The 230,686-nt window shown below is 60.6% G+C and carries 197 protein-coding genes and 2 tRNA genes (2 of these 199 running past the window's edge); 67 read left to right on the top strand and 132 right to left on the bottom strand.

The genetic code is table 11. The features are described 5' to 3' along the window. The 4 genes from CPA54_RS02040 to CPA54_RS02025 all read left to right on the top strand — a co-directional run. Positions 1-1,322, top strand: the 3' portion of a protein-coding gene (locus tag CPA54_RS02040) for an ATP-dependent DNA helicase (RefSeq protein ID WP_408902143.1). Its footprint begins 1,672 nt before the window's first position; 1,322 of the gene's 2,994 nt are visible here — the last part of the coding sequence; its start codon lies off the left edge, out of view; the stop codon is at positions 1,320-1,322. 85 nt (positions 1,323-1,407) lie between these two features. Beyond that, positions 1,408-1,680, top strand: a complete 273-nt coding sequence (locus CPA54_RS02035; RefSeq protein WP_249085441.1) for a hypothetical protein — start codon at positions 1,408-1,410, stop codon at positions 1,678-1,680. Beyond that, positions 1,670-2,335: a hypothetical protein gene (locus CPA54_RS02030; RefSeq protein WP_249085440.1), complete on the top strand. Its 666-nt coding sequence runs from the start codon at positions 1,670-1,672 to the stop codon at positions 2,333-2,335. The genes CPA54_RS02035 and CPA54_RS02030 overlap by 11 nt, the downstream gene beginning before the upstream one ends. Next, a complete protein-coding gene (locus tag CPA54_RS02025) occupies positions 2,332-2,940 on the top strand; it encodes a hypothetical protein (RefSeq protein ID WP_249085439.1) in 609 nt (202 codons plus the stop codon). The genes CPA54_RS02030 and CPA54_RS02025 overlap by 4 nt, the downstream gene beginning before the upstream one ends. Before the next feature lie 114 nt (positions 2,941-3,054). Here the strand turns inward: CPA54_RS02025 and groL are convergent, their stop codons facing one another. Next, the gene (gene groL / locus CPA54_RS02020; protein WP_043560525.1) at positions 3,055-4,716 is read right to left on the bottom strand and encodes a chaperonin GroEL; all 1,662 of its coding nucleotides are present in this window, start codon (positions 4,714-4,716) and stop codon (positions 3,055-3,057) included. A gap of 54 nt (positions 4,717-4,770) precedes the next feature. Beyond that, positions 4,771-5,061 carry a co-chaperone GroES gene (gene groES / locus CPA54_RS02015; protein WP_043560528.1) on the bottom strand — a complete coding sequence of 97 codons (291 nt, stop codon included), beginning with the start codon at positions 5,059-5,061 and terminating at the stop codon, positions 4,771-4,773. A 322-nt stretch (positions 5,062-5,383) separates the two neighbouring features. Between groES and CPA54_RS02010 the strand changes: the two genes are divergently transcribed. Beyond that, a complete protein-coding gene (locus CPA54_RS02010) occupies positions 5,384-6,172 on the top strand; it encodes an SDR family oxidoreductase (protein ID WP_043561370.1) in 789 nt (262 codons plus the stop codon). A 75-nt stretch (positions 6,173-6,247) separates the two neighbouring features. Here the strand turns inward: CPA54_RS02010 and CPA54_RS02005 are convergent, their stop codons facing one another. Then, the gene (locus tag CPA54_RS02005) at positions 6,248-7,144 is read right to left on the bottom strand and encodes an S-methyl-5'-thioadenosine phosphorylase (RefSeq protein WP_043560531.1); all 897 of its coding nucleotides are present in this window, start codon (positions 7,142-7,144) and stop codon (positions 6,248-6,250) included. Positions 7,145-7,405: 261 nt separating this feature from the next. Between CPA54_RS02005 and hemF the strand changes: the two genes are divergently transcribed. Next, the gene (gene hemF / locus CPA54_RS02000; protein ID WP_249085438.1) at positions 7,406-8,311 is read left to right on the top strand and encodes an oxygen-dependent coproporphyrinogen oxidase; all 906 of its coding nucleotides are present in this window, start codon (positions 7,406-7,408) and stop codon (positions 8,309-8,311) included. Positions 8,312-8,349: 38 nt separating this feature from the next. Here hemF and galE read toward each other — a convergent pair whose 3' ends face one another. The 8 genes from galE to CPA54_RS01960 all read right to left on the bottom strand — a co-directional run bounded on the left by galE (position 8,350) and on the right by CPA54_RS01960 (position 16,098). After that, complete coding sequence (gene galE, locus CPA54_RS01995; protein ID WP_043560537.1) at positions 8,350-9,336, bottom strand: UDP-glucose 4-epimerase GalE; 987 nt, start codon at positions 9,334-9,336, stop codon at positions 8,350-8,352. A 148-nt stretch (positions 9,337-9,484) separates the two neighbouring features. Then, positions 9,485-10,282 (bottom strand): ABC transporter ATP-binding protein, encoded by a 798-nt coding sequence (locus CPA54_RS01990; protein WP_043560539.1) that lies wholly within the window; start codon positions 10,280-10,282, stop codon positions 9,485-9,487. 1 nt (position 10,283) lies between these two features. Continuing rightward, positions 10,284-11,330 (bottom strand): iron ABC transporter permease, encoded by a 1,047-nt coding sequence (locus tag CPA54_RS01985; protein WP_052349086.1) that lies wholly within the window; start codon positions 11,328-11,330, stop codon positions 10,284-10,286. A 37-nt stretch (positions 11,331-11,367) separates the two neighbouring features. Continuing rightward, positions 11,368-12,507 (bottom strand): ABC transporter substrate-binding protein, encoded by a 1,140-nt coding sequence (locus CPA54_RS01980; RefSeq protein ID WP_043560542.1) that lies wholly within the window; start codon positions 12,505-12,507, stop codon positions 11,368-11,370. A 154-nt stretch (positions 12,508-12,661) separates the two neighbouring features. Next, complete coding sequence (locus CPA54_RS01975; RefSeq protein ID WP_227431360.1) at positions 12,662-13,231, bottom strand: Smr/MutS family protein; 570 nt, start codon at positions 13,229-13,231, stop codon at positions 12,662-12,664. Between the two features lie 4 nt (positions 13,232-13,235). Further along, positions 13,236-14,075, bottom strand: a complete 840-nt coding sequence (locus CPA54_RS01970) for a site-specific DNA-methyltransferase (protein WP_086431081.1) — start codon at positions 14,073-14,075, stop codon at positions 13,236-13,238. After that, positions 14,072-15,307, bottom strand: coding sequence for a murein transglycosylase A (locus tag CPA54_RS01965; protein WP_227449642.1), 1,236 nt, complete (start codon positions 15,305-15,307; stop codon positions 14,072-14,074). The genes CPA54_RS01970 and CPA54_RS01965 overlap by 4 nt, the downstream gene beginning before the upstream one ends. Positions 15,308-15,402: 95 nt before the next feature. Beyond that, positions 15,403-16,098 carry a Tim44/TimA family putative adaptor protein gene (locus tag CPA54_RS01960; protein ID WP_081563043.1) on the bottom strand — a complete coding sequence of 232 codons (696 nt, stop codon included), beginning with the start codon at positions 16,096-16,098 and terminating at the stop codon, positions 15,403-15,405. A gap of 276 nt (positions 16,099-16,374) precedes the next feature. On the opposite strand from CPA54_RS01960, the gene secB reads away from it, so the two are divergent. Then, positions 16,375-16,893, top strand: coding sequence for a protein-export chaperone SecB (gene secB / locus CPA54_RS01955; RefSeq protein WP_043560554.1), 519 nt, complete (start codon positions 16,375-16,377; stop codon positions 16,891-16,893). 69 nt (positions 16,894-16,962) lie between these two features. On the opposite strand, the gene CPA54_RS01950 is transcribed toward secB, so the two are convergent. Together CPA54_RS01950 and hemC are read right to left on the bottom strand one after the other, a co-directional pair. Further along, complete coding sequence (locus CPA54_RS01950; protein WP_249079454.1) at positions 16,963-17,643, bottom strand: uroporphyrinogen-III synthase; 681 nt, start codon at positions 17,641-17,643, stop codon at positions 16,963-16,965. 5 nt (positions 17,644-17,648) lie between these two features. Then, the gene (gene hemC, locus CPA54_RS01945; RefSeq protein ID WP_043560559.1) at positions 17,649-18,698 is read right to left on the bottom strand and encodes a hydroxymethylbilane synthase; all 1,050 of its coding nucleotides are present in this window, start codon (positions 18,696-18,698) and stop codon (positions 17,649-17,651) included. A 69-nt stretch (positions 18,699-18,767) separates the two neighbouring features. Here hemC and tsaD point away from each other — a divergent pair, with 69 nt between their 5' ends. The 4 genes from tsaD to murJ are packed head-to-tail and all read left to right on the top strand — an operon-like array spanning position 18,768 to position 22,929. Continuing rightward, the gene (gene tsaD / locus CPA54_RS01940) at positions 18,768-19,895 is read left to right on the top strand and encodes a tRNA (adenosine(37)-N6)-threonylcarbamoyltransferase complex transferase subunit TsaD (RefSeq protein WP_154981572.1); all 1,128 of its coding nucleotides are present in this window, start codon (positions 18,768-18,770) and stop codon (positions 19,893-19,895) included. Beyond that, positions 19,892-20,863, top strand: a complete 972-nt coding sequence (locus CPA54_RS01935) for an NAD(P)H-dependent glycerol-3-phosphate dehydrogenase (protein ID WP_043560562.1) — start codon at positions 19,892-19,894, stop codon at positions 20,861-20,863. The genes tsaD and CPA54_RS01935 overlap by 4 nt, the downstream gene beginning before the upstream one ends. A gap of 8 nt (positions 20,864-20,871) precedes the next feature. Then, positions 20,872-21,369, top strand: a complete 498-nt coding sequence (locus tag CPA54_RS01930) for a glutathione peroxidase (RefSeq protein WP_103765443.1) — start codon at positions 20,872-20,874, stop codon at positions 21,367-21,369. A 3-nt stretch (positions 21,370-21,372) separates the two neighbouring features. Continuing rightward, positions 21,373-22,929: a murein biosynthesis integral membrane protein MurJ gene (murJ, locus tag CPA54_RS01925; protein ID WP_249085437.1), complete on the top strand. Its 1,557-nt coding sequence runs from the start codon at positions 21,373-21,375 to the stop codon at positions 22,927-22,929. 18 nt (positions 22,930-22,947) lie between these two features. On the opposite strand, the gene CPA54_RS01920 is transcribed toward murJ, so the two are convergent. Continuing rightward, on the bottom strand, positions 22,948-23,415 hold the full coding sequence (locus tag CPA54_RS01920) for a GAF domain-containing protein (RefSeq protein ID WP_283163736.1): 468 nt from the start codon (positions 23,413-23,415) through the stop codon (positions 22,948-22,950). A 185-nt stretch (positions 23,416-23,600) separates the two neighbouring features. Between CPA54_RS01920 and mutS the strand changes: the two genes are divergently transcribed. Together mutS and CPA54_RS01910 are read left to right on the top strand one after the other, a co-directional pair. Continuing rightward, a complete protein-coding gene (mutS, locus tag CPA54_RS01915) occupies positions 23,601-26,318 on the top strand; it encodes a DNA mismatch repair protein MutS (protein ID WP_249085436.1) in 2,718 nt (905 codons plus the stop codon). Beyond that, complete coding sequence (locus tag CPA54_RS01910; protein WP_103765442.1) at positions 26,308-29,184, top strand: [protein-PII] uridylyltransferase; 2,877 nt, start codon at positions 26,308-26,310, stop codon at positions 29,182-29,184. Before mutS ends, CPA54_RS01910 begins: the two co-directional genes overlap by 11 nt. A 46-nt stretch (positions 29,185-29,230) precedes the next feature. Here the strand turns inward: CPA54_RS01910 and CPA54_RS01905 are convergent, their stop codons facing one another. Beyond that, positions 29,231-31,492, bottom strand: coding sequence for a TonB-dependent siderophore receptor (locus tag CPA54_RS01905; protein WP_249085435.1), 2,262 nt, complete (start codon positions 31,490-31,492; stop codon positions 29,231-29,233). Between the two features lie 205 nt (positions 31,493-31,697). Between CPA54_RS01905 and CPA54_RS01900 the strand changes: the two genes are divergently transcribed. The 7 genes from CPA54_RS01900 to CPA54_RS01870 all read left to right on the top strand — a co-directional run bounded on the left by CPA54_RS01900 (position 31,698) and on the right by CPA54_RS01870 (position 39,690). Beyond that, positions 31,698-33,152 carry a PepSY domain-containing protein gene (locus CPA54_RS01900; protein ID WP_249085434.1) on the top strand — a complete coding sequence of 485 codons (1,455 nt, stop codon included), beginning with the start codon at positions 31,698-31,700 and terminating at the stop codon, positions 33,150-33,152. Further along, on the top strand, positions 33,149-33,469 hold the full coding sequence (locus CPA54_RS01895; RefSeq protein ID WP_043560575.1) for a hypothetical protein: 321 nt from the start codon (positions 33,149-33,151) through the stop codon (positions 33,467-33,469). The genes CPA54_RS01900 and CPA54_RS01895 overlap by 4 nt, the downstream gene beginning before the upstream one ends. Continuing rightward, positions 33,466-34,503: a hypothetical protein gene (locus CPA54_RS01890; protein ID WP_086431090.1), complete on the top strand. Its 1,038-nt coding sequence runs from the start codon at positions 33,466-33,468 to the stop codon at positions 34,501-34,503. Before CPA54_RS01895 ends, CPA54_RS01890 begins: the two co-directional genes overlap by 4 nt. Positions 34,504-34,529: 26 nt before the next feature. Next, entirely contained in the window at positions 34,530-35,927 is a 1,398-nt protein-coding gene (gene thrC, locus CPA54_RS01885; RefSeq protein WP_043560577.1) for a threonine synthase, read from the top strand. 163 nt (positions 35,928-36,090) lie between these two features. Beyond that, positions 36,091-37,359, top strand: coding sequence for a pitrilysin family protein (locus CPA54_RS01880; RefSeq protein WP_086431190.1), 1,269 nt, complete (start codon positions 36,091-36,093; stop codon positions 37,357-37,359). Then, on the top strand, positions 37,356-38,705 hold the full coding sequence (locus CPA54_RS01875) for a TldD/PmbA family protein (protein ID WP_086431092.1): 1,350 nt from the start codon (positions 37,356-37,358) through the stop codon (positions 38,703-38,705). The genes CPA54_RS01880 and CPA54_RS01875 overlap by 4 nt, the downstream gene beginning before the upstream one ends. A gap of 7 nt (positions 38,706-38,712) precedes the next feature. Next, positions 38,713-39,690: a TIM44-like domain-containing protein gene (locus tag CPA54_RS01870; protein ID WP_043560579.1), complete on the top strand. Its 978-nt coding sequence runs from the start codon at positions 38,713-38,715 to the stop codon at positions 39,688-39,690. Between the two features lie 235 nt (positions 39,691-39,925). Here CPA54_RS01870 and CPA54_RS01865 read toward each other — a convergent pair whose 3' ends face one another. The 3 genes from CPA54_RS01865 to CPA54_RS01855 all read right to left on the bottom strand — a co-directional run bounded on the left by CPA54_RS01865 (position 39,926) and on the right by CPA54_RS01855 (position 42,868). Beyond that, positions 39,926-40,891: a heme o synthase gene (locus tag CPA54_RS01865; protein ID WP_103765434.1), complete on the bottom strand. Its 966-nt coding sequence runs from the start codon at positions 40,889-40,891 to the stop codon at positions 39,926-39,928. An 11-nt stretch (positions 40,892-40,902) separates the two neighbouring features. Beyond that, positions 40,903-42,042, bottom strand: coding sequence for a hypothetical protein (locus CPA54_RS01860; RefSeq protein ID WP_249085433.1), 1,140 nt, complete (start codon positions 42,040-42,042; stop codon positions 40,903-40,905). A gap of 169 nt (positions 42,043-42,211) precedes the next feature. Then, entirely contained in the window at positions 42,212-42,868 is a 657-nt protein-coding gene (locus tag CPA54_RS01855; protein WP_103765432.1) for a class I SAM-dependent methyltransferase, read from the bottom strand. A gap of 184 nt (positions 42,869-43,052) precedes the next feature. On the opposite strand from CPA54_RS01855, the gene CPA54_RS01850 reads away from it, so the two are divergent. Beyond that, positions 43,053-43,355, top strand: a complete 303-nt coding sequence (locus CPA54_RS01850) for a hypothetical protein (RefSeq protein WP_154981581.1) — start codon at positions 43,053-43,055, stop codon at positions 43,353-43,355. A 40-nt stretch (positions 43,356-43,395) separates the two neighbouring features. On the opposite strand, the gene gshB is transcribed toward CPA54_RS01850, so the two are convergent. The 4 genes from gshB to uvrB are packed head-to-tail and all read right to left on the bottom strand — an operon-like array spanning position 43,396 to position 47,977. After that, positions 43,396-44,382, bottom strand: coding sequence for a glutathione synthase (gshB, locus tag CPA54_RS01845; protein WP_081563030.1), 987 nt, complete (start codon positions 44,380-44,382; stop codon positions 43,396-43,398). A 59-nt stretch (positions 44,383-44,441) separates the two neighbouring features. Beyond that, positions 44,442-44,942, bottom strand: coding sequence for a transcription elongation factor GreB (gene greB, locus CPA54_RS01840; protein ID WP_043560592.1), 501 nt, complete (start codon positions 44,940-44,942; stop codon positions 44,442-44,444). Positions 44,943-44,948: 6 nt separating this feature from the next. Then, positions 44,949-45,857, bottom strand: coding sequence for an aldose 1-epimerase (locus CPA54_RS01835; RefSeq protein ID WP_081563029.1), 909 nt, complete (start codon positions 45,855-45,857; stop codon positions 44,949-44,951). Between the two features lie 2 nt (positions 45,858-45,859). After that, positions 45,860-47,977, bottom strand: coding sequence for an excinuclease ABC subunit UvrB (gene uvrB, locus CPA54_RS01830; RefSeq protein WP_249085432.1), 2,118 nt, complete (start codon positions 47,975-47,977; stop codon positions 45,860-45,862). 182 nt (positions 47,978-48,159) lie between these two features. On the opposite strand from uvrB, the gene CPA54_RS01825 reads away from it, so the two are divergent. Continuing rightward, positions 48,160-48,516, top strand: coding sequence for a hypothetical protein (locus CPA54_RS01825; protein WP_086431097.1), 357 nt, complete (start codon positions 48,160-48,162; stop codon positions 48,514-48,516). A 63-nt stretch (positions 48,517-48,579) separates the two neighbouring features. Here the strand turns inward: CPA54_RS01825 and CPA54_RS01820 are convergent, their stop codons facing one another. From CPA54_RS01820 to CPA54_RS01805, 4 genes are all read right to left on the bottom strand, one after another. Beyond that, complete coding sequence (locus tag CPA54_RS01820; protein WP_043560600.1) at positions 48,580-49,938, bottom strand: AarF/ABC1/UbiB kinase family protein; 1,359 nt, start codon at positions 49,936-49,938, stop codon at positions 48,580-48,582. Between the two features lie 72 nt (positions 49,939-50,010). Continuing rightward, positions 50,011-51,870, bottom strand: coding sequence for a M3 family oligoendopeptidase (locus CPA54_RS01815; protein ID WP_081563026.1), 1,860 nt, complete (start codon positions 51,868-51,870; stop codon positions 50,011-50,013). 93 nt (positions 51,871-51,963) lie between these two features. Beyond that, positions 51,964-56,523, bottom strand: coding sequence for a glutamate synthase large subunit (gltB, locus tag CPA54_RS01810; protein WP_408902133.1), 4,560 nt, complete (start codon positions 56,521-56,523; stop codon positions 51,964-51,966). Continuing rightward, positions 56,523-57,953, bottom strand: coding sequence for an NAD(P)-dependent oxidoreductase (locus CPA54_RS01805; RefSeq protein WP_249085431.1), 1,431 nt, complete (start codon positions 57,951-57,953; stop codon positions 56,523-56,525). Before CPA54_RS01805 ends, gltB begins: the two co-directional genes overlap by 1 nt. A gap of 324 nt (positions 57,954-58,277) precedes the next feature. Between CPA54_RS01805 and CPA54_RS01800 the strand changes: the two genes are divergently transcribed. From CPA54_RS01800 to lptB, 6 genes are all read left to right on the top strand, one after another. Then, positions 58,278-58,364: transfer RNA gene (locus tag CPA54_RS01800), tRNA-Leu, on the top strand. A gap of 60 nt (positions 58,365-58,424) precedes the next feature. Then, positions 58,425-59,075, top strand: a complete 651-nt coding sequence (locus CPA54_RS01795) for a ribonuclease D (protein ID WP_043560607.1) — start codon at positions 58,425-58,427, stop codon at positions 59,073-59,075. A gap of 12 nt (positions 59,076-59,087) precedes the next feature. Further along, positions 59,088-60,065, top strand: coding sequence for an SIS domain-containing protein (locus tag CPA54_RS01790; protein ID WP_249085430.1), 978 nt, complete (start codon positions 59,088-59,090; stop codon positions 60,063-60,065). Next, complete coding sequence (gene lptC, locus CPA54_RS01785; protein ID WP_043560612.1) at positions 60,062-60,802, top strand: LPS export ABC transporter periplasmic protein LptC; 741 nt, start codon at positions 60,062-60,064, stop codon at positions 60,800-60,802. Before CPA54_RS01790 ends, lptC begins: the two co-directional genes overlap by 4 nt. A 7-nt stretch (positions 60,803-60,809) precedes the next feature. Then, positions 60,810-61,739, top strand: a complete 930-nt coding sequence (locus CPA54_RS01780; RefSeq protein ID WP_248630411.1) for an LptA/OstA family protein — start codon at positions 60,810-60,812, stop codon at positions 61,737-61,739. A 2-nt stretch (positions 61,740-61,741) separates the two neighbouring features. Beyond that, positions 61,742-62,482, top strand: a complete 741-nt coding sequence (gene lptB / locus CPA54_RS01775) for an LPS export ABC transporter ATP-binding protein (protein WP_227449645.1) — start codon at positions 61,742-61,744, stop codon at positions 62,480-62,482. Between the two features lie 353 nt (positions 62,483-62,835). On the opposite strand, the gene CPA54_RS01770 is transcribed toward lptB, so the two are convergent. Together CPA54_RS01770 and CPA54_RS01765 are read right to left on the bottom strand one after the other, a co-directional pair. Continuing rightward, complete coding sequence (locus CPA54_RS01770) at positions 62,836-63,099, bottom strand: DUF1150 family protein (protein WP_227449646.1); 264 nt, start codon at positions 63,097-63,099, stop codon at positions 62,836-62,838. After that, positions 63,086-63,601, bottom strand: coding sequence for an Hsp20 family protein (locus tag CPA54_RS01765; protein WP_043560630.1), 516 nt, complete (start codon positions 63,599-63,601; stop codon positions 63,086-63,088). Before CPA54_RS01765 ends, CPA54_RS01770 begins: the two co-directional genes overlap by 14 nt. Positions 63,602-63,783: 182 nt before the next feature. Between CPA54_RS01765 and def the strand changes: the two genes are divergently transcribed. The 5 genes from def (at position 63,784) to CPA54_RS01740 (ending at position 68,846) form a co-directional block, all read left to right on the top strand. Next, positions 63,784-64,335, top strand: coding sequence for a peptide deformylase (def, locus tag CPA54_RS01760; protein ID WP_182040318.1), 552 nt, complete (start codon positions 63,784-63,786; stop codon positions 64,333-64,335). Between the two features lie 3 nt (positions 64,336-64,338). Next, the gene (gene fmt, locus CPA54_RS01755; protein ID WP_249085429.1) at positions 64,339-65,271 is read left to right on the top strand and encodes a methionyl-tRNA formyltransferase; all 933 of its coding nucleotides are present in this window, start codon (positions 64,339-64,341) and stop codon (positions 65,269-65,271) included. Further along, entirely contained in the window at positions 65,264-66,052 is a 789-nt protein-coding gene (gene truA, locus CPA54_RS01750) for a tRNA pseudouridine(38-40) synthase TruA (protein ID WP_249085428.1), read from the top strand. The genes fmt and truA overlap by 8 nt, the downstream gene beginning before the upstream one ends. Positions 66,053-66,225: 173 nt before the next feature. After that, a complete protein-coding gene (gene rfaE2 / locus CPA54_RS01745; protein ID WP_249085427.1) occupies positions 66,226-67,716 on the top strand; it encodes a D-glycero-beta-D-manno-heptose 1-phosphate adenylyltransferase in 1,491 nt (496 codons plus the stop codon). Next, complete coding sequence (locus CPA54_RS01740) at positions 67,713-68,846, top strand: AGE family epimerase/isomerase (protein ID WP_249085426.1); 1,134 nt, start codon at positions 67,713-67,715, stop codon at positions 68,844-68,846. The genes rfaE2 and CPA54_RS01740 overlap by 4 nt, the downstream gene beginning before the upstream one ends. 24 nt (positions 68,847-68,870) lie before the next feature. Here CPA54_RS01740 and CPA54_RS01735 read toward each other — a convergent pair whose 3' ends face one another. From CPA54_RS01735 to rpoZ, 28 genes are all read right to left on the bottom strand, one after another. After that, positions 68,871-70,622, bottom strand: a complete 1,752-nt coding sequence (locus tag CPA54_RS01735; protein ID WP_249085425.1) for a chloride channel protein — start codon at positions 70,620-70,622, stop codon at positions 68,871-68,873. A 141-nt stretch (positions 70,623-70,763) separates the two neighbouring features. After that, a complete protein-coding gene (gene dapE / locus CPA54_RS01730) occupies positions 70,764-71,909 on the bottom strand; it encodes a succinyl-diaminopimelate desuccinylase (protein ID WP_081563017.1) in 1,146 nt (381 codons plus the stop codon). Between the two features lie 8 nt (positions 71,910-71,917). Further along, complete coding sequence (gene dapD, locus CPA54_RS01725) at positions 71,918-72,748, bottom strand: 2,3,4,5-tetrahydropyridine-2,6-dicarboxylate N-succinyltransferase (protein WP_043560646.1); 831 nt, start codon at positions 72,746-72,748, stop codon at positions 71,918-71,920. Between the two features lie 54 nt (positions 72,749-72,802). Next, a complete protein-coding gene (argB, locus tag CPA54_RS01720) occupies positions 72,803-73,699 on the bottom strand; it encodes an acetylglutamate kinase (RefSeq protein WP_043561420.1) in 897 nt (298 codons plus the stop codon). 72 nt (positions 73,700-73,771) lie between these two features. Then, positions 73,772-74,437 (bottom strand): ribosome biogenesis GTP-binding protein YihA/YsxC, encoded by a 666-nt coding sequence (yihA, locus tag CPA54_RS01715; protein WP_373364570.1) that lies wholly within the window; start codon positions 74,435-74,437, stop codon positions 73,772-73,774. Further along, positions 74,437-76,221 (bottom strand): membrane protein insertase YidC, encoded by a 1,785-nt coding sequence (gene yidC / locus CPA54_RS01710; RefSeq protein WP_249085424.1) that lies wholly within the window; start codon positions 76,219-76,221, stop codon positions 74,437-74,439. The genes yihA and yidC overlap by 1 nt, the downstream gene beginning before the upstream one ends. Before the next feature lie 124 nt (positions 76,222-76,345). Then, positions 76,346-76,576, bottom strand: coding sequence for a membrane protein insertion efficiency factor YidD (yidD, locus tag CPA54_RS01705; RefSeq protein ID WP_249085423.1), 231 nt, complete (start codon positions 76,574-76,576; stop codon positions 76,346-76,348). Then, positions 76,573-76,923 (bottom strand): ribonuclease P protein component, encoded by a 351-nt coding sequence (gene rnpA, locus CPA54_RS01700; protein ID WP_043560650.1) that lies wholly within the window; start codon positions 76,921-76,923, stop codon positions 76,573-76,575. Before rnpA ends, yidD begins: the two co-directional genes overlap by 4 nt. Positions 76,924-76,925: 2 nt before the next feature. Continuing rightward, on the bottom strand, positions 76,926-77,060 hold the full coding sequence (gene rpmH / locus CPA54_RS01695; RefSeq protein ID WP_081563011.1) for a 50S ribosomal protein L34: 135 nt from the start codon (positions 77,058-77,060) through the stop codon (positions 76,926-76,928). 174 nt (positions 77,061-77,234) lie between these two features. After that, the gene (gene gloA / locus CPA54_RS01690) at positions 77,235-77,630 is read right to left on the bottom strand and encodes a lactoylglutathione lyase (RefSeq protein WP_043560652.1); all 396 of its coding nucleotides are present in this window, start codon (positions 77,628-77,630) and stop codon (positions 77,235-77,237) included. Positions 77,631-77,636: 6 nt separating this feature from the next. Beyond that, complete coding sequence (locus CPA54_RS01685; RefSeq protein ID WP_248630405.1) at positions 77,637-78,488, bottom strand: UDP-2,3-diacylglucosamine diphosphatase LpxI domain-containing protein; 852 nt, start codon at positions 78,486-78,488, stop codon at positions 77,637-77,639. After that, positions 78,485-79,339, bottom strand: a complete 855-nt coding sequence (gene lpxA, locus CPA54_RS01680) for an acyl-ACP--UDP-N-acetylglucosamine O-acyltransferase (RefSeq protein ID WP_086431108.1) — start codon at positions 79,337-79,339, stop codon at positions 78,485-78,487. Before lpxA ends, CPA54_RS01685 begins: the two co-directional genes overlap by 4 nt. Before the next feature lie 5 nt (positions 79,340-79,344). Beyond that, the gene (gene fabZ / locus CPA54_RS01675) at positions 79,345-79,764 is read right to left on the bottom strand and encodes a 3-hydroxyacyl-ACP dehydratase FabZ (protein ID WP_154981692.1); all 420 of its coding nucleotides are present in this window, start codon (positions 79,762-79,764) and stop codon (positions 79,345-79,347) included. 175 nt (positions 79,765-79,939) lie between these two features. After that, complete coding sequence (lpxD, locus tag CPA54_RS01670; protein ID WP_249085422.1) at positions 79,940-80,971, bottom strand: UDP-3-O-(3-hydroxymyristoyl)glucosamine N-acyltransferase; 1,032 nt, start codon at positions 80,969-80,971, stop codon at positions 79,940-79,942. An 11-nt stretch (positions 80,972-80,982) separates the two neighbouring features. Continuing rightward, complete coding sequence (locus CPA54_RS01665) at positions 80,983-81,927, bottom strand: OmpH family outer membrane protein (protein WP_043561426.1); 945 nt, start codon at positions 81,925-81,927, stop codon at positions 80,983-80,985. 84 nt (positions 81,928-82,011) lie between these two features. Further along, the gene (gene bamA, locus CPA54_RS01660; RefSeq protein ID WP_043560665.1) at positions 82,012-84,507 is read right to left on the bottom strand and encodes an outer membrane protein assembly factor BamA; all 2,496 of its coding nucleotides are present in this window, start codon (positions 84,505-84,507) and stop codon (positions 82,012-82,014) included. Positions 84,508-84,731: 224 nt separating this feature from the next. Next, complete coding sequence (gene rseP, locus CPA54_RS01655; protein WP_081563008.1) at positions 84,732-85,817, bottom strand: RIP metalloprotease RseP; 1,086 nt, start codon at positions 85,815-85,817, stop codon at positions 84,732-84,734. Next, entirely contained in the window at positions 85,810-86,994 is a 1,185-nt protein-coding gene (gene dxr / locus CPA54_RS01650) for a 1-deoxy-D-xylulose-5-phosphate reductoisomerase (RefSeq protein ID WP_043560670.1), read from the bottom strand. Before dxr ends, rseP begins: the two co-directional genes overlap by 8 nt. A gap of 95 nt (positions 86,995-87,089) precedes the next feature. Next, positions 87,090-87,860, bottom strand: a complete 771-nt coding sequence (locus CPA54_RS01645) for a phosphatidate cytidylyltransferase (RefSeq protein WP_249085421.1) — start codon at positions 87,858-87,860, stop codon at positions 87,090-87,092. Continuing rightward, positions 87,857-88,594, bottom strand: coding sequence for a polyprenyl diphosphate synthase (uppS, locus tag CPA54_RS01640; RefSeq protein ID WP_043560675.1), 738 nt, complete (start codon positions 88,592-88,594; stop codon positions 87,857-87,859). The genes CPA54_RS01645 and uppS overlap by 4 nt, the downstream gene beginning before the upstream one ends. Before the next feature lie 11 nt (positions 88,595-88,605). Beyond that, positions 88,606-89,172, bottom strand: coding sequence for a ribosome recycling factor (gene frr, locus CPA54_RS01635; RefSeq protein WP_043560677.1), 567 nt, complete (start codon positions 89,170-89,172; stop codon positions 88,606-88,608). 74 nt (positions 89,173-89,246) lie between these two features. Continuing rightward, positions 89,247-89,984: a UMP kinase gene (gene pyrH, locus CPA54_RS01630; RefSeq protein ID WP_043560680.1), complete on the bottom strand. Its 738-nt coding sequence runs from the start codon at positions 89,982-89,984 to the stop codon at positions 89,247-89,249. Between the two features lie 93 nt (positions 89,985-90,077). Beyond that, a complete protein-coding gene (gene era, locus CPA54_RS01625; protein ID WP_052349102.1) occupies positions 90,078-91,004 on the bottom strand; it encodes a GTPase Era in 927 nt (308 codons plus the stop codon). Further along, the gene (gene rnc, locus CPA54_RS01620) at positions 90,997-91,749 is read right to left on the bottom strand and encodes a ribonuclease III (RefSeq protein ID WP_086431112.1); all 753 of its coding nucleotides are present in this window, start codon (positions 91,747-91,749) and stop codon (positions 90,997-90,999) included. Before rnc ends, era begins: the two co-directional genes overlap by 8 nt. Further along, positions 91,746-92,588 carry a signal peptidase I gene (lepB, locus tag CPA54_RS01615; protein WP_043560682.1) on the bottom strand — a complete coding sequence of 281 codons (843 nt, stop codon included), beginning with the start codon at positions 92,586-92,588 and terminating at the stop codon, positions 91,746-91,748. Before lepB ends, rnc begins: the two co-directional genes overlap by 4 nt. A gap of 123 nt (positions 92,589-92,711) precedes the next feature. After that, positions 92,712-93,116, bottom strand: coding sequence for a holo-ACP synthase (acpS, locus tag CPA54_RS01610; protein WP_081563005.1), 405 nt, complete (start codon positions 93,114-93,116; stop codon positions 92,712-92,714). A gap of 4 nt (positions 93,117-93,120) precedes the next feature. Further along, on the bottom strand, positions 93,121-95,442 hold the full coding sequence (locus tag CPA54_RS01605; protein WP_081563004.1) for a bifunctional (p)ppGpp synthetase/guanosine-3',5'-bis(diphosphate) 3'-pyrophosphohydrolase: 2,322 nt from the start codon (positions 95,440-95,442) through the stop codon (positions 93,121-93,123). A 108-nt stretch (positions 95,443-95,550) separates the two neighbouring features. Further along, positions 95,551-95,916, bottom strand: coding sequence for a DNA-directed RNA polymerase subunit omega (rpoZ, locus tag CPA54_RS01600; protein WP_043560688.1), 366 nt, complete (start codon positions 95,914-95,916; stop codon positions 95,551-95,553). Between the two features lie 341 nt (positions 95,917-96,257). Here rpoZ and CPA54_RS01595 point away from each other — a divergent pair, with 341 nt between their 5' ends. The 3 genes from CPA54_RS01595 to CPA54_RS01585 all read left to right on the top strand — a co-directional run bounded on the left by CPA54_RS01595 (position 96,258) and on the right by CPA54_RS01585 (position 98,654). Then, positions 96,258-96,863 (top strand): NYN domain-containing protein, encoded by a 606-nt coding sequence (locus tag CPA54_RS01595; protein WP_043560690.1) that lies wholly within the window; start codon positions 96,258-96,260, stop codon positions 96,861-96,863. Positions 96,864-97,003: 140 nt separating this feature from the next. Next, on the top strand, positions 97,004-97,879 hold the full coding sequence (locus CPA54_RS01590) for an NAD(P)-dependent oxidoreductase (RefSeq protein ID WP_249085420.1): 876 nt from the start codon (positions 97,004-97,006) through the stop codon (positions 97,877-97,879). Positions 97,880-98,045: 166 nt separating this feature from the next. After that, positions 98,046-98,654, top strand: a complete 609-nt coding sequence (locus CPA54_RS01585; RefSeq protein ID WP_043560695.1) for a superoxide dismutase — start codon at positions 98,046-98,048, stop codon at positions 98,652-98,654. A 105-nt stretch (positions 98,655-98,759) separates the two neighbouring features. On the opposite strand, the gene yajC is transcribed toward CPA54_RS01585, so the two are convergent. Then, on the bottom strand, positions 98,760-99,116 hold the full coding sequence (gene yajC, locus CPA54_RS01580; RefSeq protein ID WP_043561439.1) for a preprotein translocase subunit YajC: 357 nt from the start codon (positions 99,114-99,116) through the stop codon (positions 98,760-98,762). 85 nt (positions 99,117-99,201) lie between these two features. Here yajC and CPA54_RS01575 point away from each other — a divergent pair, with 85 nt between their 5' ends. Further along, positions 99,202-100,077, top strand: a complete 876-nt coding sequence (locus CPA54_RS01575; RefSeq protein WP_249085419.1) for an ATP-binding protein — start codon at positions 99,202-99,204, stop codon at positions 100,075-100,077. A 56-nt stretch (positions 100,078-100,133) separates the two neighbouring features. Here CPA54_RS01575 and CPA54_RS01570 read toward each other — a convergent pair whose 3' ends face one another. Further along, positions 100,134-102,671 carry a TonB-dependent receptor gene (locus CPA54_RS01570; RefSeq protein WP_249085418.1) on the bottom strand — a complete coding sequence of 846 codons (2,538 nt, stop codon included), beginning with the start codon at positions 102,669-102,671 and terminating at the stop codon, positions 100,134-100,136. Positions 102,672-102,889: 218 nt separating this feature from the next. On the opposite strand from CPA54_RS01570, the gene mutT reads away from it, so the two are divergent. Continuing rightward, positions 102,890-103,309 (top strand): 8-oxo-dGTP diphosphatase MutT, encoded by a 420-nt coding sequence (gene mutT / locus CPA54_RS01565; RefSeq protein ID WP_043560701.1) that lies wholly within the window; start codon positions 102,890-102,892, stop codon positions 103,307-103,309. Between the two features lie 63 nt (positions 103,310-103,372). Here mutT and CPA54_RS01560 read toward each other — a convergent pair whose 3' ends face one another. Further along, positions 103,373-104,266, bottom strand: coding sequence for an SMP-30/gluconolactonase/LRE family protein (locus tag CPA54_RS01560; protein ID WP_227431368.1), 894 nt, complete (start codon positions 104,264-104,266; stop codon positions 103,373-103,375). Positions 104,267-104,404: 138 nt separating this feature from the next. Here CPA54_RS01560 and CPA54_RS01555 point away from each other — a divergent pair, with 138 nt between their 5' ends. Beyond that, positions 104,405-105,166 (top strand): molybdopterin-binding protein, encoded by a 762-nt coding sequence (locus CPA54_RS01555; RefSeq protein WP_043560707.1) that lies wholly within the window; start codon positions 104,405-104,407, stop codon positions 105,164-105,166. Positions 105,167-105,226: 60 nt separating this feature from the next. Here CPA54_RS01555 and CPA54_RS01550 read toward each other — a convergent pair whose 3' ends face one another. The 3 genes from CPA54_RS01550 to CPA54_RS01540 form a co-directional block, all read right to left on the bottom strand. Then, on the bottom strand, positions 105,227-106,195 hold the full coding sequence (locus tag CPA54_RS01550; protein ID WP_043560709.1) for an acetyl-CoA carboxylase carboxyltransferase subunit alpha: 969 nt from the start codon (positions 106,193-106,195) through the stop codon (positions 105,227-105,229). Between the two features lie 81 nt (positions 106,196-106,276). Beyond that, a complete protein-coding gene (locus CPA54_RS01545) occupies positions 106,277-107,230 on the bottom strand; it encodes a tyrosine recombinase (RefSeq protein ID WP_081562999.1) in 954 nt (317 codons plus the stop codon). 12 nt (positions 107,231-107,242) lie between these two features. Beyond that, the gene (locus CPA54_RS01540; RefSeq protein WP_043560710.1) at positions 107,243-107,449 is read right to left on the bottom strand and encodes a hypothetical protein; all 207 of its coding nucleotides are present in this window, start codon (positions 107,447-107,449) and stop codon (positions 107,243-107,245) included. 151 nt (positions 107,450-107,600) lie between these two features. On the opposite strand from CPA54_RS01540, the gene aroB reads away from it, so the two are divergent. The 6 genes from aroB (at position 107,601) to CPA54_RS01510 (ending at position 115,968) form a co-directional block, all read left to right on the top strand. Next, positions 107,601-109,277: a 3-dehydroquinate synthase gene (aroB, locus tag CPA54_RS01535; RefSeq protein ID WP_249085417.1), complete on the top strand. Its 1,677-nt coding sequence runs from the start codon at positions 107,601-107,603 to the stop codon at positions 109,275-109,277. Between the two features lie 211 nt (positions 109,278-109,488). Beyond that, complete coding sequence (locus CPA54_RS01530) at positions 109,489-110,646, top strand: OmpA family protein (RefSeq protein WP_043560711.1); 1,158 nt, start codon at positions 109,489-109,491, stop codon at positions 110,644-110,646. 215 nt (positions 110,647-110,861) lie between these two features. Beyond that, positions 110,862-111,278, top strand: a complete 417-nt coding sequence (locus tag CPA54_RS01525) for a GtrA family protein (protein ID WP_166651622.1) — start codon at positions 110,862-110,864, stop codon at positions 111,276-111,278. 143 nt (positions 111,279-111,421) lie between these two features. Beyond that, positions 111,422-114,061: an alanine--tRNA ligase gene (gene alaS / locus CPA54_RS01520; RefSeq protein WP_043560713.1), complete on the top strand. Its 2,640-nt coding sequence runs from the start codon at positions 111,422-111,424 to the stop codon at positions 114,059-114,061. 280 nt (positions 114,062-114,341) lie between these two features. Continuing rightward, positions 114,342-115,034 carry a carbonic anhydrase gene (locus CPA54_RS01515; RefSeq protein ID WP_043560716.1) on the top strand — a complete coding sequence of 231 codons (693 nt, stop codon included), beginning with the start codon at positions 114,342-114,344 and terminating at the stop codon, positions 115,032-115,034. Next, on the top strand, positions 115,027-115,968 hold the full coding sequence (locus CPA54_RS01510; RefSeq protein WP_249085416.1) for an endonuclease/exonuclease/phosphatase family protein: 942 nt from the start codon (positions 115,027-115,029) through the stop codon (positions 115,966-115,968). The genes CPA54_RS01515 and CPA54_RS01510 overlap by 8 nt, the downstream gene beginning before the upstream one ends. Positions 115,969-116,032: 64 nt before the next feature. Here CPA54_RS01510 and CPA54_RS01505 read toward each other — a convergent pair whose 3' ends face one another. Together CPA54_RS01505 and rpsD are read right to left on the bottom strand one after the other, a co-directional pair. Beyond that, positions 116,033-117,574, bottom strand: a complete 1,542-nt coding sequence (locus CPA54_RS01505; RefSeq protein WP_043560717.1) for a peptide chain release factor 3 — start codon at positions 117,572-117,574, stop codon at positions 116,033-116,035. A 90-nt stretch (positions 117,575-117,664) separates the two neighbouring features. Further along, positions 117,665-118,282, bottom strand: a complete 618-nt coding sequence (gene rpsD, locus CPA54_RS01500) for a 30S ribosomal protein S4 (protein WP_043560719.1) — start codon at positions 118,280-118,282, stop codon at positions 117,665-117,667. Positions 118,283-118,611: 329 nt separating this feature from the next. Between rpsD and CPA54_RS01495 the strand changes: the two genes are divergently transcribed. Then, a complete protein-coding gene (locus tag CPA54_RS01495) occupies positions 118,612-119,814 on the top strand; it encodes an MFS transporter (protein WP_043560722.1) in 1,203 nt (400 codons plus the stop codon). Between the two features lie 16 nt (positions 119,815-119,830). On the opposite strand, the gene CPA54_RS01490 is transcribed toward CPA54_RS01495, so the two are convergent. From CPA54_RS01490 to CPA54_RS01470, 5 genes are all read right to left on the bottom strand, one after another. Then, positions 119,831-121,528, bottom strand: coding sequence for a TolC family protein (locus CPA54_RS01490; protein WP_052349106.1), 1,698 nt, complete (start codon positions 121,526-121,528; stop codon positions 119,831-119,833). Continuing rightward, entirely contained in the window at positions 121,528-123,405 is a 1,878-nt protein-coding gene (locus CPA54_RS01485) for an FUSC family protein (protein WP_081562996.1), read from the bottom strand. The genes CPA54_RS01490 and CPA54_RS01485 overlap by 1 nt, the downstream gene beginning before the upstream one ends. Further along, positions 123,383-124,435 (bottom strand): multidrug transporter subunit MdtN, encoded by a 1,053-nt coding sequence (gene mdtN / locus CPA54_RS01480; RefSeq protein WP_081562995.1) that lies wholly within the window; start codon positions 124,433-124,435, stop codon positions 123,383-123,385. The genes CPA54_RS01485 and mdtN overlap by 23 nt, the downstream gene beginning before the upstream one ends. 15 nt (positions 124,436-124,450) lie before the next feature. Further along, positions 124,451-124,747 carry a YtcA family lipoprotein gene (locus CPA54_RS01475; protein ID WP_081562994.1) on the bottom strand — a complete coding sequence of 99 codons (297 nt, stop codon included), beginning with the start codon at positions 124,745-124,747 and terminating at the stop codon, positions 124,451-124,453. A 272-nt stretch (positions 124,748-125,019) separates the two neighbouring features. Then, positions 125,020-126,417: an MATE family efflux transporter gene (locus tag CPA54_RS01470; RefSeq protein WP_248460447.1), complete on the bottom strand. Its 1,398-nt coding sequence runs from the start codon at positions 126,415-126,417 to the stop codon at positions 125,020-125,022. Positions 126,418-126,509: 92 nt separating this feature from the next. On the opposite strand from CPA54_RS01470, the gene cysS reads away from it, so the two are divergent. The 3 genes from cysS to CPA54_RS01455 all read left to right on the top strand — a co-directional run bounded on the left by cysS (position 126,510) and on the right by CPA54_RS01455 (position 129,745). After that, positions 126,510-127,898 (top strand): cysteine--tRNA ligase, encoded by a 1,389-nt coding sequence (gene cysS / locus CPA54_RS01465; protein ID WP_249085415.1) that lies wholly within the window; start codon positions 126,510-126,512, stop codon positions 127,896-127,898. 8 nt (positions 127,899-127,906) lie between these two features. Then, positions 127,907-128,689 carry an RNA methyltransferase gene (locus CPA54_RS01460; protein WP_249085414.1) on the top strand — a complete coding sequence of 261 codons (783 nt, stop codon included), beginning with the start codon at positions 127,907-127,909 and terminating at the stop codon, positions 128,687-128,689. Positions 128,690-128,761: 72 nt separating this feature from the next. Beyond that, positions 128,762-129,745: an ion channel gene (locus CPA54_RS01455; RefSeq protein ID WP_103765385.1), complete on the top strand. Its 984-nt coding sequence runs from the start codon at positions 128,762-128,764 to the stop codon at positions 129,743-129,745. Positions 129,746-129,772: 27 nt separating this feature from the next. On the opposite strand, the gene gltX is transcribed toward CPA54_RS01455, so the two are convergent. The 4 genes from gltX to CPA54_RS01435 form a co-directional block, all read right to left on the bottom strand. Then, positions 129,773-131,110, bottom strand: coding sequence for a glutamate--tRNA ligase (gene gltX, locus CPA54_RS01450; RefSeq protein WP_249085413.1), 1,338 nt, complete (start codon positions 131,108-131,110; stop codon positions 129,773-129,775). A 60-nt stretch (positions 131,111-131,170) separates the two neighbouring features. After that, the gene (locus CPA54_RS01445) at positions 131,171-131,620 is read right to left on the bottom strand and encodes a hypothetical protein (RefSeq protein ID WP_043561474.1); all 450 of its coding nucleotides are present in this window, start codon (positions 131,618-131,620) and stop codon (positions 131,171-131,173) included. Positions 131,621-131,727: 107 nt separating this feature from the next. Then, the gene (locus CPA54_RS01440) at positions 131,728-132,903 is read right to left on the bottom strand and encodes a nicotinate phosphoribosyltransferase (protein WP_086431121.1); all 1,176 of its coding nucleotides are present in this window, start codon (positions 132,901-132,903) and stop codon (positions 131,728-131,730) included. A gap of 59 nt (positions 132,904-132,962) precedes the next feature. Beyond that, entirely contained in the window at positions 132,963-134,342 is a 1,380-nt protein-coding gene (locus CPA54_RS01435) for a class II 3-deoxy-7-phosphoheptulonate synthase (RefSeq protein WP_043560743.1), read from the bottom strand. Positions 134,343-134,628: 286 nt separating this feature from the next. On the opposite strand from CPA54_RS01435, the gene CPA54_RS01430 reads away from it, so the two are divergent. Then, positions 134,629-135,075, top strand: a complete 447-nt coding sequence (locus CPA54_RS01430) for a hypothetical protein (protein ID WP_043560745.1) — start codon at positions 134,629-134,631, stop codon at positions 135,073-135,075. Between the two features lie 76 nt (positions 135,076-135,151). Here the strand turns inward: CPA54_RS01430 and CPA54_RS01425 are convergent, their stop codons facing one another. From CPA54_RS01425 to CPA54_RS01415, 3 genes are all read right to left on the bottom strand, one after another. Further along, a complete protein-coding gene (locus tag CPA54_RS01425) occupies positions 135,152-137,245 on the bottom strand; it encodes an FUSC family protein (protein WP_086431122.1) in 2,094 nt (697 codons plus the stop codon). Between the two features lie 28 nt (positions 137,246-137,273). Continuing rightward, on the bottom strand, positions 137,274-138,665 hold the full coding sequence (gene gorA, locus CPA54_RS01420; protein ID WP_249085412.1) for a glutathione-disulfide reductase: 1,392 nt from the start codon (positions 138,663-138,665) through the stop codon (positions 137,274-137,276). 203 nt (positions 138,666-138,868) lie between these two features. After that, positions 138,869-139,762 (bottom strand): ferredoxin--NADP reductase, encoded by an 894-nt coding sequence (locus tag CPA54_RS01415; RefSeq protein WP_081562988.1) that lies wholly within the window; start codon positions 139,760-139,762, stop codon positions 138,869-138,871. Positions 139,763-139,956: 194 nt separating this feature from the next. On the opposite strand from CPA54_RS01415, the gene CPA54_RS01410 reads away from it, so the two are divergent. Then, the gene (locus tag CPA54_RS01410; protein WP_249085411.1) at positions 139,957-142,443 is read left to right on the top strand and encodes a helicase-related protein; all 2,487 of its coding nucleotides are present in this window, start codon (positions 139,957-139,959) and stop codon (positions 142,441-142,443) included. Between the two features lie 69 nt (positions 142,444-142,512). Here CPA54_RS01410 and CPA54_RS01405 read toward each other — a convergent pair whose 3' ends face one another. The 9 genes from CPA54_RS01405 to CPA54_RS01365 form a co-directional block, all read right to left on the bottom strand. Beyond that, positions 142,513-143,619, bottom strand: a complete 1,107-nt coding sequence (locus CPA54_RS01405; protein ID WP_086431125.1) for a hypothetical protein — start codon at positions 143,617-143,619, stop codon at positions 142,513-142,515. A gap of 195 nt (positions 143,620-143,814) precedes the next feature. Then, positions 143,815-145,080, bottom strand: coding sequence for a serine--tRNA ligase (serS, locus tag CPA54_RS01400; protein WP_086431126.1), 1,266 nt, complete (start codon positions 145,078-145,080; stop codon positions 143,815-143,817). 79 nt (positions 145,081-145,159) lie between these two features. Continuing rightward, on the bottom strand, positions 145,160-145,942 hold the full coding sequence (gene tatC / locus CPA54_RS01395; protein WP_043561487.1) for a twin-arginine translocase subunit TatC: 783 nt from the start codon (positions 145,940-145,942) through the stop codon (positions 145,160-145,162). Between the two features lie 118 nt (positions 145,943-146,060). Continuing rightward, positions 146,061-146,684 carry a Sec-independent protein translocase protein TatB gene (gene tatB, locus CPA54_RS01390; RefSeq protein WP_052349119.1) on the bottom strand — a complete coding sequence of 208 codons (624 nt, stop codon included), beginning with the start codon at positions 146,682-146,684 and terminating at the stop codon, positions 146,061-146,063. A gap of 16 nt (positions 146,685-146,700) precedes the next feature. Beyond that, positions 146,701-147,333, bottom strand: coding sequence for an SMC-Scp complex subunit ScpB (gene scpB, locus CPA54_RS01385; RefSeq protein ID WP_249085410.1), 633 nt, complete (start codon positions 147,331-147,333; stop codon positions 146,701-146,703). Further along, on the bottom strand, positions 147,326-148,087 hold the full coding sequence (locus CPA54_RS01380) for a ScpA family protein (RefSeq protein WP_081562984.1): 762 nt from the start codon (positions 148,085-148,087) through the stop codon (positions 147,326-147,328). Before CPA54_RS01380 ends, scpB begins: the two co-directional genes overlap by 8 nt. An 18-nt stretch (positions 148,088-148,105) precedes the next feature. After that, entirely contained in the window at positions 148,106-149,284 is a 1,179-nt protein-coding gene (locus tag CPA54_RS01375) for an SPOR domain-containing protein (protein ID WP_249085409.1), read from the bottom strand. Between the two features lie 3 nt (positions 149,285-149,287). After that, complete coding sequence (argS, locus tag CPA54_RS01370) at positions 149,288-151,099, bottom strand: arginine--tRNA ligase (protein ID WP_408902132.1); 1,812 nt, start codon at positions 151,097-151,099, stop codon at positions 149,288-149,290. 180 nt (positions 151,100-151,279) lie between these two features. Then, entirely contained in the window at positions 151,280-152,455 is a 1,176-nt protein-coding gene (locus tag CPA54_RS01365; protein WP_249085408.1) for a deoxyguanosinetriphosphate triphosphohydrolase, read from the bottom strand. A 145-nt stretch (positions 152,456-152,600) separates the two neighbouring features. Between CPA54_RS01365 and CPA54_RS01360 the strand changes: the two genes are divergently transcribed. Together CPA54_RS01360 and xth are read left to right on the top strand one after the other, a co-directional pair. Next, a complete protein-coding gene (locus CPA54_RS01360; protein WP_086431131.1) occupies positions 152,601-152,936 on the top strand; it encodes an iron-sulfur cluster assembly accessory protein in 336 nt (111 codons plus the stop codon). A 27-nt stretch (positions 152,937-152,963) separates the two neighbouring features. Beyond that, a complete protein-coding gene (gene xth / locus CPA54_RS01355) occupies positions 152,964-153,734 on the top strand; it encodes an exodeoxyribonuclease III (protein ID WP_249085407.1) in 771 nt (256 codons plus the stop codon). Here the strand turns inward: xth and CPA54_RS01350 are convergent. The 5 genes from CPA54_RS01350 to CPA54_RS01330 form a co-directional block, all read right to left on the bottom strand. Continuing rightward, a complete protein-coding gene (locus CPA54_RS01350; protein WP_249085406.1) occupies positions 153,731-154,546 on the bottom strand; it encodes a nucleotidyltransferase domain-containing protein in 816 nt (271 codons plus the stop codon). The two genes, xth and CPA54_RS01350, sit on opposite strands and share 4 nt — an antisense overlap. A gap of 135 nt (positions 154,547-154,681) precedes the next feature. After that, a complete protein-coding gene (aspS, locus tag CPA54_RS01345; RefSeq protein WP_043560765.1) occupies positions 154,682-156,502 on the bottom strand; it encodes an aspartate--tRNA ligase in 1,821 nt (606 codons plus the stop codon). A gap of 192 nt (positions 156,503-156,694) precedes the next feature. Next, entirely contained in the window at positions 156,695-157,645 is a 951-nt protein-coding gene (locus tag CPA54_RS01340) for a GNAT family N-acetyltransferase (protein WP_081562980.1), read from the bottom strand. Between the two features lie 332 nt (positions 157,646-157,977). Further along, entirely contained in the window at positions 157,978-159,594 is a 1,617-nt protein-coding gene (locus tag CPA54_RS01335) for an FAD-dependent oxidoreductase (RefSeq protein ID WP_081562979.1), read from the bottom strand. A gap of 150 nt (positions 159,595-159,744) precedes the next feature. Next, positions 159,745-160,530: a DUF2076 domain-containing protein gene (locus CPA54_RS01330; protein ID WP_043560769.1), complete on the bottom strand. Its 786-nt coding sequence runs from the start codon at positions 160,528-160,530 to the stop codon at positions 159,745-159,747. A 278-nt stretch (positions 160,531-160,808) separates the two neighbouring features. On the opposite strand from CPA54_RS01330, the gene CPA54_RS01325 reads away from it, so the two are divergent. Both CPA54_RS01325 and glyS read left to right on the top strand, forming a co-directional pair. Next, the gene (locus CPA54_RS01325) at positions 160,809-161,705 is read left to right on the top strand and encodes a glycine--tRNA ligase subunit alpha (protein ID WP_081562978.1); all 897 of its coding nucleotides are present in this window, start codon (positions 160,809-160,811) and stop codon (positions 161,703-161,705) included. Further along, on the top strand, positions 161,698-163,803 hold the full coding sequence (gene glyS / locus CPA54_RS01320; RefSeq protein ID WP_249085405.1) for a glycine--tRNA ligase subunit beta: 2,106 nt from the start codon (positions 161,698-161,700) through the stop codon (positions 163,801-163,803). The genes CPA54_RS01325 and glyS overlap by 8 nt, the downstream gene beginning before the upstream one ends. 77 nt (positions 163,804-163,880) lie before the next feature. Here the strand turns inward: glyS and CPA54_RS01315 are convergent, their stop codons facing one another. The 8 genes from CPA54_RS01315 to CPA54_RS01280 all read right to left on the bottom strand — a co-directional run bounded on the left by CPA54_RS01315 (position 163,881) and on the right by CPA54_RS01280 (position 173,493). After that, positions 163,881-164,537: a LysE family translocator gene (locus CPA54_RS01315; RefSeq protein WP_081563446.1), complete on the bottom strand. Its 657-nt coding sequence runs from the start codon at positions 164,535-164,537 to the stop codon at positions 163,881-163,883. A gap of 87 nt (positions 164,538-164,624) precedes the next feature. Then, positions 164,625-165,779 carry a rod shape-determining protein RodA gene (gene rodA / locus CPA54_RS01310; RefSeq protein WP_052349127.1) on the bottom strand — a complete coding sequence of 385 codons (1,155 nt, stop codon included), beginning with the start codon at positions 165,777-165,779 and terminating at the stop codon, positions 164,625-164,627. A 16-nt stretch (positions 165,780-165,795) separates the two neighbouring features. Continuing rightward, on the bottom strand, positions 165,796-167,631 hold the full coding sequence (gene mrdA, locus CPA54_RS01305) for a penicillin-binding protein 2 (protein ID WP_227449652.1): 1,836 nt from the start codon (positions 167,629-167,631) through the stop codon (positions 165,796-165,798). 172 nt (positions 167,632-167,803) lie between these two features. Continuing rightward, positions 167,804-168,370, bottom strand: a complete 567-nt coding sequence (locus CPA54_RS01300) for a hypothetical protein (RefSeq protein ID WP_043560774.1) — start codon at positions 168,368-168,370, stop codon at positions 167,804-167,806. A 230-nt stretch (positions 168,371-168,600) separates the two neighbouring features. After that, positions 168,601-169,533 carry a rod shape-determining protein MreC gene (gene mreC, locus CPA54_RS01295; protein WP_249085404.1) on the bottom strand — a complete coding sequence of 311 codons (933 nt, stop codon included), beginning with the start codon at positions 169,531-169,533 and terminating at the stop codon, positions 168,601-168,603. Between the two features lie 67 nt (positions 169,534-169,600). Further along, positions 169,601-170,647: a rod shape-determining protein gene (locus tag CPA54_RS01290; protein WP_043560776.1), complete on the bottom strand. Its 1,047-nt coding sequence runs from the start codon at positions 170,645-170,647 to the stop codon at positions 169,601-169,603. A 255-nt stretch (positions 170,648-170,902) separates the two neighbouring features. Continuing rightward, complete coding sequence (locus tag CPA54_RS01285) at positions 170,903-172,474, bottom strand: 2-isopropylmalate synthase (RefSeq protein WP_043560779.1); 1,572 nt, start codon at positions 172,472-172,474, stop codon at positions 170,903-170,905. Between the two features lie 194 nt (positions 172,475-172,668). Further along, positions 172,669-173,493 (bottom strand): N-acetylmuramoyl-L-alanine amidase, encoded by an 825-nt coding sequence (locus CPA54_RS01280; protein ID WP_249085403.1) that lies wholly within the window; start codon positions 173,491-173,493, stop codon positions 172,669-172,671. 597 nt (positions 173,494-174,090) lie between these two features. On the opposite strand from CPA54_RS01280, the gene CPA54_RS01275 reads away from it, so the two are divergent. Further along, complete coding sequence (locus tag CPA54_RS01275) at positions 174,091-176,889, top strand: ribonuclease E/G (RefSeq protein ID WP_249085402.1); 2,799 nt, start codon at positions 174,091-174,093, stop codon at positions 176,887-176,889. Positions 176,890-176,980: 91 nt separating this feature from the next. Here CPA54_RS01275 and CPA54_RS01270 read toward each other — a convergent pair whose 3' ends face one another. Together CPA54_RS01270 and xseA are read right to left on the bottom strand one after the other, a co-directional pair. Beyond that, entirely contained in the window at positions 176,981-177,382 is a 402-nt protein-coding gene (locus CPA54_RS01270; RefSeq protein WP_232086311.1) for a hypothetical protein, read from the bottom strand. Positions 177,383-177,467: 85 nt separating this feature from the next. Next, positions 177,468-178,919, bottom strand: a complete 1,452-nt coding sequence (gene xseA, locus CPA54_RS01265; protein ID WP_249085401.1) for an exodeoxyribonuclease VII large subunit — start codon at positions 178,917-178,919, stop codon at positions 177,468-177,470. Between the two features lie 75 nt (positions 178,920-178,994). On the opposite strand from xseA, the gene purD reads away from it, so the two are divergent. Next, positions 178,995-180,233 (top strand): phosphoribosylamine--glycine ligase, encoded by a 1,239-nt coding sequence (gene purD / locus CPA54_RS01260; protein WP_249085400.1) that lies wholly within the window; start codon positions 178,995-178,997, stop codon positions 180,231-180,233. Positions 180,234-180,314: 81 nt separating this feature from the next. Here purD and CPA54_RS01255 read toward each other — a convergent pair whose 3' ends face one another. The 3 genes from CPA54_RS01255 to polA are packed head-to-tail and all read right to left on the bottom strand — an operon-like array spanning position 180,315 to position 184,489. Next, entirely contained in the window at positions 180,315-180,992 is a 678-nt protein-coding gene (locus CPA54_RS01255) for an HAD family hydrolase (RefSeq protein WP_249085399.1), read from the bottom strand. A gap of 18 nt (positions 180,993-181,010) precedes the next feature. Then, on the bottom strand, positions 181,011-181,673 hold the full coding sequence (locus tag CPA54_RS01250) for an SCO family protein (RefSeq protein ID WP_043561521.1): 663 nt from the start codon (positions 181,671-181,673) through the stop codon (positions 181,011-181,013). Between the two features lie 35 nt (positions 181,674-181,708). After that, complete coding sequence (gene polA, locus CPA54_RS01245; protein ID WP_249085686.1) at positions 181,709-184,489, bottom strand: DNA polymerase I; 2,781 nt, start codon at positions 184,487-184,489, stop codon at positions 181,709-181,711. A gap of 97 nt (positions 184,490-184,586) precedes the next feature. Here polA and CPA54_RS01240 point away from each other — a divergent pair, with 97 nt between their 5' ends. Next, positions 184,587-185,567 (top strand): alpha/beta fold hydrolase, encoded by a 981-nt coding sequence (locus tag CPA54_RS01240; RefSeq protein WP_248630382.1) that lies wholly within the window; start codon positions 184,587-184,589, stop codon positions 185,565-185,567. A gap of 70 nt (positions 185,568-185,637) precedes the next feature. After that, positions 185,638-185,714, top strand: a tRNA-Arg gene (locus CPA54_RS01235). 337 nt (positions 185,715-186,051) lie between these two features. Here CPA54_RS01235 and CPA54_RS01230 read toward each other — a convergent pair. Then, entirely contained in the window at positions 186,052-186,828 is a 777-nt protein-coding gene (locus CPA54_RS01230) for a hypothetical protein (protein ID WP_249085398.1), read from the bottom strand. A gap of 363 nt (positions 186,829-187,191) precedes the next feature. Between CPA54_RS01230 and CPA54_RS01225 the strand changes: the two genes are divergently transcribed. Beyond that, on the top strand, positions 187,192-187,371 hold the full coding sequence (locus tag CPA54_RS01225; RefSeq protein WP_249085397.1) for an SEL1-like repeat protein: 180 nt from the start codon (positions 187,192-187,194) through the stop codon (positions 187,369-187,371). A 98-nt stretch (positions 187,372-187,469) separates the two neighbouring features. Here the strand turns inward: CPA54_RS01225 and CPA54_RS01220 are convergent, their stop codons facing one another. From CPA54_RS01220 to CPA54_RS01210, 3 genes are read right to left on the bottom strand one after another with little or no spacing between them, the layout of a single operon-like run. After that, positions 187,470-188,666 (bottom strand): Dyp-type peroxidase, encoded by a 1,197-nt coding sequence (locus CPA54_RS01220; protein WP_249085396.1) that lies wholly within the window; start codon positions 188,664-188,666, stop codon positions 187,470-187,472. A gap of 10 nt (positions 188,667-188,676) precedes the next feature. Beyond that, positions 188,677-189,843 (bottom strand): hypothetical protein, encoded by a 1,167-nt coding sequence (locus CPA54_RS01215; RefSeq protein WP_143539893.1) that lies wholly within the window; start codon positions 189,841-189,843, stop codon positions 188,677-188,679. Between the two features lie 10 nt (positions 189,844-189,853). Then, on the bottom strand, positions 189,854-191,341 hold the full coding sequence (locus CPA54_RS01210; protein ID WP_081562965.1) for a carbohydrate porin: 1,488 nt from the start codon (positions 191,339-191,341) through the stop codon (positions 189,854-189,856). A 247-nt stretch (positions 191,342-191,588) separates the two neighbouring features. On the opposite strand from CPA54_RS01210, the gene CPA54_RS01205 reads away from it, so the two are divergent. After that, a complete protein-coding gene (locus CPA54_RS01205) occupies positions 191,589-192,017 on the top strand; it encodes an EamA family transporter (protein ID WP_043561539.1) in 429 nt (142 codons plus the stop codon). A 120-nt stretch (positions 192,018-192,137) separates the two neighbouring features. Here CPA54_RS01205 and CPA54_RS01200 read toward each other — a convergent pair whose 3' ends face one another. The 6 genes from CPA54_RS01200 to CPA54_RS01175 all read right to left on the bottom strand — a co-directional run bounded on the left by CPA54_RS01200 (position 192,138) and on the right by CPA54_RS01175 (position 199,202). Next, positions 192,138-193,553: an amino acid permease gene (locus CPA54_RS01200; protein WP_052349139.1), complete on the bottom strand. Its 1,416-nt coding sequence runs from the start codon at positions 193,551-193,553 to the stop codon at positions 192,138-192,140. A 134-nt stretch (positions 193,554-193,687) separates the two neighbouring features. Beyond that, positions 193,688-195,217 (bottom strand): alginate export family protein, encoded by a 1,530-nt coding sequence (locus CPA54_RS01195; RefSeq protein ID WP_249085395.1) that lies wholly within the window; start codon positions 195,215-195,217, stop codon positions 193,688-193,690. Positions 195,218-195,465: 248 nt separating this feature from the next. Continuing rightward, positions 195,466-196,914, bottom strand: a complete 1,449-nt coding sequence (locus CPA54_RS01190) for an alginate export family protein (RefSeq protein ID WP_227449654.1) — start codon at positions 196,912-196,914, stop codon at positions 195,466-195,468. Between the two features lie 231 nt (positions 196,915-197,145). Further along, positions 197,146-197,298, bottom strand: coding sequence for an SDR family oxidoreductase (locus CPA54_RS01185; RefSeq protein WP_086431145.1), 153 nt, complete (start codon positions 197,296-197,298; stop codon positions 197,146-197,148). Continuing rightward, a complete protein-coding gene (locus tag CPA54_RS01180; protein WP_081562962.1) occupies positions 197,295-197,696 on the bottom strand; it encodes a hypothetical protein in 402 nt (133 codons plus the stop codon). The genes CPA54_RS01185 and CPA54_RS01180 overlap by 4 nt, the downstream gene beginning before the upstream one ends. Before the next feature lie 237 nt (positions 197,697-197,933). Next, positions 197,934-199,202 (bottom strand): glutamate-5-semialdehyde dehydrogenase, encoded by a 1,269-nt coding sequence (locus CPA54_RS01175; protein ID WP_249085684.1) that lies wholly within the window; start codon positions 199,200-199,202, stop codon positions 197,934-197,936. 181 nt (positions 199,203-199,383) lie between these two features. On the opposite strand from CPA54_RS01175, the gene CPA54_RS01170 reads away from it, so the two are divergent. Continuing rightward, the gene (locus tag CPA54_RS01170; RefSeq protein ID WP_249085394.1) at positions 199,384-200,589 is read left to right on the top strand and encodes a multidrug effflux MFS transporter; all 1,206 of its coding nucleotides are present in this window, start codon (positions 199,384-199,386) and stop codon (positions 200,587-200,589) included. A gap of 16 nt (positions 200,590-200,605) precedes the next feature. Here the strand turns inward: CPA54_RS01170 and CPA54_RS01165 are convergent, their stop codons facing one another. The 3 genes from CPA54_RS01165 to CPA54_RS01155 all read right to left on the bottom strand — a co-directional run bounded on the left by CPA54_RS01165 (position 200,606) and on the right by CPA54_RS01155 (position 205,394). Further along, on the bottom strand, positions 200,606-201,262 hold the full coding sequence (locus tag CPA54_RS01165) for an invasion associated locus B family protein (protein ID WP_043560795.1): 657 nt from the start codon (positions 201,260-201,262) through the stop codon (positions 200,606-200,608). An 81-nt stretch (positions 201,263-201,343) separates the two neighbouring features. Continuing rightward, positions 201,344-204,031 (bottom strand): aconitate hydratase AcnA, encoded by a 2,688-nt coding sequence (gene acnA / locus CPA54_RS01160; RefSeq protein WP_249085682.1) that lies wholly within the window; start codon positions 204,029-204,031, stop codon positions 201,344-201,346. 52 nt (positions 204,032-204,083) lie between these two features. After that, positions 204,084-205,394, bottom strand: coding sequence for a citrate synthase (locus CPA54_RS01155; protein WP_052349211.1), 1,311 nt, complete (start codon positions 205,392-205,394; stop codon positions 204,084-204,086). A gap of 278 nt (positions 205,395-205,672) precedes the next feature. Here CPA54_RS01155 and CPA54_RS01150 point away from each other — a divergent pair, with 278 nt between their 5' ends. Continuing rightward, positions 205,673-206,731: an isocitrate/isopropylmalate dehydrogenase family protein gene (locus CPA54_RS01150; protein ID WP_086431147.1), complete on the top strand. Its 1,059-nt coding sequence runs from the start codon at positions 205,673-205,675 to the stop codon at positions 206,729-206,731. Between the two features lie 68 nt (positions 206,732-206,799). Here CPA54_RS01150 and CPA54_RS01145 read toward each other — a convergent pair whose 3' ends face one another. Then, the gene (locus tag CPA54_RS01145) at positions 206,800-207,339 is read right to left on the bottom strand and encodes an HdeD family acid-resistance protein (protein WP_081562957.1); all 540 of its coding nucleotides are present in this window, start codon (positions 207,337-207,339) and stop codon (positions 206,800-206,802) included. 182 nt (positions 207,340-207,521) lie between these two features. Here CPA54_RS01145 and gpmA point away from each other — a divergent pair, with 182 nt between their 5' ends. Then, the gene (gene gpmA / locus CPA54_RS01140; protein WP_283163709.1) at positions 207,522-208,259 is read left to right on the top strand and encodes a 2,3-diphosphoglycerate-dependent phosphoglycerate mutase; all 738 of its coding nucleotides are present in this window, start codon (positions 207,522-207,524) and stop codon (positions 208,257-208,259) included. Here gpmA and CPA54_RS01135 read toward each other — a convergent pair. The 6 genes from CPA54_RS01135 to CPA54_RS01110 form a co-directional block, all read right to left on the bottom strand. Continuing rightward, entirely contained in the window at positions 208,221-209,123 is a 903-nt protein-coding gene (locus CPA54_RS01135) for a GIY-YIG nuclease family protein (RefSeq protein ID WP_086431210.1), read from the bottom strand. The two genes, gpmA and CPA54_RS01135, sit on opposite strands and share 39 nt — an antisense overlap. A 134-nt stretch (positions 209,124-209,257) precedes the next feature. Next, a complete protein-coding gene (locus tag CPA54_RS01130; RefSeq protein WP_249085393.1) occupies positions 209,258-210,487 on the bottom strand; it encodes an SMP-30/gluconolactonase/LRE family protein in 1,230 nt (409 codons plus the stop codon). A 74-nt stretch (positions 210,488-210,561) separates the two neighbouring features. Beyond that, positions 210,562-211,698, bottom strand: coding sequence for an asparaginase (locus CPA54_RS01125; protein WP_081562954.1), 1,137 nt, complete (start codon positions 211,696-211,698; stop codon positions 210,562-210,564). 16 nt (positions 211,699-211,714) lie between these two features. Then, entirely contained in the window at positions 211,715-212,938 is a 1,224-nt protein-coding gene (locus CPA54_RS01120) for a hypothetical protein (protein WP_086431148.1), read from the bottom strand. Between the two features lie 127 nt (positions 212,939-213,065). Next, positions 213,066-214,271: a hypothetical protein gene (locus CPA54_RS01115; RefSeq protein ID WP_081562953.1), complete on the bottom strand. Its 1,206-nt coding sequence runs from the start codon at positions 214,269-214,271 to the stop codon at positions 213,066-213,068. Positions 214,272-214,350: 79 nt separating this feature from the next. After that, complete coding sequence (locus tag CPA54_RS01110; protein ID WP_143539797.1) at positions 214,351-214,866, bottom strand: hypothetical protein; 516 nt, start codon at positions 214,864-214,866, stop codon at positions 214,351-214,353. A gap of 451 nt (positions 214,867-215,317) precedes the next feature. Between CPA54_RS01110 and CPA54_RS01105 the strand changes: the two genes are divergently transcribed. Continuing rightward, a complete protein-coding gene (locus CPA54_RS01105; RefSeq protein WP_249085392.1) occupies positions 215,318-216,829 on the top strand; it encodes a globin-coupled sensor protein in 1,512 nt (503 codons plus the stop codon). Positions 216,830-217,086: 257 nt separating this feature from the next. On the opposite strand, the gene CPA54_RS01100 is transcribed toward CPA54_RS01105, so the two are convergent. Together CPA54_RS01100 and panC are read right to left on the bottom strand one after the other, a co-directional pair. Continuing rightward, complete coding sequence (locus CPA54_RS01100) at positions 217,087-218,205, bottom strand: glycerol dehydrogenase (RefSeq protein ID WP_081562951.1); 1,119 nt, start codon at positions 218,203-218,205, stop codon at positions 217,087-217,089. A 284-nt stretch (positions 218,206-218,489) separates the two neighbouring features. Beyond that, positions 218,490-219,320, bottom strand: a complete 831-nt coding sequence (gene panC, locus CPA54_RS01095; protein ID WP_043560810.1) for a pantoate--beta-alanine ligase — start codon at positions 219,318-219,320, stop codon at positions 218,490-218,492. Between the two features lie 138 nt (positions 219,321-219,458). Here panC and CPA54_RS01090 point away from each other — a divergent pair, with 138 nt between their 5' ends. Together CPA54_RS01090 and CPA54_RS01085 are read left to right on the top strand one after the other, a co-directional pair. Continuing rightward, positions 219,459-220,700: a TIGR03862 family flavoprotein gene (locus tag CPA54_RS01090; RefSeq protein WP_249085391.1), complete on the top strand. Its 1,242-nt coding sequence runs from the start codon at positions 219,459-219,461 to the stop codon at positions 220,698-220,700. After that, a complete protein-coding gene (locus CPA54_RS01085; RefSeq protein ID WP_249085390.1) occupies positions 220,697-222,175 on the top strand; it encodes an ATP-binding protein in 1,479 nt (492 codons plus the stop codon). The genes CPA54_RS01090 and CPA54_RS01085 overlap by 4 nt, the downstream gene beginning before the upstream one ends. A gap of 133 nt (positions 222,176-222,308) precedes the next feature. Here the strand turns inward: CPA54_RS01085 and CPA54_RS01080 are convergent, their stop codons facing one another. The 7 genes from CPA54_RS01080 to tkt all read right to left on the bottom strand — a co-directional run. Continuing rightward, the gene (locus CPA54_RS01080; RefSeq protein ID WP_043561569.1) at positions 222,309-222,869 is read right to left on the bottom strand and encodes a gluconokinase; all 561 of its coding nucleotides are present in this window, start codon (positions 222,867-222,869) and stop codon (positions 222,309-222,311) included. Further along, positions 222,866-223,555 (bottom strand): ribose-5-phosphate isomerase RpiA, encoded by a 690-nt coding sequence (gene rpiA / locus CPA54_RS01075; RefSeq protein WP_043560820.1) that lies wholly within the window; start codon positions 223,553-223,555, stop codon positions 222,866-222,868. The genes CPA54_RS01080 and rpiA overlap by 4 nt, the downstream gene beginning before the upstream one ends. Next, on the bottom strand, positions 223,552-224,292 hold the full coding sequence (pgl, locus tag CPA54_RS01070) for a 6-phosphogluconolactonase (protein ID WP_043560822.1): 741 nt from the start codon (positions 224,290-224,292) through the stop codon (positions 223,552-223,554). Before pgl ends, rpiA begins: the two co-directional genes overlap by 4 nt. Before the next feature lie 21 nt (positions 224,293-224,313). Then, positions 224,314-225,150 (bottom strand): HAD family hydrolase, encoded by an 837-nt coding sequence (locus CPA54_RS01065; protein ID WP_249085389.1) that lies wholly within the window; start codon positions 225,148-225,150, stop codon positions 224,314-224,316. Positions 225,151-225,221: 71 nt separating this feature from the next. After that, a complete protein-coding gene (gnd, locus tag CPA54_RS01060) occupies positions 225,222-226,226 on the bottom strand; it encodes a phosphogluconate dehydrogenase (NAD(+)-dependent, decarboxylating) (protein WP_043560825.1) in 1,005 nt (334 codons plus the stop codon). Positions 226,227-226,228: 2 nt separating this feature from the next. Continuing rightward, entirely contained in the window at positions 226,229-229,078 is a 2,850-nt protein-coding gene (locus tag CPA54_RS01055) for a bifunctional transaldolase/phosoglucose isomerase (RefSeq protein ID WP_249085678.1), read from the bottom strand. Between the two features lie 20 nt (positions 229,079-229,098). Then, positions 229,099-230,686: the 3' portion of a transketolase gene (gene tkt, locus CPA54_RS01050; protein WP_232086305.1), read on the bottom strand. The gene runs 464 nt beyond the window's last position; only the last 1,588 of its 2,052 coding nucleotides appear in the window; its start codon lies beyond the right edge, outside the window; its stop codon occupies positions 229,099-229,101.

The following is a 230,686-nucleotide window of genomic DNA, read 5'->3' as shown; positions in this document are numbered from 1 at the left end:
AAGACCCTTTCCCCCTCGCCATGGTCGAGGAAGCGTCCCTCCCCCAACCGGCCGAGGCGTTCCTCCAGATGCTGGACATGCATCTGGATGCCCGCATAGCGGAAATACAGATGCAGACCCGCGGCCAGCAGGGCCATTATCCTCGCCAGGAATGCGACCTGCACCCCATACCCGCCCCGCTGCGTGAGCACGCCGAAACCCTGCTCACGGCCCTTCAGGACATCGTCACCCCGCTGGACCGGATCATCCGGCACCTTCAGGAAGCTCTGGAAGCGCAGGAGGAAGACCCCGATACAGCCTTCCAGCAACGGCTGGAGGGAACCATACGCAGCCTGCATCGCCGTGCCCTCTCCCGCCTTCAAGGGTGGATCAGCATGGTACGGGCCATCATGGAGCAACCCGTTGCCCAGACAAGCCTGCCGACCTACGTGGACTTCATCCACCGGGAGCCTTTACCCCCCACACGGCTCCTCCAGGGAGGACACGACATTGCCCTGAACCGCCACTGGCTGGACCCGACCATTCCCTTCGCCAGTACCCTGCAAAGCACCACGCACGGGCTGCTCATCACCTCCGCCACCCTGCGGGACCGCAGCCCGGATGAAGACGGGGAAGCCGGATGGGAAAAGGCTGAGCGACGACTGGGCACGGCGCATTTCCTCAAGCCCCCCATGCGGGCTGCCCTAATGAGTCCCTTCGACTATGCCCACCAGACACGGGCCTACATCATCACGGATGTCTCACGGGACCCGGCAGCACAGGCGCAGGCCTTTCAGGCTCTTTTTGAAACCGCCAATGGAGGAGCTCTGGGGCTTTTCACAGCCATTCAACGGCTGAAAGAGGTCCACCGCCGCATCCATGAGCCGCTGGGGATGAAGAACATCCCCCTCTACGCCCAGCATGTGGACGCCATGAACAACGCCACGCTGGTGGATGTCTTCCGTACCGAGACGAACAGCTGCCTGCTGGGCACGGATGCCATGCGTGATGGCGTGGATGTCCCTGGAGAGGCCCTCCGCATGGTGGTGATGGAGCGCACCCCCTGGCCCCGGCCCGACATTCTTCACCGGGAACGCCGCCGCCATCTTTCCGGCGGCAGGCCGGGCGATTATGACGACCTCATCACCCGGATGCGCCTGCGTCAGGCCTTCGGGCGCCTCATCCGCCGGGCTGATGACCGGGGCGTGTTCATCATTCTGGACAGCCGGATGCCGTCCCGCCTTCTCTCCGCCTTCCCGGATGGCGTACCCGTCCAGCGGCTGCCATTGAGTGAGACGTTGGAGGATATCGGTAATTTTCTAAAAGAACTACTTCAATTTTAGCAGGATACAATATACTCTCAGCGTGAATGGTTTGTTTTGATCAGAATCAGGGCGAATTGCAGCTATACTTATAGGGAGACAACTAATGGCAGACCAAAAAGAAACACCACCTAACAGCAACTCCAAAAGTAAAAATCCTACAAAAAGAAGAAAAGAGCCTGTAATATTCCCCTTAGGAATTAGAACAAGAACAAATTATAATGCACACATGTTAATATTAGAATTCCTTGATGCGGAGCTAGAAAATGAAATTATCGCTTCGTTCGCCCTAACAAAAGGTTCATGTAAGTCCATACATACGGGAATCTCAAATTTCCTTAATAAACTTAATAAAAGAACAGAAGACAATGAAGAATGAGCCGATTAACACCACTCTTTCTTTCTCTCCCGAAGAAGAAACCACAGAAATTCTTGAATTCTCGACTTACTTAAAGCCAGGGAAGTATGATGGTAAAAACAAGACATACCTTCCTTTTCCAAAAGATAAGCCCAAAAAGAAGGCTGATGACGAAGAAATTATAAGGTATTTCATTCTTTTAATGAAGAAAGACCCTCGCTCGCTAGATGATTTCTCTTGCTCACTATATGATTTGAGACCTTCTCAGAAAAGGAATACGCCGCCCAATATCTCGAATGAAGTTAAAATATTTGTAGAAAAGGAATACCAAGCACTATTAGATGTCCTTGGAGAAGAAATATACCAAAAAGAGTCACAGAGAAAGTATTTTCATCCTTTCTATAATTTAATCAGGATGATTCCGCTTATTCTATCAATGAGAGAGAAAAATATTGAAATAAACTACTTTAAAGACTATAAAAAGGAAGCTCTTGGGGTCATGATATTTGGAAGTGGCACTATAAAAATCACAGCAAAAGAAATGGATGTCTTTGAATATGTATTATCAAAGGTAAAAGATCACAATTTTACAAATTCTCGTGGATTTATCCGAATTCCACAGAGAATACGTGTCCCTTATGATATGGAAAATATTATTAGGATAATAATGGAATGAGTAAATTAATCTCCCTTTTAATGAATTTACCTAAAATAAAAGGGAATATTCTTTACCGTTACGTCCCCTCTCCTAAAATAAACGCAGGTTCTGAAATTACGCTGGAACAACTACGAACAAAAATTTATGATGGAGACTACTCACGGGAACTTATTACCTATGATGCTTTCGAAAAGAAACCGAACGAAGAATATATTTCGTTGTTATATTCTGGAAAATCCAGTCAGCAAGAACGTTTCTTTAACTGTCTAGAATACTTGTCAAAGAGTCGTAAGAAATTTCCACAAAAATTTGCTTTTATAGAAATCGACATTTGTTCAATATTAGAGAAAATAAACAGCTCATACAAATACACGGCCATAGAATTAACACTAGAAGATGATGCTTTCATTTCATCCCCCCAAAAAGGATGTTATGAACAAGCCGTCCATCTTGGTCTTTGGTATCACCCCAAGGAATATCTAAATGAAGAAGACATTGAAATTGCTATTATAAACTTACTTAAAGAAAATTTTTTCTTCTTTATAAAAGAAAAGGAAGGGAAAATCTATGGTGTTCATTCCCGTGAAAAAATACAAGAGAAAGTTATTAGCCTGCCTAAATGAACTCCTCTTCCATGCCAAAAAGCCCCGCTCCCGAGAGAGCGAGGCTTTTCTTCTGACCTGTCGTAACAGGAGGCCATCCCGGCCAGAGTGACCGGGATGGGGAAGAATGAGCGATCAGAAGCCGCCCATACCTCCCATGCCACCCATTCCGCCCATGCCACCCATACCGGCACCGGCAGCATCGTCGGACTTCTTCTCCGGACGCTCGGCAACCATGGCTTCGGTGGTGATCAGCAGGCCAGCCACGGAGGCTGCATCCTGAAGGGCCGTGCGGACGACCTTCGTCGGGTCGATGATACCGGCAGCCACGAGGTCCTTGTACTCACCCTTCTGGGCGTCAAAGCCTTCGTTGTAGTTGCTCAGTTCCAGCACCTTGCCAGCAATCACGGCACCATCTTCACCAGCATTGTGGGCAATCTGGCGCAGCGGAGCCTGAAGAGCCTTGCGAACGATCTGGGCACCAGCACGCTGGTCGTCATTCTCGAAGGTCAGGTCATCGAACAGCAGGCTTGCACGGGCCAGAGCCGTACCACCACCCGGGACGATACCTTCCTCAACAGCCGCACGGGTTGCGTGCAGGGCATCATCAACGCGGTCCTTGCGCTCCTTCACCTCGACCTCGGTGCTGCCACCGACGCGGATGACGGCAACGCCACCAGCCAGCTTGGCCAGACGCTCCTGGAGCTTCTCACGGTCATAGTCGGATGTCGTGGCTTCGATCTGAGAGCGGATCTGGGCGCAACGGCCCTTGATGCCCTCGGCAGCACCGGCACCCTCGACGATGGTGGTGTTCTCCTTGTCGATATGCACCTTCTTGGCCGTGCCAAGCATGTCCAGCGTGACGGATTCCAGCTTGATGCCGATATCCTCGGAGACGACCTGACCACCGGTCACGATGGCGATGTCTTCCAGCATGGCCTTGCGACGGTCACCGAAGCCCGGAGCCTTCACGGCAGCGATCTTCAGGCCACCACGCAGCTTGTTGACGACCAGCGTGGCCAGAGCCTCACCATCGACTTCCTCGGCGATGATCAGCAGCGGGCGGCCAGACTGCACGACGCTTTCCAGCAGCGGCAGCATTGGCTGGAGAGAAGAGATCTTCTTCTCATGGATCAGGATGTAGGGGTTTTCCAGATCAGCCGTCATCTTCTCCGTGTTCGTCACGAAGTACGGGGAGATGTAGCCACGGTCAAACTGCATGCCTTCCACGACATCCAGCTCGGTGTGCAGGCCCTTGGCCTCTTCCACCGTGATGACACCCTCGTGACCGACCTTCTCCATGGCTTCGGAGATCATCTTGCCGACTTCGGACTCACCGTTGGCAGAGATCGTGCCGACCTGGGAAATCTCATCCTGGGAGGAGATCTTCTTGGTGCGGGTCTTCAGCTCTTCCACAACACGCAGCACGGCCTTGTCGATGCCACGCTTCAGGTCCATCGGGTTCATGCCGGCGGCGACAGCCTTGGCACCCTCACGGATGATGGCCTGGGCCAGAACGGTAGCGGTCGTGGTGCCGTCACCAGCCACATCGTTGGTCTTGGAGGACACCTCACGCACCATCTGTGCGCCCATGTTCTCGAACTTGTCGGCCAGCTCGATCTCCTTGGCGACGGAAACGCCGTCCTTGGTGATGCGGGGGGCACCGTAGCTCTTGTCCAGAACGACATTGCGGCCCTTCGGACCGAGCGTCACCTTCACGGCATTGGCAAGAATATCAACACCACGGAGCATGCGCTCACGGGCATCAGCACCAAATTTCACGTCTTTAGCAGCCATAACACCTAATTCCTTCAAAGATGGTCAGAGAGAAAAATGTCCGGGAATGTGGCCTCAGCCGACGATGCCCAGAATGTCGCTCTCTTTCATGATCAGCAGGTCTTCACCGCCGATCTTCACCTCGGTACCGGACCACTTGCCAAACAGGACACGGTCGCCAGCCTTGACATCCAGCGGCACGACCTGACCCTGCTCATTGCGGGCACCGGACCCAACGGCCAAGACCTCGCCTTCCATCGGCTTTTCCTTGGCGGTTTCAGGAATGATGATGCCACCGGCGGTTTTTTCTTCACCGTCCAGACGGCGGACCACTACACGGTCGTGAAGGGGACGAAACTTCGTCATGGATCACTCCATTTTAGGCTGGCCCTTCCATAAAGCAGCGCAGCCGGGTTATTGCGCTCATTCTAGCAGCGCACCAGTAAACTCCCCGATCAAACGGGGCGAATGAGAGATAGTGACGCCCCCCTGTAGCGTCAAGAACTCCCCTCCGAGGCACCGGAGATTTTTTAATCGTTCTTACTTTCAAACAAACATTCATGAACAGGCGCATCCTGTCATGAGCCACACCGTTTCATTCCCTCTTGCTCCTGACCACGAAGAGGTGAAAACTTCTCTTTTCCATTCCCTGAAAAGGGGCGTCTTTACAGGATCAGGAGAGGCCATCATGGACCTGCATCTGCAAGAACGAACAGCCATCATCATGGGAGGAAGCCGGGGGCTGGGACTGGGCATTGCCCGATCCCTGGCACGGGAAGGCGTCCGCCCCTGTCTGCTGGCCCGTGATGAAAACAGACTGCGGCAGGCCGCTCATGATCTGGCAGCCGATACCGGCATCACCCCGCACTGGCATGCCGTGGATTTCTCGGCACCAGACAGCGTACAGACCTGCCTGACAGCCCTCCAGAATATCATGCCGGAGACGGACATCATCATCGGCAATGGCGGCGGACCGCCCCTGGAGCCTGCCACGGCCTGCGATCCGGCACTCTGGCAGAAAGAAACCGCCACGATGCTTCTGCCTGTCATGCAGCTTGTCGGCCAGTATCTGCCGGGCATGAGGCAACGACAGTTCGGCCGGATCATCATGGTGTCCTCCACCAGTATCGTGGAGCCCATTCCCAACCTCGTTCTCTCCAGCGCACTCCGCTCCGCACTGGCCAGCTGGGGCAAAACCCTCGCCCGGGAGGTCGCCCATGATGGCGTGACGGTCAATACGCTGCTGCCCGGCCGCTTCGAGACGGACCGCGTCGCCACCCTGAACAGGATACGGGCTGAAAAGGCTGGCATTCCGCTCGAAGAGTTCCGCAGGCAGAAAGAAAACGGCGTGCCCGCAGGCCGCTACGGCCAACCCGAAGAGCTGGGGCACATGGCCGCCTTTCTGGCCAGTCCTCTGGCGGCCTACATTACCGGGACCCGCATCCCGGTTGACGGGGGCCTGCTTCACGGTTTCTGAAGGCCCTGCACGCAGAAAGACCTCCCCGCCATCCGGCAGGGAGGCCCTCCCTTCACAAAGCCATCAGGCTGGCGCTCAGCTGAACAGCACACGCCCCGCAACAGCGTCCAGACGGGCCAGAACGGAGAAGTCTCTGGCTTCCGGCGGCGTGATGATGGCATTGTCCAGCGCACGCTCGGCTGCACCGGTACCGGTGCAGATGGGGCGGGCCTTGCCAAGGGCCGGAATGGCCCGGCGAACAAGCTCCCGGGCATGTTTGGAGTTGCTCTTCATGGTACGGACGACAGCATCCACCGTGACGTGCTCATGCTCTTCGTGCCAGCAGTCATAATCGGTCACCATGGCAACGGTAGCATAGTTCATTTCTGCCTCACGGGCCAGACGGGCCTCCGGCATGTTCGTCATGCCGATGACCGACGCCCCCCATGAGCGATAAAGCTCGCTCTCGGCCCGGGTGGAAAACTGCGGCCCCTCGATCACGACATAGCTGCCGCCCCGTGTAACCGTGATACCCAGCTTTTCGGCCTCATCAGCCAGCGTGGTGGCCATGCGGGCGGAAACCGGCTCACCCATGCTGACATGGGCCACGCAGCCTTCCTCAAAAAAGGTCCGGGGGCGCCCCTGTGTCAGGTCAATGAACTGATCCACCAGCACAAAATGGCCCGGAGCCAGCTCTTCCTTCAGAGACCCCACGGCAGAGAGAGAGATGATGTCCGTCACACCGGCCCGCTTGAGGGCATCAATGTTCGCACGGTAATTCAGACGTGAGGGCGGAATGGGATGCCCACGGCCATGACGGGGCAGAAACACGCAGCGCACCCCCTCCAGCGTGCCAAAGAGGAGCTCATCGGAAGGAGCGCCCCAGGGGGATTCACAACGCCGCCACTCCCGGTTTTCCAGCCCGTCAATCTCATAAAGGCCTGAGCCCCCGATGACACCAATGACAGGTTCGATCATCTTGTCTGCAACCATAAATCCTCACTCCATCCTGCCTCGACCCGGTCGCCGCTCGCAGGGCACACAGTCCCGCACAACCCTTCCGGCAGTCCTCTCATCAGATAGCGGACAGTCTTTCAGAAGACCAACCCAAAAATCAATAGGCAGGGTTGCCTGCCCTTTTTACAACATCAGGAAAAGCCAGTAAGCCAGAATGAGCCTTTTGGCCTATGAACAGCATGACAACCCAGAGTGACAAACCATCCATTTCTGCCCCACACAGATCAGGAGATGCCCATGCCATCCTCAACGCCTTTTGCCCTGCCCGACCTGCCCCATGCCGGCCTGACGGACGAGGCCCGCAGCTGGTTCGAAAGCCTGCGTGACAGGATATGCACCGCCTATGAGGCTCTGGAAGACGAGGCAGCAGCCGGGGACGCTCCCGTTCTGGCCGGGCATGAGCTGCCGGGGCGTTTCCAGCGTACGGCCTGGGAGAGGCCTGAAGGTGGCGGTGGTGTCATGTCTGTCATGAAGGGGCGTGTCTTTGAGAAGGTTGGCGTGAATGTCTCAACCGTCTGGGGGGAATTTTCACCAGAATTCCGCAAGACCATTCCCGGTGCGGCGGAGGACCCACGCTTCTTTGCCACAGGCATCTCTCTGGTGGCCCATCCCTGCAACCCCCATGTCAGTGCGGCGCATTTCAACACCCGCATGATCATCACCTCAAAGGGATGGTTCGGTGGGGGTGGCGACATCACGCCCATGTTCCCTGAAAGCCCGGAAGCCCTCGAAGATGCGGCCACGTTCCACCGGGCCTTTCAGGAGGCCTGCGACAGACACGACCCGGACTACTATCCCCGCTTCAAGAAATGGTGTGATGAGTATTTCTTCCTGAAACACCGCAACGAACCCCGTGGGCTGGGCGGCATCTTCTATGACTGGCTGGACAGCCAGAACCTCGCCAATGACTTCACCTTCACCCGGGATGTGGGAGAAGCCTTCCTGAACAGCTATGCCGGCATCGTCCGGGGGCGGATGTTCACTCCCTGGACGGATGGAGACCGTCAGGCCCAGCTCAGGCGACGGGGCCGTTATGTGGAGTTCAACCTCCTTTATGACCGGGGGACGCTCTTCGGCCTGAAAACAGGCGGCAATACCGAGGCCATCCTGATGTCCATGCCACCAGAAGTCATCTGGCCCTGAAGCATTCATGTCCAGCTCCATACGGAGCTGGAGAATGATCAGTCAGCATAGCCCTGCGGATGAGCCTGCCGCCAGCGCAGGGCTGTTTCAACAATCATGTCAAGCCCTGCAAATCTGGGCGTCCAGCCTGTATCGGCGTGCAGTCGTGCCGGGTCTGCCACCAGTCTGACAGGGTCTCCTTCCCGCCTTGGAGCAGGCTCCCAAGGTACCGACCGGCCGCTTACCCTTTCAACACTGGCAATAACCTCCAGATTGGAATAACCACACCCGGTCCCGATATTGTAGCATATGCTGCCCTGCTCCATCTGCTCCAGCGCCCTGAGATGGGCTTCGGCAATATCGGCGACATGCACATAGTCACGAATACAGGACCCGTCCATCGTTGGATAATCCAGGCCAAACAGCTTCAGCGTTGGCCGCATTCCCAACGCAGCCTCGATCGTCAAAGGAATCAGGTGCGTTTCAGGGCGATGATCTTCACCTGCCCTTCCAGCGGGATCGGCCCCAGCAGCATTAAAATAACGCAGGCAGGCGCTTCTCATGCCGTATATCCTGTCAGCCCAATGCAGGACACGTTCGATCATGAATTTGCTTTCCCCATAGGGGGAACCGGGATCAACAGATGCCGCTTCTGAAATGAGGCCAGTGCGCTCCGTTCCTCCAAACAGTGCCGCTGTGGAGGAAAAGACAAATTTCTTCACGCCATGGGCCACACAGGCTTCGATGAGATTGAGCGTGGTGAGATAATTCCGCCTCAGATAATGGAGGGGCCTTCTCACACTGTCACCAACACGGGACAGGGCAGCGAAATGCAGCACACCATCCCACGGCCCCTGGGCCATCACACCCGCTGTGGCCTCCTGACTGGCCAGATCGACCAGAAAGAAAGGGACGCCGGGTGGCACGGCTGCCCGATGCCCTGTGCTCAGATCATCAAGAACAGCAACTTCATGCCCTGCATCCAGCAGGGCAAGCACGACATGACTGCCAACAAAACCGGCACCACCCGTCACGAGATAACGCATCGGGGCCTCCTGACCAGAAAAGCCCCGAAAGAACTCACGACATCTGAAAACAGTCCGTTACTGGGCAATGGCTCATCCTGTCCCTACCTGACAAACACGCCATGGTATCCGTGCGGGTCATCATGGGACTTTCCGGCAGCACAGTGCCTCAGCCATCACTCCCAATAATGCCATCCACCAGCACATGGGGCAGCCCACGGGGACAGACCTCCAGACGGGTCTGGACACCATAGACATCTCCCAGCACGGCAGGTGTTGTCACGGCCATGACAGCCCCCTGTGCCACAAGCCGACCATCCCGCATATAGACAACATCATGAGCACGTTGCAGAGCGATGTTCAGATCGTGAACAACCAGTAGCGTCACGATATCACGTTTCCGTGTCTCACGACGGACAACGTCCATGACGGCAAACTGATACCGCAGGTCCAGCGCACTCAAGGGTTCATCCAGCAGCAACATGGCCGGACGGCGCACCAAGGCCTGCGCCAGTCCCACCATCTGCCGCTGACCACCGGACAGTTCATCCATGTAGCGCAGGGCCAGCCTGCCGATACCCAGCTCCTCCAGAACGTCGGTGCTTTCCCGCAGGGCACACTCGGCAGACACGGCCTCCCCCGCCCGACGGGCCACCATCACCGCCTCGATCACCTGAAGATGAACGGCAGGCGGCAGGCTCTGTGGCAGATAGGCAGCCAGCCTGGCCCGCTCACCAACCCCCAGTTTTGAAAGATCCTGCCCGGCAAGGCGAACACATCCCTCCGCCCGGGTCAGGCCGGCAACTCCCCGCATGAAGGTGGACTTGCCCGAGCCATTCGGCCCCAGCAGGGCCGTCACACGCCCGGCCCGCATGGGGGCAAGCGTCATGTCATGCAGGACCTGCCGCCGCCCATAATGGACACTGAAATTTTCAACTTCCAGCTGATGTGTCTGACAGTTCCCCATTTCAGGCCCCCTTTCTCAGAACCACGGCAAGGAAGAAAGGAATTCCCACCAGTGAGGTAACAATCCCCACCGGAATCACGACCCCCGGCAGAATGTTCTTGGCCGCGATGGAGGCCAGCGACATGATGAGCCCACCGCACAGGGCAGCCCCGGGCAGATAAAAACGATGATCCTCCCCCAGCAGGCGGCGGGCAATGTGGGGCGCAACCAGCCCCACGAAACCGATCGTCCCGACAAAGGATACAGCCAGGGCAGACAGCACACTGATACGCAGCAGAGACATCATCCGCAGGCGTTTCGTATCCACACCATAGCTTGCAGCCCGGTCCTCTCCCAGCCGCAGGGCTGTCAGGGCCGGAGCCGCCCGGAAGCAGAACGGCAGCACCAACAGGCAACCGAGGCTCATGACGGAAATCTTGCCCCAGTCAGCCCGGGTCAGGCTACCCATCGTCCAGAAAACAAGGTCCTGAAGAGCATCCTCATCAGCGATGAACTGCATCAAGGCCACAAAGGCATGAAAAGTGAATACCAGCGCAATACCGAACAGCACCACCATGGCCGTGGAATGGCCCCGTGCCCGGGCCACCAGCTCCAGCAGACCAGCCGAACCCACAGCAAACACGAACGCCTCCAGCGGGACCATCCAGTTTTCCGGCACATAAGGGATATGCCAATGCAGCACGATGGCCAGAGAGGCCCCAAATGCCGCCGCCGCCGACACACCCAGCGTGTAAGGGCTGGCCAGGGGGTTATCCAGCACCGTCTGCATCTCCCCACCGGATATTCCCAAAGCAACGCCCACCAGGGCCGCCATCAGGGCATAAGGCAGGCGGATATGCCATACGATGACGGCATTCGTCCCAGATGAGGGATGCATGAGCGCATGAAACAAGGCCGCCGGGCCAAGACCGGCCGGGCCCAGGGAAAAATCAAGCAGTATGGAAAAAAGGATCAGCCCTGCCATCAGGCAGAGGACACCCACCCTGTGGCGGGTCAGCTTTACATAGGATGCCTGTATGCCTGTCAATCGTGCGGCAAGACGGGCCATTTCGTCTGATGGCCCGTCTGTTCTGGTCTCTGTTTCTTTAATGGGCATTCGCCTTGATCCAATATGTCCCGCTGTTCGGCATCACTGTAAAACGGCTCTGTACCAGGCTGCGGTCAGCATCCGGGTCCAGATCCCTGAAGCGTTCGGGATAAAACCATTTTGCCATGACCTCAATGGCGAGAATATTGAACGGACTGTCATAGAACGTGTGCCAGATACCATAGGCACGTCCATTGCGGACCGCCCCAAGCCCGGCAAGTTCAGGCGCTTTCAGCAGGGCCGCAAGAGAGGCCTGCGCCATCTCCGGCGTCACCTGTGATCCCATCTTCAGGCCCGGCCCGCTGTTGCCCGGCCCCCGGGTGCCATCCAGAATCAGCACGTCGGGATCTTTGGCGATGACCATCTCTGCCGAAACATCGCCGATATAACCCGGTAGAAGATCGGCTGCGATGTTGCGCCCCCCGGCAGCCTCAATAAAGGCTCCCATGTTGCCTCGCCCTGCCGTATGGCAGCAGCTCTGCCGCGCCCCGGCCAGCATGTTGATGAACACGCTGGGGCGTTGGGCCTCCGGGATTGTCTCCACGACAGACTGGATGGCCTTCAGGCGGCTTTCATAAAAATCCGTATAGGCTTTTGCTTCTGCCTCACGCCCGAGGGCCTGGCCGAGAATGACCATACTGGGAACGGTCGTTTTTACCGGGTCCTGCCGGAAATCCACAAACAGGACAGGCACATGCGCTGCCCGCAGCCTGGCCGTCACATCACCAGTCTGCCCGGGACCATGGCCGGTCGTGCTGAAAATGGCGAGATCAGGATGAAGGTCCAGCACCTTCTCCGGACTGATCGTATCAGCGGTTGTCCGTCCGATCACGGCGACCTTGTCAGCCTCCGGAAATGTCTTGAGCATCTGCTCATAATTCTGTCTGTCGGCCTCCCGGAATTCCCCCTGCCAGCCGACGATACGGTCAAACAGATGCTTTCCCTCCAGAGGCTCCAGGGCGTAGATCAGCCGCCCTTCTCCCAAAATGATGCGCTGGGGATGATCCGGAACGGACACGACCGCCCCCGTGATGTCCCGCACATCCTTCGCCTGAGCCTGATGGACTGGCCACATACCGCCAGCCAGGGCTGCCAGCATGACGCCGGCAGAGCCAAACAGGGCTTTCAATGAAACCATGATCTTGCGCCTTTCCCGGAAAGGTCATCCCGCAGGGACACCGTGCCCCCCATGGATGAAACCTCCTGCTTTAATTGATAATCATTCTCGACATTAATGTTATAGAAAACCTCTTCCCCTTCTCCAAGATCGGAATGATCCTCCCTTTCCTCTTCTAGCGTTTTTTCCGCAAAAGAAGCCGCAAGGCACCCTGATTTCCCTGATGGCTGTGCACCACACCCAGCACCATGGGCGCTATGTCGGCACGATGCAGCCAATGAGGCAATTCCCGGCGGATGCTCCCTCCCCGGATGCCACTGCCCAGCCCGGTAACGACCTCGACGCAGCGCCACCCCATGACACGGCTGCGCTGCATGAAGCGGTGAAACTCCTCAAAAGCCTCCTGCACGACGTAGCCATGCAGGTCGAGCCGGGCATCCACACGCATCTGCCCACGGGACAGACGACGCCACTGCGTATCATCAAGGCCAGGAGCACGGACCCCCACATGCGGGGCAGGACGGGGACGGGGTGCCCTGGCCGGCTGGGCCATCACCAGCCTGACCGTCATCATCCCTGTATTCCGCCCTCCTTCCGACTGGCGGGCTACCGTACTCTCCGTCTTGCCAGTCTCCTCCCGGACAAACCTGCCCGCAGCCTCCCTTCGCCCCCGCAACGGGGCAACATCCCGAACGAAAGCTTTCCACAGCGCCGCTTCATCATCACCCAGAGTCCGTCTTGCCACCTTGTTATGCCCCGTCTTCCGTCACTGCGCCGGTATCACCCTGCATTATCATGGCACGCAGACGCTTGCGTGCAAACCGGACATAGGTCGTATCGGCCTCAATGCCGATGGAGCGGACCTTCAGCGACTCTGCGGCCACAAGGCTCGTCCCCGTTCCCATGAACGGGTCCAGCACCATCATCTCAGGATGCACCCCATGCAGGCGGATGCAACGCTCCGGCAGGGCAACGGGGAAGGTCCCCGGATGGCTGTAGCGGGCTGAACGACTCCGTACCGTTTCATAGGGGATGAACCATGTATCACCCCGACACCGCCGGTCCTCCCTGTGCTGGCGACGATGGATGTTGCTTTTGTCCGTGAAAGGAACACCCGCCCCGAGCCGGTCCAGCTCCACATCTCCCTGTTTGGTCAGGTGGAAAATATGCTCATGGTTCCGGTTGACGTAGCGAGGTGAATTGACCGGCTTGAAGTGCCCATGCGTCACCTCCCCTACCGATACGGACTTGATCCATGAAATATGGTTCTGAAGGGTAAACAGCTTCCTCAACCGGACCATCAGCTCGAATGGCAACCATGGCTGGGCAGATGACCCGGCTATATTGAGAAAAAAAGACCCATCATCCCGCATCACACGGGCTACCTTGGAGCAGATGATCTCCATCCAGTCGAGATAACTCTCCTCGGAGAGGCTGTCCCTGTAGCTGCGATAAGCAAGCCCCAGATTATAGGGAGGGGATGTCACCACCACATCCACACTGCCTGCGGGCATACGCCGCATGACACTCAGACAGTCTCCCCGGATGAGCGTATGCATCCCCAGCGTCTCACGACGCGCACGAATCATCTGGCTGTCTGCCCCGCCCCTGCTGCCATGACCTCCGTTGCCGTACCGACGACCGGCTGCTCACCAGCCTGCTTTGCCTCAGGCAGGGGGACGAGAACCATCATCTGACCGTGATTCTTCATATCCCCAGCAATCCTGGCGGCCTTCTCACCCCACCCGAGGAACAGGTCCCCACGCGCTGCACCCCGTATGTCGCTCCCGGTATCCTGCGCAAAGACCATCCGGGACCATGTCACGAAACGCCCCTGCGCATCCTTGCCACTGATATTCACCCAGACAGGCATCCCATACCCCACGAAGCGCCTGTCCACGGCAAGAGAACGCTGAGGAGTCAGCGGCAGGCCAAAGCCCCCTGTCGGTCCTTCATCAGCCGTGCGCTGCGTACGGCGGAAAAAGACATAACTGGGGTTTGCCTCCAGGACAGAAGCAACCTGATCCGGATTGTTGGCCAGCCAGTCCCGGATGCTCTGGGCATCCACATCTTCCGACTTCATCAGCCCACGTTTGACCAGCACGCGGCCAATCGGAACATAAGGCCGCCCATTGCGGCCATCATAACCAAGAAACACCTGCTGGCCGTCCGGCAGGCGCAAACGGCCAGAGCCCTGCGTCTGCAGGAACAGCAGATCGACAGGGCTTTTCAGCCAGGCCAGCTCCAGCCCTTTCCCCTCCAGAGAACCAGAATTGATGGTTGCCCGGTCATCATAGGGCCGGAACACGGAATTCACCCAATGGCCATATTCCAGCTCGCCATTTTCATCCCGCCCCCGCAGGAGGTCTTTCGGGCGGGCATAAACAGGAATCTGATACTCTCCACCCTGTGTAAGCGAGGCAGAAACCTCAGGGTCATAGTACCCCGTATAGAAAGCATCCTGCTGGACGAGGTAGGGCTGGAACCAGCTCTCGAAGAACTGTCTGGCCTCCGTCCTGTTACTCCGCACCGACGAGGCTGCCACGCAGACATTCTTCCAGTCTTTCATGTCACGGCCATAAGGCAGGGTAACGGCGCCTCCAAGAGAAGTCCCCGCAGGCAGATGGGCGATACGCAGGCACTCCAGCCGCACCATGTTGACCAGCGCCGTATGGTCCTCTCCCTCCCAGCCGGGGAGCTGGCTGAAGCTGACAGGAGCAACATCCATCCTGCCCTTGGGAGCGCCGGGCATACACCCGGCAAGAAGAAGCATCAGAGGGCCCAGCACCAGACCAGCAGAGGAGAAACGACGTTTCATCATGACAGAGTTACCCCACCCCGGCATGAACAAGCACCGGGTCTTCATCATACCCGGCCTCCCCGTGCGGGAGACCAACCTTACCCAGCGGGGTAGCCTCAGTCCGCTTCTGTGGCAACCACCTTCCACTGGCCATTTTCGCCCTGTTCAAAGGTCCAGCGATCACGAAACTCCGTCAGGGCTTCCGTTCCCTCGACGAGCATCCCCTTCTCATCCCGGCAGTAGCTGACCTGCCACGACACGATGCGGACACCGAGACGGCAGGCACCACCCTCCCCATCTCCCGGATGCACGGATGCATAATCCAGCCGCTCGATCCGTCGCAGTTCCAGATGAACCTGCTCATGACGCTTCTTCCGCTCCTCCAGAACGTGACTGAACGTTTCCAGCACGGCGGGGGACAGAACCTTCTCCAGCGCAGGAAGATCAGCGCAGGCAAAGGCCTTGATGGTACGGGCGAAAATATCCTCAGCCTTCTTCAGGAAATATTCTGCCGAGAACCCACTGACATCCGTTCCGACTCGGGCCAGAGCCTGTCCGAGCTGCGTATCCGCCTCCGGGAGCCTGTATTCCGTCGCTTTCTGCTCTCCGCCGACACGGCCGGGCAACGGCGGCGGCTTGGGGGCATCGGCCACGCCCCCCTCCTGCCGCTGGCCAACAGCACGGGCTGCCGGCATCTGTTCCTGCCGGATGGCCTGCGCCCCCATGCGGCGCCCCAGAACAAAAAACACGGCACTGCCCACGGCCACGGCCAGCAGAGCCCAAAAAACGATATCCCAGGGGAAATCCGTCATCTCAAGTCCCAATCATCACACCCGGAGCCGGCCTGCACGGCCCTCTCCTCATCATGCCCTAAAGGTAGGCCGCCCCGTCGGCAATCTCAAGAGTGACCACCCTCTCGCACCGCAGCAGCAAAAGAAGAACCGCATCTGCTTGGCCCCTTCTTCAAGACATGCTACCGCCATAAAAGACGTGCGTACGCAGGAGGCGGGCCCATCCCCCCGTCGGAAAGCGGCTTCATCCCTGCGGGCGCCCCATCTAGAGTTACGTTCACGCAAGGATGATCCCGAATGTCCGACAAGACAAACCCTGAGGCCCCGCAGGACAACACCCCTCCCTCCCTGCCGCTGGCCATCAACCTGCAATATACCAAGGATCTCTCCTTCGAAGTTCCCCGTGGTGCGTCAACCTTCACCTCCCTTCAGGCTCCCCCGCAGGTTGGCGTGAACATCGACGTGCAGGCGAACCGCATCGAAAAAGAACAGTCCATCTATGAGGTCACGCTGATCATCCGCACCGAGGCCACCGAGGCTCCGGCAGAAGGAAGCCAGACCCCCGGGCCAGTGGTGTTCATCACGGAGCTCGCCTATGCCGCCATCGTCACGCTGGACAACCCGCCGCAGGAAATCATTGAGCCGATCCTGCTGGTGGAAGTACCCCGCCTGATCTTCCCCTTCGCCCGGGCCATCATCAGCGATGTCACACGGGATGGCGGCTTCCCGCCGGTGGCTCTCCAGCCCATCGACTTTGCCGCTCTGTGGCAGGCCAAGCAGGAGCAGAATTTCCCCGAGCCGGAAGGCGAAGCCTGAAGCCGGGAAACACGCTGTGGCCAGACCACAACAAGGAAAGGCGGACCCAATGAGGGTTCGCCTTTTTTCTTATCCTCTTCCCAGCAGCCTCAGGGGAGGACCAACCTCAACCTGTCCCCACAGGCCGCTCTCCCCGACACGCCCGGCGATGGCCTGGGAGAGACAGATGGCCCTGCAATGGCCAAGCTGCCGGTACAGGTCCGGCGGGCACAGCTCCATGAACAGGGAAACCGTCTCACTGGAATAAAAAAGGACAGCACTCACCTCTTTGCTCGCCAAGGCGGTCCTTGCCGCCGCAGCAAGCTGTCTGACAGGCTGTACCCGATAGGCCTCAACACGCTGCGCCCCCAGATTGGCCGCCAGATCGGCCCCGTAGGGCTGTCCATGCCGCCCCCGCCCGCAGGCCAGCACAAGGCCGGAGCCAGACAACCCCTTCTGGCGGCAGAGCGCTTCCAGACCGGCCTGTGTCCCTGATGCCGCCTCGACACGCCGGAACCCCATCGCCACAGCCCGCTCCGCCGTACGGTGGCCCACTGCCAGCAGCAGCCTGTCACGGTCCTGATGGACCAGAAAAGGCAGGGCCTGACCGCTCGTTACCAGCAGAGCATGACAAGGCCGGTCCGCCATTGGTGGTTCCTGCCGTATGGTCATGACAGGGCTGGCAACAGCCCGCCAGCCCTGCGCCTGCACGGCACCGACTGTCTCGCTCAGCCCCGGCTCAGGCCGGGTTACCAGCACAGTCTGACGCATGGTCGTTATGGCTGGACGATCTTCGCAAAGATGGCAGGAGGTGTATCCCGCCGCAGCTCACAGGCCAGCTCATAGCCCAGACGAGCCGCATCTTCCGGCAGTCCTTCAGTTTCCCGGCGCAGCAGGAAGGTGCCATCTTCGCTGGCCACGAGGCCGGAAAGATGAAGCCGCCCTTCCTTCAGCTGGGCATAACCGCCAATCGGAGTCCGGCAGGAGCCATCAAGTTCCGCCAGCAGGGCACGTTCCGCCGTGGCCACGGCACGGGCCTCCGGGTCCTCAATGGCGGAAAGCAGCTCCCTCAGCTCATGGTCGCTCTCACGTACCGTCACGCCCACGATGCCCTGCCCGGAGGCCGGAAGCATCACCTCGGGGGAGAGCGGCACGTCGATGCGGTCTTCCATGCCGAGGCGTTTCAGCCCTGCGTAGGCCAGCAGCGTCGCATCGCACTGTCCTGCCCCCAGCTTGTCCAGCCGGGTCTGCACATTGCCCCGCAGCAGGGTGAAGCGGAGGTCCGGCCGGACATGAAGCATCTGCGCCTGGCGGCGGACAGACGCACAGCCCACGAGTGCTCCTTCCGGCAGACAGTCGAACGGCCTTTCAGGATCAACCGTCACGCCCCGTTTGCGCAGCATCAGCACATCACGGGCATCCTCACGCTTCATCGTGCAGGCCAGCACCAGTCCCGGCGGCAGGTGGGTCTCAAGGTCCTTGAGGCTGTGGACGGCAAAATCGATCCCGCCCACGGCCAGAAGTTCATGAATCTCTTTGGAGAACAGCCCCTTCCCACCGATCTCGGCCAGACGGTCCTTGAGGTTCAGGTCCCCGGAGGTCTGCATCTGCTCTTCCTTGAAGGCCCCCATGTCCCGCAGAACGGGACAGAAACGGGTCAGCCGGGTCAGGAAGTGCCGCGTCTGCACCAGTGCCAGCGGGGACGCCCGTGTCCCGACCCGCAGGGGAAGTTTGCGCCGGTCCGGTGGAGCCTGCGCATGGGAGCGGCGAGCCGCTTCGGCAGCAATTTTCTGAAGTGCTGCGGAGGAAAAGTTTGAAGCATTCATGGTGTTCCCTCCATAACCGATTCTGGAAGGGGTGTCATGCTCCGAAGAATCCGCCATAATGAACCAATCATGTCTGACATTTCCCACCTGACGCCGCTTCTGGCCATCGAGACCTCATGCGATGACACCGCCTGCGCCATTCTGGACGCCCACGGAGCCCTGCTCGGGGAAAGCGTCCTCTCGCAGGAGGATCATGCTGCCCTGGGCGGTGTCGTGCCGGAGCTGGCCGCCCGTGCCCACCTGAAGGCCCTGCCGGAACTGGTGGAGCTGACCCTCCAGCGGGCCGGACTGGAGCTGGAGGACATCGCCCTTTTTGCCGCCACGACCGGCCCCGGCCTGATTGGCGGGCTGATTGTTGGCAGTTCCTACGCCAAGGGGCTGGCCATGGCCTGCGGGAAGCCTTTCATGGGCATCAACCATATCGAAGGCCACATCCTGACCCCCCGCCTGCCTGCGGCCCTGCGGCCGGATGAAACGGCCCCGGCTTTCCCCTATCTCGCCCTGCTCGTCTCTGGCGGGCACTGCCAGTGCATCACCGTGGAGGATACCGGCCAGTATCGCCGCCTTGGAGGCACGATTGACGATTCCGCCGGGGAAGCCTTCGACAAGGTGGCCAAGATGCTGGGACTGGGCTGGCCCGGCGGCCCGGCACTGGAGAAGCTCGCCAGAGAAGGCGACCCGCAGGCCTACAGCCTGCCTCGCCCGCTGAAAGGCCGCCCCGGCTGCGATTTTTCCTTCTCCGGCCTCAAGACGGCCGTCGCCCGCCACATCGAACCATACGGACGTGAGGCCCTGCCCCGGCAGGTGGCCGCCGACCTCGCCGCCTCCTTCCAGCAGGCCGTGACGGACGTGATGGCGGACCGCATCCTCAATGCTCTGGCTCTGGCACCGCAGGTCACCTCACTCGTGGTGGCCGGTGGCGTGGCGGCCAACAGCGTGCTGCGCCAGAGGCTGGAAAAAATTGCCAGCCAGCACGGGATCACCTTCCTTGCGCCCCCGCTACGTCTCTGCACCGACAATGCCGCCATGATCGGCTGGGCTGCGCTGGAACGGCTGAAACAGGGTGAAGTGCCGGACGACATCACCCTGGCCCCCCGCCCCCGCTGGCCGCTGAGTGAACGCCAGCCCTACCGGCCACAGGCCACACAGGAAACGTCCTCCACCGGACACAGCTCTCTGATGGAACCATCCGCATGACCGTCCAGCCACATATTGCCGTCATCGGTGCCGGAGCATGGGGCATCGCTCTGGCCTGCACCCTCTCCCACATCGCCCGGATCACCCTCTGGACACGCACTCCCGTTCCGGCAGGCATCCGTGCCCTGCCGCACCTGCCACAGGTCACCCTGCCAGAGGCCGTCACCGTCACCAGCGACCTGCCGACGGAAGCCGACATCGTGGTGCTTGTTGTCCCCACGCAGGGGCTGCGGGATGTCACCATGGCCCTCCAGAAGCATCTGAAGCCTGACGTGCCGGTCATCACATGCTGCAAGGGGATGGAGCGGGGCACCTTCCTGCTCCCTCTCCAGATCGTGGAGCAGACCATGCCCGGCCGACCGGCTGCCGTTCTCTCCGGCCCCAACTTCGCCATCGAGGTGGCCCGGGGCATGCCCGCCGCAGCCACGCTGGCCGCGCATGATCTCGCCTTCGTCACGGCGCTGACCGAACGCCTCACCACCCCCACCCTGCGCCTCTATGCCAGCACGGACCCGCTGGGCGTGCAGATCGCCGGGGCGGCCAAGAATGTCATCGCCATCGGGGCGGGCATCAGTGTCGGTGCCGGGATGGGTGAAAATGCCAGAGCCGCCATCATCACCCGTGCGCTGGCCGAAACGGCCCGCCTTGTCGATGCCATGGGGGGGCAGGGCCGTACCATGTACGGCCTGGCCGGAATGGGCGACCTGATCCTGACCGCCACGGGGGCTGGATCCCGCAATTACAGCCTGGGCGTGGCCATGGGGAAAGGCGAGAACATACAGGACATCCTCGCCCAGCGTGACACGGTGGCCGAGGGCGTTCTGACAGCCCCGACATTGCAGGAGCTTGGCCAGCGTTTCGGCATCGAAACCCCCATCATCAATGTCATCACCCGTCTCCTGTCCGGGGAGCTGACCCCCCATCAGGCCCGTGACGAGCTGCTGGACCGCCCCACCCGTTTTGAATAGGCCCCATCATGACCAGCTTTTATGATTTCCGGCTCCCCGCCCTTGAAGGCGGCGAGATTGACCTCTCCCAGTGGCGGGGCCGCCCCGTACTGGTCGTCAACACAGCCTCCGAATGTGGCTTCACCAAACAGTATGAGGGCCTCCAGACCCTGTGGCGTGACATGGGACATTCCACGCCGGATGGCCTCATCGTGCTTGGCGTGCCCAGCAATGATTTCGGCAGACAGGAGCCGGGGACATCGGAGCAGATCAGCCAGTTCTGCCAGCGTCGTTATGGCGTGAGCTTCCCTCTGGCAGCACGCTCCGTCGTCCGGGGAACGGAAGCCATTCCGCTGTTCCACTGGCTGGCGAAGGAAGGAGGCTTCCTCTCCCTGCCCCGCTGGAATTTCTACAAATATCTCATCGACCGTCAGGGAAAGCTGCACCGCTGGTTCACCCCGCTGACAGACCCCCAGGCCCCCCGCCTGCTGGAGGAGATCCGCCGGGTAAGCCGGAAACACGCCTGAACGATGCTGCGTCACCTTCTCACCGTTGGCAGCTGGACCATGCTGTCCCGCCTGCTGGGGCTGGTGCGGGACCAGCTTCTGGCCATGTTTCTGGGGGCCGGCCCCGTGCAGGATGCGTACCAGATCGCCTTCCGCCTGCCCAACATGTTCCGCCGCCTCTTCGGAGAAGGGGCCCTGAACGCCGCTTTCGTTCCGCTTTTCACATCCCGTTATGAGAAGGAAGGCCCACCGGCTGCCCTTCTGCTGGCCGGGCAGGCCTTCTCCCTCCTGCTGCTCTGGCTGAGCCTGCTGACCATTCTGGCAGAAATCTTCATGCCGTGGGTGATCGACCTCATCGCCCCCGGCTTCCGCTCCCACGGCACGGGCCGTTTCGCCATCGCCGTGCAGCTCACCCGCATCACCATGCCCTATACGGTGCTGATCTGCGGGGCAGCCCTGGTCGCCGGCATCCTCAATGCCCGCAACCATTTCGCAGCCGCCTCGGCGGCGTACATTTCCTTCAACATCGTCGGGATCGCCGCCATTCTTGTGGGGGCCTTCTGGGGGCACCAGCATGTCGCCCCGACCAGCGCATGGGGCATCACCCTCTCCGGTATCGCCCAGCTTGCCGGGCTGCTCTGGGCAGCCCGAAAGGCCGGACTGACGGTGCCACTGGTCCGCCCGGCGCTGTCGCCCGACATCCGGCTGCTACTCCGCCGGATGCTGCCGGGGCTGGTCGGCTCCGGCGTCACGCAGATCAACCTGACCATCGACACCATCATCGCCACCCTGCTGCCAACAGGCTCCATCTCGTGGCTCTATTTTGCGGACCGGGTCAACCAGCTTCCTCTTGGCGTGCTGGGGGCGGCCCTCGGCACGACGCTGCTGCCGCTCTTCACCCGTCACGTCGCTGCCAATGACCGCTCCGCCCTCCAGACCAGCCTGAACCAGGCCCTGAACTACGCCCTGCTGCTCAGCCTCCCCGCCATGATCGGCCTGTTCAGCCTGGCACCGGAGATCATGGCCACCCTGTTCGGCTATGGGCATTTCACACCCCATGACGTGCAGAATTCCGCCGCAGCCCTCCGCATGTATGCGCTCGGGCTGCCCGCCTTCATCATCATCAAGCTGCTGGCTCCGGCCTTTTTTGCCGAAGGCGACACCACGACACCGGTCCGCATCGGCTTCGTCACGATGGGGATCAATCTGGCCCTCAACCTGCTGCTGTACCGCACGCTGGCCCATCTGGCTCCACCACTGGCCAGCACGCTGGCCGCCATCGTCAACATGGGGGCACTGGCCCTGCTGCTCTGGAGACGGGACTCGTTCCGCCCCACCGTCACGAGCCTGTCACGGGCCATCCGCATCATGGTGGCCGCTCTCATCATGGGCGTCTGGGCCTGGGGCTGTGCCCGCTTTCTGGCCACCGGCCTGTCGGAATGGCACGCCCTGCCCCGACTCTGCGCCCTGATCATCCTGATCGGCAGCAGCGCCGCACTTTATGGCGGGCTGCTCGTGGCCCTGCGGGTGCTGGGACTGGAGGAACTCCGTACCCGCCTGCTCCGGCGTTTCAGGCGCTAGGCAGGCGGAAAAACAATTTCAGAGATGCGATTCCAGAAGCCGGACAAGGGCTTCCAGCTGTGCCTGATCTTCTGCCGAAAAGCGATTCTTCACGGGGCTGTCGATATCCAGCACGCCATGCACTTCCCCACCCTTCATGATGGGCAGGACGATCTCCGATTCCGAGGCTCCATCACAGGCGATGTGACCGGGGAAGGCATGAACATCCGCCACCCGCTGCACGGCCCGTTCTGCCACGGCAGCCCCGCAGACACCCTTGCCCACGGCAATCCTCGTGCAGGCCACCCGGCCCTGGAACGGACCAAGGACCAGCTCACCACCTTTCATCAGGTAAAAACCGACCCAGTTGACCTGCGCCATCGCCTCGAACAGCAGGGCAGCAATATTGGCCAGATTGGCGATTTCGTCCCGTTCGGCTTCCAGCAGTCCCTGAACCATCGGGAGAACATCTTCAAAAACAACATGATTTTCCGGTGCAGTACTCATGAGGCCACCATGCCGCCCCGGGGCAGGTTGTGGCAAGGGAAACCACTCTACCCTGCCCTGCCATCATGACTCTGGCCTTCCCCTCACCATTTCATGATAATAAGAAGCATCGCATCTCAACTTAACCTTCTATTAATCTTCATGGGCTGCCCAGCCACGACAAAGCGGTGAGGTCTTTTTTCTGCATGGTCGACCAGAAACCATCCGTCCCTCCCATTCCCCCGCAGGTAACGGGGAAGGTCACGCCGACCATGGAGCAGTGGTTCACCCTGAAAAAGCAGGAACCTGATGCCCTGCTCTTCTTCCGCATGGGAGACTTCTACGAGCTTTTCTTTGGCGATGCCCATGCGGCCGCCCTTGCGCTGGACATCACCCTCACCCACCGGGGAACTCATGATGAGGAACCCATCCCCATGTGTGGCGTGCCCGTGGGCACGGCGCAGGTCTACCTCTCCCGGCTCATCCGCCGGGGCTTCCGGGTGGCCGTGGCCGAACAGACGGAAATCCCCCGCAAGGGCCAGAAAGGCCCGCTCCGCCGGGAAATCGTCCGTGTCATCACGCCCGGTACCCTGACGGAAGATGAGCTGCTGGAAGCCGGACGGGCCAACACGCTCCTGGCCATCGTCGCCCCGGACAGACGCCGCAGGCACTGCCTCGGTGCGGCCTGGATCGACATTTCCACCGGTACGCTGGAACTGCTCCGGCTGGAGGCAGACACCCTGGCCGAGCTGCTGGCCCGCCTCTCCCCCTCGGAAATTCTCTCCGACCCGGCCCTCATCCCGGCGGACCATGCCGGAATCATCACCCCCTCCACGGCCTCCCCCAGCCGGGAGGCCGCAGAACGCACCGTGACAGACGCCTATCAGGTCGCCCAGATGGATGCGCTGGGGGATTTCCGGGATGAACAGATTATCGCCTGTGCCGTGCTGCTGGACTATGTCCGCCGCAGCCAGGCGGGCAGGCTCCCCCGGCTGGCCCCTCCCATCGACCACGGGCTGGACAGCATCATGGGGCTGGACCCGGCCACCCGCAGCAGTCTCGACATTCTCCAGTCCCGGGATGGCGGCAGCAGGCACACGCTCTTCACCAGTGTCAATCAGACAGCCACAGCGGCCGGTACCCGCCTTTTGTCCCACTGGGTCAGCACCCCCAGCACGGACCTCACCCTCATCACGCAACGGCAGGAGGGCTGGAGCTGGCTTCACCAGCATCCCCAGCCCACGGGAACATTGCGGGACATCCTCCGGCAGGCTCCCGATTCCGCCCGTGCCCTGGGGCGCATCTCCAGCGGCCGTCCCCTGCCACGGGACCTTGCCGCCATCCGGGACACGCTCCGGGCAGCGGATCAGATCACCGGGATACTCGGCGGACTGACAGAAACCGGCATGCCCGAGCGCATCCGCCATGTCGGAGCCAGCCTGTACGGGCGGGCCGACGCCCTGCTGGAACGGCTTGAGGCCGCCCTCAACACCGAGCTGCCCGTCAAGATCGAAGATGGCGGGGTCATCGCTCCCGGCTTTGATGCCGAGCTGGACCGCCAGCGGGACCTGCGGGACAACAGCCGCCGCCTGATCGCCCAGCTGCAGGTCCGCCTGTCGGAAGACTATGAGATTTCCAGCCTGCGCATCCGCCATCACAACCAGCTCGGCTACGTCATCGAGGTTCCTGCGGCGGCAGGCCGGAAACTGCGCCAGCATGAGGGGCTGAGCCTGCGGCAGGGCACGGCGAGTCTCGCCCGCTTCTCCAATGAAGAACTCTCCTCGCTCAACCAGGCCATTCTGGAAGCGTCGGAAAAAGCCGACGAGCTGGAACATCACCTTTTTGCCGACCTGGCCCAGCACTGCCTCAACACCCCTGCCCTTGATGATGTCGGCCGTGCCCTGGCCGAGCTGGATGCGCTGATCTCCTGCGCCCGCATCATGGACCGTGGCACATGGTGCCGCCCCACCATGACGGACGGGCAGGACTTCACGCTCCGTGCCTGCCGTCACCCCGTGGTGGAAGCCGCCCTGCACGACCAGGCCGCCCATGACACGGCCTTCATCGCCAATGACTGCACCCTGCCACCGGAAAAACACGCCATCCTGCTGACAGGCCCCAACATGGCCGGGAAATCGACCTTCCTGCGGCAGAACGCCCTGGCCGTCATTCTGGCACAGGCCGGACTGCCCGTCCCGGCACAGGAGGCAACGATCGGCATCGTGGACCGGCTCTTCTCCCGTGTGGGGGCGGCCGACGATCTGGCCCGTGGGCGTTCCACCTTCATGGTGGAAATGACGGAGACCGCCGCCATCCTCAATCAGGCGGGGCCACGCTCCCTTGTCGTGGTGGATGAGATCGGGCGGGGCACCTCGACGCTGGATGGCCTCTCCATCGCCTGGGCCACGCTGGAGGCCCTGCACTCCCAGCTGCGCTGCCGCACCATCTTCGCCACACACTTTCATGAGCTCGGTGCCCTGCTGGAAACCCTCCCCCGGCTGGCCGCCTGCACCATGGCCGTGCGGGAATGGAAGGGGCATGTCGTCTTCCAGCACGAGGTCCGGCCCGGGCTGGCCCAGAAAAGCTGGGGCCTGCATGTGGCAAAGCTGGCGGGCATTCCAGCTTCCGTCCTCCAGCGGGCACGGGTCCTGCTGGCACGCCTCGAGGGCGAACGGGGACAGACCCGCCAGCCTGCCAGCCTGCCCCTGTTTGAACAGGCCGCCATGGAAACCCCTCCACCGGATGCCCCCCTGCCCACTGGCCATACCTCCACCGACGGACTGGCCACCCTCCATGCCCTGCGTGACGAACTGGCAGGGCTGGACCCGGACTCCCTCTCCCCCCGGGAGGCCCATTCAGCCCTCTATCAGCTGAAAAGCCTGATGGATGGCCTTGCCAAAAAGGATGTTGCGGATGCAGAATGACGCAACGGGTACCCTGCAAAACCTGCCAGAGCCTGCCGCCAACAAGAGAGCTGTCATGTCTGCTCCCCTCACCTCCACCCCTCCATCACACATGAGCCAGGCCTGGCAGCCCGTCGTGCCCCGCCAGGAAGCCCTGGAACGGCTGAGAACAGAACTCGGCCTGCAACGGGAGCGTATCCGCCAGCAGTTTGAAAAACGGGAAACGAGCGGTGTGGAAACAGCCCGCAACCTCGCCCTGCTGATGGACCATGTCATTGCAGAACTGGCCCGCCATGCCGGGCTGCCCTCTGCCCCACAGGAAGATGGAACAGGTGAGGCCTTCTGCCTCTGTGCCACGGGCGGACATGGTGCGGGGCTGCTGGCCCCCTTCAGTGATGTGGACCTGCTCTTCCTGACCGAGGCCCCTCCCTCTGCGAACCTCATCAAAGCCATCGAGTACATCCTCTATACACTGTGGGACCTCGGGCTGCGGGTCGGCCATGCCACACGCACCATCGACAGTGCCATGGAGATGGCCAGAACAGACCAGACCTCCTGCACGACCCTGCTGGACATACGCCCTCTCCACGGACAGAAATCACTCGTCCTGGCTCTCCAGGAAAAGCTGGAAGCCTATCTGAAAGGCCCTGCACTGGAGCGCTTCGTCCTCCAGGCCATCACCCAGCGGGAGGAGCGGCACCAGAGGTTTGGTGATACACCCTATCTGGTCGAGCCACACATCAAGGAAGGCAAAGGCGGGCTGCGGGACCTTCAGGTCCTGAACTGGATTGGCTATGCCGTGCTGGGAAATGGTCTTTCAATAAAATCCAACCTCCAGCGTGCCCAGGGGCTGGCCCCGGCCTGTACCCTGCTCGGCCTGCTGACACAACGGGAAATATCCCGTACCCGCAGCCTCTGGAACTTCCTCTGGACGGTGCGGCTCAACCTTCATTACATCACCGGCCGGAATGAAGAACGTCTGACATTTGATGTCCAGCCCATTATCGGGGCCAGGATGCGCTATGGCAATCATGGTCATCAGCGAGGGGTGGAGCGCTTCATGCGCCACCATTTCCTCATGGCCCGGGCCGTGATGCGGCTGACCCATGTCTTCCAGCCTGCCATCCTTCTGCACCTGCGCAACCAGCTCCAGCAGCGCCCCCCGCGGGTGGAACCGGGGCCAGACGGATTCCAGCGCATTGATGGCTGCCTCAGTTTCCCCAACCCGCTAGCCCTTGTCCGGGAACCTGTGACCGTCCTGCGTTTTCTGGACTGTGCACGCCGCCATCAACTGGCTCTGCACCCTGCTGCCATACAGCATATCATCCGTTTTGAACGGCACAGCGCCTTCCTCCGCCATGATGATGAGGCCTCCGCCCTCTTCATCAGGCTGCTCTGCGAACCGGCTGCTGAACTTCCGGCACCAGGCACAGCTACTGTACCGGAGCAATATCCCGAGCAGTGGCAGGACCGCCTCTTCTGGCTGCCACTGCTCAACGAGACGGGCATCCTCTCCCATCTCCTGCCTGGCTGGTCCCGCATCCTCGGCCGGACGCAGTTTGATGGCTATCACATCCATACCGTGGATGCCCATACGATCGAATCCGTCCGTGTCCTGCGGATGATCGAGCAGGGCCGCATGACGGACGAGCTGCCGCTGGCCTACAGGCTGGCCCGCACCATGACACAGCGGCCCCTGCTCTATCTGGCCACCCTGCTGCATGACATCGGCAAGGGACATGGCGGGGACCATTCCGAAATCGGGGCCGACATCGCCACCACCATCTGCCAGCAGCTCGGCTTCTCCGCCAGCGACACGGACACGGTCTCCTGGCTGGTCCTGCACCATCTGCTACTATCCCGCACCGCCTTCAGCCGGGACATTGACGACCCCCAGACCATCCTGGACCTGGCCGACATCATCCAGTCACCCAAGCGGCTGCGGATGCTGCTCCTGCTCAGCATTGCCGACATCCGGGCCGTTGGCCCACGGGCATGGAACGCATGGAAGGCCACCCTGCTGGGCCGCCTCTATACCCGCATAGCCGATGTGCTGGAAGGCGGCCTGCAGGCCCGGGAAGATGATGAACGGGTGGAACACAACAAGGCCTTCGTCCGGCAGGAGCTGATGGACAAAGACATGGCCCCCGCAGACATCGCCTCCTTCATGAAGCTTGGCAGCCCCGGCTACTGGCTGAGCTTCGACCCGCAGAGCCATGTCCGCCATGCCGGATTGATCAGCCAACACCGTGAGGACGGGCGTGACAACGCCATCATCATGGACATCGTCCCCCTCCCGAGCCGGGGAATCACGGAGCTGACCGTCTTCTGCAAGGACAAGCCGGGCCTCTTCTCCCGCATCACGGGGGCACTGGCCCTCTGCGGGGCCACCATCGCCGATGCCCGCATCCATACGCTCCACAATGGCATGGTGCTGGACACATTCTGGTTCCAGACCCCCCACGGCGAGGCTTTTCTGGAGCCGGAACATGTAGAACGCCTGCGTGAGACAATCACGCAGGTCATGGAAGGGGATGTCAATCTGGACGAGACGCTCAGTGCCGCCAGCTTCCCCCTCGTCCGGCGGCTGGAAGCCCTTCCCATTCCCTCCCGTGTTCTCATCGACAATGATGCGTCAGAAAATCACAGCATCGTCGAGGTCAACGGGCGGGACAGACCGGCCCTGCTGTACAACATCACCGCCACGCTCAGCCGCCTGAAGCTGCACATTTCTTCCGCCCATATCATGACCTACGGGCTGCGGGCCGTGGACGTATTCTATGTGACGGATGCGGAAGGTCACAAGCTGGCAACGCCAGAGCAGGAAGAGGCCCTTCAGACGGCCCTGCTGGAAACGCTCCGCCACACGGAGGCGGACATCTCCTGACGGGAACAGGACCGTGCCTGCATGGCATGGCCCCGTCCGATTCGACTCACATGTCGGTCGAGAAAGACGCCTTGAAGGTCCGTGGCAGCCCCTGGGTCAGATAACCGTTCACGCTGCTGAACGCCGTGTAGGATGAAGCCCAGTAATGGCTGTTGGTGAGATTTTCCACACCAAAACGGAAGGTCATCGGGCGTTTCGGTGTCATCATGAAAGTGTAGCGGGCACCGAGATCGTAGGTCGTCCAGTTCGGAATCCGCAGGGAATTCTGGACATTGACCCACTGATGGCCCGTATGGGTGACACGCCCCGTCAGGGTCATTCCCTTCATGAAGGGAATGTCATACTCCAGATTCCCGTTGATCGTATAACCGGGAATGCCGACAGCCCTGTTGCCGACATAGTCCCCCTTGACCTGCTTGGCCTGGATGAGGGCACTGCCCCCGTTGAAGCGCAGCCCGTGAATGATCTCACCATTGACGTTCAGCTCGATGCCCTGATTGCGCTGCCTGCCACTGGCCTTGAATATCTGTTCCGTCCCATAATCCTCGACCAGCCCTGTCGGCCGGTCCAACCGGTAAAAGGCCAGGGACGCACTGAAACGGCCAATGTCATATTTCCCGCCAACTTCATACTGGACGGTCCGTGTGGGTGACAGGAACTGCTGCGCATTGACCAGATTGGGATACAGGGAACTCCGTGCCGGGGCCTGAAGCCCCTGGTTCAGCCCCTCCACCCGGTTGAAATAGAGAGAAGCATGGCGGGCCACATACACCACCAGCCCAACCACAGGCGTGATGGCATCCCGGGAATAATGGGTCGGCGTGTACTGGTAGCTGTTCTGGAGAATATGCTGGTACCGGAAGCCTCCCGTCAGGGCGATGCGGTCATGCCAGAAAGACATCGTATCCGAGAAGAACAGGCTGTAAAGCTGCGTCTTCGTGGCTGGCGTTGCCGAAACGTGATGGACCGACACCGGCTTGGCCTGGACCCCGGGAGCATACAGGCTCGTATCGCCGACCATTCCGCCCGCATAGCCCGTGGAGGCCTCCGACCACAGGGCCGACCCACCGGCATTGACCTCATGCTTCAGGAAACCTGTCCTGAAATGCGCCCGCACGCCACCCCGGGTGCTTTCATTGGTCTGCTGGTAGGGGACGTAGGACCCGTATCCGAAGCCGGTGCCCTTCAGCCCGTCCGAGACATAGACCGTATCGTAATTGCCTTCCTCATGGCCTGTCATGCCCCCGAACGTGCCATAGAGCATGACATGGCTGTTCAGGTCATGCTCGACATTGAGCAGCCCGAACACATAGTGCATGTCCTCATAGCTCCAGCCCTGGCTCCAGTTGCGCCCCGGTCTCGTGGGTCTGGGAACGGCCGTCAGACCGGAATTCAGCACCACGGACCCCCGCCCCTGCTGGACGTTCTGGTTCTGGTAGTTGATGTCGAGGCTGATCCGGGTATCGTCATTGTGCCAGTCCGTATCCAGGCCCAGCGCAACGGAATGACGCCGCTCACCGGAAATGGAGGTCTGGCCGTCCATGCCCGCCGCATTGAAACGGATGCCGAACTGGTCATTCCTGCCAAAGCGACGCCCCACATCCAGACTGCCGCCTCCCTGACCCCTGCTGGTATAGTCGCCCGTCAGACGGGCAAGCGGTTCGCTCCCCGCATGTTTGAACTGGAGGTTGATGTTGCCACCGACCGACGTTCCCCCCGGAGCGGCCCCGTTGATGAAGGCACTTGCCCCATTCAGCACCTGCACCGAATCATAGAGCTGGGGAGAGATCAGCTGGCGGGGGCTGATTCCATACAGGCCGTTGATGGCCACATCATCCCCATAAACCGGCATCCCCCGGATGATGAACGTCTCCGAGAAATTGCCAAAACCATAGGTCGTCCGCACGGACGGGTCGTTCTGAAGCACCTGCCCCAGTGTCTGGGACTGCTGGTTCAGGATCATGCTGGACGTATAGCTGCGCAGGTTGAAGGGCAGGTCCAGCCCCTTCTTGTTGCCCAGCACGCCGGCCTGCCCGCCCAGCTTCACTTCCATCTGCTCCCGCCGCCGTGCCTTGACGAGGATGGTTTCCACCGGGGGTGCGTCCGCCTGCTGACGGTCCTTTCCGACGCTCTTCTTCCTGATGTCAGCCTTGCCGTCCGGCTGGCCGGGCCGGGCCATCTGGCCCTTTGCCGTCTGTTCTCTGCCCTCATCTCCGGCAGCCCAGACGGGATGCCCCGTCAGCATGCTGCCTGCCAGAAGGCACCAGAGAGTGACGGTTCTGCGGGAAAAACGGAAAGGAATAACCATGCGTGCCCATCCTGAACTGTGAAACTGAATGAGTGCCGCTTTATATGTTAACGATAATTATTCTCAACTTTTTTCATAAAAAAAACCTTTTTTCTCTTACCGTTTTTTATACCCCTGTCATTTTTGCGTCCTGCCCCATTTACAGAACTGCCAAAACCTCGTAATAAATGAGAATCATTCTCATTTATGCCGTGTTGCGTCCATCATGTCTCCAAGGCTCCGCACCGCACTGCGCCTTTTCCATCGCTGGATCGGCTTCCCGGCTGGCCTTTTCCTGTTCGTTCTCTGCTTCACCGGCTCGCTGGCCTGTTTTTCTCCGGAAATACAGGGCTGGATGCAGCCCCGCACCGCCCTCCACAGTCCCCTGCCCGCCATGACACGCACCGGCCTGCTGAAGGCCGGACAGAATCTGAAGACACAGCTCGACACGGGCATCTTCGCTTTCCTGAAACTTCCCTCTCCACGGGACCCCGTTTTCCGCCTCTGGCACTATGATGGGCGCATCTTCCTCGGCCCGGCCCTTGCGCCTGACACGGGCCTGCCGCTGACAGACCATGACGTCACCGGCGGCACGTTTTTCGTGACCCTCCATGCCAGCCTTCACCTGCCCAGCCCATGGGGGCAGATACTGACAACCACCGTAGGCATCGGTCTGCTCGTGACACTGTTGACCGGCCTGTGGCTCCAGCTGCGCCGCTTCCTGCCGGACCTGCTGCTTTTCCGCCCCCGGGCTGCCTCCCAACGCCGCTGGCTGGACCTGCACCTGCTGTGCGGCACGCTGAGCCTGCCCGTCCTGTTCATCATCGGCCTGTCCGGCGTGGTCCTGCAGTCCCAGAAGCTCATCCACATGATGAACCCGCCGCATCACCCCGCAGGCCATGCCAGTCGCCATCAGGCCCACACAGCCATACCACCGTTCCTGTCTCCCGCCATCATCAGCAGCCTGACCGAAAACGGCCTGCGGCAGTGGGGCACAGTAGCAGATGGATTCTTCATGCAGACCGGCAGGGAAATCGGCCTTTATGGCCCTGACACCCCGCATTTCTGCCTCCAGAGGCAGGCCCTGACACCTTCCCACCCCACCCTGCCGCCCCGGTCCGTCTGCCCGACCGTACACAGCTTCTTCGTGGGACTGCACAACCTGCGCTGGGCCGGACTGGCAACACGCTGGTTCTACTGCTTCAGCGGTCTGATGGGCTGCATCATCATCGGGTCCGGCCTGGTCCTCTTCCTGCAGTCGGAAAGGAACAGCATCGCCCATCACCCTGTTTCCTCCACAATCCGGCAGCGCCTCCAGTGCAGTCATGAGGCCGTCACCATCGCCACCACACTGGGGCTGCCCCTGGCCACGCTGGCCCTGTTCTGGAGCACACGCCTCCCCACGCCGTTTTCCCTGTCGCCCATTCTCTGGGAAGAAAGTGTTTTCTTCGGTCTCTGGAGCCTCTCACTGCTCCATGCCTTCATCATCAGACCGGCAACCTGCCAGCAGCTCGCCCTTGTGGCTGTTCTGGGTACTGGCACTACAGGACTCGACCTGCTGACTCGCCCTTTTCATACGGGGCGACCTCTCCTCTTCGGCGCCGTGGACCTTCTGGCAGCCTGCCTTGGACTGGCTGCCCTGTCCGTTCTTCTGCATCTTTTCCGAAAGCAGGCGGCATGATCATCCTGTTCCTCATGGGCCTCTGGGCTGCTGTCTGGCTGCTCCATCTCAACAGACTGCCCACCTACAGGCGACAGAATCCCTGCCATCTTCCCCCTGCCGGAACGCTACAGACGCTTCTCCGCCTGGCCCTGCCTGCCGCCGGCCTGACCGGAGCCTGCCTTCTGGAAGGACTGGACGGACTGTTCCTCTGGGCCTTCACAGCTCCAGCCACGGGCTTTCTGCTCGGCCTGACCCTCCCCCATCTGCCACACTCACCAGCTCCCAAAGGCCGGAACTTGCAAAACCATCGGGGAACACCCAGATACCTGCCATGAAAATACGTCTGTCCTCACTGCTGACCTCAGCCCTTATCATGTCGGCCGCCGTTCTGGGGCTCAGCCCCGCTGCCAGAGCAGACCGCCCCTGGCAGGACGCCCATGTGCAGGCCCGGATTGTTGGCGAACATGAGCTGAGCCTGCCGCTGGCCCCCTCGCTGAATTCCCTTCCCGATGGGTCCCCCTTCGCCTTGGGTATGACGGGCAAGATCTATCGTCTGGACCCCGTGGACAGCCGCCTCACTCTCCTGATGGACGAGTTGCCCGCCATCACGGCCCTGACGGCGACATCCCAGGGCCTCTGGGCCGTAACACAGGCGCCCACGCCCGCACTGCTCAATATCGCACCGGATACAGGGGTCATCCTCAACCATATCGGCTTCAGCAACGCCCTGGCCGTCGGCAGCCACATTTCGGCCCTTCAGGTCACGGACAGCAAGGCTTTTCTGGTCGATGACGGCGTTCCGGCTTTCGTCATCATCGACCTCAGGAGCGGTCATGCAGAGCGTCTGCTGGAAGGCGCCCCCTCCCTCAGCAGCCATGCCCCTCTCATCCGACATGGCCAGCCCGTCACGACGGCACAGGGGCAGCCCAAAACGGGGGGCAACGTACGCTTCCTTCTACTGGACCACGGCAAAAACTGGCTATTTTATCAGACCCCGACAGGACCACTTTACCGAATCGGAACTGACATTCTGACCGATTCCAGCCTTGGCCCGGCGGAACGGATAGAAGCCATGACAAACTGGCGCCGTACCCCCAGCCTTGGCGGCATGACCATCAGCCGGGATGACACGATCTACATGATCGACATCGAACATGGAGACCTGCTCGCCTTTGGTGCCGACCGCCTGCCCTGGCGCCTGCTTCATGATGAGAAACTCTATGATGCCCAGGCCGTCACACTGCTCAAAGGCCGCTCAGGCGTGCCGGGACGGCTGGCTGTCCTGACCGGTTCCGCCATGCCGGAAAACGGCACGAATCCGGCCCCAACAACCAATCACCAGCATCTTCTGGAAATTACCCTGCCCTGATGGCGTTTCGGTGATATAGTGGGGGCATGCGTTATCGATCTACCCGCGGCACACTGGATGCCGCTGCCCCCGACTTTTCCGATATTCTGCTCAGCGGTCTGGCTGGTGATGGCGGGCTCTACATGCCCGATCACTGGCCGCATATCCCCCGCGAGACCCTGACAGGCTGGCGCACCCTCTCCTATGCCGACCTTGCGGCAGAGGTCATCGGCCTGTTCACCGAGGGCAGCATAGACCGTGACACACTCCGTACCATGGCGCACGACGTCTACGGACAATTCGACCATGCCGCCGTAGCACCGCTGGTGGAAGTGGAGGATGGTCTCTTTTCGCTGGAGCTGTTCCACGGCCCGACGCTCGCCTTCAAGGACATGGCCATGCAGATGCTTGGCCGCCTCTTCGAACATGTACTGAAACAGCGCAACCACCATGTGACCATTGTCGGTGCCACATCGGGCGATACAGGATCCGCCGCCATCGAGGCCTTCCGTGGCCGGGAACATGTGTCCATCGTCATTCTCCATCCCCATGGCCGGACGTCGGAAGTCCAGCGCCGCCAGATGACCACAGTGCTGGAGGACAACGTCCTCAACATCGCCGTGGAAGGCGACTTTGATGACTGTCAGGACATGGTCAAAGCCATGTTCGCCGATGAATCCTTCCGTACGGACTGCGCCCTCTCCGCCGTCAACTCCATCAACTGGGCCCGCATTGCAGCCCAGATTCCCTATTATGTCCGCTCCGCCCTCGCTCTTGGTGGGCCGGACCGCCCGGTTTCCTTCGCCGTGCCAACCGGCAACTTCGGCAACATCCTGGCCGCCTGGGTGGCCAGCCAGATGGGGCTGCCTGTCGATCATCTCTGTGTCGGCTCCAACCGGAACGACATCCTGACCCGCTTCCTTCTGAACAACGACATGACGAAGCGGCAGGTGGAGCCGAGCCTCTCCCCCTCCATGGACATTCAGGTTTCGTCCAACTTCGAGCGTCTGCTGTTCGAGATGCTGGGCCGTGATCCCAACCGCTGCCGTGCCATCATGGAAGAATTCCGGCAGACGGGCTGCATGGCCGTGCCACATGACGCCTGGGAGCAGATCCGGGAAACTTTCCACGGCGTTGCCCTGAGTGACGAGCAGACGACCGCCACGATGAAGGCACTTTACGCTGAAAGCCATTATCTAGCAGACCCTCACTCCGCCATCGGCTTGGCAGCGGGGCGGCGCTTCCGCGAAGCGGGCGTGCCGATGGTGGCCGCCGCCACGGCCCACCCGGCCAAGTTCCCCGATGCCGTAAAGAAAGCAACCGGCATCCATCCGGAGTTGCCGCCGCATCTGGCAGACCTCTTCTCCCGCAAGGAACGTTATGAGGTTCTTCCCAACGACCTCGAAAAGGTCAAAGCGGCTGTCCGGGCGCATCGCGGACGCTGAGTCCTGCGCTGGCTGCTACACATGGGCAAAAGGGGATGGCCCTGTCAGGCTGTCCCCTTTTCCGTCTGCCCCGTGAAAAACGGGGGGACTGGAAAAAGACTCCCGGCACCCCATATTGCAAACACTTTCCGCTTCTTCTCACATCATGGACACGCAGAACTGCATGAGCGAACAGATCAGACGTACGACTCTTGAAAATGGCCTCAACATCGTGACGGAACGGATGGAGCGTGTCGAAACCGTCTCGTTCGGAGCCTATGTGGCTGCTGGCACCCGCCATGAAAGCGAAGCCACCAATGGAGCAGCCCATTTTCTCGAGCATATGGCCTTCAAAGGAACAGGGCGTCGTTCTGCCATCCGCATTGCCGAGGAAATCGAAAATGTGGGCGGTTATCTCAACGCCTACACGGCCAGGGAGAATACAGCCTATTACGTCAAGCTGCTGAAGGATGATCTGCCCCTTGGCGTGGACCTCATCGGCGACATCCTCACCCACAGCACCTTTCTGCCGGAAGAAGTGGAGCGGGAACGTGGTGTCATCCTTCAGGAAATCGGTCAGGCGAATGATACGCCTGATGACATCGTCTTTGACCATTTCCAGGAATGTGCCTACCCCGATCAGCCCATGGGCCGCCCCATCCTTGGCACGGAAGATGGCATCGCCAGCATGAGCCGGGAGACGCTCATGGCCTACATGCATGAGCATTACAGCACGCAGAACATGGTCATCGCCGCAGCGGGCAATCTCCACCATGATGAGGTTGTCGACCTCGTCCGTACCCATTTTGCCGACCTGCCCACGCACACGCCACCACAGGCCGTACCGGGCCGGTATGTCGGCGGGATGAAGCAGACGGACCGCAAGCTGGACCAGGTCCACCTCCTGCTGGGTTTCCCCGCCCCCGGCTATCGGGAAAAAGGCTATTACAGTGCCATGATCCTCTCCACCCTGCTGGGAGGTGGCATGTCGTCCCGTCTGTTCCAGGAAATCCGGGAGCGGCGCGGGCTCGTCTACAGCGTCTACACCTTTGCCAGCCCCTTTGCGGACAGCGGCATGTTCGGCCTCTATGCCGGGACCGGGCCAGACAAGACGGACGAACTGATTCCTGCCGCCCTGACTGAGCTCAGCACCCTCCAGAAGGGAATCAGCAAGGAAGAACTGGACCGTGCCCGCACGCAGCTCAAGGCCTCGCTGCTCATGTCGCTGGAGAGCACAGGCAGCCGCTGTGCCCAGATCGCCCGCCAGATTCAGGTCCATGACCGCATCATTTCCACCAGCGACATGATCCGCAAGATTGATGCCGTAACGGAAGAGGACGTCCTGGCCATGGCCCGGACCATCTTCAACGGGGCTCCGACGCTGACCACCATGGGACCAGCCCGCAACATCCCCGGGCCAGATGCCATCCACGCCGCACTGAAATCCGCATGACCGATCTGCTCCCCCATCTTGAGGCCGCCCTGAAGTTTGCCCGCCAGCACGGTGCCGACCATGCCGATGCGGTCATGCTCCGTGGCCGGAGCCGCTCCGCCATGATCCGGCAGGGTCAGGCGGAAGGCCTCCGCCATGCGGAGAGCCTGTCCCTCGGGCTGCGTGTCTTCCATCAGGGCCGTGTGGCCACGGTCTCCGGCAATGACGTAACGCCGGAAGCCCTCTCACAGCTTGCAGAACGGGCCTGTGCCATGGCCAGGGTCGTTCCTCCATCCCCTGATGACGGTCTGGCAGACGAACCGCTCATGCCTGTTCCTGCCAGCACGATTGCAAAGCTCGACCTGCTCGACCCCTCTGGCACGCCGGATACGCCGGCCCTGCTGGACAGAGCCCGTGAGATGGAAGACGCAGCCCTCTCACATGCAGGCATCACCAACAGCAGTGGTGCCTCAACCAGCACGACCCTTCAGGACATCGCCCTGGCCACCAGTGCCGGCTTTGCCGGCCAGTATCAGCGCAGCGGCCACAGCTGTGGCGTCAGCGTCCTGGCGGGAACAGGAACAGGGATGCAACGGGATTATGCCCTGCACAGTGCCGTGCATCAGGCCGACCTAGAAAATCCTGCCCGGCTGGGCCATGAGGCGGCCCGCCGTGCCCTTGCCCGGCTGAACCCTACCCGCCCCAGAACGGGCCTCTATCCGGTCCTGTTCGACCCCCGCGTGTCCGGCTCCCTGCTGGGGCATCTCGCTGGGGCGATCAATGGATCCGCCATCGTGCAGGGGACTTCCTTCCTCAAGGACAGGCTGAATGAAGCGGTATTTGGGTCTGGCGTCACCATCACCGATGACCCGACCCTGCCCCGTCTTGCCGGTTCCCGCCCCTTTGATGGTGAGGGCACGGCCTGCCTGCCGCTGGACCTTGTAAAAGACGGGCAGCTTCGCCACTGGCTGCTGGACAGCCGCTGTGCCCGCAGGCTGGGTCTGCCCGCCAGCAATGGCCGGGCCAACCGGACCAGCGGGGGCAATGTCCACCCCGGTCCGTCCAACCTGTTCCTTCATGCGGGCACCCACTCCCCTGAAGAACTGAGACGTGATATCAGGGAGGGTGTGCTCATCACCGAACTGATGGGCAACGCCATCAACATGCTGACAGGCGATTACAGCCGGGGCGGTTCAGGCTTCATGATCCGCAATGGCGAGATTGCCGAGCCTGTATCAGGCATCACGGTGGCAGGTAATCTGCTTGACATGTTTGCGCGGCTCATCCCCGCCAATGACCTCAACCTGATGACGGGCCATCACGCCCCAACCATCCGTATTGACCAGATGAGTCTTGCTGGAGACTGACCAGATTATGCGTATTCGTCTTTTCCCCCTCGCAGCGGCAGCCCTGTGCCTGCCACTCTTTGCCCTTGCTCCGGCTGCCGATGCCAGAGCTGGCATGGGGTCTTCCCTGGGCAGCCGGGGCTCCCGCACCTATAGCCCCCCGCCCCGCACCAGCCTCACCCCCAACTGGACCCGGCCCATGGACCGCAGCATGACGCCCCGCACGCCGTCCTATGCCTCTCCGGCACCGGAGAGCGGCTTCAGTCGGCCAAACTTCGGCAACAGCATGCGACCACCCTTTGCCATGCGGCACCCCTTTCTGACCGGGCTGGCTGGTGGCTTCCTTGGGGCCGGGCTGTTCGGAATGCTGAGCGGGCATGGCTTCTTCAGCGGTTTCAGCGGGGGCGGCGGGTCCTTCTTCGGCTTCCTCATTCAGGTGCTGGTCGTTGCCTTCATCATCAATTTCCTCATCAAACTCTGGCGGAAACGGTCTTCCAACAACACCATGTCCAGCAATGCAGGTGGCTCTGGCCTGTTTGGTGCAGCCGGTGGCGCTTCCTCCCCCTTCACCAGCCAGCCGCAGCAGGCTCCTTCGCAGGGCGTGACCCTGACGCCTGATGATTACAGCACCTTCCAGCAGTTGCTGATAAACGTACAGGCTGCCTGGAGCGCACAGGACATGATGTCCCTCCAGCGCATGGCGACGCCTGAAATGGTCAGTTACTTCAACAACCAGCTTTCCGAGCTGACAAGCCGTGGTGCCCGCAACATCGTCTCTGATATCCAGTTCCTGCGGGGTGACCTTGCCGAAGCCTGGCGGGAAGGCACAATCACCTACGCCACCGTGGCCCTGCAATATTCCGCCATTGATGTCACGACCGACAGCATGGGCAATGTTCTGGACGGCAGCAAAACCGAACGCCAGACCATCACGGAACTCTGGACCTTCCTCCGTGCCGATGGCCGGGGCAACTGGATCCTCTCCGCCATCCAGCAGGCCGGGTGACCACTCCCCTGGGCGAGAGGCAGCCACCCTGCCTCTCAGCCGCCCTCACCTGAATGAAAAAACCCCGCTTGCCTGAACCTTTCATGGACAGGCAGGCGGGGTTTTTCTTTCCCATCTACGAGAAGACGTCACAGTCGGTACAAAGCCACCACGAACAGGGCCAGCGTGAAAAAGGAAAGCCCGAGAACAATGCCGAAGAGACGGCCCTGGCGACGGGAAGGAGTGTTATGATCGCTCATGCCAGAAGAACCCTGTCAATCAGAAGGCCACAGAAGAGGAAGAACAGATAGGCCAGTGAATAGCGAAACGCATGACGGGCCGGTTTATCTTTCGTCAGGCTGTTTCCCTTCTCATCCTGTCTGTCGAACAGGACCCGCAGGCCGTAATAGATGAAACCGAGGTCCAGCAGGCTGGCACAGACCGTGTAGAACCAGCCACACTGCCCGACCACGCTCGGCACAAGAGACACGGCCCCCAGAATGAAAGTGTAGATGACGATCTGCCAGCGTGTATGGCGTGCGCCCTTCACGACTGGCAGCATGGGGATGCCCGCACTCTCGTAATCCTTGCACGCATAAAGGGAGAGCGACCAGAAATGCGGAGGCGTCCACAGAAAGACGATGGCGAACATCACCACCGGCAGCACGTCCAGCGATCCCATCGTCGCTGCCCAACCGATCATGGGGGGGAAAGCTCCGGCTGCGCCGCCAATCACGATGTTCTGCGGCGTGCTGCGCTTGAGCCACATGGTGTAGATCACACCATAAAAAAAGATGGAAAAAGCCAGAATCCCTGCCGCCAGCAGGTTGGTCGCCAACCAGAGCAGCACAACGGAGGCTACCGACAGCACAACCGCATAAACCAACGCACTCGTTGGTTCGACCCGCCCTCCGGGAACAGGACGAACGCGGGTCCGCTTCATGATCGCATCAATGTCACGATCATACCACATGTTGATGGCACCCGCCGCACCGGCCCCGATGCAGATGCAGGCAATGATGACCAGCCCGACAGGTACGGACGGCCATTTCGGCGCTACGGCCATGCCCGCCAACCCGGTGAAGACCACAAGTGAAATCACTCGTGGTTTGAGCAGCGCCACCCAATCTTGCAGAGCCGTATCACCAGCATGTCCCTCGACACGCAGCGCCCCCAGAAAACGGGCCAGTGGAGAGGCCGAAAGACCGGATGATGCCTGCATGGAAAAACACCTTACTCTTCAGGAAAAAGCCCCATTGTCCCCTGGGTCCGCTCTACCAGCAGGCCATACCAGACCATTCCGGCAGACAGGGCGAACATGAGCAGGCTGCAGCCCATCAACAGCACGGCAGGCACGATCAGCTGCGGCAGAATGGAACAGAGCGCCCCGACAAACGTGATGAAAGCATGAATCATGCCAAAAATGGAAAAAGATCGCCCCCACCGTGCCAGTCTGGCCCCGCACCAGCCATAGAAAGCTGCACTGAGAGCAAGAAGGCTGCCGAACATCACAAGCTGATGCCCTGCCGCCCCCAGAACGAAGGCCCCCGGCGGCACCCCCTGTATGCCCCAGACTGGTTCGGTCAGCATGGCGGCCCAGCCAGCAAGCAGCAATACAAGCCCACCGGAAGCCCAGGCCGCCACTGGCCCCGATGGCAGGGCAGTACGCCATATATCCCTGGCAAAGGCTACGAGAAGAACCAGACAGGGAACCCCTAGCCCGATGCTTAATCCAGCGCTGTAAACCGATGACGGAAGCCCGCCGAAGAGATGGTCAGCCCAGAGCAGAACAGGCACCACACCCATGACGCCAAACGCATGGGGAGCACAGCGGGGTACCCACCCCTGCTCCTTCTGCCCGGGCAGAAGAGCAGCCATGATGATGCCAAGCGAAGGCACGCTCAGCAGGGTCATTTCCACACTGCCACGCAGAACCGTCAGAAGGGCTTCCGGCCCGGCACCAGCCAGACCACTCCGCAGCAGAAAAGCCAGCAGAACGGGAGCGATGATGAGCACAGACAGAGCATTGGCCAGAAACGCCCAGACCAGCGGCGGACAATCACGGAAGGGGATGGACCGCATCTCCAGAACCGTGGCCAGCACATTGAAAGCCAGCGCCAGCACGCCAATGCTCCAGAGAGCCAGCCCGACAAACGGCATGACCGGCAGCAGAAAGGCACCTACAGCCAGCACGCCAAAACCGGTACGGACCGCAAACGGCAGAGCCATGCCCTCGCCTTTCAGCAGGTCCGGCAGGAACCAGCGGGCCATCCCGCCCAGAAAAGCCGGGCATACAACATAAAATGTCATCAGCACGGCATGGGACACAACGACACCAGAAGACGGATGCACATGCAGGAAAGGCAACCCCATGGCGCCCCCCAACATGCCAGCAAACAACGCCAGCAGAAAAAACGCCCCACCGCTTCTCCCATGACGGGATGAAGATACTGTCTGAAATAACGGCCTTGAAGTCACTCTATTCCGCCAGCCTGTTGCCACCATGAAACATCTGCCTTTCTCGGAGGCAGATGGATTTCCCCTACTTAGTCTTCTCAGGCGGCAATGTCACGAGGGTGAACAGACCCGCCGGAGGGACGGGCACGATGGTCGCCCGGGCCATATCCTCCGGTGGAAGCAGGGATTCAATGGCAAAATCAGGATGCCAGCCCAGCGCACGGGAGGCCCGGGCCATGACCTTCTCCACCTTCAGCCGAAGGCCCCCACGGGCAAGGAAATGGTTGACAAAAAGGATGTGTCCCCCCGGTTTCACCACCCTCTTCAACTCTGCCAGAAGCAGGTCCGGATGAGGCACGACAGAGGCCACGAACATGCCGACGGCGATATCAAAGCTGTTATCGGCAAAGGTGGTATGTTCGGCGTCCATCACCATAAGTTCATCAACATTACGGAGACCTTCCCTCTTCACACGCTCCCGGGCAAGGGCCAGCATGTCTTCCGAGAGGTCGATTCCTGTAATGCGTTTGTCGGACCTGTAGGAAGGAAGGGCCAGCCCGGTTCCAACTCCCACCTCCAGCACACGCGTGCCCGGAAGCGCATTGACAGCCGCCACGGCCCGCCGTCGCCCGAAAGCGGATACACCGCCAAAAACCTTGTCGTACATGCGGGCCCAACGGCGATAGGCATCACGTACGCTGTCAGCATCGAGGGAAGAACGGGGTTTAAGGGAAGACACCATGAAAATGCAGCCTCAACTGTCTGCCCCCAACAAAGCGGGGAGCATTATCGCTACTGATACCGATCAGTCCGCCCCTTTCTTGCCCCCCAACGCCCTTGGCTGACAAGGTATTCTGACGATATTATGCGAAAAAATTTGGTCTACCTGTCCAGAACAGAACCAGAACTCATGACTGGATCACACGATGAAGCATCTCGATCTCATATTGGCCCTTCTCTGCCTGTTTTTCTGGGTAGCCCTTTATGTCGTCTATTACCATGAAAGACTGTTTCCATGGCTCATCAACAGGTTCAGCCGGGACAGACCATCCAGGGACCTGAAGGTGGAAAATGGATATTTCTCTGATGGCGTACCCATTCCATTCCGGGACAATCTCTATCCTTCCGACCCTGAAAAAGATGCCAGGACAGAGGACGGCTCCACATCACCGGAAGAGCCTCCCCACGAGACCGTAACACGGGAAACGGACCAGACACCAAACAGGTGAAAGGCCTGACCATAGGGCCAGGCCGCTTCCATGTTTCCTTTCAGGAAAGACGGGCCTCGATGCAGTCCCAGATCATCCCGGCACTGTTGATGCCATCAAAACGGTCCAGTTCCTGTAGGCCCGTCGGGGAGGTGACGTTGATCTCCGTCAGCCAGTTCCCGATCACGTCAATCCCCGTGAAAATGAGGCCATGTTCCTTCAGGTACGGGCCGATGGTCCGGCAGATTTCCCTGTCACGGTCCGTCAGTTCCACACGCTCGGCACGGCCGCCGACATGCATGTTGGACCGGGCATCACCCTGCGCAGGAACACGGTTGATTGCCCCGATCGGCTCGCCATCCACAAGGATGATGCGCTTGTCCCCCAGCCGCACGGCAGGCTCATAACGCTGCACCATCAGCGGTTCACGGGAGCGGGAGAAGTGCATCTCCAGCAGGGAGGAGAAATTCTCGTCATCCTCCTTCACCCGGAAGATGCCCGCTCCACCATTGCCATAAAGCGGCTTCAGGATGATGTCCCTGTGCTTCTGCCGGAAAGCGGCAATCGCCTCCCGGTCCCACGTCACCAGCGTTGGCGGCATGAGCTGAGGGAAATGCGTGACCAGCAGCTTCTCCGGTGCATTGCGTACGGATACCGGATCATTCACCACGAGGGCCTGCCCCTCGCCCGTGCCATGAACATGCTCCAGCATGTGGGTGGCCGTGATGTAGCCCATGTCGAAAGGCGGGTCCTGCCGCATGAGCACGACATCACATGAGCCGATGTCCAGAACCTCCTCCGGGCCAAAGGCAGCATGATCGCCTTTCTTCCGCTGTACGGTCACCCTGCGGCTCCGGGCCTGAAGACGGCCTGCCGTGCCCTTTCCTTCCAGCAGGGACAGGGTGGTGGGGTGATAGACATGCAGCTCGTGCCCACGACGCTGGGCTTCCAGCATCAGGGCAAAGGTGGAATCACCATCGATGTTGATGTCTTCCAGCGGGTCCATCTGCACGGCAACACGCCGCCGGGAGGAAGAGGACTGGACCATAAGAATAACTCCGCAAAAGCAGTTCAGGACCGAACGGTTTCTTTCAGGCCCCCACCATATCAGGCCGGGTCTGGATAAGCGATGGACAGCACTTCCACAAGGACAGGGCCGGATGGTGTCTGCATGGTGACCTCGTCATGCACGGCCGCTTTCATGAGAGCACGGGCCACCGGAGCCTGCAGGCTGACCTCCCCATGCTCCAGCCGGGACTCATCCACGCCAAGAATCGTCACGGTATAATGACGGTCCTCCTCATCCGCATAGCAGACGGTGGCGCCGAAGAAGACACGGTTCCGGTTGGTCTGGGCTGCCGGGTCCACAATCACGGCCTGATCCAGCCGTTTCGTCAGGAACCGGATGCGCCGGTCGATCTCCCGCAGGCGGCGTTTGCCATACTGGTAGTCCGCATTCTCCGAACGGTCGCCATTACTCGCCGCCCATGAGACGACCTCCACGACCTGCGGCCGCTCCTTCTGGGTCAGCTCTTTCAGCTCCGCCCGCATCCGGGCCGCACCCTGTGGGGAAAGATAACGGTGCAGGGCAATCTTCTCGGCGGCCATGCGGCGTCAGCCTTCCGCCGGACGACGTGAGACATCAGCACGGAAGCGGATCATGCCACCAAGGCTCTGCCCCGGTGCCAGCACATGCACACCACGCCCGGCGATCTCCGGCCTGTTGAGGGCATCCGTCATGCTCGTGACCGGCTCGATGGCCACATAGCCCTCCTCCGGCTGGGAGAAGACCACCAGATGCGAGAAAATCCGGTCCGCTTCCACCGTCAGGTCTGGCAGACCCCCGGGCTGCTCCAGCCGGGCCTGACCGGCAAACCCGGCAAACCCGTTATCCAGCTTCAGCTCCTCAAGGGCCTGCCCTGTCGAAAAATCCCACTCACCTTCGCAGGATTTTTTTTCGGTCGGCAGGCCGTGACCGTCCGTCAGCCAGACCGAGTCCGCTGCGAATTTCAGGCGGGATTTAGCCTCCGAATGGAAGAAAGGATGGAACCCCAGACCGACCGGCTGATCGACCGTATCGCTGTTCCGGATCACGATGGAGACATGCAGCCCGTCCGCCCGCAGCTCGTAGGACATGACGGCCCGATAGGCATAGGGCCATTCCCCCCGACCGGCTTCATCATCAGAAGGCGTGTGATCGAAAGTCAGGATGGCGTGACTGTCCGTTCTGTGCGCCACCTGCCATTCATGCTCCCAGCCATTGCCATGGATGGGATGCGGGCAGCCCTCCATGTTGGGGACAAGCCTGTGCTCCTCTCCCCCGAAGGCAAAATGGCCGTCTGCAATCCTGTTGACATAGGGCAGCAGAGGATAGGCCCCCACGGCCACGCCCTTCTGGTTCCGCAGGGCCGGATTGGCGACCGGACGGAGCATCTCATGCCCCTGCACCTGCCACTGGCCAAGGGCAGCCCCCGTCTCCGGCAGGATGGTCAGGCTCTGCCCGTCTCTCTTGAGTTCCAGCATGGTCAGTCCTTCTTTTTCCGTCTGGTCGTCTTGCGTTGTCTGGCCTGCGAAGCTGCCGGGGCCGGAGCAATGAGGCCAATGTCACTGGCCTCCCGCCGGTGAATCTCGTCCCGCAGGGCGGCGGCCTGTTCAAAGTCCAGCTCAGCTGCTGCTTCACGCATTTTCTTGCGCAGATCGTCAATGGTGAGCTGTGGATCAGACTCCGGCGGAGCTTCCTTGCCCGCCAGCTCTTCCTGAAAGAGCGTGTCGCTGATGCGGCTGCGGACCGTCTGCGGCGTGATGCCGTGCGCCTCGTTCCAGGCCATCTGCTTTTCCCGGCGGCGGGCCGTTTCCTCGATGGCGTAACGCAGGCTGTCCGTCTCCTTGTCCGCATAGAGCAGGACACGGCCATTCACGTTACGGGCCGCACGGCCAATCGTCTGCACAAGAGAGGTGCGGGACCGCAGGAAGCCTTCCTTGTCCGCATCGAGAATCGCCACAAGGGCACATTCGGGAATATCCAGCCCTTCCCGCAGCAGGTTGATGCCCACAAGAACATCAAAGGCCCCCAGCCGCAGGTCCCGGATGATCTCCATGCGCTCCAGCGTATCAATGTCGGAATGGAGATACCGCACCTTCACGCCATGTTCGGAAAGATATTCCGTCAGGTCCTCAGCCATGCGCTTGGTCAGGGTCGTGACGAGGACACGGCCATTCTCGGCAATGGTTGCCCTGGCCTCATGCAGCAGGTCGTCCACCTGCCCTTCCACGGGTCGGATGATGGTGATGGGGTCTGTCAGGCCGGTCGGACGGATGATCTGCTCGGCAAACACGCCTTCCGTCTGTTCCATCTCCCACGGCCCCGGCGTGGCGGACACGAAGATGCTCTGCGGCCGGAAGGCATCCCACTCCGAAAAAGACAGGGGCCGGTTATCCAGACAGGAGGGAAGACGGAACCCGAAATCTGCCAGCGTTTCCTTGCGGGCACGGTCCCCCCGTTCCATCCCGCCAATCTGGGGCACACCGACATGGCTTTCATCCACGATCAGCAGGGCATCTTCCGGCAGATATTCAAAGAGGGTTGGCGGCGGATCACCGGGACGGCGACCTGAAAGATAGCGGGAATAGTTCTCAATTCCCTTGCAGACGCCTGTCGTTTCCAGCATTTCCAGATCAAAATTGGTCCGTTGAAGGATGCGTTCTTCCTCCAGCGGCTTTCCCTTGTCCCTGAAATACTGGATGCGGTCCTGCAGTTCATCCTTGATGCTGACCATCGCCTGATTGAGCGTTGGGCGGGGCGTCACATAATGGGAGCTGGCATAGAGGCTGACCTCTTCCAGATCAGCCGTCTTCTCCCCCGTCAGCGGGTCGAATTCGGTGATGCTTTCCACCTCATCCCCGAAGAGCATGACACGCCACGCCCTGTCCTCGTTCTGGATGGGGAAAATGTCCACCTGCTCCCCCCGCACCCGGAATGACCCACGCTCGAAGGCCAGATCATTCCGCTGGTATTGCAGCTCCACCAGATGGCGGATCAGGTCGTCCCGATCGATGATCTCCCCCGGCACGAGGCGGATTTTCATGCGGGCATAGGATTCGGGCGAGCCGATACCATAAATGCAGGACACGGAGGCCACGATGATGACATCGTTCCTTTCCAGCAGGGCCTGCGTGGCAGCATGGCGCATCCGGTCGATGCGCTCATTGCGCTGGCTGTCCTTCTCGATGAAGGTATCCGAGCGGGGCACATAGGCTTCCGGCTGATAGTAATCATAGTAGGAAACGAAATATTCCACCGCATTGTCGGGGAAGAACTGTTTCATCTCACTATAGAGCTGGGCCGCCAGTGTCTTGTTGGGAGCCATGATGAGCGTGGGCCGCTGCGCCGCCTCGATCACCTTGGCCATGGTGAAGGTCTTGCCCGACCCCGTCACGCCCATCAGCACCTGATCCCGCTCCCCGGCCTGCAACCCGTCCAGCAGGGCGGCAATCGCCTGCGGCTGGTCCCCGGAGGGTTCGTAATCCGATTTGACGACAAACCGGTTGGTCTTCGGTTTGGCGGGCTGTTTTTCAGGGAAAAAATCCGTCTGACGGGGCGCGACCGGTTTTTTCTTTCTGCGGGACGACGAAGAAACTGCCATGGCCCCTAGATGGGAGCATGTTCCTGCCACCACAAGATGCCTCTGACGGAATAAATGGAGCCACCCGTTTCCGGCTGTTCATTCCTCATAAAAAGACTGGCAGTTTTTACAGGGTCGTTTACCATCACACCGCCTCTTCACTGCCCAATGAGGCTCCACTTCCACAAAAAGGTCAGAACCTTATGGATATCGAACAGATCGAGCAGAGCTACACGCAGTTCCGCAACACGGCGCAGCAGGCCTTCCAGCTGATTGACCGGCTGATCGGCCAGATGCAGGACGCCTCGCAGAATGGCGACACACAGGCCGGGGAATGGGCTGCGAGCCTCCAGCAGATTTCCTCCATCTTCCAGAATGGCCAGGGCCATGCCGGAGACCTCGTCGGCCAGCTGGCCGGTCTGGTGAGCCATCTCGGCGAGAAAAACGGGGGCGAAAGCTCCGGTGAGCAGAGCAGCGGCTTCGCCAGCTTCGGCAAGGCCCTCCAGCAGGACGTGATCCAGGAAATCGGCGGCAACCTGCTGAGCAAATTCTTCCGCTGACAGTTCCCTGCCCATCCTGACAGGCAAGGCCGGACCGGTATGCTCACCCGTCCGGCCTTGCCTTCATCTGGCGGGCTGGACCTGCGCCTTCCGCAGGGCATCCTTCTGCCGGGCCGCCAGAACATCCACATTGAAATCCTGCGTCAGCTCCATGAAGAGCCGGTGCCAGTTCACCCGTGCTCCCAGCCGCAGGAAGGCACTGCCCAGCCCGATGGCTGAGCGGTCCAGCATGACGAATTCCCGTGGCAGAGTGATGCCGCCCGTGCGCTTCAGCCCGTCATAGACATGCTCCAGCACCCGGCGGGCCTCCTGCGGGTTGTTGCTCTCTTCCACATTGCAGATTTCATCCGTCATGAGAGGACGATAGAAGAAGCGTGCCCACTCATTGAGCACGGCAGCCCGCTCCCGTGAAATGTCCCTGAAGCCCCAGTCATGATAGGCCTCGTAGGCCCGTTCCTCATCGCCATCCCGCAGGGCATCGAAGAGAGACAGGACACCACCGACAAACCGGGGCGAGAAAATGCGTACGGAACCGAAATCCAGCAGGTTCAGCCCACCATCCTGCCGCACGGTGAAATTGCCCATATGCGGGTCACCATGCACGACACCATAATGATAGACGGGCCTGTACCAAGCCTTGAACAGCGCAATTGCAATGGCGTTGCGCTCTTCCTGCGGGAGCTGTTCCTCCAGCACGGACTTCATGGAGCGGCCCCCCACCCAGTCCATCGTCAGCAGCCGTTCCGTGACCAGCCCGGGTACGGGAGCAGGCACGGTAACTTCCGGCACGTCCGCCAGCATGAGCCTGTAGAGCCGCAGGTGGCTGGCCTCCCGTGTGTAGTCCAGCTCTTCCCGCATCCGTTCGGCCAGTTCGGCATAGACCTCATCCTGCCGGATGGCATTGCCCACGAGGCTGAACACGCCCAGACCCCGCTTCAGCTGCCGGAGGTCCTGCTCCATGGCTCCCGCCATGCCGGGATATTGCAGCTTGCAGGCCACCTCCCGCCCGTCGGCCAGAGCCGCACGATGCACCTGCCCCAGTGACGCCGCCGCCACGGCCTCATGGCTGAAAGACCGGAAGCGGGATTCCCACCCCGCCCCCAGCTCGGCCCTCATCCGCCGCTGGACGAAGTTCCATCCCATTGGCGGCGCATTGGCCTGGAGATGGGCCAGCTCCTCGGCATAGTCATCAGGCAGGGCACCGGGAATGGTCGAGAGAAGCTGGGCAGCCTTCATCATCGGACCTTTCAGGTTGCCCAGAACGGCCCGCAGCTCCTCCGCATGGCTGGTCGTGTTGCTCCGCAGGCCCAGCTTGTGCCCGGCCATGCGGGCCGCAACACCCCCCACCATGCTGGAGGCCCGGAACATGCGCTGCATGTTATCGACAAAGCCCGTCCTGTCGATGTCACGTTCACGTGCCATGATCTCAACCCTTACCTGTTGCCCTGTCAGGCAGTGTGCCAGCCTGCATGGCGTGCAGGCCGGCTTTCATCCTCATGCAGCCGGTTCAGCCTCAAGCTGGTCGATCAGCCCGGAAATGACATCCAGACCACGGTTCCAGAAGGACGGATCACCGGCATTCAGCCCGAACGGTGCGAGCAGCTCCTGATGGCGCAACGTGCCACCGGCGGCAAGCATCTCCTTGTATTTTTCCGCAAAGCCTGCCGGGCTGTCCTGATACACGCCATAAAGCGCATTCACCAGACAGTCGCCAAAGGCATAGGCGTACACGTAGAAAGGCGAGTGGATGAAATGCGGAATGTATGACCAGTAGAGGTCATAATCCGGGGTGAAGCTGAAGGCCGGGCCAAGGCTGCGTGTCTGCACGTCCCGCCAGATTTCACCAAGACGCTCGGCAGGGATTTCGCCCCTGCGGCGTTCATCATGCACCTGCACCTCGAACTGGTAGAAGGCGATCTGCCGCACGACCGTGTTCAGCATGTCCTCCACCTTGGAGGCCAGCAGATGATGACGGCGTTTCGGATCACTCTCCGCATCCAGCAGGGACTGGAAGGTCAGCATCTCCCCGAAGACAGAGGCCGTCTCGGCCAGCGTCAGCGGCGTGTCGGAACGGAGATAGCCCTGCTTCTTCCCGGCCAGCATCTGATGGATGCCGTGCCCCATCTCATGGGCCAGCGTCATGACGTCACGAGGACGGCCATGATAGTTCATCAGCAGGTAAGGATGCACGGAGGGCACGACCGGATGGGCAAACGCCCCGGAAGACTTGCCCGGTACGGCTGCCGCATCGATCCACGGGCTGTTGAGGAACGTGCTGGCATGGCGGCCCATCTCCTCATCAAAATCCTGATAGGCACGCTGGACGATCGCCTTGCCCTCATCCCAGCTCAGCCGCCTGTCCTGCACATCGGGCAGCGGGGCATTGCGGTCCCAGTGTTCCAGCTTGTCCAGCCCCAGCCAGCGGGCCTTCATGCCGTAATAACGGTGGGAGAGACGGGAGAAGGACGACTGCACGGCATCCACCAGCGCATCCACCACCTCGTCTTCCACCATGTTCGCCCGGTTGCGACTGCTGACAGGCCGGGGGTAACCCCGCATGGTATCAATCGTGGCCTTGTCCTTGGCCAGCGTGTTGGTGATGCCCACCAGCAGCTTGTTGTTGGCTGCCAGCGTGGCACTGATGGCCCTAGCCGCCCCTTCCCGCTTTTTCCGGTCGCTGTCCGTCATGTAATTGAACACGTCGCCCAGCGGCTGCTCTTTCCCCTCGAAGGAGACCATCAGCCCGGCCATGGTCTCGTCAAACAGCCGCACCCACGCATTCCGGCCAGAGACGGCCATGTCCATCAGAACACGCTCAACCTCATCGGAAAGCTGATAGGGGCGGAAGACCCGCAGGTCCCGCAGATAAGGCTTCCATGAGGCCAGCTCCGCATTCTCGCTGAAGCCTTTCTCAAGGGCTGCATCATCCAGCCGGTTCAGCTCCAGCGGGAAGAACAGCAGGAAAGCTGAAATAGCGGTCAGACGCTCCCGCACGCTCTGGGCGAAACGGCCACAGGCAGGGTCGGTCGTGTGGGCTGCAAAGAGAAGCTGGGAATAGGAACCGATCTTCCCCAGCCCTTCCTCGATCACCTCATAACCCTGGAGGGCATGGGCCAGATCGGCCGGAGAGACCTTACCCAGCGTACCCTTCCAGCGGCTTTCAAATGTCCGGGCCTCATGGTCCAGCCGGACGAAATCCGATTCAATGGCCGGGTCCTCCGGGGAGGCATAGAGGTCGGAAAGGTCCCAGCGGGGGGCAGCCACGGGCGCAGCCGCCTCACCTTCCGGGGCGGAAACCTGCCTGCCTTCCGGCAGACGGGCAAAGGAGCGTGTCTTGAGAAATGATGTCATCATCCCTGCAGACTAGCCAAGCGAGGGGGCTGTGAAAACTCTCTTTTCTGTCACGGTCCATCCTCCAGCCCCGCAGCCCTGCCCGGGTGGCCCCTGTCAGGCTGACAGGCTTCTGAGATCGGCCTCCTCATACCCGATGATGCTGGCATAATCCTTCGGCACGACATGCCAGAATTTCGGCAGAACCTCCTCCCAGTGGTGAAGAAGATCCGCCGCATAGGCACTGCCCGTCTCACGCTCGTGCCGCTCCACGAGGCCCCGCAGCTCATCTTTCCACCGTCTGGCCGTCACGGGCTGGCACATGACCGTGTCGTGATTCACCCGTTTCGGGAAATCGCCATCACGGTCCAGCACATAGGCCGTACCACCCGTGAAGCCTGCCCCGAAATTGTCCCCGGCCTTGCCCAGAACAACGACCGTACCGCCTGTCATGTATTCGCAGCCATTGGAGCCACAGCCTTCCACCACGGCCACGGCACCGGAGTTCCGCACGGCGAACCGTTCCCCGGCCTGCCCGGCGGCAAAGAGTGCTCCCGCCGTCGCACCATAAAGCACCGTGTTGCCGATGATGGAATTCTTCTCCGTGGCGCAGGGTGTCGCACTGCTGGGCCGCAGCACCAGAGTGGCCCCGGAGAGGCCCTTGCCGACATAATCGTTGGCATCACCTTCCACCTCGATGCGCAGCCCCTGTACGGCGAAGGCCCCAAGGGACTGACCGGCAGACCCACGCAGGGAGAGCGTCAGATGCCCTTCCGGCAGGCTGGCCATGCCGAAGCGACGGGTGATGAGGGATGACAGCCTCGTCCCCACCGCACGATGCGTGTTGCGGACGATATAGTGCAGATGCAGCTTCTCCCGCCGCTCGAACAGCGGCTGCGCATCGGCGATGATCTGTGCATCCAGCGTGTCCGGGACCTCATTGCGGCCCTCCAGCGTGCAGTGACGGGCAAAGCCGCCCGTATCCGCCTGCACCAGCAGGGCGTTGAGGTCCAGATCATCCAGATAATCCGAGCCACGATAGACCTGATGGAGCAGGTCCGTCCGGCCGATGATCTCCTCAAGGGAGCGGTATCCCAGACGGGCCAGAATGTTGCGGACATCCTCGGCGATCAGCGTGAACAGGTTGATGACCTTCTCCGGCGTGCCCTCGAACTTCTTCCGCAGCTCCTCATCCTGCACGCAGACACCGACAGGGCAGGTATTGGTATGGCACTGCCGCACCATGATGCAGCCCATCGCCACAAGAGCCGCCGTACCGATGCCGAACTCCTCGGCCCCCAGCATGGCGGCGATCACCACGTCACGCCCGGTCTTGATTCCACCATCAACGCGCAGCTTCAGCCGGTGGCGCAGACGGTTGAGCATCAGCACCTGATGGGTCTCGCTCAGCCCCATTTCCCACGGCAGGCCGGCATAATAGATGGAAGACTGGGCACTGGCCCCCGTCCCACCGGAATGGCCGGAGATCAGGATGGCATCAGCCTTGGCCTTGGCCACACCGGCGGCGATGGTCCCGATGCCCGTCCGGGCCACGAGCTTCACCGTCACGGTCGCCTCCGGATTGATCTGCTTGAGGTCGTAGATCAGCTGGGCAAGGTCCTCGATGGAATAGATGTCATGATGCGGCGGCGGCGAGATCAGCGTGACGCCCGGCGTGGCATGACGGAGACGGGCGATCAGCTCCGTGACCTTGAAGCCCGGAAGCTGGCCTCCCTCACCCGGCTTGGCCCCCTGTGCAACCTTGATCTCCAGCTCCCGGCAATTGTTGAGATATTCCGCCGTCACGCCGAAGCGGCCGGACGCCACCTGCTTGATGGCCGAGGACGCATTGTCCCCGTTGGGCCGTGGTGTGGCCCGGGCCGGGTCCTCGCCTCCCTCGCCGGAATCGGACTTCGCCCCGATGCGGTTCATGGCGATGGCCAGCGTCTCATGCGCTTCCGGACTCAGCGCACCGAGGGAGATGCCCGGGGCAACCAGCCTGCGGCGGATCTGGGTGATGCCTTCCACGTCATCCACGTCAATGGACCGTGCGCTGGAACGGAAATCCAGCAGATCACGCAGGGCGACCGGCTCCTGCGCCTCCAGAGCGTCCGCATAACGGCGGAAGAGCCTGTAGCTGTTGGCCTGCACCGCCGTCTGAAGCATGTGGACCGCACTGGCCGAAAAGGAGTGCGCCTCCCCACCCGGGCGGATCTTGTACCGCCCCCCGATGGGCAGCGGAGACACGTTGGCGGGCTGCCATGCCTGCCTGTGCGCCTTGATGACGTTCCGGGCGATACCGGGCAGGCCGATGCCCGAAATGCGGGACGCCATGCCGGGGAAGAACTCGGCCACAAGCGCACGGGAGAGGCCGATCGCCTCGAAATTGTACCCGCCACGATAGGCCGAAACGACCGAAATCCCCGCCTTGGACATGATCTTGAGCAGCCCCTTGTCCACGGCCTTGCGGTACTGCTCCATGGCCTGCCGCAGGGTCATCTTTCCGAACAGCCCCCGCTGGAGACGATCGGCAATGCTCTGCTGGGCCAGCCACGGATTGACCGTGGAGGCCCCCACTCCGACCATCACGGCGAGGCTGTGCACGTCCAGCACATCGGAGGCCCGGACATTCACGGAGGTGAAGGTCCGCAGGCTGTGATTGGTGAGATGGACATGCACGGCCGCCACGGCCAGCACCATGGGAACCGCCACACGGTCCTCCGTGGCGTGTTCATCGGTCAGAAAGAGATGGGCACAGCCACCCCGCACGGCATCCTCGGCCTTCTGGCATATCTGCGTCAGGGCCGCCCGCATCCCGTCCTCGCCCTCGGCCAGCGGGAAGGTACAGTCGATGACCTCACCCTGCCTGCCGCACATCTCCTGAAGACGGCTGAATTCGCCATTCGTCAGGATGGGGCTGGAAAGCTGGAGAAGCTGGCACTGGCCCGCTTCCTCGGCAAGGATGTTGCCCAGATTGCCCAGCCTCGTCACCAGGCTCATGGCCCGTGTTTCCCGCAGACTGTCGATCGGCGGATTCGTCACCTGGCTGAATCCCTGCCGGAAATAGTGGGACAGCCCCCGATAATGCCGGGACAGCACCTGAAGCGGCGTGTCATCCCCCATGGAGGCCAGAGCCTCGCTGCCATTCTCCACCATCGGCTGGAGCGTGGCCTCCATGTCCTCATAGGTCAGGTTGACGGCCAGCTGGCGACGGCGCAGCGTCTCCGCATCAATGCCGTCCGGTTCCGTCACCCGAGCCATCAGCGGCCCGACATCCTCGATGCCGTCCCTGATCCAGCTTTCATAATCCTGCCGGTTGATAAGCATGTCCAGCACGTCATCCGGCGTGTAGAAACGGGCTTCATCAAGGTCCAGCGCAAGGGTCTGCCCCGGCCCGAGCCGCCCACGCAGGGCGATGGCCTCATCCGGCACACGCACCATGCCCGTCTCGGACCCGACGATCAGCAGCCCGTCCTTCGTGATGCTGTAGCGCAGCGGCCGCAGACCGGCCCTGTCCAGACCGGCGATGATCCAGCGGCCATCCGTCCCGCACAGGGCTGCCGGACCGTCCCACGGCTCGATGACGGCATTGCAGTAGCGGTAGAATGCCTTGGCCCGGGCGGACAGGGAAGAATTCGCCCCCGCCGCTGCCGGGATCAGCAGGGCCTTGGCCGATGGTGCCGTCCGTCCAGCGAAGGTCAGAAGCTCGAAGACATTGTCCAGAGCGGCCGTGTCGGACCCCGCCACCTGCACGACCGGCTTGAGGGCCTCCATGTAGTCATCCAGCACCGGGCTGCTCAGCCGTGTCTCATGCGCCCGCATCCAGTTGACGTTGCCGGAGAGCGTGTTGATCTCCCCGTTATGGGCGATCTTGCGGAAAGGCTGGGCGAGCTTCCATTTCGGGAAGGTGTTGGTGGAATAACGCTGGTGATAGATGGCAAAACGGGAGACAAACCGTTCATCCAGCAGGTCCGGGTAAAAATCCGTCAGGTTTTCCGCCAGAAACATGCCCTTGTAGATGAGGGAACGGCAGGACAGGGAGCAGATGTACAGCTCCACCTGTGCCCGTGTCGCCGCCTGCTCGATCCGACGACGGATGACGTAGAGGTCCCGTTCCAGCGTTTCCTCATCACGCCCCAGCGTGTTGCGGATCATGATCTGCTCAATCTCGGGGCGGGTCTCGTTGGCCTTCTCGCCAATGCAGGCCGTATCAATCGGCACCTGACGCCAGCCATAGATGCCGTAGCCGAACCGCAGGATTTCCGTCTCGATGATCTGGCGGCAGCGTTCCTGCGCTCCCAGGTCCGTGCGGGGCAGGAAGACCATCCCGACGGAGATGCGTCCCTCGATCCGCAGGTCACCCGCATTATGGATGGCATCCTCAAAGAAATTCTGCGGGATTTCCACGTGGATGCCAGCCCCGTCCCCCGTCTTGCCATCAGCATCGACGGCACCACGGTGCCAGATGTTGCCCAGGGCCTCGATGCCCGCCTGCACCACGGCACGGCTGGGCCTGCCATCCATCGCCGCCACAAGCCCCACACCACAGGCATCATGCTCCTGCGCCGGGTCATACAGCCCTTCCAGCCGTTCAACATTGGCCTGATAGGCCTTCACGAAGTCCCGTGCCGTTTCCGGAGCGGATGTCATGGTCGTGGTTTCGTTCATGGTGGTCATCAGGCACACTCCCCGACAGATGTTGCGGTCCGGGCAGCCCCGGCAGACAGATGGTTCATGATGGAATCGGCGGCGTCCCGCCCGTCCCGGATGGCCCAGACGACGAGGCTCGCCCCCCGGACGATGTCCCCACCGGCAAAGACACCCGGCAGGCTGGTTTCATGCCCGCTGCCGGAGACCTCCAGCGTGCCCCACCGTGTCACGGCAAGGTCGGGCCGGTTCCAGAGGTCCGGCAGGTCTTCCGGCTCGAACCCCAGCGCACAGATGACCAGATCGGCCTTCAGTTCACGAGTCGATTCCGTCGGCTCCACGGCCCGGCGGCCCGCCGCATCAGCTGCCCCGAGGCGCATCTCCCGCAGGCGGACGGCCTTCACCCTGTCATCGCCAAGGAAGGCCTCCGGTGTCAGCATCCACTCAAAGCGGGCTCCCTCTTCCTCCGCATTGAGAACCTCCTGACGGGAGCCGGGCATGTTGTCACGGTCCCGACGATAGGCGCAGACCACTTCCTTCGCCCCCTGCCGGATGGCCGTGCGGACGCAGTCCATGGCGGTATCACCGCCCCCCAGCACCACGACACGTTTGCCTTTCGCTGTCAGGCCAGCAGTCTCATGCTCCGTCTGGGAGGCCTTGAGGTAAGGAAGGGCCTCCACCACGTTGGCCAGACCGGCCCCCGGCCCCTTCACCTGCCGGGCACGATACACACCCGTGGCCAGAAACACGGCATCATGCCGCTGACGCAGTTCCTCCAGAGGCAGAGCACCATCGCCATGCCCGACGGACTGCCCCAGGTGGAAGATGATTCCCTGTTCCTCCAGCAGCTTCCAGCGACGTTCCACGACGCTCTTGTCCAGCTTGAAGCCCGGAATCCCGTACATCAGCAGCCCGCCGGGTTTTCCCTGCCGTTCATAGACGTGCACCTCATGCCCTGCGGCCCGCAGACGCTCGGCACAGGCAAGACCGGCCGGGCCGGACCCGACAATCCCCACGCTCTGCCCCGTTTCCTCGGCGGGCAGACGGGGCAGGACCCAGCCTTCCGCAAAGGCCGTCTCGGTAACATACCGCTCCACGGCCCCGATGGTCACGCTGCTGAAACCCGGACGGATGACGCAATTCCCTTCACAGAGGCGGTCCTGCGGGCAGATGCGGCCACAGATTTCCGGAAAGCTGTTGGTGCTGGAGGAAAGTTCATAGGCTTCCTTCAGCCGCCCTTCCGTCGTCAGGCGCAGCCATTCGGGAATGACATTGCCCAGCGGGCAGTGGACCGTGCAGTACGGAATCCCACACTGGGAACAGCGTGACGCCTGCTCCTGCGCCCTCTGAGGGCTGAACCCGGCGTAAATCTCGCCAAAATCCTTCCGTCTCTCGGCAGCCGAGCGTTTGTCCGGGAGTTTCTGGGAGCAGTTTACGAACCGCAGCATCTGTTCAGCCATTATGACATCAATCCCCGTCTTGCCTGCACCGTGAAGCGCAGAATGGTCCTTGTCGCCCCAGCACTAAACAGCTCAACCATAAAAGACCAGACAGTACCGCTTACCTAATGAGTGTCATAACATCCTGAAAATGCGCATGATTGTCATTTTCATTTTACAAAATAAGTCCGAAACGGACCTATTATCACCCTGACATCATTCCATTCGTTTTTTTTCAAAAGGATGCATTTTCCTCATTGACGTCCCCCCTCCTGCGCCGTAAAAGCATCTTCAACAGAGCTGAGGCGGCTTCCTCACGGAGACAGCTTCCTCTTACAGCTTTATGCCCAGATGGCGGAATTGGTAGACGCGCAGGCTTCAGGTGCCTGTGTCCGCAAGGACGTGGAAGTTCGAGTCTTCTTCTGGGCACCAAGGCTTTCTCCCCTGACATGCAGGGCAGAATTGTCCCCTCTCAGAAAATCCGGTGAATCTATGAGCACTCCGCGTAACGCCATTCATCTATATGAGGGCGACCTCCCGGACAATCTTGAGCTGGGCTCTTCCATCGCCATTGATACCGAGACCATGGGGCTCAACCCCCACCGGGACCGCCTCTGCCTCGTGCAGATTTCCGCCGGGGATGGTCAGGCGCATCTCGTACAGTTCGTGCCGGAACATCTGGGCGGGCGTGGCTACGGGCACTGCCCCAACCTCAAGGCGCTCCTTCAGGACAGTTCTGTCACCAAGCTGATGCATTTTGCCCGGTTCGACGTGGCCGTTCTCCAGCATTATCTCGGCATCACGCTGAATTCCGTCATCTGCACGAAGATTGCCGCCCGTCTTGTCTATACCTTCACGGACAGGCATGGCCTTGCCTATCTCAGCCGGGAGCTGCTGGGCGTCGAGATGTCCAAACAGCAGCAGAGCTCCGACTGGGGCAGCCCGACCCTGACAGAAGAGCAGCGCCAGTATGCAGCCTCCGATGTGCTGCATCTCCATGCCCTTTGGGAAAAGCTGGAAGCCATGCTCATCCGGGAAGGGCGGCGTGATCTTGCGCAGAGCTGCTATGATTTCCTCCCTGCCCGTGCAAAGCTGGATCTTCTGGGCTATGATGTGTCGGACATTTTCGCCCATCGTGCCTGACATAGCTGCTCCATGACCTCATCTTCCCTCTCGATCGCCTGCCGTGCCCTCCAGACAGAACGTCAGGGGCTTGAGCAGCTCGAGGCGTGCCTGCGTGGCCCCATGCAGGAAGGGTTTGAAGCCGCTCTCACTGCCATACTGTCCATGAAAGGCCGCCTCATCCTGACAGGGATGGGGAAATCCGGCCATATCGGTCGCAAGATCAACGCCACCCTGGCCTCCACGGGAACACCATCACTGTTCCTTCATCCTGCCGAAGCCGCCCACGGGGATCTCGGCATGGTAGAGGCCGATGATGTCATCCTCTATCTCTCCAATTCCGGCGAGACCAACGAGCTGGCGCCAGTCCTGCTTCATGCAGCCCGCCTGAATCTCACGCAGATCGCCTTTACGACACGGGCCTCATCGACACTGGCCCAGTCGGTGCAGATTCCCCTCATCCTCCCTGCCGCGCCGGAAGCCTGCCCGATGGGACTGGCCCCGACGACCTCCTGCCTGCTCCAGCTGGCCCTGGGGGATGCGCTGGCCATCGCCCTGCTGGAACGCCGTGGCTTCAATGCGCATGATTTCGGTCTCCTGCATCCGGCAGGGACGCTGGGTGCCCAGCTCCGCCCCGTCAGCAATTTCATGCATACAGGGCAGGACATGCCACTGGGCCATGAAAACATGTCCCTTCGTGCCGTGATTCTGGAAATCACCCACAAGAGTTTCGGCTGCATCGGCATTCTGGATGACGAAGGCCGCCTTGCCGGGCTCATCAGCGATGGTGACCTCCGCCCCGCTTTGGACCGTGATCTCGACAACACCACGGCCGTGGAGATCATGAACCGCACGCCCCTGACGGGCACGGCAGACATGCGGGCTCAGGACATACGGCACCTCATGAATGACCGCCCTGTCCCGGTGAACAGTCTTTTCATTCTGGATGAAGAGCGTCGCCCTGTCGGGATTCTTCATCTGCATGATCTCCTGCGGGCAGGTCTCTCATGAACGCACCGCAGCCCAACCGGGAAGATTTTGACCCGGACCGTCTGGAAAAGACCCGCCAGCTGGATGCCATGCGACAGGAAAGCATGGCCAGACGGCGCACGCCCCCTTCAGCCGAAGCCATGGCCAGACGGAGCCTGCTGCTGAAGCGGGCCAAATGGGGTCTCCCCGGTCTTGCGATGTTCCTGCTGTTCTCGGTCGCCATATGGCCGGAAATCAATCATCTGATCCACCAGAACAGCGCCATTCTGGCCAGCATGCGTCATGCCCATACGGATAGCGGCATGATGGAACATGCCGCCTACCACGATCTTGATTCGCAGGACCGCCCCTATACCATCACATCCCGCATTGCCCGCCAGAGCGAGCCGGACCGCATCGACATGACCGAGCCTGAAGCTGACATCCTGCTGCACAATCATCAGTGGGTCCATGCCCGGGCGGATAGCGGCATGTATCTCCAGCACGAACAGACGCTGACACTGAACGGCCATGTCGTGATCTACCGCAGTGACGGCGTCCTGCTGAACAGTCCTTCAGCCGATATTGACCTGCCCCAGCAGGTCATCGCCACGCATGACTGGGTCCATGCCGAAGGGCCCTTCGGCACGCAGGATGCAGAAGGCGCCTTCATGGACCAGCAGACAGGGACTCTTCAGTTCCTCGGTGCCGGACGTACGGATCATTTTGAGGATTTATCACCCGCCCCCTCTTCTCCCGCAACGCCGAAAAGCCCATAAAGGAAGCATGATGCGTCTCCCTGTTTTTTCCCGCCCTCATGCTTTTCTTGCCGCTGCCGGTTTTCTTCTGGCCGAGGCCCTGGCCCCCTCTCCCACTGCTCTGGCAGCCGACCCGACACCCGGGGATCAGGCCCATGGGCAGGTCGTCCATCTTTTCTGGAAGAAAGAAGAGATCTACGACCATAACCGCCAGACCGTTACCCTGACGGGGGGTGCCCGTGCCCAGCGGGGCGACATGACTGTCGATGCCGATACACTCATCGGTTATCTGCGCCCGAAAAAGCAGGCCGCAGGCACATCCAGTACTGATGAGAGCCAGAAAAATGGTGGCAGCAGCGACATGGAACTGTACCGTGTTGAGGCCTTCGGCCATGTCCATATCTACAATCTGGAAGATCAGGGCTGGGGCGATCACGGGCTGTACGATGTTGACAGGGCCGTCCTGCTGATGACGGGCAAAGCCATGAAATTCACTACGCCCCGTCAGCTCATGACAGCTCGGGACCTTGTGGAATATCACCCCCAGACCCATACCTCCATTGGCTGGGGAGAAGCGACCGTCAATACCAGTGACGGCAAACGCATCACAGCTGATGTCATGCAGGCTGTGGAACTTTCCGATGCCCAGAAAGCCGCCAACAGGGCCAGCCAGGCTGCTGGTGGGGAAAAAGCGAAGAGTGGCAATCTGGACCGGGCCTATGGCTGGGGCCATGTGGTCATCCGTACGGACCGGCAGACCGCCACCGGGGACCGTGGCGTCTATCTGGCCGGACCGGAGCTGGCCCGGCTGATCGGCCATGTCCGTGTCACGCAGGGGCAGAACCAGAACAATGGTTCGCAGGCCATCGTGAACATGAAGACCGGCGTCTCCCATATGCTCTCCGGCTCCAGCGATCCCGTACAGGGGCTGATCGTCCCCAATGAGGCAGGCAAATGACCATGCAGGAAAATCAGGGGAAACCAGGCCTGGCTGCCCGGGGTATCGGCAAAAGCTACAAAAAGCGCACCGTCGTCCATGATGTCTCTCTCCACGTGCAGCGTGGCGAGGCTGTCGGGCTGCTTGGCCCGAATGGTGCAGGAAAAACGACCAGCTTTTACATGATTGTCGGGCTGGTGCAGACAGACATGGGCAGCATCACTCTGGACGGTGCCGACATCACCCCCCTGCCCATGTACCGGCGGGCCAGGCTGGGAGTCGGTTATCTGCCGCAGGAAGCCAGCATTTTCCGAGGGCTCAATGTCGAGCAGAACATCCTTGTTGCTCTGGAAGCCGTCGAGAAGGACCGGGACAGGCGGCAGGCCATGCTGGATGGCCTGCTGGCTGAATTCGGCATCACCCGTCTGCGCCACTCTCCTGCCCTGGCTCTCTCGGGGGGTGAACGCCGCCGTCTCGAGATCGCCCGCGCCTTGGCAAGCCAGCCAAACTACATCCTTCTGGATGAGCCACTGGCCGGGATCGACCCCATTGCCGTCAGCGAGATCCGTGCCCTCGTCTCCCATCTGAAGGACCGTGGCATCGGCGTTCTCATCACGGACCACAACGTGCGTGAAACGCTGGAGGTCATCGACCGGGCTTACATACTTCATGGCGGCCGTGTCCTGATGGAAGGAACGCCGGAAGCCATCGTCGCCAACGAGGACGTGCGCCGGGTCTATCTAGGAGAAAATTTCTCCCTGTAAGGGGGGGAAATTCTTTCACACCCCTGCCATAATGAGCTGCCAGTATCTGTCAGGAAAAGTGGATGTGCCCATATCCACGCCGGATACTGGGGAGGCCATGAAAAAAATCCTGTTCGAAGGTTCACAGACCTGCTCTTTCGTCACGTGCAGCATGATCTCGGACCGTACCTCCCACCAGCTGAGCCTCTACTGGGGCATCGGACACAGTGACCTCCTCGACCTCGCCTGCATGGTCGTCATAGTCCTTCCCCTATGCCTGCTGTTTGACTGGATTCAGACACGTTGCCGCTCGCAAAACAGACGATGATCCAGCCTTCCCTCCGCCAGGAAAGGGCAGCCCCACGGCTGGCCCTTCATTGCAGGAAGGTCGGCACCATGTCCTGCTCCAGAATGGCATCCACGGCACTGTCCTCATCCTCGGCAATGCCGACCGGGGTGCCGTCCGCTGCATGAATGGCCACCAGCGTGGCCCCCTCATGCGTTATGGTCCGGAAATAGGCGACCTCCTTCATCCCCCAGTCCCGCAGCTCCGCTCCCGTCATCGCCCGGGCACGCTCCTGCATGTCTCCCGCCAGCCTGCCGCTGGCGGAAGCTCCCCTCTCATCATTCCCGGCCAAAAGGCTCCTCCTCTGCGACAGGAGGAAGATCACGGGCCAGCTCCACATCACGGGCTGGTGGTGCCGGGGCCCGTACGGCTCCCCCGGAACTGCCCTGCTGGATGGCAATATGCTTCACCCGCACCTCCGGCTCCGGGCGATGAAGGTCGATGTGCAGCAGGCCGTTATCCAGCCAGGCTCCAGCAATCTCGATTCCCTCTGCCAGAACAAAGGCCTTGTGAAACTGCCGTGCTGCAATCCCACGGTGCAGGAAAACGCGCCCCTGCGTGTCATCCGCCTGCCGCCCACGGATCACGAGCTGGTTGTCTTCCTGGGTGATCTGGAGATCATCCATGACAAAACCTGCAACAGCCAGCGTGATGCGGAGTGCCGTGCGGCTCAGCTGTTCGATATTGTAGGGCGGGTACCCATCCGATGCTGTTTTTGATGCCCGTTCAAGCATTTGTTCCAGATGATCAAACCCCAGAAACATGGGGGAAGTGAAAAGACGTCCAGACGACATGGCTCTAAAATGCCTCCTCAGGGAGCGAGACGTGAATGAAGACGAACGACCCTACACAAGGCATCGCTCGTCCCCGCTGATATGAGGATGGAAAGACGATGATGCAAGGCCCGCCATGCCCCGGCCTGCCGCATCAAAGAACAGGCTGGCATTACACACAGCCAGCCGCTAACATGCCTGCCATGAAAAATTTAGAGTTTCTCGACCGGCTTGATGACATCGCCCCGACATCAATCCTTGTTGCCCCCCAGCCCGTGCTGAGCCAGGTGGCCCGTGAGGTCCGCCCGGAAGACATGACGGCCCTCCGTGAGGCCCTGCCGGGCATGTTCTCCGCCATGTACAAGGCCCCCGGCATAGGTCTGGCCGCCCCGCAGGTGGGGCTCAGCCAGCGTTTCGTGCTGGTTGATGTCGCCCGGGAGGATGAACCCCGCCGACCGATGGTCCTCATCAATCCCGAGATCATCGAGTCCACCGAGACCCTGGCCGTGCGGGAGGAAGGCTGCCTCTCCCTCCCCAACCAGTATGCCGAGGTCATCCGGCCGGAATCCATCCGTGTCCGCTATCGTGACCTGGACGGCCAGACCATCGAGCAGGATGCGGACGGCCTGCTGGCCACCTGTATCCAGCACGAAATCGACCATCTTGATGGCATCCTGTTCGTCGATCATCTGTCCTCCCTGAAGCGCAACATGATCATGCGCCGTCTGGCCAAGGAACAGAAGCGGAGACGATAACCCATGCGCCTCGTTTTCATGGGATCGCCGGATTTTTCCGTCCCGGCCCTGCACGGCCTGATCGAGGCCGGGCATGAGATTGTCGCCGTCTATACGCAGCCCCCCCGTCCCGCAGGCCGGGGCAAGGCCCTGCGGCGTCAGCCCGTTCATGAGGCAGCCGATGCGCTCGGCATTCCCGTGCGGACCCCGGAAAAACTGCGCCACAATGATGAGGAGCTGGCCTTCTTCCAGAGCCTGAAGGCCGATGCCGCCATCGTGGCTGCCTACGGCCTCATCCTGCCGGAAGCCATCCTGAAAGCTCCCCGGCTGGGCTGCCTGAACATCCATGCCAGCCTGCTCCCCCGCTGGCGGGGGGCCTCGCCCATCCAGTCCGCCATCCGGGCCGGAGATGCCAAAAGCGGCGTCTGCATCATGCAGATGGACAAGGGGCTGGATACCGGAGCCGTCCTTCTCTCCGAGGCCACCCCCATCACACCCGAGGACACGGCAGGCAGCCTGCATGACCGGCTGGCTGGGATCGGTGCCCAGCTGGTCGTCCGCACGCTGGAGGAACAGCCAACTGCCGTTCCACAGGATGATTCCCGGAGCTGCTACGCTCCAAGGCTGGAACGCAAGGACGGGCAGATCGACTGGGGCCGTTCTGCCGCGGAGATTGAACGTCAGGTACGGGCCTTCATTCCGTGGCCCGGCAGCTACACGCTGCTGGAGGGGCAGACCTACCGCATCGGAGCCGTCAGCCTGCCTGACGAGGCCGAAACTGCCGCCCTCATGGCCTCGGCTCCTGCTCCGGGCACGGTTCTGGATGACAGGCTGACCATTGCCTGCGGGACAGGCTGCCTGCGGATCGAACGCATCCAGAAACCGGGCCGGGCCATGATGGACCGGGAGGCCTTCCTCCGTGGCACGAAACTGGACAGAGGGATGCGCCTTGACTGACGCCGCCCCGCCCGGCATCAGCCGCTGGGCCATCCGCATCGAATTTGACGGGCGGCCCTATGTTGGCTGGCAACGCCAGAAAAGTGGCCTGTCCGTCCAGCAGCTCATCGAGGAGGCCGCCGAGCATCTCACGCAGGGCCGCAAGGTCAGCAGCGTGACGGCGGGCCGGACCGATTCAGGCGTCCATGCCGCCGGACTCGTGGCCCATCTGGACTTCCCCGATGATGCCCCCCTCAGCCGCAAGGCCGTGCGGGACGCCATCGGCTACCATCTGAAGCCCCACCCCATTTCCATTCTGGAAGCCGCCCCGGCTCCCGAGGGCTGGAACGCCCGCTTCTCCGCCACATGGCGGCGTTACCGCTATACCATCCTCAACCGTCCGGCCCGTCCGGCCATGCAGGAAGGGTTCGTCTGGCACATCCGTGCCCCGCTGGATGTCGAGGCCATGCAGGAAGGCGCCAACCATCTGCTGGGCGGGCATGACTTCACCTCCTTCCGGGCGGCGGCCTGCCAGGCCCGGGACGCCCTGCGGACGCTGGATGAACTCACCATCACCCGCTCCGGCGACCATGTCCATGTGGACGTGCAGGCCCGGTCCTTCCTGCACCATCAGGTCCGCAACATGGTCGGAACGCTGGCTCTGGTCGGCCATCACCAGTGGCACCCGGACCGTGTGAAAGAAGTACTGGAAGCCCGGGACCGCTGCAAGGCTGGCCCCACCGCTCCCCCCGATGGCCTATGCCTGATGGATGTCGGCTACCCGGATGATCCTTTCCCATAATGGCTCATGACATGATCTGCCTTGCAGAATCATGCCCTGTCATGGCTTGTTTGCGGTCACCTGACGACAGAACGGTAAAAACATCCTAAACTCACCTTCGCCAGAAACACGGCCACCTGAACCGTCCTGCATTCTTGCTGGACTGCCTTGTCTCCTGAAGGGAGGGACGTTTTTTGACTGACACGCTGAATGACGGTGCCATCACCATTCTGGGTGATCTGCTGCTGGACCAGTACATCACCGGGGATGTCACCCGCATCTCGCCGGAAGCCCCCGTCCCTGTCCTGCTGAGCAGCCACCAGCGGTCCACGCCCGGCGGAGCCGCCAACGTGGCCGTGAACGTGGCCGCCCTCGGTCATCCGGTCCATCTGGTCGGCGTGGTGGGTACGGATCAGGCGGCCGGAACGCTCCGTCAGGCCCTTTCGGTCTGGCAGGAGATCAGGCTGGACAGTCTGGTCGATGATGCCAGCTGGACAACCATCACGAAGACCCGTGTCCTCAGCGGGCGGCAGCAGATCGTCCGGCTGGACAATGAAAAGCTCGTCCCTTTCTCCAGGGCCACCGAGGAGGCCCTCATCGCCTCCACCCTGAAGGCACTGGAAACATCCCGGATTCTCATCTGCTCCGACTATGCCAAAGGTGTCCTCTCCGACCGTGTCCTGCACGCCATCATGAAGGCCGCCCACAGCCGGAACATTCCCGTTCTGGTGGACCCCAAGCGGGCCGATCTCTCCGCCTATCGGGGGGCCAGCCTGCTGACACCCAACCGGCAGGAACTCGGCAAGACCCTTGCCGCCTCCGGCATCACCCACCCGGCAGGCCGCCCGTGGACACTGACGGATGATACGGAGGTGGAACAGGCCTGCGCCGCCATCGCCCCGCTGACGGGCGGCGACATTCTCCTCACACGCTCCGAAAAAGGCATGACGCTCTGGCAGCAGAAGGCCGCCCCGCTGCACTGCCGTGCCCATCCTTCAGAAGTCTATGACGTTTCCGGGGCCGGGGACACCGTCATCGCCACGATCGCCTGTGCCCTGGCCAGTGGCCGCTCCCTGGCCAGCGCCGTGACCATGGCCACCACGGCCGCCGCCATTGCCGTCAGCAAGCTGGGCACGGCCTTTGTCACCCGGGACGAACTGCACCAGAAGCTGCTGGAAGAAATCGCCGACAGCGGAGCCTGCCTTCCCCTGCCCGACGCCTGCGCCATCGTGGAGAACTGGAAACGGCACGGAGCCTCCGTCGTCCTGACGAATGGCTGTTTCGACCTGCTCCATCCCGGCCATGTCTCGCTCATCCAGTTTGCCGCCAGCCAGGGTGACAAGCTGATCGTCGCCCTCAACACCGACGCCTCCATCAGGCGGCTGAAAGGCCCCCGCCGCCCGCTCCAGACCGAACAGGCCCGGGCCACGGTCATCCGTGCCCTGCGGCATGTCGATCTGGTCGTCCTCTTTGATGAGGACACGCCACTGGACATCATCTCCGCCCTGAAGCCCCACGTCCTCGTGAAAGGGGCCGATTACCGGGAAGATGAGGTCGTCGGGGGGGATGTCGTCAGGGAACATGGCGGGCGTGTCTGTCTGGCCCCGCTGCTGGACGGACATTCCACAAGCCGCATCGTGCAGACGATGGATGACAGCCACCCGGCAAAGGACACCCAACAATGACATACAGACAGACATGGCAGGACTGGCTGCTCCACAAGGCTCTGCCCCTCTGGTCCCAGGCCGGTTTCGACAGGGATGCAGGCCTCTATCACGAGCGGCTGACCTTTGAGGCCACCCCCATCACTATGCCCCATCGCCGCCTGATGGTGCAGGCCCGGCAGATCGCCACCTACTGTCAGGCCACCCTGAACGGCCATTACGACGCCGGGGAGCAGGCCCTGACGGTGCTGGACCATGTCACGCAGCAATATCACCGGGCCGACGGCAGCGCAGGCTGGGTCTTCGCCCTTGGGCCTGATCTGGCCCCTTCCGACGCAAAACGGGACCTGTACGGCCACGCCTTCATCCTCTTCGCGCATGGATGGGCCTACCGTCTGGGCAAAGACCCCGCCCTGCTGCACAGGGCAGAGGCCAGCCTGGCCGAAATCGACCAGCTCTTCCCCTCCGCACATGGCGGATACCGGGATGTCCTGCCTGCCACATCGGACCGGCACTCCCAGAACCCCCACATGCATCTGCTGGAAGCCTGTCTGACACTTTTCGAGGTCTCGGGTCGGGAGGTGTTCCTCCATCATGCCGATGCCATCCTGAAACTGGCCCTGCACTCCTTCATCCCGGCCGGAACGGATGCCCTGCTGGAATTCTTCACGCCGGAATGGAAGCCGGAACGGCCTGCGGGACAGAACCGTGTCGAACCCGGCCATCAGGCGGAATGGTGCTGGCTACTGGGCGAGTATCTCCGTCTTGCCCCCGATGGCAGGCACGCCGCTACTGCCCGTCAGGCGCAGCAGCGCCTCCATGACCGCCTTCAGAAGACCGCTCCCGGCCCTCTCCTGCCGGATGCCCTGCTGGATGATGGCTCGATGCTGGAAGCCTCCACACGCATCTGGCCCCAGACCGAAATGATGCGCCTTCTGGCCCAGCATGGTCCGGCGGATCTCCAGTCCCGGCAGGAACGGCTCGCCACCATGAGCCAGCTCTTCTTCACCCATTATGCCCCGGCCCCGCTCAATGGCGGGTGGATCGACCGGCTGGATGAGCAGGGCAAGACTGCCACGGACCACATGCCCGCCAGCAGCCTCTATCACATCTACAGTGCCGGACAGGCCATCCTCGGCGCCACTCCATAAGTCCGCTCCACCGGGGACGGACCATCACACGGAAAAACGTCCATCCCCGGCAAGGTCCCGGCGGCTGCGCTCCAGCTCCACGGCGTAGCAGCGCAGCGTGTGCCGTTCGCTCAGCTGCCCGACAAGCTGGCGGGACTGACGGTCTTCCACCACGGCCAGCACATCAGCTTCCGCCTCTGCAAACAGGTCGGCTGCCTCACGGATGGTCATGTACGGCTCAAGCATGATGTCCCGATAGCAGGCCAGACTGGAGACAGGCTCCTCGCCTGCGCAGGCCGCCGTGATCTCGGACACCAGGACAATGCCCTGATACCGGCCCTCCTCATCCACCAGCACGAGCCGCTCCTCAATCCCCAGTGTCAGCTGCGCCTGTGCCTGCCGAACGGTCATGGACGCCGGGAAGCTGCGGACCTGTGCCCGCATCAGCTTCTGCACGGTCAGGGTACGGAAACGGCCCACATCCACGGCGGACCGGATGGTCTCTCCCCGCAGGTGAAAACGCCATGTCGCGAAATTGTATCCGAAGAGCCGCCGGACCGTCAGCAGGGACAGGGTGGCCGACAGCACCACGGCACTGCTGAGCGGCATGATCCCCGTCATTTCCAGCACCATGCAGATCATCGTCATGGGGCCTCCAATGATGGCCGTGGCCATGGCCGCCATGCCGAGCACGGAGCAAACATGACCATCCACCGGGGCCAGACCGTAAGGAGCCAGCAGAGCCCCGAACGCCTCACCGGCCAGAACACCCAGAAACAGCGAGGCAAAAAACAGCCCGCCCCGGAAGCCCGACCCGATGGACAGGCACGACGCCACCGCCTTGAGGACCAGCAGCAGAAGAGCCAGGGACGGCACGATCTCCCCCTTCAGCACCAGCCCAACCCCACCATGCCCGGCCGACAGGACCGAGGGGAAAGGTGCCGCCAGACAGGCCACAAGCAGACCACCAGCGACAGGCCGCAGCCAGACCGGTACAGGCAGCTTCTGGAACACCACCTGGGTCTGCGTCACGCAGTACATGATGAGAATGGCCACGAGAGCACACAGAATGGCCAGCAGGCTGACCCCGGGCACATCAGCCCAGCCCATCTGCCAGCGGGTCACCAGCGGTGGCAGGCCGCCATCCATCCGCATGAGATGCCGGACACCCAGCCCGGCCATGGCCGCCAGCGCAATGGGGAACAGGTTGGCAAGACTGTACGTTCCCAGCACCAGCTCGAACGCATAGAAGGCTCCGGCAATCGGAGCATCAAACCCGGCACTGACAGCCCCGGCCGCCCCGGCTCCCACCAGAATCCGCATGTCCTCCCGCCGGACATGGAAGACCCGCCCCAGCCACGAACCGAAAGCAGCGGATATCTGCACATAGCCAGCCTCCAGCCCGATGGAGGCCCCCACGCCATTGGACAGGACCGTCTGCACGGCAAGACTGATACTGTCCCGGACGGACATGCGCCCGCCATGCAGGGCATTGGCCTCCACCGGGTCCACCGGGCGCCGCTTCATCCAGCGGCGCAGCAGGGCACTCAGCCCGCCAACCGCCAGACCACCACCGCCCAGCACCAGCAGACAACGCCATAGTGGCAGTGCAGGCAGTTCCGACAGTCTGCCGCCATTATGCAGGCCATAAAACACGACATGCAGACCGAGGGTCACGACATTGATCAGCAGGACACAGCAGCCCGCCAGTCCCCCCGTCAGCAGGGCCAGCAGGAACAGCCCCAGCCCGTCACGCCGGACGAAGGACCGCAGCATGGCAGGAGCCAGCAGTCTCATCCGTGATGACCCGTTCCCTCTGGACATGCGGGGCTCTCTCCTCTTTCCAGTATCGGCCGTGCTACAGAGTCCCGCCCTGTATACAGAAAACCCGCCTCAGACGGGCGGGTTTTCCCAGACATCCATCATTCTGGAAGAAGTTCAGACACCAAAACGCTGCATGAACTCCAGATAAACCTGTGTCAGCTGCTCCACGGAGGCCAGAGACACATGCTCGTCACGCTTGTGCATGGTGGCCCCCACAAGCCCGAACTCCGCCACGGGGCAGCAATGCGTGATGAAGCGGGCGTCCGATGTTCCCCCGCCCGTGTCGAGCTTTGGCGTCCTCCCCGTCACGGCCTGCACGGCCTGGGAAAGTTTCTCCACCTCGGCACCGGGTTCCGTCAGGAAAGATTCCCCGCTGACAGCCACATCAAGATCAGCCTCCGGCGCATGGCAGGCAACGACATCCTCGATCCAGTTACGCAGGCTGCCGCTCGTATGAAGGTCATTGAAACGGATGTTCACCCGGGCCTGTGCCGTGGCGGGAATGACGTTGGTGGCCGGATTCCCGACATCCACACTCGTGATCTGCAAGGAAGACGGAGCAAACCAGTCACTGCCGTGATCCAACGTGCGGGATGTCAGATCATGCAGGATCGGCACAAGGCGGTGAATGGGATTGTCTGCCAGATGCGGATAGGCCACATGCCCCTGCGTGCCCTTGACGGTAATCACCACATTCATGCTGCCACGGCGGCCGATCTTGATGACCTCGCCCATTTCAGCCGGATTGGTCGGCTCGCCCAGCAGGCAGAAATCCGGAGCCTCGCCCTGTTCTTTCATCCATTCCAGCACGGAACGGGTGCCATACCGGGCCGGTCCTTCCTCATCCCCCGTTATGAGGAAGGCCAGACTGCCCTTCAGCGGTCCGGCCTCCAGCCTGCGGGCTACGGCAGCCAGAGCAGCGGCGACACCGCCCTTCATGTCCGCCGTGCCACGGCCGTAGATATGCCCGTCCCGGATGTCTCCGGCGAAAGGGTCGCAGCTCCAACCCTCACCGGGAGGAACGACATCCGTATGCCCTGCGAAGCAGAGACAGGGACCGCCCTGTCCCAGCCGGGCATAGAGGTTGGGCGTCTGCCCGCCTTCGGGACCGAAGGCAAGGCGTGTGACCTCAAACCCCATCATCTCCAGCGACCGGGCCACGACGCCCAGTGCCCCGTCATCCGCCGGAGTGACGGAGCGGCACCGCAGAAGGTCCTGCAACAGGGCGACGGGATTGGAAGGAGATGATGGATGGCTCATGAGGTCACTCAGTCACGCAGCAGCTCATTGATGGATGTCTTGGAGCGTGTCCGCTCGTCAACACGCTTGACGATCACGGCACAGGCCAGGGACGGCCCGCCCGGGGTCTTCGGCGGCAGGGTTCCCGGCACGACCACGGAGTAGGCCGGAACACGCCCCATATGGATCTCACCCGTCGTACGGTCCACGATCTTGGTGGAGGCCCCAAGGAACACGCCCATGGAGAGGACGGAGCCACGCTCCACGACCACGCCCTCGGCCACCTCGGAACGGGCACCGATGAAGCAGTCATCCCCGATGATGACCGGTGCGGCCTGGAGCGGCTCCAGAACACCGCCGATCCCGGCACCACCGCTGATATGGCAGTTCTTGCCGATCTGTGCACAGGAGCCGACCGTGGCCCATGTATCGATCATCGTGCCGCTCTCGACACGGGCACCCAGATTGACGAAGCTCGGCATCAGCACGACACCCGGAGCGATGTAGGCGGAACGGCGGACGACAGCCCCCGGAACGGCCCGGAACCCGGCCTTCTCGAACTCTGCCTTGCCCCAGCCGGCGAATTTCAGCGGCACCTTGTCAAAACCCGGAGCCCCACCGCAGCCATTGGCCATCGGCTCGGATTCATACAGGCGGAAGGACATGAGGACGGCCTTCTTCAGCCATTCATGCACGACACGTCCACCTTCCTGCTGCTCGGCAACGCGGAAGGTCCCATCATCCAGCCCGGCAAGAGCGGCTTCCACGACATCACGGGCCTGACCCTGCGTCTGCGGGGACAGGCTGGCACGGTCTTCCCAAAGGGTTTCAATCTGCTTGCGAAGCTCTGCGTGATCCATAAAACGCTCCTTATTCTACAACCATAATCCAGGCAGGCTGCCCTGCCCCATCTCTCAGTCCGCCTTGATGAGCGTACCCTGCCCTGCCCTGGTGAAGAGTTCCAGCAGGCAGGTATGTGGCACCCGACCATCCAGAATGACGGCCGCCTTGGCCCCGGCCTGCACGGCCTTGAGGCAGGTCTCCACCTTGGGAATCATGCCGCCCGTGATGTGCCCCTCCCGGATGAGACGACGGGCTTCCTCAGCTGTCAGCTCCTCGATGCGCTGGCCATTCTCATCCAGCACGCCGGGAACATCCGTCAGCATCAGCAGGCGGGAGGCCCGCACGGCACCGGCAACCGCACCAGCAGCCGTATCCGCATTGATGTTGTAAATCTCACCTTCATCCCCAGCCCCGAGCGGCGCCACGACCGGGATCAGGCCAGCCCCCAGCAGGGCATACAGCACCCGGGGGTCCACATGCTCCGGCTTGCCGACAAAGCCCAGATCGACCGCTTCCCGCCCGTTTCCTTCCGTCCGGTGATAATGGACAAGACGGCTGGCCTGGATCAGACGCCCATCACGCCCCGAAATGCCCACGGCCAGCGCTCCAGCGTGGCTGATGAGATCGGCCACCTGCTTGTTCACCGTGCCGGAGAGAACCATCTCGATCACGTCGATCATCTCACGGTCCGTGACACGAAGGCCATCAATAAAGCGGGACTCAACACCAAGCCGCTTCATCATGCTGTTGATCTGCGGACCACCGCCATGCACCACGATCGGGTTGATGCCCACCAGCTTGAGCAGGGCAATATCCCGGCCAAAGGTGGCGGCAAGGCTGTTCTCGACCATGGCGTGACCACCATACTTCACCACGATGGTATCGCCAGCATAACGGCGCAGATAAGGCAGCGCACCGGCAAGGACGGCAGCCTGCTGCTGGTCGCTCAGCAGGCCACCATGGGCCATCAGGGCATCCGGGAAAGCGGTAGAAGAGGTATCAGAAGAAGACATGGGCATTTCACTATACAGAAAAACTTTTCAGGGCCGTGTACCGGCGGGCTCGGCAAAGCGGGCCATTATGCCACGCAGCTCGGCAATCCCCAATGATGTCGTGCTGCTTGTTGCCACAATATGCGGGAAAGCCGCCGCATGGGTCTTTGCCAAAGCCTCCACCTCTTTCTGCCGTGTGGCCAGAGCGGAAGCCGACAGAGCATCACATTTCGTCAGTACAATCTGGAACACCACAGCGGCCCTGTCCAACAGGTCGCAGACCTCCCTGTCGGAAGCCTTGAGGCCCACACGCCCGTCAATCAGCAGGATCACGCGGGCCAGATTCGGCCTGCCCCGCAGATAGGCGAACATCGTCCTCTGCCAATCTTCCTTCACCGCTTTGGAGGCCTTGGCAAAGCCGTAACCGGGCATGTCCACGAGGGAGAGCCTCCCCCCCAGATTGAAGAAATTGAGCTGCTTGGTCCGCCCCGGCTCGGACGAAGCCCGGGCCAGAGCCTTCCGGCCTGTCAGCGCATTGATGAGGCTGGACTTGCCCACATTGGAGCGGCCAGCAAACGCCACCTCCGCCCGGTCGGGCGGGGGCAGCTGCTCGATTGTCTGCGCCCCGAAGAAGAAATCACAGGGACCTGAAAAAAGTCTGCGTCCTTCCTCCAGCTCATCCTCGCTGGGCAGGACTGTCTGCATCTGCTCCATCACGAGCCCTTCTTCTTCTCACCACCCTTGCGCGGTGCCTTGCCTTTGCGACCGATCAACGGCACGGGCAGGCTGGTCCGACGCTCGATATAATGCTGCTGAAGGAAAGTCAGCACGTTGTTCCATGTGTAGTAGACCAGCAGGCCCGCCGGGAAGCTGGACATCACGAAGACATACACGATGGGCATGAACTGCATGATGCGGGCCTGGGCCGGGTCCATGCTGACCATGCTGTGCTTCTGGAGCAGCCAGAAGGTGATGCCCAGTGCCGCCCCCCAGATGCTGAGATGCAGGAAGGAGAAGATGTGCGTGGGATCAAACGGCAGCAGTCCGAACAGATTGAACAGATTGGTCGGGTCCGGTACGGAAAGGTCCTTGATCCAGCCAAAGAAGGGCGCATGGCGCTCATCGATGCTGAGATTGAGCATCTTGTACAGGCAAAAGAAGATCGGTGCCTGGATCAGCATGGGCAGACATCCACCTGCCGGGTTGATCTTCTCTTCCTTATACATGGCCATGACCTTCTGGTTCATGGTTGCCGGATCATTCTTGTATTTTTCACGGATCTCCGTGACCTTCGGCGCAATCATCCGCATGCGGGCCGAAGACTGCGCCGCCTTGGAGGCCAGCGGGAACAGGACAATCTTGACGATCAGCGTCATGGCCATCAGCCCAAGGCCGAAATTGCCGATATGCGCATAGAGCCAGTGCAGCAGAAACAGGATCGGCTTCGTCAGGAAGCTGAACCAGCCGAAGTCGATGCTGTCATCAAAACGGGGCAGCCCCAGCTTGCGACCATAATAGCGCAGCAGGCCCGGCTCCTTGGCCCCGGCAAACAGGTAACTGCCCTGCCCGAGGCGGGCCCCGTCCTGAATGACCTGCGGCTCCTGCGAAGTGAAGGTCACACGATAGGACCCGTGCTCTTCCGGCAGGTAACTGTACCGGATGCGCACGTTGGCAGACGCATCCGCCCCAACGGCTGTCAGCCAGTACTTATCCGTGATGCCACCCCAGCCGCCTTTTCCGGCGTCTGTCCATGACACATGGTCCGGGCCGTTGCCATCAGTCCGCAGGGACTTGTACCCCTTGTCCGCCAGACGGCCATTCATGACGGCGATTGGCCCCTCATAAGCCGTGAAGGAACCGGTATCCTCCGGCAGATAGTCACGCTGGACACGCTGGAACGGATAGACCGACACGGGTTGGCCGGAATGGTTCTCCACCTCCTGCCGCACCGTCACCATGTAGTGGTGGTCCTGCTCCAGATGAATGAGAAAGCGGACCCCTGCCCCATTGTCCCAATGCAGGCTGACCGGGGATTCCGGCGTCAGGCTGGTCTGCTCCCCATCAACCTGCCAGAGGGAATGGTCATTGGGTAGACGGGTGGTGAACCCGGCAGCATTTTCCCAGCCAATGACCAGATAGGTCGGCTGGGCACTGCCTGCCCTGTCCAGCAGACGGACCAGAGGGCTGTCCTTGGCAATCATCTCACGATAGCGGGTCAGCTCCAGATCATCCAGCCGTGCACCACGAAGGTTGAAGGAACCCTGCACATCCGATGACGTAACCTTCAGCCGATGTTCCTGGTGATCATCCGCCTCATCCATAGGGCCAGCAGGCGCCGGAGATGCCAGAGCGGGTTGCTGCACGGCAGACGCTGGTGCCGGAGCAGACCCCTGATCCTCCACCGGTTTGTGTCTGTCCGGCGGAAGGAAGATGTTGAAACCGATCAGGATCATGGCCGACAGGATGACGGCCAGAATAATACGTTTGCTACTTTCCATCGGGCTGGAGCCGCTCTTTCTTCATGCTGGAAGGGTAGATTGCCTCTTCACTGGCGTAAAATCGTCCTCAAAACAATAGCCACGCCATTTTTTTTACATTTTCTGCCAGAGCATCAGAGGCGGATCAGGGGGGATAGTCCACGCCACCCGGATGAAAAGGATGGCATCTGCAAATGCGGCAAAGTGTCAGCCACCCACCCCGCACAGGACCATGACGGCGGATGGCTTCCTCGCCATAAACGCTGCAACTGGGATGAAAACGGCACTGCCGTCCCATGAATGGACTGAGGAACAGGCGATAGAGCCTTATCACCCCCAACAGAAGAAGCGAAAACAGCCCGCTGGCCGCCCTCATTCTGCCTCTTCCCGGCCAAGGGCCTGCAGAACCCGACGCACGTCATGCTTCAGAAGGGGGAAAGGCCGCTTTCTGGTTGCGGCGCGTCCGATCAGGACGAGATCACCAGAGGAAGAACAGCCTTCCTCTTTCACCACCAGGCGGAGAGCCTCCCGCAGGCGGCGACGGGTACGGTTGCGCACGACAGAATTACCGACCTTCTTGGTCACGGTAAAACCGGCCCGTACCGTCACGTCCCCCGGCTCCGGCAGAACCTGGCCAATCAGCCCGGGAGACACGACCTTATGGCCCTTGCGGGCCACACGCAGAAACTGCGACCGCTTCTTCAGGCGGTCAGGCTGTTTCATGCTCAGGCAGAAAGCTTCTTGCGGCCCTTGGCGCGACGGCTCGCCAGAACACGACGACCACCAACAGTAGCGGAACGCGTGCGGAAACCGTGGCGACGCTTACGAACCAGACGGGAAGGCTGATATGTGCGCTTCATCTTTTCAATCCTCTAATCTCAACAACACACCTGTGAAGGCGTGTATCAGAACAGGACGCACCCAGTAACGCCCCTCCACTCAGGGAGTGGCTTTTAAGGGGATGGCCCTGCCCTGTCAATCCTGCAATTCCATCCAGAGCGGACAGATCCCGAAGCTGTACCCGGCTTTTGAGCTCAGGCGTCCTTCTTTTCAATCAGCTCGATCTTGTAGCCATCAGGGTCCTGCACGAAGGCAATGACAATACCCGTATTGCCCATCGGTCCGGCCTCACGGGTGACACGCCCACCGCCCTGGCGGACCACGTCCACGGCTGCTGCGACATCACGCACGCCAACAGCAAAATGCCCGAAGCCTGTCCCGTGTGTGTAATCCTCGGTCTGATCCCAGTTATAGGTCAGTTCGATCTCGGCCTCACCACGGGCATTACCCTCATAACCAATATAAACCAACGTGAAACGCCCCTCCGGCACCTCCAGCCGACGGAGTTCACGCATGCCCAGAAGGTGATAAAAAGCCAGACTGCGATCAAGGTCCCGCACACGGACCATCGTATGAAGATAGATGCTCATATATCTTTATGTCCTTTTGTCAGAAAGGAAGTCTGGTCCCAGCCCGTAGAGAAACAGTCCCAGACGATCCGCCTCCTTTATACAGCGATCTGGCTCCATGACCAAGGTAAGCCGTGCGGGAAAGGCGATCCCCCGCAACCCGGCTGCTGCCGCATTCCTGATAGTGACCGGCCCAATGGCAGGCATGTCCGCCCGCAGCTCCTGTCCTGCCTTTGGCATTTTCACGAGCACCCCACCAGCTACCCCATCCTGCCGCAGACCTCCACAGCGATGCAGCATGGCATCTGTTCCTTCAAGGGCCTCAACAGCCAGTGTCAGGCCATTCTGCACCACACATCCCTGCCCTATGTCCAGAGGCCCCATGACAGACAATATGCGCACGGCCTGATGAATGTCGGCCATGGCCTGACGGTCAGGGAGAACCCTGCCCCACGCTCCCCAACGATTGCTCTCCGTATCCAGGAATTCATGCGCTCCCCGCACCCGGAAGCCTTCTTCTTCCAGCAGCCGGATGATGGATGCCAGCAGGCCGTCATCACCGGCAAACAGGGCACGCCCAAGCCGGGCCAGCAGGCGCACCCCCTCCGCATCTGGCCGCAGAGACCGCCATGAGGGCCGGCGGACAGGTCCTATCAGGACAAGTTCGGAACATCCCTGCCTACGCAGAGACCGAAGGATCGCACCGGCCGCTGCCAGACGGATCATTTCATGAGAATAAGGGGCCAGCAGGGCTTCATCAGCAAAACCCTGGAAGCCTATGAGAAAAGGCTCCCGCCCTCTTTTCCTGAGAGCCTCTGCCACCTGGGCTGGAAGCGGCCCGCCACCGGCCAGGATCCCAACCCGTGCAGGCCTGCTCACCTGTCAACATCCCTGTCACTGCCAGCCTGTCCCGGCCGCGTCAGCCCACGGCGGCTGGGAGCCTCCATGAAGCGTAGCATTTCCCGTACACGCTCAATGTGACCATAACGCTGACGCACCTGGTCCATGCGTTCTCCCAAAAGCGGCCCACCACGGCCAGACCGTGGATAAAGCTCCCGGAACGCCAGACGCATCTGCTGAATCTCACTGGCCTCCACGCCAGACCGCTTGAGACCGATCCAGTTCAACCCAACCAGCCTGGCCCGGTTACCCAGGACGCTGCCGTACGGGATGACATCCATCTCCACACCGCACAGCCCTCCGACAACAGCCCCATGCCCGATGCGGACAAACTGATGCAGGGCCGCAGAGCCCATGATCCTGGCATTGTCCCCGATCAGGACATGCCCCCCCATGACTACGTTGTTGACGATGATGACACCATCACCCAACACACAATCATGAGCGATATGGGCATTGGCCATGAGCAGGCAGCCCCGGCCAATCCGGGTTTCTCCCGTGCCTTGTGCCGTGCCCCGATGGATGGTCACATTCTCCCGTACAACCGTCCCTGCACCAATATGGCACCTGGTCGGCTCTCCAGCATATTTCAGGTCCTGCGGGGGATAGCCTACGGTCGAAAAGGGGTAAACCTCCACCCCATCCTCCAGCACCGTATGCCCGTCCACCATGACAGAAGCGTGCAGCCGGACATGATCTCCCAGCCGCACATCCGCACCGACCATGCACCAGGGACCAATCCTCACTCCCTGACCGAGGGACGCCCGTGGATCCACAAGAGCCGTGGGATGAATCTCGGTTTTTCCAGGGCGCTGTCCCGGTTCTGGCATCAGGATCAGTCCACGATCATGGCGCTGAAAGATGCTTCCGCCACCGTGGTTCCATCAACCTTGGCAACCCCACGGAACCGCCAGACCGTTCCACGGGCGCGTTCCTTGTTGACATGAATGCGCAGCTGATCCCCCGGCCCGACCGGGCGACGGAATTTTGCATTCTCCACCGTCATGAAATAGACCAGCTTGCCCTCGAAGGCCTTGCCCAGTGTCAGCACGACAAGCGTGGCCGCCGTCTGGGCCATGGCCTCAACGATGAGCACACCCGGCATGACAGGGCGTGCTGGGAAATGCCCCTGGAAGAATGGCTCATTGACTGTCACGTTCTTGATGCCAACGGCTGATTCCGCCGCCTTAATCTCTTCCATCCGGTCCAGCAGGAGGAAAGGATAGCGATGAGGAATCGCCTTCATAATCTGCATCACATCTACGCTCTCAGGCACCTGATGTGTCTGCCCAGCAGCATCACCCACTTATCTCATCTCCCGGTTTTTTTTTCGACAAAATGCAACCGTCCGCCCCTGTCCCCGCGGGGAGAGGCAGTCAATGTCTACACCTTATTACCAAAAAAAATCCCGAAACACCAACTGGATCATCTTACTTGCGCGAAAGCTTACGCAACGTCGCCACATTTCGGAAGAATTCCCTGAACGGCATAGCCGGGCTGCCGATGACATCAGCCCCGGCTTCCACATCATTCATCACGCCACACTGCGCCCCGATACGGGCCTTGCTGCCAATGTGAATATGACCGATGAGCCCAGCCTGGGCTGCAATCGTCACGAAATCCTCAATCTCGGTGGAACCTGAAACACCAGCCTGCGATACCACGATGCAGCACCGACCCAGACGGGCATTGTGACCAATCTGCACCAGATTATCGATCCGGGTCCCGGCCCCGATGACCGTATCCCGCATGGAGCCTCGGTCAATCGTTGAATTGGCACCGATCTCCACACCATCCTCAAGGATGACACGCCCCAGCTGGGGAACGGTCTCAAATCCGTCAGGCCCCACCGCAAAGCCGAAACCATCCTGCCCGATCCGGGCCCCGGGATACAGGATGACCCGCTCCCCCAGCAGAGCATGAGTGAGAGTTACATGCGCCCCGATCCGACAGCCATCTCCCAGCACGACATGGTCCCCCAGCATGGCATGAGGCCCAATGACACAGCCATCACCAATCTGCACGCCATCGCCGATGACCGCAAAAGGACCTATCTCCACCCGGTCACCAATGACGACATTCTCACCAATGACAGCCGTCGGATGCTGGCTGGCCCGTGCAGGCGGAAGAGGATGGAACAGACGGGCAACCCGGGACCATGTCAGATAGGGCTCCCGACTGACCAGAGCGGCACAGCCTTCTGGCACCTTGTCCGCAAAAGCAGGGGCCAGCACGACGGCGCCAGCCTTCGTCTCCTTAAGAAGGGGCAGATAGCGGCGGTTGTCCAGAAAGGAGATGTGCTGCGGGCCAGCAGCATGAAGCGGGGCCACGCCCTCAAAAGACGCCCCCATCTCAGCGCAACCTGCGGCCTCCGCTCCCGTTACTTCCAGAAGGTGCTTCAACGCAAAAGGGCCACACCGCCTGAAAAAACGGGAATCACCCGGGAGCTGGTCCGCCACCATCGCCCTTCCCCTTACTTCTGGCGACGCAGGATGGACCCCTTGGCCTGTGCCGGAGCCTCGGCAGGCTGCTGCGGAGCCGCCTGATTCATCAGGCGTTCTTCATCAGCCGTTGTCGGCATCTTCCCGGATTTTGCCAGAACCTCCGGGTCCACCCCGTCATCCGGAATGAAGACATGCGGCAGAACCTTGTTCAGACGGTCTGCTACCTCCTCGGTTATGTCCTGACCATCCACATGCAGGACAGCCTGCTCGGCATGCAGAACAAGATTCATGCCATGGGCCGCAGCCACCTTGGCAATGATTCCATCACGCTGCTCCAGCACACGCTCGATCTGATGGAATGCCACCTGATAGGCTTCCTGAATGATCCGGGCCTTGTTGCTGAAATCCCTCTGATCCTTCGCACGCCGCTCCTGCAGATGACGGACACGGAGCTGGAGCTGGTCGGATGTCAGAGTGCGAGCCTGAACCTGAAGCTTCTGCTGCTCTTCCCGCCAGGCGCCCTCTTCCTTCTGCACCGCACGGGCCAGACGGTCACGACGCTCACCAAGCACCTGCTGCATTTCCTGCGCAGCCGTGGAAAGCTGCATCACACCCTGAACGCTGATGAGGCCAAGCACAACCGGCGGCGGGGCATCTTCCTTCGGAACAGCCGGAGAAGACGGTACAGACGGCAGAGGCAGCACGGGCGCTGCCTGCTGCTGGCCTTCCCCATCCGGAGCGCCAGCATCACCACCATCATCCAGGCCTGCCATGTCCGGCACGGCAGCCGGAGCAGGAGCAGCAGCCGGAGCCGCATGATGATGGGAGGCGGCTGGAGCCGATGGCTGGGCCGTTTTCGGAACAAACCAGGCACCGTTTCCATCATTGCCATCGGCAGCCACGGAAGAACCAACCGCCATGAAAGCCAGAGCACTTGCGGTCATCAGGGTCAAAGGCAGTGAAAAACGTGACATGAAAAACCTCTTTATGAAAATGGGCATCCCCCAGGTCACCCTGCCAGCCCGGAATGAAGCCGGCATCGTGGCCTGCACCTTTCCTCAGAACTGCTGCCCGAAGCCAAAGCGAACCGGATAAAGCCTGTCCCCATGCTCACGATGGATCGGGACCGCACCGTCAATATTGACCAGGCCGAAGGGGCTCTTCCAGGAAATACCAAGACCACCAGAGACACGGGGCGTCATGGTGCTGCCGCCAATCGGCGTATAGTACGGGTCGTTCCAGTTACGGTAATGGTTGCGGTCCTTCACACGCTTGCCGGAAAGACTACCGGCATCGATGAAGCCACGCCCGGAGATGCCAAGACTGTCACCCATCGGCAGCGGGAAATTCAGCTGGACAGATGCCGTGTACATGAAAGTACCACCGATCAGGTCCTCCTGTCCGGCACCCGGGCAGTAGCCATTGCGGGCCTGCCCCAGCGGGGTATTGGCGGCACCGCTGTGGCAGGGCGCCTTGTAATGACTGCTGCGGGGCCCGACACCACCCTGGAGGAACCCGCGCAGGTTCTGACCACCGAGGTAGAAGTTGTCGACGATGTTGCGGTCGCCGCTGGAGCTCCAGTCATGCATGTAGCCAACACCGCCCTTGAACTGGAAGCCCCAGCTGTGGCTGCCTGTCAGGTCATCCAGCGGCAGATAATAGCTGCCATTGGCTTTGACACGGTAATATTTCTCGTTGCCACCCAGACCGGCAAAATCACCTCCGGCACTGAGAACGTAGCCAGACCGTGGATTCATGCGGTTGTCACGACGGTCATAAGTGATGTTCGTGCCAATCTGGGAAAGGAGCGACCAGCCTGCGGCATCACGCACATAAACGGACGGCGTGTCATCTTCCCACCCCGGATACTGCGACCCCGGCACCCCGTTACCCACGTGACGGTCCACGACCGTATAGGTCCAGGACTGGGAAAGATACCGGTTATAGGCATAACCAAGCCGGACAGACGCACCATACTGGCCTTCATTATAGCTCTGATACGTCTGGTAATTGTTCTGGATCGTATAAATGTCGAACCCGGCCACGAAATTGCGCCCGAGGAAGTATGGGTCCGTCACGGACAGGTCGGCCTGTTTCTCATAATAGGCAACCGTACCGGAGAACCCGGCATCAATCCCGGTCCCCAGCAGGTTATGCTGCTTCAACCCGAGATTCCCCATGATACCGGCATCGGTCGAGTACCCACCGCCGAGGGAGAACTCGCCGGTTGGCTTCTCCACCACATTGGCACTGACATTGACCTTGTCCGGCGCAGACCCCTGGGACTGGTCCACATTGGTGCTGCTGAAATACCCCATATCCTGAAGGGCCAGCTTGGAATATTTGCGGTTGAACGGCGTATAGGCATCGCCCTCGACCATAGGCAGGTTGCGGCGGATCACATGGTCACGTGTGATCGTATTGCCGTTGATGTCGATCCGCTCCACATAAACATGCGGCCCCTCGACAATATCAAACAGCAGGTCAACGACCTTCTTTTCAGGATTGCGGGCAATCTCAGGCCGGACCATGGCAAACGGGTGCCCGTTGGCCTGGAGCCACTCCTGCATGTCCGTCGCATTGTCCTGCACGGCCGTACCGTCATAATACTGGTTCTTGTAAACCTCGATGTGCCTCTTCATCGTGTCAGCCGTGACATGATGCACATTGGAACGCACACCAATCTTGCCCAGACGGTACCGTGGCCCTTCATGCAGGGTGTAGGTGACGTAGAAGCTCTTGTGGTCCGGAGAGAGCTCACCCGTGGCATCCACCATGTGGAAATCCACAAAGCCGCTATGCAGATAGAAACGTCTCAGCAGTTCCGCATCGTAGCGGATACGCTCCGGGTTATATTCATCCGAGGAAGAAAAAAAACGGTACCAGGCATGTTCCTTGGAAGACACGACATGAGACAGGGCAGCTTCGCTGAAACTGTCATTGCCAACAAAAGCAATCTTCCGGACCAGTGTCTGCTGGGATTCATTGATGTTGAAGATCACATCAACACGATTGTGGGACAGACGGATGACCTGCGGCACCACCGTGGCCCCATAGCGGGCACGGGCCGCATACATGTTCAGGATTTTCTGCCTGTCCACAGCCACGGTCTGGGCCGAAAAGACGGCACGGGTCCGCAGGCTGATCTCCTTCATCAGGTCCTTGTCCTTGAGGGCATGGTTCCCCTCGAAGACAATCCGGTTCACCACGGGATTTTCCGTCAGCTCCACCAGCAGGGTGCTGCCTTCACGCCTCAGCGTCACATCCCTGAAGAGACCTGTAGCGTAAAGTGTCTTCAGCGAACGGTTCAGCGCATCACGGTCAAAACTGTCGCCCGGCTGCACGACCATGTAGGAAAGGACGGTACTGGTCTCGATCCGGGTATTGCCGTGGACTTCGATGGCCTGGATCAGACCACCGGCCGGCGCATAGCCATCCCCCGCAGACCGGCGGGCATGATGGATGCTGCGCCCCTTCTGGGGGGCTGCCTCTGCCGCACAGAGCAAAGCCGGTGCCGTACAGACAGAAGCCAGCAGAGCCAGTCGAACGGCCATCGGCCGGAACCTTTTCGTACGCAATCCTGACAAAACCGGTATTCCTCGTCCCAAATTTCTACGAACGGCCATCCCGCCACACAACCCTGATGCAGGAGGTCCAGACAGTCCCATACGCACAACCGCACCAGACAGACTCCCACGACATCACAATGAAGGGAGCTGCCTGTTTCAGTTATATACTCTACCCTAGAAGGTCTTTTCCATCATTGGAGGGGGAAAGATCAACCCCCATGTGCAAACAACCAGTGAAAAACTCCCAACCCTCTGAGATCATTCACCGTTGAGAAAATGAAAAGCCCCACGACCAGCAGCAGCCCGAACTGGAGGGCATAGCTCTGTGTCCGCTCGGAGAGAGGCCGCCCCAGAACTGCCTCAAAAGCATAGAAAAGCAGATGGCCGCCATCCAGCATCGGCACGGGGAACAGGTTCAGCAGGCCAAGATTGAGGGACAGGAGAGCCACGAACCCCAGCGCACTGGCCACGCCATAATCCACGGCCTGCCCGGACATGTGAATGATGCCGATGGTCCCGGAGAGCTGCCTGGCGCTCCGCTGCCCGCTGATGATCTGCCAGATTCCCTCCAGCATGTTGCCGCACATGTCCCACGTCTGCCCGATGGCCGCCGGAACAGCCTTGTAGACAGGCAGGGGCGCACTGTGGCTGACGGCAAAACCGACCCCCAGCCGACCGACGTCATGCCCCCCCTGCCGGATACGGTCCAGCGTGACCGGAAGCTCCAGGCTCTGCCCCTTCCGCAGCAGACCAACCTTCATGACCTCACCCGGATGGGCCGCCACCTGCGCCTGGATGTCGCCAATGCTCAGGATGTGATGCCCGTCCAGACGCTGTATCTCGTCACCCACCTGAAGCCCGGCCTTCATGGCTGCACCATTCGGGGCCAGCGTGCCGATGTCGGGCCGGGCCTCCGGCCTGCCAAAGCAGGACAGCAGCACCACGAACAGAAGGATCGTCAGCAGGAAGTTGAAGACAGGCCCCGCCACCGTCACGATTGCCCGCGAGAGGACAGACTTGCGGTTGAAGGCATTCTCGTCACCTTCTTCCCGGGGCGCATCGGGACGGTTCTCAAACCCGTGGAGTTTGACATACCCTCCCAGCGGCAGCAGGCTGATCTGCCAGCGTGTTCCAACCCGGTCCTTCCATGATGTCAGTGCAGGACCGAACCCGATGGAAAAGACGGTCACCTGCACACCACGCCAGCGTGCGGCCAGATAATGGCCCAGCTCGTGAATGAAGACGACGATCCCGAAAACGGCCAGACCGGCAAGGATGCTCTGAAGACTATGCATGGTCGGCCATCCGCTTCATCTGTGTCCGGGCCAGCTCACGCCCCATTTCGTCCCAGTGATAGACATCCTCCAGAGATGTCGGCACCGGGTTTTCCGGCATGGCCTGAAGGCTGGCATCAATCAGCTCACCAATGCCAAGGAAACGGATCTTCCCGGCGAGGAAAGCCTCCACGGCAATCTCGTTGGCAGCGGAGAACACGGTCGGGGCCACGCCACCAGCCCGCAGGACCTGACGTGCCAGACGCAGCGGGATGAAGCGGTCCTCATCCACTGCCTCGAAATTCATCTGCCCGAGCTTCACGAAATCCAGACGCTCGCATCCCGTCTGCATCCGGGTCGGGGCGGCCAACGTGTGTGCGATGGGAATCCGCATGTCCGCCGTCCCCATCTGGGCCACGAAGCTGCCATCACGGAAACAGACCATGCCATGCACGACTGACTGCGGGTGAACCAGCACGTCTATCTGATGTTCAGGCAGATCGAACAGGCGGGCGGCCTCGATGACCTCCAGCCCCTTGTTGGCCATGGAGGCGGAGTCAATCGTGATCTTGGCCCCCATGGACCATGTGGGATGCTTCAGGGCCTGTTCGGGCGTGGCCTTCGCCATCTCCTCCTTTGTGGAGCAGCGGAACGGTCCGCCAGAGGCCGTGAGGACGATCTTCTCCACGAGGGACATGTCCGCTCCGCCCAGGGACTGCACGATCGCATTATGTTCGGAATCAACGGGCAGCAGCTCGGCTCCGGCATCACGCACAGCTTCCAGCATGACGTTGCCAGCACAGACGAGAGCTTCCTTGTTGGCCAGAGCCACCTTGTGCCCGTTGCGGACGGCTTCCAGCGTGGGGGCCAAGCCGGCAGCCCCAGTGATGGCGGCCATCGTCCAGTCCGCTTCCAGCGCACCGGCCTCGATGACAGCCTGCCGTCCGGCAGCTACCTTCACGCCGGTGCCAGCGAGACGCTCTTTCAGCTCCTCGTAATGCTGCTCATCATTCAGGACGGCCAGCTCGGCGTTCAGCTCACGGGCCTGTTCGGCCAGAAGGGCAGCGTTCTTTCCCCCCACGAGAGCCCGCACCTGGATGGAGTCTGCCTGCTGCTTCAGAAGATCGACTGTCGAGACACCAATGCTGCCTGTACTGCCAAGCACACTAATGCGCCGACGCCCGGAACCTCCCCCCATGGAATACCTCTCCCTTGATGATTTCAACATGATACGTGATGGCGGGTCTGCCTCATGACAGACCTATAGCAGAGACTGCCGCTCCAGAATAAGACTTAACGGAAAAGCTGCCAGAATGGCCCCTCTCCGGCCATGAGGGCCAGGATGGCTGCAACAGGGGCCGCCAGCAGGAGGGCATCCAGCCGGTCCAGCAGTCCCCCATGACCGGGGATGAGCCGCCCGGAATCCTTGACGCCCAGACGCCGCTTGAAGGCACTCTCCAGCAGATCGCCTGCCTGGGCCGCCACGGCAATCACTCCACCCGTCAGGCAAGCAGAGAACGACCAGCCATGACCCGACCAGTGCCCGACCAGCCCGCCGAGGATCACGGCTCCCACGATGCCCCCCAGCGAGCCGGAAATGGTCTTGCCGGGAGAAATGGCCGGGGCCAGTTTCGGCCCGCCAATCAGACGCCCGGTGGCGTAGGCGCAGCTGTCACTGGCTATGACGGCGAAAATGACGAAAAAGGTCTCCAAAAAACCGTCAGGCCGCCCCCGCAGCCAGAGCAGGGAAAAACCACCCAGCATGGCCACCAGAACCGGACCGCAGGCCCGCCTGCCAAACAGGACGCTGGACACCAGAAGGTAAAAGGCCGCAAACCACTGCCCTTTGATGGCGATCAGTCCACCACAGAGAGGCCAGAGCAGAAGCAGAGCACCCCGCAGACTTTTCATCGGCTGGCCAAGCAGGGTTTCCCCTTCCCAGACAATCCCGACCATGACGAGCAGCACCAGTACCCGATAGGCCCATCCACCAAAACAGAGACAGAGGAGCACCACCGGAACAATCACAAGGCTGGAGAGGATGCGTTTCTGCAACTCTGTCATTCTGGCCGCCCACCGAAACGCCTCTGACGGCGCATGTACCGCATCATGGCCTCGGCAAAATCCTTCTCACCGAAATCCGGCCAGAGCACGTCAAGAAACACAAGTTCTGCATAGGCGGATTGCCAGAGCAGGAAATTGGAAAGTCGGCTCTCTCCACTCGTCCGCATGACAAGGTCGGGGTCGGGCATGTCATGCGTCTGGAGGGCACTGGCGAACAGGGCTTCGTCAATCTCATGCGGCTCCAGCGTGCCCGCCCGGACCCGTTCGGCCAAATGGCGGGCACTTCCGGCAATCTCCGCACGACTGCCATAGGAAAGAGCCAGAGCCAGAGTCAGCCGGGTATTGTGGCGTGTCTTTTCCTCTGCCCGACGCAGCTCCCGGCAGAAAGACGCCCCGAAACGTTCAGGATCACCAATGATGCGCAGCCGGACACCCTGCTCATCCAGCTCCCGGAAACGATGCCGCAGATAAAACTGCATCAGCCCTGTCAGGTCGCTGATCTCCTCACCAGACCGGCGCCAGTTCTCTGATGAGAATGCATAGAGTGTCAGATAATCCACCCCATGCTCCATGGCGGCACGGACGCAACGCTGCACGGCCTCGCCTCCTTCACGATGGCCCTGTGCGATCGGTACGCCACGTGCTCTGGCCCAGCGTCCGTTGCCATCCATGATGACGGCAACATGACGTGGGAGTGTGCCAGCCGGGCGGGAAGAAGGGTGAAGTTCCGACAATGTTCTGGCGATCAGACCTGTTTGATGTCCCGCTCCTTGTCAGCCAGCAGGCTGTCCACACGGCCGATATGCTCATCTGTCAGCTTCTGGATGGCAGCCGTCCAGACCTTCATGTCGTCCTGACTGATATCGCCATTCTTTTCCAGGGCCTTGGCCTTGTCCATGCCATCCCGGCGGACACCACGCACGGCCACACGGCCACCTTCGGCGTAACGGGCAGCGGCCTTGGCCATCTCGTTGCGTCGTTCCTCTGTCAGCTGCGGGATGGGCACACGGATGGTCTGCCCTTCAGCAGCAGGGTTCAGCCCCAGCCCACTGTCACGGATGGCTTTCTCAACAGAGGAAACAACACTGGCATCCCAGACAGAGACCGTCAGCATCCGGGCTTCCGGCACGGCAACGGAACCAACCTGGGAGAGGGGCACCACGGAGCCATAAGCCTCCACACGTACCGGCTCCAGAAGGTTCGGGCTGGCACGGCCGGAGCGCAGGCCAGAGAGATCACGGCGCAGGCTCTCCAGCGCCCCTTCCATGCGACGTTTGAGGTCATCAAGCAGGTCGTTCAGTTCTGTGCTCATGGCAAATCACTTCCTCAGTAATCGTTCCGTTCGTCAGCCGGTGCGGGCTGACATGGTAATCTGGTCGCTCGCTCTCAACCCTCAACAATCCGGGTGAAGCGCCCTTCACCTTTCATGGCTGCCGCAAAAGCCCCCGGCGCATGCATGTTGAACACGATGATCGGCAGAGCATTCTCCCGGGCGAGACTGACAGCTGCTGCATCCATGACCTTCAGATTGCGGGCTAGGGCATCCATGTAGGTCAGCTGTTCATAACGCTCGGCATCGGGATTCAGGCGAGGATCATCGGAATAGACACCATCAACCTGCGTCCCTTTGAAGAGGGCATCGCACTCCATCTCGTTCGCCCGCAGGGCAGCAGCCGTATCAGTTGTGAAGAACGGATTGCCCGTACCGGCTGCGAAGATGACCACACGGCCCTTCTCCATATGACGGACGGCCCGGCGGCGGATATAAGGCTCGGCAATGGAGGCCATGTGGATGGCCGTCATCACCCGGGTCTCCACATGACGCTTCTCCAGCGCATTCTGGAGCATCAGGGCATTGATGACCGTTGCCAGCATCCCGGCATAGTCCCCCTGCACCCGGTCCATTCCCTTGGCGGCAGCGGCCAGTCCACGGAAGATGTTGCCTCCCCCCACGACGAGACAGACCTGCCCGCCCAGAGCGGCCACACCGGCGATGTCCGCAGCCACCATGTCCACCATCTCCGGGTCAACACCGGCAGTTCCCTTGCCCATCAGCGCCTCGCCAGACACTTTGAGAAGGACCCGTTTATAAGGGAAGTTCGGCTCTTGGGGGGCGGTGCTCATGATCGTACCGGCTCTCTGGTTGATGATGTCCTGAAATCTGTCTGCTCCCTCATACAGAGCTACCCCTGCATGAACAAGCGAAACTCGTGCGCTTCAGCCATAATCTGCAAGACCGAGGGCCCGCAGGCGGGCTGTCTCCTTGTCCCACGCAGCCCTCTCCTTCACATTGAGGAAAAGATGGCAGGGAGCATCCAGAAGGCCTTCCAGCTGTTTCCGGGCCCGCATCCCGATCTCCCGGATGCGCTGCCCCCGCTCCCCGATGAGGATGGCCTTGTGCCCTGCCCGTGACACGTAGATCGTCACGTCGATGCGGATGGATCCGTCCTTGCGTGTCTTGAAGGATTCCGTCTCCACCGTGGCATGGTAGGGAATCTCCTCATGGGTCTGGAGGAAGACCTGCTCCCGCACGATTTCCGCTGCCAGCAGACGGTCTGGCAGATCTGTCAGATCATCTTCAGGGTAATGGTAAGGCCCAACGGGCATGGCCCTGGCCAACCCGTCCAGCAGGCCCTCAACCCCATCACCGGACCGGGCACTGACCATATAGACCTCTTCCACCGGCAGGAGGTCCGTGATGGCCTTCGTCAGGGGCAGAAGCTGATCCCGCTGGATGAGGTCTGTCTTGTTCAGCACCAGCCAGACAGGCCGCTTCCCCTCTTTCAGTCGAGCGATGATCTCCCTGATCTCGTCTGTCAGACCGATGCGGCTATCCACCAGCAGCAGGTTGAGGTCAGCATCCTGCGACCCGCTCCAGGCAGCATTGACCATCGCCTGGTCCAGCCGTCGGCGGGGCTTGAAGATGCCCGGCAGGTCCACAAACACGATCTGCGCCGCATCCCGCATCACAATGCCAAGCGTACGGAACCGTGTCGTCTGCGCCTTGGGGCTGACAATGGACAGCTTGGCCCCAGCCATGCGGTTCAGCAGGGTGGATTTTCCTGCATTGGGAGCCCCGACAAGAGCAACAAAACCGCAGCGTGTCTCTCCGCCCGTGGCGGTCTTTTCTGTATCCTCAGGCACGTTCTGTCTCCTGCCCCATCTTCTTCAGCAAATCTGTCGCCGCCGCACTTTCAGCCAGCCGCTTGCTGCCTGCACGGCCAACACCCACCTGCCCCAGTGCCCGGACCTCCACACGGAAGATCGGTGCATGGGACGGCCCATCAGCGGCGGTCAGTTCATAATGCGGCAAGGCCTCGCCACGCCCCAGCAGAAACTCCTGAAGCAGCGTTTTCGGCTCCTTGTGGGGCTGTCCACTCTTCTCGATGTCCCTGTCCCAGAGGCGACGGACCACATGCCGGGCCGGGTCCAGCCCGGCATCCAGATAGAGTGCGCCCAGCAGGGCTTCCATCGCATCGGCCAGAACACTGGCCAGAACACGTATGCCGGCACTTTCCTCATGCTGGGCAATCTGTATCGCCTCGGAAAGCTCAATCCCTTCCGCAATCCGGGCCAGAACAGGACGGGAGACCAGATGGGCGTGGCGGGCCCCCAGAGCGCCTTCCTGCTCCTCCGGATAGCGCTCAAAGAGCCATTCCGCCATCAGCAGGCCAAGCACCCTGTCCCCCACGAACTCCAGACGCTCGTTGGACCCCTGCCCCCGTGGCGTTTTCCCCGGAGCATGCCCCTTCTGCCGCCCCCGGTTCCGTCCCTGCCGCCGTGGCACGGCGGACCGGTGGGTCAAAGCCTCATGCAGAAGTGCGGGGTCAGCAAAACGGTGTTCCAGCTTCGCCTCGACATGGCGGACAGCCTCATCACGTGTCATCATTCGTCAATACCACGCAGGAAACGGCCCCAGCGTATCTCTGTCGGCCAATACCAGAACTGCCAGGCCGGATGCCGCATATCAACGGAGAACAGCACCATCTTTGCCCGTCCGACCAGATTGATCACAGGCACGAACCCCAGATCATGACCGCCGCTATCCGTCAGATAATCACGCCCGGCCGGGACAGCACAGGCACCGCTCTCATGCCCTCCCTGAAAGCGGCTGTCCGAACTGTCATCCCGGTCATCCCCCATGGCAAACAGGCAGCCCTCTGGCACGGTATATTCAGGCGTATTGTTGGCAAGGTCATCATCCCGCATCTTCAGGATATCATGCGGTACCGTCTTGCCATCCTCCCGGGGCAGCATTTCCCGATAACGGGTCCCAGACAGCACATAGCCCCGCTCATCCATCACGCTGTAATGCCCCCGGTCCTCCCGCGGCACTTCCTGACCATTGATGAAGAGATGCCCCTGTTCCATGCGGATGCGATCCCCGGGCAGGCCGACAATCCGCTTGATGTAATCGACTGACGTATCCTTGGTGAACCGGAACACCGCCACATCCCCACGGTGCGGCATGGAAGCGAACACACGTCCCGAAATGAACGGCGGCGAGAACGGAAAAGAATACCGGGAATAACCGTAGCTCATCTTGGAGACCGCCACAAAATCCCCGACCTGAAGGGTCGGGATCATGGAGGCAGACGGAATATTGAACGGTTCGACCAGCAGTGAACGTACGGCAACCACCAGAATGAGCCATAGAAGAATCTGTCTTATGGAGGCCAGAAGGCTTTCCGGCTTTTCTGTCTGTTCTTCCTGTCTGTCTTCGTTCATGGTCCCTGTTCATCCTGTTCTGGCAAGAAGCAGGCAGACTGCCCTGCCCGTTTCTGCCATAGCCTGCCTGACCCGCCGGGTCATGCGTTAATTCCATCCTGACGATATTTCAAGCCGCCAAGACTAAAGGGCAACAGCCTGTATCAGCACCTGTGCCATGGCCATGGGCGGCTCATCACTCAGGCTCAACAGCAATTCGGCCCGATGCCCTGCTGGCAGGCGCTGGTCCAGAAGGGTCGCCGCTGCGCCCGAAAGGCTGAGCACAGGAGCCCCCAGATCATTCCGCCCCACGGAAATATCCTGAAGCTGCACCCCCTGGGCAAAGCCTGTTCCCAAAGCCTTGGCGCAGGCCTCCTTCGCTGCCCAGCGTTTGGCACAGGCCCCTGCCCGGGCCGCCCCCCGCAATGCCTGCACATACTGACGCTCCTCCAGCGTGAACACACGCTCCAGAAACGCATCCCCATGGCGGGCCAGGGCCCGTTCGATCCGCCCGATGGAGCAGAGATCAACCCCGATCCCCAGAATCATGAGGTCATCCCTTTGTCCGTTCGGCCTGAAGAACACCCTTCTCGGCCCGGAACCCTGCCAGAACCGTTGCCAGATGCCCCTTGCTCCGCACCTCGAGGTCCACCAGAATTTCCATGAAATCCAGCTGGCGGTTCACGATCCGCAGATTGATCACGCTGGCCTCGTGCCGTGTGGCCAGGTTGGTCAGCGCTGCCAGAACAGCCGGGTCATTTCCCGCCACGACGGAAAGGCGAGCCGTGTAACGGGGGGCATCCCGCCCTGTCCGCCCAAGGGCCTCCTCACTCCATGAGATTTCAAGAAAGCGCTCGGGCATGTCCGAAAACATGCTGAGATTGTGGCATTTGCGCCGATGTACGGTCACTCCCTTGCCCTGGGCAATGATGCCCACGATGCGGTCCCCCGGCAAAGGACGGCAGCAACCCGCAAAGTGCAGTTCAATACCCCGCCCGACACCATTGACCAACGTGCCCTCATAACTGGAAGGCCGTCTTGGCGGCAGGGGCTTCTGGTCCAGCCTTCCCTCCAGCCGGGGGGACAGGCCGGGCACGATACGGGGCACCTGCCCCTGACGGGACAGCTCCGGATAGGCCGCCCCTACAACATCCCTCGGGTCCAGCTGCCCGGCCCCGACGCTGCCATACAGCTCATCAAGGCTGTTCTGCTTCAGCGTGCCAAGAAGGCCCTCCAGCACTTTCTCCGACCCATCAACACCTTTCTGGCGGAACGCACGGGCAACAGCACCACGGCCATTCTCAACGTTGTTCTGCCGCTGCTGGAGGGCCACGAAGCGCCGCACACGGGCACGGGCCTTGCCCGTGACGACAAACCGCTCCCATGACGGGGACGGCGTGCCCCCCCGTGCCGTCATGATGTCGATCTGGTCGCCATTCTCCAGAACATGCTTCAGCGGGACAAGACGCCCATTGACCTTGGCCCCCACACACCGGTCCCCGACCTGACTGTGTACGGCATAGGCAAAATCCACCGGCGTAGCCCCACGAGGCAGGGAAATGAGCTGTCCCTTGGGGGTGAAGCAGAAGACCTGATCCTGATAGAGTTCGAGCTTGGTATTCTCCAGAAACTCGTCCGGCCCCTGACTGTCCTCCAGAATGTCCAGCAGGTCCTGCACCCAACGCAGCTTGCGGGTATAGGCCCCGAATGTTTCCGAAAGAACGGCCGTCTCATGCTCGCTGGGGCTGCTGCCATCCTTGTAGCTCCAGTGGGAGGCCACGCCATTCTCTGCCAGATCGTGCATCTCCGGTGTGCGTATCTGCACCTCGATCTTCTGGCTGTGCGGCCGATAGAGCGTCACCCCTGTATGCAGGGACTGGTAGCCGTTCGTCTTGGGGGTGGAGATGTAGTCCTTGAAGCGTCCGGCAATCATGGGGTAGGCCCCGTGCACCGCCCCCAGCGCCGCATAACAGGCCTCTCTCGTGGGCACGAGAATGCGGAACGCCATGATGTCGGAAAGCTGCTCGAAAGCAACATTCCGCCGCTTCATCTTTTCCCAGATGGAATAGGGGGATTTTTCCCGCCCGATGACGGTCGCCCCCTCCACCCCGGCTTCCTTGCAGAGTGTGGCCAGCTCGCAGCGTATCTGCTCGATCATGTCCGCACCCTGCCCACGCAGGTAATTCAGCCGGGCCCGGATGGTGGCATCAGCCTCCGGCTCCAGATTGACAAAGGCAATATCCTGGAGTTCCGTCTTCACCCGGTCCATGCCGATGCGTTCGGCCAGAGGGGCGTAGATGTCCAGTGTTTCCCTGGCGATACGCTGCCGCCGGTCTGTCCGCTGGACATAATGCAGCGTCCGCATGTTGTGCAGCCGGTCCGCCAGCTTGACGATGAGCACACGGATGTCCCGCGACATGGCGAGCACCAGCTTGCGGAAATTCTCCGCCTGCTTGGTCCTGTCGGACTGAAGCTCCAGCCGTGTCAGCTTGGTCACGCCATCAACGATGGCCGCTACATCCTTGCCAAAACGCCCTGCCAGCATCTCCAGAGAGATGCCCGTATCCTCCACGGTATCATGCAGGAAACCCACCATGATGGACACGGGGTCCATACGGAACCCGGCCAGTATGTTGGCCACGGCAATCGGATGGGTGATGTAAGGATCACCATTGTCCCGGCACTGGCCCTCATGGGCTTTGGCGGCCAGATCGTAGGCCTCCTGCATCAGGGCCAGATCAGCATGGGGATCGTAACAGCGGACCCGCTCCAGCAGGCCGCTTATGGAGGGGTGAAAATCCTGCAAGAGAGCGTCCCCGGCACCAGCCACCGTCTCCGCCGGGAGATCGGTGGAAAGCAGCGTTTCATCAGCCATGGATCAGCCCCCATTCTTCACTGATGGAAGAACCTGCATCCCATCCCCGCCCGAAGGCGAAGAAAAGGGGGCCCTTCCCCAGGGCGCACACCTCAGTTCCTGAAAGGCTTAGCGACGCCCCCGGCCGGAGCCGGCTTCATCAGCTGCCATGTTGGCAGCTTCCTCTTCCGCAGATACATCCTGAAGACCGAAAATGTTCTGGTCTGTCGGGATGAGGTCCATCACTTCCTCATCGGAAGGCTCGACTTCCGGCTGGTTGCTCATGGAGCGGACAATGCCGTTCTTCAGCCCCTCGAGGCTCACATGATCCTCGGCGATCTCACGCAGGGCAACAACGGTATTCTTGTCATTATCCCGCGGAACCTGCATCTCCTCCCCGCGGGAAAGACCACGGGCCCGCTGGGCGGCCAGCAGCACCAGGTCAAAACGGTTCGGAACCTTCTCGATGCAGTCCTCTACGGTCACACGTGCCATAAAACCGGCGCTCCCCACTCACATGCTGAAATGGCCCCTGCAAACGGGCCGGGACAGCCCCACCTGCCGAAACAGGCAGCCCATCCCATTGCTATCTCACAATCTGGACTTTTGTTACCACAAAGGCCTTTATTGACGCAACGCAAAGCTGTAAGAGGGAAGCAGGAGGCTGTCCTGCTTTCTCCACCCGACATGCCTTCCATCATCAGATCTGGTGCTGAGTCCGCCATACATACGGAACAGGGAAACAATCAAAGGGCAGCCCTGCCCGAGACTGACAGGACATTTCTTGATCAACACTCCCCGCACCCAAGACTAACCCAAGACCATATGTGAGCCATATGTCCAACCTTCTCCTACGCAAAAACGATCGCACATCACTTTTCATCAACGGGGCCAGCCTGCACCACGCCGCACGCAACCTGGGGTTCGAGGTCGATTTCCTCGCCCTGCGGGACCTTTTCGAACAGCAGTGTTCCTTCCAGCGGGCCTTCTATTATGCGGCCATGCCGGAGACGGAAGATTACTCCCCCCTCCGCCCGCTGACAGACTGGCTGGCCTATAACGGCTATCATCTGGTCACCAAGACGGCACGGGAATTCACCAACCAGTCCGGCCAGCGCCGCGTAAAGGGCAACATGAATGTCGAGCTGGCCGTGGACCTGATCGAACAGGCCCCCCGGCTGGACCATATCGTGATCGTCAGCGGGGATTCCGACCTGCGCCGTGCCGTGGAGGCCGTGCAGTCCCGTGGCGTGCGGGTCACGGTCATTTCCTCCGTCAAGACGACACCACCGATGATTGGTGACGACCTGCGCCGCCAGACAGACCACTTCGTGGAACTGGCTGACATTGCTCACCACTTCACCCGCCGCAATGCGGACAACCGGTCCCGTCCCCCCATCCGCCACCCGGCCGATGCAGAAGATTACGACGACGAGGAATGATCCTTTTCCAACCCCGCTCCGGCGGGGTTTTTTCATGGCGGCTTTCCATCACGCTTCCGCCATCCCTCTTTAATCCTTACCCGCCCCGGTCCATCTCCCCCGTAAAGACTGACTCAACAAACCCTGGAAGGAACCCGCCCATGTCCATCAAGACCATCGGTTTCATCGGTTATGGTGCCATGGCATCCCTCATGGGGCACAATCTGGTCCGGGCCGGATACGATGTCGTCGCTCACACGCCATCAGGCCGGAGCAATGGCGCTGAGGCGGATGTCCCCATGCTGGCCTCTCCCCGCCTCGTGGCGGAAAGGAGCGACGCCATCATCATCTGTGTCCCGAATGACGAGGCGGAGAACACGGCCCTGCATGGCCCGGATGGCCTCCTGGCGGGATTGCGGAGCGGGCAGCTCGTGCTGGACACCTCCACCGTCTCACCGGAACAGGCCGACCACCTCGCAGCCCTGCTGGGTGAGCGCAATGTCGCCGTGCTGGACGCCCCCATGTCAGGCAGCACGCCGGAAGCCGAAAAAGGGGCCCTCATCATGCTGGTGGGAGGCCCGGAAGCAACCGTAACACTCGCCCGCCCCATTCTGGACCACATCGGCCGCATCACCATCCATGCCGGTCCGGCCGGGAGCGCAGCCCGGCTGAAGCTCGTCGTCAACGGCATCATGGGGGGCACGCTGAACATCATTGCTGAAGGGATCGCCTATGGCCTGGCCGCTGGCGTGGAGCGCAGCGTCCTTTTCGATGCCCTTCAGGAACTGGCCGTCATCAGCCCCCATCACAAGCGCAAGATCGGCATGGGCAAGGCAGGGCATTTCCCCTCCCAGTTTCCAACCCGCCTGATGAGCAAGGACATGGGCCTGCTGATGGAGGCCGCCCGCCGCTGTGGCGTCCCGATGCACGGCATGGCGGCAGCCTCCCAGAATCTGGCCGCCTCCAATCGGAATCATGCTGATGACGATTACTCCGCCCTGATTGCCCGGATGGAACGGGAGGCTGCCAACCGCTGAAAGGTACCCAGCGGTCCTTCTTCCCACTATTGGGACTGTTTTACTCTTTTTTTAAGACACTCCGCCCCACACACCTTGACGTTGCCGCCCGGCAACCATAGCTAGAGGGGGTCATGAATTGGCAGGAGGGATGCCTCCTGCCCCTCATATGTCAAGGAAGATTCACATGGCTTTTGAACTCCCAAAACTCCCCTATGCCGAAAACGCCCTGGCCGATGCCGGCATGTGCCAGGAAACACTGGAGCTGCACCACGGCAAGCACCATCAGGCCTATGTCACAGCCCTGAACGGCTTCGTCGAGAGCAAGCCGGAACTGGCAGGCAAGGCCCTTGAAGAAATCATTGCCCTGTCTCACGCTGATTCCTCCCTGGCTCCGGTCTTCAACAATGCCGGCCAGCACTGGAACCACTGCATCTTCTGGAACTGCCTCTCCCCCAACGGCGGCCGCATCCCCGGTGCGCTGGAGAAGAAACTGACCGAGGATTTCGGCTCCGTTGATGCCTTCAAGGCCGCTTTCAAGCAGGCTGCCACGACACAGTTCGGGTCTGGCTGGGCATGGCTGGTTCTGGGCTCCGATGGCAAGCTCAAGGTCACCAAGACGGCCAATGCCGCCAATCCGCTCTCCGAGGATGAGGGGCGTACGCTGCTGGGGCTGGATGTGTGGGAGCACTCCTACTATCTGGACTTCCGCAACCGTCGTCCGGACTACGTCACCAACTTCCTCGACCGTCTCGCCAACTACGAGTACGCCGAGAGCTGCCTGAAGGGTGCCTGATCGTCCGGCCCACCCGACATGAGAAAGGCCCTGCCACGGTTCATCGTGGCAGGGCCTTTTCTTTATGGTACCAGCTGGGCATGAAACCCGCTGAAGAACGTTCCCTTACGCCTCGTTGGCAGGCTTGCCCTCACGCCGCAGGATGGTCGTGATCGTACTGCGGATGACCTTCACCTTCACGCCCTGTGCGATTTCCACATCCACTTCCTGCGAATCATCACGGGTGTTCTGTACCGTCCCCACGATGCCACCTGCCGTGACAATCCGGTCACCACGACGCAGGCTGTTCTGCTCCTCCCGCAGTTCACGCTGGCGCTTCTGCTGTGGGCGGATCAGGAAGAAATAGAAGACCACAAAGATCAGCACGAAAGGTGCATACTGCACAAGCGCTGCCGAACTGAAGGCGCCGCCATTGGTACCGGCATCAGCGGCATAAGCCGTGGAAAAAAGAATATTGTGCATAGGTGGTGTTGGTTCCATCTTGATGAGATAATTGCGGACCATATCGTGCCAGACCGTCACGTCAAGCTCATTACACAGGAAGACCATGCCAGCAACCGCTCTTCTCCCTCTCCTGACCCGCATTGCCGAAAGTCTGGAACGCATGGCTCCTCCACCAGCAGACCCTGCCATGCTGGATGACCCCACGCAGGACAGCTTCATCTGGCAGGGCGGGAGCGGCCATCTGCTGCCCATCCCCCACATGCAGGCCGTCCCGCTGAAGCTGCTGAAGGGCATCGACCGGCAGATCAGGCAGGTCATGGGCAACACACGCTTCTTTGCCCACGGACTGGCAGCCAACAACGTGATGCTCTGGGGTGCCAGAGGCATGGGCAAGTCCTCGCTCGTCAAGGCCTGTCTTCTGGCCGTCAATGAGGAACAGCGCAGGAACGGCCACCCCCCGCTGGCACTGATCGAGATTCCACGGGATGACCTCGCCACCCTGCCGCAGCTTCTGGCCCTGCTGCGCCGCACCTCCCGCCGGGTCATCCTGTTCTGTGACGATCTCTCCTTCGAGACGCAGGACGCGGATTACAAGTCCCTGAAATCGGTCCTGGATGGGGGCATCGCCGGACGGCCTGACAATGTGCTGGTCTATGCCACCTCCAACCGCCGCCACCTCATGCCGCAGAACATGATCGAGAATGAAGCGGGGGATGCCATCAACCCGGGCGAGGCCATCGAGGAGAAGGTGTCCCTCTCCGACCGGTTCGGCCTGTGGATCGGCCTCTATGGTGCTTCCCAGCCCCATTATCTCAGCATCATCGATGCCTATGCGGAGGAGAGGCAGCTCCCCATCGCCAGGGAGGAGCTGCACCGCCGTGCCCTGCAATGGGCCATGCAGCGGGGCAGCCGCTCCGGCCGGGTCGCCTCGCAGTTCATCACCGCCCTGAGTGCCGAACTGGCCGAAGAAGCCCGCTGAACAGCAGAACGGCCCGCCTGAAACCAGAGCGGGCCGTTCTTCATGCTGCGGACCAGTCAGAAGGCTGCACTGATCGTTCCGAAATATTCCCGTGTCGCCCCGCGCTCCAGGGACTGGTAATCCCCCACGGGCGGGTTGTTGTTCTCACCCATCATGGCGATATATTTGTTGTTGAACAGGTTGTAGACGTTGAAGCTGACCGTCAGGTCCCGCACGCCTGCCAGTTTCCTGAACGTATAAGTCACCCCCGTATTGGCCAGCCAGTAGCTGCCGATTGAGGTGTCGTTCATGAAGCTGTAATACCGCCTGCCAAAATAGTTGGCATCAAAATGCGCATTCAGCCCACGCCATGTATAGGCAATGGAAGCCTTGTACATCCATGCCGGGTAATTGACGATATTCTTGCCCTTCAGCGGATAATAGTTCCCGGCACTGGAGGTCACGTCCCGGTCATAGGTGCCCTTGTTGTAGCTGAGCGTGTTGGTAATGATCAGCCCCGGCAAGGGACGGACGGACACGCTGCCATTGGCTCCCGTCATGGAAATGCGCCCGAAATCGAATTCTTCAGAAATCGGATTGAACATCGTTCCCCGTGCCCCAGCCAGAAGCTCGTGCATCAGGGTGGAGTGATAGACGGTCGCATCCAGCTGCACGATGGAAGACGTGAAACGATACCCCCCCATGTAGGTCCAGGCCCGGGCCGGTTTGGTCTGCGCCTTCTGCCGCAGAAACTCCTGCTGGTTGGGCACGGAGAAGAGCGAGTTTGCCACACCCGTGCCGGAGACCTCATAGGCCCGCATGTTCTTGGAGACATCGATGTAGAACTCGTTCTGCCGGTTCAGACGCCAGTCCAGATTGAAATGGGGCAGGAAAGCTCCCGTGGCATGAAGGGAGCCGGAGGGCAGGCCACCGGCATCCAGAGCCGCCCATGAGTCGTCATTCTCATGCCCGCCACCGGATGTCTGGGAGATCAGGGAGCGGAAACCCGCTGTCAGCGTCAACCCCTTGAGGATGGTGTAAGTGTCCTGAAGGTGGGTCTGCACCACATTGGTACGCCATCTGAAATTATAGACCCGGTCGGCCGGCCCATACACATTGTAAGGCCCGACCGCCTTGACGGGCGCACCCGCCCCCAGCTCCGGCTCCAGATAATTGTAAAGCCCGGCGGTCTGGTTGTTGTTCTCGTACCAGACACCCGTATTGATCCTGTGATGCCCCCAGCGATAGTCCAGACTGCTGTTGATGCCGAAACGCTGCTGGCTGTTCTTCCAAACTTCCTGGTAGAGCGGCACGCCATTCGGCGTGGCGACCTGAAGGTCAGGGTCCTCCGAAGCGGCGGATGCGGCAGCCGTGTAGCTGTAATTGCCGGACTGGGCGTGACCATAGGCCGTGGTATGCCATGTCAGATGGTCCGTCAGGGCAAGATCAAGATTCAGGCCACCCAGAAAATTGGTCTCATGCTGCCCACCGTCATAATAGGGCATCTGACAGGCATTCACCTGCCCGTTGGACCCCGGATAGGCCATGAAATTGTTCGGGCTGTTATTGCACTGCTGCGCCCACTGATAGGCCTTGCCATAATCCGGGTAGAGATGCGGGACACGCCAGCCCAGATTGTTGATCATCCCCAGTGAGAGGTCCGGATAGTTCTGCTGCTGAAGGTCCGTCCAGTCGAAGAAGGCCGAAACCCTGCTGCGCTCGCCAAGCGGCTGCACCAGCTTGGCATTGACCTGCTGAAGGAACTGGTCCCCCTTCCCCTCCCACATGCCTTCATCCGTACGGGCGTAGGAGGTGTAGAATTTCGTGCCGGAGTCATTCAGACGGCCGGAATCAAACCGGGCATAGGTGCGGTAAGACCCGTAACTGCCAAAAGCCTGGCTGACCTTGCCCCCCAGTCTGTCGGACGGATCGCTGGAGGTGAAACGGATGGTCCCGCCCAGCGTGTTGGTGGACGGCACGTCCACGCCACCCCCACCCTGCGACATCGTCATGCTGCCGATGTCATCAGGAATGATGGCCGAGGCAAGGCTCAGACCATTGACGGACTGATAGGTCTGGTCATTCAGGGGAATGCCATCCAGCGTCACGCCCAGCTGGTTCATGAAGAAGCCACGGACGTACAGATTCGCCCCGAAACTGTCGATTCCGAACGGGTCCGTGGAGGTGAAGCTCACGCCCGGCATACGGTCCAGTGCCTTGTAGGGGCTGGTCCCGGGTACATATTCCTTCATCACGCTTTTCGGTACGACCAGCTCCGCCGCCCGGCTGACGTGCGAGGCGTGGACGGACAGGCTCTGCACCCCATGAGCAGACACATATTTCGGCCTGTGGTGGCTGGCCGCCTTCACACGCCCTGCACCAGTCCCTGCCGCTGCTGCCTGGTTTCCACCCTTGCCTGTCATATCCCGGCGACTGCCATGCCGGTGCCCCGTCAGGGTGTGCCCACCATGCTGTGCGGCAGAAACACCTGCCGTTTTACCAGCGGAACTCACCGGAGTTGATGAACGGGTCTGGGCAAAGGCAGTTCCACTCCCCATTCCCAGAAAAATGGCAGCAGAGGACAGAAGAAGATGGCGGCGCAATGCGTCTGGCACTCCCAACAATATTGGCACACAATAAAAAGCCCATGTCAGGGTTGTCTCCCTGTCAGGGCAGCTATCAACTCATGTTATGGTGGACTTCCTACAGAGCAGCAGCCTCTGCCGCAAAGGTTATGACGTTTTTTTAACGTTTCCTCTTTCCCCTGTGACATAAAAGGCGCATTTTCAACTGGCATCCCATACAACAGGACATTCTGGATACGGAGCCTCTGATGACCTCACCTTTCCGTCCCCACACTCTGCTTGTCGTGGCAGCCATCCTCATCCAGCCGGATGGCTCTGTCCTGCTGGCACAGCGGCCGGAGGGAAAAACCTTTGCCGGACTGTGGGAATTTCCCGGTGGAAAGGTGGAAGTACCCGAATCCCCGGAAACCGCCCTGGCACGGGAGCTCCATGAAGAGCTGGGCATTACCGTTCAACCCGACCGCCTGGAACCCTTCACGTTTGTCAGTGAAGACTGTGCTACCTTCCACCTGCTCATGACGCTCTATCTTGTCCGGGAGTGGGAGAATGACCCTGTCGGGCGGGAAGGCCAGACACTGGCATGGGTGCCTGCCTCAAGGTTGGATGAATACCCCATGCCCAAGGCCGATGCCCCTCTTGTTCCCCGTATTCAGGCCCTGCTGGGCTGACATGGACGAAAGGGGCCCTCGAAAGCCCCTTTCCTGGCAGGTCTACCCTCAACAGACGAAGGATCAGACACCTTCCAGCACGAAACTGTGCTGCGGATTGCCCGGAACGTCCGTCCGGAACGCAAAAATGCCACCAGCCTGCGGCTGGGCTGCCAGCTCCTCGGGGTCCAACCCCTTGCGGGCTGTCGTCACGAACACGGTCCTGTAATCATCCCCACCAAACGCCACCTTCGTGACATTGGCTACCGGCAGGGCAATCGGGTCCATCATGGTGCCATCCGGGCGGAAGCGGGTGATCTGTCCCCCTGCCCATGTCCCGCACCAGAGATTGCCCTCGCTGTCCGTCACAACCCCATCTGGATACCCTTTGGTGAAAGTGGCAAAAATGCGCTTGCCTGTCAGGCGGCCATCTGCTGCGACATCAAAGGCGTAGATACGCTGCCGGGGACTGTCGCAGGCATAAAGCACCCGACCACAAGGTGACAGGGCCGGACCGTTGGAAACGGTATAACCACTATCCCAATGTGAGATATCCAGCTGGCCGTTCCTGTGGTCAACCCGGTAGAGAGACCCGCTCTCCCGACTTTCCCCGTCATCCATCGTACCAAACCAGATGCGCCCCCGCTGGTCGACACAGCCATCATTCAGCCGGTTCCCCTCATCGTCCGGCTCGATGACGCAGGCCCGCTCGAAATAGCCTTTTTTCACATCAAACCGATGCAGACCATCCGGCAGACCGGCCAGAAATGTCCCGTCACTGACAGGCAGAAGAAAACCCGTACGATTGGGAGCATCCCAGCCTGACAGGGAGCCATCCGTCAGGCTGTACCGATGAATGCGGTGGCTCACAATATCGACAAAATAGAAAGAATTTTCTGCCTTGATCCAGACCGGCCCCTCCCCCAGCACTGCTCGAAACTCTGACAGGCACACGGGCTTATGGTGTTCCAGCTTCACAGGCATCTCTCCCTTTCTAAAAGGCCATACCCTCCCATATAATGAAGAAGGTTCAATTTCCACACCCCCGGATGCCACGCCCGAGGGCCCCAAGCCCGCAGAAAAACAATGCGGCCAGCACCAAGGTATTACAGGCTCATGGCTCCCCGTACTGCATGTTTTCTTGTCATCGGCAATGAAATCCTTTCAGGCCGCACGCAGGACGCCAACATCCGTGTCCTGGCCCAGGCCCTGAATGGCCGAGGCATCCGGCTTCTTGAGGTCCGGGTCATTCCCGACATCCCGGAACACATCATAACCACCATCAATGACTGCCGGGCCCGATTCGATCTTCTCTTCACCAGCGGCGGCATCGGCCCCACCCATGACGACATTACCGCTGCATGTGTGGCCGAGGCCTTTGGGGTCCCCCTGACATGCCATGAAGAGAGCTTCCACCAGCTGGAAGCCCTCTTCCCGGCGGGAGAATTCAACAAGGCCAGACAGCGCATGGCATGGCTGCCCAAAGGCGCAACGCCCATAGAAAACAGAGTGTCCACAGCACCCGGGTTCTCGTTGGGCAATGTCCATGTCATGGCCGGAGTCCCCCGCATCTTTCAAGCCATGGTGGGCTGGCTCATGCCACGTCTTGAGGGCGGAGCTCCACTGACCAGTGCCAGCTGGTACAGTTACAATGTCTATGAAGGCGATCTTGCCGAGGCACTCACGGCCATCCAGCATGACTTCCCTACACTGGATATCGGCTCCTACCCGTTTGACGAAGGACAGAAACGGGGTGTGGCCCTTGTTGCAAAAGGCTATGACGCTGAGGCTGTCACCTTGGCTGGGGCGGCCCTGCGCACCCTTCTTGCCAGCCTGGGCTTCACCCCCCTGGAGGGAGATCCTCCACGAGGAGCCTGAAAAAAAAGCCGCCTAAAAAGGCGGCTTTCCCAAAAACTCCATATCAGTCAGGCGGAACGGTCAGCCTACCCGTGTCATTTCCAGATAACGCTCCCGACGCCGGGCCAGCAGCTCTTCCTTTGAGAGCCCCTGGACGGAGGCCAGTTCTGCAGCAATGGCCTCACCCACGCGATTGATGGCTTCAGCAGGAAGACGCTGGGCGCCCCCCACCGGCTCATCAATCACATGATCGATCAGGCCAAGTTTTTTCAGATCCTGCGCCGTCAGACGAAGCGCTTCGGCAGCGGCTGGCGCCATCTTGGGGTCACGCCAGAGAATGGAAGCGGCCGCCTCGGGAGAGATGACAGAATAAATGGCATGTTCCAGCATCAGAACACGATCGCCTGCGGCAATGGCAATGGCACCACCAGACCCGCCCTCGCCGATCACCGTAGCGATCAGCGGAACCTTGACCTGAAGGCAGGTATCAATCGCCCGGGCAATCGCCTCTGCCTGCCCGCGGGCCTCGGCATCAATCCCCGGCCACGCACCGGCCGTATCCACGAATGTCAGAATCGGCAGGCCAAAACGCTCTGCCATGCGCATCAGACGCTGGGCCTTGCGATACCCTTCCGGTCGGGCCATGCCAAAATTGTGACGGAGACGACTCTCCGTATCAGAACCACGCTCGGTCCCGATGACCACGACCGGCTGCCCACGGAAACGGGCCAGCCCCCCTACAAGAGCCTGATCATCCCCAAAAACACGGTCCCCGGCGAGCGGGGTATAATCCGTCATCAGCGACTGGATGTAATCCAGCGCATGAGGCCGCTGTGCGTGACGGGCCACCTGCACTTTCTGGAGAGGGGTCAGCTTGCTGTAGAGCGTGCGGAGCTGCTTGTCCGCTTTCTCCGCAAGGCGGGCTGTCTCCTCATCAATGTTCAGACCATCCAGACCAGCGCCATCCTCCTGGCGACCAACCTGACGAAGTTCACCGATCTTGGTCTCAAGCTCGGCAACCGATTTTTCGAAATCTAGGAACTGGCGCATGTTCTGCCCGATAGCACGCAAACAGGACGCAAGACAGCCCTAAATTGACACGAAGCAGGAAAACTCTGCTGGAGCCGGCTATCACCCCCGCTTTCCCGCCTCCCCGCTCTGCCTGTCCTGCCCCAGGGGATGATGCTGGCGGACAACTTCTTTCAGCCGCTCCGTCATGACCTGCGTGTAAATCTGGGTCGTCGTGATATCGGCATGTCCCAGCAGCACCTGAAGCGCCCGCAGGTCCGCCCCCCTGTTGAGCAGGTGGGTCGCAAAGGAATGACGCAGCACGTGTGGGCTGACACGCAGGGGGTCCAGCCCGGCCTTGAGCGCACAGGCATGAAGTATCTTGTCGAATCCCTGCCTTGTCAGTGGCTTCCGGGGATTGCGCCCCGGGAACAGCCACGGGCTGTCCAGCACGGCATCATAGGCCAGCAGCGCCTCTGCCGCTTCCCTGGCTGCGCTGGAGAAAGGCACGAGCCTTTCCCGCCCGCCCTTGCCCCGCACGGGCAGCATGCCGCCTCTCTGCCGGACACAGCCCGCTGGCAGGCTCAGAAGCTCGCTGATGCGCAGGCCTGTCGTGTACAGCATCTCCAGCGCCACACGGGAGAGAAGGTCCCGGCGCAGATCCGCATGGCCGCAGGTGCCCTTTTCCAGAAGTCGCCTGACCTCATCCTCACTCAATGGATGAGGCAGACCACTCTGATAGCGGGGAGATGCCTGCCCGGCGGTCAGCTCGTCCGCCCGCACGCCCATCTGGAGCATGAAACGGGCAAACTGCCGAAAGCAGGAAAGACGGCGGGCCTGTGTCCGGGCGGAAATGCCACGGCGCCCCTGGTCGGCAAAATAGGCCTGTACACTGCCCCGGGATACATCTGCCAACGACAGGGGCGCACACCAGCAGGCAAAATCTTCCAGGTCAGCCCGATAGGCCGCTCTCGTCTGCTCTGCTGCTCCCCGTTCTGCCACGATGGCCTCAAGAAACGCCTCTATCAGGGCAGCAGATTCTGCAGGGCAGCGCCGGACCTCCCGCCCGTCCGTCATGAGGGCCGCTCCTCAATGCCCTCCAACAGGTGGAAGCTCCGGCAGGCCCGGGGCCGCCTTCTGGGCAGAGGTGGCAGGGGACACGGCCTGTGGTGTCAGGTCACGATGCACCATCACCGGTGCCGGGGGCTGCGTATCGTGAGCCGTCAGGACGTACCCACCCCCCACCAACACCACAAGAACCAGCAGGACCAGCACCAGACGGGCAACGGTTTTCATAAGACGGCTCCATGTCAAAGGATACGTCCCGTTTATAGAAGGATCATCCCGTTTTAAAAACCCTCTTCTCTTCCACCGGAGACACACCCTCCCAGAGACATGGGCGATGAGAGACCTACCCCACCTCTCTCACCCGTGATAGAGGGACAGCATGTCCCCTTCCTTGCACGCCCCGCAGCCAGCCAGACCACCGTTCCGCATCATTGTCCTTGTCGGCCTCATGGGGGCCGGAAAAACGACTCTGGGACGGATGCTGGCCCAGCATTATGGCATCCCCTTCATCGATACCGATGCCGAGATCGAAAAAGCCTCCCGCCAGAGCATCCCGGAAATCTTCGCCCACCATGGCGAAGCCCATTTCCGTGCCGGGGAACATCGGGTCATACGCCGCCTCCTGAAGAACGGCCCCTGCATTCTGGCCACCGGTGGTGGCGCCTGGATGCATCCGCAGACCCGTGCCCTCATCCACAAGGCAGCAGATGTCTGTGCTGTCTGGCTGCATGTCCCCATGGCTGTCCTGCTCAGACGCCTGCTCAACAACCGTGGAAGCCGCCCCCTCCTCGCCCAGGGCGACCCGGCGGCCACCCTGCGTCAGCTCGCCACCGTGCGGTATCCGCGCTATGCCGAGGCAGACATCATTATCGACTGTGGAGATGAAAGCGTGGAACAGGCCACCCGGACCATTACTGATACCCTTGCCAATACGAGTCTGCCCCATCATGTCCCGGTTGCTCTCGCCGGCCACAGTTATGAGGTTCTCATCGGCCGTGAGCTGCTGGCGCAGGCGGGCCTGCGGGTAAAGCCCCATCTGCCCAATGGCCACGCCATCATCCTGACCGACGAGACAGTTGCCACCCATCATCTGGCCACGCTGGAACGCAGTTTCCGTGAGGTCGGCATCCGCTTTCACACCATCATCGTGCCTCCGGGAGAGGGCAGCAAATCTCTCGCCCGTTTTGAAGCCGTCATGGAAGAAATGCTCGAACGGGGCATCGAGCGTGGCACCACCGTTATTGCCTTGGGTGGGGGGGTCATTGGTGACCTTGCCGGATTTGTGGCGGCTACGGCGCTGCGCGGGATTCCCTTCATCCAGATTCCCACAACATTGCTGGCACAGGTGGACAGTTCTGTCGGAGGTAAAACGGGAATCAATGCCCGGGCCGGAAAGAATCTCATCGGAGCCTTCTGGCAGCCCCGGCTCGTGCTGGCCGATACGGAAACGCTGGCCACTCTCCCCCGCCGCCAGCTCGTGGCGGGTTATGCAGAAATCGTCAAGGCAGGCCTCATCGCTGATGCCGAACTGTTTGCCTGGTGCGAAGCCAATGGTCAGGCCGTTCTGGAGGGAGAGCCCGGGAAGCTGGGTGAAGCTGTCCGCCGGGCCTGTGCCTTCAAGGCCGGAGTCGTACAGGACGATGAACGGGAGCAGGCAGGATCAGGCGGTCGGGCCCTGCTCAATCTGGGCCACACCTTCGCCCATGCCTTTGAAGCCGAGTTCCATTATGACGGCCGCCTCCTGCATGGGGAAGCCGTCTCCATCGGCCTGCACATGGCCCTGGCACTGTCCGTCAGGATGGGGCTTGCCCCCGAGGATGACCTGGCACGGCTTGACACCCATCTCCACGCCCTGGGAATGCCCGCCGGTGCAGCAGACCTGCCCCACGGCCTCAGTACGGAAACCCTGCTGAACCACATGGGCCGGGACAAGAAGTTGCGCGACGGGAAGATCACCTTCGTTCTGCTCCGCGGAATCGGCATGGCTTTCACCTGCCGTGATGTCGCCATGGATGATGTCCGGGCCCTGCTTCTGGCTGAAGGTTTTGCCCCCTGATACCGCCACATTCCAGCCTTTATTCCGATAATGTGTTGTATTGGTCACAGTGTATCTTCCATCGCAAACGCAGGGCGGAAAACCTCTTAACTTCCCACCAGCTTTCCATTACATCTCGGTTATCGGCCGCGCTGGCTCCATACGGTGATCGTTCCGACGCCCGCCAACCGTAATGGCCGTAAGTATACAGAATTAAGGACTGAGGAAGTAAATGCGTATTCGTAATGCACTTCTCGCCATGACCTCAATGGTGGCCCTGCCGTCATTTGCCATGGCCAGCACGATCACCGGCCCGTATGTCGACATGGCAGGCGGTTACAACCTGGTTCAGCACCAGCAGTTCCGTCAGGGTAACCCTGGCACCTCCCACGGTCGTGGCATCGGTGGCAACGCCCACTCCGGCACCGGCTTCAATGGCTACCTCTCCACTGGTTACGGCTTCGGTAACGGTCTGCGCCTCGAAATCGAGGGCACCTACAACCAGACCCACATCACCCGTCTGGGTGGCGCCTTTGCCGCTGGTGGCAACCGCAAGGCCCACGGCAAGAGCGAAGGCTGGGGCGGGTTCGCCAACGTGCTGTATGACATCGATCTCGGCATGTTCGGCCTGAACGATGTTCCGGTTACACCGTTCGTCGGTATCGGTGCTGGTTACATGTGGCAGCGTTACCGCAAGGTCTACAACCGCAGCACCGGTCGTCCTGACCCGAACTTCAACAACACCCAGGGTGGTTTCGCTGCTCAGTTCATCGCTGGTGCCGCTTACGACATCCCGGGCGTTCCGGGCCTGGCTCTGACCACGCAGTATCGCTTCATGGGCCAGACGGGTTCCATGAGCGGCGTGACCAGCGGCCGTCAGTACCTGCACAACAACAACGAGAACCATGGCAAGGGTGACCGCGTAAGCTTCAACACGCGCTACACGCACCAGTTCATGCTCGGCCTGCGTTATGCCTTCAACAATGCTCCGCCGCCGCCGCCGCCGGCTCCGCATGTTGTCGTTCCGCCGCCGGCTCAGGCTGCCCGTACTTACCTCGTCTTCTTTGACTGGGATAAGTCCAACCTGACAGGCCGCGCCCGCGACATCGTTGCCCAGGCTGCCCAGGCTTCCACACACGTGCAGACGACGCGCATCGAAGTTAACGGTTACACCGATAACTCCGCTGCTCATCCGGGTCCGCGCGGTGAGAAGTACAACATGGGTCTGTCCCTCCGTCGTGCAAACAGCGTCAAGGCTGAGCTGATCCGTCTGGGCGTTCCGGCTACGGCCATCGACATCCACGGTTACGGCGATGCCAACCCGCTGGTGGCAACTGCCAAGAACACGCGTGAGCCGCAGAACCGTCGCGTTGAGATCATCCTGAAGTAATCTTCAGAGCTGATTTTCAGCCCGGGCCTTACGGTCACGGAAAAAGGGTGCCTTCGGGCACCCTTTTTTTATGGCCCGTTCCTCCTGTGCAATCTTTCACAAGAAAAGATTTACCTCTCCCCTGTGAAGCTGTGTTAGGGTCCCCTCCGCCTCTGCAACAATCCTTATGGTTTTCCAGCTGAAAAATGCTTGAACAGTTCATTCCCAGAAGCCTGATGAAGTTCCTTCCTCTCATGCAGCGCTTCTTCTATTTCGGCGTTGTGGGAGCTGTCGGCTTTCTCGTGGACTGGGCAAGCCTCTCCCTTTTCCGCCATGTTGTCGGGCTCCGTGCTGCCGCCCTGCTCGCTTATGTCATTGCCTCAAGCAACAACTGGATTCTGAACCGTTATTGGACATTCCGGGACTGTTGCCGCAAACGCCACAAGGTGCATCATCAATGGGGGCGCTTTGTACTGGCCAATCTTCCCGGTTTCATCATCAACCGTGGGATCGTGCTGGCCCTCTTCAGCCTTTGGCCGCTGACACGGCATTACACCGTCATTGCTCTGCTCTGCGGGACAGCAGGCGGCATGTTCATCAATTTTGCCCTCTGCCATCACTTCGTCTTTCACAAGAAGACCCCCCAGTCATAAAGCCCCATTCCCCGGCTGGTGGTCTTCTTTTCCTGCACGCTTCCCTGCATCTCCTCCATAGGACCTCCATTTCCAAAAGCCAGAAAATCGGCTAGAAAACAGGAACCATCCTTTCTTTCTCCGGAACCCGGACCTACAGACTCATGATCAGTACCAACGATATCCGCGCACAATTCCTTCAGTATTTTGAATCCCACGGGCACCGCATCCTTCCGTCTGCCTCTCTGGTTCCGCAGAATGATCCGTCCCTGCTCTTCACCAATGCGGGGATGGTGCCTTTCAAGAACGTTTTTACCGGGCAGGAGACCCTGCCTTTCAAGCGGGCCACAACAGCCCAGAAGGTCGTCCGTGCCGGTGGCAAACATAATGATCTGGACAATGTCGGTTACACGGCACGTCATCACACATTCTTTGAAATGATGGGGAATTTCAGCTTTGGAGATTACTTCAAGGCTGAGGTCATCGAATTTGCCTGGACGCTGCTGACCAAAGGCTTCGGCATCCCGGCCGAGAAGCTGCTCGTCACCGTCTATGCGGACGATCATGAGGCCGCTTCCCTCTGGAAGAAGATCGCTGGCCTCTCGGATGACAAGATCATCCCCATCGCCACGTCCGACAATTTCTGGCGCATGGGCGATACCGGCCCCTGCGGTCCGTCCTCCGAAATCTTCTACGATCATGGCCCGTCCGTAGCCGGTGGCCCTCCAGGCAGCCCTGATGAAGACGGCGACCGGTTCGTCGAGATATGGAACCTCGTCTTCATGCAGTTCTTTGAAGAAGGCGAAGGCAAGCGCACCAACCTTCCCCACCCTTCCATTGATACCGGCATGGGGCTGGAGCGTTTCGCCGCCGTCATGCAGGGCAAGAAGGACAATTACGACACGGACACGATCCGTGCCCTCATCGAGGCCTCTGCCGACCTGCTGAAACAGGATGCGGATGGCCGCTTCAAGACCAGTCATCGTGTGGTGGCCGACCATCTGCGGTCCACCGCCTTCCTCATCTCCGATGGTGTTCTGCCCTCCCGTGAGGGACGTGGCTATGTGCTGCGCCGCATCATGCGCCGTGCCATGCGTCACCTCCACCTGATGGGAGCGAAGGAGCCGGTCTTCTACCGTCTGCTGCCTGCCCTCATCCAGCAGATGGGCCATGCCTATCCTGAGCTGAACCAGCACAAGGCCCTCATCACCGAAACCATGAAGGGTGAGGAAGAACGCTTCTCCGCCCTTCTGGGCCGTGGCATGGCCCTGCTGGAAGACGAGATGGGCCGCCTCTCCAGCAACGGTCATCTGCCCGGTGACGTGGCCTTCAAGCTCTATGACACGTTCGGCTTCCCGCTGGACCTGACGCAGGACGTGCTACGTGAGCGTGGCCACAAGGTCGATGAGGCCGGTTTTGAAAGTGCCATGGCCGAGCAGCGCCAGCGTGCCCGTGCCGCCTGGGTTGGCTCCGGTGACAGTGCCGTGGAGACCGTCTGGTTCGATGCCCGTGACCGCTTCGGCAGCACGGAGTTCCTCGGCTATGTGAGCGAGGCTGCCGATGCCCAGGTGCAGGCCGTCTTCCGTGGCAGCGATGAGCTTGCCGAAGCCAAAGCCGGTGACGAAGTCGCCATCCTGCTCAACCAATCCCCCTTCTATGGAGAAAGCGGCGGACAGGTTGGCGATCATGGTACGCTGACAGCCCCGGGCCTGCGGATCGAAATCACTGACACGCAGAAGAAGAACGGCTCCCTGATCGTCCATTATGGCCGCATCGTGGAAGGCACGCTCAGGCCGGGCATGGATGTTCATGCCGAGATCGATCACGCCCGCCGCACCGCCGTGCGGGGGCATCACTCCGCAACACATCTGCTGCATGAGGCCCTGCGCCGCCATATCGGTGAGCATGTCACCCAGAAGGGCAGCCTGAACACGCCGGACCGTCTGCGCTTCGACATCAGCCAGCCCCGCCCTCTGACGGAGGATGAGCTGAAAACCATCGAGGCCGAGGTGAATGCCCGCATCCGCCAGAACAGCCCGGTCGAAACCCGCCTGATGACGCAGGAACAGGCCATTGAAAGCGGCGCCATGGCCCTCTTCGGTGAGAAATATGGCGATGAAGTCCGTGTCGTCTTCATGGGCAATGAGGATGAGAAAAACCGTCAGGCCTATTCCATCGAACTCTGCGGCGGTACGCATGTGACCCGTCTGGGTGAGATCGGCCTGTTCCGCATCGTCTCCGAAAGTGGCGTCTCCTCCGGCGTCCGCCGTATCGAGGCTGTCTGCGGGGCTGCGGCCGAGCAGACCATCCGCACCAGTGAGGAACGGCTGGCCGAAATGGCTGCCCTCCTGAAGGTCACGCCTGCCGAGGCTCCGGCCCGTCTTGCCGCCCTGCTGGAAGAACGCAAGGCCCTCAATGCGCAGATTTCCTCCCTCCAGCACAAGCTGGCCACGGGGGAAGGGTCTGCCTCCAGCGAGACCATCAATGGCGTTACTCTGGCGGCCCGCTTCCTTGAGGATGTCAGCCCCAAGGACCTCAAGGGGCTGGCTGATGGCCTGCTGAAGCAGATCTCCTCCGGCGTGGTGGCCCTGATCTCCGGCGCCAATGACCGGGGCAGCATCGTCATCGCCGTCAGCAAGGACCTTACGGACCGCTTCGATGCCGTGAAGCTGGCCCGGGAAGCCTCCGCCCTGATGGGCGGCAAAGGCGGCGGTGGCCGCCCTGACATGGCGCAGGCTGGTGGCTCCGAACCGGCTGCCGATGCCGTATTCGCCATGTTGCGCAAGACACTGGCCGAAGGCTGAGACCTGCGAGACCTCTTTTCTGACGAAAAGAACTACCCAGAAGAGAGCGTCAGGCCTGTTATGGAGGGCCTGACGCTTTTTTCTTGCAGATGATCCTGCTCTGGCCTTGCCCGCCCAGGTCATGAAAGACATTTCATGAATCAGGAGGGGCTTTCGTCTGGACGCTTCTTAAAAAGATTTTTAATATATGGCCTATGGGCACCGTGACCTGCCTCGCCCATAGTGGGCTCGCCAGGGCTTTGCCCCGCATGATGCGTCTTTGATCAGGAAACATAACGCTATGGTCTTCCACCGTAACACTCTTCTGGAACTCCTTGATGGCGTCCGCACCTTTGAAGAAGAGGTGTATCCGGAAAAAAAGGATCTCTTCCAGAGTCTGGCTTACGATCAGAACCCACCAACGCTATTCATCACCTGCGCCGACAGCCGCATCAGTCCGAGCCTGATCACCCAGACAGAACCGGGTGAACTGTTCCTCATCCGCAATGTCGGCAACATCGTTCCGGCCTATGGCAACATGGTCGGGGCCGTGGCTTCCGCCATCGAATACGCCGTCGGAGCTCTGGGGGTAAAAAACATCATCATCTGTGGCCACTCCAACTGCGGGGCCATGTCCGCCCTCATCAATCTGACCACAAACCCGGAAAAGCTGGCCGACATGCCAACCGTCCGCCGCTGGCTGCACAATGCCGAGGCCGCTGCTGCCACCATCGGCGATCTGCGGGCTGAAGATGTTGGCCCCAAAGATGTCCGCGATCTGGCTGAGGCCAATGTCCGCCTTCAGCTCACCCATCTGAAGACACACCCGATCGTTGCCAAGGCTCTGTCCCGTAACGAGCTGAACGTACAAGGCTGGTACTACGACATCCAGAATGGACGCATGTACATTCTCCACGAGAATAACAAGACGGAATATTCCGTTGAAGAGGCCATCGCCCTTCTCAAGGAAACCGGCACAGCCAACCATGCCTGACAGCGTGCCCTTTCTGGCACCGGAGAGCCGTCTGTCCCCCGGGGCAGGCGGTTTTTCATGCCACGCCCTGTCCCTTGCACTCTCTCTGCTGTGCAGCCTCATCCTGCTGCTGTCCCCAGCACAGGCTTCGGAAAGCCTGAAGCTGACCAGCTGGAACATGGACTGGCTCACCCTCCGCCCTGCCAGTGACCATACCCTGCCCCCTGATGCCCCCACACGCACGGCTGCAGACTTCGCAGCCCTGCGTCATCAGGCACACCGTCTCCACAGTGACATCCTCGCTTTTGAAGAAGTGGACAGTCTTGCGGCGGCCCAGCTTGTTTTCCCTCAGGACGAGTATGACCTCTACATCACGCCAGACCCTATTCCCCAGAAGGTCGGACTGGCGATCCGGCGGACGGCCGGCCTGAGCGTCACCGTCAATCCCGAGATCACGGCTCTCAATATCCCGCAGCCGGGGCATCATCACCCCCTCCGGGGCGGCATGGATGTCACCCTCCGCAAAGGAGCCTCCAGCCTGAGACTGCTCATCGTCCATCTGAAGACCGGATGCTGGGCACAGCCTCTTGCTGCCAGAAAACGTGCCTGTTCCCTACTCTATCAACAATTCCATGTCATCGAGGACTGGATACTGGACAGGGTGGATGACGGGACGCCCTTTGCCATTCTGGGAGATTTCAACCGCCGCCTGACACCGGCTGACCCTCTCATGCAAAATCTCCAGAACGACGCCAGCCTGACTCTCACCACGGCGGGCTTTACCAGCCCCTGCCGCCGCAGTGGTGACCTGTTCATCGATCACATCCTGCTCGGCAATCAGGCCCGGGACTGGTTCATTCCGGGAAGTCTCCGTGTCATGCTCCTGCGCAATGTGGCACAAGGGCTGACCCTTTCAGACCACTGCCCTGTCTCCGTGCAGATCAGGCTGCCCTGAAAACAGAAAAGCCCGGGACGGTCTCCCGCCCGGGCCTTTCCTCATGTTTCGGGCAGGAAGAACTTCAGGCCGTTCCAGACATCCCGATCTGCTTGATGTCATGGAAACTGAGAGCCTCATTCATCTCGATAGCCCGGTTCATCATGAAGCCAGAACCGGCAAGGAAGACTGGATCACCATCCAGATCATCAGCCATCGCACTCCGGTTTAGGGCCACAAACTGCTCCAGGGCAGCTTTATCGCCCGTGACCCAACGGGCAAGCGTGAAAGGCGTGCTCTCAAAACCGACCGGCACGTTATATTCCGCCTGAAGGCGGGACTGCAGCACGTCCAGCTGGAGGGTCCCCACCACGCCCACGATTGGCGGGGCTCCATCCTGCGGGCGGAACAGCTGGACGACCCCCTCTTCCGCCAGCTCCACGAGGGCCTGACGCAGCTTCTTCGCCTTCATGGCATCATCCAGCCGCACACGACGCAGGATTTCCGGGGCAAAATGCGGAACCCCCGTGAAGCGCAGGTCTTCACCATCCGTCAACGTATCACCAATGCGAAGTGTCCCATGGTTGGGAATCCCCACCACGTCCCCGGCAAAGGCTTCCTCCACCAGCTGCCGGTCCTGCGCAAAGAAAAACTGTGGCGTATGAAGGGCGAACTGCTTGCCGATACGCACATGCTTCAGACGCATCCCACGGGTCAGCTTCCCTGAACAGACACGGGCAAAAGCCATGCGATCCCGGTGATTGGGGTCCATATTGGCCTGAATCTTGAAAATCAGGGCCGTGACATTCTCTTCCGTCGCCTGCACATCCCGTGTCTCAGAGGGCTGGGCACGGGGCGGCGGCCCATAGGCAGCCAGAGCATCCAGAAGGTCCGTCACCCCAATCTCTTTCATGGCTGAACCGAAGAAAACGGGTGTCAGATGTCCTTCATCGAAAAATTCCTTCTCGAAAGGAGGAAGGGCCACCTCGGCCAGTTCTACTTCTTCCCGCATCTGGGCCAGCCGCTCATCATCCTCGGGCAGCTCTTCCTTCAGGTGCAAGGACTTCGTACGAAGGTCATAAATACCGGCAAATTTCGCCGCACGCCCGACCGGCCATGTCGCCGGGGAGACGTCCAGAGCCAGCGCACTGGAGATTTCATCCAGCAGGGCAAAACAGTCCTGCGCCTCACGGTCCATCTTGTTGATGAAGGTGACGATGGGAATATCCCGCAGACGGCAGATCTCGAACAGCTTGCGGGTCCGGGCCTCGATGCCCTTGGCGGCATCAATCACCATCACGGCGCAGTCCACCGCTGTCAGCGTGCGGTAGGTATCCTCGGAGAAGTCCTCATGGCCCGGCGTGTCCAGCAGGTTGAAGACACATCCACCATAATTGAAGGTCATCACCGAGGTGACGACCGAAATGCCACGGTCCTTCTCGATGCTCATCCAGTCCGACCGTGTCCGCCGCCGCTCTCCCTTGGCCCGGACATTCCCGGCCATCTGGATGGCCCCACCTGCCCGCAGGATGCGCTCTGTCAGCGTGGTCTTACCGGCATCAGGATGGGAAATGATGGCAAAAGTGCGCCGCCGGGGAATCTCCGCAGCAATGGTAGGGTCGGACATATCAGCCTTCCTGGGAAGAGAGCGTAAGAAACGGCAAACGCCGGACGGTAAAACCGCCCGGCGCCTCCATATACAGCCAGTAGCCGTATCTTAGCGGGAGTAGAACTCGACCACCAGATTCGGTTCCATCTGCACCGGGTAAGGCACATCGGAGAGCTGCGGAACACGGATGAAGGTACCCTTCATCTGGCGATGATCCACCTCGATGTATTCCGGCACATCACGCTCGGCACTCTGGACGGAATCCAGAACGATGGCGAGCTGCTTGGACTTCTCACGCACCTCGATCACATCGCCTTCCTTCACCAGATAGGAGGGGATGTTGACGCGCTTGCCGTTGACCAGCACATGACCGTGGCTGACGAACTGACGGGCAGCGAACGGCGTCATGGCGAATTTCAGACGGTAGATGACGGCATCCAGACGACGCTCCAGCAGGCCGATCAGGTTCTCAGAGGTATCACCCTTGCGGCGCACGGCCTCGTCATAATAGCGGCGGAACTGCTTCTCGCTGATGTTGCCGTAATAGCCCTTCAGCTTCTGCTTGGCCATCAGCTGCACGGAGTAGTCAGACGGCTTCTGACGGCGGCGCTGACCATGCTGACCCGGGCCATATTCACGACGGTTGACCGGGGACTTGGCACGGCCCCACAGGTTGACGCCGAGGCGGCGGTTGATCTTGTACTTGCTCTCAAGACGTTTTGACATCGGTTAAACCCGTATTCTCTCAGACCGGCGGTTCTGTGCGACGGCCCTTTGTTGCACCGGTAGGTTCCCCTCCCCCATCACGGGGTACTGGAGAACGGAACAGCCTGCGAACCTCATGGAACAGTGCGCCACAGCACGCATCATCCCGGCCAGACCATCCAACATTCCCGGCAATGGCACTGCCGTTACACGAGGCAGGACAGAGTGTCAAGAAATCCGACCATGTGGAAAGGTCGTACGCCATGCCTGAACGGCAAGAAGAGATTGGAAAAAACAGGCCATATCCCGTATATCCTCGTCATCCCCAATCAGACTGGAGCACTCCCTTTATGGAGCAGACCGAAACGGTTACAGGCCCACGCCTGACCCCGCCTCATGGCGTCGCCCCGGCCATTGCAGCCCTCATGCTCGGGACCTTTACCATTGGCACGGGAGAATTCGGAATGATGGGCATCCTGCCTGCCTTCTCCCATGCCCTTGACATTTCCATCGGGCAGGCCAGCGCCGTCATCTCCGCCTATGCTCTTGGCGTGGTAGTGGGTGCCCCCATCATGGCCATCGCCGGAGCCCGCCTGCCCCGCCGGACAGTCCTGCTGCTTCTGCTCTCCCTGTTCTGCATCGGCAATATCGGCACCATCCTCTTTACCTCACTCCTGCCCATCGAGGTCATGCGCTTCATCACAGGGCTGCCCCATGGGGCCTATTTCGGTATCGCTGCCCTGACGGGTGCCTCCATGGTCGAACGGGCCCGGCGGGGACGGGCCATCAGCATGGTCCTGTCCGGCATCATGATCTCCACCGTCATAGGCGCACCACTCAGCACGTTCCTCTCCCAATATGTTCCGTGGGAAGTGATTTATGGAGCCCTGTCCGTTCTGGGGCTGATCTGCGTGGCCGGGGTAGCCTTTTTCATCCCCGCTGACCGCCCGCAGAACAACATCAATGCCCGTTCCGAGCTGTCCGCCTTCAGGAACCCCCACGTCCTGCTGACCCTGCTGACCGGGGCCATCGGTTTCGGCGGCATGTTCGCCGTCTATACCTTCCTGACCTCCGGGCTGGGACAGGTAACGCATCTCAGCCCCTGGATGGTCACGCTCTATCAGGTCATCTGGGGATGCGGAATGGTCGCCGGCAATGCCTTCGGCGGGGCCATGATTGACAGGAACCTGAACCGCACGACCATTTTCAGCCTGATTGCCAGCGTTGTCTTCATGCTGGCCTTCTGGCTGCTGCTTCCCTCCAGCACTGCCATGCTGGTTGTCTGCTTCTTCCTGCCTGCTGCCACGATCATCCTCAGTCCCGCCATGCAGGCCCGTCTCATGGATGTTGCCGGAGATGCCCAGACGCTGGCAGCCTCGCTGAATCACTCGGCCTTCAACATCGCCAACGCTCTGGGGGCATCCCTGGGTGCCATGCTGGTAGAGCACGGCCTGGGCATCAGCGCCGTTGGCTGGGGCGGGGCCATCCTCTCAGCCAGCGGGCTGCTGATCTACCTCGTCACGCTCCAGGTCGCCCGCCTTCACAAGCCATGAAAAAACGGCAGGCCCCTCAGCCGGGGGCCTGACCGCTGGAGACCGGCACAGCCGGAGCTGCTTCTTCCAATGAACCTTCAATATTGGACAGAACACTGCTGCTGCCCAGCGTACCAGCCGCATAAGCCAATGATGCGGCTGCACTCAACATGCCGTAATAGCTGTCCGAAACGGACAGACGAGCATTGAGCAGCGTATTCTGGAGCTCCAGCATCCGGGTCATCGTACCATCACCCGAACGGTAGGCTGTAAGGGCGGCATCAAAGCCGGTCTGGCTGGCCTTCTGGAGGCTCAGTGCCGCCTGATAGGCCGTGATGCCCGTATGCAGCATGGCCTCTGCACTCACGATCGTCCGGACAGCATTGTTCTGCGTGTCCTGCAGCGCAGCACGGGCACTGTCTTCCCGCTCATGCGCCTGCCGCAGACGATTGCGACGCAGCCCGCCATCATAGATCGGCACGGAAATACCTGCCGTGATGAGACCCCCGAATGTATGCACACGATCGTTGATCGAGTTCACATTGACAAGCGGCAGATTGCGAAAATGCAGGTCATCAAAGTTGTACCCGACATTGCCACTCATGAAAATCTGCGGCCTGTAGCTGGCACGGGCGCCTTCCACCGCACTCTGGGCGGCACGCAGGCTCGTATAGGCTGCCAGGACATCCGGCCGACGGGCCACAGCCTCATGCACCATCTCATCACTCAGGCGGATATCCTCAACGCGGATGTTCCTCCCGCTGTCCGTCTGCACATGCAGTGGCTGGGATGGATTCACGCCCACGGCAGCCAGCAGCTCCAGCCGGTATGTCTCCACATCCCCTTCCGTTCTGGCCAGCACCAGCTCGGCTTCCGCCACGGCCTGCTCGGCCTGTGACGTATCAATGACCGTCCCTTCCCCGTTTCTCAGGTTGGCATCTGCGGCCCGGGCAATCGCATGGGCATTCTCAAGAGACTGGCGCACAAGCGCCACATTGTTCAGAGCAGCCGCATAACGGTAATAAGCCAGAGCCACCTTGTGGATGACCTTCTGGTGTTCACCAGTAAAGAGGATGTTCTGCCCAATGCTCTTCTGGGTCGCTTCCTCCATCACGGCACGACGTTTGCCGAAGTCGAACAGCAACCATTCCAGCCCGACCTGCTGACGTTCCAGTGTGCCCTGAAGGCGGGTATTCAGACTCGCATGCTGGCCTGCCACCCGGAAGCGGTTGTGTGGCTCCAGCAGGCCATACCCCCCCATGGCTACGGCTGTCAGATGCGGCAGATAGGCCGAGCGGGCAATGCCCGTCTCTGCCGCACTGACCCGTGCTGCATCCCAGGCCTGACGTGTAGAGGGGTTGATGGACTGGGCCATGTCGATCAGATCAGCCAGATCGTAGGAATGATCCACCTGCACGGTGCCCAGTGCAGCAGGCTGCGGCAGGACACGGTCCGATGCGAGGCGGTACCCCGCAGGCATTTTCAGGACACGTCCCCCCTTCTGGCCCGGTGCCCCTTTTTCATGCCCCTCGATGATATGACCATTCACATCAACCGGTGCATTCCATGGCTGGTTGGGGGCAGGCGGCATATTCCGCATGGCCGTTGTCTGGCAACCACTCAACGCACTGCTGCAGAGAAGGGCACTACAGACCAGCACGGCCCTGCGCCATACCTTCCCCGGCTGCTGCATTTTTTTACGCTCCATGACCTGTTTCCACTCAAAACCATCCATCAGAGACCTCCTCCTTCCTTAAGGGAAGCGGTCTCTCCCCCCTTCAGTATCTGCCCCAGACGAAGAGACTGTTTCTGCTGGCTGGCAGCAATATCCCCGAACAGACACCCGGCACTCATGGCCGCACGCCGCAGGAACAGCATGTACTGCCTCATGCGATGTTTTGTCGGACGCATGGCGGCCGGTTCTATCATGACCTGCCGCAGCTGGCTCATGGCCCCACTGGCCGTTTCCTGTATCCGTGCCGCCTGAAGCATGCGCTGGTCGTGATTCCAGTCCGTGATATCCTGCGCCAGTAGGCCATCAAGCGCCTTGAGCTTTTGCAGGGCCCCACCCATCGCACTGTGTGGCCAGAACATGGTATGCACGACATATGTGATGGCCAGACCGATCAGAATACCGATGATACGGTCACGGGGCACCGTCAGATCCGTCGTTGGCGCATATTTGGCAAGATCAGCCAGCGTGAAGGTCACGATGATCTGCAACCCAAGGTAGGAAATGCGCTGGTCGCCGGCCTTGACCCATGCCCCGATGAAAATGACCACACCCATGACCAGCATGATCTCGGCTATGTCCGTCATGTGTGGCATGAGCCATACGATGGTGCCCATGGCCATGAAACAGCCTATCAGAGCCCCGACAATACGCAGCCGCTGTTTGTCCAGCACGGCCCCCATCGTCGGCAGGGACACGATGAAGCAGGTGATGATGCACGTATGCACCCCCGGCCAGTTCAGCATCTTGTATGTGATGATGGAGAGGCAGACAGAGACGGTCCCCTTGACGGCAAAGCGGACATGCTCCGGGTCCGTAAAGGCACCAGGAAGGAAAAAACCCGATTTCTTTTTCGGTGCGGCATTTCCGGACTGGCTGGAAGGCAGCTGCACGTCCTCGGCTGTCAGGGGCTGGTCCAGACTGTTCAGCAGGCGCTCCATCTCCTGGGCGATATCACCTGAGCAGACCTGATCCGTGCCCGTTTCGGCCGGGCGGCCACCTGTTTCAAAACACTCCGCCGCTTCTTCCAGCCGCTTGGCCAGATACGCACAATCCTCCATGGAAATGGGGGCGTTGGGCTTCAGGCAGCGTTCAACAAATTGCAGGATGCCAAAACTGTTCAGAGCTGCCCGGCGCAGGTAGGACAGGTCTTCCGGGCTCCAGCGCTGTTCCGCGGTGGCAGCACCGAGCATGCCGAACATGCCGCTGACCCCCTCACCCACGGTATCCATGACAGCATCCTGCCAGGCCTGAGGGATGCCGCGCCCCTCGCCCCGCCGTCCCAGACATTTCGCCGACAGGCGCAGCCGCTCGATGATCTGGTCCGTGAGGACATGCTCTGGAGACGGAGAAAGACAGCTCCCCACAAAGGCCATCATGCCGGCGATGATGAGAAACACACGCCATGCCGACAGAACAAGACGGGCGATACTGTCACCGCTCTGCACATTGTCCAGCGCCACCAGCATGTAGGAAAGGATCAACCCGCCAATGACACTGATCATGCCAAGGATGGTTGTCGTGCTGAGGAAGAAAAAGACGAAGCTGAGAACAAGGTTGAAAATGAGCGTTGCCAGAAAATTGTTGATTGTCGTGGCAACCCCCACATAGAGAGCCCCCGTCACACCGGAAAAGAAGATGATGTACATGACGGAGATCTTCATGTTCGCCACCCTGTTCCCCTGCCACAACGCCCCCAGGGTGAGCGTGAGCAGGGTCAACATGGGCAGCTGCCATATCTCACCTATGAGGACGAGCGCCATGCATACGATGGCGGTCCGCAAGGCCAGCGCCGTGCGCCCACGGGTTGGCCTTACGGCCAACCGCCAGAGACGCATGAAGGCGTCCAGATAGGGTTTAACCATGACAGGCAGCACCATGGAGAATTTCCACGTTGGCTGTTGCCCCCAGTCTCATCAGATGTTCAGGAGCATGTTCGATCCTGATGCGCACAGGGAAACGCTGGGCAATATGCACCCAGTCCATCTGCCGCTCGACAGACGGCACACCACGTTCGCTTTCCCTCATGTAATCGGTCGTCACACCCCGGCCAATGCTCTCGACAACCCCGTGGATGGCATGGCTGCGGTCGATCATGGAATACACGGTGGCGCAGTCACCCGGACGGACCGGCTTCAGGTTGATTTCCCGGATTGGGGCAATGGCATACCACTCATCCTTGGAAACCAGCGTAAACAGGTTCTCGTTGGCAGCCAGCACCTCGCCTTCCCGAACATTCAGACTCGTCACATAGCCATCTATGTTGGCCGTCACACGGGTCTGACGCAGCTCATAGCGGGCATGTTCCACCGCCACGGATGCTTCCTGCAACATGGCCTCGGCGTGTTTGACATCACCGACAGCCACCTGGCTGGCCTGCTGTTCGTGCTGGGCTTCTGCCAGGGCATCCACGGCAGAGTTGAACTTCGTCACGGCCTGGTCATAGACCTGCCATGACACATAATGCTGCTCGGCCAATGGCTTGAGACGGGTCACCGTACGCCAGGCAAGGTCCTTCTCATCCTCGGCCTGGTGCCGCTTGCGCTCGTTGGTTGCCGCATTGGCCATGCGGACGGCCAGAGCACGGCGGGCGTCGTTCAGGTCGGCCTGTGCCTGTGTTTCACTGGCCTCAGCCTTGTGCAGGGCAATCTCATAGGGTTCGGGATCAATCTGGTACAGCAGATCCCCCTTGTGGACGACCTGATTCTCCCGGACAGAAAGAGTCTGGAGGCGCCCACCCACCAGAGCGGCCACATGTACGCTTTCCGTATAGATGACAGCACTATCACTGTTGGGATGCTGGCCTGACCGGTGATCCACATACAGGACACCGAAGAGAGCACATAACAGCGTGGCTGCTGCAATCACGCTCCCCACCGGGAAGCGGCCTTTAATCCGTTCTTTTTTCATGAAACCGCCCCTGAATTACCCGTAGAGAAGAAGCCAGCCGACAAGCCCTATCATCGTGCCCATGGAAAGGTAGGTGACCAGATGATACCGCAACAGGCCATCAATATGCAGGATCAGAAAGACCAGCCGCAGCAGGGCGGCGGACACCGCACCGATGAACAGGCAGATGAGCCAGGCCGGAAAATACGCACCGGCCAGAGGAAAACTCGGTGCCCCGATCCCGGCACAACCCTGCAAGGGCACCATGAGCAGGGCCAGCCCCCACCTTGGGGCTCCATGAGCCCTGAAAGAAAATACTCCGGGCAGCTTCATGCACGCTCCTGTTTCCAGCTACGGGGACAACACACAGCCCTGAAGGGCCTGCCCCCGTACATACGGAAACACCTGCCCTCGCAAAGCATCTGACCAACCAGACCACTCATCTTTTTTACACATCGAAGCGCCCGACGATACGGGAGCATGACCCCTTTTTTCAAACGAATTGAGACAACTAGCATCTCAATCCCTATAAAGTAACATTTAACAACCTGAAAAATGTTTCAGATTACCTATCCTCCCGCAGGGTCTTCCCGCAAGTGACCTTTTTAAGGCCGTGCATCCCCCGTCCTGTACAGCAGAAGGTAAAGCCGTGCCCCAAGGGCAAAGGCCGTCACACCCAGCCCGGCCGCAAGGCCGATCCATAGCCCCTCCACACCATAGCCCTGGTGGAAAGCCAGCCAGTACCCCAGACCGATCCCCACGACACCATAACTCACGATACTGATCACCATCGGAACAAAGGTATCCCCACAGCCCCGCAACGCCCCGTTGCAGACAGCCTGCACCCCGTCGACGATCTGGAAAATTCCGGCAATCTTCAGCAGCAGGACGGTAGTGGCGAACGTACCGGCATCCGGTGGTCCACCAGTATAATAGAGGCGGGCGATCCAACCCGGCAGCAGCATGAGGACAAGGCCCGTCAGAATGGTCCAGGCCAGCACCAGCAACAGGGCACCGCTGGAAGCCCGACAGGCTTCTGCCCTCTTCCGGGCCCCCCGCCAGTAAGCCACCCGTACGTTCGCCGCCTGCCCGATGGCCAGACACACCATGAAAAGCAAAGAAATCGTGTTCAGTGCAACCTGATGCGCCGCAAGGCTGCGTGTCCCCAATCGCCCCGCATTGAGAGTCGTGATCTGGAACAGCAGCAGCTCGGAGGCTGCCGTGACCATCATGGGCAGACCCAGCACCAGCAGTTCCCTGAAGAGCGGCCAGTGGACCCTCGCAGGCTTCAGCAGGTGCCGGAGCTGTGGCCGCCCGAGGCAGAGAAGCAGCAGGACGAGGCTCATGGCCCAGCCCGTCAGCATCGTGGCATGAGCGGACCCGAACAGCCCATAGGCTGGCAGGCCGGACCAGCCATGAATCAGGGCCGCATTGAGCACCCCATTGCACAGGGCCATGGCTGGCATCGTCCACAACAGCAGGGATTCCGCTCCCAGGGATGGCAGAGCCACACGACACAGGCCAAGCAGAACCAGATTGGGCCACAGGGCATAGAGCAGCACATTGATGAACTGCCCTCCCTGCCTGGTCACCATCTCCGGCTCCCCCATCAGGCTGAAAATACCGCTGGAACAGAGAAGAAGGAGCAGACAGGGAATAAACGCCACCATGCCCAGCACGACCCCTGCACTGATGATGCTGCGCCTGTCATGCCCGCCCCCATGGCCATGCTCCACACCACCACGGGCATGGGACAGCAACACGCCGACTCCACCAAGCACGGCCTGAAAGGAGATCATCGTCGTGAAAAAGAAATTGTTGGAAATTCCCCCGATGGCGACTGCATCCACCCCCAGGCTGCCCAGCAGAACGGTATCCGTCACCGCCATGGCCATCTCCGAAAGCTGGGACAGCGCAAGAGGCAGGCCAACCTGCACAAGAGTGCGGATATGGGTCGGCATCCCCACAATCTGGGGGCCCTGTTTCATACGTGATGCAGACATGAGACCGTCTCTATCGCATATAAAGCAGAGTGCAAATTCTAAAAATAAATTCCCCTGTTGCACCAAACGCATCTCTGTCGCATTGAACAGACATGAGCACGCAGAAGAGCAATACAGCCCCCATCTCCCCCCGGCCCGGCCTGAGGCTTCACAACAGCCATCAGCGCACCACTGTTCCCTTCACCCCCGATGATGCCAGCAATGTCCGCCTCTATTTCTGCGGGCCAACCGTGTATGACCGGGTCCATCTCGGCAATCTGCGCTCCATGCTGAGCGCAGACGTGCTTGTCCGGCTGCTCAAGGCGCTCTACCCACAGGTTACCTACGTTCGCAACATTACCGACATTGACGACAAGATCATCCAGCGGGCACGGGAGAATGATGAAGACATCTCCCATCTGACAGAACGGACCACGAAAGACTTCCACGACGATCTTGCTGCCCTGAACATCCTGCCTCCCACTATGGAACCCAGAGCCACCCAGCACATTCCCGACATGCTGGAGATGATCGGCCGCCTCATCACGCAGGGCCATGCCTATGAGACGGAGGGGCATGTTCTCTTCGACGTCACATCATTCCCCAGTTACGGGGCCCTGTCGGGCCGCTCGCTGGAGGACATGCTGGCCGGTGCCCGAGTGGACGTGGCCGACTACAAGCGCAACCCTGGCGATTTCGTCCTCTGGAAACCTTCCAGCAACGATGAGCCGGGCTGGGACAGCCCATATGGCCGTGGCCGCCCCGGCTGGCACATTGAATGCTCTGCCATGGCAGAACGCTATCTTGGGGAGAGTTTCGACATTCACGGCGGTGGAAACGACCTGCTTTTTCCCCACCACGAGAATGAACGGGCACAATCCCTCTGCTGCTATCCGCATGGCCATTTCGCCCGGCACTGGGTCCATACCGGGATGCTGCTCTCCAATGGTGAGAAGATGTCCAAATCCCTGGGCAACTTCCATACCATCCATGAAGTGCTGGAGCGTGCTCCAGCCGAGGCCCTGCGGCTGCTCTTTCTTGGCTCCCATTACCGCTCCACGCTGGACTTCACATGGGAGAAGCTGGACGAAGCCCGCCGCATCATGGACCGATTCTACCGGGCGCTGGAGAAAACGCCACCAGCCAGCACGGACAGCATTCCGGCCGACATTCTGGAAGCCCTGTGTGACGACCTCAACACGCCACTGGCCCTCAGCGCTCTCCACCGTTACGCCGATGCTGCGCTGGAAGGCCAGCAGAGTGCTGCGAACCACCTCTGGGCCGGCGGGCAGCTGCTTGGGCTGTTCACCATGAAACCGGCAGACTGGTTCCAGGGAGGGACAGACCTTGACCCCACCACCATTGAAGCCCTGATTGAAAAACGTCTGGCCGCCCGCAAGGCCCGTGACTTTGCACTGGCCGACCAGATACGCAACGACCTGGCAGAACAGGGCATCCTTCTGGAAGATGGACCTGTCGGCACAACATGGCGGAAAGGATAAGTCATCCCATGACAGGCCGTAATGGTGGAGCTGATCTGGCTCCGCCCGCTCCCTTTGACCCCGTCGTCATCCTTGTCCGCCCGCAGCTGGCTGAAAATATTGGGACCACCGCCCGGGCCATGGCTAATGGCGGGCTGTTCCATCTCCGCCTCGTGGCCCCCCGTGACGGATGGCCGCAGCCCCGGGCCTGGTATGCCTCCTCCGGTGCCGACCGCATCCTTGAAGAGGCCACGGTCTTCGAGACGGTGGATGACGCCATCGCCGACCTCCACCGTGTTTTTGCCACCTGTCCACGCCCCCGCCACATCATCAAACCGGTCATGACAGCCCGTGGAGCGGCAGCAGAACTGCGGGCCACCAGCAGCCGGAAGCTGAAAAGCGGCATCCTCTTCGGTCCCGAACGGGCAGGGCTGGACAATGAGGACATGGCCCGGGCGGACACACTCATCCGCTATCCGCTCAATCCCCGTTTCATGTCGCTGAATCTGGCCCAGGCGGTGCTGGTCATGGCCTATGAGTGGTACCTGACCGAGGATACCGTGCCGGAACAGTATCTCATGACCAACGAGACGCATGTGGCAACCAAGGGCGAGGTGGAAAATTTCATGACCCACCTGCTGCGGGATCTCGATGAGTGCGGTTTCCTCCACCACGAGCAGAAAAGGTCGGGCATGATCCGCAACCTGCGCCATCTTTTCGCCCGTGGAGAGGTAACGGAACAGGAACTGCGGACACTGCATGGTGTCGTGAGCGAACTCTCACGGGCCCGGAAAATCCGCCATATGAAATGACCCGTCCCAGCCTGCCCGGCCAGATTCCGGGCAGGCAGCATCCCCATCCCTCCATCCTGCCATAGGCTCCCCATGCATCTGAAACTGCCAGAAACCCTGCTCCACCAGCATAAGACGGCACCACAGACACCGGGTCTGAGCCTTCTCTCGCAGGACAACATCCTGAACATCGTCACGCGCAGGAAAACAAAGGGCCGCCTGCTGGGAGACATGTATCACAACTGTCTGACCATGGGGTGGCTGCCCTTCTTTGCCACGATGACAGCCGCCTATCTGCTGCTCAACCTGCTGTTCAGCGTCGGTTTCTATCTCGTGCCGCATGGGCTGAGCAACGTGCACAGTGGAAATTTCTGGGGAGACTTCTTCTTCAGCGCCCAGACCCTCTCCACAGTCGGATATGGATATATCTATCCCCAGAGCCCAGCGGCCAATGCACTCGCCACGTTCGAGATGCTGGTGGGGGTCATCTCGACCGCCATCATCACCGGGCTTGTCTTCGCCCGTTTTTCACGCCCGCAGGCCAGGGTCCTGTTCAGCAGCATCGTCACGATCTTCCAGGAGGGGGAGAATCTCAAACTCAATTTCCGGCTGGGAAACCTGCGCAATACACCGTTGATGAATACCAGCGTGGAGGCTATTCTGGCCCGTACGCGATGCGACGAAAATGGCCATACCTCGCTCCAGCTGGAAATACTGCCACTGGTTTACAACCATTTCCCGGTTTTTCCGGTCAGCCTCTCCTTCACCCACCACATCACGGAAAGCAGTCCACTCCACGGGCTGGACAAAGCCACCCTTGAGGAACAACAGGCCCGCATTTTCCTCATCTTCAATGCCACCGATCCCGTTTCAGCGCAGGATGTCTTCGCCCACCATACCTACATGGCACAGGACATGCTCTACGGGGCACGCTTCGTCAGCCTGCTGAGAGCCTCCGGACAGGGCCTGATGGAAGTGGATTTCAGCCTCTTCCACACGACATCTCCAGACCCGCTGCCCGCCAGGGATGAGGAGCCCATCACCGTGACAGATGAGACCTCTGCCGGGACAGACTGACAGGCAGCCCGCCCCGGTCTCATCAGGTCAATGCTGCATGGCATCCTGCAGACGGTGCAGGACCCGCTCCCGCCCCATGAGCGGCAGAAGGGCTGCCAGTTCAGGCCCGGCATCCTCGCCTGTCAGGGCCAGACGCAGGGGCAGGAAGAGCGTCTTTCCCTTGCGGCCGGTTTCACTCTTCAGCACGTCAGTCCAACGCTTCCAGACCGTCCCATCCCACGGTCCTTCCGGCAGGAGACGGGCTGCTTCCTGAAGAAACCCTGCCTCTTCAGGCTGGGACGGAGCCACGATGTCCCCCTTCACGACAGACCACCAGTGAGCGATCTCCACGGCCAGATCGATATTGCCCCGGATGGCCAGCCAGAAGGCCTCATCAGCCCCTTCCGGCAGGTGAGGCCGTATCTCTTCATAGGACATGCCATGCAGGACACGGCGGTTCAGCCCCAGCAGCTGCGGGACATCGAACCGGGCCGCGGACCGGGACACATGGCCGATGTCATAGCCGCGCACGATCTCATCCATGCTGGAGGCAGCCTGCGGGTCATCCGAACTGCCCAGACGGGCCAGATAGGCCACGAGGGCACGGGGCTCGATCCCGTCATTACGCAATGTGGAAAGGGCCAGCCCGCCCAGACGCTTGGACAGCTTGCCACCATCCTGCCCCAGCAGCAGCGGCAGATGCCCGAAGGTGAAACGCCCTTCCTTCGCCCCGAGGGCCTCGGCAAGGTCTAGCTGCACGCCCGTGTTGGTCACATGGTCCTCACCCCGCAGGATGTGGGTGATGCCCATGTCCAGATCATCAATCACCGAGGCCAGCGTATAGAGGATGCTGCCATCCGCCCGCACCAGAACAGGATCGGAAACGGCGGTCAGCTTCACATGGCAGTCCCCCATCACGAGGTCAGTCCAGCGACGGGTGGCCCCGCTCAGCTTGAAACGCCAGTACGGCACCTTGCCGTTGGCCTCCGCCCGGGCACGCTGCTCGGCCGTCATTTTCAGCATGCCACGGTCATAAAGCGGCGGCTTGCCAGCCCGCAGACGCTGCTCCCGCTTGTATTTCAGCTCCAGCTCACTCTCAAAGCAGGGATAGAGCCGCCCCGTTTCCTTGAGGTGCTCGATCACCTCCTCATACCGGGCAAGACGTTCCGACTGGCGGGCGTACTCGTCCCAGTCCAGCCCCAGCCAGGTCAGGTCCCGGCGGATGGCTTCCTCATAGGCACTGTTGCCACGCTGCGTATCCGTATCATCCATCCGCAGCAGGAACCGGCCACCATGCCGACGGGCGAACAGCCAGTTCGCCACGGCAAGACGGGCATTGCCAACATGAAGATGCCCTGTTGGTGAAGGGGCAAAACGTACTTTCATACCGTACTCTGTTCTCATTCTCTCATGGGACGCATGGCTGCAGGACCGGTTCCCGGTCCCTTACTGCTGCCCGTTCTGACGGCGGCGGATGACTTCTGCCACGAAGGCCTCATCATCATCGTCATCCTGACCGTCCTCATCAGGCGGGCCGGCCAGCTCCTCGTCACTCACGAGGCGGCGGGGGTCCAGTGCCCGCCAGTCACGTTCCATCGGCGTGGCCGGGCTGGAAACGAAATCATCCAGTTCCGTGCTGGACTTCCATCCGTCTTCCCCAGCATCCACAACCTCGGCATTCTCGCCAAAAGCAAACCAGCTCTGCAACACATCCCGATCCGCCGCACCGGGGACACGGCACCGCTCGATGCTGTCCCGCACATAAGCCCGGGCAAAAGCGTTGGCGTGGGCGAGGTCGAAGAAGCCCTTCACCTCTTCCACCACATCATCGTCACCCTCACTGGCGCCGGACTGATCCAGAATACGGACAACCCAACCGGCTTCATCCTGCTTCATGGTTGCCTCGGCCTCTGCCTGCACGGCTTCCTCAGTACTCTGCCCGCTTTCTCCGCCCCGGATTCCATTGATGAAAGCCCGTCTGGCTTCTTTATCCTCGTCATTCATCATCCGGCCCTTTCCTGAATTTTCTGAAGAAGGAACTCACGCCCGATCTTCACCCTCGGCTCACCGTCGTAGGAAACAATATCAGCCGTGGCGTAGGTTTCTGACCAACGATCTGGCAGGAACGACCCCGTCCCCACAATGTCGATCGGTGCAGAAGCATCATGCATGGCCATGCATTTGGAAATACCGAACCCGGACGAAACGACAATTTTCACCTTCGGAAAACCTGCCTCATCCAACGCTTCCCGCATCCGCCAGATGGCGGCCGCAGAAACGCCCGTCCCTACCAGATAGCGTAGCTCCTTTTCCGACCGGTAGCGACGGATGGTGCCTGGCGTGTTCCGCTCCAGCACCTCATAGGAACGCTGCGGGTCCAGCCCTTCGAGGAAGCGCCCTCCGTGCGTGTCCAGCCGCACGCTCAACTCACCTGCGGCGGCCCTTTCCGGAAAGCGGCGACAGACTTCCAGCATGTCCGTCACTTCCTGCCCAAAATAGTCCACCAGCACAGTCAAAGGTTCATCAGGGAAACGCTCCACATACATTTCCGCCGCCCGCAGGGTAGACCCGGCATAACCGATGAAGGCATGAGGCATGGTCCCCAATCCACGCTCCTGCCCGAAAAAACGGGCCGTGGCATGGTTGGCATTGCCGATGAAGCCCACGGCCCCTTCCGCCTGTGCCGCCCGTGACCCCACGGCAGCAGCATAGGCCATCAGCTCCTGCATCTCACCACCGGCACAATGACGGGCATCCATCGCCAGAAAAGGCACCTTCGGCAGGGCAAGGGCCATCTGGTAGGCGTTATGAGCTGCCACGCAGGCAGCACCCGTCTTCTGGAGCAGCAACGTCTCCAACGGCGCCAGCGCAACAAGCGACCCTGTCAGATAGAAGAGCGGATCCCCTGCTCCGACCCATGTACCTTCTGGATGCACCTCCGTGATCCTGACGGAAAAACCCTGATGACGGGCGACATTCTGCACCCATTGCAGGGCCAGCCCATAGGCCGCCACGACTGGACGGCGGACGAACACGGCATAGGTGACCTCACAATCGCCAAACTGGCTGACGATGTCCCGCATCCGCAGGAAATAGGCATCCGTCCGTCCCTCGATCTGCGGCGCATCCAACGCCTCCTGCGGGCTGCAGGCCTGCTCGAGAGTCTGTTTCCAACTCATCACGCTGTCTCCCCTGACAGAACTGGGCCGATCCTGCGCTTACGGCCGGGCGGACACCTTCAGCGTTTTCCGAAAATACGCTTCAGCCGGTCTGAAAGCTGAAAGGCGATCTCCAGAGACTGCTCGGCATTCAGCCGCGGGTCACAGAATGTCGTGTACCGGGTCGGCAGATCGGCATCCGTCAGACACCGGGGACCACCCGTACATTCCGTCACGTCGCTGCCGGTCATCTCAAGATGAATGCCACCAGGCACCACACCGGCCTGCTCGAACACATCAAGGAAGCCCATGATCTCGTCCAGAACATGCTCGAAAGCACGGGTCTTGTATTTGTTGGACGACGTGGTGGTGTTGCCATGCATGGGGTCACATATCCATGTCACGGTCCGGCCTGTCCTGCGCACGGCCTCCAGCAGCGGGGGCAGGAGCTCACGCACCTTGCTGTGGCCCATGCGGGAAATGAGCGTGATGCGGCCTGCTTCATCCTGCGGATTAAGGATTTCCAGAAGTTTCTGAAGGTCCTCAATGGTCGTGGTCGGCCCGACCTTGATGCCGATCGGGTTGTCCACCCCACGCAGGAACTCCACATGCGCCCCCTCCGGCTGGCGGGTACGGTCGCCAATCCAGAGGAAATGGGCCGACAGGCCATAATGGCGGCCTGTCACCTCATCCACACGGGCCAGAGCCTGCTCATAAGGCAGGAGCAGGGCCTCATGAGAGGTATAGAACTCCACCTCATCGTAATGCGGGGCATTGTCCTCCACGCCACAGGCTTTCATGAAGGCCAGCGTATCCTCCACCTGGGAGGCCAGCTGTTCATAACGCTCACCCTGCGGGGAGTTGCGGACATAGTCCAGATTCCAGCGATGGATGTCATGCAGATTGGCAAACCCGCCCCGGGAATAGGCCCGCAGCAGGTTCAGCACGCCTGCCGCCTGAAAATAGCCCATCTCCATACGGGCCGGGTCCGGCCTGCGGGCCTCGGCAGTGAATTCCGGACTATTGACATTGTCACCACGGTAGCAGGGCAGCTCCACGCCATCCCGCTTCTCCACATCGGAAGAACGGGGCTTGGCATACTGCCCGGCCATGCGCCCGATCTTCACGACCGGAACCTTGGCGGAGAAGGTCAGGATGGCAGCCATCTGCAACAGGACACGGAACGTATCCCGGATGATGTCCCCGGTGAACTCCCCGAAACTTTCGGCACAAGGCCCTCCCTGAAGAACGAAGGCCTCCCCGCGGGAGGCAGCCGCCAGACGCTCTTTCAGACGGCGGGCCTCCCCGCCAAAAACGAGCGGCGGATAGCGATGCAGACGTTCTTCCACTGCGGCAAGGGCTGCCCCATCCTCATAGGTCGGGGCCTGACGGATCGGACGCAGGCGCCAGCTGGCCGGTGACCATTGTGTCGTGCTGCTGTGCCCGTCTGACTGCTGCATCTTGTTCTCCTGCGACAAGGGAAGCGACCCTGCTCATGGGATGGGCCGCCCGTAACGTAATGGTTGGAGCTGTCATTCCAGTGGGTGATTTTATGACCGAAATGCCCGCCGAATGGTAGAGCAGGCCGCAAAATATTCAACCCGGCTCCTTTCGCCCATGCGGCCATGCCATGACCGCCCTGCGGTTCCTTCATCATTTTACCCTGAAAAGGCTTGATCATCCCGCCGCCTGAAAGGATATATGGGGAAAGGAAGTACTTCCCATCTACGCAGGAACAGAACACACATGGCTTCGCCTTTTCATTCAGTCTCCAGATGCCTGACAGCCGTGACGGCTGCCCTCGGTCTTGCGGCTCTTGTTCCGGCTGCTATGCCGGGTGCCATGGCCCAGACGGTCCACTTCAGCACCCCCTATCAGGACAACCCCGCCACTACCTCCTCAAAACAGGCTGCCCAGCAGGCACAGAAAAACGCCGTGAAAGGTGGTGAGCACTTCCGTGCCCGGGGGCATCGTCCGCCGCCGCCGGGCTATCAGGATGTTCCCTCCACGGAGTTCGAAAATGGCCCGGACCCGGAGCACGAGGCCCATCTCCGCTCCAACCGTGATGCTGTCACGGGCAGCAATCTCGGCAAATTCGGCAGCTCCTATCAGGATACCAACCCCATCCAGAGTGGCCAGGTGGGTGACGCTACCGGCAATGGCTGGGTCGCCCCGCGCGGCAATGGTTTCTGAGGGGAAAAGCGACCTGTAAACGGTCAGCCCGCCCCCGGAAAAGCCCCGTCTCCCCGCTAGGAGACGGGGCTTTTTTTCATCCTGCCCCCAGTACCTGCCCTGCTGCGGCGCCATACCCCCTGAGAAAGAACGTCCGGCTTGTCTGATACTCAAAGCGGATGATCCTGAGGCAGCCTATCCCGGCAGCAAGGTCCCGCCGGCGGGACAGCCCTCTACTGCCATGGAAGACAGTTTCCAGATGGGCCTGTTCCTGCGTGAACTCTTCCACCGTCATCGGGTTGCTTTCCTGCCCCTGTTCAGTCAGATGGATGATGTCCCGGACCATATGCTCCCCGGCGGCCAGGGCACTTGGGGGCAGACGCCCGAGCGCAACAAGGTCCCGCAGGGTCAACAGGTTCCGCCCGACCGTCATGACGGCCAGCGTGCCACGAATCATGCTGTCAACCTCATCCTGCGGGATCTGGCCCGCAAAACGGATGATCTGCTCCATCCGCAGGGTTGTCTCGTTGGTCCAGAGCCGTTGGGTCTGGGCCCGTCCCCGCAGGGGCTCTTTCAGCTTCTGAATCTCCTTGACCAGCTGCCGCCGCAACTGTGCCCATGCCTGTGTCACGGAGAAAGGCAGAACCGTGCGGAACACCTGCACACCGCTCCACAAGGCAAGCAACAGGGCAAGCGACTGGTTGAACCATGTCACCTCATCCACCCTGGCCTGATTGTCCAGAGTTAGAACCCACGGAAAGAAATTGACATAGGACGCTGCAACCCCTGCCAGAGCGGGTATACGCAGTGCCAGCCCCCCGAGGAACATCAGCACGGCAACCGGTATGGCGAAAACGGCATAGTCCGACGTGATGGGCATGACCAGGAAAACCGGAATGATGCTGGCCAGTACGGAGCAGACAGCCCCATAGAAGAAATATTTGCTGATCAGGATCATGTTGTTCATGATTGCGAACCGGGCGCACACCACGCTGAGCAGGCTCATGTAAGCCCCCCCATAGGACCATGCCGTCACCTCCCAGACAAAGGCGCCGATCAATATGGCCACGGCAGCCCGGATGGCATTGATGGTTGCAAGCCGCCCATCCGCCTGACGTTTTATGCGATGGCGTTTCAGGGCGGGCAGTTTCCGCAGACCTGCATAGTGGGACTCCACCGCCGAGCGGAAATCAATGAGCATGATCTCCACCCCTACCCCAACAATACCCTGCTGGAGAGCATCCTCATCATCCCGGGAGAGGCAGCGTTCCAGCTCGTCATGATTTTCCTGGAGCATGGTTTCAAGCTGGCCCAGCCCAGCCATGACATGAGCCGTGTCCTGCCTGAGCAGGGCTGCGATGCCATCCAGCTCCCCGGCGACACGTTCCAGGCCGGCTGCCAGCCGGGCCGGTATGTGCGGTGCTGATGCAAGCCGGGAGCGGACCCCCACCCCACGGGCCAGCACGAAGGACACACGCTCCAGCGTCACATAGGCCTGATCCGCCTCTTCGCCTGCATGACGGGAATCAATACGGATGAATTCAAGCTGATCATTGAACCCCTGCAACGAGCCAAGAATGCGGGTCATCTCCGCCACACCCTTCTCGTCCTGACGCAGGATGAGGGCCAGAGCCGCGGCTGTCTGGCTGAGCAGGGCAGCCATACGCTGCTGGAGGTCCGTACGGGCCACCCGGTCTGCCCCCGGCACGGTGACCATTCCTGCCACCATTTCACACACCACACCCAGCAGGATGTAAGACCCGCGGGCCATGGCAATATAGAAGACCTGATCGGGATGTTCCGAAGCACCGACAGCAATGATGGCCCCGGTATAACCGGCCAGAACCATGGCATAACCCCGGAAATTCTCCAGCATGCAGGCCATGCCGGTACACCAGCCAACCCAGCCGGCCAGCAACACAAAGAAAATCCACGGATGCTGCGGGGCTACCGCTATCAGGCTGATGCCTCCCACCATGCCCAGCAGGGTTCCGGCAATGCGCCAGCGCCCTTTGGAAAGGCTCATCCCACGGGAATTCTGCGCCACGATCCAGACCGTCATGGCAGCCCACTGGGGCGATCCCATCTCCATCCAGAAGGCGATGGCAAGCGCCACAAGCGAGGCGATGGTCGTCCGCAGGGAGAACAGAACGGCACTCAGGGTATTCGGCTGTAACTTGAGCCAGTTCATGATCCGCCCTGTCCTCCTGCCTGCCCGTTCAGTGGCGGTCCACCAGACGGGTGGGCGTCCTCATCGTCACGAACTCCTCTGCCGTGCTGGGGTGCAGGGCCACGGTCTGGTCCAGCTGCTTCTTTGTCAGCTTCGCCGTCACGGCAATGGCCAGCATCTGGATGATCTCAGGAGCATCCGGCCCGACCATGTGGGCACCCAGCACCACATCACTGTGGCGGTCCACCACCAGCTTCATCAGTATCTTCCCCGCCCGTTTGGGCAGCGTCTGCCGCATGGGGGTGAAGCGGGACGTATAGATGGCAAGATCATGCGTTTTGGCTGCCTCTTCCTCGCTCATCCCCACGACACCCACGGGGGATGAGAAGAAGACGGCCTTCGGCAGGGTCTCGAAGGACCATGTCCGCCCCTGCGGATTGAAGAGCTGCTCGGCCAGCATGTGACCTTCCGCAATGGCAGTAGGGGTCAGGTTGTACTGATCCCTGACATCCCCGATGGCATAGATGGAGGGCACATTGGTCCTGCCATCCACCCCCGCCACGACATGTCCTTTCTCCACCGCCACACCTGCGGCATCCAGCCCCAGAGAATCCACGGCAGCCCGGCGCCCCGTAGCCATGATGACCGCATCGACCTCGTAAGAGGCCCCGTCATCCATCACCAGACGGACGGCCCTGCCGCCACCAATATCCTCCAGACGGACCGGCGAGGTGCCCGGATGCTGGGTGATGCCATGCAGGTCGATCAGCTCCCTGAGATGCGTACGGACTTCCTCATCAAATCCACGCAGTGGCAGGGGCTGGCGGTAGAACAGGTCCACCTGCGAGCCCATGCCCGCCAGAATCCCGGCGAATTCCACCCCGATATAACCGCCGCCAATGATGGCAACCCTCTGGGGCCGCTCGGGCAGATGGAACAGCTCATCAGAGGTGATGGCCAGCTCAGCACCCGGAATATCCAGCCGCACGGGGGTGGAGCCGGGTGCCAGCACGATCTTCCTGGCCCGGATGCGCTGGACCGGAGCCTCCGGTGCCAGAACGGACGGGCCGATCGCCAGCGTATTGGCATCCAGCAATCGGGCATCACCCGTGTAGAGGTCGATCCCGGCCTTCTCCAGCATGGAGACATAAATACCATTCAGCCGCTCGATTTCCCGGTCCTTGGCGGCAAGGAAGCCGTACCAGTCAAAGGAGGACGGGCGCTGCACATCCCAGCCGAACGCCGGGGCATCCTCGATCATCCGGCCCGTTTCGGCTGCATAGACCATCAGCTTCTTGGGAACACAGCCCAGATTGACACAGGTACCACCCCAATGTCTGCGCTCGGCAATACCCACACGGGCACCATTCTGGGCTGCAATGCGGGCGCAGCGCACCCCGCCCGACCCCGCACCGATCACAAAGAGATCATAATCCTGCATAACGTTCCTCCCACCTCTCCCCCTTCAGCCAGGGGAAACAGGCCCTGATTATCGCCACACCTGCATGACCCGTTTCCACCAGATAGCAGAACGGGCAGGCCCGAGGGGCTTCACCGATGCGTGAGGGGCCCCGCCACACATCGCCTACTCATACCCGCTCGAACCTGCCCGCTTACGGGTCCGCTGATTTTACAGCCTCGCCTTTACCGCTCGGCAAAAGCCTTTTCGACCACATAGGAGCCCTGACGGCTCATGTTGCCTTCCTCAAAGCCACGCTCTTCCAGCAGCTTCTGGGTATCGGCCAGCATCTCCGGGGACCCGCAGATCATCACGCGGTCATGCTCGGGGTCCAGCTCGTCAATGTTCAGGTCACGGAAGATGCGCCCGTTATTGATGAGGGCCGTGATGCGCTCCTGCACGGGGAACTCCTCACGGGTGACAGCCGGATAATATTTCAGCTTGGCGGCCACATCCTCACCGAGGAACTCATGTTTGGGCAGGATGTTCGTGATGTAATCACGATAGGCCAGCTCGCCACGCTCACGCACCGTATGGGTGAGGATCACGTTCTCATAACGGTCATAGGCGTCCGGGTCCTTGATGAGGCTCAGGAACGGCGCAAGACCCGTCCCGGTGGAGAGGAAATACAGATTGCGGCCCGGCTTCAGGTTGTCCAGCAGCAGGGTCCCCACCGGCTTGCGGCCGATCAGCACCGTGTCACCCACCTTGACGTGACGCAGGCGGGAGGTCAGCGGGCCATTCTCCACGGCAATGGAGAGGAACTCCATCTGGTCCTCATAGTTGGCGGAAGCAAGAGAATAGGCACGCAGCAGCGGCTTGCCCTCCACCTCGATGCCAATCATCGCAAACTGGCCGTTGGAGAAACGCAGGCCAGGGTCACGAGTCGTTGTAAAGCTGAAAAGGCGGTTCGTCCAGTGATGGACCTGCTGGACCTTGGCCGGATAGAGGTGACCATATTCCTTGGTCGGTTCGGCAAGGCGATACTGGCCCTCATGCCCTTCAAAGGGGACAAGGCCGGTCAACGGCTCATCAATCACGGGTGTGGGGGCGGATTCAGCGGGGTAAGGCGTGCTCATGATCCGTCGTCATCTCCAGAAATGCAAAAATCACATCATGTTCAGTCAACAGGGCACGGCACCACCCGGAGACCGGGGGCACCGACCGGCATGTTCGACAACATGCCTTTCTTTTACCCGATTGTCACCAGAAACGGGACGCCATGCCCCCTTTTCTCTTGACTTCCCGGCCCTGCCCTCCTGAAAACACCTGCATGACAGACAGTTCCCAGCCCCACGATCCCTCCTCCTTCACCCCCGCCTCCCCGGCAGAACGTGCCCTCGAACAGGCTGAATCTGCCTTTGGGGCGCACCTGGCCATCACCCCACGGGAACGGGCCTCCCTCCTGCGGCAGGTCGCCCGCCGGCTGGGAGCCGACAAGACGGAGATCAACGAGGCCGAGCTGCTCCATGCGCTCTGCCAGGTCCGCCGCCGCAGCTGGGCCAGTGGCATGATGAACCGTGCCCATCGCAACGGAGATGTCTGGGTCCGCAAGGCCGATGTCCTTCTGGCGGCCGAACGCATCAGCGATCCGCTGATTGACGAGAACGGCCAGAACGCCGTGCTGGAAAGCGTGCTGGAAGAACGCTGGCGGGACATGGCAGACACCCCCCTGCGGGTGCTGGACGACATGCGGGCGGACTTTGCCGATGTCGGCACCTTCCTCTCCGGCACGCAGATTGAACGGCTCTCCCACAGCATCGCCCGGGCCTTTGGTGGCGTGGACCTTGGCTTCGAGGATGAGATGATCCTTGAAGAGGAACGCCGGGCACGGGAGCAGGAAGATATCCGGGCCAGGGCCGAAGCCCGCCGGGCACGGGAACTCCAGAAGATCAGGGACTGGGAAGCCACCCTTGTCGGCTTCGAGAAGGTTCCCGCCCTGCTGCACTGCTCCCGCCGGGAAGCCCTGCGCTGGATCGCCGAGAACCGCATCCCCGTCGCCAAGCGGGACATGCAGCCGGACGGGCTGGAGATTTTCCATTTCGACCCGGCAGAGCTGAAAAAATGCCGCCCCCTGCTCAACAGCTGGCGACGTGGCACGGGCCAGAAGGAGAGTGACGGCTATGATGACAGCCCGCAGGCCCGCAAGGGCAATGCGGCCATCGCCCGTGTCGCCGCACTGGACCGCTTCGCCGCCCATTTCCGCACTGCCCGTGCGCTGAAACGCCGCATCACGCTGGTGACCGGCCCGACCAATTCCGGCAAGTCCCACACGGCACTGGAGGCCCTCGCCCAGGCAGAGAGCGGTCTGGCCCTCGCCCCCCTGCGGCTGCTGGCCCATGAATTCCGGGAAGCCATGCTCAGCCGGGGTGTTCCGGCTTCCCTGACAACCGGAGAAGAACGCATCATCGACCCCACGGCCCGCCATCTGGCCGCCACGGTGGAGATGTGCCCCTTCAGCACCCCTGTTGACGTGGCCATCATCGATGAGGCCCAGATGCTCAGCGACCCGGACCGGGGAGCGGCGTGGACGGCCGCCATCATGGGCGTTCCAGCACGGCACGTCTTCATCCTCGGAGCGGCGGACTGCATCCCGCTCGTCAAGCGCATTGCCGAACTCTGCAATGACCCGGTGGATGAGATCCATCTGGAGCGCAAAAGCCCGCTCCGCCCCGCCGGAACACTGGCCCTGACGGACCTGCGGGCCGGTGATGCCCTCATCGCCTTTTCCCGCCGGGACGTGCTGGACCTCCGGGCCGAACTGATGGCCCATAACCGCCGGGTCGCCGTCATCTATGGTGCCCTAAGCCCGGAAGTCCGCCGGGCCGAGGCCGCCCGTTTCAACCGGGGTGAAGCGGACATCCTCATCGCGACGGATGCCATCGGCATGGGCCTCAACCTCTCCATCCGCCGGGTGGTGTTCAGCACGCTGCGCAAATATGACGGACGGCAGACACGCAACCTTGTCTCGCAGGAAGTCAAACAGATCGGTGGACGGGCAGGCCGTTTCGGCAAGCATGAGGAAGGACTGGTCTGCGTGCTGGAAGGGGCAGGCCGCCCCAGCTTCATCCGCCAGATGCTGGACGCTCCGCCGGAACCCACGCTGGAACTCCGCCCCCTCGTCCAGCCCGATGCGGACATCGTGCAGGCCGTTGCGCAGGAAATGGGATCAGACAGCCTTTACGGCGTGCTGACCCGCATCAAGCGGGCCGTCCTCCGCCCTGATGACCCAAATTACCGTCTGGCCGACATGGAGCAGGCTCTGGAAATTGCCGCCGCACTGGAAGGCGTGGACGGGCTGGACCTCTCCACCCGCTGGACCTACGCCATGTGCCCGATCAACACACGGGACAACGGCATCCCCCGCCTTGTGGAATGGGCCGCCCTCCATGCCCGTGGGCAGCGCATCTTCCCCCCCGGCACGGGCCGCCTCCCCGCTGCGGCCACGGCCGGGCGGGAAGAGCTGGAACGGGCCGAGAAACGCCATCGTCGCCTTGTCACATGGCGGTGGCTGGCCATGCGCTTCCCGGAGAACTATCCGGAACTCATCGTTGCCGAACGCAATGCCGCCATTCTCGATGAATGGATCGAACAGGTTCTCCGCACCCAGAGCCGGATGCGTGAATCCTCCCGCCGTCACCAGGGCCGCCGGACTGGCCCTCCCGGGCGCCAGGAAAACCATGGTCGGCCCAAAGGGCCACGAGGCAAGGCTGGAGGCTTCGAGAAGAAAAAACCACACAAACGGCGCAGGAAGGAATAATCCACCACAAAAAACGGGCGGGCCTTTCACAAGGCACGCCCGTTCCTGTTTCAGGTCAGCCAGTCAGCCTCAGCGGCTGGGAATGGTGACCATGGCCCCCTTGGCAGACGCTGTCTCTGCAATGGCATGAATGAACTGGAGCATCGAAAAAGCCAGCTTGCTGGCCAGATCATCCTTGGCAATCCAGTACCATGATCCCTCATACTCGACGGAGGTATAAGCCTGCTCGTTGCTGGGTTTTTCCGGACTGCAATGAATGATGATGGCCGGCTGCGGTTCGTTCGGACCACGGACCACGGACGGAGCCGTGATCCCCTTGTCCACCATCTTTTTCGGCACTTCCATCGTGCTCGCAACGTCTTCCCAGATCGACAGCATGGAACGTGTCACCATCGCCACCTGGCCCGGATGATCCGCCGTACGGCCATAGATGACCTCGGCCTGTTCACAGCCCGGCGGAAGCTGGAGAGCCTGCCGCACCTGCCCCTGAAGCTCGGTAATCTCCGGCGCACTGCTGTGGGGCAGCAGGATGAAGGTCCGTTCTGGCTGAGCGGGTTGCGTCTTGGTTGCCGGTGTCGGCGCAATGCTCCGGATACTCAGCGCATTGCCTGCCTGGAGTTTCCGCAGTGCCCGCAGCAGATAGGTGAAACGGATGGAAGCTTCCTTGCCTTCCGTCCCGGCAATCGTGCTGGTCGTGTTGCTGGCTGGACCGATGGACTGCATCGTCATCTGCAACAGCGTATCGACCGGCAGACCGCTGGAAATCAGCGGCAGAAGCGTCTGCGGTGAGATGGGCCGCAGGATGTTGACCGAGAACTGCATCCCGGAAACCGGCTGATACGTCACCGTCGGGCTGTCACTATAGGAATAGCCCAGCGAGCCGCCCAGTGTTCCCCCGGCACCCTGAATCCAGGGCGTACCGCTGATGTTCGCACTGGTATTCGTCTCTGCCGTATAGGCCGAGATGATCTGTGTCGGTTCGATCAATGTAGGTGACAGGGAATAGCGGAGCTGCACGATGTTGAAGAGCATCTCCTGATTCTGCTGCCGACTCATCTCCTTCTCATAATCCAGCCGGTCGCGCCGCATGTTGTGTGGCCCGATAGATGATGAGCAGGCAGACAGGGCCAATGTACCCACAGCAAAGGCACATCCCAGAGAACGAAGCAGTGTCATGAGTTATCCTGAAAAACAAAATATGCCAGAGCGTCCATGCCGCCTGCACATGATCAAGTCCACGACATCTATCACACGCCCCCCGCCACTGACCAGCAAGCAGGCTCATGACTCAATGGAAATATTTTTCAGGCCTCAAGCACCATCAGGCAATCATCCATATCCCAGCCGATACGGATGATCCCTCCTGCTTTTTCAGGCCCGGATGACGTCCAGACCACCCATGTAGGAACGCAGAACCTCCGGCACCCTGATGCTGCCATCTTCCTGCTGGTGGACTTCCATCAGGGCGATCATGACCCGGCCCACAGCAAGGCCGGAGCCGTTGAGGGTATGGACGAAAACCGTCGTCTTCTCCCGGCGCATCCGGGCATTCATGCGGCGGGCCTGAAAGTCCCTCGTGTTGGAGCAGGACGACACCTCACGCCATGCCTGCTGCCCCGGCAGCCAAGCTTCCAGATCGTACGTCTTTGCCGCACCAAAGCCCGTATCCCCGGCACAGAGCAGCACCCGGCGGAAGGGCAGGCCCAGCCTTTCCAACACCGTTTCGGCAGCACGGGTCATGCGCTCATGCTCCGCCTCGCTCTCCTCTGGTGCCACAACGGACACAAGCTCACATTTGGTAAACTGATGCTGACGGAGCATCCCCCGCACGTCCCGCCCTGCCGACCCGGCCTCGGACCGGAAACAGGTGGAAAGGGTCGTCATGCGGCGTGGCAGGCTCTCGGCGGGCAGGATGTCCCCCATGACGGAGGCCGTCAGCGGCACTTCACCGGTCGGGATCAGCCAGCGGCCATCATCGGTATGGAAGGAATCCTCGGCAAATTTCGGCAGCTTGTCCGTGCCATACATGGCTGCATCATTGACGAGCAGAGGGACAGTCACTTCCTCATAACCGAATTCACCCGTATGGGTATCCAGCATGAACTGCCCCAGTGCCCGCTCCAGCCGGGCCAGGGCGCCCCGCAGCATCACGAAGCGGGACCCGGCAATTTTTCCCGCGGAGGGGAAGTCCATCATGCCCAGAGCCTCGCCCAGCTCGAAATGCTGCTTCGCCTCGAAAGCGAAGGACGGCACCTCCCCCCGCTGATGCACGACCACATTGTCGTTTTCATCCCGGCCATCAGGCACGTTTGCATCCAGCTGATTCGGCAGCTGCTGGAGCACATCATCGATACGCTTCTGTATCTCATTGGCACGGGCTTCCAGCGTGGCGATCTGGTCCCGCAGGGCGGCACCACGGGCCTCGATCCCGGCCGTATCCTCACCTTTGCGCTTGGCCTGTCCGATTTCCTTGGCCAGCCCTTTTCTCTGTCCCTGTGCCTCCTGCAACTCGGCCAGGGCGGCACGGCGCTGCTCATCCTCCTTCACGAGGGATTCAGCCACGGCGGGCAGGCCACGACGGGCAAGGGCGGCATCAAAAGCGGCGGGGTCTGCACGTAGGGCTTTGAGGTCATGCATGGGTCGGGATACTCCGCTGGGTCTCTACAACTGTCAGGGTCTGTCTATACCAGTTTCCCCTGCCGGGGAAATATCGCCTTCAGGCGGCGTCCCCACGCTCGGGCAGGGCCTCATCATCGTCATCGGCCGTAACCGGCTTCGGCTCGACCATGCGGGCGGCAAGGATGGACACCTCGTACAGCCCGACCAGCGGTATGGCCAGCCCAAGCATGGTGATGGCATCCGGCGGGGCGATGACCGCCGCAATGGCGAAGGCACCTACATAGGCATAACGGCGGATGCGCCGCAGCAGGGCCGTACCCACCAGTCCGGCCCGGACCAGAAGGGTCAGCACCACAGGCAGCTCGAAACAGATGCCAAAGGCCATGATCATCTTCGTGACCAGATTCAGATATTCCGACACGCGGGCCTGAAGTTCAATCCCCATCTGGTTCTCACCACCAAGCTGCTGGAAGGACAGGAAGAACTTCCACGCAAACGGAAAGACCAGATAATAGGCCAGCGCCGCCCCGGCCAGAAACAGCAGCGGCGTGGCGATCAGGAACGGGGCGAAGGCTTTCTTCTCATTGCGGTACAGGCCCGGCGCAATGAATATCCATGCCTGGATGGCCATCATGGGAAAAGACAGGAAGAACGCCCCGAATACGGCCACACGCACATAGGTGAAGAAAGCCTCATACAGGGCGGTATAGATGAGATGCGGCTGCTCGCCCTTCTGCCGCATGATGCTGGCCAGAGGCGCCGCCAGAAACCGGTATATCTCACCGGAAAAATGATAGCAGACGAGAAAGGCCACCACAAAGGTTGCCAGAGACCAGATGAGCCGCCGCCGCAGTTCCATCAGATGATCAAGCAGGGGCATGGGCGTATCACCGGCCACGCTGCGCTCCTGCGCCTGCCCTGGCCCCGTTCCGCCCCCCGGCGCCCCAGCAGGCTGCTCCACCTGCTGGGCGGGTGTCCGTGCCGTATCACCGGATGTCTCAGGCTGAACCATGCTGCGGCTCTCCTTTCATGCTCTCAGAGGGCTGGGCTGCTGTCAGGATGGCCGCACGACGACCATTATGCAGGGCAATCTCCGGCGGAAGAAATGCCGGACGGTGCCAATAACGGGATTCCTCGATCAACCGCAGGGCTGTTGTCGGAGGAAGGATGGCCGGGGCACGCTCCAGCGCTTCTGCCTGTGCCTGCATACGGGCGTTATGAGGCTGGGCGGGGGGAACATGGGACCGGGAGCCCCCCAACTCCTCACTGCCCGGTGCGGGCGGTGGTGGAGGTGGTGGTGGTGGCGGTGGAGGCGCCATGGGCATCCCTTCCTGCCGCCCAACATCCAGCTGCCTGTCCAGCGAGCGGTCCGGGTCAATGGCCCTGCGCAGCTGCTCCCGTGGGCTGAACTGCCTGATCTCCCGCAGCTGGTCCCTCGCCTCGCTGAGATCCGCCTCCTTGACCATCTCATCAATATGCTGCTGGAACTCTGCCCCCAACCGACGGATGCCCTTTATGGCTCTGGACAGGGTCCGCATGGCTACCGGAAGGTCCTTGGGGCCGATGCAGACGAGGGCCACGATCACCAGAAGGGCAATTTCTGTCCAGCTCAGGTCGAACATCGGTGGCCATCTCCCCTCATGAAGGCTGTATGGTGTCTTCTAGCCCAGTTCCCGCCCCATCGGAAGAAGGCTCGAAAAGCAATTCCTCCCTACGGGGCAGGTCTGCAAGGCTTGCAAGGCCAAACAGTTTCAGAAACTGGGGCGTCGTTCCCCACAGTACGGGACGGCCCGGTACCTCCTTGCGACCCTTGGGCGTGATCAGCCCTTCCTCCAGCAATGTATCAAGAATGCTCTGCCCCAGCCGGACCCCGCGGATCGTCTCGATCTCCACCCGGGTGCAGGGCTGGTGATAGGCCACGATGGCCAGAGCCTCCAGTGTCCCCTGGCTCAGCCGTCTCGGCCGCTCGATCACCCGTGCCAGAGCCGGGCCGAACATGGCTCTCGTCCGAAACTGCCAGCCACCGGAAATGGCCTGAAGCTCCACCGCATGGCCCCTGTACCGCTGGGCTACCCCATCCAGCACGGCACCCGGACTGTCGGCCTGTGCCTCCAGCCCCTGCTCCCGCAGAAGCCCCACAATGCTGCTGGCCGTCACCAGCCCTGCACTGGCAAAAAGCAGAGCCTCCACGAGGCTTACAGCTCTGGCAAACTCATCCTGCCCGGCCATGTCCGGCGGGAGCTCCTGAAAGGCTGGCCCTCTCTCATTCATGCCCGGTCTCCTCTCTTTCCCGCCATTCAATAGTGCCGAAGGCCCTGTCCTGCCGCAGCTCCAGCCTGCCGCCACGAGCCATTTCCAGCCCGGCCATCAGGGCACCGGCCAAAGCAGCCCGCTTCTCCAGCGCTCCACCTTCCATCAGCTCTGGCAGAACATCTGTCAGGGACTGCCAGCCTGCCACCCGCCTGCGCCCCAGCAGGCGGGCCAGAGCCTCCCGCGCCTGCTGGGCACTCCAGTACCGTGCCACACGGGGGGAATAGGTCCGCTTGCGCCCTCCCCGCCGCCGTGCCGCCAGATAGGCCAGAACAAGGGACGGCACATCCCCCTTCAGCGGTGCCATTTCAATCCGTGTGTGATTTTCCGCCTCGGCCCGGGCGAAAACATCCCGTCCCAGCCGTGGCTGTTCCTCCAGCCAGGCGGCCGCCCGGTGCATCTGCTCCAGGTCGATCAACCGCTCATGCAGCTGGCCCGCAGCATCCTCCGCTTCATCATCCTGCTCGGCCGAGGGCAGAAGAAGGCGGGACTTCAGCCACGCCAGCCAGGCCGCCATGACGAGCCAGTCCGCCGCAATTTCCAGCCGCAGGGCCGCCGCCCCCTGCCGGGCCCGCTCCACAACCTCCAGATACTGCTCACTGAGCTGGAGAATGGAAATCTGCTGGAGGTCCACCTTCTGGGAACGTGCAAGGTCAAGCAGAAGGTCCAGCGGTCCCTCGAATCCCTCCAGCACGAGATGCAATGCGTCACTCACTGGCTGATGCTGCCACGATCAGTTCGTCGCCACGGCGCAGGCCTGTGCCTGTGCATGCAGCCGGACACAGAGCTGGCGTGCCGCCGCCCTGTCTTCGAACCCGCCTATGCGCAGCCGAATGAAGGTTTTCCCGTCCCGTTCCACCTTCCGGTAGACCGGATCATACCCTCCCAGAAGGTCGGGCAGCCTGTGGCGCAGGCGGCTCCATTCCTGCCGGGCCTGATCCTCACTGGCCAGAGCAGCAAGCTGGACCTCATACCGCCCTGCCGCACCTGTTTCAGCAACCTTTCTGCGGGGTCCCTCAGAAGACACCATCGGGGTGGCAGGCTTTGCCCGGGCGGGTACAGGCGGCGGCAACGCCTCATCAGACACATCATCCCCAGCAGCCTTGCGGGCCGGCGGTGTCTTCCGCTTTGGCGTCTCCACCCTGCTGCTGGCCTCATCCGGGCTGTTGTCCGCCTCATCGGCCTCATCCCCAGCATCGGATGATGGCTCGCGCTTCTTCGGTGCGGAGACTGTGGCTGAGGACGCCCCCTTATCCGCCACATCTCCCTTTGCCGTCTGATCCGCCGTATCATCTGGCGGCAGGGACGTGCTCTGGATGTCCCCGCCCTGGGTCACGCCACCTTTTCCAGCATCCGCGTCCCCTCCGGGGGCAGCCACCTGTTTCCCGGGCGACACTGCATCCCCTGCCGGTCCGCTATTGGCAGACGCTACCTTCTGGGCCGCTTCTCCCGCCCCAGGCCCGGAGGCGGACGGTGCCAGACGACCGGCCAGCATGCTGGCATCCGGCTGTTCAGGCGGGGGAGCCAGATGCACGGCTCCACGACCGGTCACATCGCTCTTCGTGGTGTCATCACCCATGACCATCATGCCACCCGGATCAGCCGGACGATCCTTCACAGGGTAAGGTGGCGGACCGATGACCGGAACACCAGACGGATGATGGCTGGCCATCCAGCTCCAGACCCCACCAATCCCCAGCAGCAGCGCAGCCCCGATCACGCCAAGCAGCATCAATCCCCGTGTGCCGGACTGCCCCCCCATGAGCGACGCCAGCAGGCCTGACCTTACCTCGGCCCGTTCTCCCCGAGATTCATCAGGGCGACTGCGGGGCGGCCTGCGGCTTCCTCCCCCCAGGCGGTCATCAGCCTGAGGGGGCGCTATGTCGTTATGGTGATCGTCCGGCATGGACATGGTTCAGCGCAGCTCCTCTACGGCTTCGACACCAAGGATGCCAAGGCCGATCCGCAATGTTGAGGCAATGGCGGCCACGAGGGCCAGCCGGGCCTTGCTGGCCTCCGGTGCATCATCCTGGATGAAACGCAGGCTGGTTTCCTCACGCCCCCGGTTCCAGAGCGCATGGAAGTCCGATGCCAGATCAATGCAGTATGTGGCGATGCGGTGAGGCTCCCGGGCAAGGGCGGCGGCCTCGACCTGCCGTGGCAGGCTGGCGATGCGGCGCAGGACGGCCAGCTCCTCATCCGCCGTCAGGATGGACAGGTCCTGCCCGGCGAGCGCCTCGTCCGTCACGGCGGCGGCACCATAGGTTTCTTCTCCCAACCGCAGGACGGACCGGCAGCGTGCATGGGCATAGTTGACGTAGAAGACCGGGTTGTCCCGGGTCTGCGCCACGACGGCGTTCAGGTCGAACTCCATCTGCGCATCGGCCTTGCGGGTCAGCATGGTGAAGCGCACAGCATCCCGGCCCACCTCATCAATCAGATCCCGCAGCGTGACGAAGGTCCCGGCCCGCTTGGACATGCGCACCGGCTCACCGTCCTTCACCACACGGACGATCTGGCACATGACGACCTCAAAATCCGTCTTCCCTTCCGTCAGGGCGGCGACGGCAGCCCTCATGCGGGAGACATACCCGCCATGGTCAGCTCCCAGAACATCGATCAGCAGATCGGAGCGGGACGCCTTGCGGGCGTGATAGCCGACATCATTGGCGAAGTAGGTGTTGGACCCGTCAGACTTCCGCAGGGCACGGTCCTGATCGTCACCGAATTCGGTGGAACGGAACAGCGTCTGCGGGCGGGCTTCCCAGTCTTCCAGCTTCTTGCCCTTGGGGGGCTCCAACACGCCTTCGTAAAGCAGGCCACGCGTCTCAAGGCTGGCAATGGCGGCATCAACCTCGCCGCTCTTCAGCACTTCGGCCTCGCTGCTGAAAATCTCGTGATGGATACCCAGAGCGGCAAGGTCATCCCGGATCATGCCCATCATGTGCTCAAGGGCTTCCGCACGGACGGTCTCGAACCATGTGTCTACCGGGGCCACGCCACCATCGGCAGATGCGAGGGAGCGGCCATGCTTTTCGGCCAGCGCCTGCCCAACGGCAATGAGATACTCACCCTGATATTGCAGGCCGCTGGGTGCCAGCTCTCCGAATTCCTCGGCAGGAATATCCGTACCGATGGCCTGAAGGTAGCGCCAGTAGGCGGCCCATGTCAGGGCGATGACCTGTGCCCCGGCATCATTGACATAATACTCCCGTGTGACCCTGAAACCTGCCGCCTCCAGCAGGTTGGCCAGCGCATCCCCCACAACAGCACCACGGCAATGACCGACATGCATCGGGCCTGTCGGGTTGGCGGACACATATTCCACATTGGCACGACGCCCCGCCCCGAGGGAGGACCGCCCATAGGCGGCCCCACGCTTCAGCACGGCCCGGGCGACATCGTGGAACAGCTCCGGCTTCAGCGTCATGTTCACGAAGCCCGGACCGGCCATCTCCACATGGGCGATCTCCGGCAGGGCGGCCAGCTCGGCCACCAGCTCCCTGGCGATTTCGAACGGCTTGCGCTTTGCGGGCTTGGCGGCCAGCAGGGCGGCATTGGTGGCCATGTCCCCATGGGCGGCATCACGGGGAGGCGTGACCTCCACCCGGGCTGCGACATCGTCCGGCAGGTCTGGCAGAACGGCCTTGAGAGCTGTTACGACCTTCTCCCGCATGATGGCGAAAAGACAATCCGGGGATGATGCTGTCGGGGCAATGCCGGCCATATTCTGCAACTTTCTCTATCCAACCTGTCAAAATCCCCTGAAAGGGGGTCATGATCCACTACATGACAGGCCACCAGAACTGCCTGCCATCCTTGTTCCGTGCCACTATAAAAGCCACCGCCTCTTTTTGGAACAGCCCAGCAGGCACTCGCTGCCAGAACAGGCGATTCTTGCAACCTCTTACCCCAGAACGGACAGGTCCATCAGGCGGCGATGTTCCTCCATGGCGAAACGGTCTGTCATCCCGGCAATATAATCAGCCACGACACGACGTGCAGCAGCCTCGTTGCCTGCACGTCGCCGCTCCAGGGCCAGCTCCTGCCAGGGCGTGGGCAGAAGTTCCGGCTCTTCCCCCAGAATGGCACATATGTCGGCCAGAGCGATGCGGGCCTTGCGGGTCATCCGCCGGACACGCCAGTGGCGATACATCCGGGCGTGAAGGAATGTGCGGATTTCCTTGTTCCGGTCTGCCATTTCCGGAGAGAATTCGACGATGGCACGACCCGCATGGCGTACGTCATCGGCACTCTGCGGCTTCAGCTCATCCAGAACTTTCCGGCTCTGTTCAATCAGGTCGCTGACGAGCCGATTGATGACACGCCGGACCGTTTCATGACGGATACGCTGGTCACGGTCGAACGCTCCATGCCCTGACCAGTTCAGAGACCGGGCCTCCTCGAGGCAGGTTTTCAGCAGGGGAACCGCCTCGATGTCCTCAAAACTCAGAAGACCGGCTCGGAGGCCGTCATCAAGGTCATGCCCGTGATAGGCCACGTCGTCACAGATGGCGGCGATCTGCGCTTCCACGGAGGCATGGCTGGAGAGTTCCAGCGGGTAGCGCTCATCAAAACTGGCCAGCCACGGTGCAGGACGGCGGACAGGCCCGTGATGTTTCGCCAGCCCCTCCAGCGTTTCCCATGTCAGGTTGAGGCCGTCGAAACCATGATAGCGGGCCTCGATCTCGGTGACCTGCCGGAGGGACTGGATATTGTGGTCGAACCCGCCCCAGTCCTTCATGGCGGCCTGCAACGCATCCTCACCGGCATGACCGAAAGGCGTATGGCCAAGGTCATGCGCCAGGGCGATCACCTCCGCAAGGTCCTCGTTGACACCGAGTGTCCGGGCAATGGAACGGGAAATCTGGGCAACTTCCAGCGAATGGGTCAGGCGGGTACGGAAGAAATCCCCCTCGTGATTGAGGAAGACCTGCGTCTTGTACTGCAGCTGACGGAAACCGGATGAATGAAGCACCCTGTCCCTGTCCCGCTGCCACGGCGTGCGGGTGCGGCTTTCCTCCTCGGCAAACTGACGCCCACGGGCACCCTGCCGCTGCACTGCGTATCTGGCCATTTCCATCTGCCATCCCCATATCCGAGCGGGCCGCACGAAGCATACAGCCTTTCCGGTTTCGATTCTTGGCGGCCGGCCTTATAGTGTCAACATCTCTCCGCCATGTATGCTGCAATGGCGTGAAATTTTGTGATGATTATGGAGATTGTCCGTGGCCGATTTTAGCATTTCAGGGGCGGCAGCTGCCCGCATTGCAGAGATCATCAGCCAGCAGTCCGAACCGGACGGCATGGCCCTGCGTGTGTCCGTTCTCGCCGGAGGATGCAATGGCTTCCAGTACCAGTTCAAACTGGTGCGGGAGAAAGAGGCTGGTGACCATCTGATTGAAAAGGACGGGGCCCGCGTGTTCATCGACCCCGTCAGCTTCGACCTTCTGGAAGGGGCCGAGCTGGACTTCATCGACAAGCTGATGGGTGCCCATTTCACCGTCAACAACCCCAACGCCGCCTCATCCTGCGGGTGTGGCAGCAGCTTCTCCCTCGCCTGACTTTTCACTCTGGAGGCCCTCCACACCATGTCCCTGACCTTTGCCAGCTGGAACATCAACTCCATCCGCACCCGTGCCCATCTGGTAAAGGACTGGCTGGACCGTAACCCGGACTGCACCCTGCTGTGCCTTCAGGAGATCAAGTGCGAGGCGCACCAGTTTCCGAAACTCTTTGAGGAAGCCGAATTTCACGTCGCCGTGGCGGGGCAGAAGGCCTATAATGGGGTGGCTCTCATCAGCCGTGTCCCTCTGACCGTCACGACCGATCATCTGCCCGGCTTCGAGAGTGACGAGGCCCGCTACATCGAGACGGAGCTTGAAGGGGTCACCATCGGCAATCTCTACCTGCCCAATGGCAATTCAGGCGGGGACGCCGGTTTCGCCAAAAAGCTGAACTTTCTTGAGGCCCTGCACCAGCGGTCCCTGACCCTGCAAAAAGAGGAACGATCCTTTGCCTTCATCGGGGATTACAATGTCTGCCCGACAGAAGAGGATTACGCCCCCAAGGCCCTGTCCCCGGACGATGCCCTGCTCCGCCCGGAAAGCCGTGCGGGCTTCCGCCGCCTTCTCTGGTCCGGCCTGACGGACGCCCTGCGCTGCCTGCACCCTGCGGGGCGGCATTACACGTTCTGGGACTATCAGGCGGGAGCCTACCAGCGCAATTCCGGCCTGCGGATCGACCATGCCCTGCTCTCCCCCCGCCTTGCCGACCGCCTGACCGGCTTCACCATCGACAAGGACGAACGGGGACGGGAAAAGCCATCCGACCATGTGCCGGTAGTGGTCAGCCTTTCCTAGAACTCGGCTTTCACCAGCTTCCGAAACAAGGCTTCGGCCTGCTCGTGCACGTCCATGCCCGGCCTTGGCAGGGTCATGGCCTCGGCATGGGCGAATTCGGCTTCGATCAGCTCATTCACGGCAGGAATGGAGGGGCCGCTCTGCTGCTCCCGGCTTCTGGACTTGAGGTGCAGCAGCTCCCGGATGGGCCTGAGCACGGCGGCCGGAAGGTCGCAGCCCTGACAGAGGGCCTGAAAGTTCATCGGAGGCTGGCCATGCTCATGCAGGCGCATCCAGCGTAAGGCCATGGCTGGACGAAGTGCATAGAAGAGCCGCTTGTAATGCGTGCTGCCATCCTCCCGGATCGCCCGTCTCCAGCTGTTGCGGCCCAGATTCAGGTAGTGAAGCTGGCAGCTCAGTCCAGCTTCGACCTGTCTGGCAAAAGCAGCCAGCTCATCCGCTTCCTCCCGCCACAGATAACGCACCGGGCTGACCAGCCACTCCATCAGGGTTGGATTGGGTTTCGTCAGCAGGTTCAGGGCCTTGCGCAGGTCCCAGCCATTCACGTCCAGATCATCGGAAATGGGCAGCTCGATCACGTCCCGGCCCGGCTTCAGGGACAGGTACCAGTCCAGCCTGTGACGGTAGATGAAGCGGACATCGTAATCACTGTCAGGTGAGGGAAAGCCCCAGGCCCGGCTGCCACTTTCCACAGCGAACAGGATGTCAACATCATGGTCCCGCTCGATCTGACGCAGAATGGTCATGACCTCCTCCCGTATGTCCGGTGCAATTTCCGGCGCATAATCCGGCATGATCTCATCAAAATTCATGACAGGTCTCCTTCCCTTTCTTTCCCAGAATGGGACAGAGCGGCGCAGGAAGAAACACCTGACACGAAAAAGGCCGGAGCGGATCGCGCCGCCCCGGCCTTGCCCGGATCAGATCAACAGATCAGAGAACCAGAATCAGCCCTGCTTTTCCTGAGCTTTGCTGCCACCAGCAGAGGGCTTCGGCTTGGGCAGGTCCAGCTTGAGGGAAAGTTCCTTCAGGCGGGCAGGCTCGACCGGAGCCGGAGCTTCCATCATCAGGTCCTCACCGCTCTGGTTCAGCGGGAAGAGAATGACCTCACGGATGTTCGGCTCATCGGCCAGCAGCATGACGATACGGTCCACACCCGGCGCAGCGCCACCATGCGGCGGGGCACCATAACGAAACGCATTGAGCATCCCGCCAAAGCGGGCCTCCACCACATCCGGGCCATAACCGGCGATCTCGAAGGCCCGCAGCATCACGTCCGGCAGGTGGTTACGCACGGCACCGGAGGACAGCTCCACACCGTTACAGACGATGTCGTACTGATAGGCCTTGATGGTCAGCGGGTCCTGCGTGTTCAGGGCTTCCAGACCGCCCTGCGGCATGGAGAACGGATTGTGGGAGAAGTCGATCTCGCCCGTTTCCTCGTTGCGCTCATACATCGGGAAGTCCACGACCCAGCAGAAGCGGAAGGCATTCTTCTCGATGAGATCCAGATCGGTCGCCACCTTCGTCCGCACCACGCCGGAGAACTTGACGACCTCATCCCCCTTGCCCGCTGCAAAGAAGACCGCATCACCGGCCTTCAGGCCGCAGATTTCACGGATTTTCTCGACACGGTCAGCTTCCAGGTTCTTGGCGATCGGCCCCTTGCCACCTTCCTCATCAAAGATGATGTAACCGAGGCCCCCGGCTCCCTGATCCCGTGCCCAGTTATTGAGCTTGTCGAAGAACGCCCGGGGGCGGCTGCCCGCACCCGGTGCGGGGATGGCACGCACACGGCCACCAGAGGCTGCAATGCGGGCGAACAGACCGAAGCCGGAGTCAGCGAACTGTTCCGTCACGTCCCTGATGATGAGCGGGTTGCGGAGGTCCGGCTTGTCGGACCCGTAATCCCGCATCGCATCGGCATACGGGATGCGGGGGAAGGCCCCGTCCGTGATCTTCCAGCCTTCCGGTGTGAATTCATTGAACACGCCAGCCAGAACCGGCTCCAGCACGCTGAAGATGTCTTCCTGCGTGACGAAGGACATCTCGAAATCGAGCTGATAGAACTCGCCAGGGCTGCGGTCCGCACGGGAGGCCTCATCACGGAAGCAGGGGGCGATCTGGAAATAACGGTCGAACCCGGCCACCATCGCCAGCTGCTTGAACTGCTGCGGAGCCTGCGGCAGGGCGTAGAACTTGCCGGGATGCAGACGGGCCGGAACGAGGAAGTCCCGTGCGCCTTCCGGGGAGGAGGCCGTCAGGATGGGAGTCTGGAATTCCGTGAAGCCCTGCTCGACCATGCGGCGGCGCAGGCTGGTGATGACCTGGCTGCGCAGCATGATGTTGCGGTGCATCTTCTCCCGGCGCAGGTCGATGTAACGGTATTTCAGGCGCAGGTCCTCGGGATAGTTCTCCTGCCCGGCCACCTGGAAGGGCAGAACCTCCGCCCGGGACTGCACGTCAATCCCGCTGGCCCGGACCTCCACATCACCCGTTGGCAGGGAAGGGTTGCGCTGCCCCTCCTCACGCACCACGACCTCACCCGTCACGGTGATGACGCTCTCCACCCGCAGACGCTCGGCCTGTTCCAGCAGCGCTCCTTCGGACGGAACGACGATCTGCGTCACGCCATAATTGTCCCGCAGGTCGATGAAGAGCAGCCCGCCATGGTCACGCTTGCTGTGAATCCAGCCCGACAGCCGTACGGTCCTGCCTGCATCATCAGCACGCAGGGCGTTGCAGAAATGGGTACGGTACTGATGCATGAATTCAAACCTCGTCAATCTGTCTGTGACCCGGCTCCGCACAGGCTGTGCCCAATGCTCCGGCTCGCTACATGGAATGGCGGCCACGCCCTGAACGCAGCTCTCCCCGTAAGGGATTTCCTACCCCAATCGTGGTGGAAAAGCCAATCCTAATCAGCGCCACCACCCCGGAACCAGGGCCAGATGATGACCTCAGAAAAGATCGTAACCCCGGTACTTCCTGAGCACATGCCGCCGGACAACATTGATGAGACGGCACTTCATGGCGTAAAGGGGCGTCTCGAAGCGGATTTCCGGCCTTATGACCGGCTTCTGCCCGAAACTGGCCAGCATCTTGGCCGTTCTGACAGACCCGAAACCATCGAAATCAAAAATCAGGTTGCGCCTCTTGGCTTCCTCGATCGCCTTCCAGATCAGCAGCATGTTCATGCCCGGCACTCTGGAGCGGCGGACACGGACGGCCTGCCAGTAGTACAGCACCCTGTCATCCCAGACGAGCAGGGCTGCCGAGACGGGCACGCCCCCATCATGAGCATAGAGCGCCATGGCCTGGTCCCGATTACGGGCCTCCGTAAACAGGTCTTCCAGCAGGGCATAGTCATGATGGTTCTGTGGCAGTTCCTGCCTGACCAGGTCGATGAACGGAGCCACATCCCCAGACTGCTGGACAGTGAGTTTTTTATCCGCCGTGCGGATGAGGTTGCGGGTCTTCTGGTCACAATCCTGCCAGGCCATGTCCAGCGTTTTTTCAGGCATGATGCGGAAGGTGAAATCCTGGTACACCCTGAACCCAGCCAGCCTGAACGCAAAGGAGGACGCATTGTCGGGGTCCAGATAGAAATGGACACCATGATATTTGGGCAGGCTGGCAACGGTCCTGTCCACGACATGCCTGATATTTTGCTCCTGGCGAAATGTTTTTGATGGTGGCAGAGCAAAATCCGGCCCCAGCGTGCGGGTATATTTGGGCATCCTGATGACAGGAGAGCCAAGCCTCTTTTTCATTACGAAAGGAAAACGGGAAACAACCCTGCCCCCCATTTCCACATCAATGAAGGACACTGCCTGCCGACTGGCCGTAGCAAGCCACCATTCCTGATGAAAAATGGAAGTATGCGGACGAGACGGTGCAGTATCTGGCATAATATCTCAATACATGTTGTAACAAAAGAATGGATGGCGCCTCATAGCACTTGCATAATCATATAAAAATTAATTATTTTTTTAATTTGCAAATCCAGACCACATGAAACATTCATAATGTATCATTAATATTTCTTTTTGGTAAAAACAGAACTTACAATTATTGCAGAACAGATACGAAGACTCTCACTTATACCCACGGCATGAGCATGGGCTGACAGTCATGCCATCCCATGTCCCCCTCTCCCGACAAAACAGCTGCGGAAACAGAAAACGGCTGCCCTGCAGAAGGCAGCCGTTAACCATGTGGAACAAACAGGATGCAAGCCCTATCACACGATGCTTGTCCGCACCTCTTTTGCAACGAACCCATCAAAATCGACCGCAGCACGAGCCATGGCGGAAGACCGGCCAGCCGAAACCAGCGCCACCACCTTCTGCCCCCTCATGTAAGCCGCCATGAAGTCGAACCCGCTCAAGTCCCCTTCTATCAGGACCCGGTCGAACGGCTCTCCCCACCCCATATATTCCAGCTTTTTGCCGAACTGCTGGGTCCAGTACCAGGGGATGGGCATGGGCTGCCGGGACAGACCAAGAATAGTCCGGGCAGCGGCCCGCCCCTCTATCTGCGCCTGACGCCAGTGTTCAATGCGACAAAGCGTTCCTTCATGCTGGAAGGCGGCCACATCCCCCGCCGCATAAATGCCGGGCAGAACCCGCATGTCCTCATCCACAACAATGCCAGACACCCCACCATCAGCGTCCGTCCCAACATCATCAGGCAGGAAACTGCGGCATGGCTCATTGCCGACAGCCACCAGAACATGGGTGCAGGGCAGCTTCATGCCATCATCAAGCTCGATGCCCTCCACATGGTCCTTTCCGTATATGTTCACCACTTCACTATCCGTGATGAAAGCTACGCCATTGTCAGCATGCAGGCGCAGCAGGATGCGCCCGACCTCCCGCCCCCACTGGGCCTCCATGGGAATGACCTGCTCCGGGGCAATCACCGTCACACCAGCCCCTTTCTGCCGCAGGGCAGAAGCCAGCTCCAGCGTGGTCAGCCCGCCACCTATCAGCACGACAGCCTGCTCCCCCGTGATCTCCTCTGCAATCTGGCGGGCATCTTGCACGCCATGCATGGTCATCACCCCGGTCAGCTCGATGCCGGGAAGATCCGGCTTCGCAGGCCGCCCCCCTGTCGTGATCAGCACATGGTCCGCACTGTAATCCCGCCCGTCAGCCAGTTCGACACGCTTTGCCGTGCAGTCCAGACTGGTGATTGTCCCCTGCACACGGGTGATCTCATGATGGGCAAAAAAAGCATCATTCAGCAGCAGCGGAGGCTGAACCTTGTCCGGCCCCCCAAGAAAAATGCCCTTGCTGAGCGATGGACGGTCATAAGGAGGCAGGCTCTCATCTCCGATGAGGATGATACTACCGGCAAAACCCTCCTCACGCAGGGTATAGATGGCACTGGCTGCCGCCGCACCGCCACCCAGCACCAGCACGGAACTGTCCTCCATGCAGGGCTCAGGAACTCTGGCAGGCAAAGGACTGACCCCGACCAGCACCCGCCCCTCCACGAGGCGGACAGGATAGACGGGCAGGCCAGAAAAGGCGACCGGCTCCTTCACCCGGCCATCCCGTACGCCAAACACCGCCTTGTGCCACGGGCAGACAATCACATCACCGTGAGCCTTGCTGTAACAGTGCAGACGCCCCCGCAGCGGCGCCCCCTTGTGCGGGCAACGCCCCCCCAGCGCATGAACCTCCCCCCCGACACGCACGAGAGCAATGGACTGCTCCTTGATGATGACAGAAAAAACCTCTCCTTCCCTGACATCCTCAACAGCAGCCACATCATACAGGGTCCGGTCCGGCTGCTGGTCCGGTGTCTCAGCGCTGGCATCAGGCCCGAGAACGGGCTGGGGGGCTTTTTCCATAACTCTCTGTCCTGTCCCTTTCTGTCAGCCCCCGGCGGTCACATAGCCTGTTCCGAACATGGGGCCATCACGGCCGGAATATGTACTCCATGATGACAAGACGGGGCCCCTGAAGGCCCCGCCTGCATCATGCTCCGTTCGGAGCCGATCTCAGAAAAAATCGTCCCTGTCGATGTCATCACCACCGAAGCCACCGCCATTATCAACCGGCGCATCCTGCGGGCCAAAATCCTGCGGAGAGAACCCTGCGGCATCTGTCCCGCTTCCGGCAAACGGATCAGAATAATTGTCCCCATAATTGTTGATGATGGTCGTTTCACTGCCAAAACCATCGCCAGCACCACCGACACCTTCATGGCCATGCTCCCCGGAGAACAGACCCTCCAGCGCATGGGCCGCCATCATCCCGCCTGCGACACCGGCCGCCGTAGACAGGGCAGACCCCAGAAAGCCGGAACCGGACCGCCCGAACATACCCGGCTGATAACCCGGTGGCGGGGCATAGCTCCGCCCCATCTCCGGCGCAGCAGCACCAGAGGCAGGCCCCCAGCCCGGTGGCAGGGAGGCCCCGCGGGGCGGTGGAGCGGACGCAGAAGCCCCCCGACCGAACAGCCCGGAGAAGAACCCACCTGACTGCTGCCCCGGCTGACTGGCCTGCTGCTGGAGCTGGGCGATCTGCCCCCTCGCCTGCTGGAGCTGGAACTCCAGATCACGGATGCGGGCCTGCGCCTGGGAGAGAGCCGCCTCCTGCACGACAGCCAGCTGCGTGATACGGTAGCGGGCCTCCGGGAAACGCTGGAAATTCTCGGCGATGAAACGGTCTGCCTCCGGGTCGATCGGCGGCAGGGACGCCGGGCTCTGGCCATTCGGCAGCCCCACGCCTCCCCCAACACGGGCAACAAAGCGACTTATGAGATCACGTTCTTCCGAGTTCATGGGCGTGCTGTCCTTCACAACTGCTCAGCAGCCCCTGCCCGCCCGGGCGGGGCGCGACATGGGCGCTGTCTCTTCATGCCACATGATATGATACAGCTCTCCATCCCCCGCAAGGGTCTTGGCCCCCTCTTCTCCCGGCAGAGGCCCACAGAATGCACCTGCCGTAAAGACCATCTTAAGAAACCACCCTGCACGGCGGCAACTTCTTTACCCTCTCCCACCCCTACCCGCTGGTGATCCGGCCTCTCATCCTGTAATATGCAGACATCTTTACGTTAATGGAGCCTAGTGAATTGTCCACATCCCGGCCCCCCTGCTTTCAGGATCTGATCCTGCGCCTTCATCAGTTCTGGTCACAGAAGGGCTGTGCCATTCTCCAGCCTTACGATACTGAACTGGGTGCGGGTACACTGTCCCCTCACACGACCCTGCGTGCACTGGGCCGCAAGCCGTGGGCTGCCGCCTACGTGCAGCCCTGCCGCCGCCCGTCCGACGGCCGTTATGGCGAGAACCCGAACCGCCTCCAGCATTATTACCAGTATCAGGTGCTGCTCAAACCCACCCCGCAGGAAAGCCAGGACCTGCTGCTGGAAAGCTACCGGGCCATCGGGATCGACCCGGAAAAGCACGACATCCGTTTCGTGGAGGATGACTGGGAAAACCCCACCATCGGGGCTTGGGGGCTGGGCTGGGAGGTCTGGTGCGACGGCATGGAAGTCACACAGTTTACCTACTTCCAGCAGGTTGGTGGCATCCCGACCGTCGTTCCCTCCACCGAGCTGACCTACGGGCTGGAACGTCTGGCCATGTATGTGCAAGGGGTCGAGAATGTCTATGACCTCGACTTCAATGGCCGGGGCCTGACCTATGGAGATGTCTTCCTCCGGGCAGAGCGGGACTATTCACGGCACAATTTCGAGCTGGCTGATACGGACATGCTTCTGGCGCAGTTCCGGGCAGCCGAGGCTGAGTCCATCCGCCTCTCCGAAGCTGGCGTGGCCCAGCCCGCCTATGACCAGTGCCTGAAGGCCTCCCATCTGTTCAATCTGCTGGATGCCCGGGGGGTCATTTCCGTTTCGGAACGTGCCTCCTATATCGGGCGTGTACGCACGCTGGCCAAAGCTGCCTGCGAAGCATGGCTTGCTGGAGACGAGGAGGAAACCACCCATGGCTGAACTGCTTCTTGACCTCTTCTGCGAGGAAATCCCCTCCGGGATGCAGGCCCGTGCTGCCGAGGACCTCGCCCGCCTGCTGGAACAGGCCCTCGCCGATCTGAACCCCCGCAACATCCGCAGCTTTCATGGTGCCCGCCACATTGCGGCCAGCCTCGAGGTGGATGAGAGCATCCCCACCCGCACCATTTCCGAGCGTGGCCCCCGTGAAAATGCCCCGGAAAAGGCCCTTGCCGGGTTCTCCCGCAAGCATGGCGTCAGCCCCGATGAGCTGACGAAGGAAAACGGTTTCTGGGTTCTCAACCGTACCCTGCCGCCAGTCAGGGCGGCGGAGCTGGTTGCCGAACAGCTGCCGGACCTCCTCTGGAAGTTCCCGTGGCCCAAGGCCATGCGCTGGGGCAATGGCTCCCTCTTCACCTGGGTGCGCCCTCTCCATCACATTGTCTGCCTGCTGGATGGCCAGACCGTTCCCTTCACCCTGGCCCGTCAGGATGACGACGCCCACGGGCTGAAGAGCGGCAACGTGACCGAAGGCCACCGCATCCTCTCCCCCGGCACGTTCACCGTCATTGGCACGGAACAGTGGCTGAAGGAGCTGGAAGCCCGCCACGTCGTCATCAACGAGGAGAAACGGGCCGATCTCATCCGTCAGGGTGTCCATGCGCTCGCTGATGAGAAGGGGCTGGCGCTTGTCGAGGATGAAGGGCTGGTCCGTGAAGTCAGCGGGCTGGTGGAATATCCCGTGCCCCTGCTGGGCCGCATCGATGATGCCTTCATGGACCTTCCACCGGAAGTCATGCAGGTCTCCATGCGGGTCAACCAGCGGTACTTTGCCCTGCGCACGAAAGACGGCAAAGCCGCTCCCTATTTCGCCTTCGTGGCCAACCAGACCTTCAGCGACGGCGGCACGCTCTGCATCGCCGGTAATGAACGTGTCCTGCGGGCCCGCTTCGCCGATGCCCGCCATTTCTGGGACCTCGACCGCAAGACGAAACTGGTCGGCCGTGTCGAGGCCCTGAAGCCCGTCACCTTCCATGCGAAACTGGGCACTCAGGAAGAGCGGGCACGGCGCATCAGCACTCTGGCAGGCATCATCGCCACGGCCATGCAGCTGAGTGACGTACAGATGAAACACGCCGAACGGGCCGGTCTGCTCGCCAAGGCCGACCTGACGACCGGCATGGTCGGTGAGTTCCCCGAGCTTCAGGGCGTGATGGGCGGCTATTACGCCGCCCATGATGGTGAAGCCCCGGAAGTAGCCCAGGCCGTTGCCGAACATTACATGCCCCGTGGATTGCAGGATGGCACGGCCAGTGCTCCCGTCTCCGTGGCCGTCGCTCTGGCGGACCGGCTGGACATGCTGGCCGGGTTCTTCGCCATCGGGGAAACCCCCACCGGCTCTGGCGACCCGTATGGCCTGCGCCGTGCCGCCCTTGGGGTGATCCGCACCATCCGGGACAATGGCCTGCGTATCGATCTCGGCAGCCTGCTCTCCAGAGCAGCCGAGGCCTATGCCGGAAAGGAAAGCAAGGATTCCGCTCTGGGTGAGCTGGAACCCTTCTTCACCGACAGGCTCCGGGTCCAGCTCCGCAATGAAGGACGCCGTCACGACGTGCTGGATGCCACGCTGGCCGTCACACAGGTGCAGGAAAACAGGAGCCTCTTCACCGATCATCTGGATGGCGACCTGGTCCGCCTGCTCAGCCGTGTGGAGGCCCTGTCCGACATGATGGGCACGGAAGACGGGCAGAACCTTCTGGCAGCCTACCGCCGGGCCACGAACATCCTGCGCATCGAGGAGAAAAAGGACGGCCCGCACCATCAGGCCCCTGAAGCGGCACTCTATGTACAGGATGAGGAACGTGACCTGGATGCGGCCCTGAATGATGCCGGGCCGAAGATCACGGCCAGTCTGGCCGATGATGACTTCACCAGTGCCATGCAGCATCTCGCCGCCCTGCGTCCGATCATGGACCGCTTCTTCGAGGCCGTGACCGTCAATGCGGAAGATGCTGGCCAGCGTCTCAACCGTCTGCGCCTGCTGTCGGCCTTCAGCCGCAGTGGCCAGCTGATTGCTGATTTTGGCCGGATCGAAGGCTGAGCTTCAGTCTCACAAACAGGCTACGATAAAAAGGCCGGTGGGAGCGTTCTCTCACCGGCCTTTTTTATGTGTCCCTCTCAGTGCGAGGGACTGTCTGTCAGGAATATCTTGGCTCCGAAACCGATGAAGACCAGCCCGGTCAGCCGGTCCAGACGGCGCACCACGACGGGCCGGTTGAAGAACTGTGCCAGCGGGACCGTCAGGGCCACCAGCAGCCCCAGCCATATGAAGGTCAGCACGACCTGGATCACCACCTGCACGAGCGTAAACGCCACCACATCCGTGGCGGGCGGGATGAACTGAGGGAAAAAGGTGATCACGAAAATACCCGCCTTGGGGTTGAGCAGGTCCGTCAGCATCCCACGGCGGAATCCCGGCCAGAAGGCGTTGCGATGTTCCACCCGCCGGGCCTGCTCCGGCCCGGCCTCCGTCGTCAGTGCCATGCGGGGGCGCAGAAGCTGGCTGACGCCCATCCAGACCAGATAAACCGCACCAACACATTTGACGACGAAGAACGCCGTGGAAGACGCCGCCAGAAGGGCCGTCAGCCCGAAGGCCGCTGCCAGCCCCCAGAGGCTCAGCCCCACGGCAATGCCAAAAATGGCCCCGACCCCAGCACGGCGCCCATCGGAGGCAGCCGTCCGCAGGACCATGACGGAGTCCAGCCCCGGCGTGATGGTGAAAATTGCCGCTGCGGTCGTAAAAGCCAGCAGGGGAAGAAGCCACTGATGCATAAAAACAGACACCTGAAAAAAACCGGCCACGATACTCCGCAACCCGACCTCCTCCAGATGGGGTCTCGGCCCTACGGTTCCAATAGATCAGTCAGGGTCATCCCGATGCACCCAGCTGGAAAGCAGCAGACCGAAACCGAACATCATGGTCAGCATGGCCGACCCTCCATAGGAGATCAGCGGTAGCGGCACGCCTCCCACCGGGATGACCCCCATGACCATGGAGAGATTGACCACGCAATACAGGAAGAAATCCATGGCGATGCCCAGCCCGACCAGCCGGCCAAAGCGGTTCCGACAACGCAGGGCAATCAGCATGCTGCTCAGCAGGATCAGGAACAGTAGCCCGATGACGGCCACACCCCCGACATACCCCCATTCCTCCCCGATCATGGTGAAGATGAAGTCTGTCTGTTTCTCCGGCAGGAAGCTCAGCTGTCCCTGCGTGCCATGCAGGTAGCCTTGCCCCCAGCGCCCACCCGCCCCCAGAGCAATACGGGACTGGAGAATGTTGTACCCTGCCCCCAGCGGATCGTGCTCAGGATGCAGAAAGGTATCAATCCGAGCCTTCTGATAATCATGGAGATGGTTATAGATGAAGGGCCCCAGAAACGGCAGGGGCGCAACAAGGATGATGATCTGCCACCACCGCATCCCCGCCGCAAAGAACAGTGAAGCCCCGATCACACCAACAATGGTTGCTGTCCCCAGATTGGGCTCCTTCAACACCAGCACAACCGGCAGAAGTGTCAGAAGCGCCGGGATGATGAGCCGCAGCGGATTGCCCATACGGTCCCGCCCGATCCGGTAGAACCATGTTGAAAGCATGAGGACCAGGGCAATCTTGGCAAATTCGGAGGGCTGGAACTGGAAGCCGCCCAGATTGATCCAGCGTTCCGCCCCCTTGCCCACATGCCCCATCTTCAGCACCAGTACCAGGAGCAGGATGGACAGCCCATAAATGGGCACGGAGAGCATCCTCAAGACCCGTGGGCTGGCCAGCGCCACGCCCAGCATCATCAGAAGCCCGAAACAGAAACGGATGAGCTGGGGCTGGGCAAAAGCCTCCGCACGCCCGCCACCGGCTGAATACAGGGCAACATACCCCACACCGGCCAGACAGCAGACCAGCAGAACAAAGAACCAGTTGATCTGCCAGAGCCGGGAGAACATGCGCAGGTTCGGCTCTGCCCGCAGCAGGCGGCGGGCCGTACGGGGAACGGTGAAGTCCTTCAGCGGCATGACGTCCTTCTATCCCTCAGTCATCCAGGCCGTCAGCCCTCGCCACGACCCCCCGGGACAGGGAGGTCCGGCTGGCCGGGTCCCTGATGAGAGTATCCGTCATGATCTGTGCAGCCAGAGGGGCCGCCTCGGTCGCACCCGCATTGCCATGCTCCACCACGACAGACACCGCATAACGGGGATTGTCATAAGGTGCAAAGCAGATGAACAACGCATGAGGACGATACTGCCACGGCAGGTTCATGGAGTTGAAGTGCCCGCTCTCACGCAGGGCTCTCGGCACGTTCCGCACCTGTGCAGAGCCGGTCTTGCCAGCCATCTGTACACCAGGCAGGCTCAACCGGGCGGCCGGAGCCGTGCCCTGTGGCTCATTCACCACAGCAAACATCCCCCCCCGGGCAGCAGCGAGGGCCTCCTTCGCGAAAGGCAGGGGATCCAGAACCGGTGCAATGCCCTGCCCGCTCACCGAGCGCAGAAGATGTGGCTGCACAAACCGCCCCGTTGCCAGACGGGATACATAAGTGGCCAGTGCCAGAGGTGTTGTCTGCACCAGCCCCTGCCCAATACCGGCATTGACGGTATCACCACCATTCCAGTGGTGACCATGGCGACGGCGCATCTCCGGGGTCGGAACGGACCCTGCCCGCATGTGGGGCAGCTCTATCGGCAGCTTCCCATCCAGCCCCAGGAAGGCGGCGGCTTCATGAATCGCCTCCATGCCACAGCGCCGGGCCACCTGATAGAAATAGACATCGCAGGAATATTTCAGTGCCTGATGCAGGTTGATCGACCCATGCCCGTAACGGCTCCAGCAGTGGAAGCGCACGCCCCCCATGTCGTAATAACCCGGACAGGAAAAACGGTCCGACGGGGTGATGGCATGGGCCTTCAGGGCAGCCAGTGCCACGGCAGGCTTGAAAGTGGAGCCCGGCGGATAAAGGCCGGAAACGGCCTTGTCCACCAGCGGCGTGCGCTGGTCGGTGATCAGACTGTTCCACTGTGTCCGGCTGATGCCACCATCAAAAAGGGTCGGGTCGAAAGAAGGTGTGCTGACCAGCCCCATCACCTCGCCATTGCGGCAGTCCATCACCACGGCACTGGCCACACGCTCACCAATCCGCTCCCGGATGCGGGTCTGCAAGGCGCTATCCAGCGTCAGCTCCAGCCGGGCCCCGGGCTGGCCTTCCACACGCTCAAGCTCGCCCATGACACGGCCATGGGCGTTGACCTCCATCTCCACCGTGCCGGGCTGTCCACGCAGATGGCTTTCCTGCGTCTGCTCGACCCCGGCACGCCCCACCTTCATCCCCGGCAGGGCCATGATGCCATCCCGCTGGACATCCGTCTCATTGGGAGGGGCCACATACCCGATGATATGGGACAACAGGTCCTTGAACGGATATTCCCGTGTTGTTCCCACATCGATCAGAACACCGGGCAGGGTCGGAGCATTCAGCCCCAGCCGGGCGACATCATCCCAGGAGAGGAATTCCTTGAGGGTCAGCGGGACGTAACGATGGATATGTTTGCGATCATGCTCGATACGGGCCCGGTCACGGTCATCCAGCGGCACGATCGTAGCAAAGCGGTCCACCACGGCCTGGAGGTCCGTCGTTTCCTCCGTCATGATCAGCGCACGCCAGTTGGGACGGTTGCCGGCAAGCAGCACACCGCAGCGGTCGTAGATCTCACCACGGGCTGGTGCAATCTGGCGGCGGCTGGTCCGGTTGCGGCGTGCCTGCTCCTTCAGCTCATCGCCATGAACGACCTGCATCTGATAGAGATGATGGGCAAGCGTCCCCATGACCCCTGTCTGCGCTGCCAGAAGCAGCAGGGCACGGCGTGTGAACATACCCCCACCGACAGCCTGTTCTTCTGAAAAAGACAGGTCAGCCGCTGGCCCACTTCGTTTCCGAAATGGCGGACGAGTTTCATCACGCCGGAAGAACATCTGCAATATACGCTTAAAAAAAGATTAAGGAAGGAAAACTCAAGGCTTCCACACTTCAGATGGTCATAGTCTATTACAGTCTGTCATGCTTTTCCATAACAGAAAGCCCCCATAAATACAGAACATGCAGAAAGGGATAACTCCCTACAGCGAGAGCCTCCTGAAAAACAATGGGATAGACCGACAGCGCCCCCCGGACCCGGATGACCATCAACACCCAGTCTGTCAGGGCCTCTCCCAGCACAATCAACCCATACAGGCTCCAGGAAAGCAGGAATCCACGACGGGACAGACCAACACGGCAGCCATGAGCCACGCCATAGGCTACCAGCATCCAGAACAGGAGCACGCCGGGCGGATTGGCACTGAAGAACTCGATCACCACCCCACTACAGAACAGCCCGAACAGGGGCATGAAAGCAGGACGGTAAAGCGCCCAGAACCAGACCGTCCCCAGTGTCAGGGCTGTCTGGAGTTCGGTCTGCCCGAGTATGCCAAACGGGGCGGACAACACAAAAGCCAGAACCACCATGATGACACAGGGGGACAGCTTGCGCCGCACACGAACCATCAGCTTGCGCTGCCGTGTTCCCTCCAGCGCCTCATGATCCAGACGCCCCTGCTCCAACCGTAATGCCATAGCCCCGTACCCGTTGCTGCTCCACCGCCCCCGTGCCTTCCCGGAAATAGTGCTCTCTTCTACAGAAAGCAAACCTCCCTGGAGGGCAGATCACGCCTTCGGGGCAGGTTTCATGCCATTACCCGAATCGTGCCACAAATGCCACCTGACCGCCTTATAAGGCCTTGATGATAACAAACGGCTTAATTTGAGACCGTATATCAGGAACGCCGACCGTCCAGAAAGTACCCTCAGCCGTTCCTGAGAGACGAAAATGGCAGAAAACGGCGCAGATTCTGCCAATTCGAAGGGGCTTCCCCATCCCGATGATCCGGCAGGAGCGGAGGCTTCTCCCGGACCCTTCCCGCACTGGGTGGGGCCTCCAGGGTAAAGCCACCATCAAAAATACGAACCAGCTCCAGTTTTCCCAGAGCGGCATCAGGGATGACAACCGGCTGCCCTGGCGCCAGATAATGCACATGACCAACGGCAACACCGCCTGTCAGGCCTGTCTGCCCCCGTGTGACGATATGCTCGCCTTCTTCCGGCATGAGGCTCTGATTGTAATACATGAGACGGGGATAAGGCGTGTTGTCGCCAATCATCATGGCATCCCCTCCGCTGCTCTGTAACGTGACGGGAATCCGGCTGGCAGCATCCTCAATCAGCAGCACTCGCACCACATGCGGTCCCACCTCACTGACACGCCCGACAAGCCCGAAAGAATCAACGGCCAGACTTCCCTGCTGCACCCGGTGTTCCCCCACCTGCAACAGAACCGCCCGCAGGTAAGGGCCACTCTCATCCCGAACGACCCATCCGCTGACATAATCCCGGGTATCTTCCGCTCCCCAGTGCAGCACAGCCTTCAGGCGGGCATTTTCCTGCCGAAGAGTCTGGGCCTCACCATGCCAGTAAGCAAGTTTCTGGTTTTCCTGCCGAAGCTGCGCATTGGCGGCCAGCAGGTCCCCCACCCCCTGCAGGGTGATCTGCCATTCATGCAACTGCCGCTGAGGGAACAACAGAACCTGATAGATGGCCCCGGCCTTCTGCGCCGCCGCCATGCGAATCTGTATGGCCCTGCCCGGCCATATCTGCCCGGCCAGAACAGTCCCCACAGCCAGAAAAACCATGACCGGCAGAACAAGCCCGGACAGAAGCTGACGTGTGTGAATGGAGACCATGGCCCGCCTTTTCCCTCCGCTCAGCCCCCGGTCACGGAGGATACCATCCCCCGCCGGAGACCAGGGATCAATACATGCTGCTCAGGACACTGCGGAGCTGCTGCATGTGCTCCAGCGTGCGGCCAGTCCCCACAGCCACGCATGAAAGCGCATTCTCTGCCACGAAAACCGGCAGGCCGGTAGCCTGACGCAGGACATCATCCAGACGCCGCAGCAGCGCTCCCCCGCCGGACAGGACAATGCCCTTCTCCACGATGTCAGCGGCCAGCTCCGGCGGTGTATGCTCCAGCACGGTGGCTACGGCATCAATGATATGCCCGACAGGCTCCTGGAGGGCTTCGGCAATCTGGGCCTCACTGACGGTGATCTCCCGGGGGACGCCATTCAGCAGGTCACGCCCCTTGAGCGGCATGGTCCGCTCTTCCGTCTGTATGTTGGCGTCAAAAGACGCAGCGCCGAGATCAATCTTGATCCGCTCGGCGGAGCTTTCCCCGATCATGAGGTTATAGTTGCGACGGATATAAGCCATGATGGCCTCATCCATCTGGTCGCCACCAACCCGGACAGACCGGGCATAGACAATCCCGCCAAGGGAGATCACGGCAACCTCGGTCGTTCCCCCACCGATATCCACGATCATGCTGCCGGAAGGCTCCGTCACGGCCAGACCGGCCCCAATGGCTGCGGCCATCGGCTCCTCAATCAGATAGACCTTGCGGGCACCAGCACTCTCTGCACTCTCCTGGATGGCACGGCGCTCCACGGCAGTGGAACCGGACGGCACGCAGATGACGATCTGGGAACTGAAGAAGGAACGGCGGTTGTGAACCTTGCGGATGAAATGCTTGATCATCTCCTCCGCACTCTCGAAGTCGGCGATGACACCGTCACGGAGAGGGCGGATGGCCTGAATGTTCCCCGGCGTACGGCCAACCATCAGTTTGGCTTCATTTCCCACGGCCAGGACCTGTCTGCGCCCGCGCACTTCCGTTACAGCGACGACGGAAGGCTCACTCAGCACCACGCCACGCCCCTTGACATAAACGAGGGTATTGGCAGTGCCGAGATCGATCGCCATATCAGCGGAAATGAGCCCCAACAGACGAGAGAACATTCAAAACTCCTGGCCGGATAACCCCGCACGCACGGGGAATGAAAATAAGCAGAACACCACCCACAGCATTCGCCACAAATTATAGAGCCCCACAACAGTTCAGCAAGGCCATATTCCTGCCAGAGACAATATTTTTCGCAGAAAACTCCGCTTCAATTAACATGCGGTAACGTTTCATTCCCACCATGACAGAAGGAAAACAGCAGCCGACATGCAGACATGGCAGTATCGGCTACCGGTCCCCTTCTCTCATCTTCAGGCAGACATTTCTTCCGGTTCACCCCGCAGACGTTTCACCAGCAGCTTGTTCAGGGCATGGATATAGGCCCGGGCTGCCGAAACGACCGTATCCGGGTCACTCCCCTGCCCGTCCACCAGGCGCCCCCCTTCCTGGAGACGCACGGTCGTACGGGCCTGCGCATCCGTACCTTCTGTCACATTGGCCACGGAGAACAGCGCCAGCGTCGCCTGATGCGGGAAGGCCTCACCGATGGCCCGGAACACGGCATCCACAGGCCCATTGCCCGTGGCAGAGACATGACGGGCCTCACCATCCACCTCGATATCCAGAACGACCTGGGCAGCATGCTGCGTACCGCCCTTCAGCTCCAGCGAGGTCAGACGGACACGCTCATGGTCACGGCTCTCATCATCCACCAGTGCCCGCACATCATCATCAAAAACGATCTTCTTGTGGTCTGCCAGGGTCTTGAAACGCTGGAAGGCCGCATTGACCGTCTCTTCAGTCAGGTCATCATAACCCAGAGCCTTCAGCTTGTCCCGGAAGGCCGCACGGCCGGAATGTTTGCCCAGCACCAGCGAGGTGCTCGTCCAGCCCACGCTTTCCGGCGTCATGATCTCATAAGTCCCGGCATGCTTCAGGATGCCATCCTGATGGATGCCACTCTCATGGGCGAAGGCATTCCGCCCCACGATGGCCTTGTTCGGCTGGACATCGAAGCCCGTGATGGTCGCCAGCAGACGGGACATGCCCAGCAGGCGGGGCGTTTCAATGCCGGTTTCCATGCCATAACGGTCATGACGGGTCCGCAGGGCCATCACGACTTCTTCCAGAGCGGCATTACCAGCACGCTCGCCAATGCCGTTGATCGTACATTCAATCTGTCGGGCACCACCTTCAACCGCTGCCAGCGTGTTGCCAACAGCCAGCCCCAGATCATTGTGGTTATGCGTGGAGAAAATGACCTGATCCGCCCCCGGCACACGCTCCCTCAGCATATTGAAGATGCGCTCCATCTCATCGGGGGTTGCAAACCCGACCGTATCGGGAATGTTGATGGTCGTTGCCCCGTTGGCAATGGCCGTTTCCACACAGCGGCACAGAAAATCCGGGTCCGTGCGGGATCCATCCTCAGCAGACCATTCCACGTCATCCGTGTAACGGCGGGATTCCTTGTTGCCGAAAGCGATCAGCTCCAACACCCGCTCCGGCTCCATCCGCAGCTTGTACTTCATGTGCAGTGGAGACGTGGAGATGAAGTTGTGGATACGCCCACGCCGTGCACCCTTGATGGCCCTTCCGGCAGCCTCGATGTCTTTGGCGGCGCTGCGGGCCAGACCACAGATGACGGGGCCATCCACATTATCGGCAATCTGCTTCACGCTCTCGAAGTCTCCTTCCGATGCAGCCGGGAAGCCTGCCTCTATGACGTCAACGCCCAGAGCTGCCAGCGCATGGGCCATCCGCAGCTTCTCGCCCAGATTCATGGAGAAACCAGGGGACTGCTCACCATCACGCAGGGTCGTGTCAAAAATGATGACACGGTTATCGGCAACATGACCAAAGGAAGGATGCTGAAAAGACATAACTACGCTCTAACTCCAGATATCTACGAAAACCCGAAATGGGAAAAAATACCCCTGAACGCAGCAAAGCAACCTGCTCGCCTGTATGGCGTTCAGGGGTTCATAAGTCGTAGAAGGAGGGCGTGAAAAAATGTCATTACCCCTCCACGCTAGCGAGCAATGACAGGGAATGCAAGCGGAACTCTCTGTTTTTTTTACAGCATCCCTTTCCGCTGCCGCAGGAAATAGCCATCAATGGCCTGTTTCATGGCCTGGGTGATCTGCGTACGGTGGGCAGCACGACGCAGCGCCTGTTCATCCAGATGGTTGGACATGAACCCCATTTCCACCAGAACAGACGGAATGTCTCCAGACTTCAGAACCCGGAAGGCCGCATGGCGGGATGGATGATGCAGGAGCTGGATGCGGTTCTGGAATGACCGGATCACACTGGCCGCCATATGCGCAGACCCCCGGCGCGTCTCTTCATGAACAAGACTGTTGAGTATTTCCTCCACATCCGGCGGCACGTCGGCCATGCCCGGCCCGGCAAAACGGTCGGCACTGTTTTCCGTCTCTGCCAGCAGGGCGGTCTGCCTGTCCGAAGCGTTGCCGGACAGCGTATAGACACTGGCCCCACGCACATCAGACTGATGCAGCGCATCGGCATGCATGGAGATGAAAAGATCCGCCTTGTGCCGATGGGCCAGCTCCACCCGCCCGGCAAGGGGGATGAAACGGTCATCCGTCCGGCTCAGCACCACATCATACCGGCCAGACGCCATGAGAAGCGCACGCAGCTCCGTTGCTGCAGCCACAGCAATATGCTTCTCATACGTTCCTGAGACACCGATGGCCCCGGGGTCTTTTCCGCCATGGCCAGGGTCCAGCATGATGACGGGTCTGGGCGGTGATGCTCCACGCAATACGGCGGGAGCCTTCCGCAAGCCATGCCGTGCTGCCGCAGCCTTTCCCCCTCCGCCCGCCAGCAGCCCGCTGGCAGCCGCACCAAGAAGATGACGACGTGTCAGCTTTGCCATGGTGATCCTCCTCCCTCTCCGGTCCAGGTCCTGCCTGTCACACCCCATTAGGCGATCATTCCTGCCACGGGAACAATCTTCCTGCTTTCTTTGGTTAACAGCCCGATACAGACAGGAAAAAATGGCTTTATTCTGCCCCTTTCACCCCCCCCCAACTACCCACTTGCCATGAAGGCCGATTTAGGCCATTGTCGCTTTGCAGAAGCCCGGATCTCCCATGCATCCCCGCCCCTGACAACGGGCAGGCAGGACAGCATCAGACAGGGCCCGCACATGCAGTACCTTTCGCGCCGTTTGGTGCAGATAGCCCGGGACGGTTGTTCCCGGTGTGCTCACACCCTGGCGGAGACACTGCATCCGAACCACAGGCAGCCTACCCGGATGGCCACACCATCCCCCGGCGGGCTGCGTCAATTCCCGATGGCAGGACCTGCCATCAGCGTGTTTACCAGAGGCTGCAATGCTGTTCTGTGTTATCCAATCTGGCGACCCCCTCAGGGTATCTGCCCGCAAGAGACCGGACCACCTGCCCTCTGCTGACCAAGACAATCGGCGCAGACAGGGCCATGACCCGTGCGCCACGGAGTCCAGTCCTTCATGACAAAGCAGATGCTCATAGACGCCACACACGCCGAAGAAACCCGCGTTGTGGTCATGAACGGCAAGCGCATTGAAGATTATGATGTCGAGACATCAGCGCGCCGTCAGCTCAAAGGCAACATCTACCTCGCCAAGGTCATCCGTGTAGAGCCCAGCCTCCAGGCGGCCTTCGTGGATTACGGCGGCAACCGCCACGGCTTTCTGGCCTTCAGCGAGATCCACCCCGACTATTTCCAGATCCCCGTTGCGGACAGGGAAAAGCTCCTTGCCCTGCAGGAAGAAGAATACGCTGCCGAGCAGCGGGGCCGGGACAGCGATCCAGAGGCTGATGATGACGAAGACAGCCTTCCCGAGGATGACGAGCCCGGCCCGGAGATCGTCAGCGGGGAACATGATACCGGTGAGGAACAGAGCGCCAGCCGCCGCATGGCCCGGTTCCTCCGCAATTACCGCATTCAGGAAGTCATCCGCCGTCGGCAGGTGATCCTTGTCCAGGTTGTCAAGGAAGAACGTGGCAACAAGGGCGCCGCCCTGACGACCTACCTCTCCCTTGCCGGACGATATGGCGTGCTGATGCCCAACGCCCTGCGTGGCGGTGGGGTCTCCCGCAAGATCACCTCCGAAACGGATCGTCGTCGCCTGCGGGACATTGTCGGCAAGCTGGACCTGCCCCGGACGATGGCCATGATCATCCGCACGGCCGGTGCAGGCCGCCCGGAAGCGGAAATCACCAAAGACTGCGACTACCTTCTCCAGCTATGGGACAACATCCGCAACCACGCCCTCTCCTCCATCGCCCCGGCGCTGATCTATGAGGAAGCAAGCCTGATCAAGCGGGCCATCCGGGACCTGTTCACCCGTGATATCGAGACCGTACTGGTGGATGGGGAAGAGGCATGGAAAAACACGAAGGAATTTGCCCGCCTGCTGATGCCCCACAATGCCAGCCGCATCCGCATGTGGCAGAACAGGGGGCAGAATCTCTTCGCCCATTATCAGGTGGAGAGCCACCTGGAGGCCATGTTCTCACCGACGGTAAAGCTGGAATCCGGCGGATATCTCGTCATCAACCAGACTGAAGCTCTGGTGGCCATTGACGTCAACTCCGGCAAGTCCACCTCCCAACGCAATATCGAGGAAACCGCCCTCCGCACCAATCTGGAGGCGGCCGAGGAGGTCGCCCGCCAGCTGCGCCTGCGTGATCTGGCCGGGCTGATCGTGATCGACTTCATCGACATGGAAAGCCGCCGCCACAACAGCCAGGTGGAAAAGCGCCTCAAGGATGCCCTCCGGGTGGACCGTGCCCGCATCCAGCTGGGCCGCATCTCCCATTTCGGCCTGCTGGAAATGTCCCGGCAGCGTCTGCGCCCCTCCATTGCCGAGAGCATGCTCAGCCCCTGCCCGCACTGTCAGGGTACCGGCTTCATCCGGGGTGTGGAAAGCATGGCCCTCCAGGTCCTCCGCAGCGTGGAGGATGAAGCCAGCCGCCGTCGCTCTTCGGACATTATCGTCCATGTCAGCCCCAGCATCGTTCTTTACATGCTCAACAGCAAACGGGCTGCCATCAGCCAGCTTGAACAACGGCATGACATGACCATCCGTTTCGAAAATGACGACAGCCTGCCGGAAGGCGAGCTCCGCATCGAACGGCTGGCCGCACGCCAGAAACCCTCCCGTGAGGACAGCCCTGTCAACACGGTCCGTACGATCGACATCACGGAAGGGGCTGCCCCTGCAATGGAAGCCAGCCTGCCAGCCGAGGCCGAAGATATCCGGGACGAACAGGAAACAGGCAGTGAAAGCAGCTCCCGTCGTCGCCGCCGCCGCCGTGGTGGACGTCGCCGCAACGAGCAGGAGACCCGGGACGAAACGGCAGAGACCAGCCTGCAGGAGGCGAGCCCTGCGGCGCCAGAGGCTGACAGCACGGCAGATACCAATGATGACCAGGCTCTCATGCCCGGTCGTCGCCGAACAAGGACACGGCGTGTCACGACCGCCGCTCCGTCTGCTCCAAGCCACCGTGAAGAAGAGACCGAGCAGCCCAGCCGCCGCCGTGAACGCCCGGCATCCCGTCGCCGCCCGGCACGCCATCAGGATGAACCGGCCCCCAGTCAGGCATCTTCTGGCTATCAGGGACCAACACCGGCCAATCCCTTCCAGGGGGCTGGCATCGACATCTTCGACATGATGGAACAGCAGGAGGCCCGCCTGAACGGACGTGCTGAAGCCCCTCCTGCCACAGAAGAAGAACCTGCCGTTTCCTCCCGCCCCCACAGGCAGCCCGTGGAAACGGGAAGCCCTGCAGAAGGGGATGATAAAAAACCGGCCCGTCGCACCCGTACCCGCCGCCGCCCGGCTACACGCAGCCGCATCGTGGTGGACGAAGAGCAAGAAGAGGACGACAATCGTGTCGTGAAGATACCGGCCCGTCCAGTCGATCCTGCCGAGGCTGAAGAGGAAGCCGCTCGTCGTCAGGCGCGCCGCCCCCGTCCCCGCCGCCGCCCGGCACGGAACGAAACGGCAGAAGCGGACGCTGCCCCGGCTGCGGAAGAGGCGCCTGTTTCTGTCGCTGAAACCGGTGTGGACAATGAGACACCAACCGAGACAGAGGCAAAACCAGCCCGTCGGCGGCGCCCAGCTCGCCGCAAAAAGGCGGACACGGCAGAAGAGGCCCCTGTAGCAGCCGCCCCCAAGGCTGAGGACACAGCCCCGGTCGAGAATGTGGCAGCACCGCAGCCTGTCAATATCGATGAGGCAAAGCCCAAAAAGCGGCGTGTCGGCTGGTGGAAGCGCTAAAGGCGCCTCCTCCCCCTCCCATCGGAGCCCATGAAAAAGGGCGGCCAGATCACTCTCTGGCCGCCCTTTTCACATCCACACAAATATGATGTTAGCGACAGACGCTATTGTTGCCATCCTCCGCAATGAACGTCCCCGTCAATGGCTGGAAGCAGGCATTACGGGTACAGCTGTTGCCTGTGGCCAGACTGCGACCATAGATTTCGCTCCCCGTACTGGCCTGCTCACGCAGGGCCGTACCACAAAGCGGTGTATTGACGGGAGCAGATGGCAGGTTCGTCTTCATCTGTGGTGAGGACGAACTGTCCCCGCTCCCCCCACCGGACGGCGCCCCAGCAAAGCTCTGGATGGCCGGATGTTGCGCTGCCTCGACCTGCCGGGCTGTTGGCTGGCTGCTACAGCCTGCCAGGACACTCCCTGCCACAAGAAGCAGGCCACAGCCCAGTCTCTGCAAGCCACATCTGTGGCGGCGCCTCGCAATGTTACGCACCATATCCCTCCTCCACATCCTCATGGATGTCCTGTCCTTCCTCGGGACGCCATGATGGCTCCCGGGGCTCCGAAATCTCCTGTGCAGACTATCTGCGGCCTTCATCCGGGTCCAGCCGGGCCTGCCGGACACCATCCGCAAAGGAAAGCTGCACATGGCTCCCCACTGGCAGGGCAGCGGATGATGTCACGGCATGACCTGCCTCATCCTGCACCAGAACATAGCCCCGTTCCAGAATGGCGAGGGGTGAGACGGCCTTCAGATGCCGGGCCACCCCTTCCAGCCTCGTCCGCTGGAGGGCAAGCCGGGACTGCACCGTCTCCAGCCGCAATGGCGCCCGCAGCAGACGCATCTGGCAGCCATCCAGATACCGCTCCCAACCAGACTGCAACCGCCCGGCCTGTGCCTCCACGAGGCCACGCCGCTGCCCCATGACGGTCTCCACAGCGGGCAAATGATAGGCAGCCTGCCCCAGCCGGGCACGGGCACGCATCACAAATCCCGGCAGGGCCAGCTCCAGCCTCTGGGCACGATCATCCAGCCGCATCCGGGCTGTGTCCAGAAGCCCCGGAAGGTCCGGCATCCGGGCCACCACGGCCTGGAGCCGCAGCCCCTGCCGCTGCAATATCCCCGCCAGACCACCAGAAAGCCGTGCCGCCCGATGGGCGAGGTCCGCCATCAGCTCGGACCGCAGGGGCACCGCCATTTCAGCGGCGGCAGTCGGTGTGGGGGCCCGACGGTCGGCAGCGTAATCAACGAGGGTCGTATCCGTCTCATGCCCCACGGCAGAAATCACCGGCAGGGGGCAGGCCGCCACGGCCCGTACCACGGCTTCATCATTGAAGGCCATCAGGTCCTCCAATGAGCCACCACCACGGGCCACGATCAGCACATCAGGCGGATTGGGAAGGTTCCCCATGGCCTGCACGGCATGGGTGATCTGACGGGCTGCCCCTTCCCCCTGCACTGCCACGGGCCAGAGCAGGACATCCCGCGGGAAACGGCGGGATATGGTCGTGCAGATGTCGTGCAGCACCGCCCCGGACCGGGACGTCACCACCCCCACGCAACGGGGCAGGAACGGAATGGGCTTCTTGCGCCCCTGATCGAACAGCCCCTCATCCCGCAGGCGGACACGCAGGGCTTCGATCCGGGCCAGAAGGGCACCTTCCCCTGCAAACTCCATGCTGTCGATGATGAGCTGATAGTTTGAGCGTTCGCCATAGGACGAAATCTTCCCGGTGGCGATGACCTCCGTTCCATTCTCCGGCACCATCCCCAGCCGGGAAACGTTCCCCCGCCAGATGACACCCGATATCTTCCCGCCCTCATCCTTGAGGGAGAGATAGACATGACCGGAAGCATACCGCTTCATCTCCGTGATCTCGCCACGGACACGTACCCGCCCGAAGGTGCCTTCCAGCACACGTTTGATCGCCGAGGAAATGGCTCCTACGGAATATTCCGGTATGTTGCTGCTCCCCGGCCCCGTACCGCCCTGCGGTCCGGCGGGAGAAAGAAGGGTCTCTCGTTCCATCATGCGGCCATTCTATGCTAAATGGCAGATGACGTGAAAGCGGCTATCTGCATCACACGAGATATAAAAGGAAACAGGATGCGCGTACTTCTGGTGGGTTCAGGTGGGCGGGAACATGCCCTTGCCACAGCCATTGCCCGGTCCCCTTTGCTGGACACACTCTTTGCCGCCCCCGGCAACCCCGGCATGGCAGCCTGCGCACGCTGTGTTCCCATTGCAGCTGATGACATTGCCGGTCTTGTCGAGTTCGCCCGGAAGGAAAAGATCGACCTCGTCGTACCGGGGCCAGAAGTCTCCCTCGTGGCAGGGCTAACCGATGCCTGCCAGAAAGCAGGCATCGCCTGCGCTGGCCCCTCCCAGGCTGCCGCCGCTCTGGAAGGCAGCAAGGCCTTCACCAAGGAAGTGGCCGATGCTGCCGGTATCCCCACCGCCCGCTGGCAGCGTTTCGACGCCAGCAGCAGCAAGGAGGCCGCCAAGGCCTACGTCCGTGAACAGGGTGCTCCCATCGTCATCAAGGCGGATGGTCTGGCCGCCGGCAAAGGCGTGGTCGTGGCACAGAGCGTGGATGAGGCTCTGGATGCCATCGACCGCCTCGGCCTGCCGCTGGTGATCGAGGAATGTCTTGTCGGACGGGAAGTGTCCCTCTTCGCCTTCTGTGCGGATGACAAAGCCAGCCTGATCGGGGCTGCACGGGACCACAAGCGGGTCGGTGATGGCGATACCGGGCCAAACACCGGCGGCATGGGAGCCATCTGCCCGCCACCGGATTTCGACCGGGCGGCGCAGGAAGCCGCACTGGACCTCACGGTCCGCCCGATGCTGGCCGAGATGGTCCGCCGGGGCACGCCGTTCCGTGGCGTCATCTTTGCTGGCCTGATGCTGACGGAAGAAGGGCCGAAGCTGATCGAATACAACGTGCGCTTTGGTGATCCGGAAGCACAGGCCCTGCTCATCCGTCTGGAAAGCGACCTTCTCCCCGCCCTCAAGGCTCTGGCGGAAGGCACGCTGTCCGAGGACAGCATCCGCTTCTCGGACAAGCCGTCCATTTCTCTGGTGCTGGCCGCCAAGGGATACCCGGATGCGCCCGTCAAGGGCGGTGTCATTTCCGGGCTGGACCGGACGGAACAGCTGCCCGGTGTATCCGTCTTCCATGCCGGAACCAAGATGGATGGCGACCGGCTTCTGGCCAATGGCGGGCGTGTCCTGACCATCTGCGCCACGGGTCCCACGGCAGCCAAGGCACGCTCCCGGGCCTATGAAGCTGCTGCGACCATCCAGTGGGATGACAAGATGCTCCGCAGCGACATCGGGCTGTAAGATTTTCCGCACCTGCAAAACAGGCCCGGCCCATGAAAATGAGCCGGGCCTGTTCCGTATGAACCTGTCCGCCGGGTTCTGTCAGCTTTCCGTTTCTGACAGCAGATTCGGCAGTTCCCACAAGCTGTCAAACTGATAGGTAGGTTTCATCTCCCTGCAAATCTCTGCCACACCGTGACCGTAACTGGCCCAGCAGACATCCATGCCAAGGGTCTGGGCAAACCCGATATCCGCTGTCGTATCACCCACCATGAGGCACTGCTCCGCCCCCCAGCCCGGCAGCATATGGGCCAGACGCTGCGTGAAAACCTCCTTCTCCGGCTTGCGGGGCAGCCCCTCTTCAGCACCGATGGACGCCTCAAAAAACGGCTCCAGCTGAAACCGGGCAAGGCTGTGCCGCAGGGTCGGGCCGTGCTTGTTGCTTACGGCAATCATCCTGTAGCCCCGCCCCTGGAGAATCTGGAGCACCTCACGGGCTCCGTCATACAGATAGGTTTCTTCCTCATCCGCCTGGGCATAACGCTGGCGGTAGGCAGCCACATAACGCTGGGCCTCATCCATGGAGGCCCCTTCATCCACAATGCTCTGATAGAACCCCTGTAGCGCATCCCCCTTGCCCAGCCGCTCCTTCAGGTAGGAACGGGGCGGTGGCGTCCGGCCGATATCCGTGAAGGCCTCCTCCAGACTCCGCAGGATGGCAGGGCGGGTCTCGGCCAAAGTGCCGTCATAATCCAGCAGAAGAATGGGGTAACGTAGCATGTGGGCTCTTCCTTGCTCTCAATTCTGTCCTGAACGGGCCATGATCTGTTCCAGACCCGCCGTCAGACCAGCTGCATCATCCGTCACGGGCAGCGTGTCAGCGTAATGACCTTCCGGTGTCATGACCACAAAAGATGGAGCCGACTGATAGTAACTCTGCCCCGGCTCCAGCGCATAGGGCGCATGGTAGAGGCGTGTCATGGCCTGTGTCATGTTCGGGGTCGCAAAGACCGGGAAGATGTGCGGGGCTACGCCCATCACATAGTCCTTCAGCGTGTCCGGGTCTTCCGCCCGGGCATCCAGCGAGACGACCAGAGGCAGGACAGGCTGGCCTTTCTGCTTCATCGTCACGAGGGTCTGGTCCAGAGCCTTGAGCGGAGGCTGGCAGCGTTCCGGCGGGCAGCGTGGGTCCACAAACCAGACGACCGTCCATGAGCCCCGGAAATCACCTTCCGTCACCATGCCACCACCAAGGGAAAAGACCCGGAAGGAGCCGCCCACCACATTGCCCTGTGCGTGAACCCGTGCCCCTTCATCCGCCCCTGTGGAGAGCCAGTAACCACCATAGCCCAGCAGCCCTGCCAGCAGGATCAGCCCCAGAACGACCAGCCCGGCCCGACGGACGACTGTTTTCTTCGGGTCAGTTTCCGGGCCTGCCCCGGTCTTCGAACGGTCCGTCATGTCTGTTCCTGTCTCCTCATTCCTGTCCGGCTGCATCAGTGCGCCTCAGCCCAGTTCTGGCCAAGCCCCGTTTCCACGGAAAGAGCGACATCCAGCCTGGCCACGGATTCCATGACCTCCCTCACGAGGGCCGCCGTCTCCTCAGCCTCGGCTTCCGGGACTTCAAAAAGCAGCTCATCATGTACCTGAAGCAGCATCCGGGCCTTCAGCCCGGCCTCGGCCAGACGGTCCGGCAGGGTGACCATGGCCTTCTTGATGATGTCCGCCGCTCCACCCTGCAGGGGAGCATTGATGGCCTGACGCTCGGCATAGGACCGCTGCGCTGCCTGCTTTGCCGTGATTCCCGGCACATAGCAGCGGCGACCGAAGGGGGTCAGCACATAGCCCTTCTCCCGGGCCTCTTCCTTCATCTTTTCCATATAATCCCGGATACCGGGATAGCGGTCAAAATAGGCCTCAATATAGCGTTTGGCCTCACCCTGCGGCACCTGAAGCTGCCGGGCCAGCCCGAAGGCTGAAATGCCGTAAATGATGCCGAAATTGATGGCCTTGGCCCGTCGCCTTGTCAGCGGGTCCATCTCTTCCAACGGGATGCCGAACACTTCAGACGCCGTGCGGGCATGGATGTCCTGCCCGTGACGGAACGCATCCAGCAGCGGCTCAATCTGCGCCACATGGGCCAGAAGGCGCAGCTCGATCTGGCTGTAATCGGCAGACAGAAGCCTGTACCTCGGAGCCGCCACGAAAGCCTGACGGATGCGTGCCCCCTCCTCCGTGCGGATGGGAATGTTCTGGAGGTTCGGCTCGTTGGAGGAGAGACGCCCCGTGGTCGTGGTCGTCATCTGGAAGGTCGTATGCACACGCTGGGTCTTCGGGTCCATCAGCTTGAGCAGCGCATCCGCATAGGTGGATTTCAGCTTGGCCAGACGCCGCCAGTTCAGGATTGCCGTCGGCAGGTCATGGCCCTGCTCGGCCAGCTCTTCCAGCACACGGGAATCCGTTCCCCACGAGCCCGTTTTGGTGCGCTTGCCACCGGGAAGGCCCATCTCATCAAACAGGATTTCCCCCAGCTGCTTGGGCGACCCGATGTTGAAGGGCCGCCCCGCACGGTCATGAATCCCCTGTTCCATCTCCACCATGCGGGTGGCGAAGTCCTCCGACAGGCGGCGCAGCTCATCGGCGTCCACCCGCACGCCAGCTTCCTCCATGCGCTCCAGAACGGTGATGAGCGGGCGTTCCATTTCCTCATACAGGGCCGCCGCCTTCTGGCGGGGCAGCGTCACACGCAGCACCTCCCAGAGGCGCAGCGTCACGTCGGCATCTTCCGCCGCATAGGCAGTTGCTTTATCCAGCGGCACCTGCGTGAAAGGCACCCGGTTGCGCCCCTTGCCCGTCACGTCATCATAGGGAATGGGGGTATGATCCAGATGCAGGCGGGAGAGTTCATCCATGCCCTGCCCGTGCGCCCCGGCGGACTGGGCATAGGACAGCAGCATTGTATCATCCAGCGGGGCAATGACCTCCAGACCGGCCTGCCGCAGGATGGTGAGGTCATATTTTGCATTCTGGAAAATCTTCAGGACGGCCTCATCGGCCATCAGCGGGGCCAGCTGATCCAGCGTGGCCTTCACGTCCAGCTGGTCGCCCACGGGAGCTTCCAGCGTGCCTTCATGACGGAACGGCACATAACAGGCCCTGCCCGGAGCCACGGCCAGAGACAGGCCAACAATTTCGGCCGTGCGGGCGTTCAGGCCGGTTGTTTCCGTATCCACGGCCACACGTCCTGCGGCACGGGCGGCGTCGATCCACCGGGCCAGCGTGTCCCTGTCCGTGACGGTCTCATAGGGACCGAAAGGAGCCTCACTGCGGGGTATCTCCCCGGCATCCTGCCCCTCTGCCGCAGCTGAGGCCGGGCTGGCCTCGGGCCTGCGCTGTGCCGGGTGGCGGGCCTTGCCGCCAAAACCCATGCGCTGGAGAATGGAAGAGAACCCCATACTCTCCAGCCAGCTCCGCAACATTTCGGCGTCCGGCTCACGGGGACGCAGCTCATCGACAGGTGTCGGCACGGCCACATCATCCGCCAGCAGGACAAGCTGCCGGGAAATGCGGGCACCTTCGGCGTGATCGATCAGATTCTGCCGCCGCTTGGAAGGCTTCATCCCGGGGGCTGCGGCCAGAACGGCCTCCAGCGATCCATATTCATTGATCAGCTGCGCCGCTCCCTTGGGGCCGATGCCCGGCACGCCCGGCACGTTGTCGGTGGAATCCCCCATGAGGGCCTGCACATCCACCACCTTGTCCGGCGTGACGCCAAACTTGGCTTCAACCTCGGCCAGACCGATGGGCTTCTGCTTCATCGGGTCTTTCAGGGAGACACCGGGGCGGACAAGCTGCATCAGGTCCTTGTCTGACGAGATGATGGTGCAGCTGCCGCCCTGCTCCACGACCAGGCGGGCATAGGTCGCCAGCAGGTCATCCGCCTCCCAGCCCGGCAGCTCGATGGCCGGAATCCCGAACTGGTCGGTTGCCTGACGGATGAGGTCGAACTGGGGGCGCAGGTCTTCCGGCGGTTCGGGGCGATGGGCTTTATAATCAGGGTAAATGTCGTTACGGAATGTCCTGCGGCCTGCATCGAAGATCACGGCCATCGGCTGGCCTTCATGCTCCTTGATGAGCCGGGAGAGCATGTTGGTGAAGCCATAGACGGCATTGACGGGCACACCCTCCGGGCTGCTCATGGGGGGAATGGCAAAGAAGGCACGGAAAATGAACCCCGAACCATCCACCAGAACCAGATGTGTGTTTTCTGACGTCACGCCGTCTTTCTCCCCTGCCCGTGCTGGCAGATCAGTCTTGCAGATGCTTTCTTCTCTAGCCGATTTCCGCCGTTTTAAAAACGGCCCCCTGTCCGTCATGTCCGCATTTCTGCTCATGGGCCTGCCCGGAGGATGCCAGACACCCCCAGCCCCCCGGAGCCTGCCCCACCGCCCGGCCGAGGCGGCTTACATCCCAGCCAGTGCGACAATTGCCCTCTCCGATGGCCGCAGAGCACCGGTACGGCTCTACCCGGCAACTGTTCCCCAACGTGGTATCATTCTGGCCTTTCATGGCTTTGGAGACAGCCGGGACGCCTGGGAAGTCATGGCCCCGGCCCTCAACAGGGCGGGCTTTCTCATCGTCGCACCGGACGTGCGTGGCTTTGGCGAATTCCCCGCCAAAGGGGGATGGAGCACGACCGACAGGATGGTTGCCGATGCCGTGGAAGAAGCCCGCTGGTGCCAGCAGCGCTGGCCCGGCCAGCCCCTCCATCTGATGGGGGAAAGCATGGGGGGGGCCCTTGCCCTCCTGACCAGCACGTCCCTGTCGACTCCCCGCCCTGACGGGCTGATCCTTCTGGCCCCGGCCATCATGACGATTGGTGAGCCTTGGCAGACCCTTCTGGAAGGCTGGAACCTCGTCACGCCACAGGCACGGCTGACGGGTGCGCATATGCCGGGGCATCATGTCGCCACGGCCAATCTTCGGGCCATGCGCCGCATGTTCTTCGACCCGCTGACGCGCCACGGCACGAACGTGCACGCCCTGCGAGGGCTGACGCATCTGATGGCCCGTGCGCTGGAGCAGGCACCCTCCGTACAGATACCGACCCTGCTCGTCTGGGGAGACAGGGACCAGTTCGTCCCCGCCTCTGCCACACGTCGGCTGATACGGCAGGCCCCACCGTCCCTCTTCCGGCTGGATGAGCTGCCCCGTGGGTATCACCTCATCACCCGTGAACCGCAAGACCGTCCGGCCAAGGACATCATCTCATGGATCGAGCGGCCTGACCGCTTTCTGCCCTCTGGCGGGGACAGTGCCGCCACCATGTGGCTCTGGCTGGAACAGACACGCTGACATGGATGAAAAAAGAGTGCCGCAAGGGCTAGGCAAGCACGCCACTTGCCGTTAAAAGTACCGACAACAGGGACCCGTAGCTCAGCTGGATAGAGCGTTGCCCTCCGAAGGCAAAGGTCGCGCGTTCGAATCGCGCCGGGTCCACCAAGAGACGCCCGTTTTACTACTGAATATAAGGCTATTTACAAAGAACTGGCCCGTTCCTGACTTGGATCATGACATTTTTTAACAATTTTTGAAAATGTACCGATAAAAAATTAGCAGCCATTCGATCAGCATTAATAATAAAAATTTACCACCTGTTGCATCCGCTATACGGAGAGCGATCCAGACAGGTATATAAACCTGAGAGATGAGCTACCTGCCTTCAAATCATAAAACAGACAGTATTTCCAGAAGATCATTTGCTCAATAGCAAGACCCGAAAAGCAGCCGCTGGTAGAAAATGCCTGAACATATCTCCGCCAGCAGGCTTCCAAAAATGTTATCTTCTCTTCTTAGAAGAGGGAGGAACCGGCGGGTTGAAGAGCTGATCTTTGATATTATAAGGTTTCCCATCAGCTGGTATCGCATTTAACCGTACCATAGTGCTCCCCTTTTCCTTTTCTTTATCCAGAACAGGGCGATTTTTATTCGGATTTGTTTTATCAAAAACTATTTTTGCTTCACGCGTCAACCCAGATGTAAATATAACCTTGCTATATGGACAATCAGAAACACTAAAATGGTAATTTGTCCACGAACAAAGATAAGTTTCGAAACGATCATCTTCGTTTGACACAAACTCGGAGTGCGCCAGAAGAATTAACTCTATCCCATGCTTTTCTTTACCATGAAGCTCATATTTTTTATCATAAATCTCCTCATAAATCTTTTCTAAATTTTTCATATAGTCATTGTAAAGATCATATTTTTGTTTTGATTTCTTAAAAATACAATCATTTCCTTGTTCCACTCTTTTCTTTTTTAGTGGTCTGCTGTTAAGTTCTTCCCCTTTCTCTATTCTATCCAATTGTTCAAATAACGCAGGCTGAACTTCACGCATTCTCCCAAAATATTCCCGTAGACTTTCATCATCCACTTCCACTATTTCTATACCAACCAATCTACCTTCAGTGGTCAAAAACGCAGCATCGGGTCTATCAGTTTGCTCGGAAATAAATTCAATTTTCCCATAACAAACATGCAACAGAGATTTGGCTCTCTCCAAAAACGAGCGTTCCAATTCGTACTGACGATCTGATCGATTTTGACCTCTCATTTTACCCGCCAAGCTTGGATACGACGAGGCGCAAACAACGCCACAGAATATACCTTAAATTTACCAAGGCTATTCTCTATCAATAGCAGACATGGAATATATACTCTACCCCATAACAGGAAGTGAAGACAAGTTATGTTCGAAACAGGCAAAAAACATCAGCGGATCAAGATGGTGCATATGGGCAATATGCTCTTTATCAAGCCCACTCATAAGGAAGAGGCATAGAAAAAAAATCCAGAAACAACTTTCCAGTTCCTTAAAAAATCTGCGGCACAGGACTTATTACTCTGCACAGAATGAACTGAGTCAAGCATATCAGCTCAACCTGTATTCTGCCAAAAATAACCAAGAAACCGCCAAGTGGCACCGCAAAGCCACAGGGCAGGCTATGCGGAAGCTGAATACAAAATGGGCCTTGTCTATTACAACGGTGTGACCATTCCCAAGAATGACAAAACAGGCCTGCACTGGTTCCAGAAAGCGGCGGCTCAGGGCTACCAGCCAGCACCCGAGATGCTGCAGAGCCACGAGCTGCGCTGACTGTCTGACAACAAGAAACATGAACCACCCCCCTGCCATCAGGTCTCAGGAACAGGCCTGATGGCAGACACACTCTAAGCCCCCTTTTTAAAGCCCCCTCACCCCAGAAGCTCCTGACCTATGTAATGACCATCAAGACGCCCCGGGCAGGCGAACAGGCCGCTGCCTATGTGGGTCGTGTACTGGTTCATCATGTCGAATTTCGACATGCGCTCGAATATCTTCGTAAAGGCCGTGCGAGGGTCCTGCTGATAGGCAAGGAACATCAACCCGGCATCAAACTCGTTGCCCTGCCGCCACGGGGGCCAGCGTTCGGCAATGTAGCTCAAACCGTTATCATAGGAATAAGACCGCCTCAGCAGCTCCGCACCACCATTCTCCTGCGGGGCGGCAAGGCGGGCATGAGCATTTTCAGACGTGACAGGATTCCCGTCTTTGTCGGTCTGGCTGAGAGTCAGCGGCTCATTCTCATGATGGCCACCAATGGGTGCGCCACTCTGCTTCTGACGCCCCATCGTCTCTTCCTGAAAGCCCGTCCTCGTACGGTCCCAATGCTCCAGGGCAATGCGGATGATGCGGGCCACAAGATAGGTTCCCCCCTGCATCCACGGTTCGTCCGTCGGGGCCGCCCAGAGGACCCGCTTCGCCACGGCAGGATTGGCGATATCAGGCTGTATGGTGCCATCCTTGAAGCCCATCAGATTGCGGGGTGTCTGATGCCGGCCAAACTCCGGTGAAAAGCCGGTCTGTGCCCAGCGTGGAGTTGCCCTGCCGTCGGCCAGACGGGCCAGGATGCGGATGGCATGAAAGGCCGTCTGCGGATCCGTCGCACAGCTCTGGATGCAGACATCACCCCCCGTATGGGCCGGAACGAGCTGATCCCCCGTAAAGCGGGGCAGGTCGGCCAGCGGAGCCGGACGCCGATCCGCAAGACCATACCGGTCTTTCCCCTCCTTCGTGAACAGCCCCGGCCCGAAGCCGAAGGTCAGGGTCAGGCTCGCCTGCTCCAGACCATCCACATCACCAGAATCAACAAGATGCGGGGCGGGCCGGTGCGCCATCAGGGCCTCGGCGGCCTCCGTCCATGCCCTCATCATGTCGGCCACATCGGCCTTCTTCTCCGCCGTGAGATCAAACGTGATGAAATACAGGAACGGCAGCTGCGGCAGCATGATGCCGGGCTGATGACGCAGGGAAGAGGCCATCGCAAGGCTGGTGGCGGGGCGCATCAGCTCAAGCCCTGCCAGCCCCAGCGCCCCCCCCAGAAGAGTGCGGCGGGAAAGAGAAAATGTCATGGTTCTACTTTCACGGAAGGGCAACATTGAGCGTGTTCATGTCATCTTCGACATAATAGAATCCCCTGTTGTCAGGGGTCATCGCCAGACCGAACAGGTCGCCATTGCCCGGGGGCTGCTGGGCCTGGTCATTGTCCACCCACTGGGCATAGAGCTGTTTCTTCGCCACGGGGTCTATCTCGACAACCTGCCCGTTGCGCCCGTTGGCCACCAGCAGGTGATGCCCCGGCACCCAGATCATCGCCAGTGGCCAGTTGAGCAGCTGCCCTCTGGTGATGATGCGCCCTACGGCATCATTCTGACGTGTCACGGGGGTCGTGCGGTTCACGGCATCATCAATGGCCGTGACCTCCTCATCATAGCCATCCGTGACATACAGCGTGCCGTCACTGTCCAGAGCCAGTCCGGTTGGCCCAAAAAGAAAATTGTCACGATCGGCACGACCGGCAAACCCGGTCGCTATGATTGACTGTCTGTCCAGCACAGGGGGCTTACCCGGCGGAACATGCAGATTGAAACGCATGACCGTCGCATTGTGCAGGATGGGTGGATAATGCGTTGCCGGATCCAGAACATAGGGGCTTGGCAGCCCCGCCGCCGCCATGGAGATGAAAAGCGTGGCCGTGTCTCCGTTATCAATGCTGGCAATATTCCCCCACGGCCCCGTGATGTCCGGTCCTTTCCACGCCGTGGCGAATTTTCCGTTGGCATCAAAAACCAGAAGGCAGCCATCCCCCTTCGTGCCTGTTGTCCCATCCTTGCTTGGCGTGCTGCCAACAATGACCCAACCCGCCTTGAGCACCGTCAGGGCTGTCGTGAAGCCGATCCCCCCCGGGCAGGCTGCCAGATTGGCAGGGGCACTGGCAAACAGGCGTATGTTTTTTGTCACGGGCGAATAGGCCACGATGGTCGTGCCGGTTCCCTGAAGATTGTTCACATTGTTGAAGTTGGTGATGAGCACTTCATCCTTCTTCAGGCTGCCCATGTCCTGCGGCACCAGATAAATCGCATAGGGATTGAGATCACCATTGCCCGGACTTGTGGAGGCCAGCATGGCATGGCGGTGGATGGTCTCCAGAAATCCCTTCGGAGCAGCCTCCCCTCCCTGTGGAGCAAACACGGCAGCGAAAGCGAAGCAGGCCAGGCCGGGCAGAACTCTGCGTAGAAACTGTTTCATGAAGCACCTCCTACAGGGCAATGATCGCACGCAGACCAAGGACGGCAATGTCCTTCACGCGCCTGTCAGGGTGAAGAGTGTTCGGCACCCCACCTGACGGATTGAAAATGTACTGGAAGTCCGGCTGGAGCTGGAGCCAGCCTGTCATCTGGCACTGATACATCAGCTCCATGTAGGTTTCCCCGCTCTGGGACGGCATGTAGCTCCCGTTGTAGAACCGGGTCGCCCTGTCAAATTTGGCCAGCGCCTTGCTGAAATGCGTGTAGCCCATGGCAAGCCCCAGCGTGTCATCCTGCCGGTATGGCAGCGGGTCCTTGAACGTGAAGCCGAAATTCAGGCTGAAATCGTTGGGCGCACGGTCGGACTGCGGCGTCCCCATCGCCCGGCCAAAGACATTGAATGTCCGGTTGGGATCGTAATGGCTGTGCCACAGCATCTGGTCCACCACCGCATACAGGCTGAAAAGGCCACGGTGACGGCGGGCCACGCCACTGCTTGCCGGAGACGCAAGCGGCACGTGCATGTTGTCCCAGTACTGGTCCGCAAAAGGCTCGGAATCATACCAGGCCCCGATGCGATAGACCCGTGAGAGCGCATCGGCCTGATCTGGCGAGACCATGGCCCCCAGGGCGGGATAGACATACTGGAACTCCACCAGAGCCAGCACACCCCGGTTCAACACGAAACTCGTCCCGGATGGATTGCTCTTCTGAGCATCCACACTGACATTATGAGCAGGACTGCCACTGAACACGCCAGCCTGCACATATAATGGTGTGGCCATCCAGTATTTCGCCCTCACCCCCAGTGAGGAGAGCGGATAGGCCGGTCCGCCACCGGGCATGTCCGCCGAAGGCACCATGGGCCAGCCGAACATGGTGTTGGCAAACACGAGCGCATTGCTGCTCACCATCCATTCCTGGTCCAGGCTCTGCTGGCCAATCTTTATGTCCAGAGCCTGCTGGTCCAGAAATTTCTGGTCAAACCACATTTCCCACAGGCGGGTGGAACGGTCTGCCTCGATCCCGCTGATGGTCTGGGCCACCTGAAGATTGTCATCACTGAGACTGCGCCCATGTATCTGTTCCATGCTGACCTGAAAGGTACCGCCGTACCAGCCAAAGGCCCGCTGCGTATTCAGTTGCAGCACCGCAACAGTCAGGCCGTCATAGGCAGCTCCCCGCCGTGTTCCGCCCGTGACATTGCCGAAAATCTCCGACGTCTCCTGAAGGGCAAAAACCAGCCCCGCCTTCCCCATGGCTGTCCGCAGGCCCCACATGCTGCCGAGCAGGTTGGAATCCCGTTTCCAGTTTGACAGAAACCCGAAGAGGCCGTCTGCACTCTCATCCCCTGCCGCTGCGGCATTGCCCAGATTGACCACGGGGGCACGGGCCTGAGCTGTACTTTCCATGAAAAACGAGAGCAGGCCAATCACTGCAACCTGCACAGCACAATAACGGGACCGGGTGAACAGCCTTCTGAAAGTAAGGGTGGGCATGGCGGCTCCGATAACTGTTAATGATTCTTATTATTGATATCGGAAAAATTTTTCGATTCAATTAAAAATTGATTCTCATTCGCAATTGAAAGACGTTACCAGCACTCTGAACAGCCCATTCCCGTCAAAGAAGCAGAATTGCCATGATGTCTACTCCCCACCATGATTGAAACACGAAGACAGCCCGCAGGCCCATCCGATCATCTTTCAGAACGTCTCTGCCACAATATCAGGAGGACACATCATCATGCTTTCCACCTCATGGGTCTTCTGGGCTCTGCTTTCAGCAGTTTTTGCTGCACTGACAGCTCTGTGCGCCAAGATTGGCGTCAACAACATTGATTCCGACCTGGCCACCTTCATCCGCACGCTGGTCATACTCGGCGTACTGGGGATGATCTTGCTGATTACAGGCAAATTTCACGAGACCAGAGGCTTCAACATGCGGGGCTGCCTGTTCCTGCTATTATCCGGTCTGGCGACAGGGGCCTCATGGCTCTGCTATTTCCGTGCCCTAAAGCTGGGCGATGCTGCCCGTGTTGCCCCCCTTGACAAACTGAGCGTTGTTTTCGTGGCCATACTCAGTGTCACCGTCCTCGGGGAGCAACTCTCCCTCAAGGGCTGGCTGGGAGTCCTGTTCATCGGGCTGGGAGCCATTCTGGTCTCCCTGGGGTAGACCTTTCTCCCCGTTATCAGTCGCCACAAAAAAACGGACCCACCCAGAGGGCAGGTCCGTTTTCTTCAGAAAAGACTCTTCCATCAGAAGAGGGAGACAGGCCTTCCCTCTTCCTCCAGCTTACTCGCCTTCTTTACCGGTTTCTTCTTCAACCGCAGCCGGCTCTTCCGTCGTTACGGGAGCCAGACGGCTGGCAAAGTTGCAGGCCATCAGGTAGCAGACGACCGCCGTACCGAGAGAAGCAAAAGCCGTGTTGCGCTCACCCGGATTGATCAGCATGGCCACGAATACCAGAATGATGGCACCCAGGCACAGGAGGCTGAGATACGGGAAAAGCGGCAGGGTGAAGTGCTTGCTCGTCCCAGAGCGTTTGCTCCGGCGGCGCAGCACAATGTACGTCGTGGAAATCAGCGCATAAGTCAGCAGGATCAGACCACCACTACAGTTCAGCAGGAAGCCGAAAATCTCGCTCGGTGCAAAGATCGAGGAGAAGGCGACCAGAAGACCAGCCACGGAGCTGATGGTAATGGCCATGCGGGGCGCCTTGTCCGGCGACGTACGCACCAGAAACGCCGGGGCATCACCCTGGATGGCCAGCTCTGTCAGAATGCGGGACGTGATGTACATGCTGGAGTTCAGGCAGGACAGCACGGCGCTGAGGATGGCGATCTGCATGATCAGCGCAGCACCCGGCACACCCATGGTCTGAAGCACGGCCACGAACGGGGACTTGCCCGGATACAGGCTCCACCACGGCACGATCATCGTGATCAGGCAGATGGAGGAAACGTAGAACATCATGATGCGCAGGCCGAGTGTCCGCGTCACACGGGAGACATTCTGCCCCGGATCAGACGTCTCGGACGCCGCCACGGTGGAGATCTCGGAGCCCATCATGGTGAACAGCACGGTCGGCACCAGCGCCAGCAGCGGCACGATCCCGTTGGGGAAGAGCCCACGACGACCAAACAGGTTGTGATGGACCGGCACACCCGGACCAAAAACATGCAGGACATACAGCAGCGCCAGCAGGATGAAGGCCACGATGGTGAAAACCTTGATGCTGGAAAGCCAGAACTCGCACTCACCAAAAATCTTCGGGGCAAAGAAGTTCACAAACTTCATGCTGAGGATGAGGATGATCGACAGCAGCCAGACAGGCAGGTCGATCCAGTCCCGCAGCATCATGGCACCAGCGATGGCTTCCGAGCCGATCACGACCACCCAGAAGAACCAGTAGAGCCAGCCGGAGGCAAAGCCGATCCGGTCACCATGCGCAAGGCGGATATACTCCACGAAGGAGCCACGCCCCGGGTCGCTGACAACAATCTCGCCAAGCATCCGCATGATCCCCATGATCAGGAATCCGACGACAACGAACACAAGCGCAATGCCTGGTCCCGCTTTGGCAATGGCGGCACTGCTACCAACAAAAAGCCCGGCGCCGATCACGCCGCCGAGGGCAATCATCGCAATATGACGACTCGAGAGCCCCTTATCTTCGGCCTGAGCCTGGTCAGTGGTGGGTTCCTTCATGAAAAGGTCCTTATGAATAGTTGGCTGTGCAAATCGCCCATCCAGTAGATGACGGGTTCTCCGCTAAGTCATTCCCATTTTGTAACATCTACTGTCAAAATGGAAGCCGGAACAGATTAAAACTCCGTTCCTTCTCAGAAGTGACGGTAAAAATAAAGCTCCAGCACACCTGATGTCCCATGTATGGGCGGCATAGGCATACCTCCCGGAACACCGGCCTTTGCCAGTGCCTTTCCCGCTGGCCCCGCAAAAGCAACACCGCCAGCGATCGCTCCTGATGTGTTGCCATCAAACGTGTATTCTGCGGAGAAATCAAGCTCATCCGACATGTGGCTCCCCACATTGCGAGACAAACCCGACCCTGTGGGGTAGAGAAAAGACAGGTCGTAGAAATGCAGGCCGAGCTTCAGCTCGTCCGCCTTGCGCAACAGATGGACAGGTGGGACACCTGTCAGATCCACCTGATGGATCTCCATATTGGACAGGGGAGACAGATACATGCCCGTGATTTCCCCCGGCCAGTAGCCACCATAGGTATACCGGCGCCCATCGTACAGAAAGTACGTATCATAATTGTGCTTCGTCCGGCTATGTGAGTTTTTCCCCCCGCTGAAACGGGTATAACGGTAAAAGACGTGCGGCTTCCATGGCAGGCTGGTGAACGTATAGCCTGGCTCGATATATGTCGAATAGGCACTGACCCCCTTGTAACCATTGCCCGCATGGCTGTTCTGCTCGGAAACGAATGTGCCATAGAGCGTGAAGTGCTTTGAGATGCCCAGCGCCCGGATGGGCACGAACGTACCACCCCAGCTCAGCTGACTGACATTCATCCCCTGCCTGTCCCCACGATTGGCGTAGTCGTAGGCTGAACCGATATTCGCCTTCCGCACATGAAAATAGGTCAGGGTCAGATAAGCCGCCCTGTCCTCGTAGACGGCCCCGCCATCCCCTCCTGGCCTGCTGCGAAACCATGTGATGTCAAACCCCTCAAACTTGGTCTCCGGCCTGTCATTATTGCGGGTCTGCTTGTTGTTGGTGTTGTTCTCCAGCATGAAGACATCCGCCCGCAGCGCCTTCCCCTGATATTTGATGACACCAGGGCCGGAAAAGGCAAACCGGGGCGCATACCACCAGGCGCCACGATCCCCGGAGCTGTAAGCACCCTTCCCCATCAGAAAGCCATCATCAATCTGGAACTTCTGCCGTCCTCCCTCAATGATCAGCTTCCGCTCCTTGTTGAAGGGCAGGTCTATGCCCAGATTGGCCTCCTCCAGCGTGACCGCACGAGGGGTCCGTGTCGTCTGGGAAATGCTCTCGGCATCGCCATCCCCCAATGTCGTGGAGCCAATGGCCGATGCCTGCCCGAATACGCTGAACCCCCAGGGCGTTTTCCACTGCCCTGCAAGAATGGGTTTGCCGTACAGCTCGGCATACGTCGTATCCTTGATGAGGGCATAGCCGCCCGTCCGCTTTTCACGGTACGACCCTGTCCCGAAGTTGGTATTGGGCAGAAAGAACGCATCACCCCCAATATCCAGAGAGGCCTTGAGAGAAATGTTTCTGGTCGCAACAAGTGTCTGGTCAGCATAAGCGTCAGAAATCACATAAACGTTGCCCAAAGCGGCCAACGAAACGAAGAGTTTCCGCAGTTTTGATGACATATGAGGAACCTTTTGGAAATTTTCCTCACAATTTTATTACAGAATAACCGTTCCTTGTCTATCGACCGTCTGACTTGTTTATCAGTACGGTCTATGAAATGGAGACAATATAAAATTTATTCTTTTTCTTCATCATGACGATACTGCCTCACGAAAACACGCTCTAAATGGCAGTTTATTAACCCTTCCACGCCCTGTTCCGTATCAAACCGGACAGAAGAACAGAAACGGAATGATGGGCGCTAATATTAAAAATGTTTATAAAAATAAATTTCCATTACACCGGAAGCTCCATGGATCTTCGGCATGGTCTGTCCATCCGGCACGCCAGCCTTGGCCAGTGCCCGCCCTGCTGGACCAGAAAAGGCAGCACCCGCTGCAATCGCACCGGATGTATTCGCATCAAAAGCATATTCTGCTGAAACGTTGACTTCATCCGACATATGTCGCTTCGTACCCGCAGGCAGGCCTGCGCCCGTGGGATACAGATAGGCAAGATCGTAAAAATGCAGGCCAAGCTTCAGCTCATCATCCTTCTTCAGCAGATGGACGGGCGGCACACCGGTAATGTCAAACTGATGGACCTCCATGTTGGAGAGTGGGGACATGTTGTTCCCCACAATCTCCCCCGGCCAGTAACCGCCGTACGTGTAACGGGCACCATCATAAAGAAAAAACGTATCGTAATTGTGCTTCGTCCGGCTGTGGGGATCCCGCCCCCCGCTGAAGCGGGTGTACCGGTAGAAAACATGAGGCCGCCACGGAACCCGGGAAAACGTATAGCCCGGCTCCACATAGACGGCATAGGCACTGACCCCCTTGTACCCATTGCCTGCGTGGCTGTTCTGCTCGGAAACAAAATTGCCATAGAAGGTGATGTTCTTCGTGAAGGGGCGGCTCTTCATCGCAAAGGGCGTTCCCCCCCAGCTCAGGGCCGTCACGCTCATACCCTGACGGTCCGCCCTGTTGGAGTAATCGTAGGCCGCTCCCTTGTCGGCATGGCGGACATAGAAATAGGTCAGCGTGACATAGGCCGCCCGGTCTCCGTAGGACGAGCCGCCATCTCCATCCGGACGGCTGCGGAAGAGCGTCACGTCAAAACCGACAAACTTCGTTTCCGGCTTGTCATTGCCGTAGGTCTGCCGGTTGTTGCTGTTGTTCTCCAGCATGAACACATCGGACCGGATGGATGTCCCCTCATACTTGATGACCCCCGGCCCGGAGAAAGCAAACCGGGGCGCATACCACCAGGCCCCACGCTCACCAGAGCTGTAGGCTCCCTTCCCCATGAGAAAACCGTCATCAATCTGGAATTTCTGCCGTCCCCCCTCGATGATCAGACGTCTTTTCCCATTCAGCGGAATCTTCACGCCCAGATTGGCATCCTCAAGATTCACCTGCCGGGGCGTGCCGGAGGTCTGGCTCACGCTCTCTGCATCGCCGTCACCCAACGTCGTGGACCCGATGGCCGAAACCAGCCCGAACACCGAAAAACCCCACGGGGTCTGCCATGTGCCTGAAAGCATGGGCTGGCCATACAGCTCACCAAGACCAACATTTTTCGTGCGTGTGTAATAACCCGCCTTGTGCGGTGCATAAGAGCCCGTGCCAAAATTGGCATTGGGGAAATAAAAGGCATCACCCCCAATATCGAGAGCGGCATTCAGGGTGATATCCTTGCGGGAAAACAGGGTCACGTCCGCAGATGCTTCAGAAGCGGTAAAAACACCAGCCGACATTGCAGCTGTACAAAGCAGTTTCCGCACCCTTGCCGCCATGACCATCCTTATTCTCAGGCTGTTCTGGCGGCTTATTACCTCATGTCTGCCATATAATCCAGAGAATGCAGCCCAGAGAATGTTACGATCTCGGAAAAATATCTCGAAAGAGCCTGCGCCTCATGTTCTCCACAGGCAGCCCGCCTTCCCTCAGCCCGGTACGCCGTCACCGCCGGTGATGCCCCAGACCTGCCCAGTCACGTAGCTGCTCTCCTGAGAGGCCAGGGTGACATAGACCGGCGCAATCTCCACCGGCTGTCCGGGACGGTAATAGGGTGTCTCCTGTTCACACAAGAACGTCATGACTTCCTCCGTGACCACAGCTTCCGAAGAAAGAAGGCAATGCCCTCAATCAGAAGAACAAGAAGGACGATGCCAACCACTTCGAAAATCCCTGCCATTATCAGGAACTTCTTGACGACCTTCTCAGTAGGACGACAAGCAACCTGTACGTCCGAAAGATTCAGCTTGGACGTACAGACCATGACTGTCTCGCTACCCTTGGGCATGGTCATGGTAATGGTGGCAGGAATGGAGAGGGGAGCAGCTTCGGCAACTACAGGAGCGGCGAGAAGCAAACCAATGACAAAAGCCGCCACACCGGAGAAAAACGCCCACCTGCCCACGGATGACACGCCCTCGCCTTCATGGCTGGCAGCAGCCTCACCTGGCCGGGTCGTATCCATCTCATCTCGGAACATGGGGCATCTCCTGTTCAACAGCTCTTCCTGATGAAGACGACCTTCTGCGAATATCGGCCATCACGTCAAGCTGTTTCAGTTCAACAGCTCTTCCTGATGAAGACCACCTTCTGCCCCGCCCCGCACGTCAACCGCCCTCCCGGAGCGCATCAAACGGTTTCACGTCACGATCCGTTTACATGACCATGCACGGCCCGTTCCGGTTCAGGAATGGTCTGGAAGGGTCATCCCGGTCCGTCACGGGCGCAGCTGCCCTGTTCCGTGCACCTCATAACGCCATGTCATGAGCTGGGCCGGACCAACCGGGCCACGGGGCGGCAGGCGGCCTGACATGATGCCGATTTCCCCACCCAGTCCGAATTCACCACCATCACTGAACTGCGTCGAGGTGTTCCACATCACGATGGCACTGGGGACACGTTGCATGAAATACTGCGCCACGGCCTCATCTTCCGTCAGGATCGCCTCCGTATGACGGGACGAGAAGCGGACAATATGCGCCAGTGCCGCATCCACCCCTGCCACAACGGAAATGTTCAGAACCTTATCCAGCCATTCCGTGGCAAAATCTTCCTCCGTGGCAGCGGGCAGTTCCGGCAGGATGCTGCGGGCGGCCTCGTCAGCCCGGAAGGTGCAGCCCTCCGCTGCCAGATCGGCCACAAGCTGCGGCAGGAGACCCGGAGCAATGGCAGCGTCTATCAGGAGCGTTTCCGTGGCCCCACAGATGCCGGGACGGCGCAGCCTGGCATTGCGCACGACCCTCCGGGCCAGCTCATGATCCGCCGCCGCATGGACGTAGCTGTGGCACAGCCCCGCCGCATGGGCCAGAACCGGCATCCGTGCCTCGGCCTGCACACGCTCCACCAGCGCGCGCCCGCCACGGACCACGGTCACGTCAATCAGCCCTGCTGCACGGAGCATGTCCCCCACATGCTCCGGCCCGGCATCCGGCACCATGAGCACGGCATCCTCCGGCAGGCCAGCACGGGCCAGCCCCTGCTGGATCACATGATGCAGGGCCTGTGTGCTGTGAAAACTCTCCGGCCCGCCCCGCAGCAGCAGGGCATTGCCGGACCGGATGGCCAGAATGGCCGCATCCACCCCAACGGTGGGCCGCCCCTCATGGATCATCCCCAGCACGCCAAGTGGCGTGGCCACACGGCGCAGCTTCAGGCCATTCGGCTGCTGCCATGCGGCCAGAACCTGTCCGACCGGGTCTTCCATGCCCGCAAGGGCGTCCACGCTGCGGGCCACGCCCTCAAGCCGTTCCGCCGTCAGGGTCAGCCTCTCCTGAAAGAACGGGCTGAGACTGGCCTGCTCAAGGTCCCGGCGATTGGCAGCCAGCAGGGTTTCCGTTCCGTCCCGCAAGCCTGCGGCCACATGGCGCAGTGCCGCCGTCCGCTGCCCTGCCGGACATACGGCCAGAATCCCGGCTGCCTCACGGGCACGCCGTGCCAGCACATGCATGGGCGGGACGTGAGCGTCCGTCTGCGTTCCTGTCGGCATGGGTCTTTCTCCTCCATCTCCACCGGCCCGGCCTCCCGCTGCCGGATGATCCGCACCATCCATCACCAGCCCCATCGTGCCGATCTGGACCGGCATGGCAAGGTCACTCCGGCAGAAACCCGCCATGCCCATGTACCGCCCCTGCTTGACAGGCCGACAACGGCCCCGCATCTCTTGAGGCATGTCCTCCACCGCCACACAGCCACCAACCGTCCACTCCCTCCGCCTGCTGGGGATTCTCAGCGTCCTGATGGGGTTTGCGGCCATCTCCACCGATTTCTACCTGCCAGCCATGCCCACCATGGCGCAGGCCCTGCAGGCGCCGGGAGGTGAAATGGCCTGGACGATCTCCGGCTATCTGGTGGGGTTCAGTTTCAGCCAGCTCATCTGGGGGCCGGTCAGTGACCATTATGGCCGACGGCTGCCCATTGCCATCGGGCTGGTCCTGTTCACTCTCGGGTCGGCAGGCTGTGCCGCTGCTGGTTCCATCACGACGCTCATCGCCTTCCGCCTCCTTCAGGCCATCGGGGCCTGCGCCAATGTCGTGATCGCCCGGGCCATGGTGCGGGACCTCTATCACGGCCACCGTGCCGCCCAGATGCTCTCCACACTGATGACCGTCACGGCCATCACGCCTCTGCTGGCCCCGCTGGTTGGCGGACAGATTCTGGCCTTCTGGGGCTGGCGGGCCATCTTCGTCAGTCTGGTCTGTGTGGGCCTCATCATGCTCGGCAGCCTGTTCTTCCTGCCGGAGACTTTGCCGAAGCGGGATGAACGCCCCCACTCCGTTCTCCATGCCTTCTCACACTATGCCCACCTCATCCGCCGCCCCCGCCTGCTGGGCTATGCCTGTGCCGGCGGCTGCTACTATGCGGGGACTTTCGCCTACATTTCCGGCTCCCCCTTTGCCTATATCAGCTACCACCACGCCTCCTCCCTGCTCTATGCGCTGCTCTTCGGAATGGGCATCGTGGGCATCATGACGGCCAACATGATCAATGCCCGGCTGGTCCACGCATGGGGCAGCGACAGGCTGCTTGTCATGGGGGTCATCATCAGCGTTCTGGTCTCGCTCTGGCTGGTCGCTGATGTCTGGACTGATTATGGCGAGCTGTGGGGGCTGTTCCTGCCGCTCTTCCTCTATGTCGCCATGGCCGGATTCATCGTGGCCAATTCCCTCTCCGGTGCCCTGCATGATGACCCCGCCCATGCGGGCACCGTCTCCGCCATGACGGGAGCCGTCCATTATGGCAGCGGCATCATCGGGTCCGGGCTGGTGGGGCTGCTGGCGGATGCCACACCCCGCCCCATGGCCACGATCATCTGCGTGGCCTCGCTGTTCAGCCTCGTCTTCCTGCTGCTCATCCGTGATGGCAGGAAGGGCTGAAGGCCGGCCCGCTTCTTTACGGGTTCAGCTCGCCCCGCTCCAGCCAGCCTGCGATCTGCTGCATCCCCGTCTGGATGTCGGAGAGCGGGAACTCATAGGCCCATGTCTCGCCCGTTTTCGTCTTCGCCGTCAGCTGTGCCGTCTTCCCCGATGACAGAGCCTGCACGGCACTGGCCGGAAGCTCCTGCTGGGCCATGCAGCCTGTCTCGTCACAGGATTGCAGGGGCAAAGGCACGGCCTGCCCGTTATCCACGCTCAGCTGAAGAGTGGCCTTCATGTCGAACGGCAAGCGTGTCGGCAGGTTCAGGCTGATCTGCCAGGGCTGTTGGGCCAGCGGCTTCCTGATGAGGTCTGGCGTGGCATGAGCCAGCAGGAAAAATCCGCTATCCATCGTCGTCCCCGTCATGCGTTCCAGCTGGATGGTGCAGAACTGCGTCCCCTGTCGGCTGCCCTTGGCCGGATAGGCACAACCATAACGCCATGGCCCGGCAAAAGCGGACCGGGCCGTTACTCCCGGATGTTCAGCCGCCATGATTTCCGGCAGACCTCCCCCTTTTTCCGTCACGGCTTCCACAGCTGCGGCCCGACCATCCTTCGGCCCAGCCGCAGAAGCTGGCACGGCAGACAGCAGACCAAGTGTCATCACCATGACGGCATGAGGGCGTCTGAACATCTTTCTTTCTCCTTCTACGGTCATGCCGCCACCGTAACACCAACCGGCACACACATCATCAGGAAAACATGGACCATGCCGTCACCGCACGCTCCCGCCATCCGCAATGCGCTGCAACACATAAGGCAGGATACCCCCCTGGGCGACATAGGCCAGCTCAGCCTCCGTCTCCAGCTGGAGGGTGGCCTGCACGACCTGCTCCATGCCATCCGGTGCCGTAAAACACACACGGACAGGCTGCCGGGGCTCAAGCCGGGCCGGAAGGTCGATGCTCACTTCTTCCTGCCCCGTCAGGCCGAGCGTCTGACGGGTCACCCCCTTGGGAAAGGTAAGGGGCAGAACCCCCATCCCTGCCAGATTGGCCCGGTGAATCCGTTCGAAATCCTCGGCAATGACAGCCTTTACCCCCAGGAGACGGGGGCCTTTCGCTGCCCAGTCCCGTGATGACCCCATGCCGTAATTCCGCCCCGCTACCACCACCAGCGGTACCTGCTCCTGCTGATACCGGGCAGCAGCATCGAAAATGGCTCCTTCCTCCCCATCTGGCCAGTGCCGGGTCACGCCACCCTCACTACCGGGGATCATCTCATTACGGATACGGATATTGGCAAATGTCCCCCGTGCCATGACACGATCATTCCCACGGCGGCTGCCATAAGAGTTGAACTGCGCCGGTGAGACGCCATGCTCCTCAAGATACCGGGCAGCAGGCGAACCGATGGCAATCGTTCCGGCCGGAGAAATATGATCCGTCGTGATGTTGTCCCCGAACAGGGCCAGAATCCTGGCCTTGCGGATTGGCCCCGTCACGCCGGCAGCCTCCTCCAGCCACGGCGGTGACTGGATGTAGGTTGAAGACCCATCCCACGCAAACGTTGCACCGGCCTTGCCGTCTCCCAGTGCCTGCCACTGGGCAGGCCCCTGCTCCACAGTCGCATAGCCACGGGCAAAGGCCTCCGCCACGACGGACTGCGCCATGAGATTCGCCACCTCATCCCCGCCGGGCCAGATATCGGCCAGCATGACAGGCTGACCGGCCTCATCATGGCCAAGAGGTTCCACCGCAAGATTCCGTGTCACGGTCCCGGCCAAGGCATAGGCCATCACGAGCGGTGGGCTGGTGATGTAATTCAGCTTCGTATGAGGGGAAACACGCCCCTCGAAATTACGGTTCCCGGACAGCACTGCGGCAACTGTCAGATCATGCTCCGTGATCGTCCGGGCAATGTCAGCCTGCAAGGGGCCGCTATTGCCGATGCAGGTCGTGCAGCCATAACCAACGATCTCAAACCCTAACGCACTGAAATCCTCCAGCAGACCGGCCCGTTCCAGATACCGGGTTACGGCCTGGCTGCCCGGGGCCAGAGAGGTCTTGATGCGCCGTGCCACCTTCAGGCCCCGCTGACGGGCCTTCCGGGCCAGAAGCCCTGCTGTCAGCATGGCCGCAGGGTTGGATGTATTGGTGCAGGATGTAATGGCTGCCAGCACGACATCCCCGGCACCAAGGCTTTCCCCCGCAAGGGCGGCATCCTTCGTGCGGATGGGGAAACGGACATCCCCCTGTCCTTCGGCCGCCAAGGCGGCCCGGCTGGTCTCTGCCACGGCAGGAAGGTCATGACGCTGGGAGGGTGTTTTCGGCCCGGCAACAGAAGGCTTCACAGTCCCCAGGTCCAGACGCAGCACAGTGGTGAAAAGCGGTGTTTCATTACCCTCCCGGAACAGTCCCTGCTGCCGCAGGTACGCTTCCACGAGCCGGACATGATCCGGCGAACGGCCTGTCAGGGTCAGATAGTCCATGGCCAGTGCATCGGGTGGAAAATAGCCGCAGGTCGCTCCATATTCAGGTGCCATGTTGGCAATGGTGGCCCGATCCGCCACCGGCAGGTGATCCAGCGCCGGACCGAAAAACTCCACAAACTTGCCGACAACCCCTTCCGCCCGGAGTTGTTCTGTCAGGGTCAGCACGATGTCCGTCGCTGTCACGCCGGGAGCGGACCGTCCCTCCAGATACACCCCCACCACATCGGGCAGACGCATGGCAATGGCCTCTCCCAAAGCGGCGGCTTCGGCCTCGATGCCACCAACACCCCAGCCCAGAACACCAAGGCCGTTGATCATGGTCGTATGGCTGTCTGTTCCGAAGACCGTATCCGGGAAAAGGGTTGTCACGCCCTCTTCCTCCTTCCGCATGACCAGCGGAGCCAGATATTCCAGATTCACCTGATGGCAGATGCCGGCCTCTGGCGGAATGACCCGGAAATTGTCGAATGCCTGCTGCCCCCAGCGCAGAAAGCTGTACCTCTCCCGGTTGCGGCTGAACTCGTGGGCCACATTCTGCTCCAGAGCATCTTTCTGCCCCGCCACATCCACTGTCACGGAATGATCGATCACAAGATCTACAGGGATGAACGGATTGACCTCCTCCGGATCACCACCCAGCCGTTTCATGCCGTCACGCATGGCGGCAAGATCGACCACAGCGGGAACACCTGTAAAATCCTGCATCAGGATACGGGCCGGACGGAACGGAATCTCACCTTCGGCATGGCAGGTCTCAGCCCAACCCGTCACCAGCGCCGCCGCATCATGCTGCCCCTGCCGCAACACGTTCTCCAGAACGATCTTCAACACATAAGGCAGGCGTTGCGCCTTCTCCCCCGCTCCGGCCAGAGCCTGGGGGAGCGATACGTATCGATAACTCTGCCCCTCATGCTCCAGCCTCTGCCATGGAATGCCCCCCTGCCCGGCTGTCCTGTCTGTTCCAGTCATCATGCCCTCCCGCTTGCCAGTCTCGTGCCCTGTTTCTTCAGCCGGCTGCTCCTCAGGACGCCGGCACATCCCGCCTGTCCGGCCCGACATAAAGGGCACGGGGACGGCTGATGCCTGCGCGGCTCTCCAGCATTTCCTTCCACTGGGCAACCCATCCCGCTGTACGGGCCACGGCAAAAAACACCGTGAACATGGAGGACGGAATCCCCATCGCCCGGAGGATGATTCCGGAATAGAAATCCACATTGGGATAAAGCCGCCGGGAGATGAAATACTCATCATTCAGGGCTGTCTCTTCCAGCTTCATGGCCAGCTCGAGACGGGGATCATGATCCATCCCAAGCTCTGCCAGCACTTCATGGCAGATGTTCCGCATCAGCCCGGCCCGTGGGTCCAGATTCCTGTAAACACGGTGGCCAAAGCCCATCAGCCGCGTACCATCCTCCTGATTCCTGACACGGTTCATAAAATCCGGAATGCCGTCCACCGTACCGATCTCATCCAGCATATCCAGCACGGCCTCGTTCGCACCGCCATGTGCTGGCCCCCAGAGCGCCGCCACACCAGCAGCGACACACGCAAAAGGATTGACCCCCGTGGCCCCCACCGTCCGCACGGTGGATGTAGAAACATTCTGCCCATGGTCGGCATGAAGGATCAGAATCCTCTCGAAGGCCCGTGCCAGAACCGGATTCACCTCCCAGGCTGCTTCCGGCATGGAGAAGAGCATGTGCAGACAGTTCTCCGCATAGCTCAGTCCCGGACGGGGGTAGATCAGCGGCAACCCCCGGCTGTAGCGGTAGACCCAGGCTGCCAGAGTCGGCATCTTGGCCACAAGCCGCAGGGTAGACATCTCCCGCTCCTCTGATGTGATACGGTGCCGCTGGTCCGCTCCCTGATTGCCATAGAAGCTGGAGAGGCCAGCCAACGTCCCGCAGAGCATGGCCATGGGGTGGGAATCCCGCCGGAACCCGTTGAAGAAGTTGCGTATCTGCTCATGCAGATGTGCCTCAGCCATCAACCCATGTTCGAAACGGGCCTTCTGCCGTGCATCAGGCAGCTCTCCGTGCGACAGCAGCCAGGCGACTTCCGGGAAACTCGCTTTCTGGCAAAGCTGCTCAATCGGGTAGCCACGATGCAGCAATATCCCGGCCTCACCATCAATATAGGTGATGGCACTCATGCAGGATGCCGTATTGGCAAAACCGGGGTCATAGGAAAACACACCCGCCCGCCGGTAGAGGGTCCGCATGTCCACCACATCCGGCCCCAGCTGCCCCTTCATGCTGCCCAGCGGCACCTCCTGCGCGGTTCCCTCCACCCTGCGAAGCACCCACTGTCCGGCATCCTGCTGTGCTGCCATTACTTCACGGATCCCCATGATGTGACCTCCCTGCGAAACAACACCGGAACAGTCCATTTAATTTCGGTATCGTTATATTTGAGTAACGCACATAGTTCCTGCCCCCGCAAGCATCATGCTCTACAAAAAAATCTTTATCTTCCAGCTCTTGTCACATTCCCATGAAGCATGATGAGCTGGTGCTCTCTGGCTGGATCATGCCACCGGCCAGACAGAAAGGTGCACCCACCACGGGCATGAAGAGGGCACACAGCCCCATTTTCAGGGAGAATTCCCCCATGTCAGCCCACACATCCTCCACAGCAGGACAACCCATACCCGTAACACTGATTCCCGGTGATGGAATCGGCCCGGAAATCACACGGGCCACAAAAGAGGTTCTGGCGGCCCTTGGCGCCCCCTTCCTCTGGGACGAGCAGAAAGCCGGAGTCCATGCTCTGGAAGACGAAGGAACCCCTTTGCCGGACGCCACCCTCCGCAGCCTGGAACGCACCCGCCTTGCCCTCAAGGCACCGCTGGCCACGCCCAGCGGCACGGGATTCCGCTCCGTCAATGTCACACTGCGCCAGAAATTCGACCTTTACGCCAACATACGCCCTGCCCGTACTCTTCTCCCACGGGATGACCTGCGCCGCTATGACGGGCTGGACATCGTGCTCATCCGGGAAAATATCGAGGGTTATTACGCCGCCCGTGACTATTATCTTCCCCAGGGCGATGACCCGCAGGGCATGGCTCTTTCAGCTGGTTATACAACACGGGCCGAATGCGAACGCATCGTGACCCATGCCTTTGACTATGCACTGGCCCATGGTCGCAGAAAGGTAACGCTGGTCCACAAGGCCAACATCCTCAAGCTGATGAGCGGCCTTTTCCTGGAAACAGGACGCAAGGTTGCCGCCCGTTATGAAGGGCGCATCGCCTGTGATGAACGGATCGTGGATGCCTGCGCCATGCAGCTCTGCCTCGACCCCTCCCAGTTTGATGTGATTGTCACCACCAATCTGTTCGGTGACATCCTTTCCGACCAGATATCCGGTCTGACAGGTGGGCTGGGACTGGCTCCGGGGGCCAATATTGGAAAAGACATGGCCATCTTCGAGGCCGTGCATGGCTCCGCTCCCGACATTGCCGGACAGAACAGGGCGAACCCCACGGCTCTCCTGCTCGCAGGCGCCCTCATGCTGGACCACACAAACCATGCAGCCCTGGCCACCCGCTTGAGAACCGCCATCATCCAGACACTCCAGAACGGCACACGCACAGGCGACCTCGGTGGCACGGCCACAACAGACCAGTTCACCAGAGCCGTCATAAACGCCCTGGAGAAACCCTGAACCGGAACATGAAAAAACCCGGCCTTTTCTGGCCGGGTTCTGACCTCATCCAGGCCTGAAAGCAGGGCTCAGACCAGATGCTTGAGCAGGATGCTGCGATGGATGACCGAAAAGCCCCAGAACATCAGGCTGATAGCCACATAATAGCCCAGCGCCGCCTGTGCCGTGATCGGGTTGATGCAGAACAGTGTCACGCCCAGAACAATATTGACGATGGCATCCAGCGCCATGAAGCTGCGGCCATAAGGCGAAGCCCCCATTCCGGCCAGCTCCATCACGCCACGCACGATGAACCATGCAGCAACCCAGATCGTCAGCCCGATGGCCGACCCTACGGGATTGAAGAAGATCAGGATGGCCAGGATGATGAAGAAAATACCCAGGAGACCATCCAGCATCCGGCGTTCCATGCCTGTCCGGCGGAACACATCCACCAGCGTGAAAACCCCGACGAACAGAAGCCCGACCGCAATGAGGGCCGTAAGAGAGATGATGCTCAGCACGGGTGTCATGGCCACAAGCACACCCGTGAGGACGATCAGGGCCCCCATGACGATTCCACAATTACCTTCCTGCTTTACCAGATTTTTCTGCTGATTATCAGTCATGAGCCTTATCCCTCCATAATCTTCCCTGAAAAGGATGACGTATATTCACATTTCTGACAAGTATCAGAAGCCATGCGTAATAATGATGCCTGCCATCTTTTCCAGCCTGACATATCCTGCCATCTTGGCCTGCCATGCGCACATGCATGACAGTACGGCATGGAGCAGAAAGGAGGACCCTCATGATGACGGGGGCAAAGCTGGTGCTGATGCGCCACGGGCAGAGCCTGGGCAATGAGGCCAACCTGTTCACGGGCTGGAATGATCTGGACCTCTCCGCCAACGGCCATGAGGAAGCCCGCAGGGCAGGCCGCCTGATGCGGCACCACGGCTTCCTCTTCGATGCAGCCCACAGCTCCATGCTGAAAAGAACCATCCACACACTGCATCACTGTCTGGACGAGCTGGACCAGTCATGGCTGCCGGAATACAGGAGCTGGCGGCTGAATGAACGCCATTATGGTGCCCTGCAGGGGCTGAACAAGGACGACACCATCGCACGCTACGGCCGGGAACAGGTGCAGCAATGGCGCCGGAGTTTTGACGTCACACCGCCAGCTGTAAAGCCGGACAGCCCGCACCATCCGAGGAACGACCCCCGCTATGCCTCCATCCCTAGATGCGATCTTCCCTGCGCCGAAAGTCTGGCCATGACCATGAAGCGGGTGCTGCCCTACTGGCAGGATACGCTGCTACCCGACCTGCGGCAGGGCCGTTCCCTGCTCGTCGTCACGCATGGGACTGTCATGCGTGCCCTCATCAGCCATCTGGACGGCCTGTCCCCCGAGGAAACGCAGACGCTGGAAATCCCGACAGGCACGCCACTTGTCTATGAAATGGATGATACCGGCAACCCTGAACAGCCCCACTATCTGGAACCTTCAGACATCATCCTCGACGACATCCCGCATCCGTTGTGACAGGGTACGCCCTTCTCCATCTTTCCATTCTATCCAACCGTTGGCAGAACGTCCCAACAAAAAGCTGGCAGCTGGCGAAGGATTCTTGAAAAGCGTGTCCCGTGTCAGCACCAGCCTTTCTCCCTCCAACCGCAAAAGACCGTTGTCAAGAGCTTCCTGACGCCCCTCCGCCGCACGGGGAGCATATTCCTCATATCTCGGAGAAGACCTGCGTCCATAAGACCCTGCCAAAATCACCATGCCTTCTTCGGTATAGTGGCCCCGCCCTTCAACACCAGTCCCTCGACAGAAAAACAGTTCCGGTACATCATCCTGCACTTGGGCAACCTGCCCTTCACCTAAAGGAAACTGCTCCAGGACCGGTTTAAAAACAGGATACCCCAGAGTCGTCAACAGAATGCTGATGGTCTCAAAGAGTTCATCACAGACAGCCCTCATGGAGGGAGACATGTGCGGGAAATCCCCGCCTTTCTGTCTGTTGTCCAGCACATACCGGCCGACCGCCTCTGCCTGCCTGAGAGACCACACCTCCAGAAAACGGGCATGCACCTCGGTCAAGACATCCGTCGACGTGACAGCCACCACAGCCCTGTTCCAGAAATCCTTTTCCCCGTTATGCTGCTTCAGCCGCTCCCCCAACTTTCCGGTCTGACCAACATATACTTTCGGCCGTTCCGTCTTATCTTCCTCCCCGAAAAGAAAATAAAGACCCACCCGCCCTGCTTCCGGTCTTTGTAAAAAAAGACGCAGCTGTGACCGGGGAATTTCAACCAGACTGACAGTACGGGTCACAACCGAGGCGACACGCAGACTCTGGGGATCCCCAGACGGCAAAAAAATCTCGATGGTCTGAGGATGTGGCATGAGCATTCCGTCCTGTCCTTCCAAAAAACATCAGAAAACGGACTGCCGTTTTCCATACCCGCTATTCACACGCTCATCCCCAGATCATCCACCATTCCATCCGCGGAAACTGTGGGTAAACTCTACAAAGGACTTCAGCTGTGCCCCGCACCCTGCGTGGCGGTGATGAGGCTGAACAGGGCCGTCCCGCAGCACATATAGAGGATATTGCGCTTCGGCCCCCCAAAAGTGAGGTTCGAACAGCCGACAGGCAGGCGGATACGGCCAATCATCTGGCCATGTGGATTATAGATGAACACACCGCAAAGCCCCAGCGGCCCCCAGGCACCGCACCAGAGGTTGCCCTCCACATCGGTGCGCAGGCCATCAGGGCGCATGGCCCGGCCAGCCAGCGTAAAATCCGTGAAGAGACGCCCGTTGGTCGGCCGCCCCTGTTTCAGGTCGAACACATGGATGGCATGGTCCGGCAAAGGCGGCTGCGCACCAGGGCCCACACCAGAGGACGCCACATAGAGCCGGCTACCATCAGGGGAAAAACAGAGACCATTGGGCCCTGCCACATCCTTCTGCCCCAGCACGGCCTCCACCTTCCCGGTTTTTGCATCCACCCGGAAGGTATGATCCTCCTGCCGACGCAACCCGCCATACTGGCTTGTCAGCTCCGCATCCAGATAAGGATTGAGATGACGCTGGGGATTGGCAGGACCATCCACATCGGCGTGGCCTTCCACCACTCCGTCCCCGTAGGCCGGGTCTGTGAACCAGATGCTGCCATCGGGTGCTGCCACGACATCATTGGGAGAGTTGAGCGTCCTGCCCCTGTACCGGTCCGCCAGCACGGTGACACTGCCATCATGCTCCCAGCGTATGACCCGGCGCATCCCATGCTCACAGGTCACCAGCCGCCCTTCAGCATCAAACGTGTTGCCATTGGCATTAAAACTTTCCCGCCGGTACAGGCTCACATGACCCTGCGGCCCATCCTCCGGGTCGTAGCGATACTGGCACCCCGTAATCGTATCGCTCAGCAGCAGAAAACGCCCGACCGTACACCAGGCCGGGCCTTCCAGCCAGCCAGCCCCCTGCCAGAGCTTCCGCAAGGGAGCATTGCCATAATTCACAAGCCCGAAGGATGGATCAAGCGCCAGCACGTCAGGGTCGGGCAGATTGACCGGTGTTTCCTCTGCACCCCATGTCCGGGGCGGGGAGGAAATCACACTCGGGCCCGACACGATGGACCCAAGAGCATGTCCCGCCACGGGAGACGCCGCTACCCCTGCAAGACCCGCCAGCAGACCGCGGCGTGTCAGACGGCCGGCAGAACCACCAGCCCCTGCTTTTCCATCCCGCATCGGTCCATCCATATTCACATCCTCCCCCGGCCCGTTTCATGCCGACATCCAGCACTCACACCAAGGTAGAACTCAGCACGACGCAATCAATACCCGAAGGCAAAAGCACGCTGCACGGCCTGGACATCCTGCACCCCACCGGCCAGGAGCAGCTGTAGCAACAGACGGGCCTTCTGCGGGTTGAGGTCATACGACGCCACGAAGTGATGGGCCTCATCATCCACTTCCACATCACGGTTGACAAACCCGTCACCGACACGGCTGGAACGTACGACTACAATCCCCGCCCGGACGGCCCTGTCCAACGCCTGCATGGCCTGGGCCGACACATTGCCATCCCCCATTCCAGCAATGACGATCCCCTTCACACCGGCACGGATGGCATCATCAATCTGGCGACCATCCATATCCGCATGCGCATACACCACATCCACAGCAGGCAGCGTTGCGCCATCCGGCAGGGACAGGAACAGACGGGGCCGCGGCGGCCCGTAAAAGCGTACGGCGGCAGGGTCCACAATACCCACAGGCCCTGTCTGTCGGGACACGAAGGTCTGCAGGACCGTGCTGTCCGCCTTGCTGACCCAATGGGCCGCATGGATGGTATCATTCAGCACGACCAGCACCCCCCGCCCCTTCGCCTGCGGATGGGCTGCCACCTTGACTGCCTCATAAATGTTGGCCGGACCATCCGCACTGATGGCCGAGCCCGGACGCATGGCCCCTGTCATCACCACAGGCTGGTCATGATGCAGGACGGTATCCAGAAAGAAGGCTGTCTCCTCCATCGTATCCGTCCCGTGGGTGATGACTACGGCATCGGCCTCATGCCGGGCAAAAGCCTGATTGATACGCTCCATCAACCGGAACCAGACCTTGTGATTCATGTCCTGCGAAGGAATGTTGGCGATCTGCTCCACCTGAAGCTGGGCCAGCCTGTCCACACCCGGCACAGCGGCCACAAGCTGCTGCCCCGTTGTCGAGCCTGCATCATAACCGATGGCAGAACGTGGGTCCGCCTTTCCCGCTATGGTCCCCCCCGTGGCCAGAACGAGCACACGGGGCAACCGCCCCATGCCCTGCCCTGCCTGCGCCGAAGCCGGGGTGGCGGCCACCAGCCCGGTACCAAGCGGAAGAACCCTGAGAGCGGAAAAAGCCAGCTTCAGGCAGCGCCGGGCCCCCTTATGGGGTTTCAGACTGTTCAGCGTGTGTCGGATGGTCATGATGGACGGCCCTTTCTTACACGAAAGCCACGATGAGCGGACCAAGCAGGGTCAGCAGCACATTGGCCACGGCATAGGTAATGGCAAAGGGAACAGTAGGGCTGCCATGGCCAGCCTTGGCCAGAACCTCACCAAAAGCCGGGTTGGAGCTGCGTGTCCCCGCAAGAGCCCCTGCAAAGAGGGCAACATTCCGATACCCCAGCAGAAAACGCCCGACAAGAGCCGTGATCACCAATGGCACGATGGTGACGATCATGCCCAGCAGCAGAATCGTTCCCCCCTGGCGGGTAATGATCGCCACGACCTGTCCACCTGTCTGAAGGCCTGTCACTGCGACGAAACCTGCCAGACCGAAACTGCCCCAGAGCAGGCAGACAGAAGACGGCATGGCGCCGTAGCCCGGATGTCGCCCATGCCACCAGCCAAAAAGCAGGCCGGACAGCAGGGCCCCACCACCACTGCCCAGCGTGATGGGCACCCCGCCCAGATGGACGACCACAAGCCCGAACAGCAGCCCCAGCGCCATGCCCAGCATGTTGTAGACAAGGTCCGTCGTAACCGGCACGGCAGTCCGCTGGACCGTCCCATTCTGGACAGCAGGCAGCGTATCCTCCGTCGCATCTTCTGGCAGGGATTCTGCCTTCAGCGCATCATCACGCAAATTGCGACGCATGCAGAGTGGCAGAATGGTGGCGCAGAAAATGATGGTGCCGATGGACCCGAAGATATAGGTCACGGCATAGCCGACAGCAACATCCGCCTGCATCTGCTGCACCTGAGCCAGAGGGAGGCCAAGCTTCTCCAGAGCGGAACTGGCAGTGCCAATGATGGCAGACTGCGTCAGCCCCCCTGCCGCCAGACCGGCGGCTATGCCTTTGTCCAGATGGAACAGCCGCGCAACCCCGATAACGGTCCCGAACGCACTGATGGCCATGATGACCGCCAGTGCCACCTCCCGCAGGGACTGCCGCCCCAGAGAGCGGAAAAAGTTTGGGCCACTGCGATATCCCACAGCGTAGATGAACAGGATGAACAGTACTGTCCTGAGGCTGGACCCCACATGCACACCAAACTGGCTGATCAGCACGGCCACCAACAATGACCCTGCCACGCCCCCAAGCTGAAACACGCCTATCCTTATGCGCCCGATCAGAAAGCCAAAACCGACGGACAGGAAAAAAGCCAGCTCTGGATTCTCTCCAAAAAGATGAGACAACCCGTGAAACAGACGCTGGAACATGCCGTGACCTTTTCTCCAAACAGTCATGGAGAAAGCCTGGCGGTTTCCCAACCAGGCTTTCTCTACAGAACATTACTTACCGATTATGGGACGTTCCATCCAGACGGGATGGATGCCAGCGAACAGCCTACCCGAAAGCCACAATGAACGGCCCCAGAAGAGTCAGCAGCACATTGGCCACGGCATAGGTAATGACAAAAGGGATGGCCGGTGTGTTGTTGCCTGCCTTGGCCAGGACCTCACTGAAGGCCGGGTTGGCACTACGTGCCCCCGACAGGGCCCCGGCAAACAGGGCGACATTCCGGTACCCCATGAAGAAACGGCCAATAAGCGCCGTAATGACCAGCGGCAGGATCGTCACCACCATACCGAGCAGCAGGAGAAGCACCCCCTGATGGACAATGACTTCCACAGCCTCCCGGCCTGTCTGCAACCCCGTCACCACCACGAAGCCAGCCAGACCGAAATTGCCCCAGAAGGAACAGACAGACGACGGCATCTCCCCATAACCGGCGTGCCGCCTGTGCCACCAGCCGAACAGCAGGCCGGACATCAGTGCCCCACCCCCACAACCGAGCGTCAGGGACATACCCCACACACGGATGACCACAAGGCCAATGACCAGCCCGACAGCCACGCCGAGCATGTTGTAGACGAGATCGGTCGCCGCTGGAACAACGCCACGCTGCTCGGTCTCACCCCCCACATCCTCCGGCAGTCCCCCTGCCTCTGCCGCCAGGGCATCGGCCTTCATGTCACGCCGCATGAAGAAGGGCAGGATATCCACACAGAAAATGATGGTACCGATGGAACCGAAAATATAGGTCACGGCATAACCTGCAGCCACATGGGCCTGCATCTGCTGCAACTGTGCAGCGGACAATCCCAGCTCTGCAAGGGCCGAACTGGCCGTACCGATGATGGCAGACTGCGTCAGCCCTCCTGCCGCCAGACCGGCCGCCATGCCCTTGTCCAGGTGGAACAGACGCCCTACCCCGACAACCGTTGCAAACCCGCTGACAGCCAGAATGACAGACAGCATGATCTCTCGCAGGGACTGCCGCCCCAGAGAGCGGAAAAAATCGGGCCCGCTGCTATACCCCACCGCATAGATGAAAAGAACGAAAAGAACGATCTTGAGGTCAGAATCCATCTTGACGCCAAACTGGCTGATCAGGACCGCCATCACCAGCGACCCTGCAATACCGCCGAGCTGGAACGTACCGATCTTTATCTGACCTATCCAAAAACCAAGACCGATGGAAAGAAAAAAAGCCAGCTCCGGACTCTGCGCAAAAAGCGACGACAGACCGTGAGACAGAAACTGGAACATTTCGGGACCTTTCTCCCAAACACTCAACGAAAAGCCACACACGTATCACGGTCCATGGTGGCTTTTCTGCGACCCGTTTTTACTCAGCTGCTGTAAAAATTTCCTCGAGATATTCCAAGGAGACAGCCTCCCGGGTATCAGGAATGGGCTTGCCCTCATGGTCCAGTTTTTCAATCTCGTACACGATGAAACCCTCATCATCATAATGTACATCGATGACGAGGAAGCGGTCGGACGCATCGCCTTCACCACGATGTTCTTCCGTCTTCACCAGCTTCTGGTTCTTGGCGAACGGAAGGTCAGCCAGCTTTTCTTCGTCGATCTGACGGACGGCATGGTTCCATTCTTCGTAGGTTTTCCGGATGGCCGCATAGATTGCTGCCGTATCGGGAAATTCTTCAACATCCTCTGTCGTGGTGACATCCACCGTAGCAATGTCGGACCCGAAATTGGCCTGCACCTGATAAGGCTCGGGCGCAATCGCCTTCACAGCCTCCAGAATACGCTCAAGGAACTCAGGCCCATACATGGATGAATTGAAATTCAGCATCTTGGAACGATCAAGAGTAACACTGATTTTGGCGGTTGTGGCCATGGCCCCCTCCTGGATGAAAAAATTGCCGGGGCCCATTCTACCAGAACAGGGAGCCTCGCACACCCCCTCAGGGGTCAGTCACGCCCCACGCACAACCTCATCCTCATGCTGGAATCTGGCTTTTTCCCTGATGAATACTGGCAATTCATGACATGAATGCCATAAAACACACCTGCGTTACAAAAACGTAACATGGTTGCTGATGGGCCAGCCTCATGCCCCTCGCCCTCGCCAACAGCCACACAGCCGATGGGATTGGCCCTCAGAGAGGGAACGGCATGAGATGGTTAACGCAACATGCTGAAGAAGGTAACATCAGGCTACACGAACACCAAATATATTAAAATAAGATTTCTTTTAATACTTCAGAAGGCTTCCATCCGCCACAAGGCTTTAAAAAGGCTTTTTTAAGTCTTATTCATGGTAATATCTGTTACTTCACGAGGGAATCATGTCAAAATTTTCAGCTATCATGCACAACCCGAATGAAAGCCTTGAGGATACTGACAACCTGAGAGAGCGGCTGCATTTCCTCCAGCTGGATGAACAGGACTGCCTGGCCATCCGCCGTATTGAAAAATACGTCATCAGATGCCTGCCCAAGGCATTGGATGCCTTCTATGACACGGTCCGCCGGACCCCCCAGACCAGAAGCTTTTTTTCCTCAGAAGCACAGATACAGAAAGCCAAACAGGCGCAGCTGACTTACTGGAAGAACATCGCAGCTGCCAATTTCGGCCTGCAATATGCCAATACGGTGCGCCGCATCGGCCGGACCCACGCCGAAATCGGGCTGGAACCACGCTGGTACATCGGCGGCTACGCCCTGCTGCTTGCCAACATCATCGCAGATGTCTCAAATCAGCTGGCCCCTCCGGCACCGCTGTTGCCCCCAAAGATGCCCTTCTCCAAGCTGACGGACTCCCTCGCCAGCCTCAGCAAGGCCGTCTTCCTGGACATGGACCTCACCATTTCCATCTACATTGATGAAGCCAGAAAGCTCAACAAGGAAGAAATGAGCAAACTGGATGAGGCCATTGAAGAAGAACGCCGGTTTGTGACTGAGCGCTTTGGCCACATCATCGACGCCCTTGCCAACAAGAACCTCTCCCACACGGTGGATGGGAACTTCCCCAATACCTACCTCCCCATGCGGGACAACCTCAATCACGCCATCTCGTCCCTCTGCCAGACGCTTCATACCATCAGCGAGGCAACGGAGAGCATCGACAATACCGCTGATGAGATCAACAGCGCGGCACAGGACCTCGCCCAGCGCACGGAACGGCAGGCTGCCTCTGTCGAAAAAACGGCCGCTGCCGTGGAGCAGATCACCGCTACGGTATCTTCCACCGAATCCCGTGTCAGCGAGGCGACCCAGTTCGTTGAGGAGTGCCAGGCCATCACGGAACGTTTCGGCACCATGATCCGCCGTGCCAGCACGGCCATGGAAGAGATTGAACGTTCTGCCGAAGCCGTGAACAAGATCACCAACGTCATCTCCAACATTGCCACGCAGACCAACCTTCTGGCACTGAACACCGGTGTTGAAGCCGCCCATGCGGGCGAAGCCGGCAGCGGGTTCCGTGTCCTGGCGCAGGAGATCCGCAAACTGGCCAACCGGGTGGGCGATGCTTCCGAAGAGGTGAAGGACCTCATCAATACCTCCCAGACCCATGTTGATTCCGGTTCAGCCATCATGAAGGATGCCAGCAGCGCCATCGACACCATCATCTCCAGCGTGGCCAATATCGGCACACATCTCAGAGAGATCTCAAAGGCCACATCTGAGCAGGCATCGGCCCTGCGGGACGTGAATGGTGCCGTCGTCACCATCGACCAGGGCACCCGGGAAAACGCCGCCATGGTGGAAGAAACCTCTGCGGCCACCTCCAACATGGCCCAGCGGACACGCCAGCTTCGGCAGCTGCTGGATGGGTTCGTTCTCCGGGGACAGAAATGATACGGGGGGCCTCCGTGCCCCTCCAGCCGGTCGGCATACTGCACCATGGAGCAGTACAGGACAGACAGGACAACAAACGCCCTTCTCTGACCATCCACCCGACCTGAAGTCGCACTGGCCAGACAGCGGAAGACGGTCCCGCTGAACAACAGATCACTGATGGTATCCATCCCCCATGAAAAAAGGTCCGGAGCCTGGCACCCCGGACCTTTTCCCTAATGGGTCATGTTGCCATGACCTCACCCTGTTGGACCTTTTCAGGCCTGATGGGCGGCACGATAGCGCTCACCAAGGGCGTTCGCAGCCACCATGGCATGATAGACATCATCCGGCGTGACCTTGAAGGGCAGATTGCCCATCGTGTCGTCCTTGTCGCAGGCGATCTCGGCCACCTTGCGCCAGTCAGCCTCCACAAACTCCTTGACACCCAGCTCCTTGAGGGTCATCGGCAGGCCAGCTGCCCGCACGACACGCAGCACCTCTTCAATCTCTTCCTTCGGTGCATTCTCCAGCACCAGCTGGGTCATCAGACCAAAGACCACCTTCTCACCATGCTGGGCATGATGGAGATCCTCGATAGCGGTCATGCCATTATGCACGGCATGAGCAGCGGCAAGACCACCCGTCTCGGCACCGGTCCCGCTGAGATAAATGGTTGCCTCGACCATTTCTTCCAGAGCCCGGGTCGGCACCTTGTTGCGCACGGCATCCATGGCAAGATCAACATTCTTGCAGACCAGGTCATAGCACATGCGGGCCAGACCGAGTCCCGTACGGGACGGACGCTTGCAGGAAAGGTTCACCCCATCAGACCGGTAGCAGGCACGGGCCTCAAAGTATGTGGAAAGGGCATCACCGATACCAGCAGCAAAGAAGCGCACCGGGGCACCGGCAATCACACCCGTATCAGCCACAACGACATCGGGATTCTGCGGCAGGAAGAGGTACCGGTCGAACTCGCCCTTCTCCGTATAGATCACAGCCAGCGCAATGCAGGGTGCATCGGTGGAGGCAATGGTCGGATAGAGGATGAGTGGCAGCTTGTAATAATGGGCAACGGCCTTGCTGGTATCCAGCGTCTTGCCACCACCAATACCGACAATGACATTGGCACCACGTGTCTTGGCCAGCTCGCCCAGACGCTTGATCTCGGCATCCGTACATTCACAGCCGAACCTCTCGGCTGTGCCTTTCAGCCCGGCTTTCTCCAGCCCAGCCACGGATTCCTTCTGGACACGCTCCACAAAGAATTCATCGCTGATGATGAAAGCGTTGTCGCCAAAATCTTTTACATAGTCATGCAGCTGGGCCAGCAGACCCGTACCGATGATGAATTTCTTGGGGGCTGAAACGGTGCGCGGGGTTTTCTCAACCATGCTCGATATCTCCTTCAAGCATATGTAAATGCCTTGTTACCCCGCCACGCTACCCCTTCGCCCGCCACTTGACCAGAAGACATTACTGGCTTTCACAACATGCCAGCATGTATTGCCATGCATAGGTGACAGGCGTGTCCCGCCTCCTCTCTGATCTCACCTCATGGCTGGCAAATAACAGGACAAATACAACCCTCTTTATTGAGGGATGAATATCCGGCAAACGCAATTACCAATATGAGAATTATTGCATCCTGTTCTCAACAAAAGGTCAGGACCACTTTTCAGAACAGCGGCATATTGTCGATCAGCCGCACGGCCCCCAGCTGCACGGCCAGCAAGGCCAGAGCCCCCTCCCGGACCTCCTCTTCAGCCTGGAACGTATCCGGATTCACGATGGTGACATAGTCAATATCCACAAGCCCGGCCTGCACCAGCACATCCCGCATGGCCCCCTCCAGCACGGCACGGCGGCGTTCACCAGCCTGCACCAGGGTCCGGCCCCGGCAGAGAGCCTGATGCAGCACCGGGGCCCTGTGGCGTTCCGCCTCCGTCAGACGACTGTTGCGGCTCGACCCGGCAAGACCGTCCGCCTCCCGCCATGTTGGCAGGGTCACAATATCTACCGGAATATTCAGGTCCCGCACGAACCGCTGGACAACAGCACATTGCTGGGCATCTTTCTGCCCAAAATAGGCCCGCTGCGGCTGGATGATGTTGAAGAATTTCGCCAGCACCGTCGCCACACCCGCAAAATGGCCGGGACGGGACGGCCCCTCAAGCTCCAGCGCCACACCACCAACATCCACCTGCGTGGCGAACCCTTCAGGGTAGAATTCTGCCGCTTCCGGCGTAAAAACACAGGCCACGCCCTCCCTGCGCAGCAGGGCAATATCCCGTTCCAGCGCCCGGGGATAATTGGCAAGATCATCCGCCGACCCGAACTGTATGGGATTGACAAAGAGACTGACGACAACAGCATCAGTCTCCTCCCGGGCACGGCGAACAAGCGAAAGATGCCCCTCATGCAGGAAGCCCATCGTCGGTACAAAGCCGACCCTGCCAAGCTGCGCCCGCTCCTGCCGCATCTCCTGAACCGTCGTGCAGAGTTTCATGTCGTCCCTTTCCCGGATGATTGCCCTCGCAGGCTACGCCTTTCCATACCCTGTCTGCCTCCTGTCTGTCTTCCCCGACAGGCCGGAACAGGCTAACAACACCTCACCGCCGCCACACCCAGCCAGAACGGACTGCCCATGCCCGACACCAGTACGGCCCGTACACTCCCCATTGCCATCATCGGGGCTGGCCCGGCAGGGCTGTTTGCCGCTGAATGTCTGAGCCGGAAGGGCCATGAGGTCCATCTGTTCGACCACATGGCCAGGCCGGGACGGAAATTCCTCATGGCAGGCCGCAGCGGCCTGAACCTCACCCACAGTGAACCGCTGGAACCATTCCTGCAACGCTACGGGACAGCACGGGACTGGCTGGAACCTGCCATCCGCCACTTCCCGCCCGAGGCTCTCCGCCTCTGGGCTGAAGGACTGGACGAACCCTGCTTCACCGGCAGTTCTGGCCGGGTCTTTCTGAAATCCCTCAAGGCCTCTCCCCTGCTGCGCCGCTGGCTGGTCCGCCTTCAGGAACAGGGCGTGCAATTCTTTCCCCGCCACAGGCTGACAGATATGCAGGGCCTGTCTCTCACCTTCCAGACACCGGAAGGCCCGGTCCAGCAGACAGGACGTGCCGTCATCCTCGCCCTGGGGGGCAGCAGCTGGGCACGACTGGGCAGTAACGGGCAATGGGCATCGCTGCTGGAACAGCACTGCACGCCTTTTGCCCCCTCCAACTGCGGCTTCATGCCGGACTGGCCTGCCGAATTCCTGCTCCGCCACGAAGGCGAGACCCTGCGGGGAGTCACGCTCAACTTCGCCGGCCAGACACATCGTGGCGATCTCATCATCACGAAACGGGGGCTGGAGGGAGCACCACTTTACGCCCTTTCAGCTCCACTGCGACAGGCTCTGGCAAAATCAGGCGGAGACACCGTAACCGTCCACCTGAATCTCCGCCCGACTCTGACGCAGGAACGCATACTGGAACGCCTCGCCCGCCAGCGTCTCCGTGAAAGCCGGAGCAACAGGCTGCGCAAGGCTCTGGGGCTGGACCGTACCATGCGGGAGCTGCTCACCCAGCTCTGCCCGGACGCCCGCACACCCGGTGAGCTGACAGACGCCATCACGCAGGCCCCCCTGCACCTTGTGGCTCCTGCTGCGCTGGACAGGGCCATTTCCACCGCCGGAGGGCTGAAACAGGCAGCGCTGGATGAAGGCTTCATGCTGCGCCACCAGCCCGGCCTGTTCGCCTGTGGTGAAATGCTGGACTGGGATGCTCCTACAGGGGGCTATCTGCTCCAGGGCTGTTTTTCCACCGCCTGCTTCTGTGCAGAGGCTGTTCATCACTGGCTCTCCCGTCCATTGCCCGGTAAAGTGGCGCCATGAGTTCATCACATTTTGGCCCCCTTCTTCTTGGCACCACAGCCCGTGGTGAGGATGCCCACATCGACCTGCCTGAACTGCTGGCTACCCGCCTGCTCGTGCAGGGCAATTCCGGCTCTGGGAAATCCCACCTCCTCCGGCGTCTGCTGGAGCAGAGCGCAACTCTCGTCCAACAGGTCATCATCGACCCGGAAGGGGATTTCGTCACGCTGGCAGAAAAATACGACCATCTCGTCATCGAGACGGACACACAGTCCGAAGCCAGCCTGCGAAGTGCGGGGGAACGGGTCCGGATGCACCGGGCCTCTGTCGTGCTGAATCTTGAGCAGAGCGAGCCGGAAGGGCAGCTCCGTTCTGTCGGTGCCTTCCTGACCGGCATGTTCGAAGCGCCAAGGGCCTACTGGTATCCTGTCCTCATCGTGGTGGACGAAGCCCAGCTCTTCGCCCCCATTGCCGGGGGTGATACCTCTGACGAGGCACGCCGCCTCTCCCTCAATGCGATGACCAACCTCATGTGCCGGGGACGCAAAAGGGGCATGGCAGGCATCATTGCCACCCAGCGTCTGGCCAAGCTGGCCAAGAATGTCGCCGCCGAGGCTTCCAACTTCCTGATGGGACGGACCTTTCTGGATATCGACATGGCTCGTGCCGCCGACCTTCTGGGCATGGAGCGCCGTGCTGCCGAAGGCTTCAGGGACCTTGCCCGTGGGCAGTTCATGGCGCTGGGACCCGCCCTCGCCCGTCGCCCCCAACGTGTCACCATCGGTCCGGTCGAGACAGCCAGCCATGCAGGTGGCCCTGCCCTCATGCCGCTTGAACAGCCCAACATTCCTGTGGATGAGCTGCGGGATCTCATCCTCGAGGCCCCGCCGGAACCCGCTTCCCGCCCCCGCAAGGAACCGGCTGCCCCCAAGCCGGACCTGCTGGCGCAGCTTGATGCCTACAGCTCCTCCCGTGACGCCAGAGAGCAGCAGCAGAGCCAGCAGATGGCTGCACCAGACCCAGAAACTCTCTGGACTCTCGTCGCCGAAGCCGGACAGGATGAGGATGCCGCCTACCGGCCACTCGCCACCCTGTATCAGGACTTCCAGATGAGGGCACGGCTGGCCGGGTTCTCCCGCAACATCCTGCCCATGCCGCAGTTCCAGACCATGCTGAGCACCATCCGCTGCGGTATCACCCGTGAACAGGCCGAGAGCGAGGCCTGGCAGGACATCCAGCAGCGGGCCAGCCGCCTGCCGGACGACATGCAGCCTGTCTATTTCCTGCTCGCCCATGCAGCCATGGAAGGCAAACCCTGCCCGGATGATGCCGCTCTGGCCCGGGCCTATGGCACCCATTCTCTAGGGCGGGCACGGCGGCAGCTTACTTATCTTGAGAAATGCGAGGCCATCATCCTTCAGGGCACGGGCCGCCACCGTCGGATCGCCATTATTGGCCCGGGCTGGCAGACAGCCTCCCCGGCCTGCCCCCCCTGAACAGCCCCCATGGGAAGGAGCCGCCCGGGCAAGGGTCTCCTTTCCCCACGAAAAATGGCGGAGCCAGAGGCCCCGCCATTTCCTGATGCCCAAAGAAAGGGCCATCACTGAACCGGTAATAACCGACCCTGTATCAGTCCACCACCTTCGGCGGGGGGACAACACGCAGACGCTCAATCACACGGTCCCGCAGCTCTTCCGGCGTTGCATCACCAGGAACACGGATCACCGGCTCGTCATCTGTCGGCTCCTCCAGAGTGGCCAGCTGGCTCGGCAGAAGGGTCGGCGGCATATAATGCCCGACACGGTGCTTCAGCCGGTCCTCTATGATCTTCGGGTCCACCTTCAGGTAGACGAACTGGACCGGAATATGCTTGGCCAACGCATCACGATATTTCTTCTTCAGGGCGGAACAGGTCAGCACGGCACCGGTCCCCTTCTCGGCGCACTTGGCCAGCCAGTCGTGGCACAGCTCCAGCCAGGGGGCACGATCTTCATCCGTCAACGGGTGGCCACTGCGCATCTTTTCCACATTGGCTTTGGGATGCAGGTCATCACCTTCCTGAAACGGCCAGCCAAGGCTCTTGGAAAGCAGCTCAGCCACAGTGGTCTTGCCGTTGCCGGAAACCCCCATCACCACAATGTAATGCGGAGCAATACCCGATGCAGCCTTGGCGGCTTCTTTTTCTGTCATGGCGTCCATTGTTCAACCTCCCGTTCGGTGGCAACCAGCACATCGGTTGCCATATTGGGGAACAAACCATGCTCCACCACGCCTACCGTACCATCCAGACGCGTGGCGAGAGCCTGCACGTCACTGATCGGACCGAAAGCGCAATCAAGTATCCTGTTCCCGTTATCGGTAATAAGCAGCTCGCCTGTCAGATGCCGACGGGGACGGATGACCTTTGCCCCCAGAGCCTCCAGACGGGCTGCCGTTGCCTCGTAGCCAAATGGAACAACCTCCACTGGTACAGGCACCCGCTGGCCAAGCTGGTCAACCGGTTTGGTTACATCCACGATCACGACAAAACGCCGTGACGCCTGGGCAACGATCTTCTCACGCAGCAGAGCAGCCCCCAGCCCCTTGATGAGATTCAGCGTCTTGCGCTCCACCTCATCTGCGCCATCAATGGTGATGTCGACTACGGAATGTTCTGCAAACGTCGTGATCGGAATCCCCGCTGCACGGGCAAGTCTTGTCGATTCCTCGGAGGTCGGGATGGCATGAATATCCAGCCCTTCCCCGGCAACACGCTCACCGAGCCTTTCAATCATGAATGCTGCGGTACTGCCTGTCCCCAGCCCGACGACCATCCCCGGTTTGACGAGGCTTGCAGCAAGATGGGCAGCAGCACGTTTACAGTCATCTACATTCATGAAAGCTCTCCAGCAGCGGCTTCATCGGCCAGTATGAGGATTTTCCCCTCGGAAACAATACGCCCTGATGGGATGCTGCCATCCCCCTGACGCAAACGGGCCAGCATTGGTACTTTATTTTCCCCGGTGACAAGGAAAACGACCAGTGCACTGGAGGCAATGGCCGGGTAGGTCAGCGTAAGGCGCTCATGCGGGGCCGTACGGGGCGCTGCGACGCCAACCCAGGCCTTCTTTTCCTCAAGGACAGGCTCCCCCGGGAACAGGGATGCCGTATGCCCATCCGTACCCAGGCCAAGCATGACGATATCAAACAGCGGGCGGCCTGCTTCCAGCTTCGTGGCACCATAGGCCTGTTCCAGAACGCTCTGGTAGCTGGCAGCATCTTCCGCAACCGTAGCGGCTGTCGGCATTGGATGGACCTGAGCCGCCGGGATGGAGACCCTGGAGAGCAGCAGCTCCCGGGCGCTGGCATGGTTGCTGTCCGCATGGCCCTCGGGCACGTGACGTTCATCCCCATAGAAAATTTCGACACGGGACCAGTCCACCTGCCGGGCCATGTCGGGCTGGGCAAGAATCGCAAAAAGCTGCTTGGGCGTGGATCCACCAGAGAGAGCAATGCGCACCCTGCCCTGTTGCTTTTCTTTCACCGTCCTGATCAGCAGTCTGGCCATTTCCATAGCCACGGCTTCTGAGTCCTTCAGAACCTCTACGACCGCATGGCGCATGTCTGTCGTCATACCCGTACCCTCCGAATCACGTCATCTCCCCTGCTGGCAGGGGGCTAGCGGCATAATGAACGTCTCGGCAGCATATGCCCAGCCACCTTCATCAGGTTTTCCGGTCACATGGGTGGCTTCTTTCTTCACGGAATCCGGCGCCTGCCCCATGGCGATGCCCATGCCAGCCGCCTGCAGCATCGGGATGTCATTGGGGGCATCGCCAAGAGCAGCCACTTCCTGCGGTGTTACGCCATACAGTCTGGCCAGCTCTGCCACCGCCTCGCCCTTCGTGGCCAGGGCAGGTGTGATGTTCAACTTGTGTGGGGCCGAACGCAGCAGGCTCGCCCGCCCGGCAAAAGGAGCCGCCAGCTCGGCTTCCAGCCGGGCAATCAGGGCTGTATCGTCAGAACAGACCATAAGGCGGTTCACGGTCTTCGGCGTGACGGGCCATGAAAATACTGCCCGGGGCGTGATGCCCGTCAACTCCTGCTCCCGCTTTGCCAGCAGCGTCCGACTGTCACGCACCAGCCATTCCTGTTCTGTCTGAAACCAGACCTCCACAGGGAAAGGAGACAGAGCTTCGAGAATGGCCGCAAGATCCCCGACAGAAAAATGGTGGCTCTTCAGAATGGTGCCATCCGGCATGAAAAAGACGCCCCCATTAAATCCGGCACAGGGCCCTTTCAGCCCGAGCTGCCGGACATAAGGCAGCACAGCCGCCGGGATGCGGGCACTGACGAGCGCCAGAGCCACACCCCGCTCTGCCAGATGCTGGACGGCCGTGCCTGTTGTGGGAGAAATGGTTCTGTCAGAACCAAGAATGGTGCCATCCATATCGGACAGCACCAGCCTGATCCTGGGGGATGTTTCTGTCATGAGTATCTTCCTCCCTCACGGGGGAAGAAGGGGTGCGGCCCCCTACCGCATCCCCCATTCTCCAGAACAGTTTATTTCTTGCGCTCGGTATGGCCACCAAATCCATACCGCATGGCCGAAAGAGCCTTCTCGGCGAAATTGTTGCCGGTACGGGACCGGAAACGGGTATAAAGGGCTGCGGTCATTACCGGGGCAGGCACGGCCTCCTCAATGGCGGCTTCGATCGTCCAGCGGCCTTCACCGGAATCCTGCACCTCGCCACTGAACTCGCTCAGATCACCAGAACGGGCCAGCGCCTCGGCTGTCAGGTCCAGCAGCCAGGAGGACACGACACTGCCACGGCGCCACACCTCGGCAATATCAGCCAGATGCAGGTCATAACGCTCATCTTCCGGCAGCTTTTCGGAGTTCTTGCTGGCCAGCACATCAAAACCCTCAGCGATGGCCTGCATCATGCCGTATTCGATGCCGTTATGGATCATCTTCACGAAATGACCAGCCCCGGCCGGACCACAGTAAAGATACCCCCTCTCGGCCCGCGGGTCGTGGCGGCCATCATCCTCACGGTCCGGCGTGCGGGGCACATCACCCATGCCCGGAGCCAGCGCATCCAGAATGGGGTCCACATAATCCGCAGCGTGCTTCTCGCCGCCATACATCATGCAGTAGCCACGCTCCAGCCCCCAGACACCACCAGAGGTCCCGACATCGATATAATCAATGCCACGCTCGCCCAGCTCTTTCGCCCGGCGGATATCTTCCTTGTAATAGGTGTTGCCACCATCGATGATGATGTCACCTTTGCCCAACAGCGGGGCGAGCTTCTGTATGCAGTCTTCCGTCACCTTGCCAGCTGGCAGCATGACCCAGATGACACGACGCTCCTCACTGGAAAGGAGTTCGGCCATTTTCTCGAAGGTCTCGGCCCCCTGGGCACGCCCCTTCTCTGACCGCTCGACAATCTTCTCGGTGACAGCGGGAGTCCGGTCGAACACGACAACATCATGCCCCTTGCGGGTCAGGCGGACGGCAATATTGCCACCCATGCGGCCAAGTCCGATAATTCCGATACGCATCCTCAAGCTCCTTTTAGAATATCTGTCACCAGCTGAGCGAGACGGTCCAGTCCTTCATGCAGGGGACCGACAACATGCACACGCAGCGCACGACGGCCACGAGCGGCCAGAACGTCGAAATCCCCCCGGGCCTGAGCGGCCTTGACGACACCAAAGCTGTAAGCGTGTCCCGGTATGGGCAGGTCCGCAGCATCATCCGCCGTCACCTGCAGGAAGACACCGCTGTTGGGGCCCCCCTTGTAAGCCTGACCTGTCGAGTGGAGGAACCGTGGACCAAACTGCGCCGCCGTGGCGACATGAAGCCGATCCCTCAACTCTGTTCTCACCGTCTGCTCCCAGGCGATATGGGCTTTGTTCCGCTCAATGTAAGCGAGGAGGCCAATATAGTCGTTCTTGCCCACACGGTCAAAATGAGCTTTCAGAATGGTTTCTGCACTACCGCTGCCCAGCGCCTCACGGTTGCGCTCATCAGCGTAAAAAGCGAGGTTTCCATCCTGGGCGAACGGCGTCTCTTCCGGCAGATGGCCCGTCTCGGCATAGGCTTTGGTCAGCTTGCGGGTCTCAACCTTGCTGAATTCCACATCAGGCTGGTCAAAAGGATTGATTCCCAGCACGGAGCCAGCCACCGCCGTGGCAAATTCAAACACGAAGAACGCCTGCACGATCTGCCCGACATCCTCGAGATGCAGGGTCACGACAGGATGTCCCGCCTCCCGCAGGGCCTTGATCCCCGGACTGACGGGCTCATGCCCCAGCCGCAGTTCCACGAACATGCGGTCATCACCATAAACCTCCGGCGCCCCCAGCGGCTCGCCATCAATAGGGATGAGCCCCGTACCGTTCTTGCCGGTGCTTTCAGCCAGAAGCTGCTCCAGCCAGGCACCGAGGGAGGCGATCTTCTCCGAAGCCACGAACGTGACCTTGTCCCGCCGGAAACTGGTGGCCGCCACCCCAAGGGCCAGCCCCAGACTGACACCAGGGTTTGTCACAGGCGGTACGGAAGCATCGCACGCCTCGATCATCAGCTGCGTGCTGTCCAGCAGGGCCCGGACATCGTACCCTGCCGCCGCCGCCGGAGCGAGACCAAAGGCGGACAGAACGGAATACCGCCCGCCGATCTCCGGGTTGCCGTGGAAGATATGGGCAAAGCCACGGTCTCTGGCCAGTGTTTCCAGCGATGAGCCGGGGTCCGTCACGGCGACGAAACGCTCACCGGGCTGACGGCCAAGGGCCTTCTCCGCCTGATCCCAGAAATAGGCGAACAGGATGTTCGGCTCCAGCGTACTGCCGGACTTGCTGGACACGATGAACAGCGTGTTGGCCGGATCGATGGCCCGGCCGAAGCTGGCAACCTGCTGAGGGTCCGTACTGTCCAGAACATGCAGCTTTGGGCCACCGGGGGCTCGGCCAAAGGTTTCCTCCAGCACTTCCGGTCCGAGGCTGGAACCGCCCATGGCCAGCAGCAGCACATCGCTGTAGCCACGTTCCTTCACCTCACGGCCCAAGGTCTCATAAGACTCAAGAGCCGCACGGCCATTCTTGACCACATCCAGCCAGCCGAGCCATCGGCTTTCCGGCCCACCGGTCCAGACGGACGCATCACGCTCCCAGATGCGCCGCACCTTGCCATCCTGGCTCCAGCTCTTGCCCGCCGCAACCACGGCATTTTCCAACTCACCCGACAATGCCAAGGATACTCGCATAAGACGTTCCCCCAAAACAGCTTCCCGGCGGGCTGCCACCGCACCGAGTAATCCATCAAAAGCGACCTCGAAAGCCGTCACACCTTCTTCCAACAAGGTGGTGGTCACACTGTCCAGATCAAGCCCCAATCGCCCTGCTTCTGCCAGAATCAGGCTGGCGCTCTCTCCACCCTGCGCAAGGCGCTCCTCCGGGATGCCATGATCCCGGAAGGCTTCCAGCGTACGGGGTGGCAATGTATTGACCGTATCAGCGCCAATCAGCTCCTCCACGTACAGCACGTCACGATAGGCCTTGTCCTTCGTGCTCGTACTGGCCCAGAGAAGACGCTGCGTCTGCGCTCCTTTCCCTGCCAGAGCTTTCCAGCGCGGGCTTTCCGTTACCCTGAGATAATGCTGATACGCCATGCGGGCATTGGCAATGGCCACCTGCCCCCGCAGGGCCTTCAACGCCTCGGCTTCCGGGTCACCGGCGGCCAGACGGCGGTCGATGCGGGCATCAATGCGCCCATCAATCCGGCTGACAAAGAAAGACGCCACACTGCCAACGTGATTCACCGGCAGACCGGCCTTCACCCTGGCCTCCAGCCCCCGCAGATAGGCGTCCAGCACCTTCTCGTACATGCCCAGCGCAAAAAGGAGCGTGACATTGACGTTGATGCCCTCGGCAGTAGCCTGCTCAATGGCTGGAATGGCCTCTTCCGTCGCCGGAATCTTGATCATCACATTGGGGTGACCAACACGCTGCCAGAGCCTGCGGGCTTCTGCCAGCGTGCCTTCAGCATCATCTGCCAGGTAAGGAGAAACCTCTAGACTGACATAGCCATCCCGTCCGCCGGTTTCGTCAAACACGGGCCGCAGAACCTCGCAGGCCTGACGGATATCTTCCACGGCCAGCGCCTCATAAAGCGCACCGGCTGTCAGGCTGCCGCTGGCCAGGAGGGCCTGCACGGCTTCCTCATATTCCGCACCATGGCCAATGGCCTGCTCGAAAATGGCCGGGTTGGAGGTCACCCCTTTCAGGGCGTCCTCCTTCACCATGGCTGCCAGACGGCCATCCTCGATGAAATCCCTCCGGATGAAATCCAGCCAGATGGACTGCCCATGGCTGACCAGACGGGTCAAAGGTGTCTCTGGCGGGGTGTTTTCCATCACTCTCACTCCTTATCCAGTCAGTCTGCCTTCTGTAACAACTGGCGGGCCTGTTCATAAACAGAGTCTACCGTAAAGCCGAACTTCGCCATCAGCTCTGCTGCTGCGCCGGATTCCCCAAAGCTGTTCATGGCAATGACGACACCATCCAGCCCCACATAGCGGTCCCACCCAAAGCCGGAAGCCATCTCTACACCGACACGCCTACGGACAGAAGGTGGCAGGACGGTGTCACGATAGGCCCTGTCCTGGCTCTCGAACAGATCGAAGCTTGGCATGGAGACCACACGGGCCCGCACGCCTTCAGCCTTCAGCCGCTCATAGACACCGACCACGAGCGAAACCTCGGAGCCGGACGCCATCAACAGAATCTCCGGCTCACCCTCACAGTCCGCCAGAACGTAGCCACCACGGGCCACACCCTCGGCCGAGGCATACCGGGTACGGTCCAGCGTTGGCAGGTTCTGCCGTGTCAGGGCAAGGGCCACGGGGCCAGCACGATGCTGCATGGCCACACGCCAGCTTTCCACCACCTCATTGGCATCTGCCGGACGCAGCATGGTCAGCCCCGGCATGGACCGGAACTGGGCGAGCTGCTCGATGGGCTGATGGGTCGGGCCATCCTCCCCCACGCCGATGGAATCATGCGTGAACACATAGATCACCGGCAGGTGCATCAGCGCTGCCAGACGGATGGCGGGCTTCATGTAATCAGAAAAGATCAGGAAGCCCGCACAGAAAGGCCGCAGGCCACTCAGGGCCAAGCCGTTGCAGATGGCGGCCATCGCATGTTCACGCACACCGAAGTGCATGTTGCGGCCATCATAGCCAGCCCCTTCCTGCACCATGTTTGAAGGGGCCTGCACCGACCGGGCGCCCTTGATGAGCGTCTTGGTAGAAGGCGCAAGGTCCGCCGCCCCGCCAACCAGCCAGGGGAACTGGGATGCCACGGCATTGAGCACCTCCCCGGAACTCTGGCGGGAGGCCAGCCCTTTCTCATCCGCCGGATAGACAGGCAGCTCCGTTTCCCAGCCTTCTGGCAGGGTTCCGGCAAAAATGTGCCGCAGCTCGTCCCCTTCCTTCGGATAACGGGCGCAGTACTCGGCAAACCGTGCCTCCCATTCCGCCTGTGCTCTGGCACCACGCTGCCCGGCCAGTGCCTCGAAATGCTCCTGCACGCCATCCGGCACGGTAAAATGCGGCGCATCTTCGGGCCAGCCATAGGCCTTCTTGGCCCCTGCCAGCTCCTCCATGCCAAGCGGCTCACCATGGGCAGAGGCCGTTCCCGCCTTGCCCGGTGCCCCATAACCGATGATCGTCCTGAGAATGATCAGGGTCGGGCGGGAGGTTTCCTCCCGTCCCTGTTTCAGGGCTTCACAGATGGCAGGCACGTCGTTGCCATCAGCAACTTCCAGCACCTGCCAGCCATAGGATTCAAACCGCATGGCCACATTCTCCGTGAAGGTCACATCCGTGGAGCCCTCAATGGAAATGCGGTTGCTGTCATACACCCATGTCAGGTTGCCCAGCTTCAGATGTCCGGCCAAGGATGCGGCCTCGGCCGCAACCCCCTCCATGATATCCCCATCACCACAGAAAGAGGTAATG

This window comes from Parasaccharibacter sp. TMW2.1890 (assembly GCF_023337645.1).
In the GTDB taxonomy this organism is placed as follows: Bacteria; Pseudomonadota; Alphaproteobacteria; order Acetobacterales; family Acetobacteraceae; genus Bombella; species Bombella apis.
Note: the sequence above shows the minus strand (reverse complement) of the source record. Positions and strands in the feature narration are given on the sequence as shown.

Bases quoted from the DNA above. Each gene is read 5' to 3' on its own strand.
- CPA54_RS02035 (WP_249085441.1), top strand. From the start codon at position 1,408: ATGGCAGACCAAAAAGAAACACCACCTAACAGCAACTCCAAAAGTAAA.
- CPA54_RS02030 (WP_249085440.1), top strand. From the start codon at position 1,670: ATGAAGAATGAGCCGATTAACACCACTCTTTCTTTCTCTCCCGAAGAA.
- CPA54_RS02025 (WP_249085439.1), top strand. From the start codon at position 2,332: ATGAGTAAATTAATCTCCCTTTTAATGAATTTACCTAAAATAAAAGGG.
- groL (WP_043560525.1), bottom strand. From the start codon at position 4,716: ATGGCTGCTAAAGACGTGAAATTTGGTGCTGATGCCCGTGAGCGCATG.
- groES (WP_043560528.1), bottom strand. From the start codon at position 5,061: ATGACGAAGTTTCGTCCCCTTCACGACCGTGTAGTGGTCCGCCGTCTG.
- CPA54_RS02010 (WP_043561370.1), top strand. From the start codon at position 5,384: ATGGACCTGCATCTGCAAGAACGAACAGCCATCATCATGGGAGGAAGC.
- CPA54_RS02005 (WP_043560531.1), bottom strand. From the start codon at position 7,144: ATGGTTGCAGACAAGATGATCGAACCTGTCATTGGTGTCATCGGGGGC.
- hemF (WP_249085438.1), top strand. From the start codon at position 7,406: ATGCCATCCTCAACGCCTTTTGCCCTGCCCGACCTGCCCCATGCCGGC.
- galE (WP_043560537.1), bottom strand. From the start codon at position 9,336: ATGCGTTATCTCGTGACGGGTGGTGCCGGTTTTGTTGGCAGTCATGTC.
- CPA54_RS01990 (WP_043560539.1), bottom strand. From the start codon at position 10,282: ATGGGGAACTGTCAGACACATCAGCTGGAAGTTGAAAATTTCAGTGTC.
- CPA54_RS01985 (WP_052349086.1), bottom strand. From the start codon at position 11,330: ATGGCCCGTCTTGCCGCACGATTGACAGGCATACAGGCATCCTATGTA.
- CPA54_RS01980 (WP_043560542.1), bottom strand. From the start codon at position 12,507: ATGGTTTCATTGAAAGCCCTGTTTGGCTCTGCCGGCGTCATGCTGGCA.
- CPA54_RS01970 (WP_086431081.1), bottom strand. From the start codon at position 14,075: ATGATTCGTGCGCGTCGTGAGACGCTGGGGATGCATACGCTCATCCGG.
- CPA54_RS01965 (WP_227449642.1), bottom strand. From the start codon at position 15,307: ATGATGAAACGTCGTTTCTCCTCTGCTGGTCTGGTGCTGGGCCCTCTG.
- CPA54_RS01960 (WP_081563043.1), bottom strand. From the start codon at position 16,098: ATGACGGATTTCCCCTGGGATATCGTTTTTTGGGCTCTGCTGGCCGTG.
- secB (WP_043560554.1), top strand. From the start codon at position 16,375: ATGTCCGACAAGACAAACCCTGAGGCCCCGCAGGACAACACCCCTCCC.
- CPA54_RS01950 (WP_249079454.1), bottom strand. From the start codon at position 17,643: ATGCGTCAGACTGTGCTGGTAACCCGGCCTGAGCCGGGGCTGAGCGAG.
- hemC (WP_043560559.1), bottom strand. From the start codon at position 18,698: ATGAATGCTTCAAACTTTTCCTCCGCAGCACTTCAGAAAATTGCTGCC.
- tsaD (WP_154981572.1), top strand. From the start codon at position 18,768: ATGTCTGACATTTCCCACCTGACGCCGCTTCTGGCCATCGAGACCTCA.
- CPA54_RS01935 (WP_043560562.1), top strand. From the start codon at position 19,892: ATGACCGTCCAGCCACATATTGCCGTCATCGGTGCCGGAGCATGGGGC.
- CPA54_RS01930 (WP_103765443.1), top strand. From the start codon at position 20,872: ATGACCAGCTTTTATGATTTCCGGCTCCCCGCCCTTGAAGGCGGCGAG.
- murJ (WP_249085437.1), top strand. From the start codon at position 21,373: ATGCTGCGTCACCTTCTCACCGTTGGCAGCTGGACCATGCTGTCCCGC.
- CPA54_RS01920 (WP_283163736.1), bottom strand. From the start codon at position 23,415: ATGAGTACTGCACCGGAAAATCATGTTGTTTTTGAAGATGTTCTCCCG.
- mutS (WP_249085436.1), top strand. From the start codon at position 23,601: ATGGTCGACCAGAAACCATCCGTCCCTCCCATTCCCCCGCAGGTAACG.
- CPA54_RS01910 (WP_103765442.1), top strand. From the start codon at position 26,308: ATGCAGAATGACGCAACGGGTACCCTGCAAAACCTGCCAGAGCCTGCC.
- CPA54_RS01905 (WP_249085435.1), bottom strand. From the start codon at position 31,492: ATGGTTATTCCTTTCCGTTTTTCCCGCAGAACCGTCACTCTCTGGTGC.
- CPA54_RS01900 (WP_249085434.1), top strand. From the start codon at position 31,698: ATGTCTCCAAGGCTCCGCACCGCACTGCGCCTTTTCCATCGCTGGATC.
- CPA54_RS01895 (WP_043560575.1), top strand. From the start codon at position 33,149: ATGATCATCCTGTTCCTCATGGGCCTCTGGGCTGCTGTCTGGCTGCTC.
- CPA54_RS01890 (WP_086431090.1), top strand. From the start codon at position 33,466: ATGAAAATACGTCTGTCCTCACTGCTGACCTCAGCCCTTATCATGTCG.
- thrC (WP_043560577.1), top strand. From the start codon at position 34,530: ATGCGTTATCGATCTACCCGCGGCACACTGGATGCCGCTGCCCCCGAC.
- CPA54_RS01880 (WP_086431190.1), top strand. From the start codon at position 36,091: ATGAGCGAACAGATCAGACGTACGACTCTTGAAAATGGCCTCAACATC.
- CPA54_RS01875 (WP_086431092.1), top strand. From the start codon at position 37,356: ATGACCGATCTGCTCCCCCATCTTGAGGCCGCCCTGAAGTTTGCCCGC.
- CPA54_RS01870 (WP_043560579.1), top strand. From the start codon at position 38,713: ATGCGTATTCGTCTTTTCCCCCTCGCAGCGGCAGCCCTGTGCCTGCCA.
- CPA54_RS01865 (WP_103765434.1), bottom strand. From the start codon at position 40,891: ATGCAGGCATCATCCGGTCTTTCGGCCTCTCCACTGGCCCGTTTTCTG.
- CPA54_RS01860 (WP_249085433.1), bottom strand. From the start codon at position 42,042: ATGGGGTTGCCTTTCCTGCATGTGCATCCGTCTTCTGGTGTCGTTGTG.
- CPA54_RS01855 (WP_103765432.1), bottom strand. From the start codon at position 42,868: ATGGTGTCTTCCCTTAAACCCCGTTCTTCCCTCGATGCTGACAGCGTA.
- CPA54_RS01850 (WP_154981581.1), top strand. From the start codon at position 43,053: ATGAAGCATCTCGATCTCATATTGGCCCTTCTCTGCCTGTTTTTCTGG.
- gshB (WP_081563030.1), bottom strand. From the start codon at position 44,382: ATGGTCCAGTCCTCTTCCTCCCGGCGGCGTGTTGCCGTGCAGATGGAC.
- greB (WP_043560592.1), bottom strand. From the start codon at position 44,942: ATGGCCGCCGAGAAGATTGCCCTGCACCGTTATCTTTCCCCACAGGGT.
- CPA54_RS01835 (WP_081563029.1), bottom strand. From the start codon at position 45,857: ATGCTGGAACTCAAGAGAGACGGGCAGAGCCTGACCATCCTGCCGGAG.
- uvrB (WP_249085432.1), bottom strand. From the start codon at position 47,977: ATGGCAGTTTCTTCGTCGTCCCGCAGAAAGAAAAAACCGGTCGCGCCC.
- CPA54_RS01825 (WP_086431097.1), top strand. From the start codon at position 48,160: ATGGATATCGAACAGATCGAGCAGAGCTACACGCAGTTCCGCAACACG.
- CPA54_RS01820 (WP_043560600.1), bottom strand. From the start codon at position 49,938: ATGGCACGTGAACGTGACATCGACAGGACGGGCTTTGTCGATAACATG.
- CPA54_RS01815 (WP_081563026.1), bottom strand. From the start codon at position 51,870: ATGATGACATCATTTCTCAAGACACGCTCCTTTGCCCGTCTGCCGGAA.
- gltB (WP_408902133.1), bottom strand. From the start codon at position 56,523: ATGACCACCATGAACGAAACCACGACCATGACATCCGCTCCGGAAACG.
- CPA54_RS01805 (WP_249085431.1), bottom strand. From the start codon at position 57,953: ATGGCTGAACAGATGCTGCGGTTCGTAAACTGCTCCCAGAAACTCCCG.
- CPA54_RS01795 (WP_043560607.1), top strand. From the start codon at position 58,425: ATGAGCACTCCGCGTAACGCCATTCATCTATATGAGGGCGACCTCCCG.
- CPA54_RS01790 (WP_249085430.1), top strand. From the start codon at position 59,088: ATGACCTCATCTTCCCTCTCGATCGCCTGCCGTGCCCTCCAGACAGAA.
- lptC (WP_043560612.1), top strand. From the start codon at position 60,062: ATGAACGCACCGCAGCCCAACCGGGAAGATTTTGACCCGGACCGTCTG.
- CPA54_RS01780 (WP_248630411.1), top strand. From the start codon at position 60,810: ATGATGCGTCTCCCTGTTTTTTCCCGCCCTCATGCTTTTCTTGCCGCT.
- lptB (WP_227449645.1), top strand. From the start codon at position 61,742: ATGCAGGAAAATCAGGGGAAACCAGGCCTGGCTGCCCGGGGTATCGGC.
- CPA54_RS01765 (WP_043560630.1), bottom strand. From the start codon at position 63,601: ATGTCGTCTGGACGTCTTTTCACTTCCCCCATGTTTCTGGGGTTTGAT.
- def (WP_182040318.1), top strand. From the start codon at position 63,784: ATGAAAAATTTAGAGTTTCTCGACCGGCTTGATGACATCGCCCCGACA.
- fmt (WP_249085429.1), top strand. From the start codon at position 64,339: ATGCGCCTCGTTTTCATGGGATCGCCGGATTTTTCCGTCCCGGCCCTG.
- CPA54_RS01740 (WP_249085426.1), top strand. From the start codon at position 67,713: ATGACATACAGACAGACATGGCAGGACTGGCTGCTCCACAAGGCTCTG.
- CPA54_RS01735 (WP_249085425.1), bottom strand. From the start codon at position 70,622: ATGAGACTGCTGGCTCCTGCCATGCTGCGGTCCTTCGTCCGGCGTGAC.
- dapE (WP_081563017.1), bottom strand. From the start codon at position 71,909: ATGAGCCATCCATCATCTCCTTCCAATCCCGTCGCCCTGTTGCAGGAC.
- dapD (WP_043560646.1), bottom strand. From the start codon at position 72,748: ATGGATCACGCAGAGCTTCGCAAGCAGATTGAAACCCTTTGGGAAGAC.
- argB (WP_043561420.1), bottom strand. From the start codon at position 73,699: ATGGCCCATGGTGGCCTGCTGAGCGACCAGCAGCAGGCTGCCGTCCTT.
- yihA (WP_373364570.1), bottom strand. From the start codon at position 74,437: ATGGAGCAGATGCAGACAGTCCTGCCCAGCGAGGATGAGCTGGAGGAA.
- yidC (WP_249085424.1), bottom strand. From the start codon at position 76,221: ATGGAAAGTAGCAAACGTATTATTCTGGCCGTCATCCTGTCGGCCATG.
- yidD (WP_249085423.1), bottom strand. From the start codon at position 76,576: ATGAGGGCGGCCAGCGGGCTGTTTTCGCTTCTTCTGTTGGGGGTGATA.
- rnpA (WP_043560650.1), bottom strand. From the start codon at position 76,923: ATGAAACAGCCTGACCGCCTGAAGAAGCGGTCGCAGTTTCTGCGTGTG.
- rpmH (WP_081563011.1), bottom strand. From the start codon at position 77,060: ATGAAGCGCACATATCAGCCTTCCCGTCTGGTTCGTAAGCGTCGCCAC.
- gloA (WP_043560652.1), bottom strand. From the start codon at position 77,630: ATGAGCATCTATCTTCATACGATGGTCCGTGTGCGGGACCTTGATCGC.
- lpxA (WP_086431108.1), bottom strand. From the start codon at position 79,339: ATGCCAGAACCGGGACAGCGCCCTGGAAAAACCGAGATTCATCCCACG.
- fabZ (WP_154981692.1), bottom strand. From the start codon at position 79,764: ATGCAGATTATGAAGGCGATTCCTCATCGCTATCCTTTCCTCCTGCTG.
- lpxD (WP_249085422.1), bottom strand. From the start codon at position 80,971: ATGGTGGCGGACCAGCTCCCGGGTGATTCCCGTTTTTTCAGGCGGTGT.
- CPA54_RS01665 (WP_043561426.1), bottom strand. From the start codon at position 81,927: ATGTCACGTTTTTCACTGCCTTTGACCCTGATGACCGCAAGTGCTCTG.
- bamA (WP_043560665.1), bottom strand. From the start codon at position 84,507: ATGGCCGTTCGACTGGCTCTGCTGGCTTCTGTCTGTACGGCACCGGCT.
- rseP (WP_081563008.1), bottom strand. From the start codon at position 85,817: ATGCATAGTCTTCAGAGCATCCTTGCCGGTCTGGCCGTTTTCGGGATC.
- dxr (WP_043560670.1), bottom strand. From the start codon at position 86,994: ATGGGGGGAGGTTCCGGGCGTCGGCGCATTAGTGTGCTTGGCAGTACA.
- CPA54_RS01645 (WP_249085421.1), bottom strand. From the start codon at position 87,860: ATGACAGAGTTGCAGAAACGCATCCTCTCCAGCCTTGTGATTGTTCCG.
- frr (WP_043560677.1), bottom strand. From the start codon at position 89,172: ATGAGCACAGAACTGAACGACCTGCTTGATGACCTCAAACGTCGCATG.
- pyrH (WP_043560680.1), bottom strand. From the start codon at position 89,984: ATGAGCACCGCCCCCCAAGAGCCGAACTTCCCTTATAAACGGGTCCTT.
- rnc (WP_086431112.1), bottom strand. From the start codon at position 91,749: ATGATGACACGTGATGAGGCTGTCCGCCATGTCGAGGCGAAGCTGGAA.
- lepB (WP_043560682.1), bottom strand. From the start codon at position 92,588: ATGAACGAAGACAGACAGGAAGAACAGACAGAAAAGCCGGAAAGCCTT.
- acpS (WP_081563005.1), bottom strand. From the start codon at position 93,116: ATGATTCTGGGGATCGGGGTTGATCTCTGCTCCATCGGGCGGATCGAA.
- CPA54_RS01605 (WP_081563004.1), bottom strand. From the start codon at position 95,442: ATGGCTGATGAAACGCTGCTTTCCACCGATCTCCCGGCGGAGACGGTG.
- rpoZ (WP_043560688.1), bottom strand. From the start codon at position 95,916: ATGGCACGTGTGACCGTAGAGGACTGCATCGAGAAGGTTCCGAACCGT.
- CPA54_RS01595 (WP_043560690.1), top strand. From the start codon at position 96,258: ATGTCCAACCTTCTCCTACGCAAAAACGATCGCACATCACTTTTCATC.
- CPA54_RS01590 (WP_249085420.1), top strand. From the start codon at position 97,004: ATGTCCATCAAGACCATCGGTTTCATCGGTTATGGTGCCATGGCATCC.
- CPA54_RS01585 (WP_043560695.1), top strand. From the start codon at position 98,046: ATGGCTTTTGAACTCCCAAAACTCCCCTATGCCGAAAACGCCCTGGCC.
- yajC (WP_043561439.1), bottom strand. From the start codon at position 99,116: ATGCACAATATTCTTTTTTCCACGGCTTATGCCGCTGATGCCGGTACC.
- CPA54_RS01575 (WP_249085419.1), top strand. From the start codon at position 99,202: ATGCCAGCAACCGCTCTTCTCCCTCTCCTGACCCGCATTGCCGAAAGT.
- mutT (WP_043560701.1), top strand. From the start codon at position 102,890: ATGACCTCACCTTTCCGTCCCCACACTCTGCTTGTCGTGGCAGCCATC.
- CPA54_RS01555 (WP_043560707.1), top strand. From the start codon at position 104,405: ATGGCTCCCCGTACTGCATGTTTTCTTGTCATCGGCAATGAAATCCTT.
- CPA54_RS01550 (WP_043560709.1), bottom strand. From the start codon at position 106,195: ATGCGCCAGTTCCTAGATTTCGAAAAATCGGTTGCCGAGCTTGAGACC.
- CPA54_RS01545 (WP_081562999.1), bottom strand. From the start codon at position 107,230: ATGACGGACGGGCGGGAGGTCCGGCGCTGCCCTGCAGAATCTGCTGCC.
- CPA54_RS01540 (WP_043560710.1), bottom strand. From the start codon at position 107,449: ATGAAAACCGTTGCCCGTCTGGTGCTGGTCCTGCTGGTTCTTGTGGTG.
- aroB (WP_249085417.1), top strand. From the start codon at position 107,601: ATGTCCCCTTCCTTGCACGCCCCGCAGCCAGCCAGACCACCGTTCCGC.
- CPA54_RS01530 (WP_043560711.1), top strand. From the start codon at position 109,489: ATGCGTATTCGTAATGCACTTCTCGCCATGACCTCAATGGTGGCCCTG.
- CPA54_RS01525 (WP_166651622.1), top strand. From the start codon at position 110,862: ATGAAGTTCCTTCCTCTCATGCAGCGCTTCTTCTATTTCGGCGTTGTG.
- alaS (WP_043560713.1), top strand. From the start codon at position 111,422: ATGATCAGTACCAACGATATCCGCGCACAATTCCTTCAGTATTTTGAA.
- CPA54_RS01515 (WP_043560716.1), top strand. From the start codon at position 114,342: ATGGTCTTCCACCGTAACACTCTTCTGGAACTCCTTGATGGCGTCCGC.
- CPA54_RS01510 (WP_249085416.1), top strand. From the start codon at position 115,027: ATGCCTGACAGCGTGCCCTTTCTGGCACCGGAGAGCCGTCTGTCCCCC.
- CPA54_RS01505 (WP_043560717.1), bottom strand. From the start codon at position 117,574: ATGTCCGACCCTACCATTGCTGCGGAGATTCCCCGGCGGCGCACTTTT.
- rpsD (WP_043560719.1), bottom strand. From the start codon at position 118,282: ATGTCAAAACGTCTTGAGAGCAAGTACAAGATCAACCGCCGCCTCGGC.
- CPA54_RS01495 (WP_043560722.1), top strand. From the start codon at position 118,612: ATGGAGCAGACCGAAACGGTTACAGGCCCACGCCTGACCCCGCCTCAT.
- CPA54_RS01490 (WP_052349106.1), bottom strand. From the start codon at position 121,528: ATGGATGGTTTTGAGTGGAAACAGGTCATGGAGCGTAAAAAAATGCAG.
- CPA54_RS01485 (WP_081562996.1), bottom strand. From the start codon at position 123,405: ATGGTGCTGCCTGTCATGGTTAAACCCTATCTGGACGCCTTCATGCGT.
- mdtN (WP_081562995.1), bottom strand. From the start codon at position 124,435: ATGAAAAAAGAACGGATTAAAGGCCGCTTCCCGGTGGGGAGCGTGATT.
- CPA54_RS01475 (WP_081562994.1), bottom strand. From the start codon at position 124,747: ATGAAGCTGCCCGGAGTATTTTCTTTCAGGGCTCATGGAGCCCCAAGG.
- CPA54_RS01470 (WP_248460447.1), bottom strand. From the start codon at position 126,417: ATGTCTGCATCACGTATGAAACAGGGCCCCCAGATTGTGGGGATGCCG.
- cysS (WP_249085415.1), top strand. From the start codon at position 126,510: ATGAGCACGCAGAAGAGCAATACAGCCCCCATCTCCCCCCGGCCCGGC.
- CPA54_RS01460 (WP_249085414.1), top strand. From the start codon at position 127,907: ATGACAGGCCGTAATGGTGGAGCTGATCTGGCTCCGCCCGCTCCCTTT.
- CPA54_RS01455 (WP_103765385.1), top strand. From the start codon at position 128,762: ATGCATCTGAAACTGCCAGAAACCCTGCTCCACCAGCATAAGACGGCA.
- gltX (WP_249085413.1), bottom strand. From the start codon at position 131,110: ATGAAAGTACGTTTTGCCCCTTCACCAACAGGGCATCTTCATGTTGGC.
- CPA54_RS01445 (WP_043561474.1), bottom strand. From the start codon at position 131,620: ATGAAGCAGGATGAAGCCGGTTGGGTTGTCCGTATTCTGGATCAGTCC.
- CPA54_RS01440 (WP_086431121.1), bottom strand. From the start codon at position 132,903: ATGAGTTGGAAACAGACTCTCGAGCAGGCCTGCAGCCCGCAGGAGGCG.
- CPA54_RS01435 (WP_043560743.1), bottom strand. From the start codon at position 134,342: ATGCAGCAGTCAGACGGGCACAGCAGCACGACACAATGGTCACCGGCC.
- CPA54_RS01430 (WP_043560745.1), top strand. From the start codon at position 134,629: ATGGCTTCGCCTTTTCATTCAGTCTCCAGATGCCTGACAGCCGTGACG.
- CPA54_RS01425 (WP_086431122.1), bottom strand. From the start codon at position 137,245: ATGAACTGGCTCAAGTTACAGCCGAATACCCTGAGTGCCGTTCTGTTC.
- gorA (WP_249085412.1), bottom strand. From the start codon at position 138,665: ATGCAGGATTATGATCTCTTTGTGATCGGTGCGGGGTCGGGCGGGGTG.
- CPA54_RS01415 (WP_081562988.1), bottom strand. From the start codon at position 139,762: ATGAGCACGCCTTACCCCGCTGAATCCGCCCCCACACCCGTGATTGAT.
- CPA54_RS01410 (WP_249085411.1), top strand. From the start codon at position 139,957: ATGACAGACAGTTCCCAGCCCCACGATCCCTCCTCCTTCACCCCCGCC.
- CPA54_RS01405 (WP_086431125.1), bottom strand. From the start codon at position 143,619: ATGACACTGCTTCGTTCTCTGGGATGTGCCTTTGCTGTGGGTACATTG.
- serS (WP_086431126.1), bottom strand. From the start codon at position 145,080: ATGCATGACCTCAAAGCCCTACGTGCAGACCCCGCCGCTTTTGATGCC.
- tatC (WP_043561487.1), bottom strand. From the start codon at position 145,942: ATGCCCCTGCTTGATCATCTGATGGAACTGCGGCGGCGGCTCATCTGG.
- tatB (WP_052349119.1), bottom strand. From the start codon at position 146,684: ATGTTCGACCTGAGCTGGACAGAAATTGCCCTTCTGGTGATCGTGGCC.
- scpB (WP_249085410.1), bottom strand. From the start codon at position 147,333: ATGAATGAGAGAGGGCCAGCCTTTCAGGAGCTCCCGCCGGACATGGCC.
- CPA54_RS01375 (WP_249085409.1), bottom strand. From the start codon at position 149,284: ATGTCCATGCCGGACGATCACCATAACGACATAGCGCCCCCTCAGGCT.
- argS (WP_408902132.1), bottom strand. From the start codon at position 151,099: ATGGCCGGCATTGCCCCGACAGCATCATCCCCGGATTGTCTTTTCGCC.
- CPA54_RS01365 (WP_249085408.1), bottom strand. From the start codon at position 152,455: ATGGAAATGGCCAGATACGCAGTGCAGCGGCAGGGTGCCCGTGGGCGT.
- xth (WP_249085407.1), top strand. From the start codon at position 152,964: ATGTCCCTGACCTTTGCCAGCTGGAACATCAACTCCATCCGCACCCGT.
- CPA54_RS01350 (WP_249085406.1), bottom strand. From the start codon at position 154,546: ATGAATTTTGATGAGATCATGCCGGATTATGCGCCGGAAATTGCACCG.
- aspS (WP_043560765.1), bottom strand. From the start codon at position 156,502: ATGCATCAGTACCGTACCCATTTCTGCAACGCCCTGCGTGCTGATGAT.
- CPA54_RS01340 (WP_081562980.1), bottom strand. From the start codon at position 157,645: ATGCCAGATACTGCACCGTCTCGTCCGCATACTTCCATTTTTCATCAG.
- CPA54_RS01335 (WP_081562979.1), bottom strand. From the start codon at position 159,594: ATGGAAAAAGCCCCCCAGCCCGTTCTCGGGCCTGATGCCAGCGCTGAG.
- CPA54_RS01330 (WP_043560769.1), bottom strand. From the start codon at position 160,530: ATGAACTCGGAAGAACGTGATCTCATAAGTCGCTTTGTTGCCCGTGTT.
- CPA54_RS01325 (WP_081562978.1), top strand. From the start codon at position 160,809: ATGGAGCCTAGTGAATTGTCCACATCCCGGCCCCCCTGCTTTCAGGAT.
- glyS (WP_249085405.1), top strand. From the start codon at position 161,698: ATGGCTGAACTGCTTCTTGACCTCTTCTGCGAGGAAATCCCCTCCGGG.
- CPA54_RS01315 (WP_081563446.1), bottom strand. From the start codon at position 164,537: ATGCATCAGTGGCTTCTTCCCCTGCTGGCTTTTACGACCGCAGCGGCA.
- rodA (WP_052349127.1), bottom strand. From the start codon at position 165,779: ATGCCGCTGAAGGACTTCACCGTTCCCCGTACGGCCCGCCGCCTGCTG.
- mrdA (WP_227449652.1), bottom strand. From the start codon at position 167,631: ATGTTCACACGCCGTGCCCTGCTGCTTCTGGCAGCGCAGACAGGGGTC.
- CPA54_RS01300 (WP_043560774.1), bottom strand. From the start codon at position 168,370: ATGGCATTACGGTTGGAGCAGGGGCGTCTGGATCATGAGGCGCTGGAG.
- mreC (WP_249085404.1), bottom strand. From the start codon at position 169,533: ATGGTCTCCATTCACACACGTCAGCTTCTGTCCGGGCTTGTTCTGCCG.
- CPA54_RS01290 (WP_043560776.1), bottom strand. From the start codon at position 170,647: ATGTTCTCTCGTCTGTTGGGGCTCATTTCCGCTGATATGGCGATCGAT.
- CPA54_RS01285 (WP_043560779.1), bottom strand. From the start codon at position 172,474: ATGTCTTTTCAGCATCCTTCCTTTGGTCATGTTGCCGATAACCGTGTC.
- CPA54_RS01280 (WP_249085403.1), bottom strand. From the start codon at position 173,493: ATGGCAAAGCTGACACGTCGTCATCTTCTTGGTGCGGCTGCCAGCGGG.
- CPA54_RS01275 (WP_249085402.1), top strand. From the start codon at position 174,091: ATGACAAAGCAGATGCTCATAGACGCCACACACGCCGAAGAAACCCGC.
- CPA54_RS01270 (WP_232086311.1), bottom strand. From the start codon at position 177,382: ATGGTGCGTAACATTGCGAGGCGCCGCCACAGATGTGGCTTGCAGAGA.
- xseA (WP_249085401.1), bottom strand. From the start codon at position 178,919: ATGATGGAACGAGAGACCCTTCTTTCTCCCGCCGGACCGCAGGGCGGT.
- purD (WP_249085400.1), top strand. From the start codon at position 178,995: ATGCGCGTACTTCTGGTGGGTTCAGGTGGGCGGGAACATGCCCTTGCC.
- CPA54_RS01255 (WP_249085399.1), bottom strand. From the start codon at position 180,992: ATGCTACGTTACCCCATTCTTCTGCTGGATTATGACGGCACTTTGGCC.
- CPA54_RS01250 (WP_043561521.1), bottom strand. From the start codon at position 181,673: ATGACGGACCGTTCGAAGACCGGGGCAGGCCCGGAAACTGACCCGAAG.
- CPA54_RS01240 (WP_248630382.1), top strand. From the start codon at position 184,587: ATGTCCGCATTTCTGCTCATGGGCCTGCCCGGAGGATGCCAGACACCC.
- CPA54_RS01230 (WP_249085398.1), bottom strand. From the start codon at position 186,828: ATGAGAGGTCAAAATCGATCAGATCGTCAGTACGAATTGGAACGCTCG.
- CPA54_RS01220 (WP_249085396.1), bottom strand. From the start codon at position 188,666: ATGACATTTTCTCTTTCCCGCCGCACTCTTCTGGGGGGGGCGCTGGGG.
- CPA54_RS01215 (WP_143539893.1), bottom strand. From the start codon at position 189,843: ATGAAACAGTTTCTACGCAGAGTTCTGCCCGGCCTGGCCTGCTTCGCT.
- CPA54_RS01210 (WP_081562965.1), bottom strand. From the start codon at position 191,341: ATGCCCACCCTTACTTTCAGAAGGCTGTTCACCCGGTCCCGTTATTGT.
- CPA54_RS01205 (WP_043561539.1), top strand. From the start codon at position 191,589: ATGCTTTCCACCTCATGGGTCTTCTGGGCTCTGCTTTCAGCAGTTTTT.
- CPA54_RS01200 (WP_052349139.1), bottom strand. From the start codon at position 193,553: ATGAAGGAACCCACCACTGACCAGGCTCAGGCCGAAGATAAGGGGCTC.
- CPA54_RS01195 (WP_249085395.1), bottom strand. From the start codon at position 195,217: ATGTCATCAAAACTGCGGAAACTCTTCGTTTCGTTGGCCGCTTTGGGC.
- CPA54_RS01185 (WP_086431145.1), bottom strand. From the start codon at position 197,298: ATGACGTTCTTGTGTGAACAGGAGACACCCTATTACCGTCCCGGACAG.
- CPA54_RS01180 (WP_081562962.1), bottom strand. From the start codon at position 197,696: ATGTTCCGAGATGAGATGGATACGACCCGGCCAGGTGAGGCTGCTGCC.
- CPA54_RS01175 (WP_249085684.1), bottom strand. From the start codon at position 199,202: ATGCCGACAGGAACGCAGACGGACGCTCACGTCCCGCCCATGCATGTG.
- CPA54_RS01170 (WP_249085394.1), top strand. From the start codon at position 199,384: ATGTCCTCCACCGCCACACAGCCACCAACCGTCCACTCCCTCCGCCTG.
- CPA54_RS01165 (WP_043560795.1), bottom strand. From the start codon at position 201,262: ATGTTCAGACGCCCTCATGCCGTCATGGTGATGACACTTGGTCTGCTG.
- acnA (WP_249085682.1), bottom strand. From the start codon at position 204,031: ATGACTGGAACAGACAGGACAGCCGGGCAGGGGGGCATTCCATGGCAG.
- CPA54_RS01155 (WP_052349211.1), bottom strand. From the start codon at position 205,394: ATGGCAGCACAGCAGGATGCCGGACAGTGGGTGCTTCGCAGGGTGGAG.
- CPA54_RS01150 (WP_086431147.1), top strand. From the start codon at position 205,673: ATGTCAGCCCACACATCCTCCACAGCAGGACAACCCATACCCGTAACA.
- CPA54_RS01145 (WP_081562957.1), bottom strand. From the start codon at position 207,339: ATGACTGATAATCAGCAGAAAAATCTGGTAAAGCAGGAAGGTAATTGT.
- gpmA (WP_283163709.1), top strand. From the start codon at position 207,522: ATGATGACGGGGGCAAAGCTGGTGCTGATGCGCCACGGGCAGAGCCTG.
- CPA54_RS01135 (WP_086431210.1), bottom strand. From the start codon at position 209,123: ATGCCACATCCTCAGACCATCGAGATTTTTTTGCCGTCTGGGGATCCC.
- CPA54_RS01130 (WP_249085393.1), bottom strand. From the start codon at position 210,487: ATGGATGGACCGATGCGGGATGGAAAAGCAGGGGCTGGTGGTTCTGCC.
- CPA54_RS01125 (WP_081562954.1), bottom strand. From the start codon at position 211,698: ATGACCATCCGACACACGCTGAACAGTCTGAAACCCCATAAGGGGGCC.
- CPA54_RS01120 (WP_086431148.1), bottom strand. From the start codon at position 212,938: ATGTTCCAGCGTCTGTTTCACGGGTTGTCTCATCTTTTTGGAGAGAAT.
- CPA54_RS01115 (WP_081562953.1), bottom strand. From the start codon at position 214,271: ATGTTCCAGTTTCTGTCTCACGGTCTGTCGTCGCTTTTTGCGCAGAGT.
- CPA54_RS01110 (WP_143539797.1), bottom strand. From the start codon at position 214,866: ATGGCCACAACCGCCAAAATCAGTGTTACTCTTGATCGTTCCAAGATG.
- CPA54_RS01105 (WP_249085392.1), top strand. From the start codon at position 215,318: ATGTCAAAATTTTCAGCTATCATGCACAACCCGAATGAAAGCCTTGAG.
- CPA54_RS01100 (WP_081562951.1), bottom strand. From the start codon at position 218,205: ATGGTTGAGAAAACCCCGCGCACCGTTTCAGCCCCCAAGAAATTCATC.
- panC (WP_043560810.1), bottom strand. From the start codon at position 219,320: ATGAAACTCTGCACGACGGTTCAGGAGATGCGGCAGGAGCGGGCGCAG.
- CPA54_RS01090 (WP_249085391.1), top strand. From the start codon at position 219,459: ATGCCCGACACCAGTACGGCCCGTACACTCCCCATTGCCATCATCGGG.
- CPA54_RS01085 (WP_249085390.1), top strand. From the start codon at position 220,697: ATGAGTTCATCACATTTTGGCCCCCTTCTTCTTGGCACCACAGCCCGT.
- CPA54_RS01080 (WP_043561569.1), bottom strand. From the start codon at position 222,869: ATGACAGAAAAAGAAGCCGCCAAGGCTGCATCGGGTATTGCTCCGCAT.
- rpiA (WP_043560820.1), bottom strand. From the start codon at position 223,555: ATGAATGTAGATGACTGTAAACGTGCTGCTGCCCATCTTGCTGCAAGC.
- pgl (WP_043560822.1), bottom strand. From the start codon at position 224,292: ATGACGACAGACATGCGCCATGCGGTCGTAGAGGTTCTGAAGGACTCA.
- CPA54_RS01065 (WP_249085389.1), bottom strand. From the start codon at position 225,150: ATGACAGAAACATCCCCCAGGATCAGGCTGGTGCTGTCCGATATGGAT.
- gnd (WP_043560825.1), bottom strand. From the start codon at position 226,226: ATGCGTATCGGAATTATCGGACTTGGCCGCATGGGTGGCAATATTGCC.
- CPA54_RS01055 (WP_249085678.1), bottom strand. From the start codon at position 229,078: ATGGAAAACACCCCGCCAGAGACACCTTTGACCCGTCTGGTCAGCCAT.